Raw genomic sequence first — 225,814 nt, forward strand, 5'->3', positions numbered from 1 at the left:
CCGATACTGGATGTATCGGGGTGACCCCGACAACGCGGCGAGCGTGCGTGCCGGGCGCCGCACGGCAGGCGGCAGTTTGAAGACAGGTCCTAGGATCCCGGACGAGGTCCGCACCCACGTCCTGCCGATCGACGGGAACCCCTTCGCGGAGCTGGCCGCGTCCGCCCTCCTCGAAGACGTGGGGAAGGGCCGGAGGGGCGCCACACTCACCCGGGTCGACGAGACGGGCGGCGTACCCCTCGTCCGCACCACCACCCGGTACGCCGGCCCGGCGCAGCGTTTCCGGGCGGTGCACGAACGGCTGGCGCGGCTGATCCAGGACCGTGCGGCGATTGAGGTCGGCTTCAACAACGCCCTCATCGAGACCTACACCAACACCTACGCCACCATGGGCGCCCATTCCGACCAGGCCCTTGACCTGGCCGACGACTCGTTCATCGCCGTGTTCTCCTGCTATCGGTACCCCGAAGCGGGCCCGCCGAGGAAGCTGCTCGTGGAAGCGAAGGGGCCCGGGGACGAGAGGTTCGAACTCCCCCTCGCCCACAACGGCGTCGTCACGTTCTCCGTGGAGGCGAACCGGCGCCTCAAGCACCGCATCGTCCTGGAGTCGCCCGGCCGGGCGCCGGACAACCAGTGGCTGGGCATCACCTTCCGCACGTCGAAGACCTTCCTCCGCTTCCGCGACGGAGAACCGCGCCTCCCGCACGGTGCACGCCTCACGGCGGCCGACGAGGAGCAGGCGCGCGAGTTCTACCGGCTGCGGCGCCGTGAGAACCACGAAACGGACTTCGTCTACCCGCCGTTGACGTACACCGTCAGCGAGAGCGACCTGCTGCCGCCCGTCCCGCGCTGAGGCCCCTGCGACTCCGGGCGCGCCCGCTCACCCGGCGTCGTCGGTGGGCCGGGGCCAGGCGGCCCCGCGCAGCAGACGCAGCCCGTTGAGGCCGACGATGACGGTGGAGCCCTCGTGGCCGGCGACACCCAGGGGCAGCGGGAGGGTGCCGATCAGGTCCCAGGCGACCAGGACGGTGATGAACGTTCCGGCGATGGCCAGGTTCTGGATCACGAGGCGGCGGGCGGCGCGGGAGAGCCGCACGACCGAGGGGATGGTGGCCAGTTCGTCGCGGACGACGACGGCGTCGGCGGTCTCCAGGGCGAGGTCGGAGCCGGCCTTGCCCATCGCGATCCCGGAGTGCGCGGCGGCCAGCGCGGGGGCGTCGTTGACACCGTCCCCCACGACCAGCACACGGAGGCCCCGCGCTTCCCACTCCTTGACGGCGGCGGCTTTGTCCTGGGGCAGGAGTCCGGCGCGGACCTCGGTGATGCCGACCTCGGCGGCCAGCCGCCCGGCGGCGCGTTCGTTGTCGCCGGTCAGCAGGACGGGGGTGCGGCCGGTCAGCCGGGCGAGTTCGGCGACGGTCGCCGCCGCGTCGGGCCGCAGCCGGTCCGCGATCCCCAGCACGCCCACCGGCTCCCCGTCCCGCAGGACGACGGCGGTGGTACGCCCGGCCTCCTCCAGCTCGGCCACCGCGTCCCGGGGCGGCCGGTGGGCGGCGCCGCGCAGCAGTCGCGCGGGAGCGCCGACCGCGACCGTGTGTCCGTCGACGGTGGCGACGACTCCCTGCCCCGGAGCGGAGGTGAACTCTTCGGCTGCGGCCAGGGGCAGGCCACGTTCGCGGGCGGCGGCGACCACGGCACGGGCGAGCGGATGTTCGCTGGCGTGCTCGGCGGACGCCGCCAGCGCGAGGAGCGCGCTCTCGTCCAGGCCGCTGCCGGGCAGCGGGCGCAGGTCGGTGACGTGCGGGGCGCCCTCGGTGAGGGTGCCGGTCTTGTCCAGGGCGACGGCGTCGATCTGGCCGAGGCGTTCCATGACGACGGCGGACTTGGCGAGGACACCGTGGCGGCCGGCGTTGGCGATGGCCGCCAGCAGCGGCGGCATGGTGGAGAGCACCACCGCGCACGGGGAGGCCACGATCATGAACGTCATGGCCCGCAGCAGTGCCGAGGGGAGGGTGTCGCCGAAGGCGAGCGGAACCGCGAAGACGGCGAGGGTCGCGAGGACCATGCCGATCGAGTAGCGCTGCTCGGTCTTCTCGATGAAGAGCTGGGTGGGCGCCTTGGTCCCGGATGCCTCCTCGACCATTCTCACGATCCGGGCGATCACCGAGTCCGACGGGTCGCGTTCGACGCGTACCCGCAGGGCGCCGGTGCCGTTGACGGTGCCGGCGAACACCTCGTCCCCCGTCCGCTTGACCACCGGCAGCGGCTCGCCGGTGATGGTGGCCTGGTCCACGTCACTGGCGCCGTCGAGGACCCGGCCGTCCGCACCGACCCGCTCGCCCGGCCTGACCAGGACCGTGTCCCCGACCGCCAGCCGCCCGGTCTCCACCGTCTCCTCGGTGCCGTCGGGCAGGAGCCGGGTGGCGGTGGTGGGAGCGAGGTCGAGCAGCCCGCGCACGGAATCGGCGGTCCGCGCGGTCGCGACGGCCTCCAGGGCGCCGGAGGTCGCGAAGATGACGATCAGCAGCGCCCCGTCGAGGACCTGGCCGATCGCGGCGGCCCCGAGGGCGGCGACGATCATCAGCAGGTCCACGTCCAGCGTCCTGCCGCGCAGGGCCTTCAGCCCCTCCCAGCCCGGTTCCCAGCCGCCGGTGACGTACGTGGCGGCGAACAGGGTTCCCCACAGCCACGTCGGACCGCCCAGGAGATGGACCGGCAGCGCCAGGAGGAACAGCACCAGCGCCGCGAGCGCCCACCGGGCCTCGGGCAGCGCGAGCAGCCGCGTGCGGTGCCGGGGCGGCTCCGGACGCGCGACACCGGCGGACGGTGCGGAACGCAGGTCCACAACAGATGGCATGACGGAACGACCCTTCACGGGCGGAGCGGGGCAACGTCTCCACCGTACAGGAATATCTGAACAGCTCTTCATGTGTCATCGCTATGATGGACCCATGGGCCACGGACGCGATACGACCGCCACCAGCGCCGGTACCACCCGCGAGCGTCTCGACGCGGTCGGTACCGCCGATGTCGCCGCCACGCTCCAGGCCCTCGCCACGCCCTCCCGGCTCTACATCCTGGCCCGCCTCCAGGAAGGCCCCTGCGCGGTCGGGGACCTCGCCGAGGCGGTCGGCATGGAGGCCTCCGCCTGCTCCCATCAGCTCCGGCTCCTGCGCAACCTCGGCCTGGTCACCGGCGAGCGGCAGGGCCGTTCCATCGTGTACTCGCTCTACGACAACCACGTCGCCGAACTGCTCGACCAGGCCCTCTACCACGTCGAGCACCTGCGTCTGGGACTGCACGACACCCCGGCCACCGCCTGAGGCCGGTGACCCGGCTCCTGTCGCCGGACCTCACCCCCAGCCGGGCGGCAGCAGGTCCCAGGAGTCGCGCCCCAGCCATTCCCCGAAGGTGACGGGCCGGGCACCGGCCGCGTGGTCGAGGGAGAGCGGGATGATCAGGTCGCAGGTGGCCCGGCCGTCCCACCACATCGTGCCGGCCAGCGGACCGGTGACCGCCAGCAGCGTGGCGAAGCCGCAGCCGTGCTCCCGCACGACGACGGCCCCGGCCGTCTTCCGGTCCTCGAACTCCTCGCGCTCGTCGTTCCAGGCGCCCATCGCCCGCGCGAACGCGGCGTCGTCCGGATGGTCCCCGGCCCGGGGCTCCCGCCGGTCGAGCTCGTCGCCGGCCTCCACGTAGGAGTCGGGGTGGGGGAAGGGCACGGCCAGCAGGTCACGCCGCCCTTCCTCGTTCCCCTCCCACCACCAGCCGCTCTCCGTCCTCATGAGCCGGGCGACGGCCCCGCCCGCGCTCACCCTCAACAGGTAGCGGCGGTACTCGGCCGGGAAGACGATCCCGAGCCCCGCCTCGGCCTCGGCCGTCTCCGCCTCGGTCAGCGGGGGCGGGAGGGAGGGCGGCAGGGCGGAACGATTCATGGCCCAAGGCTAGGCGCGTTTCCCGCCCGCGACCGACGAGACGCTGGCCCCGGTTGCGGGCGGATACGCGCGGGGCCCCGACGCGGCAGCTGCGGGCGATGTCCAGCCGCACTGAAATTCATGACATGCACTCGATCATCTGTGTACGGTATGGATCTTCGGACGCGGACGCGTGCCTGAAGCAGGTGCGGAACTGAACACGGGGGCGTACGGCCATGACAGGCGAGCCGGACGGGGCACGGCCACATCCACCGATGCCCGCGCAACCACCGCGGCCCATACCTCCGCCACCCACAGGGCCCCCGAATCTGCCCCCTGCCCCCGGCCACGGCGCCCCGAAGTGGGCGTGGTGGGTCGTCGGCATCCTGATCCCTGTGCTCGGCCTGGTCGTCACACTGATCGCGCAGTCCTGGACCAACTCGTCGCGCATCGCGCCCGCTCCGTCCTCGGCGGCACCCAAGGAGTCGGTGGCTCCGGAGGGGCCGTCATCCACCGACCGTCCCGAGTCGCCGACCACCGGCGACGGCGTCACCACCCTGTCCCCCTCCCCTTCACCCTCGCAGGCATCGGTGAAGATCCTCCGTACGGGAGACTTCACCCTCTCCAGGGGGTACAGCGCCGACCTCGAACACGGCACGGTCGGAGAGACGGTGGAAAGCCCCGACATGGCGTGGAACGGCGGTGACGAGTTCTCCGCCATGAACGGACGCGTGGCCGACACGCACAAGGGAGCCACCCCGAAGATCTGCGCGGCAGCCCTCGACTCCCCCAGATCGACGGGGTGGATGGTCGCCGGTCTGGAGGGGACCTGGTACTGCATGCCGACCAGTGCGAACCATCTGGCGGCCGTCGAATGGCTGGGCAGTGGCGACGGCGGCCCGCGGTTCCACTACATCCTCTGGGACGTGACCGCCCCCTCCGACGACGGTTAGAAAGGTCCGGCGGATCAGGCGCCGGACACGCCCTGACCAGGCCATTTCGTTCGGATCAGCGGGTGGACGTCGCCGTCCGCCGCTGGTACGAGCGAGAGGCCTCCCAGGGCCAGCCGCGGGTCGCCCCGCTCCCGGCCGAATTACGGGAGCGGGGCGACCCGCCATGAGCCTGTGGCTCACTGGCCGGCGCAGGTCAGGTCCTTCGCGGGCAGTCGGCCCGTGGTCAGGTACCGCATGACATCGGCGTCCGCGCAGGATGGCCCGGCCACCACCACTCCGTGGCCCTCACCGCCGGCCACAGTGATCATCCGCGCACCGTGCAGCGCCCGTCGCATGCCCTGCGCCATGGGCAGCGTCGCTTGCGGGTCCCACTGGTTCTGCACGATCAGTGCGCTGACGTCGTTGCTCACCGCGATGGCCGGCTCCCTGGCCGCCGACTTCCAGAACGCACACGGCTGAACGGTGGCCCCCAAGTCTCCGGCCAGGGGGTACTTGGCCAGGTCTCGGACGACGTCCCGGCGGTACTGCTCGGGGCTGCGCGGCCAGCTGCGGCTGTCGCCGCAGAAGGCGGCCCAGGTGACGGCGGACTGGTTGTCGGCAGGCACGTCCGCACCGAAGGCCACCGCGGCGGACCGGGCCGCTGCGGTGCCGGGGGCGACCGGTTCGGCCGACGCGATCGGCATGGCCGGAGCAGGCGGTCCACCCGCGGCCGAAGCCTTCAGCGCGACGATCCACGGGGTGACGGTCTTGACACCGACGAATGCGCCGTACTGGGAACGGATGGCGCCACCGCTGAGCGCCCCACCGTTTGTCGGGACGGGTGTGCGGTCGGCACGGGTGACAAGCTCCCAGTATGTCCTTCGGACCTTCTCCGGAGTCGACCCCAGACCATACGCGGCATTACGGGCGGCGGCCCACTCGGTCCAGCGGGTGAAGGCGAGTTCGGCCCCGGCCGACCACCCCCGGAACGTCCCTCGCCACGCGAGTGCGGGATCGAGGGCGCTGTCGAGCACGAAGCGGTCCGAGCGCCGAGGGAACATCTGGGTGTAGACCGCGCCCAGGTAGGTGCCGTACGAGTACCCGAAGTAGGAGATCTTCCTTTCCCCGAGTGCCGCCCGGACGATGTCCATGTCCCGTGCCGTGTTGCGGGTGGTGATGTGCGGCAGCATGTCGCCCGCCTTGGCCCAGCACTTGTCGGCCACCGTCCGGGCCAGGGCCACGTCCTTCGCGAACGTCCTTGCCGTGTAGGGGTGGTGAACAGCCTGTTCTTCGGCTGTCAGACCACAACTGATCGGCGCGCTCCGCCCGACTCCGCGCGGGTCGAAACCGACCAGGTCGAACCTCTCTCGCACCTCCGTCGGCAGCAACGGCTCGATCTCCACGGGCATGGTCAGCCCCGGGACGCCCGGTCCCCCGGGATTCATCAGCAGCACGCCGTGCCGCTGCTTCGCACCGCTCGCCCTGACCCGCGATATCGCAAGGTCGATCTTCCGGCCCCGGGGGTCGCTGTAGTCCAGCGGCACCTTGACCTTCGCGCACTCGAACGTCGTCGGCCCGCCCATGTCGCAGCGCGCCCAACGCAGTTTCTGCTGCGCAAACTGCTGGAGCGGATCCCCCGCCGCGAACGCCGCCACAGGGGTGACCGCCGTCATCAGCGTCGTCACCATGCCGACCGCGAGTGCGGTAATCGTTCGGGCGCCTCGTAGTGCCATGCCAGTCCTCTGTGCGAAATCAGTGTTTCGAATCGCCTCCAGTCTCTGTCGCGCCCCACGCGCACCTCGTACGGCGGCGGAATGGAGTCGTGATCCAACCAGCGGGGTAGAACGGCACACCGACATCGTGCTGGAGTCCTGCTGCGTGTCGTTCATCAATCAGGGTGGACGAACGACCGGCGGTATGCCGACAGCCGGGCCGTCGCGCACCGTCCAGCAGCGCAGGTGGGGATCGTCTGCACCGACTCGACCGGTCGCGGTCGGCAGTGCGCCTGTCAGCGGTGGGGCTCTTCGGGAGCGTCAGTGACCAGTCCTACCCAACGGCCCACTCGGCGCGGCCTTCCCACTACGGCCTTGCCGAGCCGGCGCGCGGGTGGCCCGGCCCCTAGGGGTTAGGGGAGGGACACCCGAACGGGTCGGGTGTCCCTCGTAGCCTGCGGAGCTCGGCGTCCATCGGTGGCGTGCGAGATACCGAAGTCGGTGAGGCCGAGGCACCGTTCTCCGTGTCAGCAGCCTCGACACCAAAGGCAGCGCCTGGTGTCAGGGCTTGGTCGTGGGCTGCTTCTTCTGGTTGTAGATCTCCTTGTCGGCCGCGTTGTAGGCGTGGATGTAGGGGGTCGGGGTGAGGGAGTTCTTGTTGTTGCCGGTGGTGATGGCTGCTGTGTGGACGAATGCTCCGCCTGCCATGACGGTCGGGTATTCCTTGGGGTCGTCGCCGTAGCTGACGGTGACCTTGGCGACGTCAGGTGTGTAGTGTCCGGCGCCCAGGGAGAGGGTCTGCCCGGTGCCAGCGGGTTCGCTGAAGCTGTCGAAGTACTCGATCAGGTGGCCGGTGCCCCACAGGCGGTCGTTGATGAACGTCGGAGGGACGGACATGCTGGTGCCCTTGGCGCCCTTGGACTCGCACTGTACGTACTGGTCGGCGGAGTTGACGGCGATCACGACGCCATCGGTGTCCGACGAGGCGACGGGGGTGCGGACCGCGATCACGGAGTGGAACTGCGGGGCCTCGGAGCCCAGGCAGGAGTTGAGGATCCCGGCGACGGTCCCCGCGTCGATCGGCGTCGTCGTCGTGCTGGTGACGGTGGAAGGCGCAGGACGGGTAGTCACACGAGCAGCGGACGACCCGCTGCCGGAGACCACCGAGGCGTCGGCCGATCCGGAGCCATGGGCCGTCGGGGCGGGCGTGGGGGTGCCGGTCGCGGCAGTGGCCATTCCCCCCGCTGTCGCGATGACTGCGGTGGTGACGGCAATGAGCGTGATCGGGCGGATACGCATGAATCGGTGTCCTTTCCTGCGGGCATCCGGTTGACGCCAGCACCCCTGTAGGCACCCCGATGCCCGGCAGGTCGCACCCCGCGGGCGTGATCCACGTCATATCGACCGTGATGCAACCCTGATGGGGCTCTCGTGCGTACAGGAAGGGAGGTGCGCCCGGGGCGCACGGCTCCACCGCCGCGACCGAGGAGTACTTCCTCGCACATAGCTTGTGCGGCGAGCTGACGGACAGCCGCCGGAAGAGAGGCCCTTGATGACGCCACAGGAGTTCGACGCGTTCTATGCGGCGTCCTTCTCCCGCCTGACCGGGCAGCTCTACGCGCTGACCGGCAACTGGTCCGAAGCACAGGACGTGGTCCAGGAGGCATTCATCCGCGCGTGGGACCGAAGGCGCACCTTGGACCCCGACGACGCCCCGGAGGCATGGATCCGGACCACGGCTCGACGGTTGGCCCACTCCCGCTGGCGGCGTCTCGCCAGGGGTCTGCACTTGGCCGGACGCCATCACCGGCAGGAACCACCCACCGTCGAGCCGCCCACCGAGGAGCACCTGATGCTGGTCACCGCGCTCCGTGATTTACCCCAGGCGCAGCGAGGCGCCCTGGTCCTGCACCACATGTGCGACCTCTCTGTCGAGCAGGTCGCGGTCGAGACCGGCGCCAGCGTCAGTGCCGTGAAGAGCCGGCTTGCCCGCGGCCGGACCGCGCTCGCGGCCAAACTCGCCGACCAGAACCCGACCAGCGAGGAGGGAAAGCTTCGTGCCTGACCCCAACCACGACACCCTCGCCGACCGGCTGCGGCTGATCGGCACGCAGATGCCCGCACCACCCCTGCCCGCTGCGGAGATCCGTCGACGGGCAGACCGCCGCCGCCGTCGCCGGCACGTCGTGGCCGCTACCGTGGCCTGCACCGCAGCAGCCCTGTGCCTGGCCATCCCGTCCGTGCTGCACTCATCGGGACAGCGTCGGGGAGCAGCCTCCGGCGATGTCCCCGCCGCCCCGGACTCCCCCCGCCCTCCTGCGTCTTCCACCGTCACCAGCACGACGACGACGCCGATCGACGCGGGGACCGTCGCCGAGATCCTCAACTCCTGCCTGGGCTCCGAGGCCCCGCAGTTCCACTCCGTGATCGCGGTCCGCACCCCCGTCGCCTCGTCGGACACCGATGGCGTCGTGATCGCCGTCAACTCCGCCGACCAGTACGTACAGTGCGAGTCCAAGGGCGCCAAGGGCACCAGCATGTCCGTCCCTCCGACGTTCATCAACGACCGCCTGTGGGGCACCGGCCACCTGATCGAGTACTTCGACAGCTTCAGCGAACCCACTGGCACCGGGCAGACCCTCTCCCTGGGCGCCGGACACTACACACCTGACGTCGCCAAGGTCACCGTCAGCTACGGCGACGACCCCAAGCAGTACCCGACCGTCATGGCAGGCGGAGCATTCGTCCACACAGCAGCCATCACCACCGGCAACAACAAGAACTCCCTCTCCCCGACCCCCTACATCCACGCCTACAACGCAGCCGGCAAGGAGATCTACAACCAGAAGAAGCAGCCCACGACCAAGCCCCGCCACTAGATGAATGAGTCCAAGGGGTGTCTCACGATCAGTGGTCGTAAGCGATCAGCGACCTTTTGACCGGCTGTTCGGTTTGGTCGTTTGCGAGGGTGTCCAAGTCTGTCGTCACACACCGACATTGGACGCCCCCACGCCATGTGCGCAGACCGCCCCGTGGACCCGTTCAAGGATCGAGAGCGGTCTGCACTGCGGTGACTATGCGGCGCGGTTGTCTCGCAGGGCCTGGATGAGCCAGGGGTACACCGGAATCAGGTTCGGTACTACCTGCCAGCCGTTGACGATCCACACCAGCCGCCAGTACCGGTCCACCCTGGGATCGTGTGCCTCTTCGAACTGCTGGGCCATCCAGTCCCGGAATTCCGTGTCCGGGGTGCGCGCGAACACCTCGGCGAAGCGGTGCACGAGGTCGTCGATGACGGGTACGGCCCTGTTGCTGAGCGGGTCGATGCCCGACTCCATGGCGCCGGCCACTTTCTGACGGGTGAAGTCCATCAGTTCCTCGCCCGCTTCGCTCTCGATGTCGAGCGGGCGCCCGGCGGCCTGCCATATGGCCATGCGGCGCATCCGGGCCCGGAAGTCTTCATCGCCGACCAGCCCGGCGAGCTCCACCCACGCGGCGATCTGCTCGCCGGACGGATCATCGGGGAGGTCGGGAGTGGCAGCGCGAACCATGGCCACCGCAGCAGGATCGGCGTCCACTGTGCCGAAGGTGCCGTCCATGAAGTCGTCGATCAGACGTCGGCGTTCCTCGCCGGACAACTGCGTGAGCCTGTGCATGAGCTTGATCTCCTCGGGATCGGACCCGCGCCCGGCCACGACTCGCAGGACACTCCGACGCAGTTGCAGCACCCGGATCTGGACGTCCATGGCGTCGGCGTGCGCCGCGGCGACTTCCGCCACTGAGAGCTCACGGTCCAGTACCCGTTGAATCGTGGCCAGGTCCATGCCCAGCTCGCGCAGTGTGCGCAGAAGTTCCAGACGAAGCAGTGCGTTGAGGTCGTAGAGCCGATAACCGGCGGGACTTCGGGTGGTCGGCGCTACCACCCCCGAATCGGAGTAGAACCGGATGGTCCTCACGGACAAGCCGGTCCGCCGGGAAAGCTCCCCGATCGAGTAGAGGGTCGTAACGTCCATGTCCCCAACCCTGCTGTCTCCAGTCGCTGGAGACTCAAGGCTATGGCCCATCCGGGGCGCCGGACGTGACCGCCCCCTCCGACGACGGCCAGTCCGACATCAGGAGTGGGGCGAGGGCGACGGCCGGTTCGCAGAACCGGCGGTTTCGTCGTAGCGGGTGGTGAGGTCGCGCCACCCGCTACGACCGGAGCCCCACCGCCCACCTCGCCGCCACCTTCATGGTCGGCTACGTGGCCCGAAGGGAACCGTCTAGTAGCCGAGGTCCTTCTGCTCGGTGATCAGGCGGCCGGCGATGTGCAGATTGCCGTCGGAGTCGAGCACCGCGATGATCTTCTTCGTCGAGCCGTGGTGAGTCGTGAAGTAGATCTTGTCCGCCTCCTGCGAGGAGGAGTAGTTCGTGTTCACGGACAGCTCGATGCTCACCGGGGAGCTGATGAGCACGTCCTTCTTCGGCGACGTCGGGTAGACCTGGTTCTGCCGCAGCTTGACGCGGCCATGGGTGTCCCCCTCGTCCCAGTCGGATGCCACGCCGAGGTCGATGTCAGCCATGCGATTTCCCCTTCGGTTCCAGTGGACGAACTCTGCGGCCGGGCATCACAGAACATCCCGAACCGAGCGCAGAACCTACGCAGTTCATTCACACGACGGCATCACATCATCGGACTATGACTGATTTTCGCCCTACTTCGTCGTGAAGCGGCATCAAGGTTCAGTAGCCACCAAAAAGCCCGAAAAAGGCCGTGACGACCTCCGGGATGACGGATAGACCGACCTTCCCTCGGGCCGCCCCGCCGACCGCATGATCCGAAGGGGAAGGACCTGACTCGGGACCGGCCGTCCGGCGCCGCGAAAGGCGGGGCCGGGCGCGCAGGAGTGCACGAGCGCGGTGAAAGAATGACCGAATAATGACGAATCATCCTTGGACGGGCCTTCATGACGACCTGCTGGCGGCGAAGGCACTGGTGTACGACCCGGGCGGTTACGCCTGCTCGCGGCCGGTGCCCGAGCCGGAGAGCGCCGAGTACGCGGCCTGCGCGTTCACCCTCGACGGCCGCTCGGTCCGGTTCCGCTCGGCCAGAACCACCCCGACGAAGGTGGGCCAGTTCGTCACCGTGTGGCAGCGGTCCGAGGAAGGGCCGATCCGCCCCTTCGACATGGACGACGGGGTGGACCTCTTCGTCATCAGCTGCCGCGACACCAACGGTTTCGGCCAGTTCGTGTTCCCGCGCGAGGTGTTGTGCGAGCGCGGCATCGTCTCCCGGAACGGCTCCGGCGGGAAACGCGGTTTCCGCGTCTACCCGCCGTGGGTGACCACGACCAGCGGACAGCCACACAACACCCAGGCATGGCAGGTACGCCACTTCCTCGACCTCGGCGGGGCCGGGTCGCCCGATCCGAGCCGCGCCCACGGCCTCTACCACCCCTGAGGACGACAGGATCGAGGCGGCACGGCATGGCGGGGACAAGCCGGCGCGGTCCGAAAAAACCTTTCGCGGCCCCAGGGGCATCGAGCCGAAACTGAAGGGTCGATCGCATCGGACAGGAAGAGTGGCCAGCCCTGACGTACAACCGTGACACCCTGCCCTTCCCCGACAACCGTGTGCCCCGCGTCACCTACGAGGACATTCGGGACTGGGATGCGTCCGACCCCGCCCGCCACTCGTTCGCCTGGGACGAGGACGAGGAGGAACGTCTCCGCTCGCTGGTCCGCGAGTGGGTGCCGCCCGTGCTCTCCGGCATGGCTGGTTGGTGGCAGGGAGAACACTGGTGTGAGAGTCAGGTGGACGCGGTGATCCGGGAGCGGTACGGCACCTGGGCCTGGGGATGGAGCTGGTGCTACCGCGACGGTGGGCCCATCGGAAACTGGGTCAGAGGGTCAAGCTCGGTGACGACCCCCGACGCGACCGCAGGACGAGTCGTGGCCGCGCTGCTGGAGTGGCGGGAGTGGTTGGAGCGAACGGCCCAGCGCTTCGCCGAACTGGCGCCGCCGCCGGACGCCTCGCCCGAGGATCGCAGTTGGCACCTGGATCGGGCCTGCGTCCGGCTCGTGACCCACGCCCTGGACTCGGGCGCGGAGGGCGGCTGGTACGGGCAGGCATCGATCGTCCTGGGCTGGTACCTCACCAGTACCGGCATGGACCCGGCCGAAGCCGCGCAAGCGGTGAAGAGTGCGATCGGTGGCCGGTTTGAGAGCTGGGTCCGTCCGGAGCGAACGCTGATGGAATCCGTCGGCGAGGATCTCGCCACCGGCCTCACCGGCCGCGCCCCGTACCAGGACCACCGTGAGAGGGCGGCGCTGGAGGAGTTCCATGACCGCTACTGACAGCCTTTCGGTCTGGCTGCGCGTGCGCCGCGAGGTCGACTGGCCATGTGCACCGGCGCTGCAACGGGCCCCGGCCGGCCGCGATGGGTTCCAAGCCTGGTGCGAGGGACCGGTGCGCCGGCGCGACCCGATTCGCGCCGAGCGTCTGCTCGCCGCCCACGCCCTGGCCCGAGAAGATGCCGCACGCCGGAGCCCGCTGAACTTCGCGCTCCTGGCCGGCTGGCAGCGCGAAGTGCTCGCCGCACCAGGGACACCGTTCCGCGTGGGCGACGCCTACGCGAAGGCCGGCCGCGAGCGCTACGGCCTCACCCCTCGCACCCAGGCCGATTTCGATGGCTGCCTGCGCGAGACGACCGACCCGGACATCCCGCTGGCGGCACGCGCGGCCCGCGCCTACCTCGACGTGGCGTTCTTCCACCCCTTCACCGATGGCAACGCCCGCGCCGCACTGCTGACCTTGGTCCATGTCCTGGCGCGGGAGGACGTCGTCCTTCCAGAGGTCGGCCCTCTCCAGACCACCCGCTACGCGGACGACCCCGCCGGTGCCGCCGACCTTGCCACTCTTATCGGGGTGCTCAACCGCCGCCGACACTGAAGCGCTGGCGGGGTCGCACCGACACCTTCCGCCAACCCGCTCAACTGGCCAGCCAGCGGCGCGCACGACGCGACGCTCGTGGCCGGCCGGGCCGCGCCGCGTGCGATGACGCCTCGTGCGGCCGGTTCGCGTCCGTCGAAGGCAGGGCGCCCTGTACTCTCTCCGGTCATGCGAGCCCTCTTCCCAGGATCTTTCGACCCGGTCACGCAAGGGCATCAGGACATACTCCGGCGGGCGTCCCTCCTGTTCGACGAGGTCGTCGTGTGCGTGATGTCCAACGCGAACAAGACCGGGCGCCTCCCCGTCGCGGAGCGGCTGGAACGGCTCCGCGCGGCGGCGGCCGGGCTGCCCAACGTCACGGTGGACTCCCATACCGGGGGCCTTCTGGTCGACTACTGCCGCCGGGGCGGGATCGATGTCGTCGTCCGGGGAGTCCGGGGCACTTCCGACCTGGACTACGAGATGCCGATGGCCCGGATGAACCACGAACTGGCCGGGGTCGAGACGTTCTTCATCGCCTCGGACCCCGCGCTGGCCCATATCTCCTCCACGCTTGTCACCACGATGGATCAGTAGGGCCCACCGGCGGGCCGTCAGCGGTGGCTCAGTACGTTGACCACGCGGCCGGTCGGGTCGCGCACGAAGAAGCGCCGCACGCCCCACTCCTCGTCCCGCAAGGGGTGGACGATCTCCGCGCCGCTCTCCCGCATGACCGCGTAGGCCGCGTCCACGTCGTCCACCTCCACGCTCATGTCGGGGGTGACCGGCGCCGTTAGATCGGCGGTCATGACGCTGATCTGCGCCGCCGGGTTGGACGGGGAGGCGAGCGTCATGATCCAGCCATGGTTCATGACCTCCTCGAAGCCCAGCCGACCGTAGAAGTCCCGGCTCTCCTGCCCCTTCTCCGACTGGATGTTGGGCACGACTCGACGAACGGTCACCGGAGAACTCCAAACGAGAAGGGCGTGCCCCTGGAACTTCCCCCGGAGGGGGTGTGGTGCGGAGGTCCCTGCCGGGGCAGGGGCGGGGACCTCCGCTCGGGAGACGCGTCAGGCGCCGGACGTGAGCCCGGTGACGAACGCGCTCCAGGCAGCGGCCGGGAAGACGCAGACGCCCCGGCCGGGGTCCTTGGAATCGCGCACGGCCATCACCCGCCCGCCGAAGCGGGCCCCTTCGACGCAGTTGCCGCCCTGGTTGTTGCTGTAGCTCGACTTGAACCAGTCGGCTCCGTGCAAGGTCTCAGCCGGGATGGACATGGGGTTCACAGCTCCTCGATTCCTCGGTTCCCGTCCGGGACATCAGGACCGTCCGGAACGTCAGGCGACGGTGTCGGCGGCCTTCACCTCGGCGACGAACGCGCACCAGGCGGCGGCCGGGAAGACGCAGACGCCCTGGCCGGGGTCCTTGGAGTCCCGGACAGCCATCACCCGCCCGTCCAGCCGAGCGCCCTCGACGCAGTCGCCACCCTGGTTGTTGCTGTAGCTCGACTTGAACCAGTCGGCACCGGCGAGCTGATGAGTGGTCATGTAAATCAATGCTCCTTGATTGCTTCTCTGATCATGCCGAGGGATTCCTGTGGTCCCACGGCAAGAATCTGGAGGTCGTTGAACGCCTCTTCGTATAGGCCCACATCGGCGCGCTTACGCATGACCGAAGCCCCGCCCAGGTACTCCAGGTAAACGATGGACTCCGCGTCGCCGAGCCGGAACAGCGTGAAGGCACCGTTCATCCCGGGGTGCACACCCGCCTTGAAGGGAACGACCTGCACCCGCACGGAGGGCCGAGCGGCCACCTCCGCCAGATGCTCTATCTGCGCCCGCATGACGGCCGGACTGCCGACCTGGCGGCGGAGAACCGCCTCGTTGATGACCGCCGCGAACTTGAGCGGCACCGAACTGCGATCGAGCACTTCCTGCCGGGTCATTCGTACCTCGACGAGTCGGTCGATCTCGTCGGCCGAAAGCCGCTCGTGCTCACGCTGGTAGATAGCGCGCACGTACTCCTCGGTCTGGAGGAGACCCGGGACGAACTCACCCTCGTACTTGTGCAGTGCGGATGCCGTGGCCTCCAGGCCCAAGTACGCCTTGAACGTGGGCGCGATGGCAGGCCGGTACTCGGGCGACTGCCACCAGTCCTTCTTCGTCTTGGTGACGGCCGCGTACCCCATCAGCAGGGAGCGCTGCTCGGGGGTCGCCTTGTAGATCTCGCAGAGCGCCATCACGTCCACGGCCTCGACGACCAGGTTGTCCCCCGTCTCCAGCCGCGTCAGCTTCGACGGGCTGCAGAGCAGCGTACGGACGACCTGGGTCGAGGTGAGGCCGGCCTCGTGCCGGAGCTTGCGAAGTTCACGTCCTAACTGAAGACGGCAGAGTGCGGGCGTCGCCGACTCCACATCCGTAATCATCTTCTGCCTCCCAGGACTTGTTACCCAGTGTGACGGAGAATGTTCCGTTGCCGCAAGGAGTGTTCTGCGCCGACGCAGAACACTCCGTCCGGGGGCGCGAACACGCCGGAGAGGCGCAGAAATTCGCGCAAGAATCTGCACGCAGAATTTCTCTGCGACGGCTCCACATTACCGTCCGCACCGTCACGATTACCAAATATTGCGGAAATGGGCTCTTCTGTCGCCTTGTCCCCCAGCCCGGTCAACTGCCGGATCTGGACAGCTCATTGACAAACCCAGGGAGCCTTCTTCGCGGGCCGTACTCTTTCCGGGGACCGACTTCCGGAACGCTGTGCCGCGTACGGCCGACGCCACGAACTCCGCGCACGGCGGAAACATGACGAGGTGCGCGAACGTGTGGGGTCGAGGAACGCTCATCGGTGACCGGTACGTGCTGGACGGGCGGCTGGGACAGGGCGCCATGGGGGAGGTCTGGCGCGCCGAGGACCAGGTGTTACGTCGCCCGGTCGCGGTGAAGATGCTGCATCCCTCGGGGCTTGAGGACAATTCCTTCCTCCCGCGCTTCCGGCGGGAGGCCAAGATCCTCGCCGCCATTCACCACCCGGGGGTCGTCGGCGTCCACGACTACGGCGAGCAGGTGTTCCCCGCGAGCGGCGGGCCCGACGGTGCGGCGGCCCACGCCGCGTACATCGTCATGGAACTCGTCGAGGGCAGGACCCTGGACGAGGTCCGCGCGGAGTACGGGCTCCTCCCCGCCACCCGGGTCTTCGAGCTCGCCGCCGAGGCGCTCGACGCGCTGCACACCGTGCACCGGCTCGGCATCGTGCACCGCGACATCAAGCCGTCGAACATGATGCTGCGCAAGGACGGCCGGGTGGCGGTGACCGATTTCGGTATCGCCCGCGCCGAGACCGACACCCGGCTGACCAGCCGGAACGCGATCATCGGCACCGCGCGCTACATGGCCCCCGAGCAGTCCCGGGGCCTCCCCGCGATCCCGGCGTCCGACCTCTACGCCATCGGCGTGGTCTGCTACGAACTGCTCACCGGAGAGCCGCCGTTCAGGGGCGTGTCGCCCGTCGAGGTCGCCCTCAAGCACATCGAGGAGCCCGTGCCGGAGCTTCCCGGCGACGTGTCGAAGGGGGCCAGGGAGTTCATCGCGAAGGCGCTCGCCAAGGACCCCGAGGACCGCTTCGTCAACGCCGCCGTGATGGCCGCCGCCGCTCGCCGGGTGGCCGCGGGCGGTGCGCCGGCCCCGGACCGGGACGCCGCCGAGGGACAGGAGCCGCGCTCCGGTGCGCAGCCGTCCGACGCCGAGCCCTCCGGCGAGCAGCCCTCCGACGCGCGGCCCGGCACGCCGCCCTCTGCCCAGTCGCGTCTCCGCGGCCGTCTCCGTCGACGGCCGGTGGTCGCCGCGCTGGCCATTCCGGTGGCCATCGCCGCGGCCGTGTATCTCGTGCCGAAATTCAACAGCCCCGACATCAGGTCCGACACCTTGCAGGCCGCAGGCCCCGGTTCCAAGGACACGGCCCCCAGCAAGCTCGGTGCGGGCTGGGAGGACCGCGGCGTCATCCAGAGCAAGGAGTTCCCGTCGACGAACACGTTCTGGACGGCCGACATCGACGGCGACGGCAAGGAGGACTTCCTCTCGGTCGACAAGGACCAGAACGTCCAGCTCTACCGGAACCAGGGCCCTTCGGACACGGCCTGGAAGCCTTTCACCCTGGAGAAGACCTCCTACGAGCCCCGCGACGGCTCCGTCGGCAACACACTCCGCTTCGCCGACATGGACGGGGACGGCCATGCGGACTGCGTGGACGTCTTCCTGGACGGCCGGATGTCCATCCGCACCTGGAAGAGCGGCCTCCCGGACAGCACGGGCATGTGCATGACTCCGCACGCGGGCGCTTTCGAGGTGCGCTCGTGGGGGTCCAGCGGCGAGCTGCCGTCCATCGACCCGAAGACCCGCATCCGCATCGCTGACGTCACCGGAGGCGGGCGGGACGACTACCTGCTGATCGAGCCGGACGGTGAGACAACGGCCTGGTTCAACAAGGATTTCGTCCCCGAGAACGATCAGGAGCGGCTGGACTGGGAAGTGCCCATCAAGATCAGCGACGCCGTGTCGAACACCGGGACGGTCCAGGAGATCCGGTACGCGGACCTCAACGGGGACGACCGCGCCGATCGCATCCTGGTCACCGCCAAGGGCGGCGCCTTCGCCTGGCTCAACGAAGGGGACAAGGGGGCGGGCGGCACGTACCGGCGGATCGGCAGGATCGCGGAGGACGCCGAAGTACCGGCGAAGGACGTGCAGTTCGCCGACGTGGACGGGGACGGCAAGGCCGACTTCCTCCGCATCGGATGGACCGGCGTCACCCACGCCTGGCTCAACAGACTCGAGCCGGACGACTTCCGCTCCTGACCTCCCGCCGCGACGCGCGACCCCCCGACCGGACGGAGAACATCCCGCAGCCACCAGACGGGTTCTGCTCCCGCGCAGAACACCTCACCCCGGGGAACGCACGCGCCGGAGCGGCGCGCGCATTCACGCGGAAACCTGCTCGCAGAAAACCGCCTCATGGGCTCCTGGCTGCCCTCGGTGCTGCGACGATTACCAAAGGTTGCCAAATCGGACGCAAGCGACGGCACCGCCCTCGCATCACGTCCGCCTGCCGTCCTTCCCCATGCCCAGGACCCCAGCCAGGAGCCCCCACATGACACACGCCTCCCCCGAGCAATCGCCGCACGGGGCCGACCGCCTGCCCCTGGACGTCGAGACCGCGCTCGCGGCCGCGGAGGACGCCCTCGCCCTCCGGCTCGGCACCGTCACCCGCGAGGAGATCGACCTCCGGACCGCCGAACTGGTCGGACGGGTCGGTCTCTTCGCCGACGAGGTGCTGGACCGCGCGCTGACACCCGCGTCCCGCTCCGTACGGTGGGAGGTCGACCAGCTCCTCGCCTCCACGCCCAGCGGTGGCGCGCTCGTCTTCGCGTCCTACCAGCATCTGCACGACCTCGCCCGGATGCTGCGCCGGCTCGCCAACTCCGTCGCGGGGCGGGGGGCCGGGCCGACTCCTGCCGCCGCCCCGGCGGCTCCCGTCGAGGGCGGGGTGACGGCATGAGCGTCGACGTACAGCCGTGGGAGTACGGGACGTTCGCACCCTCGGGACACATCTGCCCCGCCTGCCTGGAGCCGATCCAGCCGTCCGACCGCTGCCTCCGGGGCAGTCTCCCCCGCCAGGACGGAGGGCCGGTCACGCTCTACCGGCACATCGACTGCGCGCACCCGCAGGGCCCGTCGATCCCACTCTGACCCAACTCCGGCGAAGCCGCTGACGCGCCCGCCGCGACACGCTCCCGCCCGCCCCCGGGGCGCGCCGCGGTGGCCGTTCCCCTCCTCCCCGTACCCACCCGACCACCCGCTGGGAGCCCGTGTGAGCACTCCGATGAGCACTCCGATGAGCACTCCGACGAACATCGACCGAGCCCGGCCGCACATGGCCGCCCTCGCCGACGCGCTGGCCCGCGACGGCGCCATCCGGACGCCCGCGTGGTCGCAGGCGTTCCGCAGTGTGCCCCGCCATTTCTTCGTGCCGCGCTGGTACGTCCAGGAGCGGAACGAACGGGGCATCAGCGTGTGGCGGGAGGGCCGCGACGCGGCCACCGACGACGGCCTGGCCGCCGCCTACCGCGACGAGACGCTGGTGACCGCGCTCGACCCGGACACCGCCGAGCGGGTCGACGCCACCGCGTGGACCGGCGTCCCGACCTCGTCGAGCACCCTGCCCCGGCTCATGGCCGGAATGCTCGAAGACCTCGGCGTCGGGGACGGCCAGCGGGTCCTGGAGATCGGCACCGGCACCGGCTACAACGCGGCCCTGCTCTGCCACCGGCTCGGGGACCGCCTGGTGACCTCCGTCGACATCGATCCGGCGGTCGTCGACACGGCGCGGGACCGGCTGGCGGTCGCGGGCTTCGCGCCACGGCTCGTCCCGGGCGACGGCGTCCGGGGCAACCTCACCGGCGACCGGTTCGACCGGATCATCGCGACCTGCTCCGTCCCGGCCGTACCCGCCGCCTGGATCGGGCAGAGCAGGCCCGGCACCCTCCTGGTCACCGACATCGACCTCGGCGTCGAGGGCGGGCTCGTCCGCCTGGAGGTCGACGAACAGGGGCGCGCGCTGGGCCACTTCACGACGACCGGCGGCCGCTTCATGCCCGCCCGCACCGACGCCCGTACCTACGCGGCGCCGCGCCGGCCGAGGCCCGCCGCAGAGACGGGCGCCCGGCGGTCGCGGGTCACCGCCGCGGACCTGCGCGCGCACTACGCCTTCCGGCTGGTCCTCGCGTTCCACCTGCCGGGGGCGGAGATCGTCCACCACCTGGACGACGCCGGGGTCATGGCGCTCCAGGTGCAGGGCCCGGACGGTTCGTGGGCGCGTACACCGCTCGCGGGCGAGGACACCGGCACCGTCACGCAGGGGGGCGACCCCGGCCTCTGGTCCCGGGTCGAGGACGCGTGGCGCTGGTGGAACGGGGCGGGCCGCCCGGCCCACGACAGGTTCGGCTACGCACGCGAGGCGGACGGCACCGCGCGCGTCTGGCACATCCCGGACGGGACCCGGTGGAACGTCACATGACGGGCTCCCCCGTTTCCGTACCGGCCGCAGCGTGTCTCGTACGGTCCATCTCCCGCCACTCCCGGCGCAGTCCGGCCAGGTTGGTGGTGAGGAAGTACAGGATTCCGCAGGTCAGCAGGGTCGGTACGAGTCCGGCGGCGGCGACTGCCGCACCGGCGAGCAGACCACCGAGCGGCGTTCCGGCCCAGGCGAGCGAGTCGCCGAGGGCGTTGACCCGGCCCAGCATGCGGCGCGGGACCCGTTCGAAGAGGACGGCGCCCAGGACGGGGTTGATGAACCCGGCGCCGAACCCGCTCACGACGAAGACGCCCAGCACCGCCCCCAGCGGGACATCGGCGGCGAGGATCAGGAACCTCGGCGCCCCGGCCAGCAGGAACCCGACCAGCACCACCGTCCGGCGGTGCAGCCGGTGCGCGAACGTCGCGGCGATCAGGCTCCCGGCCACCGCCGCGGCCCCCATGACACTGCTCATGAGGCCCATCGCGGCCGGCCCGTTGCCGGACTCCCTGGCCCAGACGGGGAGGAGCACCGAACCGATCGCCGCGTCGAGCAGGTTGGTGATGGCCACCATGACGATGACGGTGAGCAGCAGCGGCTCGCCCCTGAGGAAGGTGAAGCCCTCGCCGAACCGCTTCCAGTAGCCCGGCTCCGCCGCGCCGTCCGGTCCCGGCGCGGCCTCCTTCGCCGCGCGCCCCATGCCGTGCGGCAGCACCAGCCCGACGACCACCGATCCGCTGACGAGGCAGACCGCGTTGACGACCAGTCCGGTCAGCGGGCCCACCAGCGCGACCAGGGCGCCACCGGCCGCCGGGCCGATGGTGGAGGCCAGCCGCTCGACCACACCGGCCACGCCGGTGGCCCGCTCCAGCGGAACCGCGCCCCGGTCGGCGGCCTCCGGCACCATGACCTCCTTGGCCAGATCGCCGGGACCGCGCGCCGCGCCGATCACCGCGACCAGCGCCAGCAGCAGCGGGAAGGTCAGCAGGTGCAGGACGTGGAGCAGGGGGATCAGGGCGGCGGCGGTCGCGCTCGTCAGGTCGGTGCTCCAGGAGACGACCCGGGGGCCGGCCCGGTCCACCACCGGTCCGGTGAACGCCTTGACCAGGACGTAGGGCGCCATCTCGCAGAAGACGACCAGGCCGGTCCGGGTGGCGCTGCCCGTCGTGACGAGCACGAACCAGGGCAGGGCCACGAGAGAGATCCGGGTGCCGGTCAGGGACAGGGCCATGGCTGCCAGCACCCCGGACAGGGGCCTTAAGGACCGCGCTTCGGGTATCCGAGTGGCTGCGGCCTCCGCCGTCCCGTCCGCCGTCACGACTCCTCCGGATCGGGCAGGAGGTGGGTGATGACCTCGACCCGCCCGGCGCCCTCGGGAGCGGTCGCCGCCGCTTCCGGGCTGTCCCGGCGGTAGCGGCCGACCACGTCCCACAACTCCTGGCGCAGTGCGACGGCTTCCTCCGGGGTGAGCAGCAGGCCCACGTCGCTCATGTCGAACGTGCCCTGCCAGGCGGGGGCCATCGTCTGGAGTTCGCCCAGGGTCCGCTGGATCTGAAGGGTGTGCAAGGCGGCGACCGACTGGAGGTAGGCCAGGACGGCCTCGGGCTCCTCGACGGCGAGCTGCCGGCCCCGCAACTCCGTCGTCCGGTGGACCGAGCGCCACCAGCGCTCCCGCGCGTTGCCGCGCCCGGTGTCCTCCTCGACGAATCCGGCCGCGCCGAGCTGGCGCAGGTGGTAGCTGGCCGTGCCGGAGTTCACCCCCAGCCGCTCCGCGAGCCGGGTGGCCGTCGACGGGCCGTGCTTCCGCAACAGGCCCACCAGCCGGACCCGCACCGGGTGCGCCAGGGCGCGCAGCCCCTTGGCGTCCAGGACAACCGATTCCGCTTCCACCGCGGGCCCGTCCGGGCCCTCCCGCTCATCCGTCATGCCGCACACACTAGACCGCAAAGAACTCTTCGCAAAGAGTTCTCCGCAAAGATTTGTTCGCGAAGAGATCTTTGTGGTTCGGCTGGGGCGCGGGGCACCCGGTACGGGCGGCTGGTGTACGGCCGGGCCGGGACCGTCTGCGAAACAGCCCTTAACCTGCACCACATGATTGATCCATACGCGGGTTCGGACGACGTCTCGGTCGCGACGGCCGGGGCGCGAGCGGGTGCGGACGTGGTCCGGGAGCTGTACGGCCAACGGCTCGACCGCATCGACAAGGACGCCGGGGACTTCGCCACCGCCGCCGACGTGGCGGCCGAGAAGGCGATCGTCGACGTCATCCGCGCCGCCCGGCCCGATGACGCGGTGCTGGGCGAGGAGGGCGGGCGGCAGGGGGCCGACGGGGCCGTGCGCCAGTGGCTGGTGGACCCCCTGTGCGGCACGCTGAACTACGCGGTCGGCTCCCTGCTGGTGGCCGTCAACGTGGCGCTGCGCGACGGGGCGGCGGCGGTGGCCGACCCGTTCACCGGCGAGGTCTTCGCCACCGACGGGAAGACCGCCCGGGTACAACGCGACGGGGCCGACGACGCGCCGCTGACACCCACGTCCGCCAGTCGACTGGTCGACGTCAACCTCGACCCGCCGTTCCCGAGCGCGCCGGAGTACCGGGCCGTGGAGCTGCTGGCCCACCCCGGGTTCGTCGCACGGTTCCGGCCGCGCGTCGTGTCCACGACCCTGGCGCTGGCCTGGGTGGCCGCCGGGAAGCGCGCCGCGTACGTCACCGACGGCGGCGACCTCTCCGGGAGCGTCCACTTCGCGGCCGGGATCGCCCTGTGCCGGGCCGCCGGCTGCGTCATCACCGGCATCGACGGCGCCCCGCTGGGCCAGTCGGGTCGCGGGCTCCTGGCCGCCGCCGACGAGGAGACCCACGGGCTGCTGCTGTCGATGCTGCGCCGCTGAGGCCGGGGGTCCGGTGTTCCCTCACCCCGCCGCACCCCCGGTGCGGGAAGTGCGGCACGATGGGGCGCCGCCCCCGGGCGCGTAGTCGTACCCGTCGCCACCAGGAGGAACCCGTGTCCGCCGCGTCAGTTGCCGAGCCGTCTTCCGTCGAGCCGTCCCCGGAGGTTCTCGCCGCCTTCCGGGCCGCCAAGGGCTTCATGCCGGAGGGCGAGGGGCTCGCGCTGTACGCGGCCGCCGTGGCGGGGGCCGCGCTGGGGCTGCCGGTGCTGGAGGTCGGTACGTACTGCGGGCGCTCCACGATCCTGCTCGCCGACGCCGCGCGGGCGGCCGGGGTGACGGCCCTCACCGTCGACCACCACCGCGGCAGCGAGGAGCAGCAGCCCGGCTGGGAGTACCACGACCCGACCGTGGTGGACCCGGAGGTCGGGCGGATGGACACGCTGCCCACCTTCCGCCGGACCCTGCACGCGGCCGGTCTGGAGGAGCACGTGGTGGCGCTGGTCGGACGGTCGCCGCAGGTCGCGGCCGTCTGGGGTGGGAAGCTCGGCTTCGTCTTCATCGACGGCGGCCACACCGACGAGCACGCCACCGGCGACTACGAGGGCTGGGCGCCGCATGTCGTCGAGGGCGGGCTGCTGGTGATCCACGACGTGTTCCCGGACCCGGAGGACGGCGGGCAGGCCCCGTACCGGATCCACCAACGGGCCCTGGCCTCCGGCGCGTTCACCGAGGTGTCGGTGACGGAGTCGCTGCGGGTGCTGCGGCGGACCGGCCCCGGCATCTGAGGCGGGGCGCCCGCACGCCCCGATAGCATCGCGTGATGCCGTACGACGAGAGTGTTTCCCCCACCCGCCGCCGCCGTACCCCGACAGCCGTCGTGCTGGCCGCCGTGTGCGCGCTGGGCGCCGCGGGGTGCGGCGCGGGCGAGGTCGGCGGTGCCGCAGGCGGCGCGGCCGCCGGGCCGGATCCGAGCGGTTCGGCGTCCGCCTCGTCCCCGTCCGCGTCCGGGGCGGCCGAGCCCTCCGGGCGGACCTCGCCGTCGAAGGCACCGTCCCGCACCACCCCGCCCGCCGCCGAGCCGCCCGCGGGCACCGGCTCCGGACCGCTGTCCGGCCGGACCGTCGTCATCGACCCCGGGCACAACCCCGACAACCACCTGCACACCCGCGAGATCAACCGCCAGGTGGACATCGGCACCACCCGCAAGGAGTGCGACACCACCGGGACGTCGACCAACTCCGGTTACGCGGAGGCCCGGTTCACCCTGGACGTCGCGCACCGGCTGCGCACCCTGCTCCGGGCGCAGGGCGCCAAGGTCGTGCTGACGTACGACGACGACCGGGCGTTCGGGCCGTGCGTGGACGAGCGGGCCCGGATCGGCAACGAGGCGCGGGCCGACGCGGTGGTGTCGGTGCACGCGGACGGTTCGGCGGTCGGCAACCGGGGCTTCCATGTGATCGTCCCCGGGCTGGTACGGGGCGGGGCGGCGGACACCTCGAAGATCGTCGCGCCCTCGCGCGACCTCGGAACCAGAATCGCCGGTCTCTTCGTACGCGCCACCGGAAGCGCCCCTTCCAATTACATCGGCGGCAATACCGGACTGGACACCCGAAAGGATCTGGGCGGACTGAATTTGTCGACCGTGCCCAAAGTGTTCATCGAATGCGGCAATATGCGAGACCCGAAGGACGCCGCCCTGCTCACCAGCGCGGGCTGGCGCCAGAAGGCCGCACAAGGCATCGCGGACGGCATCAGCAGCTATCTCGACCGTTGAGCCGGTTGGGCCCTGACTTCGCAAGAGGTGGTTCTGCGGCGAAATCGGGGGGATGTGCGTCCGTCTTCCGGGCAAGGGCACAACCCGCCCCGGCAGACGATAGATTCATCCGTACGATGGGGGCCGCCCCAAGCTTCGTACCGAACCCGCCGTATCCGTACCGGTGGCAGCGACGACCGCCCCGACGAGACGACCGACTAAGGACCTTCACGTGAATATCCGCTCCCTCACACGAGGCGACGGCGTGGTGATCGGAGCAGCGGCCGTGCTGTTCATCGCCTCTTTCCTCAGCCTCAGCGGCTGCTCCCTGAGCAACTGCGGCTACCGCAGCAACGCCTGGGACAGCCTCGGCCTCCTGATGAGCGTCTACCTCGCCGGGGTCATCGCGGCGGCGCTGATCATCGTGAGCCGCGCCACTCCGGGCCGCAAGGTCGCGGGCTTCGACCTCGGCCAGTTCGGCGCCGCGCTCAGCATCTTCTCGGCGTGGACGGCGCTGTGGACCCTGCTCGACGCCGGCAACGCGGGCGCCGGTCTCATCCTCGGCGTGCTCGGGGCGCTGGCCCTCGCGGGCGGCGCGGTCGCCACTCCGCTGGTCCCCGCGCTCAAGGCCCCGCTGATGAGCGCCCCCACCCCGAACGCCGCGCAGCCGCCGTTCGGCGGGCAGCCGGGCCAGCCCGGTCCGGGGTACGGCTACCCGGGCGGCCAGCAGCCGTCCTACGGCGGCCAGCCGGGCCAGCCGCAGCAGCCGTCGTACGGTGGCCAGCCGCAGGCCGGTCAGCCGGACCCGCAGGCCGCCCAGCAGGCGCCGGCCGGTGACTTCACCCCGTTCTGGTTCGCGGTCCCGGTGGCCCGCCCGCTGTACGGCGAGGACGGTTCGCCGACGCCGATCGCGGAGCTGGCACCGGGCACCTGGTACCTCGCGGTGGAGCAGCGCGGTCCGGGCCTGGTCGCCCAGACCCAGGACGGGCGTCGCGGCGTCCTCCAGGACACCACGGGCATCCAGCGCGGCTGAGCCGACGCCGCCCGGCGCACCACTTCAGCGGCCCCTCGCCCCTTCCGGGCGGGGGGCCGCTGCCGTACCCTCCGTACCGCGTCATCGATCTGACATACCGTCAGAGATACGGGGAGGCGGCGGAGATGAGGCTGGGACTGGCGCTCGGATACTGGGGCCGCGGCCCGAACCCGGCCCACTTGGAGCTGGCCCGGGAGGCCGAGGCGCTGGGGTACGCGTCGGTGTGGACGGCGGAGGCATGGGGTTCGGACGCCTTCACCCCGCTGACCTGGATCGCCGCGCACACCTCCCGTATCCGGCTGGGCACCGCCCTCGCGCAGATGGCGGCGCGCACCCCGACCGCGACCGCCATGCACGCCCTCACCCTGGACCACCTCTCCGGAGGCCGGATGATGCTCGGCCTCGGGCTGTCCGGGCCGCAGGTGGTGGAGGGCTGGTACGGCCGGCCGTTCCCGAAGAGTCCGCTGACCGCGACCCGGGAGTACGTCGACGTCGTCCGGCAGGTGCTGCGGCGGGAGGCCCCCGTCACGCTGGACGGCCGCTTCCACTCCCACCCGTACGCGGGTCCGGACGCCACCGGGCTGGGCAAGCCGCTGAAGCCGATCACCCATCCGCTGCGGCCGGGGCTGCCGGTGCTGCTGGGGGCCGAGGGGCCGAAGAACATCGCGCAGACGGTCCGGATCGCCGACGGGTGGCTGCCGCTGTATTGGTCGCCGACGCGCACCGACGTGTACGCGGCCTCGCTCGACGGGCTGCCCGAGGGGTTCATGATCGCGCCGATGGCCCGCGCCCTGGTCTGCGACGACGTCGCCGAGGGGCTGCTGCCGGTGAAGGCGATGCTCGGTTTCTACATCGGCGGCATGGGGCACGCGGCCCGTAATTTCCACGCCGACCTGATGGCGCGGATGGGGTTCGAGGAGGAGGCCCGCCGCATCCAGCAACTCTTCCTCGAAGGACGCAAGGAGGAGGCGGTGCTGGCGGTGCCGGACGCCTTCGCGGACGAGATCTCGCTGGTCGGGCCGCGGGAACGGATCGCGGAGCGGCTGGAGCTGTGGCGGCGGGGCCCGGTGACCGACCTGCTGGTGACGGCACCGGACCCCCACACCCTGCGGGTGCTCGCCGAACTCAACGCGTAGGGCGCGCCTCGGCCGACGCGCTCAGAACTCGGTGTTCTTCAGCCAGAGGTCCAGCACCGTGCGGTCGCCGACCACCTCGACCCCGTCGTGGTCGACGGGCAGACGCCGGTTGAAGGCCAGCATCAGTTCGGTGAGCGGGGCGCGCAGGGCCACGTCCGCCTTGCCGTGGGCGCGGCGCCAGGCGTAGCCGTCCTCACCGAACTCGACGAGCCACTCGGCGCCGGGCGCGTCGGTGGCGTGGAGGTGGAGGGAGTGCCCGGTTCCGGAACCGGGACCGGTCAGGCCCGCGATCCGGTCGATGCCCGCGGTCCGCGCGAAGTCGACGATCTGGAGCCACTCCTCGATCGTGTCGGCGGCCAGCTCCGGGTCCACCTCGAAGCCGGTGCCGGTGGTGAGCGCGGCATCGGCGTGGTGGACGATCGTCTCGTGGGCCATCCGGCGCGCCCAGAAGCCGGTGCTGCCCTCCCAGGCCCAGGACCACACCTTGACCTCCGTCCCGGCGGCCCGCAACAACTCGGTGGTCGCCTCCGCGCCCTCGGCCAGCCAGGCGTCCAGCGCGGCGGCGTCATCGCCCTCCGGGGTGGCGTTCGGCACCTGGTCCGGCGTGATGACCTCGGCGGAGCGGGTGCGTACGATCTCGCCGACCCAGCGGTGGGCCTGGCCCACGTGATGGGCGAGTGCGCGCAGGTCCCAGTCGGGGCAGGTCGGTACGGTCGTGGAGAGGTCGGCGCCGCGGATCGCGGCCCGGAAGGCATCGGTGCGGCTGGTGATCTCGGTGCAGTAGCGGTCGTGCGTGAGTGAACTCATGGTTGCACCCTAAGCATGACGGAGGGTGGAACACCCATGTTTATCCGCCGAGTTGGGACGTGGTCGGCACCTTGTCCTTCACGTCGGCGCCCGCGCTGCTGCCGGCCGACTTGATGTTGTTGATCACGCTCTCGAAGGCGCCGATGTCGCCCTCGCCCGCCTGGCCGTTGCGGAGCTTGCCGCCGAGCCCCTTGAGCGATTCGATGCCCGCGGTCAGCGGGGCGACCGCCTTGGCGAGCAGCGGGTCGCCCTTGGCGTTCTCCGTCGCCGCCTTGAGCCGGTTGTAGGTGAAGCCGCCCGCGAGCCCGGCCTTGACCAGGGCGAAGGTCCGCCCGTCCGCGCCCTTCTTGAACTTGCCCGCCCGGTACGGCTTCACGATCCACTGGTACGTCGCCCCGGCCGCGAGGCCCGCGTTGGTCACGAACCGGGTCTTGGCGAACTTCTGCGCCTGGGCGGACGAGGTGGCGCTCGGCGAGGCGGAACCGGAACCGCTCGCGCTGCCGTCGCCGCTCTTCCCGCAGGCGGCGGCCCCGACGACCAGGGTGCCGGACAGCAGCAGCGGCAGGAGCAGACGGCGGACCGGCGCCGGAGCGGTCTCGGCGGAACTGGGCACGGCGGGCCTCCCTGGCCGGGGCCCGGGACGGCCCCACGACGGGTGACCACTGCGGCCACTCCCGGCCAGCCTCACCCGCCCCGGGGGCCGCTACCAGCCGGGGACGGCCGTCCGGGTCACCCCGTCGGCGCGGGCGACCCGGATCAGGCGCCCCCGTGCGTCCGGCACGGCTGCCTTTCGAGGAGCAACGCGCGCACGGTCTCGGCCTCCGCGGCGTTCAGCCGCTCGTAGATGTCGAGCGCCTCGTTCCACGAAGCGACCGCACGGCCGGTCTGGCCCAGTTCCGACAGCGCGTGGCCGAGCAAGGTCAGCACCGCGCCCCGACGCCACTCCCCGCCGATTCCGTCCAGCGTGACCAGCGCCTCCTCCGCGTGGGCCGCGGCCTCCCCGAAGCGCCGCGCGGCGAGGTCGACCTCGGCCAGCCGGAACAGGCCCATGCCCTCCCACAGCCTCTGGCGGCTGTCCCGGAAGACGTCCAGCGCCTCGTGGAGGCATGCGCGCGCGGCGTCCAGCTCACCGCTCCGGGTGAGGGCCAGGGCGAGCGCGTAGCGGCCGTTGGCGCCGCGCAGGGCGCTGCCCATGGCGTCGTGGATGTCGATGCCCCGCCGTGTCAGCGCGATGGCGCTCGCGGTCCGGCCGGTCGCGAGGTGCACGCGCGAGAGGTTGACCAGGGCGGCGGCCTCGCCGGGGCGGTCGCTCAGCGCGCGGAAGTACTCGGCGGCCCGGGAGAGATGGGCCTCCGCGTCCCCGTGCCGGTTCTGGTGGAGCGCGATGACGCCTCTGCTGTTGAGCGCGTCGCCCGTGGTCCAGGAGTCGCCGGTCGCGCCGCCGAGCCGCACCGCCTCACCCGCTTCGTGGTCCGCCTCCCCGAACCGGCCCACGAGGAGGTGCAGATGGGCGAGCGCCGCCCGCACCCGCCCTTCGGTCCGCTCGTCACCGGCGGCCACGGCGGCGTCCAGCACGGCCGTGGCCACCGACTCGTAGCGCGTGAACTCACTGCCGGACTCGGCGAGGTCCCGCACCGCGAGCAGCAGATCGGCCGCCTTGCGCGACTCGCCCGTCCGGGCGGCCTGCCGGGCCGCGGACAGCAGTCCCCTCGCCTCACCGAACAGCCAGTCCCGCGCCGCGGAGCGGTCGGCGAAGACCAGCCCGTCGCCCTCGGTCGGCGCCAGGTGCTCGATCAGGCGGTCGCCGGGCCGCTCCAGCGCGTACACACCCGCCGCGGTGGCCAGGTAGAAGTCGAGCAGCCGGGACAGGGCCGCCGCCCGTTCACCGGGCGCTTCCTCGTCCCTCTCGGCGCAGCCACATGCGTAGAGGCGGAGCAGGTCGTGGTACCGGTACCGGCCCGGTGCCGCCGACTCCATCATCGACGTGTCGACGAGGGCCTCCAGGAGTTCCTCGGTGTCGTCCTCGGAACGGCCGAGCATGGACGCGGCAGCCGGCAGGGAGATGTCCGGTCCGTCGGCCAGTCCCAGCAGACGGAACGCGCGTGCCTGCGCCGGCTCCAACTGCCCGTAGGCCACCTCGAAGACGGCCTTCACCGCCAGGTCCCCGGCCTGCAGCTCGTCCAGTCGCCGCCGCCCGTCCGCCAGCTTCGCGGCCAGCACCGAAACGGTCCAGGTCCGCCGCACCGCCACCCGCGCCGCCGCGATCCGGATCGCCAGGGGCAGGAATCCGCACGCGGCCACGACGTCGAGCGCCGCCGTGCGCTCGCGGGCGACACGTTCGCTGCCGACGATCCTGGTGAACAGGTGCAGCGCCTCCGCCGGACTCAGCACGTCCACGTCCACCAGATGGGCACCCGCCAGGTCGCCCAGGTTCCCCCTGGACGTGATCAGCGCGGCACATCCCTCCGCGCCCGGCAGCAGTGGCCTCACCTGTGCGGCGTCACGCGCGTTGTCCAGGAGCACCAGCACCCGCCGGCCGTTCAGGACCGAGCGGTACAGCGCCGCCCTGTCCTCCAGCGAGTCGGGGATCGCCGCGTCCGGTGTACCCAGGGCGCGCAGGAAGGAACCCAGGACCGTCCCGGGCTCCGCCCCTCTCGCGTGCGGGCCCTGGAGATCGACGTAGAGCTGGCCGTCGGGGAACTCCCGGCGTGCCCGGTGAGCGACGTGGACCGCCAGCGTCGTCTTGCCGACGCCCGCGATTCCCGACAGCGCCGCGACCGCCATGACCCGGCCGTTGGCCGATGCCAGCACCTCCCCCAGCTCCTCCACGCACGCCGCGTGGCCCGTGAAGTCGGGAACTGTGGCCGGGAGTTGGGCGGGACGGACGGGGACCACCGGCGAGGCGGGCTCCGGGGCGGCAGGCTCCGCCAAGGTCGGGTCCGCCTGCAGGATCCGGTGCTGCAGCTCCGTCAGCTCGGGGCGGGGGTCCACGCCCAGTTCGTCCGCCAGCAGCCGCCGGGTGTCGGCGTACACCGCGAGCGCCTCCGCCTGGCGGCCGCTGCGGTACAACGCCAGCATCAGCAGCTCCCGCAGCCGCTCCCGCAGCGGATGCGCGGCCGTCAGCGACGTGAGTTCCGAGACGACTTCCGCGTGGTGGCCCTGTACGAGCTCCATGTCCAGCCGGAATTCGACCAGTTGGAGGCGCCACTCCTCCAGCCGGCCGCGCTGGGATTCCGCGTACGGGCCCGGCACCCCCGACAGCGACTCGCCGTCCCACAGGGCCAGTGCCTCACGGAGCAGATCACGCGCCCGGCCCGGCTCCCCGTCGGCCCTGGCCCGCTCCGCGAGATCCACGAGGTCCAGCGCCACCGTCAGGTCCAGGGATCCGTCGGGCAGGCCGCGGATCGCGTAGCCGCCCGATTCGCTGACCAGGACACCGGGGTCAAGGATCTTGCGCAGCCGGGAGGCATAGGTCCGTACGGCGGCCAGCCCCTGCGACGGGGGCTCGTCGCCCCACAGCGCGTCGATCAGCTCGGCCGCGGTCGCCGTGCTGCCATCGCGCAGCAGCAGGGCGGCCAACAGGCCACGCTGCTGCGGCGATCCGGTCGGCAGTGCCTCGGTTCCCCGCCACACGCGCACCGGGCCGAGTACGCTGAAACGCAGTGCCGCCACGCCCTCGGGCGCCGCGCTCCCGGACGACGCGACGGGACGCTGCTCCAGCACCTGTCGCGCGACATCCATGGCTGCCCCCCTTTCAGCAGCCTACCAAGTCGTTTAGCAGACGTGTATGGATCGTTTATCGACACCTGCGACCATCGACGCATCGCACTCTGTGACTTGCCCAGTCCGGGGCTGCGCCGAGGCAGGGCCCCCGGGAGTGGCATCCCGGGCCCTGCCCGCCCGGCATGACGGCCGATCGATTCGGGCTGCGAATTCCACCAACTCTAGCTCGGTCACGTGACTTTGAGCTACCGTCGTCCCGTTGCTCCGGACGGCGGACGGGTCGGCCCCTGCCAAGGGCCGCCTATGGCCTGCCTGTTGGTCCGCGCAGCAGATCCGGACTGGGCACCGTCATAGGGAGAACGAGCATTGTCATGCAATCAATCAGTGCACCCATGTTGTGGGCCGGAGTCGTGGTCACTCTGGCCTATTTCGTACTGGTCGGATACCTCATCAGGTCACTGAGGTCCAACAGGCGACTGCCTTCGGCGATCGCGGCCGTGACAGGACTCGTGGGTGCGCTCCCCGTAGTGCTCTACGCCCTGTACGCCGTGCTCAGCACCCCGGCGTAGGCGTGTCCGCGCGAAGGTAGGCGTCGACGCGGGGAAGCGGTGGCACGTGCGCCGCTTCCCCGTACGCCGCCGGGACCGGTGCGGGACGGCCGTCCGGGTCGCCGGAGCCGGCTCAGCGGCAGCAGTCCGGCTCCAGGCCGTGCGGGAGGTGTTCGCCGCCGAAGACCGCCGTGGTCGCCTCGTGGCCGCCGAGCGCGGCCACCGCGAGGAGCAGGGAGCCGGCCGTCCAGGTGGTGAGCTCCTGGGGCCAGAAGGCCCGGTCGCCCTCGAAGACGTATCCCGTCCAGTACAGGCCGCCCTCGGCGCGCAGGTGCTGGATGGACTGGAGGATCTCCAGCGCCCGGTCGGACTCGCCCACCGCCCAGAGCGCCAGGGCGAGTTCGCAGCTCTCGCCGCCGGTCACCCAGGGGTTGGGCACGACGCAGCGCACCCCGAGGCCGGGGACGACGAAGCGGTCCCAGCCGGCGTCGATGCGCTTCCTGGCGGCCTCGCCGGTGACCGCGCCGCCGAGGACCGGGTAGTACCAGTCCATCGAGTAGTGGCTCTTGTCGAGGAAGCGTTCCGGGTGCTCGCGGATCGCGTGGGCCAGCGCCCCGGCGGCCAGCTCCCAGTCGGGCTGGGGCTCCTCGCGGCGCTCGGCCAGGGCGAGGGCGCAGCGCAGCGCGTGGTGGACGGAGGAGCTTCCGGTGAGCAGCGCGTCGTGGACGGGGGTGCCGTCGGGTTCGCGCTTCCAGCCGATCTCGCCGCCGGGCCGCTGGAGGCCGAGGACGAACTCGACGGCGGCGTAGACGGTCGGCCACATCCGGTCGACGAAGGCGTCGTCGCCGGTGGCGAGGTAGTGGTGCCAGACGCCGACGGCCACGTACGCGCAGAAGTTGGTCTCCAGCGAGCGGTCGGTAGGCCGGGCGGGGTCGCCGTCGTGGTAGGCGGCGTACCAGGAGCCGTCCGGGTTCTGGTGCCGGGCCAGCCAGTCGTAGGCGCGGGCGGCGGCCTCGTGCTCGCCGGCCGCGTCCAGGGCCATAGCGGCCTCGGTGTGGTCCCAGGGGTCGAGGTGGTGGCCGCGGAACCAGGGCAGGGCGCCGTCCTCGCACTGTGCGGCGAGAAGCGCGGCGACGGTCTCGGCGGCCTGCTCGGCGGTGAGGACGCCGGGCAGGACGAGGTGCTCGGTCTGCTCGGGTACGGTCACGCCTCGGCCCTGGTGAGGTCCTGGGCGGCGGCCGCGGGGAGGTGGGGCTTGGTCGCGTAGGCGACGAAGCTCTTGCCGACGACGGGGTTGAGCAGCTGCTCGGCGACCCGGGTGGCCATCGGCTTCTTCATGATGTCCCAGACCAGCAGCTTGTGGTACGCCCGCACCGGCAGCGCCTTCTCGTTGTCGACGCCGAAGGCGCACTTCAGCCACCAGTACGGCGAGTGCAGGGCGTGGGCGTGGTGGGTGCCGTACGGCTTGAGTCCGGCGCCGCGCATCTTGCCGAGGAGTTCGTCGGCCTTGTAGATGCGGATGTGGCCGCCCTCGACCTCGTGGTAGGCGTCGGAGAGCGTCCAGCAGACCTTCTCGGGGCCGTAGCGCGGGACCGTGATGGCGATCCGGCCGCCGGGCCGGAGGACCCGGACCATCTCGGCGAGGACGCCCTTGTCGTCGGGGATGTGCTCCATCACCTCGGAGATGATGACGACGTCGAAGGAGGCGTCGGGGAACGGCAGGTTGAGCGCGTCGCCCTCCATCGCGGTGGCGGTGGCACCCTCGGGGGCCTCGCCGGCCTCCTTCATCGCGGCGAACCACTTGGCGACCTCGCGGATCTCCTCGCCGTTGCGGTCCAGGGCCACGACCTGGGCGCCGCGCCGGTAGCACTCGAAGGCGTGGCGTCCGGCGCCGCAGCCCAGGTCGAGCACGCGGTCACCTGCGGCGAGCGGGAAGCGGGTGAAGTCCACGGTCAGCACGGGTGCCTGCTTTCGCGGTCGGGGTGGGCGGGTCGGGTACGGGAGCCTGGTCAGCGACGGCCGCCGGAGCGGGCCGCGATCGCCTCTCGGTACAGCTCGGCGGTGCCGATGGCGGCCCGCTTCCAGGTGAAGCGGGCGAGCACCCGGTCGCGGCCCGCGGCGCCGAGCCGGGCGCGCAGCTCGGGGTCGCCGAGGAGCCGGCCGAGCGCGTCGGCCAGGGCGCCGGGGTCGGCGGGCGGGACGGCCAGGCAGGTCTCGCCGTCGGGTCCGGCGACCTCGGGGATGGCGCCGCCGGTGGTGGCGACGAGCGGGGTGCCGGTGGCCATGGCCTCGGCGGCGGGCAGCGAGAAGCCCTCGTACAGGGAGGGGACGCAGGCGATCTGGGCGCCGCGCACCAGGTCGACGAGTTCGGCGTCGGTGATGCCCTTCACGAACTCGACGGCGTCCTGGAGGCCGTGCCGTTCGATGGCCTGGGCGACCGGCCCGTCCTCGGCCCGCTTGCCGACGACGACGAGGTGTGCGCGCGGGTTCCCGGCGCGGAGCTTGGCGAGCGCCTCGACGAGGTGGACCAGGCCCTTGAGCGGAACGTCGGCGCTGGAGGTGGTGACGATCCGTCCGGGCACCTCGGCGACCGAGGGGTCGGGCGACCAGAGGTCGGTGTCCGCGCCGATGTGCACGACGTGGACGCGGTCCGGGCGCACCCCGAGGTGGTCGACAATCTCCTGCCGGGAGGAGCCGGAGACGGTGAGCACCGAGGGCAGCCGGCGGGCGACCCGCTTCTGCATGCGGGTGAAGGCGTACCAGCGGCGCACCGAGGCGCGGCGGCGGCGGTTCTCGGCGGCGGCGAGCTCCAGTTCGCGGTCGACGGTGATGGGGTGGTGGATCGTGGTGACGAGCGGGGCGCCGAGGTCCGCCAACAGCCCGTAGCCGAGCGTCTGGTTGTCGTGGATGACGTCGAACTCGCCGCGCCGGGCCGCGAGATGGCGGCGGGCGCGGAGGCTGAAGGTGAGGGGCTCGGGGAAGCCGCCGGTCCACATGGTGGCGACCTCGGTCAGGTCGATCCAGTCGCGGTACTCGCCCCGGCCGGGGGTGCGGAAGGGATCGGGCTGGCGGTAGAGGTCCAGGCTGGGCAGTTCGGTGAGCGGGACGCCCTCGTCGAGCACCGGATAGGGCTGGGCGCCGATCACTTCGACGTGGTGGCCGAGCCGGGCGAGTTCGCGGGAGAGATGGCGTACGTAGACGCCCTGGCCTCCGCAGAAAGGATTGCCCTTGTAGGTGAGGAGTGCGATGCGCAACGGGCGGTCGCCGGACGCGCCGTCACCCGCGCGGGGGCCCGACTCTATGGCCTCAGCGGTCACACTCGGCCCCCTTCGTCACTGCGTTTCCGCCGGAGCGTAACCGCTCGCGCTAATCTAGAACAAGTTTCAGACTGGATCGTTCAATATCGTTCAATGAGCTACGAATCTACCGGCAGGTAGCGTCGGTGCAACGGCCGGATCAGGTGATTCGCGCCACGACCTGGCACGCTGGCATGCTGTGCGCCCCCGGGGGGCCGACAACGTCCCCCGCCGGTCGCGGACAGAAGCCATGAAGGGGGGACGGGGAGACATGACAGCGGAAGCCAGGCCTGCGTCGCCGCCCCTGACCGAACGCCAGGAGGCCCGCCGCCGCCGCATCCTGCACGCCAGTGCCCGGCTCGCCGGCCGGGGCGGCTTCGAGGCGGTGCAGATGCGGGAGGTCGCGGAGGACGCCGGGGTCGCCCTGGGCACGCTGTACCGCTACTTCCCGTCCAAGATCCATCTGCTGGTCGCGACCATGCAGGACCAGCTCCAGCACCTGCACTCCACCCTGCACCGGCACCCCCCGGCCGGGCGCGCCCCGGCGCAGCGGGTCGCGGACACCCTGATGCGGGCGTTCCGCGCGCTCCAGCGCGAGCCGCACCTGGCGGACGCGATGGTACGGGCGCTGACCTTCGCGGACCGCAGCGTGAGCCCGGAGGTGGACACCGTCTCGCGGATCACCACGGCGATCATCCTGGACGCGATGGGGCTGGAGGACCCGACGCCGGAGCAGCTGTCCGCGGTCCGGGTCATCGAGCACACCTGGCACTCGGCGCTGATCACCTGGCTGTCGGGGCGGGCGTCGATCGCCCAGGTGAAGATAGACATCGAGACGGTGTGCCGGCTGATCGACCTGACCCGGCCGGAAGAAGCCCCGTAACACCCGCCCGGTGGCCCGGGATGCGATCCGGAGGGATGGCTGCCAACCTGGTGGAGGTGCACGCCGTGCCCCGGTCCGTCACTCGGCCGGGCGCAGGGGGCCGGTGGAACGGACCCCGGAGCGGCACCCCGCAGGCGGGCCGCGCGGATGCCCCCCGCAGCGCCCCCACGTTCACGTACAGAACGTGCCAGGTGACGCGTCGAACGTCACTCATCCCACCCGACCCCTTCCAGAAGGGTCCACCGTCATGCAGATCCGTCGCTCCCACGCCTTCGTCGCCGCAGCCGCCGCGGTCCCGCTGATCATGGTCGGGATGGCTCCACTGGCGTCCGCCGACTCCTCGCCGAAGCCCGCCCACTCGGCCCAGACCTTCGGGACCGGCTGTTCGTCCCTGCCCACCTCGGGCAAGGGCAGCGCCGCCGAGGCGGCCAAGAAGAAGACGGGCGATGCCATCGCCGACAACAAGGACCTCTCCAAGCTCCACGACGCCCTGAAGAAGTCCGGTCTGGACAAGAAGCTGAACGACGCCACGCACGTCACGGTGTTCGCTCCGACCAACGCGGCCTTCGACAAGCTGTCCAAGACCGAGCTGGACTCCCTCATGAAGAACCCCGACCAGCTCAAGAAGGCGCTCGAGTACCACGTGGTCGACAAGAACATCACCCGCACCGACCTGGCCAAGGGCTCCTTCACCACCCTTGAGGGCTCCAAGCTCACGACCTCGGGCTCCGGCGAGAACTACAAGGTCAACGGCACCGCCACCATCACCTGTGGCGACATCGAGACCATGAACGGTCACCTCAACCTCGTCGACAGCGTTCTGATGCCGTCCTCCTGACGGGCCCTCGGACGCTCCGGGGCCCCGGGGCTCCGTCGGGGCGTGGACCGCCGGCACGGTCCACGTCCGGGCGGGGACCCGGGGCCCCGTCCGCCTGTTCCACGGAGTGCCCGAAGGCGGCGTTTAGCACAGGCGGTGACCGTACCGCTGCCGTTTCGCCACATTCCCCTCACTTTTTGGCTCGAACACGCGTTTAAGTGGCCTTTACCATGGCTGTGACCAGCACTTATCGAGAGGGAGACATGACTGACCAGTCAGGCATCGCAGGCGGCACCGCAGGGCCCCAGGCCCCGGGCGGACCCGGATTCGGCGTACAGCCGCCGGCCGGATACGGATACCCCGGCGGCGCCCCGCTGCCCAGCGGCAAGGCGACCGCCTCGATGGTGCTCGGCATCCTCGGCCTGCTGCTCATCCCGATCATCCTGCCGATCATCGCGCTGGTCCTCGGCATCTCCGCCAAGCGGATGGCCGACCGGGGCGAGGGCGGCGGCCGCGGCCAGGCGGTCGCGGGCATCGTGATGGGCTGGATCGGCGTCGGATTCGCCGCCCTCGGCATCATCGCGGCCACGATCCAGGCCTTCGCCGCGATGTAACGGGCCCCCGCCCGCATCCCGCGCACCGCCGCGCCGGGGACCCGTACGATCCGGTTCCCCGGCGCGGCTTTCGCGTTCCCGGGCGCGGAGTCCGGCGTACCGGGGCGGGCTTCCGGGTAGCCGTACGCGGGCCGGCGCGTACCGGCATGCGGCTTTCGCGTTCCGGCTCCATGTGCGGCACCCACATGGGCATCGCGCCAGGTGGGGCGCCCGGCACCATATCGACGGCGGCGCGGTGTTCATACGGTTCGGCGACATCCCATGAACACGCCGAGGAGCCGGTCACCATGCGTCGCAGAGCCACGGGCATCCCCCGTCACCGCGGATCCCTCTCCACCGCCCTGTCACTGGCCTGTGCCGGTCTGCTGCTGGCCGGGTGCACCGCCGCCGGGACGGCCGGTGAGAGCGGCTCGGGCGGGGACGCCGAGGACTCCACCGTCAAGGTGGGGCTCGTCTACTCCCGGACCGGGCTGCTCGCGGACTACGGGAAGCAGTACCGGGACGGCTTCATGGCCGGCCTGGACCACGCCACCCACGGCACCCGCAAGGTGGCCGGGCACCGCATCGAGGTCGCCGAGCAGGACGACGCGGGCGACCCGGGCAAGGCGGTCGCCGCGGCCAAGACCCTGATCGGCAACGGCTACAAGGTCCTCGCGGGCACCACCGACTCCGGGGTGGCGCTCCAGATGGCGCCGCTCGCCGCCCAGAACAAGGTCCTCTACATCAGCGGGCCGGCCGCCACCGACGCGGTGACCAGCATCAACGACTACACCTTCCGCTCCGGCCGCCAGTCCTACCAGGACATCCTCACCGCCGGATCGATGCTCGGCGACGCCAAGGGCAAGAAGGTCACGGTGCTGGCCCAGGACTCCACGTTCGGCCAGGCCAACGTCGCCGCCGTCAAGGCGGTCCTCGGGGCCGGGGGTGCGAAGGTCGGCTCCGTGATGGCCCCGCCCAGCGCCACCGACCTGACCCCGTTCGCCCGGCAGGTGAAGGCGGGCCGGCCGGACCTGGTCTTCGTCGCCTGGGCTGGCTCGACCGCACCGGCCCTGTGGACCGCGCTGGACCAGCAGGGCGTGCTGGAGGCGGGCAAGGTCGTCACCGGGCTCGCCGGGACCGCCTCGTACCCGGTCTTCGGGGAGGCCGGCACCAAGGTGTCGTTCCTCGCGCACTACTTCCCCGGGGCGGGCGGCGGCAACGCCGTGGAGAAGACCATGCTCGACGCGGTCACGAAGGCGGGCGGCACCCCCGACCTGTTCACCCCGGACGGCTTCACCGCCGCGCAGATGGTGGTGCGGGCGATCGAGGAGGGCGGCACCTCCGACACCGCCGCCATGGTCAAGGCCCTGGAGGGCTGGAGCTTCGACGGGGTGAAGGGCAAGGAGCAGGTCCGGGCCGAGGACCACGCCTTGGTGCAGCCGATGTTCGTCGCGAAGCTCAAGGGGAAGGGCGCCACCGCCACCCCGGAGCTGGTGGACACCGTGCCCATGGCCGAGGTCGCGCCGCCCGTGAAGCCCGCGGCGGGCTGACCGATGGCCGCACCGGACACCACCGCGCCGCGCGCGGGGACGGCCCCGGACACCGCCCCGGTGCTCCGGCTGGCCGGAATCGGCTGGAGCGTCGGCGGGGCGACGATCGTCGAGGACGTCTCCCTGAGCGTCCGCGAGGGCGAGTTCCTGGCTTTCATCGGCCCCAACGGGGCGGGCAAGACCTCCCTGTTCAACCTGATCAGCGGGGTCACCGCCGCCACCTCCGGCACCATCGAGCTGGACGGCGCCGATCTGACCGACCGGCCCGCCCACGCGCGGGCCCGGCGCGGCCTCGGCCGCACCTTCCAGACGTCCAGCCTCTGGCCGGGCATGAGCGTCGCCGAGCACGTCCGGCTGGCCGCGCAGGCCGCCGGGGGCGGCTCGCACCGGCTGTGGCGGCGGGCCCCCCGCTTCACCGCCGAGGTGGACGGCGTACTGGAACGCACCGGCCTCGCCCACCGGGCCGGGGCCACCGCAGCCGAACTGTCGCACGGCGAGAAGCGCAAGCTGGAACTGGCCGTGCTGCTGGTGGGCGAACCCCGGCTGATGCTGCTCGACGAGCCGATGGCCGGGGTCAGCGCCGAGGAGGTCCCCGCCCTCACCGAACTCATCCGCACCCTGCACCGGGACGAGGGACGCACCGTCCTGATGGTCGAGCACCACATGGACGTCCTGCTGGGCCTGGCCGACCGGCTCGCCGTGATGCACCACGGCCGGCTGCTCGCCCTGGACACCCCCGAGGCGGTCACCGCCGACCCCACCGTCCAGCAGGCCTACCTCGGGGAGGGGCTGTGACGGCCGGACCCCTGCTCTCCGTACGGGACCTGCGAGTCCTGATCGGCGGGCGGCACATCCTGCACGGCGTCGACCTGGACGTGGCCCGGCACGGGGTGACCGCCCTGCTCGGCCGCAACGGCGCCGGGAAGACCACCACCGTGCGCGGCGTCCTCGGTCTCGTCCCGCGCACCGGCAGCGTCCGGCTGGACGGCGAGGAGACCGTGGCGATGCCCACCCACACCGTGGTGCGGCTCGGCATCGGCTACGCCCCCGAGGACCGGGGGATCTTCGCCGGACTGACCGTCGCGGAGAACCTGCGGCTGGCCGAACGGCGCGGCGCGGAGGGGCCCGCGTACGGGCTCGTCCACGAGCTGTTCCCCGAACTGGAGCGGCGCGCCTCGCAGTTGGCGGGAACCCTCTCCGGCGGGCAGCAGCAGATGGTGGCGATCGGCCGGACCCTGCTCAACGGCAACCGGCTGATCATCGCCGACGAGCCCACCAAGGGGCTGGCCCCCAAGGTGGTCACCGAGGTCGCCCAGGTGCTGGAGCGGGCCGCCGAGGCGGTGCCGGTGCTGCTCGTGGAGCAGAACCTCGCCGTGGTGCGGCGGCTGGCCCGGCACTGCGCGGTGCTCGCCGACGGCCGCACCGCCCACCAGGGCCCGGCCGACGAACTGCTCGGCGACGCGGAGAAGGCCCGGCGGCTGCTGGGCGTCGGCCACGGACCGGCCGCCAAGGTCTCCGCGCCCGGACCGGCCACCGATCCACCGTCGCGGGAGGCGGATTCCTGATGTCCACCGTCGTACTGCTCACCATGACCGGACTCGGTCTGGGAGCCCTCTACTTCCTGATCGCCTCCGGACTCTCGCTGATCTTCGGCCTGATGGACGTGCTCAACTTCGCGCACGGCGCGCTGCTGTCGATCGGCGCGTACGGCACCTGGTGGGCGGCCTCCGGTCATCTGCCCGGCGCCGGCCCCGGCGGGGCGGGCTTCGTCCTCGCGGTCCTGTTCGGTACGGCGGTGGGCACCGCGGCCGCCGTGCTGCTGGAACTCGCCGTCGTCCGCCCGCTCTACACCCGGCCGCGCGAGCAGGTGCTCGCCACGGTCGGGGTGGGGCTCGCCGTTCCCGCGCTGCTGTCCGGGATCTGGGGCTCGGACGCCCGCACCTTCCCCGGGCCGAAGGCGCTGTCCGGCACCTTCGAACTCTTCGGCGCGCAGGTCCCCGTCAACCGGCTGGTGCTGGTCGGGGCGGCCGTCGTGGTGCTGGTGGCGCTGAAGCTCTTCCTCGGCCGCACCCGGCACGGGCTGGTCGTCCGGGCCGGGGTCGAGGACCGGGCGATGGTCACCGCGCTCGGCATCGACGTACGGAAGGCGTTCACCCTCGTCTTCGCGATCGGCGGCTGCGTCGCCGCGCTCGGCGGGGCACTCGGCGGGCTGTACTTCGGCTCCGTCGACCCCCGGCAGGGCACCTCGCTGCTGATCTTCGCGTTCGTCGTGGTGGTCACCGGCGGCATGGGCTCGGTGAGCGGCGCCGCCGTGGCGTCCGTCGTCATCGGCCTGGTCCAGCAGTTCGCCAACTACTACACCGCAGCGGGCCTCGGCGACCTGGCCGTCGTGGTCCTGCTCGCCGCGCTGCTGCTCGTCCGGCCACGCGGACTGACCGGGAGGCTCGCGTGAGCACCGTCACCGAGACACGTCACCCCGCCCGCGAGGAGGCCGCCACCGGGCGCGCCCCCGGGAGCGCCGCCCGGCTGCTGCGCCGCTGGTGGCCGGCGGCCGCCCTGCTGGTGCTGGCCGTCGCCCCGTTCAGCGCGCTGCCGCTGCCGGGGCTGCTGGACGGGCCGCTCGGCAGCCCGGGAAGCCTGCAACTCCTCGCCACCTGCCTGCTGTTCGGGGCACTGGCGACCGGCTACGACCTGCTGCTGGGCCGGACCGGACTGCTCTCCTTCGGGCACGCGCTGTACTTCGCGGCGGGCAGCTACGCCACGAACATGTTCCTGCTGGAGGCGGGGCTGCCGTTCGCGGTGTCCGCGCTGCTCGGCGTCGCGTGCGGGATCGGACTCGCGCTGGTGCTGGGCTCGGTGAGCCTGCGGGTCACCGGCATCGGCTTCTCCATGGTGACGCTGGCGTTCGCCCAGGCCGGGTCGATCCTGGTCTCCCGCAACCCCGGCGGGCTGACCGGCGGCGAGGAGGGCCGGGCGGCCCCGGCCGAGCTGCTGCCGTCCGGGCTCGTCGGCATCGGGAACACCGCCAACCTGTACTGGCTGGCCCTCGGATACCTCGTGCTCACCCTCGCCGTCGTCCACTGGGCGGTCAACTCCCCCACCGGGCGGGTCTGGGAGGGCATCAAGGAGAACGAGCGCCGGGTGGAGGTGCTGGGGCTGAAGCCGTACGGGTTCAAGCTCACCGCCTTCGTGCTGGCGGGCGCCCTGGCCGCGCTCGGCGGTCTGGTGCACCTGCTGCTCACCGGCGGCTCGACCCCGCAGACCACCACCTCCGACTTCACCCTGTCGCTGCTGGTGATGGTGGTGCTGGGCGGCTCCGGCACCCGGTGGGGGCCGATGGCCGGCGGCATCCTCTACACCTGGGCCGACCACCGGCTCGGCGACCTGGCGGGCTCGGGCGCGGTCGCCGATCTGCCGGCGGTGCTGCGGGTGCCGCTCTCGCAGCCGCTGTTCCTGCTCGGTGTGGTGTTCGTGGCCGTGGTACACCTGCTGCCCGGCGGTCTGGCCCGGCTGCCGTCCCGGCTGGCCGCGCTGCGCCGCCGCACCACCGACACCCCCGCGGACGGCGGGGCCCGGAAGGAGAACGCACGCCCATGACCCCGTACGAAGAGATACGAGTGCCCGTGACCGGGGGCGATCTCGCGGTGCTGCGGTGGCCGGCCCGGGAGCCCGGCGCCCCGGTCGTCGTCGCCCTGCACGGCATCACGGCCAACGCCCTGTCCTGGGGGCCGGTGGCCCGGCTGCTGGACGGCCGGGTCACCCTGGTCGCCCCGGACCTGCGGGGCCGGGCCGGGAGTGCGGCGCTGCCGGGCCCGTACGGGATCCCCGTGCACGCCGACGACGTGGCGGCGGTGGCCGACGCGGTGGCGGGGCCGGGCCGGGTGGTGCTGGCGGGCCATTCGATGGGCGCCTTCGTGGCGGCGCTGGCCGCCGTCCGGCACCCGGACCGGTTCGGGCCGCTGCTGCTGGTGGACGGCGGGGTCGGCTTCCCCGCCCCCACCCACCTCTCCCCCGACGAGCTGCTGACCGCGGTGATCGGCCCGGCCATGGACCGGCTGTCGATGACCTTCCCGGACCGGGCCGCGTACCGCGCGTTCTGGCAGGCGCACCCGGCGTTCGCGGGCGGCTGGTCGGCGGAGGTCGACGCGTACATCCAGCGCGACCTGACCGGCCGGGAGCCGGAGCTGCGCTCCTCCTGCCGGATCGAGGCGGTACGGGACGACGGGATCGGCCTGTTCGCGGAGGAGGTGCTGGCGGCGGTGCGGCGGCTGCCCGTGGACGCGACCCTGCTGTGGGCGCGGCGCGGTCTGATGGACGAGGACCAGGGCCTGTACGACGAGGACCGGCTGGCGGTGGCGGACCTGGGCGGTACGCGGGTGACGCCGGTGCCGGTCCCGGACGTCAACCACTACACCCTGCTCACCGGGGAGGCGGGTGCCGCGGAGATCGCCGAACGGCTGGTGAAGGCGGCCGGCTGACCGCTCAGGCCCTCCCCTGTTCCGCCCCGCCCGTCAACAGGTGCAGACGGAGGGCGAGTTGGAGTTCCAGGGCTCGGTCCGGCGCATTCCAGTCGTGGCCGAGCAGCACCTGGACCCGGTCGAGCCGCTGCACCACCGTGTTGACGTGGACGTGGAGTTCGTCCTTGGCCCGGACGAGGCTGCCCCCGCAGCCGAAGTAGGCGGCGAGGGTGCGGACCAGGTGGGTGCCGCGCTGCGCGTCGTACTCCAGGAGCGGGCCGAGGGTCGCGGTGACGAAGCCCTCGACGTCCTGGGCGTTGCCCAGCACCACGCCGAGGAAGCCGAGTTCCTCGACGCAGGCGCCCTCGCCGGTGCGGCCGAGGGCCCGCATCGCGCGCAGGCAGCGGGCGGCCTCCCGGTGGGCGTCGGCCAGTCCCCGGGCGCCGCGCGCCGGGCCGGTGGCGGCGACGGTGACGGGGGCCTGGGCGAGCTGGCCGAGCTGGGCCGCCGCCGCGCGGGCCGCGTCCCCGGCCGGCGGGGTGCGCTCCCCGGCGTCGATCAGCAGCACCACGGTCCCGGCGTGCTCGGCGCTCACCCCGTGGACGTCGCCGCCGAAGAGATAGCGCACCGCGGCGGGGGCGAGCCGTCCCCGGGGGCCGCCCTCGGCCACCAGCAGCAGGTGCGGGCGGTCCAGGTCGACGCCGAGGCGGCGGCCGCGTTCGGTGAGCCCGGCCGGGTCGCGGTCGGCGTCGGTCAACAGGTCGGTGATCAGCTCGCCGCGCACCCGGTTCTCGGTCTCGGCGACCGTGCGCCGCAGCAGCAGGAGGAGCCCGGTGACCACGGAGGCCCGCTCGAACAGCCGCCGGTCGGAGTCGTCGAGCGGCCCGCGCCGGTGCAGGACCAGCCCGGCCAGCAGCTCCTGACCGGCGAGCACGGCGCAGATCCACCGGCCGTCGCGCTGCACGGCGCGGGCGCCGGTGCGGGACGCCTCGGCGGTCTCGGCCAGCCAGCCCGCGTCCATGCTGTCGGCGGCGAAGTCGCCGCCGTCGGCCCGGACGGCGGCCAGCGGCCGTCCGACCGGGTCGTGGATGGTCAGCGGGGAGTCCAGCAGCCCGGCGACGGCCGTCGCGACATCGGCGACGTCCCCGCCGCGCAGCACCAGGTCGGTGAGCCGGTCGTGGGACTCCTCGGCCCGCCGCATGGCCGCCGAGTGGGCGTGCACCGCCGCGTTGGCCTCGGCCAGTTCGGCGTTGGCCCCGGCCAGTTCGTCCAGGGCGGAGCGGGTGTCGGCCAGGGCACGGGCGGTGTCGATGGCGATCGCGGCGTGCGCGGCGAGCGAGCAGAGCAGCGCGACCTCGTCGGGGCTGAAGACGCGGGGCGCCCGGTCGGCGGCGAAGAGGACGCCGATGACCTTGCCGGTACCGCCCCGGCTGGAGCCGAGCAGCAGCGGTACGCCGAGGATGGCGACGAGCCCCTCGTCGAGCACCCCGGCGTTGATGTTGCGGGTGTGGTGGAAGCGGTCGTCGGTGCGGTAGTCGTGGGTGGCGTACGGGCGGGCGGTCTGCGCGACCAGTCCGCCCAGCCCGTGGCCGAGTTCCAGGCGCAGCCGCTGGAAGACCATCGAGACGGAGCCGTCGGTCACCCGCATGTAGGTGTCGCCCGCCTCCTCGTCGGGGAGCGTGAGGTAGGCGGTGTCGGTGCCCAGGAGCATCCGGGCCCGGCGGACGATCGCCTTCAGCACCTCGTCCAGGTCGCGGGAGGCGGCCAGGTCGCCCGCGGTGTCGAAGAGCGCGGTGAGCTGGAGTTCGCGGCGGCGGTGCTGGCGCAGGGCGCCCCTGATCCGCAGCGCGGTGGCGGTCGCCCGCTCCACCTCCGCCAGATCGCCCGCCGCCACCCCGGCGGCGCGGGCCCGCGAGGAGACGGCGCCCAGCTCCTCGGCGGGGGCGTCGTCGGCCAGCAGGTCGAGCAGGTGGCGCAGATGGGGCGCGGCGGAGGCGGGCGGTTCAGACATGAGGGCCGGTCTTCTCGGGGGCGGGGGCCAGGGGGCATGCGGCCCCTGGTCGGCGGGGGTCTAGGACCTGTCTTCAAACTGCCGTCGTCCGGCCGGAGGCCGGGCCGTGCGGTGTCCGGTGCGTGCGATCGCAAGGCGGAGGGTCGCTCCGATACTGGATGTATCGGGGTGACCCCGACAACGCGGCGAGCGTGCGTGCCGGGCGCCGCACGGCAGGCGGCAGTTTGAAGACAGGTCCTAGTGGGCGGTCCAGCCGCCGTCCATGGAGAGCGAGGTGCCGGTGATGTGCCCGGTGCGCGGTCCACAGAGCCAGAGCACGGCCTCGGCGACGTCCTCGGGCTCGATCAGCCGCTTGATCGCGCTGCGCTCCAGCATGACCCGGCCGACCACGTCCTCCTCGGAGATGCCGTGGGTGCGGGCCTGGTCCGCGATCTGGTTCTCGACCAGCGGGGTGCGTACGTAGCCGGGGCAGACGCAGTTGCTCGTCACCCCGTGCTCCGCCGCTTCGAGCGCGACCACCTTGCTGAGTCCCTCCAGTGCGTGCTTGGCCGTCACATAGGCCGATTTGTAGGGGCTGGCCCGCAGGCCGTGGACGGACGAGATGTTGACCACGCGCCCCCAGCCGCGTTCGTACATGCCCGGCAGGGTCCGGCGCAAGATGCGGAAGGGGGTTTCCACCATGACGCGCTGGATCAGGGCGAACCGGTCCGGCGGGAAGGTGTGTACCGGGGCGACGTGCTGGAGCCCGGCGTTGTTGACCACGATGTCCGCGTCGGCGGGCAGCGTCTCCACCACCTCGGGGTCGGAGAGGTCGGCCACCCACGCCGTCCCGCCGATCTCCGCCGCGAGGCTCCGCGCGGCCTCCTCGGCCCGGTCCACCACATGGACCCGGGCGCCCGCCGCCGCCAGGGCCTGGGCGCAGGCCCGCCCGATTCCGCTCGCTCCCCCGGTGACCAGGGCGGTGCGCCCGGTGAGGGGGTGGTCGGCGGGGTCGGGCGTGCCGGGCGGCGGGGCGGTGGGCGGGGCGGCCTGGGCGGCCGGGCGCTGGGGAGTCTCCATGGCCGTCACGGTAGGGAGACCGGGGCCCGCGTCACACGGCGCCGACGCACACACCGGGGTACCCCGGCATGGTGGCGGGCCACACGGGACCGCGCCGCCCGCTCAGTGCGCCGCCCCGGTCTCCGCGGCGACCTTCCGCAGCGCGGCCTGCCGGGCGGGGGTGCCGGGGTGGTCGTACTCCGGGCCCAGCGGCTTGTCGTCGCGGACGTAGGCCCCGGCCAGCAGCGGCGAGTACGCCACCGGCACGAGCGCGGGCTCGGCCCGCAGATAGCTGAGCAGGTCCCCGGCCGCCACGCCCTCCTGCCCGTCCGGGGAACGCCAGCTGGGCTGGTCGGTACGGCGGCGCAGGTAGGTGTGGTGGTACTGGAGGACCTCGTACCCGGGCAGCCCGGCGTCGGCCGCGATCCGGCGGGCGCGCTCCACCTGCCAGGCCCAGTGGTTGCTCACCCCGAGCAGTCCGACGGTGCCCTCGGCGACCAGTCCGGCGAAGGCCCCGACGGTCTCCTCCAGCGGTGTGGCGCGGTCCTGGACGTGCGCGTAGAGCAGGTCGATCTTCTCGACGCCGAGGCGTTCGCGGCTGCGTTCCGCGGATTCCCGGACCACGTCGGCGGAGAGGCCGACGATGCCCTTGGTGAAGTCGGTGGCGGGGACGGTGGGACGGGCGCCGAGCTTGGTGGCGATGACGATCCCGTCGCCGACGCCCCGGCTGCGGCGCCAGCGGCCGAGCAGTGCCTCGCTCTCGCCGCCCCGGGTGCCGTCGACCCAGAACGCGTAGTTGTCGGAGGTGTCGATGAACGTCCCGCCCGCCTCGGCGTAGCGGTCGAGGATGGCGAAGGAGGTCGCCTCGTCGGTGAGGGTGCCCATCAGCATGGCGCCGAGGCTGAGCACACTCACCTCCCGGCGGGTGGCGGCGTCGGTGCCGATGGTGCGGTAGCGCATGGTGGTCCCCTCGTCAACGGCCCGTTCCGGTCAGGGCGTTGGCAGGGAGTCTGCATGTTGGAGTGCGCTCCAGCGCAAGGGCGGACCGGTCCGGGGCGGCGCGGGGCGGGATCGCGCAACGGGGGCGGCGCACACTGCCCGGCCCGGGGTGTGTCCGCCGGGCCCATGGGCCGCCGGTGGGGCGGCCCGTAACGTCCGCACGCATCCCCACCCCCGTACCGTCCGCCGGGCCGTGCCTTCCCCGGGCCGCGCCCGCTCCCCCACCCAGGAGGTCTCCGTGCGCCCACCGATCCTGCGACGCCTGCTCGGGCGCGTCGCTTCCACCGCGGCGCTGGCGCTCGTCGCCGCGTTGCTGAGCGTGGCCGGGACCGCGCGCCCGGCCGTGGCCGCCGGCGGTCTCCAGCAGGTCACCGGCTTCGGCTCGAACCCCGGAAACCTCCAGATGTACGCGTACGTCCCCGAGGGGCTGCCCGCGAACGCGCCGCTGGTGGTGGCGCTGCACGGCTGCACCCAGACGGCGAACGACTACTACACCGGCTCCGGCTGGCCGAAGTACGCCGACCAGTGGGGCTTCGCGGTGGTGTTCCCGCAGACCACGGCGGCCAACAACGCGCTGTCCTGCTTCGGCTGGTTCGATCCGGCGGAGAGCGGGCGGGGCCGGGGCGAGGCCGCCTCGGTCGCGCAGATGGTGGAGTACGCGAAGCAGCGGTACGGCTCGGACGGCGGCCGGGTGTACGTCACCGGCCTGTCGGCGGGCGGTGGCATGGCGGCCGATCTGCTGGCCGCCTATCCGGACGTGTTCGCGGGCGGCTCGATCGCCTCGGGGCTGCCCGCCCAGTGCGCGACCAGCCAGGTCGGGGCCTCCTCCTGCCAGTCGGGGTCGGTGAGGCTGACGCCCGCGCAGTGGGGCGACAAGGTGCGCGGCTCCTACCCCGGGTACGCGGGCCCCTGGCCCCGGGTGGCGATCTGGCAGGGCACCGCCGACTACACGGTGAACCAGGCCAACGCGACGGCCCTGCGGGACCAGTGGACGGACGTCTGGGGCATCGGCCAGACCCCCTCGGCCACCGACACCCTGCCTGGCAGCACGACCCGCACCACGTACGACGACGCCTCGGGCCGCCCGGCGGTGGTGACGTACTCGCTCGCCGGAATGGGCCACGGGCTTCCGGTGAGCCCCGGCTCGGGCGCCGACCAGTGCGGGGCGACCGGGGCGTACTTCCTGAACACGATCTGCTCGACGTACCACACGGGCGTCTTCTGGGGCCTGGACCAGGGCGCCCCGGGCGGCGGCGGGGACGGGCTGCCCGCCCCGTCCGGGCTGCGGGTCGCCGGGGTCACGGCAAACAGCGTCTCGCTGACCTGGGACGCGGTGGAGGGCGCGGCCTCGTACGCGGTCAGCCGGGACGGTGCGCGGATCGCCTCGCCGACCTCGGCCTCGTACACCGACACCGGTCTCGCCGCGGGCAGCAGCCACCGCTACACGGTGACGGCGCTGGACGCGGCGGGCACGCCCGGCACCGCCTCGGCCGCGGTGACGGCGACCACCACCGGCTCCGCGCCCGCCCGCTGCTTCACCGCCACCAACTACGCGCACGTGGTCGCCGGACGGGCGCGCACCACGGGCGGTTTGGTGTACGCGGAGGGCTCGGGCGACGCGATGGGTCTGTACAACGTGTTCGTCACCCACACCCTGCGGGAGTCCCCGGCGGGGTACTTCACCCTCGCGGACAGCGGCTGCGCGGCCTGAGTCACGGACGGCCGGGCGTCGGCCCTCCTCGGGAGGGACCGGCGCCCGGCCGCCGCGTCACGCCTTGCGCAGGTCGGGGGCGGGGACGCCGATGAGCAGTCGGCGCACGGCGTTCCAGGCGGTGCGCATCGCGCGGTGCAGGGCGGGCGGGTCGCTGCCGACGATCCGGACCCAGGCCCCGCAGTCCTCGGGCAGGGTGCTCACCCCGAAGGCCGGACCGGCCGGGCCCAGCGCCTCGTACAGCGCGTCGGCGATCCGTTCGGCGGGGGCGAGCGGGCTGACCGCGTACAGCGTGGCCATCAGGTCGTGCCCGGCGAAGACGGCCGGGCCGGTGACTCCGCCGGGCCCGTGCGGGTCGAGCCGGACGCTGTCCACGGCCAGAAGCGTGCTGTCCGGGCGGAGGATCTCCAGGTCGCTGAAGAGCATCCGGTAGGCGTGCCGTTCGCCCCGGGCCAGCCGGCCGGCCGTGATCGTCTCGCCGAGCAGCAGGGTGGCGGTCGGATCGACCGTCGCCCGGGTCTGCTGGTAGAAGCGGGCGTCCCGGTAGGGGATCACCGGATCCGGCAGGTACTCGACGTAACTCCCCTTCTGGGCAAGCAGGTTGACGACCTGGGTGGCGTGGTCGAACTCCATCCGGTGCACCTTGGTGGCGGCCTGGGTGGTCAGGTGCAGGGCGGTGCCGGGGCCGCAGTCGATGTCGATCCGGTTGCGGTCGGCCTGCACGATGCCGCCGCCGGTCGACATCAGGTACGTCACCGGGAGGTCCGGCCGTTCCGGGTCGACGTAGAGCGGGCGCATGATCTGGAGCGGCGACTTCTGGTACCGGTCGACGAGTTCGGTGCGTCCGTCGACCCGGGCGTAGCGGAGTTCGAGCAGGCCGACCTTGCCGGGGCGCCCGGCGGCCAGGGTGTCCGGGGTGCCGGTGAGGTCGAGCATCCGGGCCGGTACCCGGCGGGGTTCGTAGTGCGCGGGATCCAGCCGCGCGAGCGCCCGGTTCACGCGGAGGCCGTCTCCGGGGCGGACTCCGCGACGCCCCGGGCGGCCTCGTGGGCCAGTACGAAGTCGGCGATGGCGCCGAGTCCGTCCCCGGTGAGCGAGTTGGTCAGCACCACCGGGCGCCCGTCCCGGACCCGGTGCGCGTCGGCCTCCATGGTGTCGAGGTCGCAGCGTACGTAGGTGGCGATGTCCACCTTGTTGATGACGAGCAGGTCGGACTCGGTGATGCCGGGGCCGCGCTTGCGGGGCATCTTGTCGCCCTCGGCGGTGTCGAGCACGAAGAGGAACAGGTCGACCAGGGCCGGGCTGAAGGTGAGGGTCAGGTTGTCGCCGCCGCTCTCGAAGAGCAGGGTGTCCACCTCGGGGAAGCGCTCCATGAGTTCGTCGGCGGCGGCCTGGTTCATCGTCGGGTCGTCGCGGACGGCGGTGTGCGGGCAGGCGCCGGTCTCCACGCCGACGATCCGGTCCTCGTCGAGGATCCCGGCGAGGGTGCGGCGCACATGGGCGGCGTCCTCGGTGGTGAAGATGTCGTTGGTGATGACGGCGGGGGTCCGGCCGCGTTCGATCAGTACGGGGACGAGCGCCTCGATCAGCGCGGTCTTGCCGGAGCCGACCGGTCCGGCGACGCCGACGCGGAGCACGCCGTCCTTCGGCCGGCGCATGAGGGCGTCGAGGTCGTGGTGGTGGTGTCCGCGGGCCTGCATGGGGTCGTGCATGGGGTGGTCCTGTCTGCGTGTGGGCGGGGGGGGGTTGGGGTCAACTGGCGAAGAGCCGGGCCTCGGCGCGTTCGTGGCGGCCGGCCATGATGTCGGCGACCGGTACGCAGCCGCCGAGGTCGGCCGCCTCCCTGCTCAGGGCGGCCTCGACGGTCTCCTCGATCACCGGGGCGGCGCCGTGGAGCACGACCTGCGCCCTGCGGTGGTCGGTCAGCCGCAGCCGCAGGGCGGCCCCCACGAAGCTGGCCGCGAAGGCGAACAGCTCGCAGGTGACCGCCTGGCGGACCGGCAGTCCGTTGCCGGCGTGGACGACGGCGGCGACGACCGGCTGGCAGCCGGGTACGGCGCCGTCCCGGTGGAGGCCCCGGTACCGCTCGATCGGCTCGGTGCCGTACACCTCGGCGGCCAGGTCCAGCAGTTGCCGCCCGGTGCGGACGGCGGCCTGCCGGGCCTCCCGCCCCAGCTTGGTGGCGTGCAGCCGCCGCTCCACCGCCACCAGTTCCGCCCAGTCGCCGGCGGTGACCGCGCGGTGGGCCAGGGCGAGGGCGGTGGCGTCGGACGGGCCGACGCCGTGGCGCAGCAGGTCGTGCAGGAGGGCCGGCAGTCCGCCCGGGGTGACCGCGCGGGCCTGCTGGAAGCCCTCCAGACCGTGCGAGAGGGTGTAGTAGCCGCTGGGGAAGGCCGAGTCGGTGAGCTGGAGCCCGGTCAGCAGGGCCGGGATCGGTATCGGGTCGTTCACACCGGTGCACCGTTTCCGTTCGGACGATTCGTTCTCAGACGATGTAGAAGAGGTGGTTGAGCGGGAGCCGTTCGGCGGGCTCGATGGTGGCGGGCTCGCCGTCCACGGTGACCTTGTACGTCTCCGGGTCCACCTCGATGCGCGGCAGCGCGTCGTTGCGCACCATGTGCTCCTTGCCGATGGTCCGGCAGCCGCGTACGGGCTCGATGCGGCGGCCGAGCCCCAGCTCCTCGGGGACCCCGGCGGCGATGGACGCCTGCGACATGAACGTCACGTTGGTGCGCTGCGCGGCGCGGCCGTGGGTGCCGAACATCGGCCGGTAGTAGACCGGCTGCGGGGTCGGCAGGGAGGCGTTGGGGTCGCCCATCAGCGCCCAGTTGACCATGCCACCCTTGATGACGAGCCTCGGCTTGGCGGCGAAGGAGTGGATCGGCCAGAGCACGATGTCGGCGAGCTTGCCGGGCTCCAGGGAGCCGATCACGTCCGCCGCGCCGACCGCCCGCGCCGGGTTGATCGTCAGCTTGGCGAGGTAGCGCAGGACGCGGGCGTTGTCGTTGCGGGAGCTGTCCTCGTCGAGCGGGCCGCGCATGTCCTTGCAGTGGTGCGCGGTCTGGAAGGCGCGCAGGAAGGACTCGCCGACCCGGCCCATGGCCTGGGAGTCGGAGGAGAAGATGCTGATGACGCCGAGGTCGTGCAGGACGGTCTCGGCGGCGATGGTCTCGGCGCGGACCCGGCTGTCGGCGAAGGAGACGTCCTCGGGGATGTCGCGGGAGAGGTGGTGGCAGACCATCACCATGTCCAGCAGTTCGTCGACGGCGTTGACCGTGTACGGCAGGGTCGGGTTGGTGGAGGCGGGCAGCACGTTGGCCTCGCCGGAGACCCGGATGATGTCGGGGGCGTGGCCGCCGCCCGCGCCCTCGGTGTGGAAGGTGTGGATGGTGCGGCCGTCGATCGCCGAGAGGGTGTCCTCGTAGAAGCCGCCCTCGTTGAGGGTGTCGGTGTGGATGGCCATCTGTACGTCGTACTCGTCGGCGACCCGGAGCGCGGTGTCGATGGAGGCGGGAGTGGCGCCCCAGTCCTCGTGGACCTTCAGCCCGGCGACGCCCGCCTCGACCTGTTCGCGCAGCGCCTCGGGGAGGCTGCCGTTGCCCTTCCCGAGGAGCCCCACGTTGACCGGCAGGTCCTCGACCGCTTCCAGCATGCGGTGGATGTTCCAGGGGCCGGGGGTGCAGGTGGTGCCGTTGGTGCCGTCGGTGGGGCCGGTGCCGCCGCCGAAGAAGGTGGTGATGCCGTTGGAGAGGCCCTCCTGGGCCTGCTGCGGCGCGATGAAGTGGATGTGCGTGTCGACGCCTCCGGCGGTGGCGATGAGGTGTTCGCCGGATATCACCTCGGTGCCGGGGCCGATGACGAGCTTGGGGTCGACGCCGCTCTGGAGGTGCGGGTTGCCGGCCTTGCCGACGCCGACGATGAGCCCGCCGCGGACGCCGATGTCGCCCTTGACGACGCCGAGGACCGGGTCGAGGACCACGACGTTGGTGATGACGAGGTCGAGCGCGCCCTCGCGGTTGAGCGCGGCGGGGTCCTGGGCCATGCCGTCGCGGATGGCCTTGCCGCCGCCGTAGACCGCCTCCTCGCCGTAGGAGCCGGCGTTGTGGTCGTACTCGACCTCGACGACCAGGTTGGTGTCGGCGAGGTGGAACCGGTCGCCCACGGTGGGGCCGAACAGGTCCGTGTACTGCTTGCGCGGGATGATCGCCATCAGATCCGGTCCTCTGCTTCGTTCTCGGTGGCCGGCTCGGGGTGTACGAAGCCGAGTTCGGCGGCGCGGCGGAGCGCGTTGCGGCGGGTGTCGGGGGCGGTCAGCCCGCCGTCGACGAGCCCGGCGAATCCGACGAGCCGTCCGGTCCCGGCGAAGGCGCAGAGCTCCACCTCGCGGGTGTCGCCGGGCTCGAAGCGCACGGCGGTCCCGGACGGGATGTCGAGCCGCATGCCGTAGGCGGCCTCGCGGTCGAAGCGCAGGGCGCGGTTGGTCTCGAAGAAGTGGTAGTGCGAACCGACCTGTACGGCCCGGTCACCGGTGTTGGAGACGGTGATCCGGGTCCTGGCCCGGCCGGCGTTGATCTCCACGGGGTCGTCCCCGTAGAGGTAGTGGGCTCCGCCCGACATGTGTATCTCCTCGTGGTGGTGGGGCGTCTCAGGCGCTGATCGGGTCGTGGCAGGTGACGAGCTTCGTCCCGTCGACGAAGGCCGTCTCGACCTGGAGGACGGTGAGCATCTCCCGTACGCCGGGCATGACGTCGTCCCGGGAGACGACCTGGCGGCCCAGCTCCATGCACTCGGCGACGGTGTGGCCGTCGCGGGCGGCCTCCAGCACGGCCTCGGTGATCAGCGCGGCGGCCTCGCTGTAGTTGAGCTTGGTCCCGCGATCCCTGCGGCGCCGGGCCAGGTCGGCGACCACGTAGACGTGGAGCTTGTCGATTTCCCGGGGTGCGAGGTTCATGACGTCACGTCGCTTTCTCGAAGGAGATGCCGGGCCGGTCCAGTACCGGTCCCGCGGCCAGGAAGAGCCAGGTCGTCACGGTGAACGGCCAGGTGAAGGGGGTGGTGCCGAACGACTGGGCGAACACTTCCCAGGCGGCGGCGAAGGGAACCGTGGCGGCGGCGGCGAGTGCCGCGTACCCCGCGGTCCAGACGGTGGGGGTCAGGAAGACGGCTCCCAGGGCGACGGCGCAGAGCACCGCGTTGTAGCCGTACAACCCGTCGGTGATCGAGGCGGCGGGCAGTCCGGCCGCGCAGGCCGTCACCAGTGCGACGGCGCTGCCGGCCACCGCGGCGAGCGCCGCGGTCCGGGAGGCGACGAGCAGACCGGCGAGCACGATCAGGCCCGCGTACCAGGTGTCGAGGAAGAAGATCTGGCCGATGTTGGCGCAGAGCGCCCGCCCGGCATCGGCAGCGCTCAGCCCGGTGAATCCGGGCACGCGCGCGGTCGCGCCGACGGTGACCGGCCCCTTGGACAGCGCGACCGTCAGGGCGCTGACGACCAGACAGTACGGGGCCGTCAGCACGGGCAGCCCGAGGGGCGTGAACAGCCTTCCCACCGCCCCGCTCAGCACGGCGCAGACCGCCGCCGCGAGCACGACCAGGACGGCCGTCCGCCACGAGGCGCCGAGCCGGAGCATCAGGGCGAGGCCGGTCAGGCAGCCGCAGTAGCCCTGGAGGCCCTGCGCCGCCCCCGTCCGGTCGGCCCCGAGCAGCGCCCCGGCCCCGGTGGACGCGACGGTCCCGAGCAGCCCGAACACCCCGAGCCGCCATCCGCCGGTGAACAGGGCGAGCGCGAAGAGCAGCCCGGACCACGGACTGCCGACGAGCACCACCTGAGCGATGCCGCGCAACTGCGCCGCCCCGGCCCCCGGAACCGTTCCGTCACGGGTAAGTACCCGGCCCCGTATCCGCACCGCCTGTTCTGCTGCGGGCACGTCTTCTCTCCTTTGAGACATGACTGAGACACGGCGAATAAGGGCGCGCCGAATTCATCCACATCACCTCGTCCGGAGGATGTGGATCTTGATCAACAATCTGTTGAGACGGTACGCCCGACCGTGACGCAAAGGCATCGGCGCAAGGCGATTGCGGAGTGCGATCAACAGGCAACTCACAGCCATAACCCCAGGCCGAAGCCCAACCGCCCCACTCGGGCAACAATCCGGAACCACCTGATCCGCGGATTTCTTGATCAGAGATTGAACATTCCGCGTCCACTTTTTGACCGAAAGATAAGCCCCACAAAGGCACTTCACCCCTTTCCCTCCGCCGCGACCCCCGACGCCGCCCACAACACCCGCATCCAGACCGCATGTACCATGCACGTATAAAATTCGACAAGAAAATTAGGTTAAATTCCGGCACAAGGGAATCGACCCGGCACCCGCCATGGATCCCCGGCGTACCATCCGCCCCCGCCACGGGCCGGAGGCGGCCATGAGTGAATGGGGGGCATGCTCCTCGACTTCACGCACATCCACGGCGGCGAACGGCTGAGCGGCGTGCACGGCGGCGAGCCGTCCAGGGCCACCGCCGTACTGCTGCACGGTGCGGGCACCGGCAGCAAGGAGCGACTGCTGCCGCTGGCACGGGAGTTCGCGGCCCACGGCTGCCGGGCGGTCGCCTTCGACTTCTCCGGGCACGGCGGGAGCACCGGGAAGCTCCCCGAACTCAGCCTGCGGCACCGGTTCGAGCAGGCGGTCTCCGTGATCGACGCGTACGCGGGGCCGGACGGGCCACTGGCCCTGGTGGGGTTCAGCATGAGCGGGCAGACGGTGGCCGATCTCGTCCGGCACTACGGGGACCGGGTGGCGGCGCTGGGGCTGTGCGCGCCCGCCGTGTACGCCGCCGAGGCGTGGGACGAGCCCTTCGGCGACGGGAACGGCCGGTTCAGCGAGATCATCCGGCGGCCGGGCAGTTGGCGGGAGGCGCCCGCGTTCGAGGCGCTACGGGCGTACGAGGGCCGGGCGGTGCTCGCCGTACCGGGCACGGACGAGGTGATCCCGGCGGCGGTGACGGAGGCCGTCCAGGAGGCGCTCGCCGCACGCGCCCAGTACACCCGGTTCGATCTGCCGGACGCGTCGCACCAGTTGGGCCTGTGGTTCCGTGACCACACCGACGACTGCCGGGAGTTCGTGACGGCGGTGCTGACCGGCCTGGGCGACCGGGGCTGGACGGCGACCCGCGCCTGGGTGGCCGCGCAGCTCGGCCCCGGCCGCTCGGTCACCGGCTCCCGCCCCCTGTCCGGCGGCTGGAGCGCCCAGATGCGCCGCCTCACCCTCGACGACGGCACGGACCTGGTGCACCGCACCTTCGTGAAGCCTTTCTTCCGCCGCCACGGGCCCGGACTGCTGGACCGCGAGGCGTCCGTCCTGACCCTGCTCGCCGGGGAGGGCTCCATCCCCGCGCCCCGCCTCGTCGCCGTGGACGCCACCGCCGAACACTGCGACCACCCGGCCCTGTTGATGTCCGCGCTGCCGGGCCGGGTCCGCGTCGACGGGGACGACCTCGACCGGCGCCTGGACCTGCTCGCCGCCCAACTCGTCCGCGTCCACGCCGTCGTCCCGGCCGTACGCCCGCGCACCTACCAGGCGTGGACGCCCCCGGAGCACCTCCGCACCCCGGACGGCCCCCTGTGGGAGCGGGCCCTGGACCTGCTCCGCGGCGATCCACCGCCGTACGAGGGCCGCTTCCTGCACCGGGACTTCCACCCCGGCAACGTCCTCTTCTCGGGGACCGGGCCCGACCTGCGGATCACCGGCGTCGTCGACTGGGTCGAGACGTCGTGGGGCCCCGCCGACCTGGACGTGGCGCACTGCTCGACCGCGCTCGCCCTGCTGCACGGACCGGCGTACGGGCTGGACTTCCGCGACCGGTACGAGGCCCGGGGCGGACACGGCCTCGCCGACGGCCCCGACCACCTGTACTGGCGGCTGCTGGACGCCCTGCACTACTGCCCCGACGCGGCGAAACTGGCCGGCCCCTGGCGCGAACTGGGCCGGACCGACCTGACGCCCGGGGTACTGGCGCACCGCCTGGAGGCTTACGTGGAGGGCCTGTTGAGCCGCTACGCCTGACCGGGCGTCGGCCGCCTCACGCCTTGGCGTGCCTGGCGCGGACCACGGCGCGGGCCTCGGCGAGGAGTTGGAGGGCGTGCTCCCGGTCCTGTTCCAACGCGTGGTCCACGCCGTCGACGGTGACCGTGAGCAGCGCCGTCCCCTCGTCGGCGTTCGCCTGGAGCCTGCCGCCGACCAGGAAGGCGTCGGGCGGGTCGGCCCGGTAGACGACACAAATCTTCCCGGGGCCCCGGAAGGTCTTGGTGACCCCTGCGGCGGTCGTGTCGCGGCAGTGCTCGCCGGCGTAGTCGTCCGAGCCGACGCGGCGCTCCCAGTCGAGGATCTCCAGCGAGACCTTCGCGGCCGTGCGGTGCGGCCCGTCCGTCCCGTACCCCGCCTCGACGGCCGAGACGAACACCACGCACGACCCCTTTCCGTCCTTGAAGCCCCCGACGGCCTGGTCGAAGTCGTTGTCACCGAGCGCCGTGGCCACCGTCTCCGCCTTGAGGTAGTGCCCGCACCGCTTCTCCACCCCCTGGGCCAGCGCCTTGCCCACCGCGGGCTTCGCGTCCCCACCCCCTCCGCCGCCGCACCCGGCCACCAGCGCCGACACCACGGCCACCACCCCGACCAGAGCCAACCCCTTGCGCGCCCGAGCCATCCCGTCTCCCCTGTCGTTCCGACGCACCCCGACTCCCCATCATGGCGCCCGGCGCCGACCAGGGTGTACCGGGGAGGGGCCACGGCTCACCGGCCACGACCCGTGAGAGGTGTCACCCCTCGCTTCCGGGCGCCCCGAACCGCGCGACGTAGTGCCACACCTTCTTGACCGCCTGGGGGTCGTGGCGACCGTCCCGCGCCGCGTTCCCGAGGACGAGCGGATCGAGTACCCCGTCGACGGCGAGCCGTACGCCCAGGTCGACGTACTCCTGCCCCCGGTAGCCGGGGTGGCGGAGAAGCTCCTCGACCGTGAGCCGGAAGCCGGGGTGCCACTCCACCGGGCAGCCCAGGCGCGAGGCCGCCTCCTCGACGGCCCCACCCCGGTAGCAGGGGTCCAGAACCAGCGCCTCCGCATGCCGGTCCGGCCGTACGGGCCCGTGCACCTGTGCCTCGATGTAGTCGTCCAGGTCGTCCTGCCGGTCGGCGAGGGCGAGGTCGATGAGCCCCATGCGGGCCGCGTCCCCGAAGTCCGAGGGTTCGAGGAAGCTGTCCGGGTAGCAGAACGTGGTCCGCGTCAACGTCCCGGCCGCCAGCCGGAAGTGCGCGGAGCCGAACCTCGGTGCGGCCCCGACGCGTTTGCGGCGGAAGTCCAGCGCCCCGTACACGGGCCGCTCGTGGGCGGGCTCCTCGTCGTAGGCCCCGCCGAAGATCCGGCTCTCCCAACGCCACCGGTCGCCACCGGGATGCGCGGTCAGCCCGCCATTGCTGGTCCCCGTGACGAACTGCGAGCGATAGAACCCGTCCTCGGCCATGACGTCCAGGACCGACCTGCCCCGCACCAGCCGGTCCGGATGGAAGTTGAGCGTCACCCGCAACGCCGGGTCCAGCGGCGGCCCCGCCGCCAGCTTCGCGACATGACCAAGAGCCCGCGCCTGAGGCGTCCGGGAGAGGGGAACCGAGGAACTCATCCGCGCAGTCTCCTCCGATCCGATCACCCACCGCACGCGCATTGGGGCGCTCGACGTCCGGCACTCCGACAGTGGCGGTCGGCATTCCAACCCGTCCGTTCTGGCTCTTGCATGACGTTCCGTGGCGGGGCCGGCGCATGAGAACTCAGCCGAACGGGGATTACCGCTGGGTGAAAACAAGGGGGTACGGCAACGTTTGGTACCGCGCGCGGCTGCCCCACTGGTTACGGGGGCTGCTCGTCCTCGCGGCCGTGTGGGGGGTCCTGCTCTGCGGTCAGCAGGTCACCGAAGACTTCGGAGCGACCATGGAGTACCGCGACGCACCGGTCTGCCAGGGCGGGGACCGGAGCGGAAACGCGGACGAGGGAGAACCGTGCGTGCGGCGTGAGGCGGGCACGGTGCTCGACCGGCGGACGGGTGAGCACTGCACGTCCAACAGCACGAGCGGCGGCACGACGGGAGGCATCGCCACCGGAGGCATCACGGCCGGGGGCGGTATGAACACCGCCGGTGGCGCCGGCGGAGTAACGGCCGGCGGAGTGACCACCGCAGGCGGGGGAAGCGGTGGCACGACCTGTACGACGTACTACCAACTGAAGGTCCAACGACCTGAGGACACCACCTGGTTGGGCGTGGCGTCGGCGACGTACGACGACGCCAGGAAGGGTGACCACGCCGAAGTCCGTCTCTGGCAGGAGGACGTCGTGGAGCTGAGGGTTCGCGGCCACATCGACTCCTACCCGCCCTCCGCGCAGCAAGCGGTTCTCCCATGGCTCGCACTGGGCTGCCTGATCCTGGCGGGCGGCGCATGGGCATTGCTGAGCGGGCGACTCTCCGGACTCTTCGCCTTCCCCAACTTCGGCATGCTGTTCGTGGCCATCGGGGTCGGCTGGCTCGGCTACATGGCGCTGTTCGGCGGCCACCCCGTGGCCTGGGGCTTCGCCATCGTGTGGACGGGCTTCGCGGTCTTCTGGACCGTGAGTGCCTGGCGGGACTGGTAGTACGCAAACCGCTCCCGATCCAGAGGAGCGGTCACACGTCAGCAGGCTCTCAGGAGCTGATCCCGTCGTTCAAGGTTGGCGCGCGAGTCACCCGGCGTCACCCTCGCCACTCACGGGGAGCCCGGGTCAGCCCTTCTCCCGCCCTGGCAGGGCCGCGCCATCCAGGAACGCGTGATAGGTCTCAACGGCATCCGGTTCGACTTCCGGGTTGGACGGGCCAAAGCGGGTGTCGGAGCGGTCCCGCTTCGGGCCGGAGACCCAGAACTCCTCATTGGTCTGCGTGTCGTAGAAGTTCGCGTCGAACATCCCGCCCGCCCGGCGCAGTGTCCTTCCCTGAAAATACGCGGTGCTCCAAGTCTTGGAGAAGTCCACCCATCCGATCCACGAGGGACCACGGTCGGTGTCATGACCAGACTTCAACTGCACGAACATGAGACGTCGAGGCATGTACCCAGCGTCCCGCACAGCCCGCACCCGCGACCAGCGCTTATACAGCGGACAGACGGGCACGCCCATCGTTGCAGGTCCGAGCTGCTACCCATCTGCTCGATCAGGCCCCGGAGAGGCTGGCTCGTGAAAGCCCAGGGTCAGGCCCCCGGTCATGGGGACGCATACGGGTGAGGGAACCGAACCGGTCAACATTCCGCCGGGGACGGTGCCGCTGTCGGACCGGCGTACGCAGCGGATCATTGGCGGCCGACCGGGCGCGCTGCCCCTCGCATTGTTCACATCGAGGCGTGGCGAAACATCGACGCTTACACGCCAGATATAGAGGAATAAATAGACACTTTTGTCCGGCTTTTTTCAGCGCGAAACGCACACTTGATGGGCGCTTTCGGGCCACACGCACCCGCCCCGGATGGCAATGATCGACATCATGCATCCACATTCCTCACACTTTCCACACGCTCTAGGGTGCATATCGACCAGGCCGGAAAGGGGTTTCACTCCATGCATGCTCCCAGAGGGAGAACCAGGCAAATAAACATGAAGGGTGTGACGGCTTCGCTTGCCTTCGCGCTGGCGCTCGCCCTCGCCCTGCCGCAGCACGCGGAGGCATCCGACGGCTCGCGGGGCGGGAGGGCGCCAAGGGTCGGCCAGTCCCCCGCGACCGCGCCCGACGCCCCGACCGGGCTGGACACCGGTCCCAGCTCCGGCGGTTGCCGGACCTCGGCCCCTTTCGTCTCCCTCGGCAACACGGACGTGACGCTCCACGCCGGGGTCGGCGCCCCCGACGGGGGCACACTGAACGCCCGGTTCGACTTGTGGGCGACGGGGCATCACCCCGACAACGACTCCGACGGCGCTCTGATCGTCAGCGCCGTGGTCCCGGCGACTTCTGGGACGGTGGCCTCGCTCAGAGTGCCGAAGGAGACGTTGCGGCAGTACCTCACCACCGCCGACGGCGACTTCTCCTGGCGGGTCCGGGCGGAGAACAGCACGTCCCGGTCCGCCTGGACACCGGACGCCGGCGGACCCGGCTGCCGGTTCGCCTTCGACCCCGGCCGCCCGAGCTCACCGCCGACCGTCAAGTCGACCGACTTCCCCGACGGTTCGGACGGCTGGCCGACGGAGACCGGTCAGGCCCGAAAGCCCGGCACGTTCGTCATCGGCGACGGCGGTGCCGACGACGTGGTGTCGTACCAGTACTGGACCGACTGGGACCCCACCGTCCGCTCCGTCGTGCCCACCGCCGATCTCGACGGTGATGGAAGGAAGGACGGCGAGATCACTCTCACGCCGCCTTCGGCGGGCCCGCACACGCTGAACGTACGCAGCCTCGATGCCGCCGACAACCGGTCGGACCTCACTCATTACCTCTTCTACGCTGACAACTCCTCCGCCCCGAACGGGCCCGGTGACCTCGACGGCGACGGAATCGCCGACCTCTACGGCGTACGCACCGACGGCAAGCTGGTGTTCTACCCGGGCGAGGGGAACGGCAGCGTCGGAGCCGGCACCGTTGGCGGGAGCGGCGACTTCAGCGGGGCCTCCCTCACTCATCGCGGCGACTGGACGGGAGACGGCTACGAAGACCTGATCGCCGCGCATCCCGGCAACGGGGGGAAGTCGCTGTACCTGTTCCCCAACAACGGGTCGGGATTCGCCTGCTCAGAACTCGGCGAACAGGCCGACGAGCAGTCGCCGTCCTGCCAGTACGGTGCGGAACAGCTCCAGGTCTTCGACGAGAGCAACAACCACTGGGCGACGGCGGACCAGATCCTCGCGATCGGGGACGTGGACGGGCCACCGGACTTCGACGGCGACGGCACGGCAGACGCTCCCGGCTTCCCCGACCTCCTGGTCAAGGAGGGCGACCGGCTCTGGCTCTACTTCGGCTCCCCGTCCCTCTACCTCGACGCGGACCGGGACCCGGTCCTGATCGGTGAGGGCCCCTGGGCCGACTACGACCTGGTCGCTCCGGGAGACCGCACCGGGAACGGACACGTGGACCTCATCGCCCGTGACAGGAAGACCGGTCAGCTGCGCCTTTTCGAGGGCACCGGAGGCTCCGGCGAGGGGCTCGGTGACGAGACGGCCTCCATCGTGCTCGGTACCGGCTGGGCGCCTGCCGACCGGCCGCTGATCGCGGCCGCCCCGGGTGGTGCGGGAGACTCCGGGGCCGGTCTCTGGGCGACCGGGAGTGACGACCTGCTCCGCTTCCACCCGAACATCTCGGGCAGCGGGGTCTCCGTGGGCACCACCGGCTGGCTGGGCCTGCAGGCGCTGAGCTGATCCCAGCAGCACGGAACCACCAGTTCGGCCCGTACCGGAGGCGTTCCGGTGCGGGCCGACTCCGCGCCCGTACCGTTCCTCGGCGGCGCGTGCATGCGTCCTTCCCGCGCAAGCGGCAGCCTGGACAGCCGTTAGGCTCCCCGGTCATGGGGACGCATACGGGTCGGGGAACCGAGCTGGTCGGCATTCCGCCGGGGACGGTGACGCTGTCGGACCGGCGTACGCGGCGCAGTTGGGCGGTCGAGCTGGCTCCGTACCGGCTCGCGTCCGTGCCCGTCACCCAGGGGCTGTACGCGCGGATCACCGGCGGCCGGCCGGGCGCCGCGTGCGGGGATCGGCTGCCCGTCGAGTCCGTGTCCTGGTGGGACGCGGTGCGGTTCTGCAACGCGCTGTCGCTGAGCGAGGGGCTGACGCCCGCGTACCGCCTCCCCGACGACACCTCCGACGAGCGCGTCGAGTGGGACGGGAGCGCCGACGGCTACCGGCTGCCCACCGAAGCCGAGTGGGAGCACGCCTGCCGCGCCGGTACGACCGGTCCGCGCCACGGCGAGCTGGACGCGATCGCCTGGTACCGGGAGAACGCGGACGACCGTGTCCACGAGGTGGGCGGCAAGCAGCCCAACGCGTGGGGGCTGCACGACATGCTGGGCAACGTCTGGGACTGGTGCTGGGACGTCTACGACGCCGAGGTGTACGGGAGCTACCGGGTGCTGCGCGGCGGCGGCTGGTTCGACGAGCACTGGAGCTGCCGCGCCTCGGCCCGTCGTCGCAGCCACCCGACGTTCCGGGTCGACGACGTGGGCTTCCGGCTCGCCCGCTCGGGCGCACACTGAGCCGGCCCGCGGGAAGACCTCGCGGGTGCCGGTGATCGCGCCGGACGGCCCCGGGCTCCCGTATGCGGGCGAACCCCGGCCGAACGCGGCGGCCGGGGGGGGCGGCCCGTACCGGACGTACTCCGCCACGGGCCCTCCCGCTCGATGCGCCCCGCCTACTCCTCCGGCGGGAACACCACCTCGTCCGAGCCGGTCAGGGTGATCGTGATCGCCTCGACCGGGCAGCCCTCGGCGGCCGTGAGGACCTTCTCGTCGGCGTCGGTCTCCGCGTCCACCGGGTGGGACTGGCGGGCGGTGTCCAGGGCGAAGCGGCCCGGGGCGTGGTTCAGGCACATGCCGGAGCCGATGCAGACGCCCCGGTCGACCTCCACGGACCAGCGGTCCCCCATCACGCCTCCCCGTATCCGGCGGGCAGGTGGATCATCTTGTGCTCGAAGAACTCGCCGTACCCCTCGGGGCCGAACTCCCGGCCCAGGCCGGAGTTCTTGTACCCGCCGAACGGGCCGAGCATGTCGAGGCTGAAGGTGTTCACGCTGTACGTGCCGGTCCTGACGCGGCGGGCGATGTCGATGCCGTGCTCGGTGTCGGCGGTCCAGACGCTGCCGCTCAGGCCGTACTCGGAGTCGTTGGCGATCCTGACCGCCTCGTCCTCGTCGCCGTACGGCAGCAGGCAGATGACCGGGCCGAAGATCTCCTCGCGGGCGATGCGCATGGAGTTGTCGACGTCGCCGAAGAGGGTCGGCTCGACGTACCAGCCGCGCTCCTGGGAGGCCGGGCGGCCGCCGCCGGTGAGGATCTTGGCGCCTTCGTCCTGCCCGGTCCGGATGTAGTCGAGGGAGCGCTGCTGCTGGCGGCGGGCGACCAGCGGGCCCAGTTCGGTGGCGGGGTCGAGCGGGTCGCCGACCTTCAGCGCGCCCGCCGCCGCCGCGAACGCCTCGGCCGTCTCGTCGTAGCGGGAGCGCGGTACGAGGATGCGGGTCTGGGCCACGCACGCCTGGCCGTTGATCATCCAGGCGAACGGGACGATGCCCGCGACGGCCGCGTCCAGATCGGCGTCGGGCAGGATCACGGCGGCGGACTTGCCGCCCAGTTCCAGGGTGACCCGGGTGAGGTTGCGGGAGGCGACCTCCATCACCCGGCGCCCGGCGGCCACCGACCCGGTGAACGACACCTTGTCCACGCCCGGGTGCCCGACCAGGTACTCGCTGACCTCCCGGTCGGCGGGCAGGATCGACAGCACCCCTTCCGGCAGCCCCGCCTCGGCGACGATCTCCGCCAGCAGATAGGCGTCCAGCGGGGTCTCCGGGGAGACCTTGAGCACGGCGGAGCAGCCGGCCAGCAGCGCGGGCGCGAGCTTGGCGGCGGCGGTGAACTGCGGGACGTTCCACGGCACCACGGCCGCGACCACCCCGACCGGCTCCCGGCGCACCAGCAGCGGCCCGAGCGCCCCGGCCCGCCGCTCCTCGTACGGGAAGTCGCGGGCGACGGTGAGCGCCGAGTCCCACACCATCATCGCGGCGAGCGCCTGCACCATGACGCTCGACGTGTACGGGGTGCCGTTCTGGGCGCTGATGACCCGGGCGAACTCCTCGTACCGGGCGGCGAACGCGTCCTTGATCCGGCTCACCACCGCGATCCGCTCGTCCAGGCTCGTCCGGGACCACGGCCCCTCGTCGAAGGCCCGGCGCGCGGCGGCGACGGCCCGGTCCACGTCCGCCTCGGAGGCGTGCGGCACCCGGCCGATGACCTGCTCGGTGTGGGGCGAGACGACCTCGATCACGTCCCGGCCCTGCGGATCGACCAACTCACCGCCGATGAACAGCTTCCCGTGTTCGACTAGCTCGGTCATGGCCTGCCGCCTCCCGCGCACCGATAAGTGAACTGATTACTCGTCAGAACTGATACCAGTTCCAGTTCCAGGAGTCCACGGGCGCGCGCCCGGACAGCGGTTGGTCGACCAGGGCTACTACTGGAACAAGTTCTCGTTACAGTAGGGGCGTTGGGCCCGACAGGCGGTGGGGCGGGCGGTTCGCCGCGGCTCGCCGGGAGAGATGGGGGACCGCGTGACGCAGGTGACCGACCACGGCGGGGGCGTGCACAGCATCAAGGTGCCGATCCCCGACAATCCGCTGGGCCATACGCTCGTGCACGTCCTGGAGACCGGCCGGGGTCCGGTGCTGATCGACACCGGCTGGGACGACCCGGAGGCGTGGGACACCCTCGTCGCCGGGCTGGAGGCGGTCGGGACGGCGGTGTCCGACATCCATGGCGTGGTCATCACCCATCACCACCCGGACCACCACGGGCTCTCCGGGCGGGTGCGGGAGGCGTCCGGGGCGTGGATCGCCATGCACGCGGCGGACACCGCGATCGTGCGCCGCACCCGCGCCTCCCGGCCCGGGACGTGGATGACGTATCTCGTGACGAAGCTGAGCGCGGTCGGCGCGCCCGAGGAGCATCTCGCGCCGTTGCGGGAGGCGGCGGCCGCCGGGGAGCGGATGCGTACGCTGCCGGGGCTGCGGGCCGCCGTGCCGGACCGGGAGATCGTGCCGGGCGAGCTGCTGGACCTGGCGGGGCGCGGTCTGCGGGCGATCTGGACGCCGGGGCACACGCCGGGCCATGTCTGTCTGCATCTGGAGGAGGAGCACCCGGGGAACCTGCCGGGGCGGGGGCGGCTCTTCTCCGGCGACCATCTGCTGCCGGGGATCAGCCCGCACATCGGGCTGTACGAGGACCCGGACGACGCCACGGTCACCGACCCCCTCGGCGACTACCTCGACTCGCTGGAGCGGATCGGCAGGCTCGGGGCGGCCGAGGTGCTCCCCGCCCACCAGTACGCCTTCACCGATGCGGCGGGGCGGGTGCGGGAGCTGCTGGACCACCACGAGGACCGGCTGTCCGGGCTGCTCGGGCTGCTGGCCGAGCCGCTGACGCCGTGGCAGCTGGCCGAGCGGATGGAGTGGAACCGGCCCTGGGAGCGGATTCCGCACGGCTCGCGGAACATCGCGGTCTCGGAGGCCGAGGCGCATCTGCGGCGGCTGGTGAAGCTCGGGCGGGCGGAGGCGGTGGCGGGGAGCGAGCCGGTGGCGTACATCGCGGTGTGAGCGATGTGGGCGGTACGACCGGCATGGGCGGACCTCCGGGACGCTCCCCGAACGGCCGGGGCTACTGCCCCACGCGGCCGTCGATGCACTCGCGCAGCAGGTCCGCCTGGCCGCAGTGGCGGGCGTACTCCTCGATGCGGTGCACCAGAAGCTCCCGTACCGAGATCCGGTCCCTGCCGAGCCGCTCGCCGAGGTCCGGGTGGGCGGCGAGGGCGGCGTCGGTCGCGGCCTGCTCGCGCTCCAGGTCCGCGTAGGCGGCGTCGATCACGGCCTGGTCGGCCACCGCCCCGTCGAAGTCCGCGTCGCGCTTCCCGTACAGCTTCGGGAGGGGTTCGCCGTCGCTGATCCAGTTGCGCCAGTCCCGTTCGTCCTCGGCGAGGTGGCGCAGGAGGCCGAGCAGGGAGAGCGTCGAGGGCGGGACGGAGCGGCGGGCCAGCTGCTCCGGGTCCAGGCCCTCGCACTTCATCGTCATGGTCAGCCGGTAGTCGTCCAGGAACTGGGTGAGCGTCGCGAGCTCGCCCTCCGGGCTCGCACCCTCCTCGCTCCGGGGGTCGTCGTCCGGGTCCACCCACATGTCGGGATAGACGGTCGCCTGGGTCCAGCGCGCGGGTTGATCGTTCATGGGCGCCATCGTCCTGTGCCGGCGCCTGCGCATGCCACTCGTTTACGGTCCTCGAACACGGCATCGAAGCGGCTTCGGGGGCGCCCGGTAGAGTGGGCGGGTCGTCATCATGCCCGTTCAGGGGGAAGCCGGTGCGAATCCGGCACTGACCACGCAGCCGTGAGCCGTCCTCGCCGACGGTGAGTCGGAATGCCCTGTCCCGGTCGTGACCGGCTCGGACCACCGGATCCCCCGGTGGTCGGCACCGTCGAGGTATACGGGGCCGGAGCCTGGTGCCTGAGCGTGCCTGCCCGGATTCACCCCGCAGGAGAGGCACCCGCCCGTCATGACCGTACGCCGCAGCGCAGCGACGCTCGCCGCCACCGCCGCCGTGCTCTGCGCGGCCGCCGCGCCGGCCGCGGTCGCCGCGCCGTCCCCGACGCCCTCGCCGTCCGCCGCCCTGCCCGCCGGGCTGTACGGCACGAAGGACCCCACGTACGACGGGGTGTGGCGGCAGTCGCTGTCCTTCCTGGCGCAGAAGCTCGAAGGGGTCACCCCGGCAGCGAAGTCGGTGGGGTGGCTGATCGGCCAGCAGTGCGCCGACGGCTCGTACGCCGCCTACCGGCCCGACGCCTCCGTGCCGTGCGACGACAAGACGGTGCGGGACACCAACGCCACCGCCGCCGCCACCCAGGCGCTGGTCGAGGTCGGCGGCCACGGGGACATCGTGAACAACGGGGTGCGCTGGCTGAAGTCCGTACAGAACAAGGACGGCGGCTGGGGCTACACGGCGGGCGCGCCCAGCGACGCCAACTCCACCTCGCTGGTGATCGGCGCCCTCGCCCGGCAGGGGCAGCGGCTGTCCGAGATCACCACCCCGGACGGCAAAACGCCCTACGACCCGCTGCTCGCGCTGGCGATCCCGTGCGGCGGCAAGGACGCGGCCGGCGACGAGGCCGGCGGCGCCTTCGCGTATCAGCCGGACAAGAAGGGCAAGCTCGTCGCGAACGCGGACGCCACCGCGGCCGCCGTGCTCGGCTCCATGGGCAAGGCCCTGGCGGTCGGGAACAACGCCCCGGGCAAGGCGCCCGTCTGCCGCCCCGGTGACGTGCGCACGCCCGAGCAGGCCGCGCAGAACGGCGCCCACTACCTCGCCGGCGCCCTCGCGAGGACCGGCCACCTCGACCAGCCGCCGATGCCCGGTTCCGACGACAGCACCCCGCTGCCCGACGTCGGCAACACCGCGGACGCGGTCGTCGCGCTCTCCGCCTCCGGCCACCGGGACAAGGCCGCCGGGGCGGTCGCCTGGCTGAAGAAGAACTCCGCGGACTGGGCCGCGCAGGGCGGCCCGGCCGCCTACGCCCAGCTCATCCTGGCCGCCCACGCGACCGGCGACGACGCCCGCGACTTCGGCGGCGTCGACCTGGTCGCCCGGCTGAACGCGGCCGGTCCCGCCCCCGCCTCCATCGTCACCCCCGACCCGTCCGCCGACACCGGTTACGTCTCCACGGAGAAGGACCAGGTGCACAGCGGCGACGACGTGATCGGCGGCGTGTGGTGGTACATCGGCATCGGACTGGTCGTCGCGGCGGGCGCGTTCTTCCTGATCAGCGGCCGGCGGAAGAACCAGCAGTCGTGAGGCGCGCGGGAAGCGCCGCGGTGCTGCTGGTCCTCGGCGCGCTGCTGGCCGTGGTCGGCGCGGCCCCGGCCCAGGCGGCCGGTTACCGGTACTGGTCGTTCTGGGAGGGGTCCGGCTCCGGCTGGGCGTACGCCACCCAGGGCCCGTCGCTGGTCCGGCCCGACGACGGTGAGGTGCAGGGTTTCCGGTTCGCGGTGAGCGAGGACTCGCGGAACGCGGCGAAGCCGCGCCGCGCCCCCGTCTTCGCGGAGATCTGCGGGGACACCCCGGCCACCTCCGGCACCAAGCGCGTCGCGGTGGTCATCGACCCGGGCACGGCCGCCGACGCCCCGGGCGGTGCGAACCCGCCCGCACCGCGCGCCGCCTGCGCGCGGGTCGCCCCCGACGCCAGCGCCGCCGAGGCCCTCGCCAAGGTCGCCCGACCCCTGCGCTACGACAGCAACGGGATGCTCTGCGGCATCGCGGGCTACCCGGCCACCGGCTGCGGCGAGCAGGTCTCCGGCGACGGGCGCCCCGCCCCGGCCACCTCCGGTGACACCGCCTCCGGTGACACCACCGCCGCCCCGGCCTCCCCCCGGGCGGAGGCCGGTGGCCCGGACGGCTCCGGCGGCCCGTCCGCCGGGGTGTACGTCGGTGTCGGCGCCGTGCTCCTCCTCGGCGTCGCCGGAGTCGTCCAGGCCCGCCGCCGCCGCGGATGACCGCCGCCCCCACCGGCGGCGGCGCGCTCCTGACCCGTCGCGGCCCGCTGCGCGCCCCCGAGGCGACCCGGAGCAACGCGCTGCCCGCCGGGGCGTGGTGGCTGTGGGCGCTGGGCCTCGCCACCGCCGCCTCCCGGACCACCAATCCCCTGCTGCTCGGGCTGCTGGTCGGGGTGGCCGGTTACGTCGTGGCGGTGCGCCGTACGGACGCGCCGTGGGCCCGTTCGTACGGGACGTTCGTGCGGATCGGGCTGTTCGTCATCGGGGTGCGGCTCGTGTTCTCGGCCTTCCTCGGGTCGCCGATCCCCGGTACGCATGTGCTGTTCACCCTCCCCGAGGTGCCGCTGCCCGACTGGGCGCAGGGCATCCGGCTGGGCGGCCGGGTCAGCGTGGAGCAGCTGGTGTTCGCCCTGTACGACGGGGCGAAGCTGGCCGCGCTGCTGATCTGCGTCGGGGCGGCGAACTCGCTGGCCAACCCGGCCCGGCTGCTGAAGTCGCTGCCGGGCGCGCTGTACGAGGCGGGGGTGGCGGTGGTCGTCGCGATGACCTTCGCGCCGAACATGGTCGCCGATGTGCTGCGGCTGCGGACCGCCCGGCGGCTGCGGGGCCGTCCGACCGGGGGGATCAAGGCGGTCCTCCAGATCGGACTGCCGGTGCTGGAGGGTGCGCTGGAGCGGTCGGTGGCGCTGGCGGCGTCGATGGACGCGCGCGGGTACGGGCGCACCGCCCAGGTGCCGCGCGCCGTCCGGCACACCACGAACGTGCTGACCCTCGGCGGGCTGCTGGGCGTCTGCGCCGGTACGTACGGGCTGCTGGCCGCACAGGGGGCGGTGTACGGGCTGCCGTTGGTGGTCGTCGGGCTGGTCGCGGCGATGGCCGGGCTGCGGCTCGGCGGGGCCCGTTCGGTCCGTACCCGCTACCGGCCCGACCGGTGGGGGGCGCGGGCCTGGCTGGTGGCGGGTTCGGGGGTCGTGGTGGCGGTGTCGATGATCTGGGCGGGCGCTGTCGACGGGGAGGCGCTGCACCCGGGTGTGGTGCCGCTGGTCGCGCCGGTGCTGCCGTTGTGGCCCGCCGCGGCGGTGCTGATCGGGCTGGCGCCCGCGGTGGTGGCCCCGGCCCCGCCGGTGGTGGCCGGTCCGCGTTCCAAGGAGGTGCGATGATCCGGTTCGAGCAGGTCTCGGTACGTTACGAAGAGGCGGAGCATCCCACGCTGTCGGGGGTCGATCTGACCGTCCCGGAGGGTGAGCTGGTGCTGCTGGTCGGCCCGTCCGGTGTCGGCAAGTCGACCTTGCTGGGTGCGGTGAGCGGGCTGGTGCCGCACTTCACCGGCGGCACGCTGGGCGGCCGGGTCACGGTCGACGGGCGCGACACCCGCACCCACCGGCCGCGCGAGCTGGCCGATCTGGTGGGCACGGTGGGCCAGGACCCGCTCTCCCACTTCGTCACCGACACGGTCGAGGACGAGCTGGCGTACGGCATGGAGTCGCTGGGCCTGGCCCCCGACGTGATGCGGCGGCGGGTCGAGGAGACCCTGGACCTGCTGGGTCTGGCCGAGCTGCGCGACCGGCCGATCGCCACGCTCTCCGGCGGTCAGCAGCAGCGGGTCGCGATCGGTTCGGTGCTCACCCCGCATCCCAAGGTGCTGGTCCTCGACGAGCCGACGTCCGCGCTGGACCCGGCGGCGGCCGAGGAGGTGCTGTCGGTGCTGCAACGGCTGGTGCACGACCTGGGGACGACGGTCCTGATGGCGGAGCACCGGCTGGAACGGGTGGTGCAGTACGCGGACCAGGTCGTGCTGCTGCCCTCGCGGGGCGCCGCTCCGGTGATGGGCGCGCCCGCGGACGTGATGGCGCTCTCGCCGGTGCATCCGCCGGTCGTGGCGCTGGGCCGGCTGGCGGGGTGGGAGCCGTTGCCGCTCTCGGTGCGCGACGCGCGGCGCCGGGCGGGCGGGCTGCGGGAGCGGCTCGCCGACGTGGCGCCGCCCGCTCCGGGGCCGGTGGCCGTGGCGGCGCCGTCGCCGCTCCCCGCCGCGCCGGTGCGGCGGGGAGCGATGGCCCGGCTGCTGGGGCGCGGCGCGCGGGCCGGGGACGGGACCGGGGCCGGGGAGCCGGTCGGAGAGGTCGCGGCCCGGGTGGAACGGCTCGGGGTGCGGCGCGGCCGGGTGGAGGCGCTGCGCCAGGTGTCGCTGACCGTGACGCCGGGCGAGACCGTGGCGCTGATGGGGCGGAACGGGGCGGGCAAGTCCACCCTGCTGTCCGCGCTCGTCGGCATGGTCGCGCCCACCTCCGGCACCGTCCTGATCGGCGGCCGGGCCCCGCACCGTACCGAGCCGCGCCAGATGGTGCGCCGGGTCGGGCTGGTCCCGCAGGAGCCGCGCGATCTGCTGTACGCGGACACCGTGGGCGCGGAGTGCGCCGCGGCGGACCGGGACGCGGGCGCCGCGCCGGGAAGCTGCCGGGCCCTGGTCTCCGAGCTGCTGCCGGACGTGCCGGACGGGACCCACCCCCGTGATCTCTCCGAGGGGCAGCGGCTGGCGCTGGCCCTGGCGGTCGTGCTGACCGCGCGCCCCCCGCTGCTGCTGCTGGACGAGCCGACCCGGGGCCTGGACTACGCGGCGAAGGCCCGGCTGGTCGGGGTGGTCCGCGGGCTGGCGGCCGAGGGGCACGCGATCGTGCTGGCCACCCATGACGTGGAGCTGGCGGCGGAACTGGCGCACCGGGTGGTGATCCTGGCGGACGGGGAGGTCGTCGCGGACGGGGAGACCCGGAAGGTCGTGGTCTCGTCCCCGGCGTTCGCCCCGCAGACCTCGAAGATCCTCGCCCCGCAGGAGTGGCTGACCGTGTCGCAGGTGCGGACCGCGCTGGGAGAGCCGTCGTGACCGGGCGGCGGGCGGAGCCGGTGGTGCGCCGGGCGCGGCCGGTGCGGCTGGGGCCGCGGGCCGTCGCCGCGCTCGTCCTGGTCAGCGCGATCGGGGTGGTCGCGTTCGGCTGGCCGCTGCTGGCCGGGCCCGGGATCGGACCGGCGCACGCGCAGGACGCGCCGTGGCTGTTCGCCGCGCTGCTGCCGCTGCTGATCGGCGTGGTGGTGGCGATGATCGCCGACTCGGGTCTGGACGCCAAGGCGGTGGCGATGCTGGGGGTGCTGGCCGCCGTCGGCGCGGCGCTGCGGCCGCTGGGAGCGGGCACGGCGGGGCTGGAGCCGATGTTCTTCCTGATGGTGCTGAGCGGGCGGGTCCTGGGGCCGGGCTTCGGTTTCGTGCTGGGCTCGGTGACGATGTTCGCCTCCGCTCTGCTCACCGGCGGGGTGGGGCCGTGGATGCCGTTCCAGATGCTGTCGATGGGCTGGTTCTCGATGGGCGCGGGGCTGCTGCCCGGCGCGGACCGGCTGCGCGGGCGGGCCGAGGCGCTGCTGCTGGCGGCGTACGGGTTCGTGGCGTCGTTCGCGTACGGCACGGTGATGAACCTGTTCGGCTGGGTGACGGTGCCGCCGACGGGGTCGGGGGTCTCCTTCCACGCGGGCGATCCGCTGGCGGAGAACCTGGTCCGGTTCCTGGCGTACTGCCTGGCGACGTCGCTCGGCTGGGACCTGGGGCGGGCGGTGCTGACGGCGGTGCTGACGCTGGCCGTCGGTCCGGCGCTGCTGAAGGCGCTGCGGCGGGCGACCAGGCGGGCCAACTTCGAGGCGCGGGTCACATTCGACGCTCCCGGCGCGTGAGGGCTCCCACAGGACCTTCGTCCTCTCCTACCGGGGTTAGTGGCGGCGGCGGGGCCGGGCGGCCCGGTCGCGTACCGGCCGCGACCTGCGACGACGGCCCGGGGGCGAGGGCGGGCGGCCGGCGGGCCGGGCGGCCCTTGGTGCGAGGCGGGCTCGTACCGGGGGTCGTTGCGGCGGCCCGGCGGCCTCGCTATCACTGGATGAGTCGCCGAGCACCGCAGGGTCCGCCCGATCGGACCCCGGTCGACGAAGCCCGGTCCACCCGGACGATCCGGACCGGCCGCGACTTCCCCCGTACCCGAACGTTAGGTTCCTCTGTGTCGTTCGCCCGTAACCTCCTCGCCAAGCCCCGCAACTCCCGTCGCACGTCCGCCGTCGCCGGCGCCGCCGTTCTCCTCGGTGCCACCGGTGTGGCCCTCGGGGTCACCCCGGCCATGGCCGCGCCGACCACCGTCACGACGGGAGCGCAGGCCACGGCGCAGGCGATGATCGGTGACGCCGCGCAGTACCAGTGCTTCAGCAACATCGTCCAGAACGAGAGTGGCTGGAACCACACCGCGACCAACGCCTCCTCCGGCGCCTACGGCCTGGTGCAGGCCCTGCCCGGCTCGAAGATGGCCTCGGCCGGCGCCGACTGGCAGACCAACCCCACGACCCAGATCAAGTGGGGCCTGGACTACATGAACTCCCGCTACGGCAGCCCGTGCGCCGCCTGGTCGTTCTGGCAGGCCAACCACTGGTACTGAGCCGTCCCCCGGCTCTCCCTCCGCCCGCACCCCGTACCGCGTCCGGTACGGGGTGCGGGCTTTTCCCGTCCGGCCGGGGAGCCGGTGAACGGGCGGGCCGTTCCCCTTACCTCCGCGAGTAATGAGCACTAGCCTCTAGTGACCATTACCGCCTCATGAGGGAGCGGAGCACCGCCATGCCCGGATTACTGCCGCCCACCGGACCCCAGCGCGTCATCGCCGCCTCCAATTTCGTCTACACCGTGGGCAGCGGCCTCTATCTGACCGCCGGAGTCCTCTACTTCACCCAGGCGGTCCGCCTTCCGGCCGGCCAGGTGGGCATCGGGCTCGCCGTCGCGGGCCTCTTCTCGCTGGCCGCGGGCATCGTCGTCGGCCAGCTCGCGGACCGGTACGGGGCGCGCGGCGTCTACCTGGCCACCCTCGTCGTGCAGGCGGTGGCGACCGCCGGGTTCCTGCTGGCGGACCGCTTCTGGCCGTTCGTCCTCGCCGTGTCCGTCGCCACGGCGGCGAAGGCGGCCGGACTGGCCGCGCGTTCCCCGCTCATCCGGCGGTACGGGGGCGACCGCCCCCAGGAGTTCCGCGGCTACCTCCGCGCGGTCTCCAACACCGGCATCTCCCTGGGCGCCCTGCTGGCGGGCTGGGTCGTGCAGGTCGGCACCCACTCCGCGTACCAGCTCCTGGTCATCGGCAACGCACTCTCCTTCGCCGCCTCCGCCGCCATGCTGTTCCCCCTGCCGCCGGTCGAGCCCGCGCCCGCCACCGGGGGCCCTCGCCCGACCGCCCTGCGGGACCGTCCGTATCTGCTGATCACGGCGCTCGACGGCATCATGGCCATCCAGTTCAAGGTGCTCACCGTCGCCGTCCCGCTCTGGCTGGTCACGGCGACAGCCGCCCCGCACTGGCTCGTCTCGGGCACCATGCTCGTCAATACCGTCCTCGTCGTCACCCTCCAGGTGAGAGCGGGCCGGAGCATCGACTCCGCCCCGGCCGGCGCCCGCGCCTACCGCCGCGCAGGAGTGGCCTTCCTCGTCTCCTGCGCACTGATCCCGCTGGCCGCGGGGGCATCGGCCCCAATCGCGGTGACCCTGCTCATGGCCGGGGTGGTGGTCCATACGATCGGTGAACTGTGGCACTCGGCGGCGGGGTTCGAGGTGTCCTTCGCGCTGGCCCCGGAGCACGCCACCGGTCAGTACCTCGGCGTGTTCGGCCTGGGGGCGGGCCTGTCCGAGGCCGTCGGGCCGACCCTGCTCATCCCGCTCTGCATCACCTGGGGCCGCCCCGGCTGGTACGTCGTCGGCGCCCTGTTCGCCGTGACCGGCCTGCTCGCGCCGTACGCCGTCCGCCGGGCCCAGCGCGCCGGGCGCGCCCCCGGCGTGCGCCTCCCGTCGGCCGCATCGCGCCCGGCCGCTCCCCACCCGTCCGGCCCATAAGGCCGACTCGTAGCACCAGTGCGACCGCGTTGGTCCATTCGAGCGCTTTTGGCTCATCCATCCGTTCCCCGGGGGCCGCGGCGCGTTGTCCCTCTCGTGGAACCACGAGATTTCTGGGAACGGAACAGCGTCCTGGCGGAAGCTTTCTGCGCCAGTGACGAGCGCATGCGCCGGGCTCAGGCACTGCTGGACGAGATGCGGGCGGAGCGGAGCAGGACGCTGGCCGCCTTCGCCGTCGCGGTCGGTGACGACGGATCGATCGCGGATCTGATGGGGCTGAACGAGCGCGAAGTGCGATTAGCGCGACGGACGGTCGGCCGCAGCACGGCGCGGTCCATCGCCGAGAAGCTGCTGGGCCGGTCCTCACCGGCGGCGGGCCCCACCCCGAGCGGGCCCGCCGCCGCGCCGGAGGGCGGGACTCCGGACGAGGCGGCGCCCCGCCCGGCCGCGGCCGTTCCCCCGGCGCCCGTGGTTCCGCCGATGCCGGCCGCTCCCCCGGCGGCGGCCGGCACCCCGGCGCTGAACCCGGCGCCCGCCCATGCCCGCGCGCCCGTCCCCGTGACGCCCCAGATGCCGCAGCCGCACCAGTCCGCCCCGGCGCCCCAGGCATCACCGGTGCCGCAGCCGGCGCAGGGTGAGCCGGTGAACGCGGCCGCCTGGTCGTCGAGCATGGACTCCGTGCTGCTGTGGAGCTGGGAGTCCGGCCTCGACCTGCACACCGTCGCGGCCGAACTCGGCCTGGATGTGAGGACGTTGCTGATGCGGGTGCAGGAGCTCGCCAACGACGGCCTGCTCACGCTCGCGACGCCGGTCGCCGAGACCGGCCGGTCCGGGCGGCACCGCCGTCACCACCACGAGGAGGGGTACGCGGCCCTGTTCAGCCCCACCGCCACCTTCCCCACCCATGTGCCGTACTGACGGCTCCGGGGGCGGCGGCCGCTCAGCGGCGCGCGGCCAGGGCGTCGAACCAGCGCACGATCTGCGGCCCCGACGTCAGATACGTACCGGTGTGGTCGGTGGCCCCCTGGTCGATCACCGGGGCGCGGGTCCCCCGGGCGGCCAGGTCGGCGGCGCAGTTCCGGGCGTTGGCGATCACCACGTCGGTGTCCCCGGCGGAGGTGTAGAGCCGGACCGGCGCACCGGGCCGCCAGGCGCAGTTGCCGTCCTGGGCGCGGGCGGCGGCCAGCAGGCCCCCGGTGGGGTGCTGGAGGCGGCGGTAGAAGTCGTCGGTGAGCAGCTCCTTCACCGTCGCGGGCAGCGCGGGGATGATCTCTTCCTCGGTGTGCTCGCCGTCGAAGAGCCCCTCCACGATGTCCGCGTACGGCTGGCGGAACGCCTCGGCGGGGTCCCGGTAGATCGGGTGCAGCCGGTTCTGCGCGGTGAGGTAGTACGACAGGTAGAAGACACCGCTGATGTCGTTGATCCCGCCGTCGAAGAGCGCCGGGGTCTCCGCGTGCTCGATGTCGTAGGGGCCCGATACGGGGGCGAGCGCCCGGAGCCGGAAGTGCCGGTCCGCGCCGCCGTCGAGCGCCCGGCCGAGGGCCATCGCGACCTGGCCGCCCTGGGAGAAGCCGCTGGCGTAGACGTCACCGGTGAGCGGCCGCCCCAGCCGCCCGGCGGCGGTGCGGGCGGCCCGCAGCATGTCGACCGAGGCGGTGACGGCGGACCGGGTGTCCATGTACGGGTGGCGGCCGGGGCCCTTGCCCAGGCCCAGATAGTCGGGGGCGGCGACGGCCCGGCCGGCGGAGGCGTGGAGGTAGGGGGCGATGCGCCCGAAGTCCTCGCCGACCGAGGGGGCGTAGTCGCGGTGGGCCATGGTGCCGTGGGTGTCGGAGACCAGGTCGAGCCGGTGCGGCCCGCCCTTGGGGAGGACCAGGAGGCCGGTCGCCGTGGTGGGGGCGCCCTGCGGGGTGACGGTGCGGTAGGTGAGGCGGTAGCCGCGCAGTCCGTGGCGGACGGTGCCGGTGTCCATGCCGGTCGGGGCGAGGAAGCGGACGACGTCCGCGCGGTCGAGGTCGGAGACCGGGGTGACGCCCAGGAGGGTCCCTCTGGCCCCCGCTGCGTGCGCGGAGGAGACCACGGCGGTTCCGATGGCTCCGGCAGGCTGCTGGGCGAGGGCCGGCGCGGTGCCCAGGGCCGCGAGGAGCAGGGCCGCGGCGGCCGCGACGGTCCGACGGGCGCCGCGTCGGTTTCCGTGCCGTTTGCGCGAAGTGGCCTGTGTGCGGCTGGTGTTGTCGTTGTCCATGGCCACGACGGTATGAGGCGGCGGACCGCGCCGACATCGGCGTGGACCCCCGCCCCGGGGTGCACCTGGCACCACCCCCGGGCGGGGGCCGCCCCGACCGCGTCAGAGCCGCTGGATGATCGTCCCGGTCGCCAGCGCACCGCCCGCGCACATGGTGATCAGGGCGAATTCCTTGTCCCGGCGCTCCAGTTCGTGCAGGGCGGTGGTGATGAGCCGGGCCCCGGTGGCGCCCACCGGGTGGCCCAGCGCGATGGCACCACCGTTGACGTTGACCTTTTCGAGGTCCTGCTCGAAGACCTGCGCCCAGCTCAACACCACCGACGCGAACGCCTCGTTGATCTCGACGAGGTCGATGTCCTTGAGCGACATGCCCGCCTTGCCGAGCACCGCGCGGGTCGCGTCGATCGGCCCGTCGAGATGGAAGTGCGGGTCCGAGCCGACCAGGGCCTGGGCGACGATCCGGGCGCGCGGCTTGAGCTTGAGCGCCCGCGCCATCCGCTTGGACGCCCACATGATCGCGCAGGCGCCGTCGGAGATCTGCGAGGAGTTGCCCGCGGTGTGGACGGCGGTCGGCATGACCGGCTTGAGCCGGCCGAGCCCCTCCATGGTGGTGTCGCGCAACCCCTCGTCCCGGTCGACCAGGCGCCACATGCCGTGTCCGGCCGCCTGCTCCTCCTCGGTGGTCGGCACCTGGACGGCGTACGTCTCCCGTTTGAAGCGCTCCTCGGCCCAGGCGACGGCGGCCCGCTCCTGCGAGATGAGCCCGAAGGAGTCGACGTTCTCCCTGGTCAGCCCGCGTTTACGGGCGATGCGCTCGGCCGCCTCGAACTGGTTGGGCAGGTCCACGTTCCACTCGTCGGGCCAGGGCTTTCCCGGTCCGTGCTTGGAGCCGCTGCCCAGCGGCACCCGCGACATGGCCTCGACGCCGCAGCTGATGCCGACGTCGATGACCCCGGCCGCGACCATGTTGGCCACCATGTGGGACGCCTGCTGCGAGGAGCCGCACTGGCAGTCCACGGTGGTGGCGGCGGTCTCGTACGGCAGGCCCACGGCCAGCCAGGCGTTGCGGGCCGGGTTCATGGACTGCTCCCCGGCGTGGGTGACCGTGCCGCCGACGATCTGCTCGACGCAGTCGGCGTGGATACCGGTACGGCCGAGGAGTTCTCGGTAGGTCTCGCCCAGCAGATAGCCGGGATGCAGATTGGCGAGCGCGCCCCCGCGCTTTCCGATGGGGGTGCGTACGGCTTCGACGATGACGGGTTCCGCGGCCATGAGCTCGTCCTCTCCTCGCACTTCCGCAGGGGCGTCCCGGCGCCCGCGGATGGAACGCGTTCTAGTTATGCAAGCAGTCTTATGAGGCTTACCCGCGGTACGCAAGAGTGCTGCACGGACCTCGCGCCCGCTCCGCACCGGCCCCACCGACTCTTCACGCAACAGATCGGACCGCCGGTCTTGCCAGTTGTAGAACTCGTTACTACCTTTCCGTCAACTTCTGATGGGTCGTCAGGCACCGCCCGGACGGCCCTCGGACCGACCAGGAGCTGCCGATGTCCTGCCCCCATCTGCCCGAAGGGTTCGACTTCACCGACCCCGATCTGCTCCAATCCCGCATTCCGCACCCGGAGTTCGCACAGATGCGGCAGACCGCTCCGGTCTGGTGGTGCACCCAGCCGACCGGCATCTCCGGTTTCGACGACGCGGGCTACTGGGTCGTCACCCGGCACGCGGACGTCAAGTACGTCTCCACGCACCCGGAGCTGTTCTCCTCGCACATCAACACGGCGGTCATCCGCTTCAACGAATCGATCAGTCGGGACCAGATCGACGTCCAGAAACTGATCATGCTGAACATGGACCCGCCCGAGCACACCCGGGTCCGCCAGATCGTCCAGCGCGGCTTCACGCCCCGGGCCGTGCGCTCGCTGGAACAGGCGCTGCGCTCACGGGCCCGTTCCATCGTCGACACCGCGCGCGCCGCCGCCGCCGACGACGGGTCCTTCGACTTCGTCACCAACATCGCGGTCGAACTGCCGCTCCAGGCCATCGCGGAGCTGATCGGCGTACCGCAGGAGGACCGGTCCAAGATCTTCGACTGGTCCAACAAGATGGCCGCGTACGACGATCCGGAGTACGCGATCACGGAGGAGGTCGGCACCGAGGCGGCCATGGAAATAGTGTCGTACGCGATGAACCTGGCGGCCGCCCGCAAGGAGTGCCCGGCCAAGGACATCGTCTCCCAGCTGGTCGCGGCGGAGGGCGAGGGCAACCTCTCCTCCGACGAGTTCGGCTTCTTCGTGATCCTGCTCGCCGTCGCGGGCAACGAGACCACCCGCAACGCCATCAGCCACGGCATGCACGCCTTCCTCACCCACCCCGACCAGTGGGAGCTGTACAAGCGGGAGCGCCCGGAGACGACCGCCGAGGAGATCGTCCGCTGGGCGACCCCGGTGGTCTCCTTCCAGCGGACCGCCACCCAGGACACCGAGCTGGGCGGCCAGCTGATCAGGAAGGGCGACCGGGTCGGGCTGTTCTACTCCTCGGCCAACAACGACCCCGAGGTCTTCGAGCGCCCGGAGACCTTCGACATCACCCGCGACCCCAACCCGCACCTCGGGTTCGGCGGCGGCGGTCCGCACTTCTGCCTCGGCAAGTCCCTCGCCGTGATGGAGATCAACCTGATCTTCAACGCGATCGCGGACGTGCTGCCGGACCTGCGGCAGACCGGCGACCCGCGGCGGCTGCGGTCGGCGTGGCTCAACGGGATCAAGGAGCTCCGGGTCACCACGGGTTCCTCGGGCTCCACGGACTCCTCGGGGAGCTGACCGTCCCCCGGCGCACGGGCCAACCCCCGTGCGCCGGGCGCACGCCGGCGCGAGGATCATGGCGGGCATGTCCGCCCTGCTCGCCGCCTTCGCCCCGATCTGGATGCTCACCGCGATCGGGTACGGGGTCGGACGCGGCAGGCTGCTCGGGGCCGGCGCGGAGGCGGCGCTGGGCCGGTTCGTCTTCCATGTGGCCATGCCCGCCGCTCTGTTCACCATGGTGTCGAAGGCGCGTCCGGGGTCCTTCGCCAATCCGTCGATGGTGGCCTTCGCGGCGGGCACCGCGCTGGTCTGCGGGCTCGGATTCCTGCTGTCCGGGCGGCTGTTCGGGCGGGGCAGGGCGGACCGGGCGATCGGCGGCATGGTGTCGGGGTACGTGAACTCGGCCAATCTCGGCATACCAGTGGCCGTCCAGGTGCTCGGGGACGCCTCGTTCGTCGCCCAGATCATCCTGTTCCAGGTGCTGCTGGTCTCGCCGGTGGTCCTGACGCTGCTGGACTCCGGGACGGGGGCCGGGGCGGGGGCCGGGGCGGGCTCCGGACAGGGCGCCACGGGGGTCGGCACAGGGGCCGGGGCGGCTTCCGGACGGGGTGTCGTGGTGCGGCGGATGCTGACGATGCCGGTCCGCAACCCGATCATCCTCGCGTCGCTGCTGGGCCTGGCCGCCGCTCTCCTCGGGGTGCGGCTGCCGCACCCGCTGGCCCACTCCCTCGAACTGCTCGGCTCCGCCGCCGTGCCGACGGCCCTGGTCGCGCTGGGGCTCTCGCTCCGCGCCCGCCCGGCCGACGCGGAAGCCGCGGCCACGGGCGGGCCCCGCCCGGCGCGGGCCGAGACCGTGGTGGCGGTGGTACTCAAGACCGTGCTCCAGCCGCTGGCCGCCTTCGTCGTCGGCGGCCCGCTGCTGGGGCTGCCGGGGCCCCAACTGCTCGCCGTGGTGCTCTGCTCGGCGCTGCCGACCGCCCAGAACGCCTTCGTCTACGCCCAGCAGTACGGGCTGGACACCCGGGTGGCCCGCGATGCCGTGGTGGCCTCGACGGTGGTCTCCATGGTCACGCTCTCGCTGGCCACCTGGGTGCTGGGGGGCGTCTGATCCGTTCGAGTGGCGGGCCGGGGCCGGCGGGCGGATGCTGGTCGGGCGGCGATCCACGCCGGAGGGGTGCCGGGACGATGTGCGCGTCCCGGCACCCCTCCGGCCATTCCCCGGCCCGTCAGCCCTTGCGGACGCCCTGTGCCGGTACGTCGTCCGGCGGCCTCGGCACCGGCACGGCCGCCGCCGGAGGCGTCCGGTCCTCCCACGGCTTCGCCGCCCCGGGCACGACCACCGCCGGGTCCTTTCGCCGGCCCCCGGTCAGCAGCCGGGCGAGGGCGAAGCCGAGCCCCACCACGACCGCCCCGCCCACCGCGTCCAGCACCCAGTGGTTGGCGGTGGCGACGATCGCGCAGACCGTGAGGAGCGGGTGCAGCAGCCCCAGCGCCTTCATCCACCCCCTCGGCGCCAGCAGCACCACGACCACCCCGCACCAGAGCGACCAGCCGAAGTGCAGCGACGGCATCGCCGCGTACTGGTTGGTCACGGCGGTCAGACTGCCGTAGTCGGGCCGCGCGAGGTCCTGGACGCCGTGGACGGTGTCGATGAAGCCGAGGCCGGGCATCAGGCGCGGCGGGGCCAGCGGGTAGAGCCAGAAGCCGACGAGGGCGACGAGGGTGGCGAAGCCGATGGTGGCGCGGGCCCAGCGGTACTCCGCGGGGCGGCGGACGTACAGCACTCCGAGGATCGTCAGCGGCACGATGAAGTGGAACGTCGAGTAGTAGAAGTCGAAGAAGCCCCGCAGCGGGGCGATGCCCGCCACCGTGCGGTTGGCCCAGTGCTCGATGTCGATGTGCAGCCACCGCTCGACGGCGTGGATCTGCCGCCCGTGCCGCTCCGCGGTGTCGCGTCCGGCCGTCGCCGCGAGCCTGACCTGGGCGTACACCGAGTAGACGACCCTGATCAGCAGGAGTTCCAGCAGCAGGTTGGGCCGGCTGAGCACCCGCCGCATCCCTCGGCGGCCCGGGGCGGGGGCGGCGTACACGGTGGGGACGGGGTCGCGCCAGTACGGCGAGGCGCGCGGCAGGAACGGCACGGCGCAGGCCGCGGCGAGCGCGGCGAGCAGCGGCACGTTGTCGCGTACGGGGACGAGCACCGCGAGGTTCGGCAGCAGCATCGTCCCCGGCAGGGTGAGCACCAGCACCACGACCACCGGCCAGAGCCGCCGGTCACCGGCCCGCTTCCCGACCCGGCCGGCCGCCGCGAGCAGCACCCACAGCAGCTGGTGCGGCCAGGTCGTCGGCGAGACGGCCACGGCCACGCAGCCGGTCACCGCGACGGCGAGGAGCAGCTGCCCGTCGCGCGCGTACCGCACGGCCCGGCGCAGCCCGAGGACGCAGACGGCCCCGGCCAGCACGAGGAGGAGCGCGACCTCCGCCGGTCCGGTGAGTCCGAAGCGGAGCAGCGCGCCGTGCAGGGACTGGTTGGCGAGGTCCGCCGCGTCGCCGCCGAGCCCGGCGCCCGCGACATGGTGCACCCAGTACGCCCACGAGTCGCCGGGTCGTACGGCCCAGGCCGGCGCCGTACAGCCGGCGAACGCGAGGCCGCCGGTCACCGCGGCCCGGCGCCGGCCGGTCAGGCCGAGCAGTACGACGAAGAGCAGCACGGTGGGCTGGAGCGCGGCCGCCACCCCGATCAGGACGCCGCGGGCGTGCTCCCCCCGGACCGCGAAGCAGCCCAGCAGCACCAGAAGAACCGGCAGGACGCCGGTCTGCCCCAGGTGCAGAGCGGTGCGGACCGGCAGCGACACCATCAGCAGGCTGATCGCGACGGGGGCGGCGAGCAGCGCGGTGCGGCGGGAGACCGGCCCCGGCAGCGCACGGGCGGCGACGACGCCCAGCGCGGCGACGAGCAGCAGGGAACCGAAGGTCCAGACGAGCCCCAGGTGCTGTTCCGCGACGCGGGCCGGTGTCCTCAGCACCAGACCGGCGAACGGGGTGCCGGTGAACCGGTCGCCGTCGTACAGCGATCCCGTCATCCGCAGCACGCCGCCGGGGCCGGTCCAGGTCTCCGGTCCGGTGAGGCCTTGCCCGGGCGGCCGCCCCAGCGCCGTCGCCGTCTGCCGGACCGCCAGTACGGCGACCACCAGCCAGAGCGCGGCCCTGACCACCCTCGTCCGGTCGCCGCCGCTCCCCGCTGCCGCGTCCCCGCGCACCCTGTGCTCCGCATTCGCCACGCCGCGCCGAACCTTCCGCCGTTCCGCCGTTCCGGTGCCCGTCGCTCGGACCGGGCATCGGTGAAACCTTCGCATTGCACGACGAGACGGACGTAATCCACCCTCTCTTCACTTGACCGACATCACGCCTTGATCGGACATACGACCGAAAGCAGATCGAATACATGAGCCCTGCGGACCGCCGGGACGGTCGCGCGGCCGCCGCCGCCCGTATCCGCGCACGCACGGGTGCCCGGAACCGGAACGTGGGTTCGCACGTCCTTCCCCGTGTTTCGTCGATGCCTCGTCGATCACGGTCGGTCGGGGCCGGTCACGGGGGAGGCGGGCATTCCATGCACCGCACAGGGGTGAAGCGGGGTGTCCGGGATGACGGGCGCGGTGGTCTCCGGGGCGACCGGCGCGGATGGCCGGTGCGGGCGCTGTCGCTGCTGCTGATGCTGGTGTCGCTGCAACTGGGGTCGTTGATCAGCCCGGCGTACGCCTGTGGCTGCGGGGCGATGGTCCCCAGCCGGGACAACCGGGTCGCGGTCGACCGGGAGACCTCGGTGGTCGGCTGGGACGGGCGCACGGAGCAGATCGTCATGCGGCTGACGGTGCGCGGGGACGCCCCGGAGGCGGCGTGGATCATGCCGGTGCCGCACCGCGCGACCGTGGAGCTCGGTGATCCCGAGGTCTTCTCCGAGCTGTCCGGCCTCACCACGCCGACCCATGTGACCAGGCACTACTTCTGGCCCCGGGACCGCGACTGGCCGTTCGGCGGCACCACCGGGGACTCGGCCGCCGCACCGCTGCCCGGAGCGCCGTCGGTCGAGGTGGTGGGGCGCGAGCGGCTCGGGCCCTTCGACGTGGCGCGGCTGGCCGCGAACGACCCGGAGGCGCTCCGGTCCTGGCTGGCGGAGAACGGCTTCGACCTGCCCGACCGGCTGGCGACGGCACTGAAGCCGTACGTCGACCGGAAGTGGGAGTACGTCGCGGTCCGCCTCACGCCCCGGGAGGGCACCGAACCGCTCCGCGGCACGCTCGACCCGCTCCGGCTGCGCTTCGCCAGCGACCGCCCGGTCTACCCCATGCGGCTGTCGAAGCTCGCCGCGAACCCTCAGGAGCTGGAGCTGTACGTCCTCGCCGCGCACCGGATGGAGCCGCGCGGCCGGATCGGCGGCAACGCCCCGAAGGTGACGTACGCGGGCCGGATCGACACCCGGGCGGCGTCCTCGGACACGGACGCGCTCGCCGGTCTGACGGGCGGCGGGCCGGTGTTCCTCACCGCGATCGAGCAGTCGTTCCCGCGCCCGGAACTGATCGACGACGACCACGAGCTGCGCGCGGCCGACGCGGACACCCCGTACCGGACCGAGATCTTCGAGGACCGGCTGCTGACCGTGGCCGGGACGCCCGCCTGGGTGCTGACCCTGCTCGCGGTGGCGGGGGTGGTCGGCGCGGTGGTGCTGTCGGTGGCGCTGCGGATGGCCCGGCGCGGGGACGGCGAAGGCCCCCGGCCCCCGGTAAACCCGGTTGACCGGGCGGGCGGGGGCGCGGCCACAATGCGCGCATGACCTGGACCGTCGCCCCCGAGCCGTTCGACTCCCCCGACGCCGCGCTGCTGCGCCGCGACTACTACGACGAGGTGGCCAGCCGCTACTGGGGGCGGCCCGCCACCGTCGAGGAGATCGAGGAGGGGCTCACCGACGACGGGGCCGACCTGCTCACCGGAGCCACCGGCCGGTTCGTCGTCGCCCGCCGCGACGGACGGGCGGCGGGGTGCGCCGGGCTGCTGGTGACGGACGCGGACACCGCAGAGCTGACCCGGGTCTTCGTACGCCCGGAGCACCGGGGCACGGGCGGCGGCGGGCTGCTGCTGGCCGCCGTGGAGGAGGCGGCGCGCGCCTTCGGCGTCCGCACCCTCCGGCTCGACACCCGCCACGACCTGGTCGAGGCGCGCGGGCTCTACGCCAAGCACGGCTACCGGGAGGTCCCGGCGTTCCACCGGCGGCAGTACGCGGAGCACTGGTTCGCCAAGGAGCTGTCCGCGCCGGCCACCTGACCACCACCGGCCGCCGCCCCCGGCCGCCCCCACCGAGCTCGCCGGCTCAGGTCGGTTCCTCGCCGGGCTCGGGCCGGCCCCGGGCCGCGTGGTCGCGCTGCGGGGCGGGGCTGTGCGGGCGCTCCTCCTTCGAACCGCAGGTCTCGGCGGTCAGCTCCTCCACCAGCCTGACCAGGTCGGTCGGCCGGTCCGGCCCCCACCAGTCGCCCAGCAGCTCGGCCATGGCCTCCTCCCGGGCCCGCGCGAGGTCGACCACCACTTCCGAGCCGGTCTCGGTGAGCACCAGTTGCACGCCCTCCCGCCGGGCCAGTCCCCGTTCCTCCAACTGGCGGGCCGCGTCGGTGACCGCCCGCAGCGGCACCGGGGTGGTGTCGGCGAGCAGGGCCGGTTCGACCGTGCCGTGCCGCCGGATGCGCAGCAGCATCCAGCTCGCGGCGGGCAGCAGGTCGTACCCCGCCCGCTCGGTGATCCGCTGGTAGATCTCCCGGCGGCCCGCCCGGGTCGCGAGGACCGAGAGGGCGCGCGCGCATTCGTCGTACGAGGACCGCTCCACCGGGTTCGACGCCAGGGTCTCGCTGACCTCCGGGGCCGTCACCGAGCCGCGCAGCTTGTCCTCCTTGAGGAACCAGGCGAAGACGAAGGCGATCAGCACGACGGGGGCCGCGTACAGGAACACGTCGGTGATCGACGTCGAGTACGCGTGGAGCACCGCGGGCCGCAGCGCGGGCGGCAGTTGTCCGATGGCGCGCGGATCGGAGGCCAGCCCGTTCACCCCGGCGCCGGGCGGCAGCGGGTGCCCGGCGAGCGCGGCGGTGAGCTTCTCGGTGAGCCGGTTGGTGAAGATCGTGCCGAAGACGGCGACGCCGAACGAGGCCCCGATCGACCGGAAGAAGGTCGCCCCGGACGTGGCGACGCCGAGGTCCTCGTACCCGACGGCGTTCTGCACCACCAGCACCAGTACCTGCATCACCAGGCCGAGTCCGGCGCCGAAGACGAAGAAGTAGCCGCTCATCACCCAGGTGCCGGTGGTCTCGGTGAGCCGGTGCAGCAGCAGGAGGCCGATGGCGGTCAGGCCGGTGCCCGCGATCGGGAAGACCTTCCAGCGGCCGGTGCGGCTGACGATCTGGCCGGACACGGTCGAGGTGAGGAGCAGGCCCAGCACCATCGGCAGCATGTGCACACCGGACATCGTCGGCGTGATCGAGTGCACCACCTGGAGGAAGGTCGGCAGATAGGTCATCGCGCCGAACATCGCGAAGCCGACGACGAAGCTGATGACGGAGACGAGCGTGAAGGTCCTGATCCGGAAGAGTTTCAGCGGGATGACCGGTTCGACGGCCCGGCGCTCGACGTACACGAAGGCGACCAGCAGCAGCACGCTCAGCACGGACAGGGAGACGATCTGCGCCGAGCCCCAGGCCCAGGTGGTACCGCCGAGCGAGGCGACGAGCACCATGCAGGTGGCGACGGCGGCGATCAGGAACGTGCCGAGGTAGTCGATGACGTGCTTCTCGCCGCGGACCGGGATGTGCAGCACGGCGGCGATCACCAGGAGCGCGACGACGCCGATCGGCAGGTTGACGTAGAAGACCCACCGCCAGGTGAGGTGCTCGGTGAACAGGCCGCCCAGGAGCGGTCCCAGGACGCTCGTCGTACCGAAGACCGCGCCGAACAGCCCCTGGTACTTGCCCCGTTCGCGCGGCGGCACGATGTCGCCGACGATCGCCATCGACAGCACCATGAGCCCGCCGCCGCCGAGCCCCTGGAGGGCCCGGAAGCCGATGAGCTGCGGCATGTTCTGGGCGATCCCGCAGAGCGCCGACCCGATCAGGAAGATGACGATGGCGGCCTGGAAGAGCTTCTTGCGGCCGTACTGGTCACCGAGCTTGCCCCACAGCGGGGTCGCGGCGGTCGACGCCAGCAGATAGGCCGTGACCACCCAGGACAGGTGCTCCAGACCGCCGAGGTCGCTGACGATCGTCGGCAGCGCGGTGGAGACGATGGTCTGGTCGAGTGCCGCCAGCAGCATGCCGAGGAGCAGTGCTCCGATGGCCACGAGCACGGACCGCCGGGAGCGCTCCGCCCCGGGCGCCGGGGCAGAGACCGGGGCAGGGATCCTCGCATGCCGGGCCATGTACACCTCCTCGGGTCCGCTACATCCCTATCCTGTCCTTTCCGTACGGTTATGGCCTGCTGAGCGGGTGTACGCACCGGGACGGGCTGCATAATCGCAGGGCTATCAAGGGGAGGGGCCACCATGACCGGACACATCTGCCCGGAGTGCGGTACGGACGACGGACCCGGCGGCGGGCCCGGCCACGGTTCCGCGCCCCGGCCGGGCTGCGCCTGCGGGCGCACGGCGGCGGAGCGGGACCGGGCGCGGCACGAGGAGGAGCGGCACCGGGCCGGGCGGGTGGCGGCCGACCGGGCGGAACGGGACGCCGCCGAGGACTTCGACCCGCTGCGGATCCGGCCGTACGTGACCCTGGGGAACGACCTGTCCGCCCCGGAGGGGCCCGGGGCCGGGGCCCCGGGGCGGGCGCGCCCGGCCGAGGCCGTGGAGGGCGACGCGGCCACGACGATGCCACTCCGACTCGGCCCGGCGACGGCGGGCCCGCTGCCGGACGCCGTACCGACCGCCGCCGTCCCCGCGTTCGACGCCTCCTTCGGCACCGCCTCCGACACCCCTGGGGCGGCCCCTTTCGGCGCCCCTTCCGAAGCCCCTGGCGCGGCCGGGCGCCCCGGCTCCCCCACGACCGTGGTGCCCGCGCTCCTCGACGAGGACGGGCCGTCACGGCGCCGCCGCCCGTTCATGGCCGTGGCGACGGGGGTGGCCCTGATCGCCGTGGTGGGCACGGCGGCGTTCGCGACCGGGCTGCTCGGTGGCGGCGACGGGAGCGGGGACGGGGACCGGGTGCGGGCCCTGCCCAGTACGGCGGCCGACCTCCCCGGCGCGGACGCCGACGCCACGGAGTCGGCACCGGCCTCCGGCCCGGCCTCCTCCAGCCCTTCGGCCCCCGCCCCGGCCTCCACGTCCGCCTCACCCTCTCCCTCCGCCTCGGCCACCACGGAGCCGTCGCCCTCCCGGCCCGCCGCCCCGCCCCCACCGACCACCACCGCCCCCTCGGCACCGGCCGCCACCTCACCGTCGGACGCGCCGCCCGCCTCGCTGGCCGGGCCCTCGCTGCGCCCCGGGGACCGGGGACCGGCGGTGGCCGACCTCCAGCGCCGGTTGGCGGAGGTCTGGCTGTTCCACGGGTCCTACGACGGCGACTACTCGAACCGGGTCGAGCGCGCGGTGCTCGTCTACCAGTCGTACAAGTCCATCGAGGGCGACCCCGCCGGGGTCTACGGCCCCCGCACCCGCAGCGCCCTGGAGGCGGAGACGACGGGGCGGGGACCTTCCTGAGCGAACCGGGAACCTTCCCGAAAAGAGGTGGGAGCATTCCCTAAGAAAAGAGGAGAAGAAGGACAGGGATTGGCTTTCCCGGACAGCTCTTTGTATCGTGATGGAACAAAGTAGCCTCCGCCCGCCACCCCTGACCGGCGGGCGAGGCTGCTTGACCCTTCTTTCCCGCTGTCCCCTCGCACCCGCTTCCTGGAGCCCGCCCATGCCGGCCACCGTCCTCACCGCCCGCGCCCTCCTCCTGGACATGGACGGGACCCTGGTGAACTCCGACGCCGTGGTGGAGCGCTGCTGGCGGCGCTGGGCGCTCCGCGAGGGGCTGGACCCGGAGGCCGCGCTCAAGGTCGTCCACGGCAGGCAGGGGTACGCCACCATGGCGGCCCTCCTCCCGGACCGCCCGATGGAGCAGAACTACGCGGACAACCGGGTCATGCTCGCCGAGGAGACCGCCGATACCGACGGCGTCGTCCCGATCGGCGGCGCCGCCGCCTTCATGGACGCGATCACCGGCCTCCCGCACGCCCTGGTCACCTCGGCCGACGAAGCCCTGGCCCGGACCCGGCTCACCGCCTCGGGCCTGCGCATCCCGGAGATCCGGATCACCGCGGAGAGCGTCGGCGCCAGCAAGCCGGACCCGGAGGGCTTCCTCAAGGGCGCGGCCGAGCTGGGCTTCGCCCCGGCGGACTGCGTCGTCTTCGAAGACTCCGAGGCGGGCATCGCGGCGGGCCGGGCCGCGGGCATGCGCGTGATGGGCGTCGGCCCGCGCGCCGCGACCCTCTCCCCCGACGCGCACGTGCCGGACCTGACGCACCTGCGGGTGGAGGCGGCCCCCGACGGCCGGATCCACCTGCACATCAAAACCGCCCGATAGGCCGCGCCACCCCCGGAGGAGGGGCGGGTACGCGGCCGAGCCCGTAGCCGACGCCCCCGGCTTTCGGCGGCACCCCCGCGCTCGAACCCCGCGCCCCGTCACACCCGGTGCAGCCGCCCCCGTGCGACCAGTTCGAGCACCACCGTCACGGCCACCGCCTGCACGGCCATCAGGGCCACCAGCACGAAGAGCTGCACGGCGCCCGCCTGCACCGGTGAGGCGCCACCCAGCAGCATGCCCACGAAGGCCCCCGGCAGGGTCACCAGTCCCACCGTCCGGGTCTGGTCCAGCCCCGGAAGCAGCGCGTCCGCCGCGGCCGGGCGGGCGATCTCCATCCGCGCGTCCCGGTCGAGCAGCCCGAGCGCCATCCCCGCCTCCACCTCCCCGCGACGTATCGTCAGCTCGTCGAGCGCGCGCCGCCCACCCAGCACGGTCGCGGTCAGCGCCCCGCCGATGAGGATGCCGACCACCGGGATCATCGCGATGCCCTTCACCGGCAGAAGCCCGGTGAGCAGCAGCAGCCCGACCACCGGCGCGACCCCCGCCGCGATCGGCAGCGCCGCCCACCACCAGGTGCCGTTGCGGGTGACCCGCCGGCCCGCGGTCCACGCGGCCACGGCGTACATCAGTGCCACGAACCCCAGCGTCGGCGGCAGCGATCGCACCACCCAGCCGATGAGCAGCGAGACCCCGGCGAGCTGAACGGCCGCCCGTAGTCCCGCCAGCAGAATCTCGCGGGACCGCCCGAGCGAGGCCAGGGCGGCGACCCCGGCGGCCACCGCGAGCAGCACGGCGAGCACGACCCCGAGGGTGATGTTGACCGGTAGCAGCACGCCGCAACTGTATGACCGGAAACGTCCCGGGCACCCTCACGAACCGGCCTCCTGTGAACGCGAGCTGCCGTCGCGTCAGCACATACGCCCGCGCAGATACGGACGTACGCCCCCAAGCCCCAGGCTTGTCGGCCAGACCCCTTGCTACTGACGTGCCCATGTCGCCACTCTGTTACCTGGCGCCCACCCCACGGAAACCTGGCGCCGCCACCATGGCCGGGCTTCACGGGTTGCCCGTCCACGTTCCCCCCACATCAAGGGAGTTCGCATGTCCGGTGTCTACGCGCGTCGTATCGCCGCCGTCGCCGCATCCGTCGCCATGGCCGCAACCGCCGGCCTGTTCACCGCGCCCACCGCCCAGGCGGCCATGCCCACGCCGGTCGCCGCCTCGACGGCCCGCACCTACCTGAGCCAGCTCACCGTCGCCGCCGAGGGCTCGTCGGACGGCTACAGCCGCGACAAGTTCCCGCACTGGATCACCCAGTCCGGCGCCTGCAACACCCGCGAGGTGGTCCTGAAGCGCGACGGCACCAACGTGGAGACGAACACCAGTTGCGCCGCCGTCAGCGGCAGTTGGTACTCGGAGTACGACGGCGCGACCTGGACCGCCGCCTCCGACCTGGACATCGACCACATGGTGCCGCTCGCCGAAGCCTGGCGGTCGGGCGCCAGCGGCTGGACGACCGCCCAGCGGCAGGCGTACGCCAACGATCTGACGCGCCCCCAGCTCATCGCGGTCACGGACAACGTCAACCAGGCCAAGGGCGACAAGGACCCGGCCAAGTGGATGCCGCCGCGGGCCGCGTACAAGTGCACGTACGCGCGGGCCTGGGTCCACGTGAAGCACTACTACGACCTCACCGTCGACCCGGCGGAGAAGAACGCCCTGCAGACCATCCTGAACGGCTGCTGAACCGGCGGAGACCCCGCTTCCCGCACGCCCTCTCGCACCGGCCGGTACGAGGGGGCGCGCCCCTGCCCGGCGCCTGCGCCCCGCATCTCCGCCCGGCGCTTCCGCCCGACACCGGGCCCCTCACCGCGGATCGCGTCACGACCGCCCGCGGATCGCGTCGCGGCCACCCATACGCTTTCGGTCAAGTGCGGTCACCCGCCGGTCGCCATGCGTCCACCTCGGACCCACCCGGTCGACGGCATTGGTTCCCCGGCACCACGAAAGGCCCACCCGGCCCGCATTCCCCCCTTGACCACTCCCCCTCCTCCGGACCGCCGCCCCGCCCTCGCGGCCGCCACCGCCATTGGTCCACCCCACCACCCCACCTGGACCGCCCACCCCCACCGGACCACATGCCCGTCGGACGGACATCACGCGACCCCCGTGGTCCAGAACCTGCGGATCATGACCGGACGCCCCCTCCACCGCCCGACCACCACCCCGCGGGCTGGCCGGAAAGTTACGCCGCCATTGGTTCAGGCCAACGAGCGGAGAAGAGGTTCGCAGATGGCAGGGGGTCCCGAACGAAGCGCGACCGAATTACGCGAGACATTTTTCGGTCAGCCACCAGAAATGTTGAACTTGCAAGCATTGGTAAGGTCTCCCTAATCTGGAGCGCCCGATCGGTTCACGTCCCCACCCGACCGAAGGAGCCTCCCCCCATGCAGACCCATCTGCGCCAGGCCCAGCCCTACGTCCTCGGCCTTTTCCGCATCGTCATCGGACTGCTCTTCGCCTGTCACGGCGCCGCCTCGCTCTTCGGCATCCTCGGCGGCGCCATGAACGGCGGCTCCATACCCGCCGGCACCTGGCCCGGCTGGTACGCGGCGGTCATCCAATTGGTCGGCGGCGCCCTGGTGGCACTCGGGCTCGGCACTCGTGTCGCCGCCCTGATCTGCTCCGGTTCCATGGCGTACGCCTACTTCACCGTCCACCAGCAGGAGGCGCTGTTCCCGCTCCAGAACGGCGGGGAGCCCTCGGCCGTCTTCTGCTGGACCTTCCTCCTGCTGGTCTTCACCGGCTCCGGCGCCCTCGCCCTGGACGGGCTGTTCGCCCGTGCAGGCGCCGACCGCGGCGAGGAGCGCACTTCCGAGCAGGCACCGCCCGTATCGGTCTGACCGCGTCCCGCCCCTCGGTCCGCACCACCGGCACACCGCTCCGAGCAGACCGCTCCGAGCCTCACGCGCCCCGGAACCAGGGCTTTCCCCGTTTCCGGGCGCGCGTGAGGTTCCCAACATCGTTCTTATTTATAGATCACCGCATGAACGGCAGGCGTACGCTGTACAGCTGACCCTGCCGCTCCTGTCCGCTCCCCCGCGACGTCGCGGCGTTGTTCCGAATCGGGGAGTAGAAGGTGCTTGAGAGTCTGGGCGCGCTGATCAGCAGTCCGTGGATCTACGGCCTCGTCGCGCTGTCGGTGCTCCTGGACGTCTTCCTCCCGCTGCTGCCCAGCGGTGTGCTGGTGATCACCGCCGCCACGGCTGCCGCAGCCGGTACGACGACCGTCGCGGGGGCCACGGCCGCACCGGCGGAGGTCCCCTCGCTCCTCGTGCTCATCCTCTGCGCGGCCACCGCCTCGGTCCTCGGCGACCTCGTCGCGTACCGGCTGGCCTGGCGCGGCGGCGAGCGCCTGGACCGGGCCATCGCCCGCTCGCGCCGCCTCACCTCCGCGCAGGAACGCCTCGGCGCCGCCCTCGCCCGGGGCGGCGGCGCCCTCGTCGTCATAGCGCGCTTCGCCCCGGCCGGGCGCTCCGTGGTCTCGCTGGGCGCGGGCGCCGCGCACCGCAAGGCGAAGGAGTTCCTGCCGTGGTCGGCCCTGGCGGGCGTGGCCTGGGCCGGCTACAGCGTGGGCCTCGGCTACTTCGGCGGCCAGTGGCTCGGCGCGACCTGGGTCGCCACGGCCGTATCGGTCCTCGCCCTGTTCATGGCGGGCGCCCTGGCCGCCTTCTTCATGCGCCGCCCGGCGACGGAAACGGCCTCTACGGCGCCCTGACCGCTCCCCGCACCTCCAGGCCGTCCAACAGTCTGGCGGTCGCCTCGGCGATCTCTTCCACGGCCCGGTCGAACACCTCCTGGTTGTGCGCGGCCGGGGCCCGGAAGCCGGACACCTTGCGTACGAACTGCAGGGCCGCGGCCCGGATCTCCTCCTCGGTGGCCTCTTCGGGGAGGGCGGGCGGACGCAGAGTCTTGATACTTCGGCACATGCCCCCAGTGTGAACCGCACCACTGACAACCGCCCCGCCCACCGCGTCGACTACCGCGCGGGAATCCGGGTCACCTCGGCCACCTCGCAGGTCATCTTCCCCGGAACCTCCCCCAGCCCCTGGGCGTTCTCCACCGCCTTCCGCCCCGCCTCCAGGTCGGTCACCGTCGCGAGCCCGGAGGCCCGGCGCGTACCGTCCCCGTCCAGGAACTCCACGGAGACGATGTACGACGCCCGGTCGTCGGCCCCGTTCACGATCTCCACATCCGCGTCCGGCCACTCGGTCAGGGGGTCGACCCGACACCGGGTGATCCGCACATCCCCCTTGGCATCCGCCTCCCCGGCCGACGGCGCCTCCGAGGGCACCCCGGAAGCCCTGGCCTCCCCCGGCCCCGGGCCACCCGACGAGGAACCCCTACCGCTCAGCAGCGCGATCAGCACCCCCACGGCCAACAGGACAACCACCCCACCAACCACGGACAACGAAACGATCAACCCGGTACGCGACTTCCCCGGCGGCTGCTGCTGTGCATAGCCGTACGACATGGATCCCCCCTGAGCCAACCCCGACGCGAACAAGACCCCCTTGCCCGCACCCCACGCTACGACCCACCTCACCTGCTCCGCCCCACCGGGGACGCCATGACAACGGCCCCGCGGCAGCAGGGACGGGACCAGAGCGGGTCACCGGCTCGGCACCATAATCAACCGCAACCCGGTCGACGCGCGAGCAAGGTCGCAGCCGGAATCGATCATGAAGTTGCCCCCGGTGGGCGCGGACGGTTCCGAACCACCGACATCTGCTCCGCGAGTCCGGCTGGAAGCAATGGAGCACCCTGACGGGCTCGACCCCGGCTGCCGCGTGGGGTTCTCGAGCGCTGTTGTTGTGCGCAGGCGTTGATGTAGGCCGCGGATGTCAGCTTACGGGTTCGACATCTGCTCGTCGGCTGCCCTGCGCGGTCGCGCCATCGCCGCCGCGGCGCGCCTGTCGTCTGCATGCTTCTGCTCTATGGAGACCCGCAGCTCCTCCGGGGTCGGCCATGGCGCGCGCCGATGGATCATCCGGTGGCAGTTGGCGCAGATGAGGGCAAGATCACTGAGCTTGGTGCGACCTTCGCCGGCCTCGTGCAGAGGAACAACATGGTGGCACTCGATGTATCCGCTTCCGCGGTCACCATAGACGTGCTCGAAGTCGAAGCCGCACGCCTCGCATGCGAGTCGGCGACCCTGCCGCAAGACCGCATCGATCTTCCTCTTACGCAAAGCCCTGTTCCGTTCGCGGCTCCGGTGGAGGCGCAAGAGCAGCCTGCCCTCAGGTGCACCGTAGTCGTCGTCCTCCTCGACCTCTGGGGATAGCTCCTGGAAATCGCCTGCGGCAAGGCCATGGCGGATGCGCTTGGCCACCATCGCCATCTCGACCGGCCGGGCAAGGAAGTCGTTCATGACTTCGACATCCAGGGAGTTTCCATTCGTGGGCTTGCCCGTGTAACTGGGGTGCCGGCATGTGATGTCAACCGTCTTACGTGCTACCCCGTTGGGGTTTCGGAACAACTCGTTGCGCAGCTCCTCAGGATGGATCGGCATGGTCTGAAGCAAAGCGGACAGTTCAACCACACGTGGGTCGTCAAATTCCAGCCGCTTCCAGCCGTTGGCCATGGCCAGGTCGCAAGCAAGGATGATCTCGTCGCGAGTCCAGTCGGGGCTCCGAGACGAACGGATTGTGAAGCCAAGTCGGGCCAGCCACCGGGCTGCGTGCGACCTTCCGCCGCTCAACTCGTCCGGCCTCAGTGCTCGACCTTGATCAAACTTGTGAGCCACGCCAGCGATGGCCTTGGAGTCGTAGGTTCGTTCCTCGTGCAGGAGGAGATACCCGGTGGCTGGCTTGTACCCGTACTTGGACAGAAACTCGTCCTGCCCCAGGTCGTCATACTCCGTCAGAGCTTGGAGGACACCATCGCGACTGATCGCACCTTTGCGCATGGTGGAAGCGTAAGGTTCGCCACTGACAATCAGTCAGGCCTTTTCCAGCGCCAGCCCTCACTCACCCCGGCCCCATCCCGTCCGCCTTCGAACCGCAATATCGCGGAGCGATCGTGGTTCGGGGCGTCAACGGCGATGACGCCCTGGGCCGTAACTGCTCGGCTCTGTCTGGGGCGAAGGTGACCGGGATAGGAACTCTACGATCCTCTCCCCGCTCCGGCTAACACTCGCGAACGGTGCCCCATCCATCCCAGACTCTGAGCCTCCCCTACGGAGACCGTAAGGCGCACGAGGATGTTCAAAGGCGCGTCGCAGGAAGCAGACATTCCCTGCCGCCGCCGACCTCGCTCCCCGCGTCGTCCTGGAGATCCTCGGGCACAGCCGGATCGCGGTACCGATGAACACCTACGCCACGACGCCCAGGACACGCAGCGCAAGGCCGTGAGTCACCTGGACCGCCTGCTGAAGCGGCAGCGTCCCGACCGTGGGTGACCGCGCCCGTTGATGTCAGAAGTAGATGTCAAAGGCCCCCAACCATGATCGGTTGGGGGCCTTCGCACTGGTGGGCGCGGACGGTTTCGAACCGCCGACATCTGCTTTGTAAGCCTGGCACCCGCAGTTGACCCGTCATCGCAGCTCACCGGCTCTGTGCGCTATGACGGCTCTCACAAGCTGTGGATGCCGCAGCGATCCTCCGGTGACCGTGGTTGACCGTTCGTTCTGGCACGCATCTGGCACACGTACTCAGAGTTCAACCCGCTCGCTCACGACATCGCCAGCAAGCTCCCCGTAGCGGAGCACGACATGCGCCGTTCGGTCGGGGTGTCGTGGAGTTGGATGGGCTGCTGCTCGCGGGTGACGTGCCGAGCCGGGGTGGACTGCTGTCATTCAGCGTCGTTGATATCAGTTGTGGATGTCGGCCGTCGGCGGCCAGCGAACGGCCGGTGGTAGTCCGAGGCTTCCCCGATCGGGGGGTAGTCCCTGCCAAACACCACGTAGACGGGGAACTTGGGATACCCGGCTTCCACCCTGGCGCAAATGTCCACGTCGTGGTTCGCGAACCGATGCAGGTACTGAATGAAGAGCTCCAGCTCCTCATCAGACAGCGGCTCATCGTGCCGTTCGTTGTGCATGTCGCCCCCAGCTAACGGCTGATCGGAATCTCGTAGACGATCTCGTACAGAGTGGCAGGGACGACGATGTCCGCCGTCTCAACGGGCCGCCCCTCGTCGCTGTAGTACGTCCGCCGGATGTGGGTGACGAGCGAGGCTTTCTGAATCCCGAGAAGAGACGCCTCCTCGGCAGTAGCCTGCCGCGGCTCCGGCTGCTCGACGGCATGGCTGACGGTGACGCCGATCTCGGCCATTCGGTTCACGACGCCGGCCCCGGCGTGTGGCCCGCCCTCGGGAAGGACGACGAGAGTTCCGCCGGTGAGGTCGTACGGCTCCCAGCTCGTGGACAACTGTGCGGGTCGGCCGTCGGCGAGGAACTCGTACACCGTGCGGACACACAGGTCGCCCTCGGCGATGCCGAGCCGTGCGGCGATCTCCGCCGGCGCCGGAACCTTGGCCTCGGTCCGGCTCTCCCAGTCCCCCTGCCTACCCAAGGCCCTCATGTCGGCCCGGAACGGCGAACCGCCGCCCTGCTCGCGCGCTGACGAGCGGACCACGCGCACACGCTGACGAGGCTCCGCGACGTACGTTCCGGATCCCGCCCGCCCCTCCAGGACCCCTTGGCAGATCAGCAGCTCCTGCGCCCGGCGGACGACGTTCTCGCCGACGCCGCACTCTTGGCCGATCTGGGCACGCGAGGGGAGCCGGTCTCCGGGCTCCCACTCGTGCTCCGCGATCCTCCGCCGGAGTTCGTCAGCGATGCGGAGATACGGCGGCTGCTGCTCAGGCATGTAGAAAATCTAGTCCACTAGCCCTAATCTAGTTAACCAGCTTTACGCAACGTGATCCCTTGGCGACGGAGGCTCTCCTGTGCCCGCTTCGGCAGCAAGCGCGGAGGACATCGCCGCCCGGCTGTCCGCCCTCGGACTCACCACGCGCGTGGAGGAGCACGCCCGTCACACGTGGATCGAAGCGGAGGTGCCGGAATCGCTCCCCGCCGAGACATGGCGGGAGGCCTTGGAAGTGGTGGCGGAGGCCGATCGATTCGGACTCCAGGCCAGCAGCTTGAACGGCCGAACCTTATGGGCCGCCGTACACGGAACGGTCCCCGCGACGGGCGATGTCCGGGGACCTGGCCATCAGCGATAGGAGCTGATCAGCGTGTTGAACCGTATCCGCCGCGCAGTTGGGCGCACCAGGGTGCGCCCTTTAGGGCCGCCGTGCTTCGTGCCGCCGGAGGTCAACTGATGCATGCGAAAGCCGTCCCCTACCGATCGAGCTCGTGTCGGATCGGCACGCACCACGAGTGCGCGCAGTCCTCGCCCTCCCTGGCACCGGTCGGCGTCCCCGTGATCTACGAAGCGTGTGACTGCCCCTGCCACCCGGCGGCCGACCGGGAAGCGCCGACGGAGGCGACCCCATGAGGAGCTGGACGCCGAGCGGCATGCTGGCCTCCAACGTCGAGATCACCTCGGCCAACGTCCAGCGGGGCGACGTCATCCAGATCGGCGGCCAGCCGTGCCGCGTCGCCGATCTCATCCAACTTCCGGGCGGTGCAAAGCGCCTCCTCTTCGAGTCGGGCGAACTGCTGACCATGCACTCCCGAACCCGGCTCATCGCCCTGCGGATGCGGAGAGTTGGTGATCAGCCCCGTGGCCTCTCGCCGTCACGTCATCGCCGATGACCTCAGGGCGCAGATCTCGACCGGCCGCATCAAGGCCGGCGACCGCCTCCCCTCCGAAGCCCAACTCGCCGCCCGCTACACGGTCAGCACGCCGACCCTACGGAGCGCCCTCGCGCTCCTCCAGGCCGAAGGCCTCGTCGAAAAGGTCCACGGCAAGGGCAACTTCGTCCGTCCCCCTCTTCGCAGGATCACGTACCTGGGCGGCGGCCCGGCACTGCCAACTCCGGGCTTGCAGATCAGCGTCCGCACCACCAAAATCCGGGCGCACGGCCACCTGTCCGTCTTACTACGGGTGCCGGCTGGCAGCCCCCTCACCGAATTCCAGTGCCTGAGTCACAACGGAACCTCGCCGCACAGCCTGTCCCACGTCTACATCCCTCGCGATCTGGCGCCGGCTGTCATACCCGACGAGTCGACCTGGCCCACAACCGTGGCGACGCCACTGGCCGAGGTCGAGGAGAGACTCTGCGCTCGCCTCCCCACCCCGGTGGAAGCGGCAACCCTCCGAATCAGCCCGACCCTCGCCGTTCTGGCGATCACCCGCGTAGCGACCGACACCGCCGGCCGCGTCGTCGAGGCCGCGCTCCTGGCCCTCCCCGGCGACCGCGCGGAAGCCGTCTTCACCACCCACCACACGCCCGAAGGCAGAAGGGCCGAAGGATGACGCCCCACAACGAGCTCCGACTCCTCCCATGGTCCGGACCCGACGGCAAGCCCTGCTTCCTGAGTACCGACGGCACCAACGGCCCGTTGTCCCGCCTGGCCGACCGCACCGAAGCCGCCCAACTCGACGTCGCCGCCGAGCTCCTGGAGCACGCCCAAGAGGTACTCGCCGACGAGTCGACGGCCCCGGAAGAACTCCGTCTCGTAGCGTCAGACCTCACCGGCGCTCTGCGAGACGCACTCCGCGTAGCCGCAAGCCGCGGCCACCGCCTCCCGACGCTGGGCACCTCCGACCACGGAGACAGCAACGAGGTACCCCACCTGTCGGCAGGCGCCTTCGGCTAACAGTCACGCGCCACGACGACATGAAGCCCCGGGCCAAAGCCCGGGGCTTCATGCACACGGCTCCGGAGGCCCTGTGCATCCAACCCTCCTCCGCTAGCGCGGAGCCGTCCACGAATAGGCCACGGCTCTGACCTCGCTGTCGGGCGGCAACGAGGAACGCCTCCGCTAACTGCCCGTACCTCACTCGGGAGGAAGTGGCTGGGCGCTGCGAGTTCGGCGATCTGGACATCGAATCTCGCGATCCGGTTGACGGGTCATCACCTACTGTCGCCATACTGATCCTCTTGGCAGCATCTGACAGGTGCACATGACCAACGCATGCCGGGGGGCTGAGTTGAGCGGACAGCGGAAGAAGACGGTCGCCTTCTATGAGGTCGTTCGAGCGAAGGATGCTGGCAGCCTTCGGTTCGACCACATCGACTGGTCCTTTGTTCTAGACAATCTCAGTGCACTGTCGGTTCACGACCGCCATATGAGCCATGAAGACGATGTCTACGTAGGCGAGCCGATTGACTCGTCACACGGAAGGCACTTAGTGCTGGCTCGCCTGCGCGACGGAGACTTGCAGCAAATTGACTACGAGGCTCAAAAGATTGACGCTCTCAGGTTGGACGGCAACCGAAGCGTCGTCGACACGACAATCGTCTGTTTCCTTCCGTACGGCAACGTCATCGGCGTAATTCAAGGAAGCGCTTCAGCCCCAAGGCCGACAGCCTTGCAGCGGTGGCTCAATGCGATGCACTCTGGAATCGAAGAAGATCTCGCGATCATTCCTCTCATCGGAAAGAATGCCTGGGACAAACTCAAGGCAGCCGAATCGGTCAATCTCTTCGAAATGAGATTGCGCCCTGCCTCAACATCCATGTTCCCCACCACGGTCGAAGGGCTCGGGGATTTCGCGCGTCACGCGCATAAGCAGAACCCCGATGCCCTGATTACGTTGACGATTAAGATCCCGAAGGGGCGTGGGCTCTCCCGAAGCGCCGCTAGGGCAAGAGGAGAGCGACGTCTACATTCGAGCGTTCAGGAGTTCCTTTCAGACTTCGGCAGTCTCGTCGGTCCTCATGGCGTGATCGATCGCGCAATCGCCGACGTGATGTTGTCGGCATCCGACGGCAGCATCGTCGAAGACAAGATCAATTTCGTGAATGACCACATCACGGCCTCCAAGCAAGTGACGCTGCCTCGCGGAAGCGGAGCCGGACCTTGGTTTGAGGCGGCTGTGCAGGCTGTGATGCAAGCGGCTGTCGAGCATGACCACGACCTTAGAGCCGCTGTCAGTGCCATGCCCTAGGCTCCGACTGAGCCTGAAGGGGGTGCGCCGTGGGCGCGGTACGAAGAGTACGAGGCTACGTCTACAACCAGTGGAGCCACCACCCGATCGTCGATTTTGTGTTGGCTGGCCTATCTGTCGGAGGATTAGCCGTAGCGCAAGGCCAACATATTTTTGCCAGCCATGACGCCGAGCAACGCATGAGCATCTACGCGACAGTGGCATCGGTCGCAGCGATTGTGGGCGGCTTCGGCACCGCGGCCATTAGCCAATACGCAACTAGCTCCGGCCAGAGAATGACGATTCTCCGGCAGACCTACGGAATTCACCTTCGCCGCAACTGGGTGGGGCTTCTGACCTCGATGCTTTTTGTGTCTTTCGGATGCCTGGCGGTTATGATGTCCGACACCAAAGCCGAGATAGGCCTCGGGGGGTGGATTGCAGAGTACCTGATCATTTTCGGTGCTGTGAGATCTTTTCGTCTGGTGTGGCTTTTTCGGCTCCTAATCGACGTATCGGATCACGACGCGGGAAATCCTGCTACAGATTCCACTGTGCGAGTCAATCGGGTCAACCGCTAGCTTTGCCTGGCTTCGCGCTCGCGGCTTCCCGGATGCACCGACTGGTGTCCTATGGGTGAGGCGTCAGGCGAGTTAGTGGTGGTCACCCATCCGGCGATGCCTCATTTCCGTATCAGTCCTTAGGCGGCTGGTGAGGTACCTCACTGACCTGCGGCAGCGTCCCTGATCAACCGTCAGTGCCTGCCCGTGTTCGTGGGTTTGCTTTCAGTCATGGATGCCCCCACGGTCGCGCAGAATCGTGGGGGCGGCGACCCTTCCAGGCCTACAGGGTGGACTCGGCAACAGTCCCATCGCCATCAAGCTCGACTCCCTGCAACAGGAACTCTGCGAGCGACTTGCGAAGAGCTGGCTCATCGATGCTCTTCGCCCACGCGAGCTGTTCGGGGGGCGGCGGAGCTCCGTCTCGGTCTCGCCGCAGGCCGGCCCGGCCGTCTGCAATGAGCTGGTCGGGCGTTCCGCTGCCGAGGCCTTCCATCCTCTGCCTCAGAAGCGGCACAGATGCTGCAAACACGACTGGGTCCTTCAAGACGTAGCGCTTCATCCCCTGGTGAAGCTGCCGGACGTTCTGAACCATCCAGCGGGCATCCTCCTCGCCGACAACGGTCGGCAAGAGCAGTTCATCATCCAGGTAGTCGACGTAGAGCCCCCTGAACTTAGTGTCGTTGGAGCCGCTGGCCAGACTCTTGACGTGGCTGAAGAGCCGCGCCGCCGCCGGCGGGGGCGCGTCCGAGATCGCTGCAATGAGGAAGAAATGAGCCAGTTCAAGCTTCTTGACGTGGTTCGTGAAGTTCTTCTCGAACTCACGAAGCGCCTTGGGGCGCTCTCCATCAGGCGCCATGAGTGCCCCGAGGCATAGGTGGGCCTTACCCAACTCTTCAAACCCCAACGTCGCCAGCACGAAGCTATCGGGCCATTCACCCGCATCCAGGAGGGTCTGTGCCGCCCTTAGGTGTCGTTCCGCATGGTCGGCTGCGCGATACATGATCTCTATGAGCCGCAGGTCGTCTGGGGCTGCCTTCTTCTTGGCCACACGCCGCACTCTGCCAGCTTGTGCTCCTACAGGTGAGGCAATTCCCAAGCAATAAGCGTGGGCAACAGACGGGCTCTCCACGTGGACTACATCAGGGCTCGCCCCGGCTCCCATCCCGTCTGCCGTCGACCCACACACCGTGGAGCAGGCGCGGGTCCTGGCGTCCAGGTGGAGCGCGCCACTGTACGAACGACCTGGACGCCAGGACCCGTGTTTGCTCGGCTCTGCCTGGGTCGATGGCAGACGGGATGGGAGCTCCCCACCGCTACCCCTCACCGGCCGGCACCCGCGTACGGGCCCCCTCCATCCCGGAGCCTGAGCGCCCCCGCCGGAGGCCTTGTCTTGAGCCGCACCTGCGTACCGCCTCGGCCGCGTCGTGGGTTCGTCTTCATCAACCCAAGCTGTCAGGCGTGCGGACGGCGCCCGGGCTGGAGCGGGGCGTCAGACAGGAGCGCAGGCCCGGGCGACGGGCCGCGCGCGCCGCGCCGTGCGCGGCGGGTGCCTTGATGAAGTAGAGAAAGTCTTACCGCGCTTCTGGGCTTCGCTCGGCCTTGAACTCGCTCAGTAGGTCGAAGAACAGGTCGATGCCTGCCCTGCCGCTCGCTTCCGCAGCCTTCGTGATCTCGACCGCCCACCCCAATGATCTGGCGTAGTTGTGGCCAAGTCGCGGCCACAACCATTCGGCGAACGGACCCTGGTGCTCGAAGTCCGTCATGGGCTGGGGGCCGTGAATCTCGGATGCGACTCGGTAGCCGTACAGCATTGCCTGGAGCTCCAGGAGTGAGCCGTCGCGTACGAACATCCCGGGTCGCAAGCGGACCTGGTCCAGGAAGTCGTAGACGTCGCGCCACTCGCTGACAGGCTTCCGGTGCTCATGCGGACGTGCCCAGGAGGTGGCGGCCGTCGTGGCTTCGGACGTGGGGGCCGTTTCCGTCCAGGGCGTCCAGGAGGCGGATCGCGTAGACCTCGGCCATGCGCTCCTCGACCTCAGCCGGCGTGAGCCAGTCGACCGCGGTGGACTCGTCTGAGGTTCGCTCGGTGCCGCCAGAAGGCTTGCAGCGGAAGACCAGGGCCACGATGCCGCGCGTCGTGTTCTTGTAGACGCCCGTCAGCTCGTCCACCTCGACGTGGATGCCCGTCTCCTCCAGGACCTCCCGGGTTACGCCGGCTTCCGGTGCCTCGGTGAGTTCGAGGACTCCGCCCGGGAGCTCCCACGTGCCGTTGTCCGCTCGGCGGATGGCCAGGAGGCGGCCATCTTCGCGCACTACCGCTCCGGCCACGGACACCGAGTGGAGTGGCGTTGACTTTGTTCCCGCGCTCCCGTTACTCATGTACAGGAGCATATGAGAGTGGGTAGGACTGTGGGAACTCCAGCAGGAGCTGGCAGGGCCGTACCTCGGTACGTGCAGATCGCGGACGAGATCGTCCAGCAGATCCGGTCCGGCGTCCTCAAGGCCGGCGACATGGTTCCGAGTGAGTCGGAGCTCGTCGAGCGGTACGGGGTTGCTGGGGGGACTATTCGGAAAGCCATGGTCGAGGTTCGAGCCAGTGGGCTCGTCGAGACCCGGCACGGCAAGGGCTCGATCGTGAAGGACCGGCCTCCCGTACGGCTTCGGTCTTCGGATCGGTTCCGTGCTTCTCATCGACGGGGCGGTAAGGCTGCTTATCTCGCCGAGTCCGAGCAGTCTGGCGCCACCGCGAAGGTAAGCGTCCTCTACATCGGGCCCATGGAGGCGCCCGCGGACATCGCTGAGCGGCTTGGTGTCGAGGTAGGGACGCAGGTGCTCGCGCGCCGTCGGCTGTACTTCCGGAACGGGACCCCCGTCGAGACCGCCTCGTCGTACCTGCCGTGGGACGTGGTGAAGGACATCCCCGAACTGTTCGCCGAGAACCCCGGGCCGGGTGGCATCTACGCCCGGCTCGAAGACCACGGTCACACCTTCGCCGAGTACGTGGAGACCCTCCAGGCTCGGCCGGCCGCGAAGGCGGAGGCGTCCGAGTTGGCTCTGAGTCCTGGCGCCCCCGTGATTCAGCTAGTGCGGGATGCGGTGACCACGAAGGGCCGCGTCGTGGAGGTCTGCGACACCCTCATGGCCGCTGACCAGTTCGTCTTCCAGTACCGGATCCCCGCAACCGACTGACGCTCGCTCAACTCTCCTCAACCCGCTGCGGTTTCTTACCGTGGCGGGTTGACTCATATATAGGAGCGGTGCACTCTTCTTCATGTCACTCCTATACAGGAGTGAAGGAGCCCAACCTCTATAGAGGAGTGATCCACTGTGCGTCAGATCCCCGTCGACACCTCCGCCGCGATGGTGATGGTGGCCCAGCCCCCGGCCCCGAAGATCGCCAACCGCCAGACCGGCGAGATCGCCACCGACCGGGACACCGGTGCCCCGCTCATGACCGTCGACGTCATGTTCGTCATGGACGGCAACGCCGAGATCCTCAACCTGACGGTGCCCAAGACCGGCATCTCCGAGGAGCTGTCCATGGGCACCCCGGTCGCCCTGACCGGCGTCGTCGCCCGGCCGTGGGAGAACGAGTTCAACGGCCAGAAGCGCCACGGCATCAGCTTCCGTGCCGTCGCCGTCACCTCGCTCGCCGCCGCGAAGGTCGGCTGACCCATGGCCGCCTTAACGGTCACCCTCGCGCTGGTTGCCACTGTCGCGCTGCTGCTGCGGTGGCGGCGTCCGGCCTGGTACTGGATGAGCTTCGGCCTCGTCTTCGCCGTGGTGCGGATCCTCGCCCGGTACGCGTCTGTCATGGACGCGTGTGGGCTGACCGTCCCGCCCTCGCGCTGGCGCCTGGCGCTGGCCCGGATGGCCGGCCGGCCCATCCCCGACTCGCGGGCGCCCCGGATTCTGCGGCTGCGGCCGACGCGTACCGGGCTCGTACTGCGGATGAAGCTCCGGCCCGGTCAGGATGCGTTCGACTTCTCCGCCGCCTCGGACCGGCTCCGGCACTCGTTCGTCATGCAGAACGTCACCGCCCGGGAGGTCCGCTCGGGTGTCGTCGAGCTGAGGATGACCGGGTACGACGTCCTCAAGCGGGTCCAGATGCCCGCGGCTGCCCGCGGTGGGGTGATGCGCGTTCCGGTCGCCATGCGGGAGGACGGGGAGGTCTACTGCCGCGACTACCGCCAGACCCCGCACGCCCTGAACGTCGGTGCCACCCAGTCCGGGAAGTCCGTCTATCAGCGCAACCTCGTCGCCGCGCTCGCCACGCTGGATGTCGCCCTCGTCGGGATCGACTGCAAGCAGGGGGTCGAACTCGCCCCGCTCGCCCGACGGTTCACCGCGATAGCCGACAACCCTGATGCCGCTGCCGATCTTCTCGACACTCTCGTCGAGCACATGGAGGACGTCTACCAACTGATCCGCCGTGAGCAGAGATTGAGTGCAGACCTGCCGGATGCGGAGATCACCGCCGACATCTGGGACCTGCCCGATCGCCTGCGACCGACCCCGATCGTGCTCCTGGTCGATGAAGTCGCCGAACTCGCCCTCTTCGCCACGAAGGAGGAGGAAAAGCGGCGGGACCGGATCACCACCTCCCTCGTCCGGCTCGCCCAGCTCGGCCGCGCTGCCGGCATCTACCTGGAGATCTGCGGGCAGCGCTTCGGCTCCGAGCTCGGCAAGGGCATCACCATGCTCCGTGCCCAGCTCACCGGCCGGACCGCTCACCGCGTCAACGACGAAACCTCCGCCAACATGGCCTTCGGCGACATCGCCCCAGACGCCGTCCTCGCCACGGTCCAGATCCGCACCGACCGGCCCGGTACCGCCGTCGCCGGCGACTCCTCCGGTGGGTGGGTCCGCATCCGTACTCCCCACCTCACGCTCCGGCGGGCCGTGAACATCGCGAACTCCCACGCCCACCGCACGCCCGAGATCCCCGCACTGGACGCCTTCCGGCCCGTCCTGCCGCCCCTGGGCAAAGCCGCGGCGCCCTCGACCGTCACGGCTCCCGCGATCGCCTGAATCCCCTCGCTCCACGGCGGCGTGACCGCTTCACCCCAGGTCTCTACCCCGCCCATGCCCAAAACCGGAAGGAGGACCCCGATGCGTCCCATCCGCCGACCGGACGCCGTCCTCGTACAAGCCGTGATCGCCGGCGCCCTGTCCTTCGCTCACCTTCACGACCTGGCTGCGGCTGCCGGACAGTCCGGTTGGAAGGCCTGGGCCTACCCGGTCTCCGTGGATCTCCTGCTCGTCGCCGCCTGGCACCGGCTGCGGACCTCGCGAGCCGCCGGTGAGCCTGCCCGCTCGGCCTGGACATGGTTCATGGTCGCCCTGGTCGCCTCGCTCGGGGCCAACGTCGCCACCGCCGGGCTCCTCGACCTCGGCCACGTCCCCGCCTGGCTGCGCATCCTCGTCGCGGGCTGGCCTGCCCTCGCGTTCCTCGGCGGGACCCTTCTTGTCCACTCTCCTCGACATCCGGCTGTCGCCGTACCGACGGAACCCGGCACGGCCGCCGAGCAACCCTCGGCCGTGGAAGCGGTCATCGAGCGGGATGACGTCACCGAGTCGGAGCCCGAGAGCGCCGCCCCGGCCCTCCCCTCCCCGGAACCGGAGCCAGTCCCGGAGCCCGAACCCGCCCCCGTGGCCGTACCGCCGGCACTCGTCGCTCACGCCCGGAAAGTCGCCGACGACTACCGCGCCCGCACCGGCTACCCGATCGACGCCGACACCCTGCGCGCTCGCCTCGGCGTCCCGCCCCTGATGGCCAACGCCATCGCCGCCCAGCTCGCCTGAAGGGACACCGCCCCATGGCCGCTCGCGACCACTTCCACTCCGTGATGCGGATCGGTCCGGTGCAGATCGGCACTCACCGCGACCGCCACGGCCGCACCAAGTACGCCGCAGTGTGTACGGCCGACGGCTGCGGCTGGTCCGCCGAGTACTCCAGCTCCTCGGCCGCCCAGCTGGCCGCCCGTACCCACCGCTGCAAGCCCCGCTGACCCGAAGGAGATCTCCGTCATGGACGTCCCGCTCTGGCTCGCCCTGATCGTCGTCGGCGGCCTCGGCATCAAGCTCATCCGCCCGCCCTGGTGGCTCGTCGCCGTGATCCTCCTCGGCGGCTACCTCCTCGCCGACAGCGTCCTCGCCCCGCTCATCGACCACACGATCAACAAGTAGGGAGAATCGTCATGTTCCAGCCGCGCATCCCGGTCAACCCGCTTCCGACCGGCCTCGTCACCCCGCTCTTCCAGCCGACCGTCACCGCCGACATCGCGCCCCACCACACCGACCACGCGGCGGTCTGCACCCACCACCACGCCCCGGCCTCTGCTCCGGTCTCGGCGCCGTCCTCCGCCGTGCGCCTCACCCCGGCCGGTCTGGCTGTCGTTGTCGCCGGCGGCGCGGGTGCCGTCCTGGTCGTCGGCACGGTCCTGGTCTCCATGCTGCTCGCCGTCGCCGTCAGCGCCGTCTCGGTCGCCGTGTGCGCCGTCGTCCTGCGCTCGCTCCTCAACGGCCAGCGCCGACAGGGCTAGTCGTCGAACTCGAAGCCCGATGCCTCTGCACGGGCAATGATGTCGCGGACTGCCTCAGGGCTCGTGATGACGGATCCAAGGGCCACCTTGAGTCGTGTGAGGTCGCTCGGACTTCCGACCGCGCAGAACATGCCGGCCTCGCTGTCGAAGTCGAGGTCTTCGGCAATGTGGGGCCAGGCGAACTGCACGAGACCTTCCCAGAAGTACCCGTTCGGCTCGTGTCCGGCGGCAGCTACGGCGTCATCGGCAGCCAAGCCGCCGGCGTTCAAGGTCAGCGAGTGCTCGCCGTCGAAGTCATGCAGGTTGATCGTCACGGCGTGATCGTCTCACCGCCCCCTGACAAGGCCGCCCCATCTCTCGGAGCGCCCGTCCAGTCCCCCCTCGCCGGTCCGGTGGGCCATTCCAGTCACCGCACTAGCCGGCCTCCGGGCGGCTCAACCGCCAAGTCTCCGCCGCCCGGAAGCCCCGCTCCTACCCAGTTCGCAGAACCAGAAGGAAGCACTCCATGATGACCGTCCCAGCCGCCTCGTCGGCGGGATTCGACACCGCCACCCTGGGCGACATGCTCCGGGTGGCCGGGTCCCCCGGCTTCGACCGCTGGAAGGAGCAGATCCACCGCACCGGCGGCTGCTCCCACCCCATCCATCTCCAGGGCTGGACCCTCACCCGGGACAAGGCCACCGGCGAGACCCTCCACCGGTACTCCACCGACACCGAGCCGGGCGCCCGGCTCCGGATCGCCTGCGGCAACCGCCGGGCCTCCCGTTGCCCCGCCTGCGCGTGGACGTACGCGGGCGACACGTACCACCTCATCCGCGCCGGCCTCGCCGGAGACGGCCGCCGGGACATCCCCGCCGCCGTCCGCGAGCACCCCCGCGTCTTCCTCACTCTCACCGCCCCGTCCTTCGGACCGGTCCACAACCGCCCCGGCACCCGGCCCTGCCGCTGCGGCGTCCGCCACGCCGAGGACGACGCCGACCTCGGCACGCCGCTCGACCCCGAGTCGTACGACTACGCCGCCGCCGTCCTCTTCAACAACCACGCCGGGCAGCTCTGGCAGAGGTTCACGAATCGACTCCGTCGGGAGATCGCCGCCGCGGCCGGCCTCTCGCAGCGGGAGCTGAAGGCAGTTGCCCGGATCTCGTACGGGAAGGTCGCCGAGTTCCAGAAGCGGGGCGCCGTCCACTTCCACGCCGTCATCCGCATCGACGGCCCGGACGGTCCCGACTCCCCGCCGCCGTCGTGGGCGACCACCGAACGCCTCACCGACGCCATCCGCGCCGCCGCCACCCACGCGTACACGACCGTCACCGTCACCGCCGCCGGCGACCAGCCGTTACGCCGCCTTTGTTGGGGCACCCAGCTCGACATCCGGCCCGTCAAAGCCTTCGGTGACGGCTCCGACATCACCGAACAGGCCGTCGCCTCCTACATCGCCAAGTACGCCACCAAAGCTGCGGAGACCACCGGCAGCCTCGACCGTCGCGTCGGCAACCGTGAGGCCCTGGCCTTCCTCGGCGTCCCCGACCACACCCGCCGCCTCGTCGAAGCCTGCTTCGACCTCGATCCGCTCTACCCGGACCGCCGCCTTCTCGCCTGGGCCCACATGCTCGGCTTCCGCGGCCACTTCTCCACCAAGTCCCGGCAGTACTCGACCACCCTGGGCGAGCTCCGCCAGACCCGCGCCGACTACCGCGCCGCCCAGGAGCGCACCGCGCGCGGCCTCGACGACATCGAGCCGGACACCGTCCTCGTCCTCGCCTCTTGGTCCTACGTCGGACAGGGTCACTCCCCCGGTGAGGCCGCCCTCGCCGCCTCCATCGCCCGGGACATCCAGCTCAACCGTGACACCGCCCGCGAGGCACTACGTGACCAACTCGCCCTGGAAGGAGTAACCGCATGACCGACCGACTGCTGACCGTAGGCCAGGCCGCCGAACTCCTCGGCACCACTGAAAGGTTTCCGCGTCGGCTCATCGCCGAGCGCCGGATCGTCTTCGTCAAGGTGGGACGGCATGTCCGCATTCCTGAGCGGGCCTTGGAGGAATTCGTCGTCGCACACACCGTCCAGCCGATGACCACTCATCGCCGATTCGCGGCGGTGGCCTGATGGCGAACAGCAAAGGCAAGCGTCGCCGCTTCGGTGCAGTGCGGAAGCTGCCCTCAGGGCGTTTCCAGGCTCGGTATCAGGGGCCGGACGGGATGACGCGATCGGCCCCCGAGACGTTCGCCTCGCAGACTGATGCCGATCGGTGGCTCGTCCGCAAGGAAGCGGAGATCATCGACGGCAAGTGGAAGAACCCGGACGACAAGGTTCTGTTCGGGATCTACGCCGCCGCCTGGTTCAAGGAACGCGACTACGCGGCCACCACCCGCGAACGCAACGGCAGCGCGCTGCGCCTCCACATCCTGCCGACCTTCGCGGACGTGGTCCTGAGTGAGATCACCACACCCCAGATCCGTCGTTGGCGTGCCGGCCTCTTGGACGCGGGTGTCGGTGAGCCGACGGTCGCCAAGGCGTACCAGATCCTCCGAGCCATCATGAACACCGCGGTCGACGACGAGCTGATCCAGCGCAATCCCTGCCGTATCAAGGGAGCCGGCGCCGCCAAGACGGCCGAGCGGCCGTTCCTCGACGTCAGCGAAGTCTTCCAGCTCGCCGACGCCGTCCCGGCGCGCTTCCGGATGTTCATCCTGCTGGCAGCCTTCACCGGTCTCCGCTTCGGGGAGCTCGCCGCGCTCCAGCGCCATGACGTCGACCTCGACCGTCGAACCGTCGCCGTACGACGTTCTCTGGCCGAGACCCGTACTGACGGCATCATGGTCAAGACGCCCAAGAGTGCGGCCGGTGTGCGGACCGTCGCCTTCCCGGCCTCGCTGGCGGAGAGTCTGGCCACTCATCTCGCCGTCTACGCCGAGCCGGGTCGGACCGGGCTGGTCTTCACCGGAGCCCGCGGCGGGCAGCTGCGCCGGAACAACTTTCGCCGACTGTGGCTGCGGGCCCTGAAGACCACCGGCCTCCGCGACGTCCATTTCCACGATCTGCGCCACACCGGGAACACCCTCGCCGCGACCGGCGGCGCCACGACGCGTGAGCTGATGCAGCGGATGGGGCACTCGTCGGTGCGGGCCGCGCTGGTCTATCAGCACCTGGTGAACGGGCGTGACCACGCCATCGCCGCCCACGTCGACGAGCAGATCAGGAAGGTCCGGCCGGGCGAGTCCGGCGGCTCATCTGGCACGTAACTGGCACGGCGCCCCTCCCCCGGCTTCCCGGCCGGGGAACAAACAAGGCCCAAGTTCCCGGTTCAGTACCGGTGACCTGGGCCTTTTCCTATCTACCTACTGGTGGGCGCGGACGGTTTCGAACCGCCGACATCTGCTTTGTAAGAGCAGCGCTCTACCCCTGAGCTACGCACCCGTGGATGAGGCAACAGCGTACATGTCCCACGGCCCCCGGTCACAAACGGTATCCGGCCTCGTGGGAGGGGGTCGGGGGTACGGGGGATATCCCCACCCTTCGTACGGTGGTCCGCCCCGTTCTGGTGGGGCGGAGGGCGGTCGTACGGTGAGGTGCGCGCCGTGCGAGGCGGTCGTCGCTCGACCCCGGGGGGAAAGATCATCGTGGCAGTCCGTACCCGTATCCATGCCCGTACCCGTGCTCTCGTCGTGTCCGGGGGTGGCGCGGTCATGGTGCTCGCGCTGGCCGGTTGTGCCGGTACGGATGTGAGCGAGGCACCTGCCGAGCACAAGTCGTTCGCGTTGAGCGGGAAGACGCTGACCATCGATACCCGGTCGTCGTCGCTGGAGCTCGTACCGGCCGATGTGCGCGAGGTCGAGGTCACGCGGCGGGTCGACGGCTGGGCGGTGCTCGGGAGCGGGCCCGATCCGAAGTGGGAGATGCGGGACGACACCTTGTCGCTCCGGGTGAAGTGCGAGGCCCTGATCAGCGACTGTGCGGCGGAGTACCGGGTGAAGGTGCCGCGCGGGGTGGCGGTGGTCGTCGAGGGGGACAACGGAGAGATCGCCGCCTCCGGCTTCCGTACGCCGCTCACGCTCCGCGCCGACAACGGCAGGGTCTCCGTCCGGGACTCCACCGGGCCGCTCGACCTGTCCAGCGACAACGGTGAGATCGTCACCGATCGGGTGTCGGCCGGGTCCGTGGCGGCGCGGAGCAACAACGGCAGCATCCGGCTGCGCTTCACCAGCGCTCCGGACCGGGTGGAGGCCGTGAGCGACAACGGCTCGATCACCATCGACCTGCCGCCCGGTTCCACGAAGTACGCGGTGGACGCCGTCACCCGCAACGGGCACGCCTCGGTGGACGTACCGCAGGTCGCGGCGGGCGCGGGCAGCGGCCATGTGGTGAAGGTTCGCAGCGACAACGGCCAAGTCAGGGTCCGAAACGCGAACTAACCGGCACGTGTGTTCGTCTTTACCGGGTGGGAGAATGTACCGGGCAGGGGCGAGCAGCACGGGAGAGGGATGTGAGGGCGACAGACGCGCGGCCGCGGAGGAGAGCGGGCGGGGGCTCCGCAGTCGGCGATGTCCTCACGCTGGTGCTGTTGCCGGTGCCGCTGCTGGTCGCCGCGTTGCCCGCGGCCTTCGCCGGTGGCGGTACGAGGCGCTGGTTCGGCGGGCGCGGAGAGAGTCAGCGCGCCGAGGCGCAGGCCGCGAAGGACGCGGCCGCCGAGGCCTTCTACGAGCTGGACACCGCCCAGCGCGACCTGAGGATCTCGATCGAGACGATCACCGCGGTGGACGGTTCCCCCGCCGCGCGCCGGGCCGTGGACGGCTTCGCCGCCCTGGGCCGGCGGATCGACGAGGCCAGCAACACGTACATCACCGCAGTCGACGCCCACGATCTGGACCGGGACGACCTGGAGTCCTCGGTCGCCGCCCGCGCGCGGGCCGAGCTGACCGGGGCCAAGGACGAGCTGGTCCGGGTCAAGGCCGAGCTGGACCGGTTCGCGCAGGGGCTCGGGCCGCTGCTGGGCAGTGCGGAGACGCAGCTCGCCCGGCTCGCGCCCGCCGTGGAGCGGGCCCGGCAGGCGTTGCTCGGCGCCAGCAACGCGCTCGACGCGGCGCGCGCGTCGGGGCTCCGGGCGGACGACCTCGCCGCCCGGCTGGCGGCCCTCGCCCCCGAGCTGACCAGGCTCAACGAGGGCGCCGGACGGCACGGCGTCCCGGAGACCCTCCAGCGGGCCGACCGGGTGCTGCGCGATGCCGAGGCGGTACGGGCCGAGGCGGAGAAGCTGCCCGAGCGGGCCGCCGAGATCGACCACCGCCTGGTGTCGCTGCGTACCCGTGCCGAGGCGCTGACGACCCGGGCGGGCTCGGTGGATCCAGTGCTGAGCGAGTTGCGGAGGCGTTTCTCGGCCGCGTGCTGGCAGGACCTCCAGCGCGTTCCGGAGCAGGCGGCGGTCAATGTGCGGCAGGCCGAGGACAAGTTGAAGGAAGCCGCCGAGGCGCGGGACGAACAGCGGTGGGCGGACGCCACCTCCCGGCTGAGCACGGTCCGCGCCCTGCTGAACGCCACGGACGAGGCGGTGTCGGCGGCCGGTGACCGGCTGCGGCAGTTGGACGCGGTGGCCAAGGACCCGCAGCAGGAGATCGAGCGGACCCGGTTCGCGGTCCGGGACGCCCAGCGGCTGGCGATGGACGGCCGCAGTACGCCCGATCCGCGCCACGCCCGTCCGCTGGACGAAGCGGTGGCCCGGCTGGACCGCGCCGTCGCCACGCTCGACGGGCGGCATCCCGACTACTGGCACTTCCTGACCGAGACGGAAGCGGTGCGGCAGACGGCCGCGCGGGTGGTCTCCGGGATCCGCGAGGAGCGCGGGGCGGGCCGGGGCTGAGCCCGTCCTGCCATCGCCACCGCCGGGCCGCGTCGTCGCACGGAATCGCGGAGCGGGGCCACCGACCACCGGACAGGGCCATGGAGCGGCCGCCCTGCGGCGTCGTGGAGCGGTTGGCTCACGGTGTCGCGGAGTGGTCGCCCTGTGGCGTTGTGGCGTCGCCGAGTGGTGGCCCTGCGGCTTCGCGGAGTGGTTGCCCTGCGGCCTTGCCGGGCGGGATCTCCGTTCCCGCATGGTCCGGACGCCTCCGCCGGCCTCCGCTCCGCCGCCGGGCGGACCGGCATCTGCGGACCGACACCGGCACCGGTCGCCCGCCGTACCAGCCTCTGAACCGCCGATGCCGGCCCTCCGTCACGGCGCCCGGCCACCGCTAACCTGAGGGCATGCCTCGATACGAATTCCGCTGCCGCTCCTGCGGGGACACATTCGAACTGAGCCGTCCGATGGCCCAGTCCTCCGACCCGGCCTCCTGCCCCGCCGGGCACACCGACACCGTGAAGCTGCTCTCCACCGTCGCCGTCGGCGGCTCGTCGTCGGGCAGGTCGGCGCCCGCCGCCCCGTCGGGCGGGGGCGGCGGGGGCTGCTGCGGTGGCGGCTGCTGCGGCTGACCGGCCACCACAGCCACCCCAGCCACCGAAGCAACCAGAGCGACCCCAGCCGCCCCAGCATCCCGGAACCACCGACAGGGCCCGGGCTCGCGCTACCGCTTGCGGGAGAGGGTCAGGCCGTCGGACACGGTGAGCATCACGCTGTCCATCCGCGGGTCGGCGGCCACGTGGTCGTTGAATTCCTTGATCGCCGCCGCCCCGCCGGTCGCCTCCGGGTCGGTGACCCGGCCGTGGAAGAGCACGTTGTCCGAGACGATCAGGCCGCCCGGCCGCATCCGGGGAACCAACTCCTCCCAGTACGGGATGTAGTTGCCCTTGTCCGCGTCCAGGTAGGCGAGGTCGATGTGCGGCTCGGCCGGCATCGCCCGCAGGGTGTCGAGCGCGGGGGCGATGCGGAGGTCGATCCGGTCCGCGACGCCCGCCTTCTCCCACGCCTCCCGGCCGTACGCGGTCCACTCCTCCGAGACGTCGCAGGCGATCAGCCGACCGTCGGCGGGCAGCGCCCGCGCCATCGACAGCGCGGAGAAGCCGGTGAACGTCCCGACCTCCACGACGTGCCGGGCGCCGGTCAGCCGGACGAGGAAGCCGAGCAGCGGCCCCTGCTCCTCGGCCGACTGCATCCCGGCGTGCTCGGGGAACCGGGCGTACGTGGTCTCCACCAACGCGCGCTGGACCTCGTCGAGGGGCGGGTTGTGCGCGAGCATGTACGCGTACAGCTCGTCCGTGATCTTCGTTTCGTTGCCCTTGGTCATGACGGTGCTCCTGGTGCGTCGAGCGGCCGGGCGTGGTCACGTCCGGCATCGGGACGATCTTTCCATCGTGGAGTGCCCGTACGACGGGACCAGGCCGCTCGCCCCACCGCGGGGTGTCCGTACGACGGAGTCAGGACGTCCTTTCCACCGGTCGGTGGGTCTCAGTCCGGTCTTCCCGCGCGGGCCGCCCGGAGGAAGGAGCGGAGGATCTCCTCGCCCGCCGCGACGCCCCGTGCCGCCGTCACCTCGGTGTGCGGGGCGCTCCAGTCCGCCTCGGCCAGTTCGCCGTGGTCCGGGCGCCAGGCGCGGTCGGCGGCGAGCAGCAGGTCGGCGTCGAGGAGGCTGTCGCCGGCGGCGAGGGTGAGTGCGGCGCCGGTGCGCCGGGCGATCTCCTTCATGGCCGCGCTCTTGGTGAGCGGACCGGGTACGGCGTAGATCTTGCGGCCCTGGAGGGAGACCGTCCAGCCCCGCGTGGACGCCCAGGCGCCCAGCTCATCGGCCCAGCCCTCGGGCAGCAGCGCGCGCTCCACGACGAGGTAGGCGAAGAGGTCCTCGGCGACCCGTTCCTTGAGCAGCCAGGCCGGATCCGCCGAGGCCAGCAGATGGGCGCGGACCTCCGCGAGGGGGGCGCACTCCTCGGCGATCCTCCGGGTCACCCGCCGCTGCCAGTCGGCGTCGGACTCGCCGTCGACGAGGATGTGCCCCCCGTTGGCGCAGATCGCGAAGCGCGGGGCGGGGCCGGGCAGTCGGACACGCCGGTACTGCTCGCGGGTCCGGGTGGTCGTGGGGACGAAGACGGTGGTGCGGGACAGTTCGTCGAGGAGGGTCGCGGCCGTCTCCGTCAGGTAGGAGAGCGGCTTGTGGTCGTACGTCTCCACACAGAGCAGCCGGGGGGTCTCGGCGTCCGGCCCGGTGAGCCGGAGGGCCGCGGCGGAGTAGATCAGGGTGCGGTCGAGATCGCTGGCGACGAGGGTCACGGGAGCGTCGGTACCGCCCGACGCCCCGGCACCGGCCCATGCCTCAGGACCGGTAAGCGCCTCCGAGCTGGTAAACCCCTCAGGACCGGTGAGCGCCTCGGAGCTGGCAAGCGCCTCAGGACCGGCAAGCACCTCAGGACCGGTACGCACCTCGGCGCCGGCCGATGCCTCGGAACCGGTAGGCGTCCCGGCACCGGTAGGCACCCCGGAACCGGCCGCCGCGAAGGGACCGGCGGCGGGAGTCTCGGACGAGCCGGTCACTTCGCGTCCACCGCCCGGCCGTCCGCGCCCGTCGCGCCCCGGGTGTACTTCGGGTGGATCAGGCCGACGCAGCTGTACGGGAGGCCGTCGGTCTCCTCCACCGGAACGCCCCGCTGCTCGGCCAGCAGGCGGATGTGGTCGAGGTCGGCGCCCGCGCCGCGCCGGGTGAGGATCTTCCAGGGGACCCGGCGCAGCAGCACCCGGGTGGTCTCGCCGACGCCCGGCTTGACCAGGTTCACGTCGTGGATGCCGTACTCCTCGCTGATCCGCTCCACCGCGGCCCAGCCCTCCCAGGTGGGGGCCCGGTCGGCCGCGAGCAGGTCCTTGGCCTCGGCGTCCACCGCGTCGGCGACCTCGTCGAAATGCGCGGCGACCGTGTCGAGGAAGAGGGCGGACACGTCGCCGTCCGCCAGCTCCCGGTAGAACTTCGCACCGTGGAAGTCCTCGGGGCCGACCAGGTCGGCACGGAGCACGGTCCGCGAGATCAGCCCGGAGACGGTGGAGTTGAGGCAGGCGGACGGGATGAGGAAGTCCTCGCGGGTGCCGTAGGTGCGGACGCAGCCGCCGGGGTCGGCCAGTACCGCGATCTCCGGGTCGAATCCTTCGAACTCGGCGAGTGCCGCGGAGAGTTCGCGGGTGATCGCGCCCTTGCCGGTCCAGCCGTCCACGAAGACGACGTCGGCCGGGTCGTGGTGGGCGGCCAGCCAGCGCAGGGCGTTGGCGTCGATGCCCCGGCCCCGCACGATGGAGACGGCGTAGTGGGGCAGCTCGACGCCGTGCCGGTGCAGGGCCCAGCGGCGCATCAGCACACCGACGGGGGTACCGGCCCGGGCCAGCGAGGCCAGGACCGGGCGGGGGCCGCGCTCGGCGAGGACCGTCTCGGTGACGGTGCCGACGGCACGCGCGATCCGGGCGGCCGACAGCTTCAGCGCCGACCGGAACAGCTCCTGGTACTCGGCGGAGGGCTGGTACTCGACGGGCAGCGATTCGGCGTAGTGCGCGCCGCCGCTCTGTATCGCCTCCTCGCGCTCCTCGGTGGGCGCCTCCAGCTCGGTCTCCGAGAGGTCCTGGAGCAGCCAGCCGACCTCGTCCGGCGCGTAGGAGGAGAAGTCGGGGCCGCGGAGGGGCTCGGGCAGCATGGAGGTTTCCTGCCGTTCGGGGGCGTGCGTGCGGGGGCCCGGGACGTACGAGGGGACGACCGCGAGCAGTACGTGTCCGGTGTGCGCGGCGAGCTGTTCCAACAGGCCGCCGGGCGCGTGGAGTTCGGGGGTGTCGGCGACGGAGTCGACAGCGAGCAGCACGGCGTCGAATCCGGCGCCCGCGACGTTGTACGCGTACCGGTCGCCGGGTCCGTCGTCCGGGTCGTCGTGGGCCGGGAAGACCAGTCGGGTCCGTATCGCGTAGCCCGGGTCGTCCACGGCGAGGACGGGGGAACGCGTGGTGGTGGAGTACCGCACCTCGGCGTCGGTGAGCCGCTCCAGGGCCGTGCCCAGGCGCAGCGGGGCGTACATCAGCTCCTCGAAGCCGAGGACCAGGATGCGCCGGGCGTCGCCGAGCTGTTCGGCGACGCGGGCGGCCATGGCGGGGAGGGCCGCTTCCAGGGCTGCCCGGTGGGCGGGGGTGAAGCCGTGCCGGCCGCCGTCGGGCACCCCGGCGGGCCACTGGAGGTCCACCCGGGTGCAGGGGCGGGGGGCGGGGACGCGGGGCTGTTCCAGGGGTGCGGGCTCGTGCGCGGCGACCAGGGCCCGGCCCTTCTCCAGGACGCCTTCCGGGAGGGTGACGGTGCCGGAGCCGTACGCCACCAGGTCGACCCGGGCGCCGATCTCCTCGGCGAACCGGGCCAGTCTGTCCCGGTCGGCCGGGGAGCGCATGTCCATCAGGGCGACGATGACGTAGTGGTCGCGCGGGTACCGCTGGTGCAGGTCGCGGACGGTGTTGAGGACGGTGTTGCCGGTGGAGAACTCGTCGTCGACCAGGACCAGGGGTGCGCCGGGGGCGCCCCGTTCTCCGTCCGCCCCGCCGCGGTCGCCCGCCAGCAGCTCCGGGTCCTCCGGGAGCAGCAGGTGCGAGGTGGCGTGCGAGTGGGACTCCTCGAAGCCGCCCGCCCGTGCCACGCCCGCCACGGGGCGGCGGGTCGAGTGGAGGTACGGCGCCTCGCCCAGCCCGTCGGCGACCGCGTGGCCCAGGGCGGTGGCGGTCTCCGCGTAGCCGAGCACGACGGCCCGGCCCGCGGCGGCCGGGCCGAGGAGTTCGCGCACCCGCCGGCCCAGCTCGAATCCGGTGCCGTAGACCACGGAGGGCTTCTGCGGTACGTGCTTGCCGAGCACGTTCGACACCAGCAGGTGGGCGCGCCGGGGGTTGCGGCGCAGGGCGAGGCCGAGCAGTTCGCGCAGTTCGCCGTCGCCCTCGGGCCTGCCGTCGCCGACGAGCTCCACGCCCAGCCGCTCCGTCACCCAGCTGCCCGACCACACCACGTCCGCCGCTCCCTTCACCGCTCCGTCCTCGTTGCCCTTCTCCGCCTGCCGCTCCTCCTCCTCCGGCGACCGCTCCGCGTTCACTCCGGGACGCTCGCGGACAGCAGGTCGACGAAGCCGACGTCCGGCCCGGCGACCCCGAAGGCCTCCGCGCGCAGGAGGGTCCGCTCGGCCCAGGCGCGGTGCGGCTTCACCTCGTTCATCTTGTTCGTGTACGCGGAGCGCAGGACACCGCCGCCGCCGCGTTCGGGGCGCAGGATGTCCTCCGCGTCGCTGAACTCCTCGTGGCTGACCACGGACAGGGCGTGCACGGGGGCCACGTGGGAGGGGTGGATGCAGGTCTTGCCGAGCAGGCCGTTGGCCCGGTCGAGCTCGACCTCGCGCAGCAGGCCGTCCAGGTCGTGTTCGATCAGCGTGGCGCGCAGGTCCTCGGCCCGGCCCTCCAGGAACGGGCTCTGGCGGAGCTGGGGCTTGAACATCCGTTCCTGGAGCCGGAAGTACTCCCACACCGGGCCGGTGATGGTGAATCCGGTGCCGTCCGCCCGGCCCAGCACATTGACCACGTCGGCGATGACGGCTCCGACGATCCGCACGTCGTACGCGGTCATGTCGGGCGTCCTGCGCAGCCCGTACGCCGAGCAGAAGTCGGTGACGCCGAGCCGGAGCGCGAGCACCCGGTCCCGGTAGGCGTCGACGGTGCGGGCGATGCCGTGGAGCGCGGCCTCCCGGGTCTCCAGGTGGAGCAGCTCGGGAGATTCGAGCACGGGCATGGCGAACAGGCGCCGGCCGCTGGCCTTCTCGGCCTCGGCGAGCGCCTCCATGAAGGGGACGCCACGCTCCTCGGTGAACTTCGGAAGTACAAAACCGGACAACATCCGGGCGGTGACGCCGAGCCGGCGCACCAGGTCGCCGATCTGGCCGGGCTCGCGGACCCGGATGAAGAGCAGCGGCACCTCGGCGCCGCGGACGTCGAGGTCGGCGAACTGCCTGACCAGATTCTCCTCGGCGCCGGTGACCTCGGAGTCGTCTATGGAATCCTCCAGGCAGAGCACCATCGAGACGACGCCGCGGCCGGCCTGCTTGACGATGTCGTCAGCGAGCTTCGGCCGGGTGGCGGGGCTGTACAGGGTCGCCCCCAGGGCGGCCGAGAGGAGCCGGGCCGGTGCGTCCGGACCGAATGCGCACGGCTCCCGGAAGAACAGCCGCTCCCGCACAGCGGGTGCGATATGCCCGAAATGACGCATGTAACTCCCCCGAACCGACCGATCGACCAACGAATGCGTGGCCGGTAATAGTACGTATGGGCGAGTGTCAAGAGTTCCCCCCATGCATGAACTGCGGGTAACTCGACCATTTCCCGATGGGTCGAAGCGTGCCGGAACGGGCAGTTCCGAGAGATCGTCGGGAGACTCGGTACGACCCCCGCGTTGTCCGCGCGGGCAGCCAGCAGGCAGGATGACGGGCATGACGCACGCGATGGTGAAAGGCTCGAACGTCCCTCTGGACACCCTGGCCGTACGGGCCGTGCTGCGCTGGTCCCCGGGCACCGGAGTGCCGGACGTGGACGTCTCGGCCCTGCTGATCGGCCCCGGCGGCCGCGTGCGCTCGGACGAGGACTTCGTCTTCTACAACCAGCCCCGCCATCCCTCCGGCCTGGTGCGGCACCTGCCGAAGCGGAGCGTCCCCGAGGGGCTGACGGACACCGTCGAGGCGGATCTGGGCGGGCTGGACCGCTCGGTCGAGCAGGTGGTCGTCGCCGCCTCCTCGGACGGCGCCACCTTCGCCCAGGTGCACGACCTCCGCATCCTGCTGTACGACGCGACGGTGCCCGGCGGGGAGCCGCTGGCGGTCTTCGACGTACAGCCGGAGACCGGCGAGGAGACGGCCATCATCTGCGGCGAGCTCTACCGGCGCGGCGATGGCTGGAAATTCCGCGCGGTGGCGCAGGGCTACCCGACCGGGCTGGTCGGTCTGGCGACCGATTTCGGCATCTCGGTCGACGAGGCGGCACCCGAGCCCGACCCGGTGCCGGCGCAGACCTCTCCCGCGCCGGTTCCGGCACCCGCCGCACCGCCCGCGCCCGACTTCCCGCCGGCCGCGCCGACGGGGCCCGACGCGCAGGCCACGATCCAGCACCGGCAGCCCGCGTACGGCTACCCCCAGCCCGCCCCCGCCCAGCCCGCGTACGGCTACCCGCAGCCGGTCGCCGCTCCGCCCGCCTACGGCTACCCGCAGCCCGCGGCGGCCGCGGCCCCCGCCCCGGACCCGAACTTCACCCTGCCGCCGATGGGCCCGCAGTTCGTACGGTCCTGAGAAGGCGTCCCGGGGAGGCGCCCCGGGAGGCGCCCCGAAGACCGCCGCCCCGAGGACGGTCGTGCGACCCCCGGGGCGGTCGTACGGCCCCGGGGCCGAGCGCGCGTCAGGTCTTCGACTTGTAGCCCCGGCCCCACTGCATGCCGTAGCCGTACATCCGGTCCAGCTCCGACTGGAACCCGTAGACGAACTTCACCTCGCGCCGCACGATCAGGTCGTCCTTGACGTTCTCCATCGTGAACACGGCGCAGGAGCGGGCCTCCGGGGCGTGCTCGTCGAGCTCGATCTCGATGCTGGGCCCGTTGCCCGGGTAGAGCGTCACCTTGGCGTGCGTCCGGTCGAAGGCGGGCGTCTGGTCGTAGATGTAGACGAAGAAGAGCAGCCGTTTGAACTGCTCCCGCTGGTCGATATTGACGTAGAGCGTCTCGCCCGAGGGCGCGCCGAAGCGGTCGTCCCCGCTGAGCCGGATGTACGGCGGGCTGTTCAGGTCGCCCAGGAGGTTGCCGAGCGGCTGGACGACGCCCCGGGTCCCGTCCTTCAGCTCGTACATGGCCCCGAGGTCCAGGTCGACGTTGACCATGCCCTGGGTGTGCGCCTGCACCGCTTCGGGCTTGAAGAACTCCATCGGGCGCAGCAGCCGGCCGCTCTGCCGCGACCGGCCCCTTATGTCCGAGGTGCGCATCTGCCAGGACAGGTTGACCCGCAGATTGCCGCTCAGCGCGCCCTGTTTGCCGAGCGAGACCGTGTGCTGCCGCTTGGTGAGCACGATGGAGCTCGTCAGCGCGTTGCTCGACTCGAACTGCGCCCGGCGCGGCCACAGGTTGTCCCAGAACGCCATCCCCAACCCCTATGTGTAGAAACTCTCCCGTTCCCGGGCCCGGGAACGCCCCGGATCCGGCCCGGGACGCCCTCAGCACTGCGGGGCGGCCGCGGGGCCGGGGCCGGATGTCTCCGGAGAACCCTGCCTCACGGACCGCCCCGCAGAAGAGCGTTCCTCAATCCCTACCGGGTCACACCCCGGACGGGACTTCCGCCTTGGAACCGGCGTCGTCCCCGCCCCCCTCGGCCTCCAGCCGCTTGTTGCGCCGGACCGAGGACCAGAAGGACAGACCGATCAGGATGACACCGACGGAGCCGGTGATGAGCTCGTTGATCTGGTACTGGATGGTGACGAGCAGGATCGCGGCCAGCGCGCCGATGGCGTAGTGGGCGCCGTGCTCCAGGTAGACGTAGTCGTCGAGGGTGCCCTGGCGGACCAGGTAGACCGTGAGCGACCGGACGTACATGGCGCCGATGCCGAGGCCGAGCGCCATGAGCACGATCTCGTTGGTGATGGCGAAGGCGCCGATGACACCGTCGAACGAGAAGGAGGCGTCGAGCACCTCCAGGTAGAGGAACATGAAGAACGCGGCCTTGCCGGCCAGCGCGACCGCGGAAACCTTCTTGCCGCTCCGTGCGGCCTCCTCCTCGGCCTCGTGCTCGCGCTCTTCCTCCTCCTCCAGGCGGTTCTCGAAGAAGCCGGAGAGGCCGCCGACGATGAGGTACGTGATCAGACCGGCGACTCCGGCGAGCAGGACCGTCTCCGTCTTGTCCGCGTGGCCGCCGCCGTGCTGGTGCGCGTTGCCCGCGACGGTCAGGGCCGCGACGAGCAGCACGATCAGCGCGATGCAGACCGACAGCATGTCGACCTTGCCGAGCTTGGCGAGCGGACGCTCGATCCAGCGCAGCCACTGGATGTCACGGTCCTCGAAAATGAAGTCGAGGAAGATCATCAGAAGGAACATGCCACCGAACGCGGCGATCGCCGGGTGGGCGTCGGTGACGAGTTCCTGATAGCGCTCGGGCTGGTTGAAGGAAAGATCGACCGCCTCGATCGGACCGATCTTGGCGGTGATGGCCACGATCACGACAGGGAAGACCAGTCGCATACCGAAGACCGCGATGAGCACACCGATCGTGAGGAAGATCTTCTGCCAGAAGGCATTCATCTTCTTCAGGATTCCGGCGTTGACCACCGCGTTGTCGAAGGACAGCGAGATCTCCAGAACGGAGAGGATCGCTACCACCCCGAAGGCCTGCCACCCCCCGTAGAACACAGCTGCGACCAGGCCGAGCGCGGTAACCGCGAACGACCAGCCAAAGGTTTTCAGAAGCACTGGCTACCCCATCGTGTAAGTAACGGGTCTCCCCCGCGCCGTACGCGGCTTTACGAAACGTTGACCCCGAAGTCTAGAGCGATACCGCGAAGGCCGGACGCGTACCCCTGACCTACCGCACGGAACTTCCACTCGCCGTTGTACCGATAGAGCTCGCCGAAGATCATCGCCGTTTCCGTCGAGGCGTCCTCGGTGAGGTCGTACCGCGCGAGTTCCTGACCGTCCGCCTGGTTGACCACACGGATGAAGGCATTGCTGACCTGACCGAAGGTCTGCCCCCGACTGTCGGCCTCATGGATGGAGACCGGGAAAATGATCTTGTCGCAGTGCGCCGGGACCTGGTCGAGATGGACGATCACCGACTCGTCGTCGCCGTCGCCCTCCCCGGTGAGGTTGTCACCGGTGTGCTCGACGGAGCCGTCGGGGCTCGTGAGGTTGTTGTAGAACACGAACCACTCGTCGCCGAGGACCCGGCCCGAACGGCACAGCAGCGCGCTGGCGTCGAGGTCGAAGTCCGCGCCGGTGGTGGATCGCGCGTCCCAGCCGAGCCCGACCAGCACCTGGGTGAGGTTGGGTGCGGCCTTGGAGAGGGAGACGTTGCCTCCCTTGGCGAGTGTGACGCCCATGGTGTGTCCTCCCCGGATCGATGAACCGTCTGCCGGGCCCGCCGGAGCCGCACAGAGCCCCCGGGCCGCCTGTCGAGCACGTCCGGCGCCGCACGGAAGTGCGGCGCCGGACGGGTGGTGCGTACGGGGGCGACGCGGGCCGCTGCCCGGTCGTACCCATGGTCCTCCCGGCCGGTGGGGGCCGGAGGAATTCTGATCAGACGTTGACGCCGAAGTCCTGCGCGATGCCGCGCAGCCCCGAGGCGTACCCCTGACCGATGGCCCGGAACTTCCACTCCGTCCCGTGGCGGTACAGCTCGCCGAAGACCATGGCGGTCTCCGTGGAGGCGTCCTCGCTCAGGTCGTAACGGGCCAGCTCGCTGTTGTCGGCCTCGTTGACCACGCGGATGTACGCGTTGCGCACCTGGCCGAAGCTCTGCTGCCGGGACTCCGCCTCGTAGATCGAGACCGGGAAGACGATCTTGTCGACATCGGCCGGGACCGTGGCGAGGTTCACCTTGATGACCTCGTCGTCGCCCTCGCCCTCACCGGTGAGGTTGTCGCCGGTGTGCTCGACGGAGCCGTCGGGGCTCTTCAGGTTGTTGAAGAAGACGAAGTTCCCGTCGTTGCTGACCTTGCCCTGGTCGTTCGTCAGCAGGGCGCTGGCGTCCAGGTCGAAGTCACCACCGGTGGTGGTGCGGGCGTCCCAGCCGAGACCGACGACGACCGCCGTCAGGTTGGGCGCGGCCTTGGTCAGCGAGACGTTGCCGCCCTTGCTGAGGCTGACTCCCACGAGTCCTCCCATTGGTTTCCTTGGGGGCCGGCGGACCGCCGGCGCCTCCACTTGCGTTGGCATCCGATCAACGACTGGATCCTAGTGACCGGTTCCCGCCCGAGCAGCCTTTTCGCCGGGCCGGTCGGGGACCGTCCGGCTGGATCAGAGCGCTTCGAGGGCCTTGATGTAGTCGTTGAGGTCGCGCGCGTCCGGAAGACCGTTGACGACGGTCCAGCGCACCACGCCCTCCTTGTCGATGACGAAGGTGCCGCGCACCGCGCAGCCCTTCTCCTCGTCGAAGACGCCGTAGGCCCGCGAGGTCTCGCCGTGCGGCCAGAAGTCCGAGACCAGCGGGTACTCCAGTCCCTCCTGCTCGGCGAAGACGCGCAGGGTGTGGATGGAGTCGTTGGAGACGGCGAGCAGCTGGGTGTCGTCGTTCTCGAACTTCGGCAGCTCGTCGCGGAGCGCGCAGAGCTCACCCGTGCAGACGCCCGTGAAGGCGAACGGGTAGAAGAGCAGCACGACGTTCTTCTCGCCGCGGAAGTCGGACAGCCGCACGGTCCGGCCGTGGTTGTCCTTCAGCTCGAAATCCGGGGCCTTGGTGCCGACCTCGATCGCCATGGAAAGCGTCCCTTCGCTACGTTCACCGGGCTGGACCGTCCGGGTGGTCCCCACCCTACGCAGCCCCCGTGCCGGCCCGTACGGCGCCCGCGCGGGTCTCTTGGGATTCCTCCCGGCGCCCCGGGATGCCCGAAGGCCCCCGAACGGCTCATGTGCCGTTCGGGGGCCTTCGGGACGAACAAGGTGCCGGGGGTGCGCCTCAGCGCTTGGCCCGGGCCGACTTCGGCGTCGCCAGACGGCTGCCCGTCCAGTCCTTGCCCGCGTTGATGCTCTTGGTCTGGGCGAGACCGGCCGTCTGGGCGGCCTCGTTGATGTCGCTCGGCTCGACGTAACCGTCACGGCCGGTCTTCGGCGTCATCAGCCAGACCGTGCCGCCGTCCTCGATCAGACCAATGGCATCCACCAGCGCGTCCGTAAGGTCGCCGTCCTCGTCACGGAACCAGAGCAGGACGACGTCGGCGACGTCGTCGTAGTCCTCGTCGACGAGTTCCTGGCCGATTGTGGCCTCGATGGCTTCGCGGAGTTCCTGCTCGACGTCGTCGTCGTAGCCGATCTCCTGGACCACCTGTCCGGGCTCGAACCCCAGGCGTGCTGCCAGGCTCGTCTGCTCCTCCGCGTGGTCCGCGGTCGCGCTCACGGGTTGCCTCCTGATCATGTTTCGGAAAATGCTTCAGCCACGCGCGTGCGCGGGGCGTTGGCCGTAGTCCACACGGGAGTGGCGGATCGCGCAAGTACCCGGCGTCCGAGACCGCCTAAACGGTGACGTTCCCTGCCACGTCTCCGCACTGTCGGCAGATCCCCTCCGGGGGCCGGCGCTGCTTGTCCACACCCTTTACGACCTTCCACAGCTTATGCCGTATCGGTCCGCCATTCGGAGTCGAACATCCTTTGGGAACGCTTGGACGCCTTGGGCGTATGGTTGCGCTTTGGGCCGTACCATCCCCTCGCACCGGGCACGACGTCCCGCAACACGGCGGTTACCTCTCGGTAGAGATGACGTTTGCGCCCTCGCGGTACACGATGGTCACGGCGTACCAGCACGGCCCGTAGACACCACCGAACAGCGAAGGAACAGCGTGGCTTCCGGCTCCGATCGCAACCCGATCATCATTGGCGGCCTGCCGAGCCAGGTCCCGGACTTCGACCCCGAAGAGACCCAGGAGTGGCTCGACTCGCTCGATGCCGCAGTCGACGAGCGGGGCCGCGAGCGGGCTCGCTACCTGATGCTCCGGCTCATCGAGCGCGCGCGGGAGAAGCGCGTCGCCGTTCCGGAGATGCGCAGCACGGACTACGTGAACACGATCGCCACGAAGGACGAGCCGTTCTTCCCCGGCGACGAGGAGATCGAGCGCAAGGTCCTCAACGCGACCCGCTGGAACGCGGCCGTGATGGTGTCGCGCGCCCAGCGTCCGGGCATCGGCGTCGGCGGGCACATCGCCACCTTCGCCTCCTCGGCCTCGCTGTACGACGTGGGGTTCAACCACTTCTTCCGCGGCAAGGACGACGGTCTGGGCGGCGACCAGATCTTCTTCCAGGGCCACGCCTCCCCGGGCATCTACGCCCGCGCCTACCTGCTCGACCGGCTCAGCGAGGCGCAGCTCGACGGCTTCCGCCAGGAGAAGTCGAAGGCGCCCAACGGCCTGTCCAGCTATCCGCACCCGCGGCTGATGCCGGACTTCTGGGAGTTCCCGACCGTCTCGATGGGTCTCGGCCCGCTCGGCGCGATCTACCAGGCCCGGATGAACCGTTACATGGCGGCGCGCGGCATCGCCGACACCTCGCAGTCCCATGTGTGGGCCTACCTGGGCGACGGCGAGATGGACGAGCCGGAGTCGCTCGGCCAGCTCTCCCTCGCCGCCCGTGAGGGGCTGGACAACCTCACCTTCGTCGTCAACTGCAACCTCCAGCGGCTCGACGGCCCGGTGCGCGGCAACGGCAAGATCATCCAGGAGCTGGAGTCGCAGTTCCGCGGTGCCGGGTGGAACGTCATCAAGCTGGTCTGGGACCGCTCCTGGGACCCGCTGCTCGCGCAGGACCGCACGGGCATCCTGGTCAACAAGCTGAACACCACGCCGGACGGCCAGTTCCAGACGTACGCCACCGAGTCGGGCGCGTACATCCGCGAGCACTTCTTCGGGGACGACCCGCGGCTGCGCGAGATGGTCAAGGACATGACCGACGACCAGATCCTGCACCTGGGGCGCGGCGGTCACGACCACAAGAAGGTCTACGCGGCCTACGCGGCGGCCAAGGCCCACAAGGGCCAGCCGACGGTGATCCTGGCGCAGACGGTCAAGGGCTGGACCCTGGGGCCGAACTTCGAGGGCCGCAACGCAACCCACCAGATGAAGAAGCTCACGGTCGAGGACCTGAAGCGGTTCCGCGACCGGCTGCACATCCCGATCGCGGACAAGGATCTGGAGGACGGCCTTCCGCCGTACTACCACCCGGGCCGCGACTCGGAGGAGATCCAGTACATGCACGACCGCCGCAAGGGCCTGGGCGGTTACGTCCCGACCCGTGTGGTGCGCGCGAAGCCGCTGGTCCTCCCCGGGGACAAAACGTACGCGACCGCGAAGAAGGGCACGGGTCAGCAGTCGATCGCCACGACCATGGCGTTCGTCCGCATCCTGAAGGACCTCATGCGGGACAAGGAGATCGGCAAGCGGTTCGTGCTGATCGCCCCCGACGAGTACCGCACCTTCGGGATGGACGCCTTCTTCCCGAGCGCGAAGATCTACAACCCGCTGGGGCAGCAGTACGAGTCGGTGGACCGCGATCTGCTGCTGACGTACAAGGAGTCGCCGACCGGGCAGATGCTGCACGACGGCATCTCGGAGGCCGGCTGCACGGCGTCGCTGATCGCCGCCGGTTCGGCGTACGCCACGCACGGCGAGCCGCTGATCCCGGTGTACGTCTTCTACTCGATGTTCGGCTTCCAGCGCACGGGCGACCAGTTCTGGCAGATGGCCGACCAGCTCGCGCGCGGTTTCGTGCTGGGCGCGACCGCCGGGCGTACGACGCTGACCGGCGAGGGTCTCCAGCACGCGGACGGCCACTCGCAGCTGCTCGCCTCGACCAACCCGGCATGTGTCGCCTACGACCCGGCGTTCGGCTACGAGATCGCGCACATCGTCAAGGACGGTCTGCGCCGGATGTACGGCGAGAACAGCGAGGACGTCTTCTACTACCTCACCGTCTACAACGAGCCGATCCAGCACCCGGCCGAGCCCGAGAACGTGGACGTGGAGGGCATCCTCAAGGGCGTCTACCGCTACCGGGCGGCCGACCGGGGCGAGATCCCGGCGCAGATCATGGCGTCCGGCGTGGCGGTCCCGTGGGCCCTGGAGGCGCAGCGCATCCTCGCCGACGAGTGGAACGTCCGGGCGGACGTCTGGTCGGCGACCTCCTGGAACGAGCTGCGCCGCGAGGCCGTCGAGGTGGAGCGGTACAACCTGCTGCACCCGGAGGAGGAGCAGCGCGTCCCGTACGTGACGCGGAAGCTCTCCGGCTCCGAGGGCCCGTTCGTGGCGGTCTCGGACTGGATGCGTTCGGTGCCGGACCAGATCGCGCGCTGGGTGCCGGGGGCGTACCAGTCGCTGGGTGCGGACGGCTTCGGCTTCGCCGACACGCGTGGTGCGGCCCGCCGGTTCTTCCACATCGACGCGCAGTCGATCGTTCTCGCGGTGCTCACCGAGCTCGCGAAGGAGAACCGGATCGACCGCTCGATGCTGAAGCAGGCGCTCGACCGGTACGAGCTGCTGGACGTCACGGCCGCCGACCCGGGCGCGGCCGGCGGCGACGCGTAGTCGTAAGGGTCCGGAAGGGCGGCGGGGCCGGGAGGCTCCGCCGCCCTTCGGCGTTCTCCGGTCAGTTCTCCCAGATCTTGAAGGCCCTGACCTGGTACGGGGAGCGGGGCACCCAGGTGCCGCCGCCCGGGTAGGTGTTGAACTCGCCGGTCTCGGCGCACTCCGCCGACTGGTAGGTGGTGACCGGGCGGCCGGTGCGGTTGGCGAGGGCCTGGACGCCGCCCTTCGGCAGCGGTACGCAGCTGTCGATGTCGGTCGAGGCGATTTCGTGGGTCCGGCGGGTGCCGGTGAAGTCCGGCGCGGCCCAGAGGCAGAGCTGTCCGGCGGCGCAGTCGCCGAGCCGGGCGGGCGGTGCGGAGTGGGCGGCGCTCTGCGGGAGCAGGGTGGTGGCGGCCAGCGCGGCGGCTGCCAGGGCAGTGGTGAACGCGGTCTTGCGCATGTGGAACGACCCCCGTGGTCGGTTGCGAATCAGTTGTCCGCACCCTGACCTGCGGCGCGGCGCCCGGGGAAGGGGGCCGGGGGCACACCACCCTGATAGGCGACAGCCCCGCCCGGGTCGTGGGGCGGGGCTGTCGTACGCGGGGTGTTGACGGTCAGATGTGTCCGGCGCCGACGCCCGCTTCGGCGTTCTCACCGCGCTTGGTGAGCATGGCGACGACGGCGGCGAGCACCGCGACGCCGCCGGCGACCATGAACGCGGTGCTCATGCCCGACACGAAGGTGTCATGGGCGACGCCCGCGATCTTGCCCGCGATCTCCGGCGGGACGTCCCCGCCGACCGGCGGGATGCCGACCTCGACGGCCGAGGAGGCCTGGTCGAGCTGGTCCGGGCTGAGCGGCGGGAGCTGTGCCGCCCGCCAGTTGTCGGCGAGCTGGGAGTCGACCCGGGTGGCCATGACGGCGCCGAGCACCGCCGTCCCGAGGCTGCCGCCGACCTGCATGGCGGACTGCTGGAGGCCGCCCGCGACGCCGGAGAGCTCCAGCGGGGCGTTGCCGACGATGACCTCGGTGGCGCCGACCATCACCGGGGCGAGGCCGAGGCCGAGCAGGCCGAACCAGATCGACATGGTGAGGGTGCTGGTGCCGGTGCCGAGCTGGGACATGCCGAACATGGCGGCCGCCGTGCACACCATGCCGCCGACCAGCGGGACCCTCGGGCCGAACTTGGTGATCATGGCGCCCGCGAGCGGCGAGGCGACGATCATCATCCCGGTCAGCGGCAGCAGGCGCAGACCGCTGTCGACGGGGCTCAGGCCGTGCACGTTCTGCAGGTAGAAGGTGACGAAGAAGAGCCCGCCCATGAAGGCGAAGGCCATCAGCACCATCAGGACCACACCGGCGGAGAGCGGCACGGACCGGAACATGGCGAGCGGGATCAGTGGTTCGCGGACGTTCTTCTGGGAGAACGCGAAGACCACGAACAGGGCCACGGCCGCCCCGAGGAAGCCGAGCGTCTTGTAGTCGCCCCAGCCCCACTCGGACCCCTTGATGAGCGCCCAGATCAGGCAGAACATCGCCTGCGAGAGCAGCACGATGCCGCCGACGTCGAAGGAGCGCGGCGCGTTCTCGGCGCGGTGGTCCTTGAGGATCACCAGCCCCAGCACCAGCGCGATCACACCGACCGGCACATTGATGAAGAAGACGGACTGCCAGCTGACGTGCTCGACGAGAACGCCGCCCAGGATCGGGCCGCCCGCGGTGGAGGCGCCGATCACCATGCCCCAGATGCCGATCGCCATGTTCAGCTTCTCGGCCGGGAAGGTGGCGCGCAGCAGGCCGAGCGCGGCGGGCATCAGCAGGGCGCCGAAGATGCCCTGGAGCACCCGGAAGGTGATCACGAGGGCGGCGCTGTGGGACAGGCCGATGGCCCCGGAGGCCGCGGCGAATCCCACGACGCCTATGAGGAAGGTCTGGCGGTGGCCGAAGCGGTCACCGAGCTTGCCCGCGGTGATCAGGGAGACCGCGAGGGCGAGCATGTACCCGTTGGTGATCCACTGGACGTCCGCGAGCGAGGCCTTCAGGTCCTGCTGGATGGCGGGGTTGGCGATCGCGACGATCGTGCCGTCGAGCGCGACCATCATCACGCCGATGGCCACGGAGAAGAGCGTCAGCCAGGGGTGGCCGCGCAGCCCCTTGGCAGGTCCGGGAGCGGCGGCCTCACGCGGCTCCCGCGACGCCTTGTCGACGGTGGTCTGACTAGTCATATCAAGGACACTAGTGACAGTCGCTGACAGTTCTCAAAGCATTTCGCGAGCCGGACACTGTCGCGTAGCTCACAGGTACGCTGAGCTGGGGAAAGCAGGCGAAGAAAGGCCAGCGAAGTGACCGATGTGCGGCGGGCCGCACCCCCGACCGGGCTCCGCGAGCGCAAGAAGCGGCGCACCAGGGACGCCCTGCTGCGGACCGCGCTCGACCTCTTCACCACCCAGGGGTACGACGAGACCACCGTCGACGAGATCGTCGAGGCCGTCGCGGTCTCCCAGCGGACCTTCTTCCGGTACTTCGCGAACAAGGAGGAGGCCGCCTTCGCCCTCCAGTCCATGGTGGAGTCGCGCTTCCTCGCGGAGCTGCGCCGCCGCCCCGCGGCGGAGACCCCGTTCGACGCCCTGCGCCGGTCGGTGCTCCAGGTCTGGGACGGGATCGACGAGACGTTCAAGGAGGTCTTCACCGTCGAGCTCCACATGCGGATGTACCGGATGATCGAGTCGACGCCCTCGCTGCTCGCCGCCCATCTGCGGCGGTGCAGTGCGCTGGAGGACCAGATCGCGCTGCTGATCGCCGACCGGGAAGGGCTCGACGCGGAGGAGGATCCGCGCCCCCGGGTCGCCGTCGCCGCGTTCTGCGGGGTGATGCGGGTGACCGGTCAGCTCTGGGGCCGGGGCCGGGACTCCGGCGTGGACTCGCTGCGCGCGCTGACCGAGGCGTACCTGGACCGGCTCGGACCGGCGCTGGCCGGTGACTGGCGGGCGGGGCGCGGCACGGAGAACGCCGCGCGCCCCTGACTCCGGCACCCGTGGCCGAAATCGCCGACGGACCGTCACGGGACCCGCACATGCGCCGCCCCGGATGCCCGGGATGTGCCGAACGTCTCGACACCGGGCATGACCGACGTCACAACAGCCGTACGCCGAGGGCGACATGCGGCCCGCCCGGCGCACTCCACGCGCCCGAGCGTACGAATAACGGCCACACAGCGTGAAGATCCGGGGATGGAATTCCCTGCGGTGAGGTGATGTGTGTCACCCTCGTCACGGCTGCCGTCGCGCGTCTCCTAATGTGGGCCGCAGTGACTTCCTTCGACTCCTCCCCGACGCTCACCGCGTGGCGCGCGCTGCTCGCTGTGGCGGTCGTGTTCGTGATGCTGGCGACCACCGGCTGGACCACCATTCGCCATCAACGCTCCGACGAGCCACGCACCGTCGCGCTCGCCGCCTGGGCGCGGGGCCGGGTGGCGGGTCATCCGCTGCCGGACGCCGACGCGCCCTCGCACCGGCTGGCGCGGTTCTTCGCCTCGCTCAGCGGCGCGCAGCGCACCGCGCTCGCCGACCGGTACCCCTTGGTCGTGGGCAATCTGAACGGCGCCCCGATCACCCTGCGCTACCGCGCCAACCGGCTGGCCGTGTCCCAGGCGCGCCGGGTCGAGGAGCGGCGCACGCACGATGTGCGGCTCTCCCCCGACGGGCGCGCCCAGGCGGCCCGCCGGATGGAGCGCTTCGACTCGATGCTCGCCCCGGGCCGCCACTTCCTGGCCTTCGACCCGTCCGGCAGGGGCCGCGCCGCCGAGGTCCTCGGCGACCTCCAACGGGCCGACCGGATCTCGGTGATCGTCCCCGGCGTGGACACCGATCTGCTGACCCTGGAGCGGCCCTCGCCCAAGGTGAACGCCGCCCCGGTCGGCATGGCCAAGTCGCTGTACGCCGCGGAGCGCGCCGCAGGTCCCGGGGTCCGTACCGCCGTCATCGCCTGGGCCGACTACACCACGCCCGCAGGTATCGGCATGGACGCCGCCCTGGGCAACCTGGCGGCGCGCGGCTCGCTGCGGCTGAACGCGCTGCTGGGCGCGTTGCCCGGCGCCGCGCCGGTCTCGCTGTTCTGCCACAGCTACGGCTCGGTGCTGTGCGGGGTCGCCGCGCACGGGCTGCCCGCCCGGGTCACCGACATCGCGGTCGCCGGCAGCCCCGGCATGCGGGTGGAGAACGCCGCACAGCTCCGCACCGGGGCCCGGGTGTGGGCGACGCGGGACCGGGGCGACTGGATCGAGGACGTCCCCAATCTGGAGCTCGGCGGCCTGGGCCACGGGGCCGACCCGGTCGATCCCGGGTTCGGGGCACGGATCTTCTCGGCGGGCGACGCGATCGGCCACAGTGGCTATTTCGTGCCGGGTACCGAGAGCCTGGACAACTTCGCCGCGATCGGTGTGGGCGCCTACGGTTCGGTGAGCTGTGCCGTCCCCGACAGCGGTTGCGCCGGGCGGACCGCCGGGGACCAGGGAGTCTGACGGAACCGGGCATTCACAGCGGGCCGCCGGAGCCGGGCCGCTTCGAGGGGGGACACACGGAGCAAGTGCCGCATACGATGAGGCACATGGGCGATGTGCTGGCCGGAATTCATGCCACCTGGGAGTTCGAGACCGACTCCGTGCTCATCCGCTTCGAACGGGGAATCCGCACGCCGAGGCTCTTCCAGAGCCTGCGGGAGCGACGCGTACCGCATGCGGCGCTGTCGTCGGTGACGCTGACCCCGGGCAAGCGGGGCACGGTGGTCCTGCGTGCCGTGCCCAGACCCGGGGCCGACCCGCTGATCGAGGCGGCCGACGGGCAGCTCAAGGACGGCTGCGATCCGTACCGGCTGGTGCTCCCCGGTGACCGGAGCACGCTCGCCGAGTACTACGCGGACGAGCTGCGCGCCCGGCTCGGCCCCGACGCGGCGGAGCCCGCCGACCGCTTCCTGGTGACCGCGCCCGAGGTGCCGCTCCACTTCAAGGCGTACGACGGCCGGGCCGGGTTCGACGGACAGCGGGTCTCCTTCCGCTGGTTCTGGACGGGTGCCTCGTCGGCGAAGTGGAAGGCCGGGGACCAGAGCTTCGCGGTCTCCGAGCTGAGCGGGGTGGAGTGGCGGCTGCCGGAGGGGCTGGACGGGTATCTGCGGCTGCTGCCGAGGGACCGGGAGCCGTTGCGGGCCGACCAGGACCCGGCCGCGGTGGTCTTCAGCCTCGGTTACGGGGCGGTGCACGAGTCGCTGCCGTTCGCCGCGGCGGTCCTGGAGTCCGTGCGCAGGAACCATTCCTCGGCACCGGTGCCCGCCCCCGTCCTGGCGGGCGCGGCCCGCCGCGACCCCGCCGACATCGCCGACCGCATCCGCCACCTCGGCGAGCTCCACCAGGCCGGGCTGGTGACGGACGACGAGTTCAGCGCGAAGAAGGCCCAGCTCCTCGCCGAGCTGTAGGGCCTGGCCCGGTCGTACGGGGTACGACCGGGCGGGCGGCGGACCGGGGCCTTGCCGGGCGGAGGCGGCCATGTCGTACGGGGGACGACCGGTACCGGGGCGGAGGCGGCCATGTCGTACGGGGGTATGACCGGGCGGGCGGCGGACCGGAACCGGAGTATGACGCGGCCGGGCACGTCCGCTGCCTAGGCTCGTGCGGCCATGACCTCTTCCACTCCCCCTCCCCCGCCTCCGCCCCCGCTGCCCGTCGCGGACGGGCTGGTGAGCGCCGCCCGCCGCAATCTGCGCGGCGTCGCCCACGGCCTCACCCACCCCTCGCACCCCCCGGTCCCACCGCTCGCGGGCTCGCCCCGGCGGTGGCGCCGGCTGGTCCCGTACGTGGTGGTGTTCGTGCTGACGGCGCTCTTCCTGCCGGTCACGATGACCATGCTGGCCAACGAGTACGGGGTGGGCGCCTGGCCGGCTGGGCTGCTGGCCGTGGGCCAGGCGGCGCCGCTGCTGATGCTGGCGCACCGCCCCCTCCAGGCCTGGTGGATCGTCTTTCCCGCCGGTGTCCTCGGGGCGCTCGTCCTGCTCGCCCACCCGCAGCCCACGCAGGGCATCTGGCCGTGGCCGCCGCCCACCCTGTTCTGCTTCCTCTTCCTGCTGCTGGCGGTGGCCCTGCGCGAGACCCGGCGCACCACCGTCGCCGTGTGGGCGCTGACCGCCACCGCGAGCCTGGTCCTGCACCTGTCCGTCCCGGAGCGCAGCAACGGCAGCGCCGGGCTGCTCGCGATCTTCGGCGCGTTGGTCATGGTGATCGGCGCGGTGGTACGGGAACGGGGCGTGGCGCAGCGCAGGCTGGCCGAGCAGGAGACCATCAGCGTCGCGGAGCGGGCGCGGCGGACGCTGCTGGAGGAGCGCACCCGGATCGCCCGCGAACTGCACGACGTGGTCGCCCACCACATGTCGGTGATCACGGTCCAGGCGGACTCCGCGCCGTACCGGATCAGCGGGCTGCCGCAGGAGGTCCGCGAGGAGTTCGAGTCGATCGCGGCGAGCGCGCGGGAGTCGCTGACGGAGATGCGACGGCTGCTGGCGGTGTTGCGCAGCGACGGTTCGGCGGGCGAGCGGGCGCCGCAGCCGGGGCTCGACCGGGTGCAGCAGTTGGTGGAGGCGACGGTGCGGGCGGGGCTGCCGGTCGAGCTGTCGATGGCCGCCCGGCTGCCGGACGTGCCGCAGGCGGTGGATCTGTCGGCGTACCGGATCGTGCAGGAGGCGCTGGCCAACGTGATCCGGCACGCGCCGGGTGCGCGGACCCGGGTGTCGATTCTGACCGACGGTACACATCTGATGGTTCTGGTGGTCAACGGCCTTACGGAGAAGCCCGGTTCGCCGTTGGAGCCGGAGTCGTCCGGGACGGGGCACGGGCTGGTCGGGATGCGGGAGCGCGTACGGTTGACGGGCGGCACGCTGGACACCGGGCCGCTGCCGGACGGCGGCTTCCGGGTGGCCGCGCGGCTGCCCCTGACCCCTGTCGCCCCCGCTGCCCCGGAGGACTCTTGACCATCCGCGTGATCATCGTCGACGACCAGGCCATGGTGCGCGCGGGGTTCGCGGCGCTGCTGGCGGCGCAGAGCGACATCGACGTGGTCGGGGAGGCGCCGGACGGGCGCCGGGCCGTCGAGGTCAGCCGGTCCACCTTGCCGGACGTGGTCCTGATGGACGTCCGGATGCCGGAGATGGACGGGCTGGCGGCCGCCCGCGAGGTGCTGAACCCGCCGCCCGGGGTGACGCACCGACCGAAGGTCCTCATGCTCACCACCTTCGACGTGGACGACTACGTATACGAGGCGCTGCGCGCCGGGGCGTCCGGCTTCCTGCTGAAGGACGCGCCGCCCGCCGACCTGATCTCGGCGGTGCGGGTGGTCGCGGCGGGCGAGGCGCTGCTGGCGCCCTCGGTGACCCGTCGGCTGATCGCGGACTTCGCCCGGCAGGGCCCGTCCGGCGCGACCCGCAGCGGCCAGGCGCTGCGGCTGAACGGGCTGACCCCGCGCGAGACGGAGGTGCTGGAGCTGATCGCGCGGGGGCTGTCCAACCAGGAGATCGCGGCGAGGCTGATCCTGGCCGAGCAGACGGTGAAGACGCACATCGGCCGGGTCCTGGCCAAGCTGGACCTGCGCGACCGGGCGCAGGCGGTGATCTTCGCGTACGAGGCGGGGGTGGTGGTCCCGGGCGAGTCCTGAGCGCCCCGGAGCCCGTACACCCCCTACTGAGGTACTGGTCCGTGGTTGGCCCCCGGGTGCGATGTCCTCGCACCGGGGGTCTTTCTACGTTCCTCCCCGTCACGCCACAGGGCGGCCCGTCGCCGGTCGGGCCGCAGCAGGGGGAGGGAACGGGATGCGCCGTTACGCGAGGACTCTGGTCGGGCTCGCGCTGGCCACCACCATGGTCACGGGGACGGCCGGCTGGGCGTCCGGGAGCGCGCAGCGGGCGCTCACCGGGCCGCCGCCGGGCACCGCGTCGTGGCGGGCGGACCACAGCCAAGGCGCGCTGCCGGATCCGGAGCGCGCCACTCCGGCGGAGGTGGCCCGGTTCTTCCGGGGGCTGACCGCCCGGCAGCGGGAGGACCTGGCCGTACGGCATCCGCTCGTCGTCGGCAATCTGGACGGCGCCCCGGTCGCGTTGCGCTACCAGGCCAACGCCCTGGCCCTGCGGGCGAACCACGACCCCCGGTACGCCCATCTCGACGGGGGCCGGGGACGACAGATCCTGGCGTTCGACCCGCGCGGGCGCGGTCAGGTCGCCGAGGTCTTCGGGGACCTGCGCTCCGCGCGCCGGGTCGCGGTGGTGGTGCCGGGTTCGGACATCGACGCCGGGACCTTCGACCGTACGAGCGACGTGTACGGCACCCCGGCGGGCATGGCGAAGGCGCTGTACGCGCGGACCGGCCCCGGGAGCGCGGTGATCGCGTGGGCCGGTTACACCACTCCCGTGGGCCTCGGTGTCGACGCCGCGACGGGGACGCTCGCCGAGGCCGGGGCGGACCGGCTGGCCCGGTTCACCGACGGGCTCGCCGCCGACGGGGTCCCCGCGCCCGCCGTGTTCTGCCACAGCTACGGCTCCGTGGTCTGCGGGCTCGCCGCCTCCCGGCTGCGCGTCCGCGACCTGGTCGTCCTCGGCTCGCCCGGGATGCGCGCGGACAGTGCCGCCGCGCTGCACACCCGGGCCCGGGTGTGGGCCGCCAAGGACGCCACGGACTGGATCGGCCGGGTGCCGAACGTCCGGGTGGCGGGGCTGGGGCACGGCCCGGACCCGGCCGCCCCGGAGTTCGGGGCGCGCCGGGTCCCGGCCGAGGACGCCCGGGGGCACACCGGCTACTTCGCCCCGGGTACGGACTCGCTCCGCGCCTTCGCCGCGATCACCGAGGGGACGGCGCGGTGAGCCCGGGGGCCTATTCGCGTGCCGTGGCCGTGTTGCTCATGTCCGGGTAGCGGTCGCCCGCCACCAGGCCGGCGATCGGCTCCAGCAGGGCCAGCTCCTCGGCGCTCAGGGTGAGCCGGGTCGCGGCGACGTTCTCCAGCAGCCGGCTGCTCCTGCGCGTACCGGGGATCGGGACCACGGCCAGCTGGTGGACCTGGGCGCGCTGCTGCACCCAGGCGAGGGCGACCTGCGCGGCCGTCGCCCCGTGCGCGGCGGCGATCTTGTGGACGGGCTCCAGCAGGGCGGCGTTCTTCTTCGCGTTGTCACCGGTGAAGCGGGGCTGGTGCTTCCGGAAGTCGCCGTCCGACAGCTCCTTGGCCGCGTCGGTGAACGCCCCGGTGAGGAAGCCCCGGCCGAGCGGCGAGTACGGCACGAGCGCCACCCCCAGCTCGGCGGCGGCCGGCACGGCGCTGCGCTCGGCGTCCCGGCTGAAGAGCGACCACTCCGACTGGAGCGCCGCGATCGGGTGCACCGCGTGCGCCTCGCGCAGCTCGGCCCCGGTCACCTCGCTCAGCCCGAGGTGCTTGACCTTGCCCTGCCGGACCAGCTCGGCCATCGCGCCGACGGATTCGGCGAGCGGGACGGCCGGGTCGCGCCGGTGCATGTAGTAGAGGTCGATGACGTCGGTGCCCAGCCGCCGCAAGCTGGCCTCGACGGCCGTGCGGATGTACGCGGGGTCGTTGCGCACGCCCCGGTAGTGCGGGTCGTCGTCCCGGCGCTCGATGGCGAACTTCGTGGCGAGGGTGATCTCGTCCCGGTGCGCGCCGACGAACGGGGCGAGGAAGGTCTCGTTGGCCCCGCTGCCGTAGATGTCGGCGGTGTCGAAGAGCGTGACGCCCGCCGCCAGCGCCGTCTCCAGCGTCTCGCGGGCCGCGGCCTCGTCGGTGTCGCCGTAGAACTCGCTCATGCCCATGCAGCCGAGCCCCTGCACACCGACCCGCGGGCCGCCGTCGCCGAGCTCCACCGTGGTGATCCTGTCCTCAGTCATCAGGCACATGGCCTTTCCGGCGCCGTCCGGGCGCTCGCATAGAAGTCGATCTTGTGGTCGAGCACGGCGAGGGTGTCCTGCAGCTCCGCGATCCGCGTCCGTACGTCGCGGCGGGTCGCCTCCAGCAGCTCCTGCCGTTCCTCGAAGGTGTGCTCGCCCTCGCGCAGCAGCTCCGCGTACCGGACCATGTCGGCGACCGGCATCCCGGTCATCCGCAGCTTGCCGACGAAGGCCAGCCAGTCGAGGTCGCGGTTGGTGAACCGGCGCTGCCCGGTGTGGGACCGGTCGACGTGCGGCATCAGCCCGATCCGCTCGTACCAGCGCAGGGTGTGCGCCGTGAGGCCGGTGAGGGCCGCGACCTCGCTGATGGTGTACCGGTCCCGCCCCTCGGGACGCGGATGGGGCTGCGGGGGCGCGGTACAGACGTCCACCCTCGGGGAAGTGCTCTCCATCACCGTCATGCCCTCCACGCTAGAACCTTGGAGTGCACTCGAAGCAAGCGCGCCGGACACCCCGGCCCGGGGGGCCGCTATTCGGGGCGGATCAATTCCGACAGCGACCGCAGGTGTCGCGGATTGTCCGGTTCGAACGACTGGAGCCCGGATTCGGGCCAGTAGGCGCGTCCGTCGATCCACGGCACCACCACCGTCCCCGGTTCCATCCCCGGTTCCGCCCCTCCCGCCAGTACGGCCTCGCCGACGGGCGGTGGAAGCTCCCGGAACCGGTCGCGCAGCGGACCGTACCGAAGGGGCAGCAGTCCCAGCGGTTCGGCTTCGTCGTCCGCCGTATCGGCGAAGAGGACCAGCCAGGGAGCCTCTGTCACGTAGCTGTGCAGCAGCGTGTAGCGCACGCGTGGCCCGGTCCGCCGCGCCGCACCCGCCATCCGCAGCGCCCGTCGGCCGCCGACCACCGCGAGGCCGAGGACGAAGACCGTCAGCAGGGGCAGGGAGTAGATCCAGACCGGAGCGTCGACCCCGGGGTACTGGGCCTTGACGAGCAGGGTCGCCGCGTCCACCGCCAGCACCAGCACCAGCAGGGGCAGCTGCGCCGCGCGCCGAAGGCCGCGAACCCGCCACCACGCGGCCCGCCGGACATCCGCCTCCGGGCGCACGACCGGCGCCTCCAGCCCCCGATAGACCGCCTGGCTGACCGCCGCATCAGCCAGGGTGGCGTACCCCGGAGAGTCCTCCTGGCGCTCATGTGCCTGGAACGAGGTCACGCCCCTTCCCCTCCGCACGGCTGTCCGACGGACACGGTCACCGCACCCATCGACACCAGGAAGAAAACCCGCGCCCAGCCAGTCATCCCCGCCCCCGTTCCTCGTGCCCGGACGACCCGTCCCTCCGCCCCCGCGCGGAACGGGCCGAAGGCCCCGGTGCTCAGGGTACGAGGACGATGCGGCCGCGCAGGCCGCCTTCGGCGAGGCGGGCGTGGGCCTCGGCCGCCTCGGCGAGGGGGTGGGTCGCGGCGACGCGGGCCAGCACCTCGCCCCGGTCGGCGAGGCGGGACAGTTCGGCGAGGCGGGCGGCGTCGGCCCGTACGTCCAGGGCGCCGACCCGGACACCGCGCTCGGGCGAGGGCTCCCGGCCCGGCCACAGGCCCACGTAGGCGCCGCCGTCCCGGACCGCGGCCAGCGCCTCCGCGCCCAGCCCCGCGGCGTCCAGCACACCGTCCCAGCCCCCCGGCGCGGGCCGCTCGCCCCGGGGCAGGAAGCGCTCGGCGCCCCTGGACCGGAGGAACTCCTCGTCGGCGGGCGAGGCGAGCGCGGTGACGCCCAGCCCCTGGAGGTGCGCGAGTTCCACCGCGTGGGCCCCGACCGCACCGGCCGCCCCGGTGACCAGCAGCCCCTGCCCGGGGCGCAGCGCCAGGATGTCCAGCGACTGGGCGGCGGACAGCGTGTTGAGGGGCAGCGTGGCGGCGTGTACGTCGTCGAGGCGGGCGGGCGCCGGGGCGACGGCCTCCGTGTCGAGCACCACGTATTCGGCGTGCGTGCCGAGCGGGGTGTGGTGGCCGGTGGACAGGCCGATCACCCGGTCGCCGGGGACCTGCTCCACTCCCGGGCCCACGGCATCGATCACGCCGGCGACGTCCCAGCCCAGCCCGATCCGCTCGCCCGCGCCGCCGAAGACGCCGGAGCGCATGGCCGCGTCCACCGGGTTCAGCGCGGCCGCGGCCACCTTGATCCGCACCTGGCCGGGGCCCGGTACGGGAACCGGGACCTCCGTGATCTCGACCGCCTCGGGTCCGCCGAAACGGGACACGGTCGCGGCATGCATCAGCATCGTCGTTCTCCTCAGGTGGGGGGCGCGGCCCGGGGCCGGTTCTCCGGGCCCGGCCGTACGGCGCCATGATGGAGGGGTACGGAGTCCGCCACAAAAGGCACACGCGTGTGCGGAAGAGGAGGGCCGCAGGCCATGGAGGCAGTCCCCCGGCCCGTCCCGCCCGGCCCCTGCGCCCGCTGGCCGGCGGAGAACGGCGAGGTCATCCGGCAGATCGTCGAGCGGGCGGGCGACAAGTGGGCGGTGTTCGTGATCAGCGCCCTCCAGGACGGGCCGCTGCGCTACACCGACCTCCAGCGCGCCGTCCCGGGCGTCTCCCAGCGGATGCTGACGCACACCCTGCGCCAGCTGCGCCGCGACGGCCTCGTCACCCGGACCTCCTACCCCGAGGTGCCCCCTCGGGTGGAGTACGCGCTGACCGGTCTGGGGACCACGCTTCTCTCCGCCGTGACCCCCCTGATCGACTGGGCCGGCACCCACCACGACGAGATCGCCGCCCACCGCGCCCGCTTCGACGCGGCCACCCCACCGTCCTCCTGATCCGCCCGGGGCCCGTCCTCCCCCGCCCGTTACGCTCGTACGCATGCAGAGCCTGGCGATGACCGACAACTGGCCCGTCCCCACCGCGGCGGCGGCCGTCGTACGAGCGGACGGCACCGTCGTCGGTACGCACGGCCCGACCGCGCACCGCTTCCCGCTGGCCTCGGTCACCAAGCCGATCGCGGCCTACGCGGCGCTGGTGGCGTACGAGGAGGGCGCGGTCGAACTGGACGAGCCGGCCGGGCCCGAGGGCGCGACCGTACGGCATCTGCTCGCGCACACCAGCGGGCTCGCCTTCGACGAGCACCGGACCATGGCCGCGCCGGGCACCCGGCGTCTCTACTCCAACGCGGGCTTCGAGGTGCTCGGCGACCACATCGCCAAGGCCACCGACATCCCGTTCCCGGAGTACGTGCGCCAGGCCGTGCTGGAACCGCTCGGGATGACGGCGACCACGCTGGACGGCTCGCCCGCCAAGGACGGCGTCTCGACCGTCGACGACCTGGTCCGCTTCGCCGCCGAGGTGCAGGCCCCGCGCCTGCTCGACCCGCGCACGGTGGCGGCCGCGCAGACCGTCGTCCACCCCGGCCTCAAGGGCGTGCTGCCGGGCTACGGCCACCAGAACCCCAACGACTGGGGCCTCGGCTTCGAGATCCGCGACTCCAAGTCCCCGCACTGGACGGGCGGTTCGTCGTCCCCGGCGACCTTCGGCCACTTCGGGCAGTCCGGCACGTTCCTGTGGATCGACCCCGTCGCGGGCGCGGCGTGCGTCGCCCTGACCGACCGGGCCTTCGGCCCGTGGGCCGTCGAGGCGTGGCCCCCGTTCACCGACGCGGTCCTCGCGGAGCTGCGCGGCGGCGGCCGCTGAGCCGGGCGCCCTCCGGGGCCCGCCCCCGGGACGCCGTCGCCCCGGCGACGGCCGGGCCGTCCTCGTAGCCGGAGGCGACGGCGAGGGAGGCGGCCCCTCGGTCGTAGCGGGCGGAGCCGGTGATCATCCAGTCGTAGTTGCCGCGGAACATGTGGCGCATCCCGCGTACGTAGGTGTCGGCCGCGGTGCGGTCGGCCGGGCCGAGCCCGAGGTCGTCGTAGTGGGCGGGCAGTCGGTCGGTGAGCCGGCGGAAGCGTTCGCCGGCGTGCCGGACCATCGCCCGGATCTCGGCGACGGCCTCGTCCCGGGTACGGCCGGCGGCTTCGAGGACCAGCACCATGTTGTCGACCTCGCCCCGGTTCTCCTCCCGTTCGACGGCGAAGACGTCGTTCGGCAGGATGGCGAGCTTCGTCGCCTCCTCGAGGAGTGCGCGGGCACGTGGCGTGCCCAGGAACCACTCCGGCGCGTGCCAGTGCTCGACCCGTTCGGCGATCGCCAGGCCCAGGGGCAGCCCGGTGGTGACGTACCGCCGCCGGAGGTACTGGTCGGCGGTCGGCATCGTGCGGCGGATGCGGTGGCCGAGATAGGCGCCGAAGACCGCGGTGTGCTCCTGGCGGACGCGCCTTCGCCACGCTTCCGGCATGCCGTCGCGCAGGCGCTGCCACAGACCGCACCAGGCGGCGCCCACCGGCGTGGCGGGGCGGGACGGTTCGTCGTGTTCGAAGAGAGCCAGCAGGTCGCGGCAGACCTCGGCGGCGTTCTCGGCCCGTACTTCACCGGTGCTGCCGACGAGGTCGTTGACGAGGCTGCACAGAGCCATGTGGTCGGCGGCGAGGTGGAGGTCCTCACCACGGGCGCCGGGGTAGACACGGGCGGCGCAGGTTCCCAGCCGCATGGCCGCGAAGTAGCCCGCCTGCCCCGGTGCCAGCAGATTCTGCGCGAGAACCCACCGCACGAGGTGTTCGTCCGCCGCCGCGGCGTCCGGGCTGACGGCGCTGGGGAAGGGGATGTGGAACTCGACGTCGCTCGGCATGTGTCCTTCGTCCTTCGGCCTTCGGCCAGGTGGAACCGGGAAAGGCGGTGGGCGCGGGCCGGCCTCCGGTCACGGACCGGGGCCGACCGGGTGCCCGGCCGGCTCGATGGCCTCGTCCCCGACGGACCGGTGCGTGAACTGATCGGCGTAGGCGCACATCAGCTCCGCCAGCCGCCGGTCCTTCACCGCGCGGCACACGCAGGAACGCGCCTGCCTCAGGTGGTGGGCGATCGCGCGCTCGGCCCAGTCGCGTCCGCCGCACCGCTCGACGAGGTCCGCCATGCGGCCGAGTTCTCCGTCGTGCGGGCCGTCGGGCCGCTGGTAGTAGAGGGCGAGCTCGTCCTGGAAGGGGTGGCCGGACTCCAGGGCGGCACACACGATACTCGTCTTCTTGCGGGCCCTCAGGTCGTCGCGCCGGGGCGGCACGCCCGTCCCGGGTTCCCCGTAGACGTCCAGAAGGTCGTCACGCACCTGCATGACCCTGCCCAGGTGCCACCCGAAGGACCGCATCAGCTCCGCACGGGCCGGGTCGGCTCCGCCCTGGAGCGCACCGGCCTCGCAACAGGCGGCCACCCAGTCGGAGCTCTTGCCGTCGACGACCTCCAGCGCCTGCCGCAGGGAGGCCCCGCCGCGTCGCTGGTACTGGGCTTCCAGGGCCTGCGCGCGGAACGCCCCGTGCATCGCGTCGAGCAGGACCCGCCGCACTTCGGCGGTGACGGGCGGCGTCCGCCCGGACGGCTCGGTCAGCTCGGTCAGCTCGGTGAGGGCCATCGTCAGCAGGGTGTCGGCGGCCAGGATGGCGGTGGGAACACCGAACGCCTTCCACACGGTCGGAACGCCACGCCGCGCCGCGTCCTCGTCGATGACGTCGTCGCAGATGAGCCCGTAGCCGTGGATGAGAGCACACGCGGCGGCCACCGACCGCGCCCGCCGCCAGGAGCCGCCCCCGACACCGGCGCTGAGCAGGACGAGCGTGACGACCCGGAAGCTGGGGCCCCGGTAGGCCACCGTCCGCCCCGCTTCGTCGACCCACCCGAAGTAGTACGCGCACGGTGTGTGGAGCGGCGGGGGAATCCGGCCGACGACGTCCCGCAGGTGCGGCAGCAGCATCCTGCGTGCGGCCGCGGCGATCTGGTCCGGCAGGACGGGGGGCGGACTTCCCCATTCGGCGCTTCCCGGCATAAGAGTCTTCCGCTCACCGCTCGGCAGGCTGGATCGGCCCGGGCACGGCTCCCGAACGGAACCGCGCCCTTCACTCCCCCACGCTCCCCCTTCATGACGCGCCGGGCACCTCAAGCCGTCCAACCGGGCGACCGCCGTCCGGCCCGGTCCCCGGCCCCCGAGCCTTCCATGGTCGACGTCGCGGTCCGCTCTCCACGCCGGGGCGCGTCAGGTCACGACCGTCCGCCGAACTGCCAGGGGTGCACCTCGATGTCGGCGTACCGGTCCGCCGTCAGGACGGTGCGTGCCGTCCCCGGGTCCGGTGCCCGGAGGAGTGCCGCCGTGCCGAGCCAGGCGGCACCGTCGTCGGAGAGCAGCGGCCCGTAGGCGACCAGTTGGTCCCGGTCGGCCGGTACGGCGAGGTCGGCGGCCTGCCCCGCGCCGAGGCCGAGCACCAGGTACAGGTCGCCGTCGGTCCCGCCGCCGGGGAGCTCCCACATGGTGCGCCCCAGCAGGTTGCGCCACCGCCGCAGCAGTACGTCCCGGTAGACACCGGCCTGGTAACCCGGTTCGTCGAAGGCGAACGCGCGGGCGGCGGCGGGATCGGGCAGGTCGACGATGTGCACGCTGCCCGTGGGCGATTCGCGGTCGTCGGTGAGGGTCGGCCCCCGGGCGATCATCTCCTTCGCGTACCGGTCCATGTAGGACCAGTGTTCTTCCAGCAGTTCGTGGCGGAGTGGCAGGGAGCCGGGGCGGTCACGGTGGTAGCAGAGGAACTCCATGCCCCTATGGTGCCCCGGCCGTCCCCCGCGTCACAGCGCCACCGCTCCCACCACGGCCGCCGCCACCACGGCCAGAAGGACCACGACGTCGATGACCAAGTCCCGCTTGCGGGAACGGCGTTCGGCGTCGGGGTCCACGGCCGGGTCGTCGGGGTCGTAGTGGACCGTGACGGCCCGGCCCCGCGATCCGGCGGGGTCCCGCAGCCCCGACTCGCGGTAGGCTGTGACGGCCCTGCCGTCGAGGGTGGTGAAGGCGAGGACCGGCACCAGGCGGGTGGAGACGTGGCCGTCGTCGGCGTCGACGCTGACGTTCTTGAGCACGGCGACGACACGGCCGGGTACGGCGGTCAGGCCGGCCAGTTCGTCCAGCCGACGGTTCCTGTCGCGGACGTTTTCGGGCAGGTGGTACAGGCCGGAGAGGGCCCACGGCCCGCAGAAGCCGAGCACGGCCCACGGCCAGCCCCGCTCGATCGCGGCGGCGACGACCAGTCCGGCGTAGGCGAGGAAGAGCGCGAAGAGCGGCACGCCCAGACCGCGCCCGCCCCCGGAGAGGTCGCTGGTGAACCGGTGGGCGTGCGGCCTGCCGGGCGGGTAGTGGACGCCGATCTCCCGGCCCGTCCAGGCCGCGCCGATCCGCTCGCCCCGGTCGCCGTCGTTGGTGACGGTGAACTCCTGCCCGGTGGCGGGGTCCTGGAAGGTGACTACCACGGGTATCCCGTCGCTCGGGGAGCTGCCGTGCCGGGGCTCCCCCACCCGCTCGATCCGCCCCCTCGTCCGGACCATGCGCTGCTCCCGGGTCGCCCCGGCCAGCGACCGCCCGAGGCCGACCAGCGCGACCGTGCCGCACACACCGCACCACAGCGCCAGATATCCGTGCCAGCCCATCCGATTTCCTCTCCTGACACTTCGAGAGTCCGAGGGACGGCCGCCGTCCGGAGCGGTGTGGTCCCGGGCGCGTCACCGTACGGGTGCGCGCCGCACCACCTCGCCCTGTCCGTTCGCCTCCAGGGACGCCACTCCGTCGGGACCGGTCACGACGACCCTGACGACGAGGGAGCCGGTGAGGCGGTCGGCGGTGATCTGCCACGTCCGCGGGGAGCGGACGCCGAGGGTGGTCGTGGCCTCCTCGACCAGGGCGGGGAAGCGGTCGCGGGGCAGCGCACCGGGGGCGAACCCCGGCGCCGGTGTCCCGGACGGCAGGAAGACCACCGTCAGCATGCGTTCCTGTACGACGAGGGTGAGTGCCCGGCGCGCCCGCCCGCCCTCGGTGAACGAGCCCAGGGCACGCGCCAGTTCGCCCTTGTCGAGGAACGACCGTCCCGGCCCCAGGGTGACCGTTCCGGACGCCGACGACACGGCCGTGGTCGACGCCGTGGAGGAGGCGGAGGGCCGTGGTTCCGTGGCGCCGCCCCGGCCGGAGGGGTCCGTACCGAAGAGGTCCGCGCGGAAGAGCAGGATCACGGCGAGCGCGCCGACCAGCAACCCGAGAAGCGCGACCAAGCCGTCGGCGCGACCCTCCGGCGGCTCGGCCCACCGGGCCGCCCCGGCCCCGGGCACCGCGTCGAAGCGGGCTGAGGCCGCCCGGTCCTCCCACTCCGGTGTCGGCCGCTTCACGATCCGCACCCGCCACGGCCGGTCCGGGGGGTACTGGACCACCACAACACCGCGCGGCCGGTAGTCGGGCAGCTCGACGAGGTTGACGTCCTGCGTGAACTCCACCCGGAACGGCGCCCCGTCGTCCGCTACGACCGTGAGCCCGAACCGCACCGGCACGTCGCTCGACTCGCCCCCGACGGCCTCCAGGGCCTCGATCACCGCGAGCGCCGTCCGGGGCACGACCGCCGCCTCGCGGGCACGCCTCGGCGCGCCGGCGAGGAAGAGCAGCGCCCCGTACACCAGGGGCAGGGCGAGCCCCGTGACGAACAGCGGCACGCTCTCGACGATCGCGCCCACGACGAGCGCGGCGAGCGACGCCCCGGCCACTCCACCGGTGAGGAACCCCCGGGCGAGCCGGACAGGCGTGTGGTGCGTGGGCGGCGGCGCGCCCGGGGCGGTCGGCATAGGGGCGATTGTGCTGGGCCGGGGCGGTGGCCGGTAGACCTCGCGCGGCGGAATCGGCCGCTCTCTCTACTCCGCAACCCTGTCCAGCCGCCAACCCACCATTCCCGTGGCCCCCGAAACCTCCTCGGCCTTGATCACGACCGTGGTCGCCGGTGCCGTGATTCGCTGGTGGACCGGAGCGCCGTCGCAGTCGATCCTCCGACGGGCACGGTCCTCGCCCGTCACGGACAGAACGATCTGCCCGGTTCCGGCGCAGGCGACCTGGAGCCCGTACGAACGCCCCCTTCTTGCCGGATTTCGCTCAGGTGATCCGATCAACAGGTGCTTCGCACCGGCCGTACCCATGGCCTCTGCGGCACGGGCGGACCTACACTCCTCGGCCATGGCCGACATAGTCCGCGCGACCGCCGCCGACGTCCCCGCGCTCGCCGCCGTGCTCGCCGACGCGTACGCCGAGGACCCCGTCTGGAGCTGGCTGATGCCGCGCGACCGGGACCGGCGGCTGCGGCTGCTGTTCACCGCGCATCTGGCCCAGCAGGTCCCGGCCGGGCGGGTGTGGACCGATCCGGAACGCACCGTCGCGGCGGTGTGGGCGGAGCCCGGGGCCTGGAAGCTCCCGGCGACGTACCTGCTGCGGAACGCGGGGCCGCTGCTGCGCGCGACCCGGGCCCAACTCCCGCGCACCATGGGACGGTTGTTCACCATGGAGCACCGCCATCCGGCCGGGCCCGAGCACTGGTACGTGGAGTACATCGGCACCCGGGCCGAGGCGCGCGGCACCGGGCGCGGGGCGCGGGTGCTGGGCGGGCTGCTGGAGCGGGCGGACGCGGACGGGCGGCCGGTCTTCCTGGAGTCCAGCAACCGCCGCAACCTCACCTTCTACCAGCGGCACGGGTTCGCCGTGCACGAGGAGATGGCCTTCCGGTCGGGGCCGCCGATGTGGTCGATGTGGCGCGGGGACCACGGTCCGGGACCGGGCCCGGCGTGACGTTCTTCGGGCCCACCGCCCCGGACCGGCGCGCGAAGGACCGGCCCCGGACGGTGGGAGCCGACTACCGCTACGGCTAAGGCTAAGGCTGGATGACGACCGAGTTGATCGGGGTGAGGTTCATCCACACACCGCCGCCCGGAGGGATGGGGGCTTCGCATCCCGTGCCGTTGCTCCCCGTGCACATCCGGATGGTCCAGCCGTCGGTCTGGTTGTTGTAGATCCAGTGGTAGCCCTCCTGGGAGTAGAGCTTGTGGACACCGGCCTGGAAGTACTGGTTGGTCGGCTTGCTGTTCCGGTAGTCGAAGACGCCCTCCGGGTAGATGCACGCGGATCCGGAGTTGCACCCGTACCGGGCACTCGCCGCCTCGACGGCCGACGCCGACCCCGCGGTGACCCCCGCCAGCAGGCCCGACGCGAGAGCGATCGACGCGGTGCCGCCCGCGAGTGCGCGCTTGAAGTGCTTCATGGGTCTCCCCCTGTGGAGCGGTTGGCTGACGCCGAAAGACTGCGGCAGCTCTCCCACGCCACGCGCGACCCTTTGGCCCCAGCCACATCGTTGGCCGCGCACCCGCAGGGCCTCAGCCCGCGAATTCCCAGACCAGGACCTCGGTCGCCGGGCCGTCCGCGAGCAGGCTCAGCCCTTGCTCGCCGCTGATCCGTACCGAGTCGCCCGGCCCCAGCTCCTCGTCGCCGAGCCGTACCGTGCCGGACACCACCTGGACGTACACCTTCGGCGCGTCCGGCAGCCCGACCCGCTCCCCCGCCGCCGGGCGGAGCGCGTGGAGCACGGCTCCGGCGGCCGGTACGGCGTACGGGTCGCCGGCGCGGACCGGGCCGGGGACGACGGTGTACGCGGGCTCGCCGCCCGGTTCGAGGGGGGCCAGCCACATCTGGACGAAGGTCAGCGGGGTGTCGCCGTCGTTGCGTTCGACGTGGCGGACGCCGGAGGCGGCGCTGAGGTGCTGGAGGTCGCCGGGGCGTACGCGGGTGGCGTGGCCGGTGGAATCGCGGTGGGTCAGCTCGCCCTCGACGACCCAGGTGACGATCTCCGTATGGCTGTGCGGATGCTCCTCGAAACCGGCGCCGGGCTCCAGCCGTTCCGTGTTGCAGGCCATGAGCGGGCCGAAGCGGAGATTGTCCGGGTCGTAGAAGCCGGCGAAGGAGAAGGCGTGCCGGGACAGGATGCCTGCCGCCCGGTCGCCGCCCAGGTAACGGTCCTCGGCGCGGTGTACGGAGATCACCGGGCCACGGTAGCCCGGCCGGGGCGTGCGCGGGGCCACCCGCCCCCTGGCCACGGCGGGGCGCGCGGATCGCCCCGGGGGCTCCCTACCCGCCGGTACACCCCGTGGCGGCCCCGGCGCTCCGTGTCCGTCGTCGGATGAGGCAGTCTTGTCTGCGTGTCCCGACCCGATCCTGAGCAGCCCGATGCCACCGCCGCCCATCTGCACGCGGCGACCCTGAAACGTCTGGAGCAGTCGTCCGGCCGGCTCGCCGCGAACGCGATCGCCCGCATGGACGAGTCGCTGCCGTGGTACCGGGCGATGCCCCCGGAGAACCGGTCCTGGATCGGCCTGGTGGCCCAGGCCGGTATCGCGGCGTTCACCGAGTGGTTCCGGCATCCGGAGACCCCGCAGGCGATCTCCACCGATGTGTTCGGGACGGCTCCGCGCGAGCTGACCCGGGCGATCACGCTGCGGCAGACCGTCGAGATGGTGCGGACCACGATCGAGGTGATGGAGGCCGCGATCGAGGAGGTCGCGGCGCCCGGCGACGAGTCGGTGCTGCGCGAGGCGCTGCTCGTCTACGCCCGGGAGATCGCCTTCGCGACCGCCCAGGTGTACGCCCAGGCCGCCGAGGCGCGCGGCGCCTGGGACGCCCGGCTGGAGTCGCTGGTGGTCAACGCGGTGCTGTCCGGCGAGGCCGACGAGGGCGCGGTGTCGCGGGCGGCGGCGCTCGGCTGGAACTCCCCCGAGCACGTGTGCGTGGTGCTCGGCACCGCCCCGGACGGGGACAGCGAGCTGACCGTGGAGGCGATCCGGCGGGCCGCCCGGCACGCGAAGCTCCAGGTCCTGACCGGGGTGCTGGGGAACCGGCTGGTGGTCATCGCGGGGGGCAGCAACAACCCGATACACGTGGCGAAGGCGCTGATCGGCCCGTATGCGGCGGGTCCGGTGGTGGCCGGTCCGGTGGTGCCGGACCTGCTGGCGGCGACCCGGTCCGCGCAGGCGGCGGCGGCCGGGCTCAAGGCGTCCTGCGCCTGGCAGGACGCCCCCCGCCCGGTGCTCGCCGACGACCTGCTCCCGGAGCGGGCGATGGCGGGCGATCCGGCCGCACGCGATCAGCTGGTGGAGGAGATCTACAGACCGCTGGAGGAAGCGGGATCCGCGCTGCTCGAAACGTTGAGTGTCTATCTGGAGCAGGCGAGCAGTCTGGAAGGCGCGGCCAGGATGCTCTTCGTCCACCCGAACACCGTGCGCTACCGGCTGCGACGTGTGACGGACGTCACCGGGTGGTCGCCGTCCGATGTCCGCTCGGCCTTCACGCTGCGGATCGCCCTGATTCTGGGGCGCTTGGCCGCCCGGGATCAGCAGCCCTAAACTTTTGTCGGACCTCAACAATTCCCCCTACCGTTCTTCGTCCCTGTCCCCACGGGTCTTCGGAACCGTTCACAAGAGAGAGTGTGAGGGTGCTCGTACTCGTCGCTCCTGGCCAAGGCGCTCAGACGCCCGGCTTCCTGACCCCCTGGCTCGACCTCCCCGGTGCCGCGGACCGCGTCGCGGCCTGGTCGGACGCCATCGGGCTCGATCTCGTCCACTACGGCACCGAGGCCGACGCGGAGGCGATCCGTGACACCTCGGTGGCGCAGCCGCTGCTGGTCGCCGCGGGGCTGCTGTCCGCCGCCGCGCTCGGCGCGTCGCCGGCCGTCGTCGCGGGGCACAGCGTGGGTGAGATCACCGCCGCCGCCCTCGCCGGGGTCATCGGCGAGGAGGACGCCCTCCGCCTCGTCCGTACCCGCGGGCTCGCGATGGCCGATGCCGCCGCGGTCACCGAGACCGGCATGGCCGCCCTGCTGGGCGGTGACCCCGACACCTCGGTCGCGCACCTGGAGAAGCTGGGGCTGACCCCGGCCAACGTCAACGGCGCCGGCCAGATCGTGGCCGCGGGCACCGCCGAGCAGATCGCCGCGCTGGTCGCCGCCCCGCCGGAGGGGGTGCGCCGGGTGGTCCCGCTCAAGGTCGCCGGCGCCTTCCACACGCACCACATGGCCCCCGCCGTCGAGCGGCTGCGCGAGGCCGCCGCGGCGCTGACCCCCGCCGACCCGGCCGTGACGTACGTGTCGAACGCCGACGGCAAGGCCGTCGCCACCGGTGACGAGGTCCTCTCGCGGCTGGTCGGCCAGGTCGCCAACCCGGTCCGCTGGGACCTGTGCATGGAGACCTTCAAGGAGTTGGGTGTCACGGCGCTCGTCGAGGCGTGCCCCGGCGGCACGCTCACGGGGCTCGCGAAGCGCGCGCTGCCCGGTGTGAAGACGGTCGCGCTCAAGACCCCCGACGACCTCGACGCGGCCCGTGCTCTCATCGCCGAGCACGCGGGCGCCTAAGGAGCGAGAGAGATGTCGAAGATCAAGCCCAGCCAGGGCGCCCCGTACGCACGGATCATGGGGGTCGGCGGCTACCGGCCGACCCGGGTCGTGCCCAACGAGGTGATCCTCGAAACGATCGACTCGTCCGACGAGTGGATCCGCTCGCGTTCGGGCATCGCCACCCGCCACTGGGCCTCCGAGGAGGAGACCGTGGCCGCGATGTCCGTCGAGGCGTCCGGCAAGGCCATCGCGGACGCCGGGATCTCGCCCGAGCAGATCGGTGCCGTGATCGTCTCCACCGTCTCGCACTTCAAGCAGACCCCGGCCATCGCGACCGAGATCGCCCACCTGGTCGGCGCGGGCAGGCCCGCCGCCTTCGACATCTCGGCCGGTTGCGCGGGCTTCGGCTACGGGCTGACCCTCGCCAAGGGCATGATCGTCGAGGGTTCGGCGGAGTACGTGCTGGTCATAGGCGTGGAACGGTTGAGCGACCTCACCGACAAGTCGGACCGTGCAACGGCCTTCCTGTTCGGCGACGGCGCCGGCGCGGTCGTCGTCGGCCCCTCCAAGGTGCCGGCCATCGGCCCGACCGTCTGGGGCTCCGAGGGCGACAAGTCCGAGACCATCAAGCAGACCGTCGCCTGGGACGCGTTCCGTTCCGGCGACGGGTTCCAGCTGCCGCTGGACGCCGAGGGGAACGTCAAGTTCCCGGCCATCACGCAGGAGGGCCAGGCGGTCTTCCGCTGGGCCGTCTTCGAGATGGCCAAGGTCGCCCAGCAGGCGCTGGACGCGGCAGGGATCGCCCCGCAGGACCTGGACGTCTTCATCCCGCACCAGGCCAACATGCGGATCATCGACTCGATGGTGAAGACCCTGAAGCTGCCGGAGAACGTGGTCGTCGCCCGCGACGTGGAGACCACCGGCAACACCTCCGCCGCCTCGATCCCGCTCGCCATGGAGCGGCTTCTGGCGACTGGTCAGGCGAAGAGCGGCGACACCGCTCTCGTCATCGGCTTCGGGGCGGGTCTCGTCTACGCCGCGACGGTCGTTACCCTCCCCTAGGCACACCGGGCCGTTCGGTCCCACCAGCCTCAACCTGCTACTAAACCTCTAAGGAGCGTCAAAATGGCTCACACCCAGGATCAGATCGTCGAGGGCCTCGCCGACATCGTCAACGAGATCGCCGGCATCCCGACCGAGGACGTCAAGCTGGACAAGTCGTTCACCGACGACCTGGACGTCGACTCGCTGTCCATGGTCGAGGTCGTCGTCGCCGCCGAGGAGCGCTTCGACGTGAAGATCCCCGACGAGGACGTCAAGAACCTCAAGACGGTCGGCGACGCCGCCGACTACATCCTGAAGCACCAGGCCTGATCCGGCCTGCCCCTGTGTCGCCACCCGGCGGTGGCGCCGCTGATTCACGACCCTCTACACGTGGAGAAGATTTTCCAGTGAACTCGACCAATCGCACCGTGGTCGTCACCGGTATCGGCGCAACCACTCCGCTGGGTGGCGACTCGGCGTCGACCTGGGAAGGTCTGATGGCCGGTCGTTCCGGTGTCAGGCCCCTCGAGGGCGAACGTTTCGCCGAGCTGCCCGTCCGGATCGCGGCCCGCGCGGCCGTCGACCCGGGCGACGTACTGCCCCGTCCGCTCGCCCGCAAGCTGGACCGCTCGGCGCAGTTCGCGCTGATCGCGGCCCGCGAGGCGTGGAACGACGCCGGTTACACCGGCCGGGCCGGCGACGAGGACGAGAAGGTCCGGCCCGAGCGGCTGGGCGCGGTCATCGCCTCCGGCATCGGCGGTGTGACCACCCTGCTCGACCAGTACGACGTGCTCAAGGAGAAGGGCGTACGCCGCGTCTCCCCGCACACCGTTCCCATGCTCATGCCCAACAGCCCGGCGGCCAACGTCGGCCTGGAGGTCAACGCCCGCGCCGGTGTGCACACGCCGGTCTCGGCCTGCGCCTCGGGCGCCGAGGCGATCGGGTACGCGGTCGAGATGATCCGCACCGGCCGCGCCGACGTGGTCCTCGCCGGTGGCACCGAGGCGGCGATCCACCCACTGCCCATCGTCGCGTTCGCCAACATGATGGCGATGTCCAAGAACAACGAGGAGCCCCAGAAGGCCTCCCGCCCGTACGACACCGGCCGTGACGGCTTCGTCCTCGGCGAGGGTGCCGGGGTCGTGGTCCTGGAGTCCGCGGAGCACGCCGCCGCGCGCGGCGCCAAGGTCTACTGCGAGGTGCTGGGCCAGGGCCTCTCCGCCGACGCCCACCACATCGCGCAGCCCGAGCCGACCGGCCGGGGCATCGCCGCCGCGCTGGAGGACCTGCTGGACCACTCGGACCTCAAGCCGTCCGAGGTCGTGCACCTCAACGCGCACGCCACCTCGACCCCGCAGGGCGACATCGCCGAGGTGAAGGCGCTGCGCAAGGTCCTGGGCGACGACCTCGACCACGTCGCGATCTCGGCCACGAAGTCGATGACCGGTCACCTCCTCGGCGGCGCGGGCGGCATCGAGACCGTCGCGACGGTGCTGGCGCTGGTCAACCGGATGGCCCCGCCGACGATCAACGTCGACCAGCTCGACGAGGACGTGGACGCGGACATCGTGCGCGACACGCCCCGGCCGCTGCCGCAGGGCTCGATCGCCGCGATCAACAACTCGTTCGGCTTCGGCGGCCACAACGTGGTGCTGGCCTTCCGCAGCGTCTGACCCGCCTCGCGGTCCGGTTCTCCCGGCCCGCGCACCGGCACACGGCCGAGGCCCGCCTTCCCCGCGCGTGGGGAGGCGGGCCTCGGCCGTGTCCTGCTCAGACCACCTGGTGGAGCCAGCGGACCGGGGCGCCCTCGCCCGCGTGCCGGAAGGACTCCAGCTCGTCGTCCCAGGGCTTGCCGAGAAGCTTGGCGATCTCGGCCGCCAGATCGCTCTCGCCCTGCTTCGAGCGGGCCAGCGCGGCCCGCAACCGGTCCTCGGGCACCAGGATGTCGCCGTGGACCCCGGTGACGGCGTGGAAGATGCCCAGGCCCGGCGTGGAGCTGTAGCGCTCGCCCTCCGCCGTGGCGCTCGGCTCGGCCGTCACCTCGAAGCGCAGCATGTCCCAGCCCCGCAGCGCGGAGGCCAGCTTGGACGCCGTGCCGGCGCGGCCCTGCCAGGAGAACTCGGACCGCCAGGTGCCGGGCGCGGCGGGCTGTCTGATCCAGTCGAGCTGGACCCGGACGCCGAGAACACCCCCGACCGCCCATTCGACGTGGGGGCAGAGCGCGCGCGGTGCGGAGTGAACGTACAGAACTCCACGTGTCGTCACCGGGACCTCCAGTGTGGAACGAAGTTCGTCTTCTCCTGCGGCCTCGCGTCCGAACCGTCGATTATCGGCCGGATCCCGAGGTTGTCATCAGTAAACAGCATCGGGGTGAAGCTCCTGAAAAAGGACAGTATGTGACGTGGTGTGATTTCCGGAAAGCCACTCAAGTGGAGCCGAGTGGGGGACAGCGCCGCCGGTCCGACGAGGAAAAGCTACCGCGCGGCGGGGGCCCCGGTGTGACGTACGGTCGGTCCTGGGCCCTTCCTTCGCTCAGCTTTCACCCGCCAGGGCGTCGGGGCCTTCCGACCGGTGCCACCAGGGGTTGCCGGGGGCATAACCGAGGGGACCACGGCATGCAGGACCGCTCTTCCCGCCACCGTCCGCACAGCGCCGCCGCCCGTCCGCACACCGCTGCCGCCCGTCCGCGTACCGCCGCCGGCCGTCCCCGTGCCGCCGCGGCCCTGCTGGCGGCGGCCTGGCTGCTCGGTACGGCGGCGCTGGCCGGTTGCGACTCCGGTGCAGAGAGCACGACGAAGGGGGCCGCCGCCCGGCCCGCACCGGTCTGGGACCGGAAGCCGGGATCGGTGGCCGCGGTGGGCGACTCCATCACCCGGGGCTTCGACGCCTGCTCGGTGCTGGCGGACTGCCCGGAGGTCTCCTGGGCGACCGGCACCGACGGCGAGGTGCGCAGCCTGGCGGTGCGGCTGCTCGGCGGCACGAAGGCCGCCTCGCAGAGCTGGAACCACGCCCGGACGGGGGCCCGGATGGCGCAGCTGCCGGAGCAGATGGCGCTGGCCGCGCAGGAGCGGCCCGATCTGGTGACGGTGATGATCGGCGCCAACGACGCCTGCCGGGACTCCGTCCGGCACATGACCCCGGTGGCCGATTTCCGCAGCTCGTTCGAGGCGTCGATGCGGCAGCTGCGGGCCGGTGCGCCCAAGGCGCAGGTGTACGTGTCGAGCGTGCCGGACCTCAAGCGGCTCTGGTCGACGGGGCGCGACAACGCGCTGGGCAAGCAGATCTGGAAGCTGGGGATCTGCCCGTCGATGCTGGGCGGCGCCGACGACCTGGGCCCGGAGGCGACGGCCCGGCGCGCGGAGGTGCGGGAGCGGGTGGTGGCGTACAACGAGGTGCTCCGGGAGGTCTGCGGGAAGGACCGGCTCTGCCGCTACGACGGCGGCGCGGTCTTCGACTACCCGTTCACCGGTCGGCAGCTCAGCCGGTGGGACTGGTTCCATCCGGGGCGCGACGGGCAGGCCCGGCTGGCGGAGATCGCCTACCGCAACGTCACCGCCGCCCGGCCTCCCGCATAAGCTTGCGGATCATGATCACGGGTTCGGGTTCGGGTACGGCGGTACGGGCGGACGGTTTCGGCACTCTCGCGGACGGCACTCCGGTGCACCGCTGGACGCTGGAGCGGGACGGCACGCGGGTGCGGGTGCTGACGTACGGCGGGATCGTCCAGTCGGTCGAGGTGCCGGACCGGGACGGGGCGCGGGCGGAGATCGCGCTCGGGCTGCCGGACCTGGACGGGTACCGGACGTTCACCGGCCCGTACTTCGGCGCGCTGGTCGGGCGGTACGCGAACCGGATCGGCGGGGCCCGCTTCGAGCTGGACGGGCGGACGTACCGGCTGACGCCGAACGAGGGGCGCAACCAGGTGCACGGCGGGGCCGTCGGCTTCGACAAGCGCGTCTGGCGGGCCGACGAGGTGGCGGACGGTGTCGAGCTGTCGCTGGTCTCCGAGGACGGCGAGGAGGGCTTTCCGGGCCGCCTGGCGGTGCGTGCCGCGTACACCCTGGAGGCGGGCGGGGCGCTGCGGATCACCTATCGGGCGACGACCGACGCGCCGACCGTGCTGAACCTGACGAACCACACGTACTGGAACCTGGCGGGTGCGGGCGGCGGCAGCGCGCTGGGGCAGGTGCTGCGGATCGCGGCCGGGCGGATCACCCCGGTGGACGCCGAGTCGCTGCCGACCGGTGAGCTGCTGCCGGTGGCCGGGACCCGGTTCGACTTCCGCGAGCCGGTGCCGGTCGGTGCGGGCTACGACCACAACTTCGTGCTGGACGCGCCGGGCGCGGGCCCGGCGGCCGAGCTGTACGACGCGGGCTCGGGGCGGGTGCTGACGGTGACGACGACGGAGCCGGGGCTCCAGCTCTACACGGCGGACCACTTCGACGGGCGCCCGTTCGGCCCGTGCGCCGGGGTCGCGCTGGAGACCCAGCACTTCCCGGACTCCCCGAACCGGCCGGAGTTCCCGAGCACGGTGCTCCGGCCGGGCGAGGAGTCCGTCTCGACGACGGTGTACGGCTTCTCGGTGCGCTGAGGCCCGTTACCCGCCGATCTCCACGGCCGCCGTCAGGCGTACGTCGGCGAGCGAGCGGGTCGCCTGGACCTCGTAGCCGCCGGGCAGCCGGGTCCAGCCGTACGCGTCCTCGTCCCAGATCTCGTAGCCGCGCGGGTCCAGGGCGATCGTCACCTCGGCGCTCTCGCCGGGCGCCGCCTCGGCGCGGGCGAAGCCGACGAGCCTGCGGGCCGGGCGGTCCGCGGTGTCCTGGCGGGGCGCCAGGTAGATCTGGACGGTCTCGGCGCCCGGCCGGGTGCCGGTGTTGCGGACGCGCACGGTGGCCGTGTCCGGGCCCGCGGTGAGGCTCTCGTACGCCCAGGTGGTGTAGCCGAGTCCGTGGCCGAACGGGTAGGCGGGCGTGGCGCCGGCCCTCTCCCAGGCCCGGTAGCCGACGAAGACGCCTTCGTCGTACGGGAGTCGGCCGCCGGTGGGGGTGGTGTTCGCGACCGGTACGTCGGCGAGGGCCACCGGCCAGGTGGTGGGGAGCCGGCCGCCCGGTTCGGCGGCGCCGAGCAGGACGTCGGCCAGCGCGTGTCCCGCCTCCTGTCCCGGGAACCAGGCGAGCAGCACGGCGGCGACCTCCTCGCGCCACGGAAGCTCCACCGGGGAACCGGAGTTGACGATCACCACGGTGTTCGGGTTGGCGGCGGCGACGGCGTGGACCAGCTCGTCCTGGTGGCCGGGGAGGCGCAGGTCGGTGCGGTCGAAGCCCTCGGACTCGACGCGTTCGGTGGTGCCGACGACGACGATCGCGGTGTCGGCGGCGCGGGCCGACTCCACGGCCTCGGCGATCAGTTCGGCCGGGTCGCGGCGCGGGCCGAGGTGGCAGAGGGCGAACGAGACGCCCAGGACCGGCGCGTCGTCGCCGAGGGTCTCGGGGAGCTGGCGCAGCGAGACCTCGACGGGCTCGCCGGCGGTGAGGGTGGTCCGGCCGCGCTCCAGCGGGTTGCCGAAGAACGCCTCGCCGGGGTCGGCGGAGACGACCCGGTGCACCTCGTCGTACAGGGTCTCGCCCGCGACGGTGAGGGTGAGCGCGCCGGTGCCCCGGGTGCCGAAGACGTGCTCGCCGCTGTCGCGCGGGACGAAGGTTCCGGTGATCTCGACGCTGTGCAGGGCGGCTCGGGTGACGCCTTCGGGGAGGTCGTCGCCGATCCACTGGACGGTGCCGCCGGGCAGCGGTGCGGAGCCGAGGACGGCGCCGGTCGCGTCGTAGCAGACGGCGCGCAGCTCGAAGCCCTGGTCGGCGGGGGTGAGTTCGGTGTTGGGGTCGGCGCCGACGCGGTAGTCGACGGTGCCTTCGGGGAGGGCGGCGCGCAGGCCGTCGAGCGGGGTGACGACATGGTCGGGGAAGACCTGGGCGGAGCCGCCGCCGAGGACCCGGGCGTCGCGGGCGAGGGCCCCGCTGACCGCGACGGTGCGGACGGCCGCCGGGTCGACGGGGAGGGCGGGGCGCCCGTCGCGCGTCTCGTTGCGCACCAGAACGAAGGAGCGGCGGGCGATCTCGCGGGCCAGCGCGTCGCCGTCGGTCTCCGCCGGGAGGTCGGCCGGGGCGACGGCGGGCGGGGCTCCGTCCAGGAGGCCGACGCGGGCGGCCAGCCGCAGCACGTTGCGGACGGCGCCGTCGACGACGGACTCCGCGACCTCTCCGGCCCGTACCGCCTCGGCGAGGGCCTTGCCGTACACCGTCTTCGGGCCGGGCATGGCGATGTCGAGGCCGCCGTAGGCGGTGGCGGCGGTGGAGCGGGCGGCCAGCCAGTCGGAGACGACGCAGCCGTCGAAGCCCCATTCGCCGCGCAGCACCGTGTTCAGCAGGTAGTGGTGCTCGGTCATGGTGGTGCCGTTGACCCGGTTGTAGGCGGCCATGATGCCCCACGGGTGGGCGTTGGCGACGATCCGCTCGAAGGGCGCGAGGTAGATCTCCCGCAGGGTCCGCGGGGCGACGACGTTGTCCACGGTGAAGCGGTCCGTCTCGGCGTCGTTGGCGACGTAGTGCTTGACGGTGGTGCCGACCCCGCCGTCCTGCACCCCGCGCACATAGCCGGTGCCGATCTCGCCGGTGAGGTACGGGTCCTCGCTGTACGTCTCGAAGTGGCGCCCGCCGAGCGGGGACCGGTGGAGGTTCACGGTCGGGGCGAGGAGGACGTGGACGCCCTTGCGGCGGGCCTCCTGGGCGAGCAGCCGGCCGGCGCGGCGGGCCAGGGCGGGGTCCCAGGTGGCGGCCAGCGCGGTCGGCGAGGGCAGGGCCACGGAAGGGTCGTCGGCGCTCCAGGCGACGCCCCGGACGCCGATCGGCCCGTCGGACATCACCAGCGGGCCGAGCCCCACGGCGGGCAGCGCCGGCAGCGACCACATGTCCTGACCGGCCAGCAGCCGCGCCTTGTCGTCGAGCCCCAGCGCGGCGAGCGCCGCTTCGACCGCCGCCTCGCGGAGCTCGTCGGGGTGGGTGGGTGTGGGCGCGTCTGCCACGGCCGTACCTCCGCGTCGGTTTCTGTGCTGTCGGATTCGGTTGCTGTGTGCCGACTCCATACTGACCCCGGACCAGGTAGACCAGTAGGTTTCGTTACCTTTATGTTATTTATGGGGATGGCGTACGGTCCCCGTACGGGGGTGGACGAGCGCCGAGAGGGGCCGGGGCGATGGTGCGGGGCAGAAGTACGGAGCGGCGGGCGGAGATCGTCCGGGCGGCGCTGGAGGTGATCGCCGAGCGGGGCTACCGGGGCGCCTCGTTGAGCGCCGTCGCCGAGCGGGTCGGCCTCAGCCAGCAGGGGCTGCTGCACTACTTCCCCACCAAGGACGCGCTGCTGCTCGCCGTGCTGGCGGAGCGCGACCAGTGGGACCCCGGCGCCTCCTCCCGGAGCGACGGTGTCTGGCCGGTCGAGCTGCTGGCCTCGCTGGTGGAGTACAACGCGATGCGGCCCGGCATCGTCCAGACCTTCTCGGCGCTGCTGGGCGAGAGCGTGACGGAGGGCCACCCGGCGCGGGAGTTCTTCACCCGCCGCTACACCCAGGTCCGGGCGAGCATGGCGGCGATCCTGCGCGCGGAGTACGGCGAGCGGCTGCCGGGCGGGCTGACCCCGGAGCGCGCGGCCCCGCTGCTGGTCGCGGTGCTGGACGGGCTCCAGTACCAGTGGCTGCTGGACCCGGAGTCGGTGGACATGCCCGCGGCCTTCGAGGACTTCCTGACGCTGCTGCGGACACCGGGGGCAACAACGGGGCCGGGTGGGGCAAATGCCCCAACTCCCCCTCCGGAAGCCCGAGTTCCGGAGAACCGCTCATCATGACACCCGCCGCGGGGCGGTGGGGACGGGATGCCCGAACCCCCGCCACCTGCGGGTGATTCGGGGCCGGTCTACGCGCGTCCGGGCGTCGGGCACCCCGGCGGGCGCCCCAAGGTTGACCGCATGACTTCCACGCCCGCAGGCCCGTCATCCGGCCTGACCTCCCGCCGTACCCTGCTCTCGGGCGCCACCGCCGGTGCCGCCGCGCTGGCCGTGACCGCCGCCACCGGCCCCGGCACCGCGCACGCCGCCACCGGCACCGCCGCGGACACCGCGCCGCTCGCCGCCGCGGCCGCCGGTTCGGACTGGGAGACCTGCCTCTCCGTCGCCCGCGCCATCCTCGTACGCGACGCCCAGGACCGGCCGTTGGTGCCGCGCTACCGCGAGATCCTGCTCTCCAAGGGGCTGCCGCGCGGCCGCCGGGCCCCCAAGAAGGTGCTGATCGTCGGGGCGGGCCCGGCCGGGCTCACCGCCGCCCATCTGCTCCACCGCGCCGGGCACACCGTCACCGTCATCGAGGCCAACGGCAACCGCGTCGGCGGCCGGATCAAGACCTTCCGCCGGGGCGGCCACGAGCGCGCCGAGGCACCGTTCGCCGACCCGAAGCAGTACGCCGAGGCCGGCGCGATGCGCATCCCCGACAGCCATCCGCTGGTCACCGGGCTGATGGACGGGTTCGGCCTGAAGCGCCGCCCCTTCCACCTGGTGGACGTCGACGCCCACGGCCGCCCGGTCAACCACACCTGGCTGCACGTCAACGGCGTCCGGATGCGCAAGGCCGAGTACGCGAAGAACCCCCGGAAGGTGAACCGTACGTTCGGCGTGCCCGCCGCGTTCGAGGACAAGCCCGCCGCGCAGATCGTGCGGGAGGCGTTCGCCCCGGTGCGCGGGGAGTTCGAGGGCAAGGAGGGCCGGGAGCTCGTCGAGGGCTGGGCCCGGGTCGTCCAGCGGTACGGGCACTGGTCGATGTTCCGCTTCCTGACCGAGGCGGCCAAGCTCGACGAGCGCACGATCGACCTGATCGGCTCGGTCGAGAACATGACCTCCCGGCTCCACCTCTCCTTCGTGCACAGCTTCATCGGCGCCTCCCTGATCAGCCCGGACACCTCCTTCTTCGAGCTGCCCGGCGGCACCGGCGTCCTCGCCGACGCGATGTACGAGCGGGTCAAGGGCCTGGTGAAGCTGGACCGCCGGGTCACCCGGATCAGCCACGGCGAGCACGGCGTGGAGGTCGAGACGGTCTCCGAGGGCCGCGACGGCAAGCCGCTGGTCCGCCAGACCTTCCGCGGCGACCGGGCCATCATCACCGTGCCGTTCTCCGGGCTGCGCCACATCCCCGTCGCGCCCGCGCTCTCGTACGGCAAGCGGCGGGCGATCACCGAGGTCCACTACGACGCGGCGACCAAGGTCCTGCTCGAATTCAGCCGCCGCTGGTGGGAGTTCGAGGAGAAGGACTGGAAGCGGGAGCTGGACCGGATCAGGCCCGGCCTGTACGACGCCTACCGGCAGGGCAGGGCACCGGCCGACGGCTCGCTGCTGGGCGCCCACCCCTCCGTCCCGAACGGTCATCTGCCCTCCGGTCAGCGGGCGCACTACGCGGCGCACCGGACCGTCGCCCGCGACCAGCCCGAGGCGGCCCGGGTGATCGGCGGCGGCTCGGTCACCGACAACGCCAACCGGTTCATGTACCAGCCCTCGCACCCGGTGGAGGGCAGTGCGGGCGGTGTCCTGCTCGCCTCGTACAGCTGGGCCGACGACGCCCTGAAGTGGGACTCGCTCGACGACGACGAGCGCTACCCGCTCACCCTGGCCGGGGTGCAGGACGTGTACGGGCAGCGGATCGAGGTGTTCTACACCGGCGTCGGCGCCACCCAGTCGTGGATGCGCGACCCCTACGCGTACGGGGAGGCGTCGGTGCTGCTGCCCGGCCAGCACACCGAACTCCTCGCCCATGTGCGCGCGGTGGAGGGTCCGCTGCACTTCGCGGGCGACCACACCTCGGTCAAGCCGGCCTGGATCGAGGGGGCGCTGGAGTCGGCGGTCCGCTCGGCCCTGGAGGTGCACGGCGCCTGACCGGGACGGGCCGCCCGCCGTACCGCCGGGACAGCCCGTGGGCCGGCGGCCCGTCGTACCACCACGACCGGGCCGCCGCTCCCGTAGGCCGTCAGCCCTTGTCGAGGGTGTACGGGGCGGGGTCGCCGTCCCCGTCCCCGCTCTCCGGGGCCGTCAGGTCGCGGGCGAGCAGGGTGGCCCCGGCGACGGCGCCCGGCATCAGGAACACGGCGACGAACGGCACCAGGAAGGCCAGCCCCAGCGGTACGCCGAAGCCCAGGGTCAGCATCCGCCGCCCCCGCAGCAGGGCGAGCCGGTCCCGCAGCACCATGCCGCGGCGCTGGAGCGCGACGGCGGTCAGCTCCTCGGTGAGGAAGTAGCCCGTGACGCAGAAGCCGAGGACGGGTATCACCGTCTGGCCGAGCACCGGGACGAAACCGAGGGCGAAGAGCAGCAGCGAGTAGAGCCCCACCCGCACCAGGATGCGGAGGCTGTCCCGGGCGGAGATCCACAGCTCCCGCCAGAGCGGCAGCCCGGACTCCGGGACCTCACCGCCCTCCGTGCGGTCGACCTGCTCGGAGAGCGACTCGTAGAAGGGCTGGCCGACCAGCAGGGTCACCGCGGTGAAGGTGATCACGGCGAGGAAGAGGCCGAGGCCGAAGACCAGCACGGTCAGGGTGGTGCGGAAGACGCCGAGCCAGGGCGAGGACCAGCCGTCGGCGAACGGTGTCGCCCAGTCCACCAGGTCGTCGGCGCCGTAGCCGAGGCCGACGAGGGCCGCCGCGTACAGCGCCAGGGTGATCAGCCCGGGCAGCAGCCCGAAGCCGAACCACCGTCCGTGCCGGCCGACCCAGCGCTGCCCCTGTATCAAGTAGCCGAAGCCCGCCCCTAGATCACGCATGGCGTCAGCGTACTGGCGGTGCCGCACAGCCCGAGGGCCGCACCCCGGTACGGGGGTGCGGCCCTCGGAAACGCCGCGAGCGTGGGTGGTCAGGAAGCGACCGACAGCTCGACCGCGATGTTGCCCCGGGTGGCGTTCGAGTACGGGCACACCTGGTGGGCCTTCTCGACGAGCGCCTGCGCGGTGGCGGTGTCGACGTTCGGGATGGTGGCGCGGATCGCGACCGACAGCCCGAAGCCGCCCTCGGCGGTCTTGCCGATGGAGACCTCGGCGGTCACGGTGGAACCGGAGATGTCCGCCTTCTCCTGACGGGCCACCACGCCCAGCGCGCCCTGGAAGCAGGCGCTGTAGCCGGCGGCGAAGAGCTGCTCCGGGTTGGTGCCGGCACCGCTGCCGCCCATGCTCTTCGGCGGGTTGACGACGACGTCGAGGTTGCCGTCGTCGGACGAGACCCGGCCGTCGCGGCCGTTCTCGGCGGTGGCGACGGCGGTGTAGAGGACGTTGATGTCCTGAATGGTCATGCTGAGGATTCCTCCTGCTGTGCGCCGCGACTCGCGCCCACGATCGCGACGGCCTGGGATGACAATAATGCCTGCGTCAGGCGAGGGAGACGATCATCTTCCCGGTGTTCTCGCCGCGGAGCAGGCCGAGGAAGGCGTCGAAGCCGTTCTCGATGCCCTCGACGACGGTCTCGCGGTACTTCAGCTCGCCCGAGGCCAGCCAGCCCGCCACGTCCTTCACGAACTGCGGCTGGAGCGCGGCGTGGTCGCCGACGAGCATGCCCTGGATGCGCAGCCGCTTGCCGATGACGAGCGCGAGGTTGCGCGGGCCGGGGGTCGGTTCGGTCGCGTTGTACTGGGCGATCATTCCGCAGACGGTGACCCGGCCGTGCACGTTGAGCGCGGAGATCGCCGCTTCGAGGTGCTCGCCGCCGACGTTGTCGAAGTAGACGTCGATGCCCTCGGGGGCGGCGGCGCGGAGCTGCTCGACGACCGGGCCGTCGTGGTAGTTGAAGGCCGCGTCGAAGCCGTACTCCTCGACGAGGAGCTTGACCTTCTCGTCGGAGCCGGCCGAGCCGATGACCCGCGAGGCGCCCTTGATCCGGGCCATCTGGCCGACCTGGCTGCCGACCGCCCCGGCCGCGCCGGAGACGAAGACCGCGTCGCCCTCCTTGAAGGACGCGACGTCGAAGAGGCCCGCGTAGGCGGTGAGCCCGGTCATCCCGAGCACTCCGAGGTAGGCGGAGAGCGGGGCGACGGCCGGGTCGACCTTCACCGCGTGCTGGGCGGGGACCTCGGCGTACTCCCGCCAGCCGAGGCCGTGCAGGACGTGGTCGCCGACCGCGATGCCCTCGGCGTTCGACGCGATGACCTCGCCGACCGCGCCGCCGTCCATCGGGTGGTCGAGCTTGAACGGCGGGGTGTACGACTTCACGTCGTTCATCCGGCCCCGCATGTACGGATCGACCGAGAAGTACCGGTTGCGGACCAGGACCCGGCCTTCGCGGGGGGCCGTCACCGGCGCCTCGCGCAGCGCGAGGTCCTCGGCCTTCGGCCAGCCGTGCGGTCGGGCGACGAGGTGCCATTCACGGCCGGACGTGGGAAGTGTTGCTGACATGGACTCGGGCTCTCCTCGGTGTCCTGGGGGTCCTGCGGGGCGGGGGGATCGCCCCGGGCTCCGGACGGAATTACTTCAGATCGTGAAACAACAATGTGCCTGAATATTTCACCTTGTCAAGCAACCGGCTATCCTGGGTGTCATGGCACTCCCCCGTACAGACCCGCTGACCCTTGAGGTCGTCGAGCTCATCGGCACCGTCGTGGCGCGCTACTACGAGGAGTACGACCAGGCGGCCGCCGCCCACTCGCTCACCGGCGCGCAGGCCCGGGTGCTCGGGCTGCTCGCCGTGGAGCCGATGCCGATGCGCCGGATCGCCCGGAAGCTGAAGTGCGAGCCGTCGAACGTGACGGGCATCATCGACCGGCTGGAGGTGCGCGGTCTGGTGGAGCGGCGGCCCGATCCGGCCGACCGGCGGGTGAAGCTGGCCGCGCCGACGGAGCTGGGCACGCGGACGGCGCGGGAGCTGCGCGATTCGCTGACCTTCGCCCGGGAGCCGCTGGCCGAGCTGTCGGAGGCGGAGCGGACGGTGCTGCGGGACCTGCTGCGCCGGATGCTGGGCGAGGCAGGGCCGGACATTCCCTGAGGGCGCCCCCGGCCGGCGGGGTCCCCTCCTACGGCTCAGCCCAGCGCGCGGCGCGCCCCCGGGCGGCGCACGATGCGAAGGTACCGGCGGCCGCCGGTACCTCCGTCCGCGCCCCCGGGAGATCTGCCGTGGCCGTCAGTCTTGAGCAGTTGCGCCGTTGCCATGTCGCCGTCGACCTCGGAGCGGCCCGGACCCGGGTGTACGTCAAGGGGCTCGGGCTGGTCGTCGACGAGCCGAGCGCCGCCGCGGTGAACACCCGTACCGGATCGCTCATCGCCGTCGGCACCTTCGCCGAGCAGATGACGGGCCGCACCCCCGACTACATCAAGGTGACCCGGCCGGTCACCGGCGGGACCGTCATCGACATCGAGATGGCCCAGCGCATGCTGCGCCACCTCCTCGGCGACAAGCTCCGCCGCCAGTTGCGCCGCAAGCCCCGGCTCCGGGCCGCCGCCTGCACCCCGCACGGCAGCGATCCGCTCGCCCAGCGGGCCACCGTGGAGACGATGGTCGGGATCGGCGCCCGCCGGGTCGAGCTGGTGGACACCCTGATCGCGGCGGCGGTCGGCTGCGGGCTGCCGGTCGAGCAGCCGACCGCCACCATGATCATGGTGTGCGGGGCGGCGACCACCCAGATCGCGGTGCTCTCGCTCGGCTCGATCGTGAGCGCGGTGCGCATCCCGGTCGGCGGCGACGCCATCGACCACGCGGTCATCCAGCATCTGCGCCAGCACCACGAGCTGATGCTGCCGAGCCAGTCCGTGCGCCCGCTCCAACTGGCGCTCAACGACAGCGGGCTGACCTCGGAGGGACCCGCCACCACCGAGATCCACGGCCGGGACGTGGCGACCGGGCTGGCCCGCTCGGTGCGGGTCGACACCGCCGCCGTGCGGCAGGCCATCCACGCCCCGCTCACCAACGTGCTGGACGGGCTCGGCAAGATCCTCCGCGAGTGCCCGCCCGACCTGGTGGCCGACCTGGTGGACTGCGGGATCATGATGGTCGGCGGGAGCGCGCTGCTGCCCGGCCTCGACCAGATGCTGCGGAACGCGACGGGGCTGCCGGTGCACATCGCCGAGCGGCCGGACACCTGCGCGGTGATGGGGCTCGGCGCCATGCTGGACGGGGAGATCGAGCCGATGGTCCTCGACCCGCTCGGCTGCTGAGGGCGGGCGCCCGGCCACCGGCAGTCATCTGGCGGGCGCGGCCCGGAGCGCGACCCTGGTGTTGGAGTGGGCCACCCCCGCCTCCCGCTTGAGCCGGCGCAGCAGCCCGTCCAGGGCCGTGGTGTCGGCGACGGCGGCCCGTACGAGGTAGTCGTGGGCGCCGGTCACATGGACCACCTCGGTGATGCCGGGCAGGGCGAGCACCGCCCGTTCGAAGGTCTCGTTGGTCGTGTCGATCCGCAGGGACACGTCGATGAAGACGACGAGCCCGGTGCGGGTGTCGGCGGCCGGGTCGATGATCACGGTGAAGCCCCGGATCACCCCGTCGCGGCGGAGCCGGCGCACCCGGTCGGCCGCCGCGTTGGCGCTGAGCCCGACCCGTTCGCCCAGGTCCCGGTACGAGATCCGGGCGTCCTCCTGGAGGATGCCGAGGATGTCCCTGTCCAGACGGTCCATACTGCGATTGTCGCAGCTTTGTCCGCTGTCTGGGTGTCTGAAGTCATTCGTCACTCCTGGTTCGGCATCACTCGCCCGGCGTATTCCGGCGCGCCGCCGGGAGGGGGCCGCCCTTGACTTGAGGGGTGGACACAACGGTCAAGCAGTCCCCGGCCGCGGTCGACGCGCCGTCCTCGGCCGCGTACCGCAATCTCGTGATGGCCACGATCGGGTTCGGGCTCACCTTCTGGGCCTGGAACCTGATCGCGCCGCTGTCCGGCGACTACAAGGAGCGGCTGGGGCTGACCTCGTTCGAGCAGTCGCTGCTGGTGGCGGTGCCGGTGCTGGTCGGTTCGCTGGGCCGGATCCCGGCGGGCGCGTTCACCGACAAGTACGGCGCCCGGCTGATGTTCCCGCTGGTCTCGGCGCTCACCGTCGTGCCGGTGCTGCTGCTGATCCCGGCACGGGACTCGTACGGCGCAATGCTGGTGGTGGGCTTTCTGCTGGGGCTGGGCGGCACCACGTTCGCGATCGGCATCCCGCTGGTCAACTCGTGGTTCCCGCCCGCCAAACGCGGTCTCGCGCTCGGCGTCTTCGGCATGGGCATGGGTGGGGTGGCGCTCTCCGGGTACTTCACCCCGCGGATCGCGGAGCACGGGAGGAACCTGCCGTACCTGGTGGTCGCGGCGGCGCTCGTGGTGTACGCGGCGCTGGCCGCCGTGCTGGTCAGCGACCGGCCGGGCCGCCCGGTGCCGACCGAGTCGCCGGCCCGCCGGCTGGGCCGCGCCGGACGGCTCCGGGTCACCTGGGAGCTGTCCGCGCTGTACGCGATCGGCTTCGGCGGAATCGTCGCGTTCGGCGTGTACCTGCCCACGTATCTGAAGACCTGGTACGACCTGTCGCCCACCGACGCCGGGACGAAGGCCGCCGGGTTCGCCCTGGTCACCGTCGTCTTCCGGCCGATCGGCGGCTGGCTCTCGGACCGCGTCCACCCGGCCGTGGTCACGGCGGCGGCGCTCGGCCTGGCCGCCCTGATGGCGATCGTCCAGGCATTCGACCCGCCACTGAACCCGGTCGGCACCATCGCGCTGCTCTGCATGGCCGCGGGCCTCGGCACCTCCAGCGGCAGCATCTTCGCCCTGGTGTCGCAGGTCACACCGCAGGCACAGGTGGGCAGCGTGACCGGGATCGTCGGCGCGATGGGCGGCCTGGGCGGCTTCGTGCCACCGCTGGTGATGGGGGCGATCTACAGCGCCCAGGGCTCGTACTCGATCGGCTTCATGCTCCTGTCGGACCTGGCGCTCGCGGGCTGTGTGTACGCGTACGGCCGCATGCGGGGGCTGCGCGGGGAGTAGGGCCTTCCGTAGGGTGCGGAGAGTGACGCATCCTCTTCTGTCCGTACCGGACGACGGTTCGCGCCGGGAAGCCCTCCGGTTCGGCGAACACAGCCTGACCTACGACGCGTTGGCCGCCGCCTCGGGCGCGCTCGCCGCCCGGATCTCCGGTGCCGGACGGGTCGCCGTCTGGGCCACCCCGACGCCCTCGACGGTGGTCGCCGTGGTGGCCGCGCTCCGGGCCGGGGTGCCCGCGGTGCCGCTCAACCCCCGTACGGGTACGCGCGAGCTCGCCCACATCGTGGCGGACAGCGGACCGGCCGTGGTGCTGGCCGGGGCGGGCGACGTCCTCCCGCCGCCGCTCGACGCGCTGGACCGGATCGACGTCGACCCGGCCGGGACGGGCGGCCCCGCCGCGTTCCCCGAGCCCGGCCCCGAGTCCCCCGCCCTGGTCGTCTACACCTCGGGCACCACCGGCCCGCCGAAGGGCGCGGTGCTGCCCCGCCGGGCGGTCGCCGCCTCGCTCGACGCGCTGGCGGACGCCTGGGAGTGGACCGGGGACGACGTGCTCGTCCACGCCCTGCCGCTCTTCCACGTACACGGCCTGGTCCTCGGGGTGCTCGGGCCGCTGCGCCGGGGCGGCTCGGTGCGGCACCTGGGCCGGTTCTCCACCGAGGGGGTGGCCCGGGAGCTGTCGTCCGGCGGGACCATGCTGTTCGGCGTGCCGACGATGTACCACCGGCTGGCGGAGGCCCTGGAGGGCTCCGGCCCCGAGGCGGCCGGGCTGGCGAAGGCACTGGCCGGGGCCCGGCTGCTGGTGTCCGGCTCGGCGGCGCTGCCGGTCCACGACCACGAGCGGATCGCGGCGGCGACCGGGCGCCGGGTCATCGAGCGGTACGGCATGACGGAGACCCTGATGAACACCGGCGTACGGGCCGACGGCGAGCCGCGCCCCGGCACCGTCGGCGCCCCGCTGCGCGGGGTGGAGCTCCGGCTGACCGAGGAGGACGGCACCGTCCTCACCGGCACCGGACCCGAGGTCATCGGCGAGATCCAGGTGCGCGGGCCGAACCTGTTCACCGGCTATCTGAACCGCCCCGACGCCACCGCCGCCGCGTTCACCGGCGACGGCTGGTTCCGCACCGGCGACATGGCGACCCGGGACCCCGACGGCTATGTACGGATCGTCGGCCGCAAGGCCACCGACCTGATCAAGAGCGGCGGTTACAAGATCGGCGCCGGGGAGATCGAGAACGCGCTGCTGGACCACCCCGGGGTCCGCGAGGCCGCCGTCACGGGCGAGCCGGACCCCGACCTGGGCGAGCGGATCATCGCCTGGGTGGTCCCCGCCGACCCGGCCGCGCCCCCCTCCGAGCAGGAACTGGCCGACCATGTCGCCGCCCAGCTCGCCCCGCACAAGCGCCCGCGCACCGTCCGCCACCTGGACGCGCTGCCCCGCAACGACCTCGGCAAGATCATGAAGCGGGCGCTCCGTGGCTGACCGGCAGAGCGCGCGGGCGGCGATCGCGGCCCTCACCACGGAGTTCGAGGAGCTCACCGAGGCCCCGCCCGGTGACACGACGGCCGGGGACGACGGGCCGCTCGCCTGGGCCGGGTACGCGGACTCCCGGGCCCGCGCCACCGCCCGGACCGGCGAGCGGGAGTCCGTCGTCCACGGCCTCGCCTCGGTCGGCGGCCACGACTGCGTGCTGGTCTCGTTCGAGTTCGGCTTCCTGGGCGGTTCGCTGGGGCAGCGCACCGGGGACCGGCTGGTGGCCGCGTACGAGGCGGCCCGCAGGCGTGGGCTGCCGCTGGTCTCGCTGATCGCGACGGGCGGCAGCCGGATGCAGGAGGGCATGGTCGCGCTGACCCAGCTCCAGCGGGTGGCCCACGCCTCGGCGCGGCTGAGGGCGGCGGGGCCGGCGCAGATCGCCGTTCTGCGTGACCCGACGACGGGCGGCGGCTGGGCCACCCTGGGGGCGGGCGCCGATGTGGTGCTGGCGCTGCCGGGCGCCCAGGTCGGCTTCGCCGGTTCCCGGGTGCGGCCGCCGGACGCGGATCCCGCCGCGTACACGGCCGAGGGCCAGTGGGCGGCGGGGCAGGTGGACGCGGTCGTGGCCCCGGACGGGCTGCCGGGGACGGTGGGCCGCTGGCTGCGGGCGCTGCGGCTGCCGGACGCCCCGCCGGACCCGGCCCCGGTCCCGCGGGCGCTGTCGGCGGCGGGCCTTCCGGAGACCGGCTGGGACGCGGTGCGGCAGGCCCGCTCGCCGTCCCGGCCGCGCGCCGAGGCGTATCTGGACGACTACTTCGCGGACCGGCTGCCGCTCGTCGGCGACCGCTGCGGGGGTACGGATCCGGGGCTGCTCGCCGGTTTCGGCTGGCGGGAGGGCCGGTCGGTCGCGTACGTCGCCCAGTGCGGCACCGCGACCCGCCCGGCCGGTTACCGCACGGCGGCCCGGGTGATCCGGCTGGCGGACCGGCTCGGGCTGCCCGTGCTGACCCTGGTCGATACCCCGGGCGCGGCCAACGACGCGGCGGCGGAACGGGCGGGCGCGGGCGCCGCGATCGCCGACGCCTTCGCGGCGATGGCGGCGGCCCGGGTGCCGCTCACCACCCTGGTGATCGGCGAGGGCGGCTCGGGCGGCGCACTGGCCCTCGCGGCCCCGGGAAACACCCATGTCACCCCGGACAGCTACTTCTCGGTGATCGCCCCGGAGCTGGCGGCGGCCATCCTGAAGCGCGCCCCGGACCAGGTGCGGGCCACCGCCGACCAGTTGCGGCTGCGCCCGCAGGACCTGGTGGAGCTGGGCTTCGCCCGGTCGGTGGTGGGGCCGGAGTGACCGGGGCCGGGACCGTGCCCGGGGCCGTGTCCGGGGCGGTCCCCGGTCACGGCTGCGGGTCGCGGGCGTCGTAGCGGGCGAATCCGCGCCAGCGCAGCGCCAGCAGGCAGACGGCGACGACGCAGGCGATCCCGCCACCGGTCACCGCCAGGCCGGGCGAGGTCAGATCGGAGACGGAGCCCGAGAAGAAGTCGCCGAGCCGGGGGCCGCCCGCGACGACGACGATGAACACGCCCTGGAGCCGTCCGCGCATCTCGTCGGGGACGGCCGCCTGGAGCATGGTGTTGCGGAAGACCATCGAGATGGTGTCCGCGCAGCCCGCGAGCGCCAGGAAGAGCAGCCCGAGCCAGAGCTGCCGGGTCAGGCCGAAGACCGCGATGGCCGCGCCCCAGCAGGCGACGGCGACCAGGACGGCCAGCCCGTGCCGCCGTACCCGTCCCAGCCAGCCGGAGAACACCCCGCCGAGCAGCGCCCCGAACGCCGGGGCGGCGACCAGCAGACCGGTGGTCCTCGCGTCGCCCCCGTACCAGACGACGGCGACGACCGGGAACAGGGCCTTGGGCTGGGCGAGCACCATGGCGCACAGGTCGGTGAAGAAGGTCATCCGCAGGTTGGAACGTTTCGCCAGGAAGCGCAGCCCGTCCGCGACGGACGCCCGTTTGGCGGGCCCGCTCGCCTCCCCCCGGTCCGGCAGCATGGCGGGCAGCCGCCACATCGCGTAGAGGGCGGCGGTGAAGGTGACGGCGTCGACGGTGTACGCGGCCCGGTAGCCCCACCAGCCGACGATGACCCCGCCGAGCATCGGCCCGACCAGGTTGCCGGTGGTGCTGGTCATGGAGGAGAGCGCGTTGGCGGCGGGCAGCTGCTCGGCCGGGAGCAGCCGGGCGATCATCGAGCTGCGGGCCGGGGAGTTGACCGCGAAGCAGGCCGACTGGAGGGCGACGAGCGCGTACAGCAGCCCGACCTGTTCCACCCCGGCGATGGTGAGGGAGACCAGGGCGAGGGAGAGCAGGAACGAGCCGAAGGCGCTGGCCAGGCCCAGTTTCCGCCGGTCGAGGGTGTCGGCGACGGCCCCGCCGTACAGGCCGAAGACCACCAGCGGCAGGAACGAGCAGAAGCCGATGAGCCCGACCGAGAAGGCGGAGCCGGTGATGTCGTAGACCTGGAGCGATACCGCGAGGGAGGTCATCCCCTGCCCGATCCAGGAGACCGTGTTCCCGAACCAGAGGCGCCGGTAGTCCGGCGAAGTGTGCAAAGGGGTCAGATCGGCGAATATGCGGCGTCGGGCGGCGGGTTCCTCGGTCGTTTCGGTCACAGCGGATGGTAACGACCGGCCCCGGACGGACCAACCGGGTATCCCGCCGACGGGCCGCGCGCCCGGCCGTGGCCCGCCGGACGCGTTCTACGGTCGGTCGATGCCGGTGGTCCGGACGGCCCGGTGGACGGTGCCGTTGTACTGCGGGTGCCCCTTGCGCTCGAAGAGGGTGGCGTAGAGGCCGCTGCGGTCGAGGAGTTGGGTGTGGGTACCGGATTCCACGAGCCGCCCCTCGTCCAGGACGAGGATGCGGTCGGCGTCGGCGGCCAGGGCCAGGTCGTGGGTGATCACGATGGTGGTGCGGCCCTTGGCCAGTCGGCGCAGGGGTTCGAGGATGCGCTCGGCGGCCAGCCGGTCCAGTCCGGTGGTGGGCTCGTCGAGGATGAGGACGGGGGCGTCGCGCAGCATGGCGCGGGCGATGGCGATCCGCTGCAACTGGCCGCCGGAGAGCCGGGAGGTACCGGTGGATATGACGGTGTCATATCCCTCCGGAAGGAGCTCGATGAACTCGTGCGCGTCCGCCGCCCGCGCGGCCCGCACCACGTCGTCGTGGCTGGATCCGGGGCTGCCGCAGCCGATGTTCTCCTCGATGGTGTCGTGCAGGACGAGGGTGTCCTGCGGCAACAGCGTGACGTTGCGGCGGAGATACGTCAGCGGCAGCCGGTCGAGGGAGACCCCATCCAGCAGGACGCTGCCCGTGTCCGGGTCGTAGAAGCGCAGCATCAGGGCGGCCAGGGTCGACTTGCCCGCGCCGCTGGGGCCGGTGAGGACCAGCAGTTCCCCGGGGCTCGCGGTGAACGACAGGTCCTGGAGCACCTGCTCGTCGCTGCCCGGGTAGTGGAAGGACACCCTGCGGGCCTCCACCTCGCCGAACGCCCGCTCGTTCGCCGGCTCGGGCACGGAGCCGGCCGGGTCGGTGACGGCGGGGTCGGCGTCGAGGATCTCCAGCAGGCGTTCGGCGCCGGCGGTCGCGGCGGTGGCCGTCAGCCCGAGGGTGCCGAGCTGGCGGATCGGCGGGTAGAGGTAGCCGATGAAGGCGGCGAAGGCCAGCAGTTGGCCGAGGGTCATCCGGCCGGCCGAGATCTCCCACGCCCCGAGGCCGATGATGGTGAGGACGCAGATCGTTTCGAGGACCTCGATGAACTGCGCGTAGAACTCGGTGAGCCGGACCGCCCTCACCGCGGCCCGCAACCGGGTCCACGCCTTGCCCCGCAGCCGCTCCTCCTCGGCCTCCTGCCGGTTGTACGCCTGGGTCATGACGACGTTGACCAGCGTCTCCTCGACCACCGCCGTGATGGCGCCGTCCGCGGCGCGACCGCGCCGGGAGACCGCGCGCAGCGGCCCGGCGAACCGGCGGGTGACGAAGAGGAGGACCGGGACCATGACGAAGGTGGCCAGGGCCAGGTCCCAGCGCAGCCAGAGGGCGGCCGCCGCGTAGAAGGCGGTACCGAAGAGCGCCGAGGCCGCGCCGACGATGCCGGAGACCACCAGCGCCTCGATGGCCTCCACGTCGCCGGTGAGCCGCTCCACCAGGTCGCCCCGGCGGTTGCGCTGGAAGAAGTGGGGCGGAAGGTTCTGGAGGTGGCCGAACACTCGGGCCCGCAGCCGGAGCACGAAGCGCTCGGCGGTCCAGGCCGCCAGCGAACTGCCCAGATACCCCAGCACGGCACCGGCGACCGCGACCGCGAGCCACTGACTGGCCGGCCGCCAGAACGCGCTGACGTCCCCGCTCGTGAGCGCCTTGTCGGTGAGTTGGGCGAAGAGCAGGACGGTGACGGTCTCGGCCAGTGCGGCCAGGATCGCGCAGATGAAGACGATGACGAGCCAGCGCCGATCGCCCTTGGTCAGCGGCCAGAAGCGCCGGAAGGAGGCGAGGATGCTGACCGGGTCGGTACGGATCGGGACGTCGGTCACGGGGTCGGCCGGTTCGTCGAAACCGTCGGAACTCGCGAGCGGGCTACGGAAACGCATGGGCATCACACCATGGGGGAGCCGTCGTCACGGATGTCGCACGTCAGGGGCACGGGCCCAAAAATCGAGGCGGACCCGCGCGAGTCGCGCGAGCCTGCCTCTTTGTTCGGGTCAGAGCGAAGGGTCAGCAACCCCAGCGACGCCCGCGACCGAACCGGCCGTAGCCGAAGTCGCCGTAGTCGCCGTAGTCGCCGAAGCCACGTCCGCGGCCGTATCCGCCGCGTCCGTAACCACCGCGGCCGCCGTATCCACCGCGTCCGCCGTGGCCGCCCCTGTCTCTGCGGTCGAAGATGCTACGAACCTTCATCTTCGCCTCCTCCGGAGGTATTGAAGTCGCCGCTCCTTGCTCTTGCTGCGGCACTTTCGACACTACGTCCGCCTTCTGAGGCCAACAAGTCGTAGAAGCCGTAATCAAGGATTAATAGCGACAAATCCCCTTAATTCTCCGCAGTGTTGCCGCTCGCTACCTTCCGTAGCGGAAGTCGCCACAGGGTCACCACCAGCCACCGACCGTGGCCGCGTCGGACGGGCGGGGCGGCTGGGACAGCTCGACGGCCTCGCCGACCGGAACGTTCCCGGCGGGCGTGGAGCGGGCCGCCCGGACGCGGAGGCGGTCGCCGGGGAAGAGCACGAGCAGGGCCAGGTCCGAGGGGACCGGGCGGTGGCCGCGGGACGGTTCCGTCAGGTTCTCGACGTCGAGGACGTCGGCCTCCGCGGCGACCAGGAGTTCCACGAAGCGCAGCAGTTCATCGCCCTCGTCCTCGGCCGATCTGCCGGTGTGGACGAGGGATTCCGACTCCGTGACGACCGCCAGCCCCCGCCCGGCGAGCACCGCCTCCCGGGACGCGACGTCCCGGGGATCGAACCCCAGCAGCCCGCCGCTGAGATGGTCGCAGCCTGCCCAGCCACCGGGGCCGCGCACGGAGTGGAAGAGCTCTTCCGCGACAAGGCCGTCGTCCCGGCGGTGGAGGATCAGGACGCAGCCGATGGCATGCTCGGTCCAGACGTCCGCGACGACCGGTTCCACAATGCCGCCGGGGCCCGCGGTGGCCGCCGGAGGACCGTCCTCAAGGGCTTCGAGGGCCGTCTCGGCCAGGGGGCGTGTCATTTCTTCCGCCTTCCGTCGCAGCGTGCTTCCGCCGTGCGGTCGATCGTAGGGAGAGCCGGATGGAGTACCGCACAGCGGTGGCGCACCCCTCCTCGGGAAGGGCGCGCCACCTGTTCAACGGATGATCCCGCCGGTCACTTGGCCATGCAGTTGTCGGTCATGTTGGCGACGAATCCCCGCCAGCCGAAGACCGCGACCATACCGCCGGTCCAGATGCGTGTTCCCGGCTTCACCTGGATGTTGTAGTGGACGGCCCACTGGAGCTTCAGCGGTGTGTACCAGCTCTTCTTGCTCTGGAGCTTGACCATCTTGCCGCTCCGTCCCGGCTTGACCCCCCAGGTCTCGGCCTGGGTGGCGTTCTTCGAGAGATAGCGGTTGGCGAATCCGGTCACCTGGACGTTGATGTAGTAGCCCATGTAGCGATAACCGTTCTTCGCGACGCCGCCTCCTCGCCGGGTCGTGATGATCCGCATCCCGTAGCCGTTCCTGATACGGCGTGAGCCGCACTTCGGGTACGTGCCGTCGGTGTCGGTGGCGTTGCACGGATCGGCGTTGGAGTAGTCGTACGCGTTGGCGGAGCCACCGTAGACCGGGTCGGTCTGGAGGAACCTGCCCCGCACCGGGTCGTACAGCCGGACGCCCATGAGCATCAGACCGGTCGGTGTCTCGGAGGAACGCTGCTGCGAGCCGAGCCAGCCGTACCGCGCGGCAGGGTTTCCGGAACGCGCGTTGCCGTACTCGTCGTTGTCGAGCGCGACCGGTGCCTTGGCGGTGTCGAGCGGCAGTTGGAGCGCGACGTCACCGTGGATGTCGGTGAGCTGCAGCACCGTGTCGCCCGTCTTGCCGGTGGTGGCCCCCAGGGTTCCGGTGACCGTCTCGACGTTGCGGGTCAGCGCGCCGGTGGCGGTGTCCTCCACGATCCAGCGCGGGTTGTCGCCGTCACTGTCGTAGTGGTTCAGCTTGGCCCCGGTCTGGGTCCAGGTGCTGCCGCTTCCGGTCTCCACCTTCCAGGAACGGAACCGCAGCGCGGCGTCGAGCTGCCAGGTCTGGCGGCTGCCGTTCGCGGTCTGCTGCTGGGCCAGGTCGTTGGCGTAGTAGCCGATCGTGCCGTGACCGGGCACGGCCGTTGCCCGGCCGAAGGCGTCGTACGTCGAGCCCGTGTCGGCCGCCCGGTCGGCGGAGTCGTACGCGTAGGACCTGGCCGTGCCGCCCGTGGTGGGGCAGTCGGCGCCGGGGGCACCGACCGCCGTGGTGAGCGAGGTGCGGTTGCCGCGCTGGTCGAAGCCGTACGCGCGTCGGGTGCAGACGGTCTCCGCGGTGTCCTTGACAGCACTGAGCCTGCCGACGGTGTCGTACGTGTACTCCTGGTCCGACCAGCCGGCCTGCGCGGTCACCTGGCCGTGCACGGACTCACTGACACGGTCGGAGAACAGGACCGTGCCGTCGCTGTCCCGGGTGTAGGTCCGGGCGACCGCGGAGCCCGCGGTGTCCTTGGTCTGGGTGAGCGTGTAGCCGCCGGGCAGCTGCTCGCTCACCACGCCGCCGTCCGGGTCGTAGACCGCCGTGAAGGCTCCGGCCACGGAGTCGGTGACCTTCGTCGGCAGACCGCGCGGCTCGGCCGCGTGGTCGTAGGTGAGGGTGACGGTGGACGGGACCGAGTCGGTCACCTTGACCGGACGGTCGAGTGCGTCGAACTCCACCTGGGTCCGGCCGCCGTCGGCGTCCGTGTACGAGATCAGACGGGTCAGCCTGTCGTAGACCCGGGTGATCGTCCCGCCGGTCGCGGAGACGGACTTGACCGCCTCTCCGTTGACCGGGTCGTACACGATGGCGACCTGCGGAACGGCCGCGCCGGAACCGCCGGTGATCGCGACGTCGACCGGGCGGCCCGCCGCGTCGTGGGTGGTCGTGGTGGTGCGGGTGACACCGTTGGCCGACTCGGTGGTCTTCGCCGTGTTGCCCCACCAGTCGTACTCGGTCGTGGTCGTGACCAACTGCGTCGGGTTGGTGCCACCGCCGGTGACCGGACCCGCGGGGCCGGTGGAGCACACCTTGCCCGCCCACTCCGGACGCCCGGCGCAGGCACCGGTGCCGGTCGCGGACCAGTAGGCGGTCACCCGGGCCGCCGCGTCGGCGCCGTTGGAACCGGGCAGCAGCTGCTTGACGACCCGGCCCTGGGCGTCGTGGACGGTCTCGGTCGTGAGTGCCTTGCCGCCGGGGTCCTTGATGGTCTTGACCTGGACACCCTTGGCCCAGTCGTAGGTGTACTGCGTCCGGCGGACCTCGGCGTGGGTGGCCGGGTGCTCACGGACCTGGGCGCCGACGGCGACCTTGGTGATCTGGTCCTTGACCGTGGCCGTTCCGTCGGTGGGACGGCCCGCGTCGTACTCGTTGACCGTCCAGGTCCGGGCGGTCACGGGGGTGCCCGCGGGGACCAGCAGGGTGGTGCCGGACATGAGGTCCGCCGTGAGGTCGATCCGCCGCAGCGGGGCGAACTCCTCCAGCTTGCGCGTCCCCGCGGCGTTGTACACCGAGCGGGACGAGAGCAGTTCGGCGCGCTCGGCGCCGGTCAGCTGGGCGATCCCGAGCTCCGCCTGGACGGCCTTGTCCGCCGGGGTGAGACCGAGCGCCACGGACCGGTTGGACGCGCTCAGCTCGCGCACGGTGTTGCCGAAGCGGTCGATCTCGGTGGTGGAGACGTGCCCGCCGGGGGCCGCCGCGTTCACCTGCTGCCCGGAGGCGGCCAGGTAGTTGACGCCGGCCCGCCGGTAGTCGGACGCGCCCAGCGCGGTGCCGACGTGCCCGGCGGGCACCGAGTCGGAGGGGAACACCGCAGTCGCGTCGGTGGGCGCCTCGCTCTGGCCCCATGCCTTCACGGCCGCCGCACCCATCTGGTAGGGCGCCGCGGAACCGGTCAGCGGCACCTCGTAGACGACGCTGGTCACGGCCTCGCCATCGACGGTGTCGACCGTGCCCGGCTTGAGCGTGGGCAGGGCCGCCTTGAGGAGCATCCCGTCACGGGCGTTCGCGGAGGAGCCCGCCTTGCCGTACGTGAAGGTCCAGGGAAGCTGCCCCGGAGGGGTGTAGGTCGTGACCCGGCCCTTCGCGTCGTATCCGTAGACCGTCTTGATCGGGGGCGAGATCTGGGCCTGCCAGCTCTCCCGGAGCCGGCCGAGGCCGTCGTACGCGTACGACTGGACCGCCTTGGCCGTGGCGGCGGAGGCTCCGGGCGCGGTCGACCACAGCCGGATCTCCTTCACCTGGCCGGTGTAGTCGCCGAAGGCCGAATCCGTCGCCGTGGTACTCGTCGCGTAGACGAACTCCAGGACGCGGCAGCCCCTGGTGGACGGGGTCGTCGCGCACGTGTCGGAGGGGACCCCCGAGTCCTGGGAGATCACCCGGTGCGGGCGGGCCAGCTTCTTGCCGTCCACGGTCACGGTCTGCGAGACCATGGTGACCGTCGAATCGTCCTTGCCGTCGAGCATGGTCGAGGCCACGTTCCAGACGGTGGACGCGGCGTCCAGCTTGCTGAACGTGGTGACCGCGCCCTCGGTGTCGGTCAGGGTGAAGGTGCCCGTGACGCTGCCCTTCAGGGTCAGCTTGGGCGCGCCCGGCTCGGCAATCCAGCCCGTCCTCGCCGCGTTCGCGGTGAAGTGGACGGCGTCGCCGCTGCCCGCCGCCACGCGGACGGCCGTGTCGGAGATCTTCTGGACGTAGACGTAGTCGGACTCGGACGCCTCCGCGTTCATGCCCGCGGACCACTGCTTGCCGAAGATCGGCAGCTGGCCCTCCTGGTCCGCCGCCAGCTCGGGCTGGAGCGAGGAGGCGGTACGCGTGACCGACATGCCGAAGTAGGACGCCTCCGACTCGGACAGCGTGTACTCGCCGGTGAGCAGGTTCAGCGCGCCCGGACCGATCCTGCCCGGCGCGGCGCCCTGGGCCGTCCGGTCGACGACGGCGTTGAGCGGCTGCGTGCTGCCGGAGGCGGAACCGGGGCCGGTGAAGTCCGCCTTGATCTGGATGCTGCCGTCGGGGTCGACCGTGTCCGTGGCGTTCCAGACCAGCGGGGCGTTCCGCCCGTTCACCATCGGCACCGGCCACGCGGTCAGCGCGGTGTCGCCGGACATCACGTCACCCGCGGGGATCCTCACCCACGGGTCGGCCTCGGAACGGCGCCACGAGAAGGACACCGCGTTGTACTTGCCCGCTTCGGCCTCGGCCACCAGCGGAAGGCGGCGTGCCGTCCGGTCGCCCTCGGTGGGCCGGACGAAGCCGCCGGGGCCGGCGTGGAAGACGTACTCGACGGCCTCGGACTTGTTGTCGGCCTTGTCGACGGCCCGCACCTGGAGGGTGTGGGTGCCGTCCTTCGGAGGCGTGATGCCGATGCTCTTGGCAGCCGTGGAGCCGGAGGTCACGACCTTGGTCCAGGTCGCGTCGTCCAGGGTCCATTCGAGCCACTGGTGATCGGCGGCCGGCGGGGTGACCGTGAACGTGCCGGCCTGCCCCGCTCCCTTGACCCACGCACCGGCCGGATAGTCGGTGGAGGTGATCGCGCCGGGCGCGGAGGGAGCCTTGGTGTCGACGGTGAAGACCTTCCACGCCGACCAGCCGGTGTTGTAGTGCGCCCCGTCGTACGGCGAGGTGCGGAACTTGTACGTCTTGCCGTTGGTCAGCACACCGGCCGGGACGGTCACCGAGGCGACCTGCCCGGAGGGGACGAACTTGGAGACGATGACATCGCCGACCTGGGTGTTGGTGGCGTTGTCGAAGATCTGGAAGGTGCCGTTGACCTTGTCACCGTCGGCGTCGACGAACGTGTCGCGCAGGGTCGGCGTGAGGGTGTTGACCGTGTAGGCCCCGCCGTAGGAGAAGTACGGCGGTCCGGCCTCCTGCTTGGTGCCGGTGCGGGGCCGGTAGTTGTACCTGACGGTCAACTTGGGCGGGTTGGAGGCGGCATTGGCCGAGTTGACCCGCTTCCACTGCGCCACCACGCCCTCGTCGGAAGCGCGCAGACCCATGTGTCCGCGGGTGGCCTTCGCCGAGGCCCACTCCTGCGCCAGGGTGGTGACGTCGGCGTTGATCCAGCCGTCGGGCTGCGCGGCGCAGGAGGCGTTGCCGCGGGTCTCGGTGGAGGTGGCCTTCTTCGCCGTCATCGTGGGGCGGTTGGTCCACCGGCTGGCGGTGGTCGCCGCGGGCGAGGACCAGACTTCCCAGGGGTAGTTCTTGCAGTCCACGTTGTTGCCCGAGTGGAAGTTCCACAGGGACAGCTTCGCGTCCAGAACCAGGGCGTCCTGGATCGGCGACGTGTTCCAGGAGATGAAGGACTGCGCGGTGCGCGGGGTTCCGTCGGCGTTCTTCGTGCCCGGGTTGCCGAGGTCCAGCTCGGTGTCGGCCGACCAGTCGACGGTCTCGCCCTGCTGGACGTAGGTGTCGAAGACGTTGGACAGCGACGACGTGGAGGGGTCCACCGTCACCGGATACTTGGTGGCCGGGTCGGCCAGGAAGTCCGCGTCCGGGGTGATCACCAGATCGACCGAGGCTCCCTTGACGACGGCCTTCATCGCGACAGGTACCCGCCGGGTGTGCTCACCGGAACGCTCGTCCACGGTGGCGTCCCACATCACCGGGGCGGGCATGACGGCCTGCTTCTTGTTCTTCCGGTCCGTGAACAGGACGCTTCCGTCCGCCCGTTGCTCCGCCTTGAGACCCTTGGTCCGCAGCGGAAGCGTGTACGTGTAGGCGTCGGTGGCGGGCCGCTGCTTGATCTCGACATACTGCTCAAAGCCGGTGCGTGTCGCCTCGACGACCACGTCCGCGCCGGGGATCGCATCGACGTACTCGGCACGCGTGCCGTCCAGCCTCGGCGCGGGAAGTCCGCCCTTCCACTGCAGCGTGATCTGCTCGTCGCCCTCGCCGAGCGTCACCAGGTCGGTGGCCTTCGACGCCTGCGCGGCCTTCAGCGAGGCGGCGGGGGTCCCCGTCCGCCCGGCGAGCGCGAGGCCGTGCGGATGCGCCTGGGGCCGGACCGAGCCGTCGGCACGGGTGACGAGATCGAGATCCACGTCCCGCCACTGGCCGGCGTCGCCGTCCTGGAAGCGGACGGGGCCGGCGGCCAGCTCCGTCGTCAGCGAGCCGTCCTCGTTCACCCAGGTCGTGGATGTTTCCGTACGCTCCGACAGCGCTTCGACGCGCTTGCCGGCCAGGCGCGCGGCAACGCGGGCGGAGGGGATGTCCGCGGCCTGGGTGACCGCGGCCTTCTTGGGCGCGGCAGGGATCGACGGTGCCGCGGCGACCGCCGCACCGGCACCGTCGATCAGGCTGACCGACAGGGCGAGGGCGAGACCGCCCGCCACGTGGCGCAGCACCCTGGCCGATCTGAACCGTCCGGGTTCGTGCACATATCTCTGACTTCTCATTATTCCTCGGTCCACGAAGGGCCTTCGCCTCACTTATGTGAAGCAAATTCAAAGGTAACGAGGAGAAGTTGTGCACGAACCTGGACCAGCTCACCCAAGGGCCACGACTCGGCCACTCGGGGCGATGTGGTGTCGATCACCATGGAGCGTCAAACATGAAGGAGGGGACGGAATTTGATGAACCGAGAGCAACGGCGGCCGATCGCGGCGCCTCGGGCGGCTCCCCGTCAGCCGATGATCGCGACGGGGGCGTCCCAGGCGTTGCGGTCGACGGTGATGGTGTAACCGCCTCGGGTCTCCTTGCTGTTGACCATGTACTGGTGGCCCCGGCTGTGCCCGGTGAACTGGTCCGGCTTCCACGGCCAGTCCGTGGTCGTCGTGTTCTTCTTGTCCCACAGGGCGTACCAGAGGTTGCCCGGCAGGTCCGTCTTGTTCGTGGCCGTGGCGATCGCCTTGGCGCTGGAGCTGCTGAACCCGTAGAAGCCGCCCCGGTAAGTGGCGTTGCGCAGCGTCCTGGTGAAGGAGCGTACGTACGTCAGGACGGCGTCGTTGCACGCCTTGTCGGTGATGTCGTACGGCTCCATGTCCAGGTAGACGGGGCTGCCGGCCTTCATCCCCAGCGCGGACGCCTTGGCCACCGCGTCCTTGGCGTTGCTCGCGCCGACGGAGGCGGCCGTGGCGGCGGTGAACCTCTCGGGGTTGGCGCTCTTCTGGCAGGGCGGCTGGGCGCCGACGTAGAGCGGGATCAGCTTCCAGCCCGCGGTGCTGACCGACTTCACCCAGGACTTGGTCAGGTTGGGCTGGGCGCAGCCGCGGTTCTTCCCGCCGATGTAGACGGCGGCGGCGCCGTAGAACCCGGTGTTCCACGCCTTCATCGCGGCGAGCGAGGGCGCGGTGCAGGCGTCGAACGCCCGCCCGGTGTACGTCTTCTGCGCGGGCCAGGTGGTGGCCGCCATGGACGTCTGCGCCGCGATCCCGGCCCCCGTGGCCACGACCACACCCGTGGTCGCCCACGCGATGTAGCGGCCCTTCCTGGACAGCCTGTGTCGGGACAATTCCCCACCCCATTCACTCGCGGCCCCCCGGCCGCATCCGACGCACGCCCGCGCCCGGCGGACACCGGCGGCGACCCCTGCCGCGACACCGGTACGCAGATCCGCGCGGTGGTGTGATTCTCCGTTCCGGATGGCCGGAACGGATCGCACGATAGCCGACGAGGTTGACACGATCGGGACGCCGCCCGGACTTCCCGTCCCACGGCCCTCGCCATGGTGCGGGTGGGGCTGGAGTGACTCTTTCGCATGGACTTCACCCGGTCCGGAACCACGCGGAGCACGGCGGAGTCTTCATGGTCATGGGTAGCCGACCATCCGGAGCGGGAGATCGTATGACCGGCTATGCTGCGGCAGACGGCGCGCACACTTGTACGCGCCACGCCGAAAAGGGGCGGTAGCTCAGCCGGTTAGAGCAGCGGACTCATAATCCGTCGGCCGTGGGTTCGAGTCCCACCCGCCCCACACGGTATCCCCAGGCAGAATCGTTCTGACCTGGGGAAACGTGTTTTTCGGGCGGTTTTTCGCGCGCGTCGACCGCGTCTGGCCCGGTGCCCACCGGGCCGGTGAACGAGGCACCGCACGTGCGGAGAGGACTGCCGGGACGGATCCCGCCCACTGCCCACCGTCCGGCAGGTCCACCCATGGGCGCGGGCACACGAAAAAGGACCCCGAAGGGTCCTCTTCCGATCTGCTCCCCCGACTGGACTCGAACCAGTAACCCTCCGGTTAACAGCCGAATGCTCTGCCAATTGAGCTACAGGGGATCGCGCTCCCCCGACTGGACTCGAACCAGTAACCTGCCGGTTAACAGCCGGCTGCTCTGCCAATTGAGCTACAGGGGATTGCTGCGTGTGCACCGAACCCGACCACCCTGGCTCCTGCCGGGCGGCGCGTGCTCGCTGCGACACATACATTAGCGCAAGCAGGGGGGTGCTTTGCCAATCGGTATCCCCCGGGGTGATCTCCGGTGCCCGCAGGCACGCGGGCAGCACACGTCGCAAGGAAGGGTGGCACCCATGCGGTACCGGCTCACGTTCATCGCCGGACTGGCCCTCGGATACGTGATCGGGACACGGGCCGGGCGGGAGCGCTACGAGCAGCTGAAGGAGTCCGCGCGCCGGGTCGCCCGGAACCCGGCCGTCCGGAACACCGCCGAATCCGCCGCCCAGAGCGGCCGGGACCTGGCCGGAAAGGCGTACCAGGCGGTGAGCGACAAAGTGGGCGAGAAGGTGCCGGCCTCGGTGGCCTCGCGACTGCGGCCGCGCCAGGACAGGGTCACGGAGGACGACTGGGGCACCAGCAACACGTAGGGCCCCGCCGAGGGCGTCCCGCCCCTGCCGCACCACGGGTACGGAAACGTCCCCGCGGTGCGGCAGAATCTTGTGCATGGGGATAGTCGCCGGGCTGGACAGTTCTTCCGCCTTCACGCACATCGTCGTCTGCGACACGGACACGGGCGCCGTACTGCGCCAGGGGTTCGCCGCGCATCCCGTCGAGGCGAAGGCCACCGATGTGGACCCGCAGGCGTGGCTACTCTCGCTCGGCGAGGCCGCCACCGGCGGGCTGCTCGAAGGGGTGGAGGCCATCGGGGTCTCCGCCCAGCAGCACGGCCTGGTGCCCCTGGACCAGCAGGGCAACCCCGTCCGCCCGGCGCTGCTCGGCAACGACCGGCGGGCGCAGGCCGCGGCGGCCGATCTGGTCGACGGGCTCGGCGGGCGGCAGGCCTGGGCCGAGGCGGTCGGCTCGGTGCCGCAGGCCGCGCAGCCGGTGTCGAAGCTGCGCTGGATGGCGCGGACCGAGCCGGAGGCGGCCCAGCGGGTGGCCTCGGTGCTCCAGCCGCACGACTGGCTGGTGTGGCAACTGCTCGGCCGCCCCGCCCGGCGGACCACCGACCGGGGCGCCGCGTCCGGCACCGGCTACTGGTCCGCGGAGACCGGGGCCTACCGGCCCGACCTGGTGGAGCTCGCGCTCGGGCACCAGGCCGCGCTGCCCGAGGTGCTCGGCCCCTCCGACACGGCCGGCACGACCCCCGAGGGGCTGCTGATCTCGGCGGGGACCGGCGAGACGATGGCGGCGGCGCTCGGGCTCGGACTCGGGACCGGTGACGCGGTGGTGTCGCTGGGGGCGTCGGGTTCGGTCATGGCCGTGCACCACCAGGCGCTCTCCGACCCGACCGGGACCATCACGTCGTTCGCCGACGCGACCGGGCAGTACATGCCGGTGGTGCACACCTCCAACGCCGTACGGGCGCTGCGCGGGAGTGCCGAGATGCTCGGTGTCGAGAGCCTCGACGACCTCTCCACCCTGGCGCTGAAGTCCACTCCGGGCGCCTCCGGTCTCGTCCTGCTGCCGTACCTGGAGGGCGAGCGGACGCCCAGGCTGCCGCACGCCGCCGGAACACTGTGCGGGCTGCGGCGCGAGTCGATGAAGCCGGAGCACCTGGCACGCGCCGCCTTTGAGGGGATGCTCTGCTCGCTGGCCGACGCGCTCGACGTGCTGCGTGGGCGGGGCGTCGAGGTGCGGCGGGTGTTCCTGCTGGGAGCGGCGGCCGCGCTGCACGCCGTGCAGACCATCGCCCCGGCGCTCCTGGGGACGCAGGTGGTCGTGCCGCAGCCCGCCGAGTACGCGGCGCTGGGCGCGGCCCGGCAGGCCGCCTGGGCGCTGGGGGTCTCGCGGGGCACCGCCGATCCCCTCACCCCGCCGGCCTGGCAGGGTGCGGCCGCGCAGGTGCTGGAGCCGGGTGCGGAGCTGTCCGTCGGGCAGGCGGTGCGCCAGCAGTACGCGGCGACGCGGGACCAGATCCACCCGGGGGCCTTCGACTCTGCGGGCTGAGGAAGGCCCGAGGGTTGAGGGGCCCGCCGCCGAGGAGAAAGGTCTGCGGGCCGAGGAGAAAGGTCTGCGGGCCGAGGAGAAGGGTCGGGAGGGCTCGCGGTCGATGAGGGTCTGCGGGCCGAGGAACGCCCGCGTGCGACGGCGTGCGCGAAGGGGCCGCGCGGCAGGGTCGCGTACGCCGGTGGAGTACCTCGTCCCACTTGTGTACTCGGTCTGTTTTTTGACCTGGTCTTGAGTAAAAACGGTCGCGGCCCCCGTAGCCGGTACCGGAAGATGGATCGACTCCCGACCTCTGCCGACTCCGAGAGACACGCGTGCTCATAAAACTCCTGCGGGCCCATCTCGGCCCGTACAGAAAGCCGATCCTGCTGCTGGTCGTGCTCCAGCTGCTCCAGACCTGCGCCAGCCTCTATCTGCCCACCCTGAACGCCGACATCATCGACAACGGTGTCGTGAAGGGTGACACGAACTACATCCTGGAGTTCGGCGGCATCATGATCGCCGTCAGCATCGGCCAGGTGGTCTGCAACATGGGCGCCGTCTTCTACGGCGCCCGTACCGCTTCCGCGCTCGGCCGTGACGTCCGGGCGGCGATCTTCGACCGGGTGCAGTCGTTCTCCTCGCGCGAGGTCGGGCGGTTCGGGGCGCCCTCACTGATCACCCGCACCACCAACGACGTCCAGCAGGTCCAGATGCTGGTGCTGATGACGTTCACGCTGATGGTGTCGGCGCCGATCATGTGTGTCGGCGGCATCGTGATGGCGCTCGGCCAGGACGTGCCGCTGTCGGCGGTGCTGCTGGCGGTGGTGCCGGTCCTCGGTATCGCGGTGAGTCTGATCGTGAAGCGGATGCGTCCGCTGTTCCGCACGATGCAGGAGCGGCTCGACACGGTGAACCGGGTGCTGCGCGAGCAGATCACCGGCAACCGCGTCATCCGGGCCTTCGTCCGGGACGGGTACGAGGAGGAGCGGTTCCGCGGTTCCAACACCGAGCTGACCGATGTGGCCCTGTCCACCGGCCGGTTGATGGCGCTGATGTTCCCGACCGTGATGACGGTGGTCAACGTCTCGTCGATCGCCGTGCTCTGGTTCGGCGCCCAGCGCATCGACAGCGGCGGCATGCAGATCGGCGCGCTGACCGCCTTCCTCGCCTATCTGATGCAGATCGTCATGTCGGTGATGATGGCCACCTTCATGTTCATGATGGTGCCGCGCGCCGAGGTGTGCGCCGAGCGCATCCAGGAGGTCCTGGAGACCGAGTCCAGCGTGGTCCCGCCGGTGAAGCCGGTCCGTGAGCTGACGGCCCGCGGCCATCTGGAGGTGCGCGGCGCGGACTTCCGCTACCCGGGAGCCGAGGAGCCGGTGCTGCGCGCGGTGGACCTGGTGGCCCGCCCCGGCGAGACCACCGCGATCATCGGCTCGACCGGCAGCGGGAAGTCGACGCTGCTCGGTCTCGTACCCCGGCTGTTCGACGTGACGGACGGCCAGGTGCTGGTCGACGGCACGGACGTACGGACGCTGGACCCGGCACTGCTGGCGCGGACCGTGAGCCTCGTACCGCAGAAGCCGTACCTGTTCTCCGGAACGGTGGCGTCGAACCTGCGCTACGGGAACCCGGACGCGACCGACGAGGAGCTGTGGCACGCGCTGGAGGTGGCGCAGGCCAAGGAGTTCGTCTCGGCGCTGGAGCACGGTCTGGACGCGCCGATCGCGCAGGGCGGCACCAATGTCTCGGGCGGGCAGCGGCAGCGGCTGGCCATCGCCAGGACGCTGGTGCAGCGGCCGGAGATCTACCTCTTCGACGACTCGTTCTCCGCGCTCGACTACGCCACCGACGCCGCGCTGCGCGGCGCGCTGACGCGGGAGACGGCCGAGGCGACCGTGGTGATCGTGGCCCAGCGGGTCTCCACCATCCGCGACGCCGACCGCATCCTGGTGCTCGACGAGGGCCGGGTCGTCGGCTCGGGCACCCATCGCGAGCTGATGGACGGCAACGAAACGTACCGGGAGATCGTGCTCTCCCAGCTGACGGAAGCGGAGGCCGCGTAATGGCCGGGCCTGGCGGACGCATGATGGCGGGCGGAGCGCCGACCGACCGGTCGATGGACTTCAAGGGGTCCTCGAAGCGGCTGTTGAAGCGCTTCGCGACGGAGAAGACCTCGCTGTACGTGATGCTGGTGGCCTGCGCGCTGAGCGTCGGCCTGTCGGTGGTCGGGCCGAAGATCCTCGGCCGGGCGACCGACCTGATCTTCGCCGGGGTCGTCGGCCGGCAGATGCCCGCGGGGACGACCAAGGAACAGGCCGTCGAGGGACTGCGGCACAGCAACGGCACGCTGGCCGACATGCTCGCCGGGGTGGACTTCGTCCCTGGTCACGGCATCGACTTCGACGCGGTGCGCGACGTGCTGCTGGTGGCGCTGGCGGTCTACGTCGGCGCCGGTCTGCTGATGCTGGTGGCGACGCGGCTGTCGATCCGGATCATCAACCGGATCATCTTCCAGATGCGCGAGGACATCCAGACGAAGCTGTCGCGGCTGCCGCTGTCGTACTTCGACCGGGCCAAGCGCGGCGAGGTGCTCAGCCGGGCGACCAACGACATCGACAACATCTCGCAGACGATGCAGCAGACGCTGGGCCAGCTGATCAACTCGCTGCTGACCATCGTCGGCGTGCTGGTCATGATGTTCTGGGTCTCGCCGCTGCTGGCGGTCGTCGCGCTGGTGACGGTGCCGCTCTCGGCGTTCGTGGCCGCGAAGGTCGGCAAGCGCTCGCAGCCGCAGTTCGTGCAGCAGTGGCAGGTGACGGGCAAGCTCAACGCCCACATCGAGGAGATGTACACCGGGCACACGCTGGTGAAGGTCTTCGGCCGGCAGGAGGAGTCCGCCAAGGACTTCGCCGAGCAGAACGAGGCGCTGTACGAGGCCGGGTTCAAGGCGCAGTTCAACAGCGGGATCATGCAGCCGCTGATGATGTTCGTCTCCAACCTGAACTACGTGCTGATCGCCGTCGTGGGTGGTCTGCGGGTGGCCTCGGGGGCGCTGTCGATCGGTGATGTGCAGGCGTTCATCCAGTACTCGCGGCAGTTCTCGATGCCGCTGACCCAGGTCGCCTCGATGGCGAACCTGGTGCAGTCGGGCATCGCCTCGGCGGAGCGGATCTTCGATCTGCTGGACGCCGAGGAGCAGGGCGCCGACCCGGCGCCCGAGGAGCGCGAGCGGCCCGAGGAGCTGCGGGGCAGCGTCTCGCTGGAGAAGGTGTCCTTCCGCTACGAGCCGGAGAAGCCGCTCATCGAGGACCTGTCGCTGAACGTCGAGCCCGGCCACACGGTCGCGATCGTCGGCCCGACCGGCGCCGGGAAGACCACGCTGGTCAACCTGTTGATGCGGTTCTACGAGGTGACGGGCGGCCGGATCACCCTGGACGGCGTCGACGTGGCGCGGATGTCGCGCGACGATCTGCGGCAGGGCATCGGCATGGTCCTCCAGGACACCTGGCTGTTCGGCGGTTCGATCGCGGACAACATCGCGTACGGGGCCTCCCGCGAGGTCACCCGCGAGGAGATCGAGGAGGCGGCGCGGGCGGCCCACGCCGACCGGTTCATCCGTACGCTGCCGGACGGCTACGACACGGTCATCGACGACGAGGGCTCCGGCGTCAGCGCGGGCGAGAAGCAGCTGATCACCATCGCGCGGGCGTTCCTGTCCGACCCGGTGATCCTGGTGCTCGACGAGGCGACCAGCTCGGTCGACACCCGTACCGAGGTGCTGATCCAGAAGGCGATGGCGCGGCTGGCCCACGGCCGTACCAGCTTCGTGATCGCGCACCGGCTCTCCACCATCCGGGACGCCGACGTCATCCTGGTGATGGAGAACGGCTCGATCGTCGAACAGGGCACGCACGACGAGCTGTTGGAGGCCGGTGGCGCCTACGCGCGGCTGTACTCGGCGCAGTTCGCCCAGGCGGTCGCCGAAGTCGACTAGGCCGACGCTTCCTGAGGAAGAGGGAGGGCCCGTACCGGTGGTACGGGCCCTCCCGGCGTCTCCGGCGCCGTCAGTCGAGGTAGCCGCGGAGCTGGTCGGCGTAGGCGTGGTCGCGGAGCTTGGCGAGGGTCTTGGACTCGATCTGGCGGATGCGTTCCCGGGTCACGCCGAAGATCCGGCCGATCTCCTCCAGGGTGCGGGGCCGCCCGTCGTCCAGCCCGTAGCGGAGCTGGACCACCTTCCGTTCGCGCTCGCCCAGGGTGGAGAGCACCGCCTCCAGGTGCTCCCGCAGCAGCAGGAACGCGGCGGACTCGACCGGGGACGCGGCGTCGCCGTCCTCGATGAGGTCGCCGAGGGCGACGTCGTCCTCCTCGCCGACCGGGGCGTGCAGCGAGACCGGTTCCCGGGCGAGGACCAGGATCTCGCCGACCCGTTCCGGGGTGAGGTCGAGCTGTTCGGCGACCTCCTCGGGGGTGGGCTCGTAGCCGCGCTCCTGGAGCATCCGGCGCTGTACGCGGACGACGCGGTTGATCAGCTCGACCACGTGGACCGGGACCCTGATGGTGCGCGCCTGGTCGGCAAGGGCGCGGGACATGGCCTGCCGGATCCACCAGGTCGCGTACGTGGAGAACTTGTAGCCCCGGGCGTAGTCGAACTTCTCCACGGCCCTGATCAGCCCGAGGTTGCCCTCCTGGACCAGGTCGAGCATGGTCAGCCCGCGGCCCACGTAGCGTTTGGCCACGGAGACGACGAGCCGGAGGTTGGCCTCGATGAGGCGGCGCTTGGCCGTGCGCCCCATCACGACCAGCCGGTCCAGGTCGACGGCGAGCCGGGTGTCCAGGTCGGGGGCGCCCGCCAGCCGTTCCTCGGCGAAGAGCCCGGCCTCGACGCGGCGGGCCAGCTCCACCTCGTCCTCGGCACTGAGCAGGGGGATCCGGCCGATCTCCCGCAGGTACTGGCGGAAGAGGTCGGAGGACGGCCCGGTGGTCTCCGCTCCACGTCCGCGCCGGGGCCCGGACGCCCCGGGTGCCTCGCGCGGCCCGGGCTCGTCCGGCGGTTCCGCCGCGGTCTCCGGATGGCGTACGGCCCGGTTCTGCGCGGGGATGGCCGAGACGTGCTCGGTCGTGGTCGGGGTCCGGGTCTGCACGGGGGCGACCTCCAGGTGATCGCTGCCGGGCCGCGGCGGGGAGGCCCACCGCTGGGTGGACCGGCCGCGCTCCGATGTCTCAGGCACCGCCACCAGTGTGGGGGAAGACATCTCTCCGCCACGAGGGGCGTGCGGCGACTTTCTGAGTCCGTCCCGTGACCGCCGGTGAGGACGGTCCCGCTCCCCGGCGCTCCCGCTCGCCGGCGCTCCCGCTCAGAGCGCGGCGGCCCCGTGGCTGCGCAGGGACTGGGCGTACTGCTGGAGGACCCAGACCTCGTTCTGCGCGGCGGCCAGGTGGTCGGGGGCGACGTTGCTGCCGAGGCGGGCGAGGCTGCCCTGGACGTCGCCGATACGACGGTCGACGGCGCGCAGCCGGACCTGGACGAGCTGGATGCCCGCGTAGGTCTCGTCGATGGACTTGCCGCGGAACACCTCGACGGCGAGCTCGGTGACCAGGCTGCGCACGGAGTCGTCGGGGGCGGCGTCCAGTACGGCGGCCAGGTACTCCCGGGCCTCGGCCAGGCCGCGCTCCGCGCCGCCCGCCTCCTCGATGCACCGGCGCACCGCCGCGTAGGGCGGGGCGGTGAACTCGTCCTCGCCGTAGGCGTCGAAGGCCGGGGAGACCAGCTCGGGGCGCTGGAGGGCGAGCTTCAGCAGCTCCCGCTCGGTGTGGAACGCGGGGCTGCGGAGGTGGAGCGCCGGGCCGGAGGGGCCTCGGGGCGCCGGTGGGGCGGACTGCTGCTGCTCGCGGCGGGCGGGGGCGCGGCCCCGGTCGCCCCGCTCCCCGCGGTCTCGGGCCCAGCGGGCGAACTGGGCGACGCGGTGGACGACGAACTCCTGGTCCAGGATGCCGACGAGGCCGGCGAGCTGGACGGCGACCTCCCGCTGGATGCTCAGCGTCTTGATCTTGGCGACGACGGGGGCCGCCTCGTCGAGCGCGGCGGCCCGGCCCGCCGGGGTCTCCAGGTCGTACCGGGCGACGATCTGGCGGAGCGCGAACTCGAAGAGCGGGGTGCGGGGCTCGACCAGCTCGCGGACGGCCTCGTCGCCCTTGACCAGGCGCAGGTCGCAGGGGTCCATGCCGTCCGGGGCGATCGCGATGTACGTCTCCGCGGCGAACTTCTGGTCGTCCTCGAAGGCGCGCAGGGCGGCCTTCTGGCCGGCCGCGTCACCGTCGAACGTGAAGATCACCCGGGCGCTGCCGTTGTCCATGAGGAGGCGGCGGAGGATCTTGATGTGGTCGCCGCCGAAGGCGGTGCCGCAGGTGGCGATGGCGGTGGTGATCCCGGCGAGATGGCAGGCCATGACGTCGGTGTAGCCCTCGACGACCACGGCCCGGCTGGCCTTCGCGATGTCCTTCTTCGCGAGGTCGATGCCGTAGAGCACCTGGGACTTCTTGTAGATCGCGGTCTCGGGGGTGTTGAGGTACTTGGGGCCGTTGTCGTCCTCGCGGAGCTTGCGGGCGCCGAAGCCGACGATGTCGCCGGAGGTGTCGCTGATCGGCCACATCAGGCGGCCGCGGAAGCGGTCGATGGGGCCGCGGCGGCCGTCCTGGGAGAGGCCGGAGGCGATCAGCTCCTTGTCGCTGAAGCCCTTGCCGCGCAGGTAGCGGGTGAGGTGGTCCCAGCCGGCCGGGCTGTAGCCGACGCCGAAGTGGGCGGCGGCGGCCTGGTCGAACCCGCGCTCGGCGAGGAACGTGCGGCCGATCTCGGCCTCGGGCCCCTCCAGCTGCCGGGTGTAGAACTCGGCGGCCGCCTTGTGCGCCTCGACCAGCCTGATGCGCTCGCCGCGCTGGTGGGAGGGGTTGTAGCCGCCCTCCTCGTAGCGCAGGGTGATGCCCGCCTTGGCGGCGAGGCGCTCGACCGTCTCGGAGAAGGAGAGATGGTCGATCTTCATCACGAAGGCGATCGTGTCCCCGCCCTCCTGGCAGCCGAAGCAGTGGAAGAGTCCCTTGCTCGGACTGACCTGGAAGGAGGGTGACTTCTCGTCGTGGAACGGGCAGAGGCCCTTGAGGTTGCCGCCGCCCGCGTTGCGCAGCTGGAGGTACTCGGACACGACGGCGTCGATCGGGACCGCGTCCCGTACCGCCTTCACATCGTCGTCATTGATCCTGCCTGCCACGAGTGAATTCTACGGGTGAGGTGCGACAGTCCTGCCGCCCGCCGTGGACCGGCCCCGCGCACGGGGCCGTCGGCCCGGCTCAGGCCAGGGACTCCAGGGGTACGGACGGGTCCCCCAGGGCCTCGGGGTCGGTCTGGCGGCCGGACCTGATCAGTGCCTGGACGGGCTCGGTGACGTCCCACACATTGACGTTCATCCCGGCCAGCACCCGCTGGTCCTTCAGCCAGAAGGCGATGAACTCCCGCTTTCCGGTGTCGCCCCGGACCACCACCTGGTCGTAGCTGCCGGGCGGCGCCCAGCCGGAGTATTCGAGGCCGAGGTCGTACTGGTCGGAGAAGAAGTACGGCACCCGGTCGTAGCTGACCTCCTGGCCGAGCATGGCGCGGGCCGCGGCCGGGCCGCCGTTCAGCGCGTTGGCCCAGTGCTCCACCCGCAGCCGGGTGGAGAACAGCGGATGGGCGACGTTGGCGACGTCCCCGGCGGCGAAGATGTGCGGGTCGCTGGTGCGCAGCGAGGCGTCGACGGCGATGCCGCCGCCGTCCGCGCGCGGGGCCATGGCGAGCCCGGCGGTCTCGGCCAGGGCGGTGCGGGGGGCGGCGCCGATCGCGGCGAGCACGTCGTGGGCGGGGTGCTCCTCGCCGTCGTCGGTGCGGACGGCGAGGACCAGGCCGTCCTGGCCGATGATCTCGGTGAGGCGGACGCCGAAGTGGAAGCGGACGCCGTGGTCGCTGTGGAGGTCGGTGAAGAGCTGGCCGAGCTCGGGGCCCAGCACCCGGTGGAGCGGGGTCGGCTCCGGCTCCATGACGGTGACCTCGGCGCCGTAGCCGCGGGCCGCCGCCGCGACCTCCAGGCCGATCCAGCCGGCCCCGGAGATCACCAGGTGGCCGTTGTCGCGGCCCAGTGCGGAGAGCACGTTGCGCAGCCGGTCGGCGTGGGCGAGGCGGCGCAGGTGGTGGACGCCGGCCAGGTCCGTGCCGGGGATCTGGAGGCGGCGCGGCTCGGCCCCGGTGGCGAGCAGCAGCTTGTCGTAGTGGACGACGGTGCCGTCGCCGAGCCGGACGGTGCGGGCCTTGCGGTCGAGGGCGGTGACCGGCTGGCCCAGGTGCAGTTCGATCTCGGCGCCCGCGTACCAGGCGGGTTCGTGGACGAAGACGCTGCCCCGTTCATCCTTGCCGGTCAGGTAGCCCTTGGAGAGCGGGGGCCGTTCGTAGGGATGGTCGCGTTCGTCGCCGAGCAGGATCACCCGGCCGCTGAATCCCTCCGTCCGGAGCGTCTCGGCCGCCTTGGCTCCGGCCAGTCCTCCGCCGACGATGACGAACGTCTGGTGTGCGTCGACCACGTGATGCCTCCTCGGTGCTTGCTGCGCTCCGCCGCCTGCGAGCCTCCCGCACGCGGCGTGATGGCGGTAGGGGTGTACCCGGTCACCAGTCTGGTGGGACCGGGGCGCCGGGCGGGGCACGGCACGCGAGCCCGGCCCGACGGGGACGGATTGGTCAGGCGAGCGCCGCGTGCAGGGAGCGGGCGGAGGCGTCGGTGAGGGAGGCGATCTGGTCGACCAGGACGCGTTTGCGGGCGGTGTCGTCACGGGCGGCGTCGAAGAGCGCCCGGAACTGCGGTTCCAGCCCCTCGGGGGCGCTGGCGGTCAGGGCGGCGGCCAGCTCGGCGATGACGACCCGCTGCTCGGCGCGGACCGCCTCCTGCTCGGCGCGGCGCATCACGTACCGGTCGGCGACCGCCTTGAGCACCGCGCACTCCAGGCGGGCCTCGCGGGGGACGACCAGCTCGGCGGTGTAGCGGCCGAGGCGGCCGGTTCCGTACGCCCGGCGGGTGGCGCGTTCGGCCGCGAGGCAGAACCGGCCGATCAGCTGGCTGGTGGCGTCCTTGAGCCGGGCCTGGGCGACAGCCGTCCCGTCGTAGCCGCGCGGCCACCACTCCTGGGCGGTGAGCCGGTCCAGCGCCTCGGTCAGCTCGGCCGGGTCGGTGTCGGCCGGTACGTAGCGGCCGAGGGCGACCGCGGGGATGCCGTCGCGCTCGGAGGGGGCGCAGAGCCGGTCGGGGTCGATGTGCCCGGCGTGCAGCCCGTCCTCGAAGTCGTGCACGGAGTAGGCGACGTCGTCGGACCAGTCCATGACCTGGGCCTCGAAGCAGGTGCGGTGTCCGGGCGCGCCCTTGCGGGCCCAGGTGAAGACCGGGAGGTCGTCCTCGTAGACCCCGAACTTCGGGGAGCCGGGGTCGGTGGGGTGTCCGCCGCGGGGCCAGGGGTACTTGGTGGCGGCGTCCAGGGCGGCGCGGGTCAGGTTGAGGCCGACGCTGACCGGTTCGCCGGTGCGGGTGTCGGGGACGAAGCGCTTGGGCTCGATCCGGGTCAGCAGGCGCAGCGACTGGGCGTTGCCCTCGAAGCCCCCGCAGTCCGACGCGAAGTCGTTGAGCGCCTGTTCGCCGTTGTGCCCGAAGGGCGGATGGCCCAGGTCGTGGGCGAGGCAGGCCGTCTCGACCAGGTCGGGGTCGCAGCCGAGGGCGGCGCCGAGCTCCCGGCCGACCTGGGCGCATTCGAGGGAGTGGGTGAGCCGGGTGCGCGGGCTGGCGTCCCAGGAGCGGCCGACGGTGCCGGGGGCGACGACCTGGGTCTTTCCGGCGAGCCGTCGCAGCGCGGCGGAGTGCAGTACGCGGGCGCGGTCGCGCTGGAACGCGGTGCGGCCGGGCCGTTTGTCCGGCTCGGTGTCCCAGCGCTCGGTGTCCGCCGGACCGTAGGGTTCCGTGCCGTACGAGCTGTGCGTGCCGTGCGTACCGTCCATGGTTCCGACAGTAGACGGCCGCACCGACAGTGACGCTCCGGGCACTCCAGACGCTCCAGATACTCCGGGGCACTTCGGGCGCTCCGGCACCGGGTTCCGCCCTCTTGTGTCGATTCGAGAACCTTTTCGATCTCCGGATCGTCCATCAGGTCGTAGGGGTGAGGACGGGAGGGTTCGGTATGCGGGTGGGACGGCCCGGGTGGCTGCGGACGCGGCGTGGGCAGCGGCGGGCCGTGCAGGGGGTGATGGTCGCGTGTGTGCTCGGGCTGGCGCCCATGACGTGGACGTACGCGGCCGCCGGCGCCCGGGTCGGGTCGGTCGCGGACGCTCCGTCGCGCCAGGTGGCGGTGGTGTTCGGGGCCGGCCTGTGGCAGGGCAGGCCGTCCCCGTATCTCGCGAACCGGCTGAAGACCGCCGCCCAGCTGTACCGGGACGGGAAGGTGCGGGTCGTGCTGGTGACCGGCGACAACAGCCGCGAGGAGTACGACGAGCCGGACGCCATGCGCACCTACCTCAGGGAGCACGGGGTGCCGGACCGGCGCATCGTGAGCGATTTCGCCGGTTTCGACACCTGGGACTCGTGTGTGCGGGCCAAGAAGATATTCGGGGTCGACCGCGCGGTGCTGGTGAGCCAGGGCTTCCACATCCGCCGGGCGGTCGCCCTCTGCCGGACCGCCGGGATCGACGCGTACGGGGTCGGCGTGGACGCGGTGCACGACGCGACCTGGTACTACGGCGGGACCCGGGAGGTGTTCGCGGCGGGGAAGGCGGCGCTGGACGCGCTCCTCGACCGCGATCCGCACTTCCTGGGCCCGCGCGAGACCGGAATCGTGGAAGCCCTGGGGGCGGACGCGCCCTGACGGGCGGTCAGCCCGTGTAGGGGTGCGTGGCCCTGGCCTCGCGCAGCGCCCTCCCCCACCACAGCAACTGGTCGAGCAGCGCCTTGGCCGCCGCGTCGCTGCCCTCCGGGTCGCGGAGCCCGCCCCCCTCGTCGAAGAGGGCGCCCGCGTTGTGGAAGGAGACGGTCTCGCGGACGGAGACGGCGTGCTGCTCGGCGAAGACCTGCCGCAGGTGCTCGACGGCCCGCAGGCCGCCGGAGACCCCGCCGTACGAGACGAAGCCGACCGGCTTGGCCTGCCATTCGTTCCGGTACCAGTCGATGAGGTTCTTCAGCGGGGCCGGGTAGGAGTGGTTGTACTCGGGGGTGACGACGACGAAGGCGTCGGCCGCCGCCAGCCGGGGCGCGACGGCGTCGAGCCGGGCCTGCGCGTCCGGGGCGGGCCGGAAGGAGATGGCGGTCGGGAGGTCGGCCTCCGCGACGTCGATCAGGTCGGTCTCGATGTCGGGGTGGGCCCCGGTGTGGGTGAGGAGCCAGTCGGCGACGACCGGGGCGAACCGGCCCTCGCGGTTGCTGGCGAGGATGACCGCGACCTTCAGGGGTGCGGTGGCGGGCGTCGTGGGCGCTGTGGTGAGGTCCATGCGAAGAGCTTCGTACCTCAACAAGACTTGAGGTCAAGCCCGTTCGGAGACCGGCCCCCGGACGCGCCGCGCCCCGGTGCGGCCGGGGTGGCCGTACCGGGGCGCGGAGAACCGTGCGTGTGCGGTTACTTCTCCCAGCCGATCGTCTCCGGGAGCGGGCTGTGGAAGATGGTGGCGCCGACGTTGGCCAGGCCCTTCTTCACGCTGTACGTGGACGGCCCGCTGAACAGCGGCAGGAAGGCGTACTGCTGGAGCGCCTCGCGCTCGACCTCGTTGGCGGCCGCGGCCTGCTTGTCGAGGTCGGCGATGCCGAGGACGTCGCGGATCTTCCTGTCCAGCTCCGGGGTGCCGGAACCGGTGATGTTGGAGTCACGGTCGGAGCAGTAGAAGTCGCACAGGTAGCGGGCGCCGTACGGGTCCATGGAGCGGTTCCCGGACAGGAAGAGGTCGAACCTGCGCTCGCTGATGACCTTCGCGAAGTCCGCCGCGTCGGCCTTCTTGACGACCAGTTCGACGCCGACCGGCTTCAGCATCGCGGTGAAGGCACCGGCGATGGCCTTGTCCAGCGGGTCCTCGCCGACGATGGTGTAGCCGACCGTCAGCTTCTTGCCGTCCTTGGCGCGGATGCCGTCGGCGCCGGGCTTCCAGCCGGCCTTGTCGAGGGTCTTCTTCGCCTCGTCCGGCGCGTACGTCAGCACCTTCGAGACGTTGTCCTCGTAGCCCTTCTGGAAGCTGTACAGCACGGCCGAGCCGGGCAGCGGCTCCGTGTAGTCGAGCCCCTGGAACTGGATCTTCGCGATCTGCGAGCGGTCGACGCTCTGCTGGATGGCCTTGCGGACGGCCTGGTCGGCGAGGTTCGCGGACTTGGTGTTGAAGTAGAGCGAGTACTCGAAGGGGGAGCCGCCGCTGCGGATCTCCGTCCCCTTCAGCCCCTTGAGCTGCTTGAGGCTCTCGGCGTCGACGGCCGAGGTGTAGTCGAGCTGGCCGTTCTTGAAGGCGTTGACGGCGGCGGTCGACTCCAGGTTGACGTAGACGCGCTTGTCGAGCTTGCCCTTCTTCCCCCACCACTTGGGGTTGCGGACGAAGGTGATGTTGCCGGAGTGGGTGTTCCACTCGCCGACGGTGTACGGGCCCGCGCCCCACTCCGGGTGGGCCTTCTTGACGTACGCCTTGTTGAAGTTGGCGACGGTGGCCGCCTCGGGGTGCAGGAAGGTGCTGAACAGGGTCGACCAGGCGGCGTCGACGCCCTTGAAGGTGATGACGGCCTGCTTGGCGTTCGCGCCCTTGGTCACCGAGGTGATCTGGCTGTAGCCGTCGGTGGTGGAGGCGGCGAAGCCCTTGTCGGAGCCGTTGTTGGCCTTCCAGGTGGCCTCGATGGCGGTCCAGTCGATCGGGGTGCCGTCGTTGAACGTGGCCTTCTCGTTGATCGTCAGGACGACCTTCTGGTTGCCGCCCTCGGTGGTGACCTTCACATCGCTGTAGTAGTCCGGGTTGTACTGCACCTCGCCGGTGGGCGCGTACGTGATCGCGTCGGCGTTGTACCAGGCCCAGATCCGGGACGCGGTCAGGGTGGCGTTGACGTTGAACGGGTTGCCCTGGTCGTCGAAGGTCCCGGCGCTGGTGTACGTGCCGCCGTCCTTGACCTTGTCGTACGGAACGGGGTTGTAGTCGGTCACGGACGAGGCGGCCTTGGGGGCGTCCTTGCCCGCCGCGCCGCCCCCGCCCTTCCCGGACGAGGAGTCGCACGCGGTGGCCGCGACCGAGACGGCGGCGACGAGGGCGAGGGGCAGGGCGAGTCTTGCGCGCATGGCGGAGGAGTTCCTTACTGGTTCGGTGGTGGGGGGCGTGTTCAGGGGGTGCGGGCGGGTTCAGACGGCGTGGCAGGCGTACCGGTGGCCGGGGCGCGTGGCCACCTCCGTGGTGGCGGGGCGCTCGGTGCGGCAGCGGGCCCGCACGTCCTCGTCGGCGAGGCGGTACAGCGGGCAGCGGTCGACGAAGACGCAGCCGGCCGGCGGGCGGGTGGCGCTGGGCTGCTCGCCCTGGAGCACGATCCGTTCGCGGGCCCGTTCCCGCCCCGGGTCGGGCACCGGGATCGCCGACAGCAGCGCCCGGGTGTAGGGGTGCCGGGGGTCGGAGAAGATCGCCTCGGTCTCGCCGGTCTCGACGATGTGCCCGAGGTACATCACCGCGATCCGGTCGGAGACGTACCGGACCACGGCCAGGTCGTGGGCGACCACCAGGTAGGCGAGGCCGAGTTCGCGCCGGAGCCGGGCCAGCAGATTGATCACCCCGGCCTGTACGGACACGTCCAGCGCCGACAGCGGCTCGTCGAGCGCGAGCAGCTTCGGCTCGGTGGCCAGGGCCCGGGCGATGCCGATCCGCTGGCGCTGGCCGCCGGAGAGCGCGGCCGGGAAGCGGCCGCCCACCGAGGGGTCGAGGCCGACCAGCGCGAGGAGTTCGCGGACCCGGGCGGTGATCGTCTCCCGGTCCTTCCCGGCCGCCCGGAGCGGTTCGGCGAGGAGTTCGAAGACGGGCAGTCGCGGGTTCAGGGCCCCGAGCGGGTCCTGCATGACGATCTGTACGTCCTGCCGCAGCTCCCGGGCGCGGGCGGCGGACTCGGCCGTGCCGGTCTCGGTGCCGGAGACCTCGATCCGGCCGCTCTCGGGCCGCTTCAGCCTCAGGACCTCCATCAGGGTGGTGGTCTTGCCGCTGCCCGACTCGCCGACCAGGCCGAGGGTCTCCCCGGCGCGCAGCTCGAAGCTCACCCCGTTGACGGCGTGCAGGGTGCCGACCCGGCGCCGGAGCAGCGCGCCCTTGGTGACGGGGAAGGTCTTGACCAGGTCCTCGACCCGCAGCACCACCTCGCCGACGGCCGGCTCCCCGGCCGCGTCGGACGGTGTCTCCGGCACGGGGTCCCCGCCGGGGTCCAGGGTCCCGGCGACGATCTCGTCGGCGCGCAGGCAGGCGGCGCGGCCGTGGCCGGTGATCTCGCGGAGGGCGGGCTCCTCGGACCGGCAGGCGTCCTCGACCACGGCGCAGCGGCTCGCGAAGGGGCAGCCCGCCGGGAGGCCCACGAGCACGGGCGGTTCGCCGCCGATCGGGACCAGGGGCCGGTGGACGCCGCTGTCCACGGTGGGCACGGCGGCGAGGAGCCGTGCGGTGTAGGGCATCGCGGGACGGCGGAACAGCTCGTCGACACCGGCCCGTTCCACGACCCGGCCCGCGTACATGACGGCGACGTCGTCGGCGTGGCCGGCCACCACGCCGAGGTCGTGGGTGATGAGGACGAGCCCGGCGCCGGTCTCCCGCTGGGCGAGCCGCAGCACGTCCAGGATCTGGGCCTGCACGGTGACGTCGAGGGCGGTGGTGGGTTCGTCGGCGACGAGCACCGGGGGCCGGTTGGCGATGGCCATCGCGATGACGACGCGCTGGCGCATGCCGCCGGAGAACTCGTGCGGGAAGGACTTGGCCCGGCCCCGGGGGTCGGGGATGCCGACCAGGTCGAGGAGTTCGACCGCCTGTTCCCAGGCGGCCTTCTTCGTCAGGTCCTGGTGGACGCGGAGGGCGTCGGCGAGGAGCCGGCCCACGGAGAAGATCGGGGTGAGCGCGGAGAGCGGGTCCTGGAAGACCATGCCGATGGAGTTGCCGCGGATCGCGGAGAGCTCCTTGTCGCCGAGGCCGACCAGGTCGCGCCCGCCGAGCATCACCTGGCCGCTCACCTCGGCGGAGGCGGGCAGCAGGCCCATCACGGCCATCGCGGTGGCCGACTTCCCGGAGCCGGACTCGCCGACGATGCCGAGGGTGCGGCCGGGCAGCAGGTCGAAGCCGACGCCGCGCACCGCTTCGACGGGCCCGGCCTCCGAGGGGAAGGTGACGCGCAGGTCCCGTACCGAGAGGACCGGTTCGGCGGTGGCGGGAGCGGCCTGGGGCCCGGCCTGGGTGGTGAGGGTCATCGTCGGCCTCCTGCCGCACCGGTCACGGACGTGGGGTCGAGGGCGTCGCGCAGCCCGTCGCCGACGAAGGTCATCGACACGGTGAGCAGCACGACCAGCCCGGCGGGGAAGGCGAAGAGCCAGGGGGCGCTGGTGACGGTGGACGCGCCGTCGGCCAGCATCGTGCCGAGGGAGACGTCCGGGGTCTGGACGCCGAAGCCGAGGAAGGACAGGGCGGTCTCGCTGAGCACGGTCGCCACGACGCCGAGCGTCAGGTTGACGATCAGCAGCGAGCCGAGGTTGGGGATGATGTGGCGCAGGATGATCCGGGAGGCGCGGACACCCATGAACTCGGCGGCCGTCACGTAGTCCCGTTCCCGCAGCGAGGTGGAGACGGACCAGACGACCCGCGCGGTCGACATCCAGCCGAAGACGGTGAGGACGACGATGAGGACCCGCCAGTCCCCGGCCAGCCGGTGGGAGACCAGGGCGAGGATCAGGAACGAGGGGACGACCAGCAGGAAGTGGATGAGGGCGAGGGTCGCCTTCTCCACCCGGCCGCCGAAGTACGCGGCGCTGGAGCCGATGACCGCGGCGACGACGACGGTCAGGACGGAGACGCTCACCGCGATCACCAGGGAGCGCTGGAGCCCGTGGACGGCGGAGGCGTAGACATCGTTGCCGCCCTGGTTGGTGCCGAACCAGTGGGTGGCGCTCGGTGCCTGGGTGAGCGCGGCGAAGTCGACGTCGGAGTACGTGTACGGGGTGAGCAGCCCGCCGAAGGCGCTGAACAGCACCAGCAGCAGGAAGATCACCACGCCGACGACGGCGAACCGGTTGCGCAGGAAGCGTCGCAGGTAGAGCCGGCCGAGGCCCAGGTGGGGCGCGTCCCCGGTCTCCTCGGGGGTTTCGGTCCGAAGGTCTGTCGCCACGTCAGTTCACCCTCACTCGGGGGTCGAGGAAGACGGTGGCGACGTCCGCGAGGATCGCGCCGATCGCGGTGAGGACGGCGGCGAAGGCCGCCGTCGCGACCGTGCCGTGCACGTCGTTCTTGCTGATGGTCTGGATGAAGTAGCGGCCCATGCCGTTCCAGCCGAAGATCGTCTCGGTGATGACGGCGCCGGTGAACATGGCCGGGATGCTGAACGCCACGGAGGTGGCGGTCGGGATGAGCGCGGCGCGCAGGGCGTGTCTGCGGATCGCCCGGGACCGGGTGAGGCCGGTGGCCCGGGCGGTCCGGACGAAGTCCGCGTTGATCGTGTCGAGCAGCAGGGAGCGCTGGGTCAGGTGGTAGCCCACGTAGCCCATGAGCGTCAGGCTCACGGTCGGCAGGATCAGATGCAGCAGCCGGTCGCCGATCGTCGCGAACACCCCTTGTACGTCCGGGGAGTTCTCCCCGGCGACGTAGAGGAAGGTCAGCCCGGCGTGCTGGTTGAGCCAGATGGCCACGAAGACCACGGCGAGCGCGGCGACGGCGGTCGGGACGTTGAAGACCGCGATGGACACGGCCTGGGAGATCCGGTCGGCCCAGCCGTACTGCCGCGAGGCGGTGTACACGGCCAGTCCGACGCCGATGACCACGGAGAGGACCGTGGCGACGATGACCAGCTCCCCGCTGATCAGCGCCCGGTAGCCGATCTCGCCGTTGACGGCGACGCCGGTGGGCGACCGGCCCCAGTCGAAGTGGAGCACCACCGAGGTGAACCAGTCCCACCAGCGGTGCAGCACCGGTTCCTGCGGGCTCAGGTTGTACGGCGCGAGGGCCCGGTCGATCTGCTCCTCGGTACGGACCGGACGCAGCTCCCGGAAGTTCGCCCGCGGGTCCAGGAACCAACTGGCGAGGAAATAGGTGGCGTTGGTCGCGACCACGATCATCAGCAGCCAGCCGGCCGCCTTGCGGGTCACATAGCGGAGCACGTGCGCCACCTCCTCCCCGCGCGCGGAAGGCGCATCTCGGGGATGCCGGATCGAAGGGGCGTGTGCATCTGCGGCGTGGGCTTTCTATGGACGGGCCATGGGCACGAATGTGCGAGTTCCAGCCTGGTTCGCGCCGTCGAGGGACACCAGGTTTCAGCCACTCTCGCCATGCACTCGACATACCGCCGAAGCAATCGGCAACAAAGCGTCACGGAACGCACGGATGCAATCACGCACGGACACGAATCCGCCCCCGCCGAGCCCAGGGGGGCGGGCTCGGCGGGGGCGGCAGCCGGGGGCGGCCGTGACACCGTCCCGTGGGGGGTGTGGAACATGTGCCCGGCGGTCGCCGAGTCATGCGTGTGACGTACGCCACACCGCGTATGCCTCGCGTCACCCGATCGGCACCGGATGGCAAAGGGCTGACCACATCCCCCCCGATCACGGCCGTGACCTGCACGATCGCGCCTTGGCAAGGACGGCGCGCCGGTCCGAACGGGTGGAAGCTGACCCCGTGTCAGCAGGCGTGCACGGCGTGTCGCCCGTTAGCTCGTGGTCAGGACACACCGACTCGTGACCATCGCCGGAGGAACCCCCCATGCGCCCTGTCCGCATAGCGACCGGTACCGCAGCATCCGCGGTCACCATAGCCGCGCTCGGCCTCCTCACCACCGGGCCGTCGGCCTACGCGGCTGGGGCCGACGCACCGCGGTCCGGTCCGGCCCAGGCCGTGTCGCGCACCGACGAGGACCCTGCGGGCGACGGCTCCGGGGACGGCGCCGAGGAGTTGTTCCCCCTCGACGTCCTCTCCGGGCGCCAGGTGCCCTCGCTGCTCGACGCGGCGGGCGGGGGCGGCGCCTTCTCCGGATTCGGCGACGCCTCCGGGGACGGGGACGGGAGCGGATACGGGGAGAGGGACGGAGGAGACGGCGGCAGAGGTTCGGACCGGGGCGGCGGCCGGGGCGACTCGTCCGGCCGCGGCGACCACGCGTCGGGCCACGACAGCGGCCCGGACGGACGCGAGCCCTCGGGCGGCCGGGACTCCTCGCACGGGGATTCCTCGCACGGGGACTCCGGCCGGGACTCCTCGCACGGGGACTCCGGCCGGGGCGACAAGGAGGATCCGGGCCGCCGCGATGACGGCCCCGGCGACGGGCGCGAGGCCCCGGGGCGCGGGGACGCGCCGTCCGGTCATCGCCCCACCGGCCCCACCGGGCATGTCGGAACCGGTGTCGGCGGCAGTGTCCACTCCGACACCACCCAGATCGCGGCGGGCGCCGGCGTACTCGCCGTGGCCGCCGTCGGCGGAGCCTGGCTCCTGCGTCGCCGGGCGAGCGGCACGCAGGGAGCCGGCTGACGGAGCCGGATTCACGGCTCCGTACCGCCCGGTGCCCGTCCCGGTGGCCGCGTGCCACCGGGACGGGACCGTTCCCGTACCGCCGGTGTCCGGTACGCGCCCCGACGCGTACCGCCGCTGCCCGGTACGTGCCCTTCCCGTACCGCCGACCGGAGGACGACCGTGTCCCAGAAGGCCAAGGGCTGGCTGCTGGCCATCGCGGCGCTGGCCGGTGTCTGGCTGATCCGCAACGGTGCCGACACCCAGGTGGTCCCGCCCGGACCCACCGCCGCCCAGTCCTTCGCCGACGGCCCCGTACCGCAGCCGGGCTCCCTGCTGGCCGCCCCGCTGAAGCCGTCCGCCCCGGTCCGGCTGCGCATCCCGAGCATCCGGGTGGACGCCCCGGTGACGCGGCTCGGCCTCGGGCCCGGCGGCCGGCTCGACGTGCCGCCGGCCGAGAACCGCAACGTCGTCGGCTGGTACAAGGACGGCACTCCCCCGGGCTCCGAGGGCAGCGCCATCATGGCCGGACACGTGGACAACGCGGAGGGCCGCTCGGTCTTCTACGACCTCGGCGCCCTGCGCAGGGGCAGCACGGTGGAGGTGGTCCGCCAGGACGGCCGCACCGCCGTCTTCTCGCTCGACGCGGTCGAGGTCTACGAGAACGACGCCTTCCCCGACAAGCGGGTGTACGGCGCCGCCCCCTTCGCCTCACTGCGGCTGATCACCTGCGGCGGCGGCTTCTCGAAGGCGACGGGCTACCAGGGCAACGTGGTGGCGTACGCGCACCTGACCGCCGTCCGCTGAGACCGGGCCGGGGCGGGTCCGGCGGAGCCCCCGCTCAGGCGACCCACTGGTCGAAGGCCAACTTCGCGACCAGCGAGAACACCACGACCAGCAGCACGCCCCGGACGAACCCGCTGCCCCGGCTGAGCGCCATCCGCGCCCCGACGATCCCGCCCGCCAGGTTGAACACCGCCATCAGCGCCGCCAACTGCCACAGCACGCTGCCCTGGTAGGCGAACATGGCCAGCGCACCGGCGTTGGTGCAGACGTTGACGATCTTGGCGGTGGCGGAGGCGGTCACCAGGTCGAGATGGAGGACCGCGGTCAGCGCCAGCACCAGGAACGTGCCGGTGCCGGGGCCGAAGAGCCCGTCGTAGAAGCCGATGCCGCCGCCGACCAGCACGATCGCGGTGACCGTACGGGCCCGGGTGACCCTCTTGTGCTCCCCGTCGCCGAGCTCCTTGCCGAAGGACGGCCGCAGCAGCACGAACGCCGCGACGGCCAGCAGCACGACCATGATCACCGGCCGGAGCACCTCACTGCTGAGCCCCGCGGCGAAGAACGCCCCGGCCATCGAACCGGCCAGCGCCGCGAGCCCGATCCGCAGCCCGGTCCCCAGCCGCACCGGGGTCCTGCGCACGTATGCCACGGCCGCACCGGAGGTGCCGACGATCGCGACCGCCTTGTTCGTCCCCAGCACGTGCGCGGCCGGCACCTGCGGCAGCCCCAGCAGGAGCGCGGGCAGCAACAGCAGTCCGCCACCGCCCACCACCGCGTCGATCCAGCCGGCCGCGGCGGCGGCGATACACAGGACGACCAGGGTCGTTATGGCTATGTCGGGCATGATCGCGACCCTAGGGACGCGGTCCGGGCCCCGTCCATTCCGTTGAGCCAAAACTGAGCTTCCCCACGGGCTTCCCCCGGCCGGTGGCCGCGGCCGTACGCTGGGGCGCATGAGCCATGGCTGGAACGCCGACGACATCCCGGACCAGCGCGGCCGCACGGCCGTGATCACCGGGGCCAACAGCGGCATCGGCCTGAACACCGCCCGGGAGCTGGCCCAGCACGGTGCGCGGGTCCTGCTGGCCTGCCGCGACGAATCCCGCGGCCGGGCGGCCGAGAGCCTGCTGCGCAAGGCGGTCACCGGCGCGGACGTGGCGTTCGTCCCCCTCGACCTGGCCGATCTCCGCTCGGTACGGGAATTCGCCACCGCCCACGCGCCCGAGCGGATCGACCTGCTGATCAACAACGCGGGCGTGATGGCCCTCCCGTACGGGACGACGGCCGACGGCTTCGAGCGGCAGTTCGGCGTCAACCACCTGGGGCACTTCGCGCTGACCGGGCTGCTGCTCCCCCGCCTCCTGGACACCCCCGGGGCCCGGGTGGTGACCGTCTCCAGCGGGCTGCACGCGCTGGCCGACATCGACATGGGCGACCTCAACAGCGAGCGCAGGTACCGCCGCTGGATCGCCTACGGCCGTTCGAAGACCGCCAACCTGCTCTTCGTCCACGAGCTGGCCCGGCGGCTCTCCCGGGCGGGCTCCCGGCTGGTGGCCGCCGCCGCGCACCCGGGCTACGCGTCGACCAACCTGCAGTCCGCCGCCGCCCGGATGGAGAACCGCCGGGCGGCCGAGCGGTTCTTCGAGCTGGGCAACCGGATCGTCGCCCAGTCGGCCTCCGCCGGGGCGCTGCCCACCCTGTACGCGGCCACCGCGCCCGGCGTGCGCCCCGATTCGTTCACCGGGCCGGGACCGCTGGGCTGGCGCGGCGCCCCGGCCCCCTCCTGGCGGGCCCGGCGGACCCGCGACGACGTGCGCGGCGAACGGCTCTGGGTGGCGTCCGAGCAGCTCACCGGCGTGACGTACCCGGAGCTCGGCACGGTCTGACCGGGCGGGCTCAGCCGTTCTGCCCGCCCTCGACGACGGCCGGGTCCATCCACATGACCTCCCAGAGGTGGCCGTCCGGGTCCTGGAAGGAGCGGCCGTACATGGTGCCGTAGTCCATCGGGTCGTTGGCGAACGAGCCACCGGCCGCGAGGGCGGCGTCGGCCAGCTCGTCCACCTTCTGACGGCTCTCGGCGCTCAGCGCGAGGATCGCCCCGGTGGACGTCGCCGGGTCGGCGATCTCCTTCTTGGTGAACTGCCGGAAGCGCTCCTCGGTCAGCAGCATCACGAAGATGGTCTCGCTGATGACCACGCAGGCGGTGGTCTCGTCGGTGAACTGCGGGTTGCTGAAGTAGCCCAGCTTGCCGAAGAAGTCCTTGGACCTCTCCAGGTCCTTGACCGGCAGGTTGACGAAGATCATCTGAGGCATGGTCGCTTCGCTCTCTCGTTGTCCGAACGGGTACGACAGGTAGACGGCGGGACCTCGGAGAACTCATCGCTCGTCTCGAAAAAACTTTCGCCGACCTCGAACGCACCCGCCACCCGGGGTCAGGACAGGGCGAGCGGCGCACCGCCCCGGAGCAGCGAACCGCCCAACGGGGTCAGCGTGTGCACGACCGAGCCGCCGTGCCGCAGGGTGTGGACCAGGCCCGCCTCGCGCAGCACGCAGGCGTGCTGGCTCGCCGAGGCGAGGGAGACCCCGGCCCGCAGCGCGAGCTCGCTGGTCGTGCAGCCGCTCCCTATGGCGCTCAGGACCGTGGAGCGGGTGTTGCCCAGGAGCCGGCCGAGCCAGGGGCCCGGCTCGGCGAAGACCGGGGCGCGGGAGTGGGTCACCGGATAGACGAGCACCGGCGGGAGGCCGGGGTCGCGGTAGACGACCGGGGTGACGCGGCAGAAGAAGGAGGGCTGGAGCAGCAGCCCCCGCCCGTCCAGCCGGAGCTCCCGGTCGACGGGGTAGTCCGCCTCCAGCACCGGGGCCCGCCAGCGGATCATCGGCGCGAGGGAGGCGAGCAGTTCGTCGGCCCCGCCGTCCAGGAGGGCCCGGCCGCGCACCGCCCGGTCGGCCTCGACGCTGGCCCGGATGTGCGGCCAGTAGGGCTCGATGGCCGCGCGGTGGTAGCGGCGGAGCGCGTCGGCGATCCGGCCGAGCGGGTCGGCGTGGACGTCGGGCAGGCGGGCCGCGGCGCGGCTCTCGGCGCCGAGCAGGGCCAGCTCGGCGAGGACCCGGCCGGTCGGGGTGGCGCGCAGGGCCTCCATCCCGGCGTCGATGCCGTACGGCTCGGCGCTTTCCTGAGAAGGCGTCAGGAAATCCGGGAAATAGCCGCGGGCCGGAATCACCGCGGACAGCAGACGTGCTTCACCATTCAACCGGGAGCGGGTTTCCGTACGCCATTCACCGAACACCGCGGAACCGCGCCGGTCCCGCAGCCGGTGGAAACTCAGCGCGGTTTCCCACAGCGCGTCCGGCCGGGAGGCCATCCGGACCTTGGACAGGTCCACCCCGGACATATGGATACGCAGCACCGGTCCCCCACTTGTTGCACCTGCAATTACCCCCATCCCAGGGTAGGTGATCCGTAACAGCACGTCACCACGGGGTTTCGGCCACAGGTGAAACGCCTCGCACCGGACCGCCACCACCCGAAAAGCTGTACGACGTCGGGCACGAATCCGACGCCACCGGAAGGGCGAGCGAAGGCCGTGGGGGGTTTCGCAAGCCTGGCGGCGGTGGTCGACGGTGCGGCACCGTTCCCGATGGGGGTAACCCGGGACGCGACCCATGGGTGGGGATCCAAGGGGCGCGTCCCGGTCCGTTTCCGGTCCCTTCTTTGCGCATTAAACAAAGAAGCACGTCCCCTTAACGAAGAAAAAAGAACAATGCCGAACAACCGTTTTACCCGGAACGAAACGAGACGGCGGCACCCCCGCACAGGGTGCCGCCGTCTCCGGGCGGTGGATCACGGTGTTCCCGTACCGGGCCGCAGGGCGCGCCCGGCCGGTGGGCTACCGGGTCAGCGGCTGTCGCTGCCGGTGGAGCCCGCCGCCGCGCGCCCCGCTTCGAGCCGGGCGACGGGGATGCGGAACGGGGAGCAGGACACGTAGTCCAGGCCCGCCTCGTGGAAGAAGTGCACCGACTCCGGGTCGCCGCCGTGCTCACCGCAGACGCCGAGCTTCAGGTCCGGGCGGGTGGCCCGGCCGGCCGCGACGGCGCTGCGGACCAGCGAGCCCACGCCGTCCCTGTCGATCGTCTCGAACGGCGACACCCCGAAGATGCCCTTCTCCAGGTACGCGGTGAAGAAGGACGCCTCCACGTCGTCGCGGGAGAAGCCCCACACCGTCTGGGTCAGGTCGTTGGTGCCGAAGGAGAAGAACTCCGCGGCCTCGGCGATCTGGCCGGCGGTCAGCGCGGCCCGGGGCAGCTCGATCATCGTGCCGATGGTCAGCCGCAGCCGGGTGCCGGTGGCCTCCTCGACCTCGGCGATGACCCGGTCGGCCTCCTCGCGGACGATCTCCAGCTCCTGGACCGTACCGACGAGCGGGATCATGATCTCGGCGCGCGGGTCGCCCTTGGCGTTCTTCCGCTCGGCCGCGGCCTCGGCGATCGCCCGTACCTGCATGGCGAACAGGCCGGGGATGACCAGGCCGAGCCGGACCCCGCGCAGACCCAGCATCGGGTTCTGCTCGTGCAGCTTGTGGACGGCCTGGAGGAGGCGCAGATCGTTCTCGTTGGCGTCCTTGCGGGACTCGGCGAGCGCGACCCGCACCGACAGCTCGGTGATGTCGGGCAGGAACTCGTGCAGCGGCGGGTCGAGCAGCCGGACGGTGACGGGCAGCCCGTCCATCGCCTCGAACAACTCTATGAAGTCGGCCTTCTGGAGCGGGAGCAGCTCCGCCAGCGCGGTCTCGCGCTCGGCGTCGGTGTCGGCGAGGATCAGCTTCTCGACCATCGAGCGGCGCTCGCCGAGGAACATGTGCTCGGTACGGCACAGCCCGATGCCCTGGGCGCCGAAGCGGCGGGCCCGCAGCGCGTCCTCGGCGTTGTCGGCGTTGGCCCGCACCCGCAGCCGGCGCACCCGGTCCGCGTACGCCATGATCCGGTGGACGGCGGCGACCAGCTCGTCGGCGTCGTCGGCACCGGCGTGCATCCGGCCCTCGAAGTACTCGACGACCGGGGACGGCACGACGGGGACCTCACCGAGGTACACCTTGCCGGTGGAGCCGTCGATGGAGACGACGTCGCCCTCCTCGATCACCCGGCCGCCCACCGTCATCCGGCGGCGCTTGGTGTCGACCTCCAGCTCCTCGGCGCCGCAGACACAGGTCTTGCCCATGCCGCGGGCGACGACGGCGGCGTGCGAGGTCTTGCCGCCGCGCGAGGTCAGGATGCCCTCGGCCGCGATCATGCCGTCGAGGTCGTCGGGGTTGGTCTCGCGGCGGATCAGGATGACCTTCTCGCCGGAGCGGGACCACTTGACCGCGGTGTACGAGTCGAAGACCGCCTTGCCGACCGCCGCGCCCGGCGATGCGGCGATGCCCCGGCCCAGCAGCTCCGTCTTCGCCTCGTCGTCGAAGCGCGGGAACATCAGCTGCGCGAGCTGCGCCCCGTTGACCCGCTGGAGCGCCTCGGCCTCGTCGATCAGGCCCTGGTCGACGAGCTGGGTGGCGATCCGGAAGGCGGCACCGGCGGTGCGCTTGCCGACCCGGGTCTGGAGCATCCACAGCTGTCCGCGCTCGATGGTGAACTCGATGTCGCACAGGTCCTTGTAGTGCGTTTCGAGGGTCTCCATGATCTGCATCAGCTGGTCGTAGGAGCTCTTGTCGATCGACTCCAGCTCGGCGAGCGGCACGGTGTTGCGGATGCCGGCCACCACGTCCTCGCCCTGCGCGTTCTGCAGGTAGTCGCCGTAGACGCCCTGGTGGCCGCTGGCCGGGTCGCGGGTGAAGGCGACGCCCGTGCCGGAGTCGGGGCCGAGGTTGCCGAAGACCATCGAGCAGACGTTGACGGCGGTGCCCAGGTCGCCGGGGATGCGCTCCTGGCGGCGGTAGAGCTTGGCCCGGTCGGTGTTCCACGAATCGAAGACGGCCTTGATGGCCAGGTCCATCTGCTCGCGCGGGTCCTGCGGGAAGGCCCGTCCGGCGTCCCGCGCGACGATCTCCTTGAACCGCTCGACCAGCTTCTTCAGGTCGGCGGCGTCGAGGTCGACGTCGACGGTGATGCCCTTGGCCTCCTTCGCCTCCTCCAGCGCCTCCTCGAAGAGGTCGCCGTCGACGCCGAGGACGGTCTTGCCGAACATCTGGATGAGGCGCCGGTAGGAGTCCCAGGCGAAGCGCTCGTCGCCCGCCTGCGTGGCGAGACCGGTCACGGACTCGTCGGAGAGGCCGATGTTGAGGACCGTGTCCATCATGCCGGGCATCGAGAACTTGGCGCCGGAGCGGACCGAGACCAGCAGCGGGTCGTCGGCCTGGCCGAGCTTCTTGCCCATCCGCGATTCGAGGGCGTCGAGGTGCGCGCTGACCTCGGCGCGCAGCTCCTTCGGCTCCTCGCCGCTCTCCAGGTAGACCTTGCACGCCTCGGTGGTGATGGTGAATCCCGGAGGGACGGGAAGCCCGAGGTTGGTCATCTCGGCGAGATTCGCACCCTTGCCGCCGAGAAGGTCCTTCAGATCCTTGTTGCCCTCGGTGAAGTCATAGACGAACTTCTCGCCCTCGGACCCCCGGGACTCCGGGTTGGCTACGTGAGGATCTTTGTTTTCCGACACGGGTCTCGACTCCTTGAGGACGCGGGTGGCTGCCCTGACGGCGAGGAACATACCCAGATCGAAGGTTTCTGGGTACGTCCACTTGCGCGTCACCAGGCCCCGACCACCCATCCGCCAGCGGATCGAAAGTGACACGATCAGCTGCCCCAGCGGCAGAATTCATTCACTTCTTGAACACATGATGACGATGCGCCACCGAGAATCCCTATTTCGATCACACTGAGCCACCATCGCATCGATCGATCAAAATAGAGGCCGCTGGCACCGAGTGCCACCATTTGAGAAGTCAAGCCCTCGAAAACGCGCTCATCTGAGCGCAAGAGCTCTCAAGGTGGCGAGAATCACTCTACGGCCGCCGCTCAGATGTCACCATTCGGACGCCGAACGGGCGACCGTACGTCATCACGACATCACGGAACGGACTCACCGGCGACCCGAGGTGGCGCCCGAAGAACGCCATCCGCCCGTTCCGGGCATGGATCGACCGGAACCACGCCGAATCCAGCCGCATGAAGCGCTCACATGAGCGAGCAAAAGCAAGAGGCACGCGGTGCCTGGTGGCGCCGCGTGCCTCGAAGGCCCGGGGGAGGGGCTCAGCCGCCCGAGGTGTCCAGCTCCGCGTCCGGGCTCACGCCCGCGCAGTCGTACGGGTCCTTCAGCCAGCCGTCCGGCAGGACGACCCGGTTGTTGCCCGAGGTGCGCCCGCGCGGCCCGTCCGCGCCGTCCGGCCACGGCTGGTCCAGGTCCAGCTCCGCGAGCTGACCGGCCAGCTCCTCCAGCGAGGAGGTCACCGCGAGGCGCTTGCGCATCTCGGAGCCGACCGAGAAGCCCTTGAGGTACCAGGCGACATGCTTGCGGAAGTCGATCACCCCGCGCTTCTCGTCGCCGATCCACTCCCCCAGCAGCGTCGCGTGCCGCACCATCACCTCGGCGACCTTCCGCAGCCCCGGCGCCTGACGCGCCGCCGTGCCCTCGAACGCGTTCACCAGGTCGCCGAAGAGCCACGGGCGGCCCAGGCAGCCCCGGCCCACGACCACACCGTCGCAGCCGGTCTCCCGCATCATCCGCAGCGCGTCGTCCGCGCACCAGATGTCGCCGTTGCCGAGGACGGGGATCTCCGGGACGTGCTCCTTCAGGCGGGCGATGGCGTCCCAGTCGGCGGTCCCGCCGTAGTGCTGGGCGGCCGTACGGCCGTGCAGGGCGACGGCGGTGACGCCCTCCTCGACCGCTATCCGGCCCGCGTCCAGATAGGTCGTGTGGTCGTCGTCGATGCCCTTGCGCATCTTGATCGTGACCGGCAGATCCCCCGCGTGGGAGACCGCCTGCTGGAGGATGGCCCGCAGCAGCGGCCGCTTGTAGGGGAGCGCCGAGCCGCCGCCCTTGCGGGTCACTTTGGGGACCGGGCAGCCGAAGTTCAGGTCGATGTGGTCGGCCAGGTCCTCGTCGACGATCATCCGGACGGCCTTGCCGACGGTGACCGGGTCCACCCCGTACAACTGGATCGAACGCGGGGTCTCGCTCGCGTCGAAGTGGATCAGCTGCATGGTCTTCTCGTTGCGCTCGACCAGCGCCCGCGTGGTGATCATCTCGCTGACGAACAACCCCTTGCCGCCGGAGAACTCCCGGCACAGGGTGCGGAACGGTGCGTTGGTGATCCCGGCCATGGGGGCGAGCACCACCGGCGGCTGCACCGTGTGCGGGCCGATGCGGAGCTGCGGGAGCGAGGGGGCGAGCGTGGTCATGGCCCCATTGTCCCGTACCGGACGAGCCACTCCGGCGGCGGAGTTCGTTAGTTAACCGTACTATCCTTGTATGCCCGAGCTCAGCCCCCGCCGCCGACAGCTGGTCCTGGCGATCTGCTGCATGAGTCTGCTGATCGTCAGCCTCGACAACACCGTGCTCAACGTCGCACTCCCCTCCATGCAGAAGGAGCTGCACGCCACGGTCGCCGGTATGCAGTGGACGATCGACGCCTACACCCTGGTGCTGGCCTCGCTGCTGATGCTCGCGGGCTCCACCGCCGACCGGATCGGGCGCCGGAGGGTCTTCAAGGCCGGGCTGGTCCTCTTCACCCTCGGCTCGCTGCTCTGCTCCCTGGCGCCGAACCTGGAGTCGCTGGTCGCGTTCCGCATGGTGCAGGCGGTGGGCGGTTCGATGCTCAACCCGGTCGCCATGTCGATCATCACCAACACCTTCACCGACCCGCGCGAGCGGGCCCGCGCCATCGGGGTGTGGGGCGGGGTGGTCGGCATATCGATGGCGGCCGGCCCGGTGGTCGGCGGGCTGCTGGTGGACTCGGTCGGCTGGCGGTCCATCTTCTGGATCAACCTGCCGGTCGGCCTCGCCGCGCTCCTGCTCACCTGGCGGTACGTCCCCGAGTCCCGTGCCCCGAGGCCCCGCCGCCCCGACCCGGTGGGTCAGCTGCTGGTGATCGGGCTGCTCGGCTCGTTGACGTACGCGATCATCGAGGCGCCCTCCTCGGGCGTGACCTCGCCGCGCATCCTGCTGTTCGCCGCGCTCGCCCTCGGCTCGCTGGCCGGTCTGCTGGTGTACGAGCCCCGGCGCGCCGAACCCCTGATCGACCTGCGCTTCTTCCACAGCGCGCCGTTCAGCGGCGCCACCGTCATCGCGGTCTGCTCCTTCGCGGCGCTGAGCGGGTTCCTCTTCCTGAACACCCTGTACCTCCAGAACGTCCGCGGGCTGAGCGCGCTCCACGCCGGGCTGTACATGCTCCCGATGGCGGCCCTGACCTTCGTCTGCGCCCCGCTGTCCGGCCGGCTGGTCGGCAACCGGGGGCCGCGGTTGCCGCTGCTCGTGGCGGGCGTGACGATGACGGCCTGCGGGCTGCTGTTCGCGCTGTTCGACGCGGAGGGCGACACCACGCTGCTCTTCACCGGCTACGTCCTCTTCGGCCTCGGCTTCGGCATGGTGAACGCGCCGATCACCAACACCGCGGTCTCCGGGATGCCCCGCGCCCAGGCCGGGGTGGCGGCCGCGGTCGCCTCGACCAGCCGCCAGATCGGCGGAACCCTCGGGGTCGCCGTGATCGGCGCGGTGCTGGCCTCCGGGGTGGCGGGCACCGGCTCGCCGCACGGTGCCGCGTACGCGACGGCCTTCGTGGACGCGAGCCGGCCCGCCTGGTGGATCATCGCCGGCTGCGGCCTGGCCGTCCTCCTGGTGGGCGCGCTGACCAGTGGCCGCTGGGCCATGGAGACGGCCGCCCGGACGGCCCTGCGGCTGGAGAAGCAGTCGGCCCCCCTGCCCGGCAACCGCTCCTCGGCGAACTCCCGGGCCTCCTGACCTCGGCCCCGGCGGGACCCTGCGGGGGCCGGGGCCTGGAGGCGGTGCAGCCGCTGCCGGGTCCCCTCGTCGGCGTCGGCGTACGTCATTCGGTGTGCCCGGCCCGGAGAGCCCGCCCCGGCAAGCGGCACCGGCCCTGGGCCTGGCCGCCCTCGGCACGCCGTTCCGCTCGACCACGGACACGGGCATGCGGGACGCACTGGCGGTGATGATGCCGCCGGTGAACTGACCCGCGAGCGTCCTGACGGGCCCTCCTCGGCCTGCGGCTGCCGCGCACGGTGGCATGAGCGGCGTCCCCGGCCGGGCGCCGGACAAGGCCGTGGGCCCGGATCACGGATGATCCGGGCCCACGGTCGTACATGCGGGACGCGGGGCGTCAGCTCTGCGCGTCGTCCTTTGCCGGTGCCTCGACGGGCTCCGGGGTCTGGGCCTCGGCGCCCCCCTGGGCGCGCTCGCGCATCCGGCGCAGCAGCTCCTGCTTCTGGTCGGCGGCCGCCCGGCGGTCGGTTTCGTTGGCGGGGCCGACGCCCTGCCCGCCCGCCCGGGACAGCTTCTTGCGCTGCCCGCCCACGCCGAGCAGGTTGTTTCGGCTCTTGGCCACGGTGTTCTCCCGTTCGTAGTGCGAAGTGAGGCCGCCGTGCGACATGCGGTCCGGGCGACCCGTGATCGGTCCGGTGGCGGCGGGTACGCGGACCCGCCGCGCTCTCACTCGTAGATCTGGAAGAACGCATACATGCCGGAACCGTACCGGCCCCGCCCCACCCCGCGCACCGGTTTTTCGCCCGGGCGGGGCCGGTACGGGTCCAGTACCGCTCTGATCAGCCGGAGGCTGCGGACAGAAGCACGTCCACCAGCCTGTCCGCCGCGTCCGGTCGGCCGTGCGCACGCGCCCGCTCCGCCATCGCCGCACGCCGTACGGGGTCGGTGAGCAGCGGACCGACCGTGTCCTTGAGCCGGTCGGCGGTGACCTCGCCGAGCAGCGCGACGGCGGCGCCGGCCTCCTCCAGGTGCCGGGCGTTGTGCGCCTGCTCGTTCCCGGCCGACGTGGCGAGCGGGACGAAAACCGCAGGCTTGCCCAGGGCGGTCAGCTCGGCGAGTGTCCCGGCCCCGCTGCGGGAGACCACGACTTCCGCGAGCGCCAGGACGTCGGGCAGTTCCGCACCGACGAACCCGGTCAGGTGGTACCGCCCCCGCAGCGCCTCGGGCAGGACCGCCCCGTGTGCCCGCAGCGCGTCCACGTGGTCCGGGCCGCACTGGTGGATCACGTTCGCGCGCTCCAGCAGCCACGGCAGAGCGTCACGGACGATTCCGTTGATCTGCTGGGCACCCTGGGCGCCGCCGGTGACGTACACAGTGGGCAGACGCCGGTCGAACCCGCGCAACCCCAGCGCCTCGACCGCCTTGTCCGCGTGGCCGGTCAGCACCTCGGGCCGGACGGGGTTGCCGGTGACGACCCCAGCGGCACGCACCGAGTCCGGCAGCAGCGGCAGTGACGACTCCGAGGACACCGCGATCCTCGTCGCCGAGCCTGCGAGTCTCCGGTTGGCGAGGCCCAGGCGCACGGTCTGCTCGTGGAGGACCAGCGGGCGTCGGCACAGGCGGGCGGCCAGCCCCGCCGGAACGGCCACGTAGCCGCCGGTGGCCAGGACGACGTCCGGCCGGAAGTCGGCGACGATCCGACGGGCCTGCGCGACCCCGAGCGGCACCCGCGCCATGTCCTTGACGTTGGCCGACGAGACCAGCTTGAGCGGGTTGCGGGAACGCCGGATCTTTCCGGTGGCGACCGTGGTGAAGGCGATGCCCTCGGCCGGTGCGACGCGGGCCTCCAGCCCGTCGGGCGTCCCGATCCACAGGACGTCGAGCTGTCCGCCGTCCGCCGCGAGCCTGCTCCGCAGAGCGCGGATCGCGGTCAGGGCGGGGTAGGTATGACCTCCGGTGCCTCCCCCCGTGACGATCAGACGGAAGGCGCGGCGGGGCGGGGGTGCGGTGTTCACCCCGCGCACCCTACTCGCGCGGCAGGCGGCGGCAGTGCGCCGGAATCGCCGGAGCCCCCGGCCCCTCCGGCGGATCCGAGGGGTCGGGGGCTCCGGCGTACGGGGCTCAGCAGCCGAGCAGGCGGGCGCCGAGGTAGGACTGGATCTGGTCCAGGGAGACGCGCTCCTGCTTCATCGTGTCGCGCTCGCGCACGGTCACCGCGTTGTCGTCGAGGGTGTCGAAGTCGACGGTGACGCAGAACGGGGTGCCGATCTCGTCCTGGCGGCGGTAGCGACGGCCGATGGCGCCCGCGTCGTCGAACTCGATGTTCCAGTTCTTCCGGAGGTCGGTCGCGAGGCCCTTGGCCTTCGGCGAGAGCTGCGGGTTGCGGGAGAGCGGCAGCACGGCGACCTTGACCGGCGCGAGGCGCGGGTCGAGGCGCATCACGGTGCGCTTCTCCATGACGCCCTTGGCGTTGGGCGCCTCGTCCTCGACGTAGGCGTCGAGGAGGAAGGCGAGCATCGCCCGGCCGACACCGGCCGCGGGCTCGATGACGTACGGGGTCCAGCGCTCGCCGGCCTCCTGGTCGAAGTACGACAGGTCCGTGCCCGAGGCGGTGGAGTGGGCCTTGAGGTCGTAGTCCGTGCGGTTGGCGACGCCCTCCAGCTCACCCCACTCGCTGCCGCCGAAGCGGAAGCGGTACTCGATGTCGGCGGTGCGCTTGGAGTAGTGGGAGAGCTTCTCCCTGGGGTGCTCGTACCACCGCATGTTCTCCTCGCGCATGCCGAGGTCGGTGTACCAGTTCCAGCGCTGGTCCATCCAGTACTGCTGCCACTCCTCGTCCTCGCCCGGCTTGACGAAGAACTCCATCTCCATCTGCTCGAACTCGCGGGTCCGGAAGATGAAGTTGCCGGGAGTGATCTCGTTGCGGAAGGACTTGCCCATCTGGGCGATGCCGAACGGCGGCTTCTTGCGCGAGGTCTGCTGCACCTGGCCGAAGTTGGTGAAGATGCCCTGGGCGGTCTCGGGGCGCAGGTACGCGACGGAGCCGGAGTCCTGGGTCGGGCCGAGGTGGGTGGAGAGCAGCCCGGAGAACTGCTTGGGCTCGGTGAACGTGCCCTTGTTGCCGCAGTTGGGGCAGTTGAGGTCGGCCAGGCCGTTCGCGGGGCCGTGGCCGTGCTTCTCCTCGTACGCCTCCACCAGGTGGTCCGCGCGGAAGCGCTTGTGGCAGGAGGTGCACTCGGTGAGGGGGTCGGTGAACGTGGCGACGTGACCGGAGGCGACCCAGACCTCGGGGGCGAGGATGACCGACGAGTCGATACCGACCACGTCCTCGCGGGAGGTGACCATGTAGCGCCACCACTGGCGCTTCAGGTTCTCCTTCATCTCGACACCCAGCGGCCCGTAGTCCCAGGCGGCTCGCTGACCACCGTAGATCTCACTACAGGGATAGACGAAGCCTCGGCGCTTGCTCAGGCTGACGATGGAGTCGATCTTGTCGGCGGCCACGGTGCTCTCTTCTACGACGGCGTGCTGCTCCTGCGGGCTTCAGATTACCGGCGGGCACGCCCTGTCGAACAAATTGGGACCGGCCCCGCCGGTCGCGCGGTCATTTCATCATCCTTGTTGACAATCGTTTCCAGCTTTGTTGAAAATGACTGTCATGAACATAAGCCGCCTCGTCCCCGTCGCCGCCGTCGCCACGGCGGCCGCCCTCGGTCTCACCGCGCTCACCGGCTGCTCCGCCGCCGACGGCGCGGACGGCAAGAAGGGCGACGGGCTGGACGTGGTGGCCTCCTTCTATCCGATGCAGTTCCTCGCCGAGCGGATCGGCGGCGAGCACGTCTCCGTCACCACGCTCACCAAGCCCGGCCAGGAACCGCACGACCTGGAGCTCAGCCCGCGGCAGATCGGCGGGCTCACCGACGCCGGCCTCGTCCTCTATCTCAAGGGCATCCAGCCGGCCGTCGACGACGCCATCGGGCTCTCCGGCGCCAAGCACGTGCTCGACGCCTCGACGCTCACCACGCTGGAGGACCACGGCACCGAGGTGGGCGCGGACGACCACGGCCACGAGCACCACGGCGACGAGGCCGGGGCCGACCCCCACGTCTGGCTGGACCCGGTCAAGTACGCCGAGGTCGCCAAGGGCGTCGGCAAGAGCCTGGAGAAGGCCGACCCCGCCCACGCAGCGGACTACCGGAAGAACACCACCGCCCTGGTCGCCCGGCTCGACGAGCTGAACACCGCCTTCGAGGACGGCCTGCGGTCCACCGCGACCCGGACGTTCATCACCACCCACTCCGCCTTCGGCTACCTCGCCGAGCGCTACGGCCTCACCCAGGAGGGCATCGCGGGCGTCGACCCGGAGGCCGACCCCAGCCCCGCCCGGATCAACGAGATCCACGCCATAGCCAAGAAGGACAAGGCCACCACCGTGTTCTTCGAGACGCTCGCCAGCGACCGGACGGCCAGGACGCTCGCCAAGGACACCGGCCTGCGCACCGACGTCCTGGACCCGCTCGAAGGCATCACCAAGCAGTCCAAGGGCACCGACTACCTGGAGGTCATGCGGTCCAACCTCGCCGCCCTCCAGAAGGCGCTCGGCGCGAAGTGACGTCCACCACCCCCACCCCCGCAGCACCGGAGGCACCCATGCCCGCGACCGGGAGCACCACCCCCGAACCCGTCATAGCCCTGCGCGGCGCCTCCGCCACGCTGGGCGCCCGCCGGGTGCTGCGGGGCATCGACTTCACCGTCCACCGGGGCGAGGTCGCCGCCCTCCTCGGCGCCAACGGCTCCGGCAAGTCCACCGCGGTGCGCTCCGTCATCGGCCAGGTTCCGCTCACCGGCGGCTCCGTCGAGCTGTTCGGCACCCCGCTGCGCCGCTTCCGGCAGTGGGCGCGGATCGGCTACGTGCCCCAGCGCACCACGGCGTCCGGCGGCGTCCCCGCCACGATCCGCGAGGTCGTCACCTCCGGACGGCTGTCCCGTACCCGGCTCGGGCTGCTGCGCCGGGCCGACCGGGCCGCCGTCGACCGCGCCATCGAACTGGTCGGCCTCGCCGACCGGGCCGGGGACCCGGTGGAGGCGCTTTCCGGCGGGCAGCACCAGCGGGTGCTGATCGCCCGCGCGCTGGCCGCCGAACCGGAGCTGCTGATCATGGACGAGCCGATGGCCGGCGTCGACCTGGCCAGTCAGGAGATCCTCGCCGCCACCCTGCGCGAGCAGGTCGCGGCCGGCACCACGGTCCTGCTCGTCCTGCACGAACTGGGCCCGCTGGAGCCGCTGATCGACCGCGCGATCGTGCTGCGCGACGGCTGCGTCCTGCACGACGGGCCGCCCCCGGAGGCGCGGGGCCAGCACGCCCTGCCCGGCCACGACCACGTACACCCCCACGCGGCCTACGAGCCCACCCGGACGGGACTGCTGAGCTGACCATGGAATTCCTGAACCCCCCCTTCATGCAGCGGGCCCTGCTCGCCGCCGTGCTCGTCGGCGTCATCGCCCCCTCCGTCGGCGTCTACCTCGTCCAGCGCCGCCAGGCCCTGATGGGCGACGGCATCGGCCACATCGCCATGACCGGCGTCGGCCTCGGCTTCCTGCTCTCCACCAGCCCGGTCTGGATGGCCACGGCGGTCGCGGTGGCCGGCGCGGTCGTCATGGAGCTGATCCGCTGGTACGGCCGCACCCGCGGCGACATCGCGCTGGCCATGCTCTTCTACGGCGGCATGGCGGGCGGGGTGCTGCTGATCAACCTCTCCGACACCGGTTCCAGCGCCAACCTCACCTCGTACCTCTTCGGCTCGCTGTCCACCGTCTCCACCGGCGACATCACCTCGATCTGCCTGCTGGCCGCCTTCGTGCTGCTGGTGACGCTGGGGCTGCGCCGCCAGCTCTTCGCGGTCAGCCAGGACGAGGAGTTCGCCCGGGTCACCGGGCTGCCGGTGCGCGCGCTGAACCTGCTGGTCGCGGTCACCGCGGCGGTCACCGTGACCGTCGCGATGCGGGTCGTCGGGCTGCTGCTGGTCAGCGCGCTGATGGTGGTGCCGGTCGCCGCCGCGCAGCAGATCGCCCGCTCCTTCCGGGTGACGTTCGTCCTCGCCGTGGTCATCGGTACGGCGGTGACCCTGGCCGGCACCGTCACCTCCTACTACCAGGACGTCCCGCCCGGGGCGACGATCGTGCTGCTGGCCATCGCCGTCTTCGTCGGACTGACGGCGCTCGCCGCCCCGCTGGCCCGGCGCCGCGCCCGGCGGGACGAGACGGGCACCGACGGATGCACCCTGGAAGTACCGGCCACCCGGGCCGCCGGGGACGATCTCGTGGTTCGGCCCTGAGACCGGGCCGGGCTGGCACAATGGCCCGACACAGGTACGGGCGACACGAGGAGGCTGCTGTGGCGACGGCGCCGATCAGTGGAACGAACGCGGCCCCGGTACGCGGCCGGTCGACCCGCCAGCGGGCGGCGGTGGCCGCGGCGCTCGACGAGGTAGACGAGTTCCGCAGCGCCCAGGAGCTGCACGACGTGCTCAAGCACCGCGGCGACTCGGTCGGACTGACCACCGTCTACCGCACCCTCCAGTCCCTCGCCGACGCGGGCGAGGTCGACGTGCTGCGCACCACGGAGGGCGAGTCCGTGTACCGCCGCTGCTCGACCGGGGACCACCATCACCACCTGGTCTGCCGGCTGTGCGGCAAGGCCGTGGAGGTCGAGGGCCCGGCGGTGGAGCAGTGGGCGGAGACCATCGCCGCCCAGCACGGCTACGTCAACGTGGCGCACACCGTGGAGATCTTCGGCACCTGCGCCGAGTGCGCCGGCAAACAGGACGCCGAGAAGGCGTGAGCGACGAGGTCCGGGAGCACCGCCCCCGGACCTCCCGCCGTCACTTCGCGAGCTGCTGCGTCTCCACCGCACCGCCGAAGCGCCGGTCCCGCTGGGCGAACTCCAGGCAGGCCCGCCACAGGTCGCGGCGGTCGAAGTCCGGCCAGAGCACGTCCTGGAAGACCATCTCGGCGTAGGCGCTCTGCCAGATCAGGTAGTTCGAGGTGCGCTGCTCCCCGCTGGGGCGGACGAAGAGGTCCACGTCCGGCATGTCCGGGTAGTAGATGTACTTCTGGAAGGTCTTCTCGTTGACCTTCGACGGGTCGAGCTTCCCGGCCGCCACGTCCTGGGCGATCCGCTGCGCGGCATCGGCGATCTCGGCCCGGCCGCCGTAGTTGACGCAGAAGTACAGCGTCATCCTGTCGTTGTCCCTGGTCTGCTCCTGGGCGACCTGGAGCTCCTGGACCACGGACTTCCACAGCTTGGGCATCCGGCCCACCCAGCGGATGCGGATGCCCAGCTCGTCCATCTCGTCGCGACGGCGGCGGATCACGTCCCGGTTGAAGTTCATCAGGAACTTCACCTCTTCCGGGGACCGCTTCCAGTTCTCCGTGGAGAACGCGTACAGCGAGAGGTTCTTGACGCCCATCTCGATGCAGCCCTTGAGCACGTCCATGACGACGCCCTCGCCGACCTTGTGGCCCTCGGTGCGCGGCAGACCGCGCTCCTTGGCCCAGCGGCCGTTGCCGTCCATCACGACGGCTACGTGCTTGGGCACCAGCTCGCCGGGGATCCTGGGGGGCGTGGCACCGGACGGGTGCGGTTCCGGGGTCTTGTAGTCGCGCTTGTTACGGCCGCCGAGCATCCCGCGTACTGCCATGAAACTGTCCCGCTCCCTGTGCCTGATCCGCCTGTGTCACTTCTCTACATACCGCAGTGAGCGCAGCCCGCGCTCCAGGTGCCAGTGCAGATACGCGGACACCAGCCCGCTCGCCTCCCTGGCATGACGCGTCTCGCACGCGTCCGCCGTCTCCCAGTCGCCGCTGAGCAGCGCGCTCAGCAGCGTGACGGCCTCCGCCGAGGGTACGACGCTGCCGGGCACCCGGCAGTCGCCGCACACCACCCCGCCCGCCGCGACGGAGAAGAACCGATTCGGCCCCGGCAGTCCGCACCGGGCGCAGTCCGCGAAGCTCGGGGCGTAGCCGTTGACGGCGAGCGAGCGCAGCAGGAACGCGTCGAGGATGAGATGCGGTTCGTGCTCGCCCCGGGCCAGGGTGCGCAGCCCGCCGACGAGCAGCAGGTACTGCTGGACCGCCGGCTCGCCCTCGTGGTCGGTGAACCGCTCGGCGGTCTCCAGCATCGCGGTGCCGGCGGTGTAGCGGGCGTAGTCGGTGACGATGCCGCCGCCGTACGGGGCGATCGTCTCGCTCTGGGTGCAGAGCGGCAGCCCGCGGCCGATCAGCTCGCTGCCCCGGGCGAAGAACTGCACGTCGACGTGGGAGAAGGGCTCCAGCCGGGCGCCGAACTTGGACTTGGTGCGCCGCACGCCTCGGGCGACGGCGCGCACCCGGCCGTGGCCGCGGGTCAGGATCGTGATGATCCGGTCGGCCTCGCCCAGCTTCTGCGTGCGCAGCACCACGCCGTCGTCCCGGAACAAGCTCATGCGTCCATTGTCCGGTACGGGGACGGGGTGCCGGGCCGCCGGGCGGTCAGGAGGGGGTGCGGGCGGCCTCGGCGAGGAGCCGGGCGGTGTCCTCGGCACGGAGCTGGAGGGCGGCGCCGATGGTGGTCAGCACCTCGCGCTCGGCCGGTCCGTACGGGCCGTCGGCGAGCGCGATCCGGGCACCCTGGAGCAGGACCGCCT

At 71.8% G+C, this 225,814-nt stretch carries 211 protein-coding genes, 4 tRNA genes and 1 riboswitch (1 of these 216 cut by a window edge); of the genes, 109 read left to right on the plus strand and 106 right to left on the minus strand.

Annotated elements, in window-relative coordinates:
* Positions 1 to 76: 76 nt before the first annotated feature.
* Entirely contained in the window at positions 77 to 853 is a 777-nt protein-coding gene (locus ACF08W_RS08875; protein WP_392278869.1) for an alpha-ketoglutarate-dependent dioxygenase AlkB, read from the plus strand.
* Between the two features lie 27 nt (positions 854 to 880).
* Here ACF08W_RS08875 and ACF08W_RS08880 read toward each other — a convergent pair whose 3' ends face one another.
* Entirely contained in the window at positions 881 to 2,857 is a 1,977-nt protein-coding gene (locus ACF08W_RS08880; RefSeq protein ID WP_392278870.1) for a heavy metal translocating P-type ATPase, read from the minus strand.
* Positions 2,858 to 2,951: 94 nt separating this feature from the next.
* On the opposite strand from ACF08W_RS08880, the gene ACF08W_RS08885 reads away from it, so the two are divergent.
* Complete coding sequence (locus tag ACF08W_RS08885) at positions 2,952 to 3,323, plus strand: metalloregulator ArsR/SmtB family transcription factor (protein WP_352277800.1); 372 nt, start codon at positions 2,952 to 2,954, stop codon at positions 3,321 to 3,323.
* 30 nt (positions 3,324 to 3,353) lie between these two features.
* Here the strand turns inward: ACF08W_RS08885 and ACF08W_RS08890 are convergent, their stop codons facing one another.
* Entirely contained in the window at positions 3,354 to 3,935 is a 582-nt protein-coding gene (locus ACF08W_RS08890) for an SMI1/KNR4 family protein (RefSeq protein ID WP_392278871.1), read from the minus strand.
* Between the two features lie 374 nt (positions 3,936 to 4,309).
* On the opposite strand from ACF08W_RS08890, the gene ACF08W_RS08895 reads away from it, so the two are divergent.
* Entirely contained in the window at positions 4,310 to 4,867 is a 558-nt protein-coding gene (locus ACF08W_RS08895) for a hypothetical protein (protein ID WP_385204748.1), read from the plus strand.
* A 176-nt stretch (positions 4,868 to 5,043) separates the two neighbouring features.
* On the opposite strand, the gene ACF08W_RS08900 is transcribed toward ACF08W_RS08895, so the two are convergent.
* Both ACF08W_RS08900 and ACF08W_RS08905 read right to left on the minus strand, forming a co-directional pair.
* Complete coding sequence (locus tag ACF08W_RS08900; RefSeq protein ID WP_392278872.1) at positions 5,044 to 6,579, minus strand: alpha/beta fold hydrolase; 1,536 nt, start codon at positions 6,577 to 6,579, stop codon at positions 5,044 to 5,046.
* A 540-nt stretch (positions 6,580 to 7,119) separates the two neighbouring features.
* Positions 7,120 to 7,689 (minus strand): hypothetical protein, encoded by a 570-nt coding sequence (locus ACF08W_RS08905; protein ID WP_392278873.1) that lies wholly within the window; start codon positions 7,687 to 7,689, stop codon positions 7,120 to 7,122.
* 421 nt (positions 7,690 to 8,110) lie between these two features.
* Here ACF08W_RS08905 and ACF08W_RS08910 point away from each other — a divergent pair, with 421 nt between their 5' ends.
* Both ACF08W_RS08910 and ACF08W_RS08915 read left to right on the plus strand, forming a co-directional pair.
* The gene (locus tag ACF08W_RS08910) at positions 8,111 to 8,623 is read left to right on the plus strand and encodes a SigE family RNA polymerase sigma factor (RefSeq protein WP_352281296.1); all 513 of its coding nucleotides are present in this window, start codon (positions 8,111 to 8,113) and stop codon (positions 8,621 to 8,623) included.
* Entirely contained in the window at positions 8,616 to 9,437 is an 822-nt protein-coding gene (locus ACF08W_RS08915) for a hypothetical protein (protein WP_392278874.1), read from the plus strand. Before ACF08W_RS08910 ends, ACF08W_RS08915 begins: the two co-directional genes overlap by 8 nt.
* 195 nt (positions 9,438 to 9,632) lie before the next feature.
* Here ACF08W_RS08915 and ACF08W_RS08920 read toward each other — a convergent pair whose 3' ends face one another.
* Positions 9,633 to 10,571 carry a MerR family transcriptional regulator gene (locus tag ACF08W_RS08920; RefSeq protein WP_392278875.1) on the minus strand — a complete coding sequence of 313 codons (939 nt, stop codon included), beginning with the start codon at positions 10,569 to 10,571 and terminating at the stop codon, positions 9,633 to 9,635.
* 249 nt (positions 10,572 to 10,820) lie between these two features.
* Positions 10,821 to 11,120: a DUF6342 family protein gene (locus ACF08W_RS08925; protein ID WP_352279334.1), complete on the minus strand. Its 300-nt coding sequence runs from the start codon at positions 11,118 to 11,120 to the stop codon at positions 10,821 to 10,823.
* Between the two features lie 353 nt (positions 11,121 to 11,473).
* Between ACF08W_RS08925 and ACF08W_RS08930 the strand changes: the two genes are divergently transcribed.
* The 4 genes from ACF08W_RS08930 to coaD all read left to right on the plus strand — a co-directional run bounded on the left by ACF08W_RS08930 (position 11,474) and on the right by coaD (position 14,065).
* Positions 11,474 to 11,998 (plus strand): MepB family protein, encoded by a 525-nt coding sequence (locus tag ACF08W_RS08930; protein WP_392279056.1) that lies wholly within the window; start codon positions 11,474 to 11,476, stop codon positions 11,996 to 11,998.
* Between the two features lie 173 nt (positions 11,999 to 12,171).
* Positions 12,172 to 12,894, plus strand: a complete 723-nt coding sequence (locus ACF08W_RS08935; RefSeq protein WP_392278876.1) for a hypothetical protein — start codon at positions 12,172 to 12,174, stop codon at positions 12,892 to 12,894.
* Positions 12,881 to 13,489 carry a Fic family protein gene (locus ACF08W_RS08940; RefSeq protein ID WP_392278877.1) on the plus strand — a complete coding sequence of 203 codons (609 nt, stop codon included), beginning with the start codon at positions 12,881 to 12,883 and terminating at the stop codon, positions 13,487 to 13,489. Before ACF08W_RS08935 ends, ACF08W_RS08940 begins: the two co-directional genes overlap by 14 nt.
* Positions 13,490 to 13,657: 168 nt before the next feature.
* Complete coding sequence (gene coaD, locus ACF08W_RS08945; RefSeq protein ID WP_352279340.1) at positions 13,658 to 14,065, plus strand: pantetheine-phosphate adenylyltransferase; 408 nt, start codon at positions 13,658 to 13,660, stop codon at positions 14,063 to 14,065.
* A gap of 17 nt (positions 14,066 to 14,082) precedes the next feature.
* On the opposite strand, the gene ACF08W_RS08950 is transcribed toward coaD, so the two are convergent.
* The 4 genes from ACF08W_RS08950 to ACF08W_RS08965 form a co-directional block, all read right to left on the minus strand.
* Positions 14,083 to 14,430, minus strand: a complete 348-nt coding sequence (locus ACF08W_RS08950; protein WP_392278878.1) for a VOC family protein — start codon at positions 14,428 to 14,430, stop codon at positions 14,083 to 14,085.
* Positions 14,431 to 14,538: 108 nt separating this feature from the next.
* Complete coding sequence (locus ACF08W_RS08955; RefSeq protein ID WP_352279344.1) at positions 14,539 to 14,745, minus strand: DUF397 domain-containing protein; 207 nt, start codon at positions 14,743 to 14,745, stop codon at positions 14,539 to 14,541.
* Between the two features lie 60 nt (positions 14,746 to 14,805).
* The gene (locus ACF08W_RS08960; RefSeq protein ID WP_392278879.1) at positions 14,806 to 15,015 is read right to left on the minus strand and encodes a DUF397 domain-containing protein; all 210 of its coding nucleotides are present in this window, start codon (positions 15,013 to 15,015) and stop codon (positions 14,806 to 14,808) included.
* Positions 15,016 to 15,020: 5 nt separating this feature from the next.
* A complete protein-coding gene (locus ACF08W_RS08965; protein ID WP_352279347.1) occupies positions 15,021 to 15,893 on the minus strand; it encodes a helix-turn-helix transcriptional regulator in 873 nt (290 codons plus the stop codon).
* Positions 15,894 to 16,287: 394 nt separating this feature from the next.
* On the opposite strand from ACF08W_RS08965, the gene ACF08W_RS08970 reads away from it, so the two are divergent.
* The 4 genes from ACF08W_RS08970 to ACF08W_RS08985 all read left to right on the plus strand — a co-directional run bounded on the left by ACF08W_RS08970 (position 16,288) and on the right by ACF08W_RS08985 (position 20,536).
* On the plus strand, positions 16,288 to 18,318 hold the full coding sequence (locus ACF08W_RS08970) for a protein kinase (protein ID WP_392278880.1): 2,031 nt from the start codon (positions 16,288 to 16,290) through the stop codon (positions 18,316 to 18,318).
* 292 nt (positions 18,319 to 18,610) lie between these two features.
* Positions 18,611 to 19,018 (plus strand): hypothetical protein, encoded by a 408-nt coding sequence (locus ACF08W_RS08975; protein WP_392278881.1) that lies wholly within the window; start codon positions 18,611 to 18,613, stop codon positions 19,016 to 19,018.
* Positions 19,015 to 19,209 (plus strand): hypothetical protein, encoded by a 195-nt coding sequence (locus ACF08W_RS08980; protein WP_392278882.1) that lies wholly within the window; start codon positions 19,015 to 19,017, stop codon positions 19,207 to 19,209. Before ACF08W_RS08975 ends, ACF08W_RS08980 begins: the two co-directional genes overlap by 4 nt.
* A gap of 145 nt (positions 19,210 to 19,354) precedes the next feature.
* A complete protein-coding gene (locus ACF08W_RS08985) occupies positions 19,355 to 20,536 on the plus strand; it encodes a methyltransferase domain-containing protein (RefSeq protein ID WP_392278883.1) in 1,182 nt (393 codons plus the stop codon).
* On the opposite strand, the gene ACF08W_RS08990 is transcribed toward ACF08W_RS08985, so the two are convergent.
* Both ACF08W_RS08990 and ACF08W_RS08995 read right to left on the minus strand, forming a co-directional pair.
* Positions 20,529 to 21,764, minus strand: coding sequence for an MFS transporter (locus ACF08W_RS08990; RefSeq protein WP_392278884.1), 1,236 nt, complete (start codon positions 21,762 to 21,764; stop codon positions 20,529 to 20,531). The genes ACF08W_RS08985 and ACF08W_RS08990 overlap by 8 nt on opposite strands.
* 83 nt (positions 21,765 to 21,847) lie before the next feature.
* The gene (locus ACF08W_RS08995) at positions 21,848 to 22,459 is read right to left on the minus strand and encodes an ArsR/SmtB family transcription factor (RefSeq protein ID WP_392278885.1); all 612 of its coding nucleotides are present in this window, start codon (positions 22,457 to 22,459) and stop codon (positions 21,848 to 21,850) included.
* A gap of 165 nt (positions 22,460 to 22,624) precedes the next feature.
* On the opposite strand from ACF08W_RS08995, the gene ACF08W_RS09000 reads away from it, so the two are divergent.
* From ACF08W_RS09000 to ACF08W_RS09020, 5 genes are all read left to right on the plus strand, one after another.
* Positions 22,625 to 23,419 carry an inositol monophosphatase family protein gene (locus ACF08W_RS09000; protein WP_392278886.1) on the plus strand — a complete coding sequence of 265 codons (795 nt, stop codon included), beginning with the start codon at positions 22,625 to 22,627 and terminating at the stop codon, positions 23,417 to 23,419.
* 197 nt (positions 23,420 to 23,616) lie between these two features.
* The gene (locus tag ACF08W_RS09005) at positions 23,617 to 24,204 is read left to right on the plus strand and encodes a class I SAM-dependent methyltransferase (protein WP_392279057.1); all 588 of its coding nucleotides are present in this window, start codon (positions 23,617 to 23,619) and stop codon (positions 24,202 to 24,204) included.
* A gap of 35 nt (positions 24,205 to 24,239) precedes the next feature.
* The gene (locus ACF08W_RS09010; protein WP_392278887.1) at positions 24,240 to 25,193 is read left to right on the plus strand and encodes an N-acetylmuramoyl-L-alanine amidase; all 954 of its coding nucleotides are present in this window, start codon (positions 24,240 to 24,242) and stop codon (positions 25,191 to 25,193) included.
* A 211-nt stretch (positions 25,194 to 25,404) separates the two neighbouring features.
* Positions 25,405 to 26,205, plus strand: coding sequence for a hypothetical protein (locus ACF08W_RS09015; RefSeq protein WP_392278888.1), 801 nt, complete (start codon positions 25,405 to 25,407; stop codon positions 26,203 to 26,205).
* 125 nt (positions 26,206 to 26,330) lie between these two features.
* On the plus strand, positions 26,331 to 27,341 hold the full coding sequence (locus tag ACF08W_RS09020) for an LLM class F420-dependent oxidoreductase (protein ID WP_385204673.1): 1,011 nt from the start codon (positions 26,331 to 26,333) through the stop codon (positions 27,339 to 27,341).
* A gap of 21 nt (positions 27,342 to 27,362) precedes the next feature.
* Here ACF08W_RS09020 and ACF08W_RS09025 read toward each other — a convergent pair whose 3' ends face one another.
* The 6 genes from ACF08W_RS09025 to ACF08W_RS09050 form a co-directional block, all read right to left on the minus strand.
* On the minus strand, positions 27,363 to 28,148 hold the full coding sequence (locus ACF08W_RS09025) for a maleylpyruvate isomerase family mycothiol-dependent enzyme (RefSeq protein ID WP_392278889.1): 786 nt from the start codon (positions 28,146 to 28,148) through the stop codon (positions 27,363 to 27,365).
* A gap of 40 nt (positions 28,149 to 28,188) precedes the next feature.
* Positions 28,189 to 28,761, minus strand: a complete 573-nt coding sequence (locus tag ACF08W_RS09030) for a hypothetical protein (protein ID WP_352279361.1) — start codon at positions 28,759 to 28,761, stop codon at positions 28,189 to 28,191.
* 143 nt (positions 28,762 to 28,904) lie between these two features.
* Positions 28,905 to 31,889 carry a BTAD domain-containing putative transcriptional regulator gene (locus tag ACF08W_RS09035; protein WP_392278890.1) on the minus strand — a complete coding sequence of 995 codons (2,985 nt, stop codon included), beginning with the start codon at positions 31,887 to 31,889 and terminating at the stop codon, positions 28,905 to 28,907.
* 663 nt (positions 31,890 to 32,552) lie between these two features.
* Positions 32,553 to 33,626 (minus strand): prenyltransferase, encoded by a 1,074-nt coding sequence (locus ACF08W_RS09040; RefSeq protein WP_352279364.1) that lies wholly within the window; start codon positions 33,624 to 33,626, stop codon positions 32,553 to 32,555.
* A complete protein-coding gene (locus ACF08W_RS09045; protein WP_392278891.1) occupies positions 33,623 to 34,378 on the minus strand; it encodes a class I SAM-dependent methyltransferase in 756 nt (251 codons plus the stop codon). Before ACF08W_RS09045 ends, ACF08W_RS09040 begins: the two co-directional genes overlap by 4 nt.
* Positions 34,379 to 34,428: 50 nt before the next feature.
* The gene (locus ACF08W_RS09050) at positions 34,429 to 35,736 is read right to left on the minus strand and encodes a glycosyltransferase family 4 protein (RefSeq protein WP_352279367.1); all 1,308 of its coding nucleotides are present in this window, start codon (positions 35,734 to 35,736) and stop codon (positions 34,429 to 34,431) included.
* A gap of 250 nt (positions 35,737 to 35,986) precedes the next feature.
* On the opposite strand from ACF08W_RS09050, the gene ACF08W_RS09055 reads away from it, so the two are divergent.
* The 9 genes from ACF08W_RS09055 (at position 35,987) to ACF08W_RS09095 (ending at position 44,036) form a co-directional block, all read left to right on the plus strand.
* On the plus strand, positions 35,987 to 36,598 hold the full coding sequence (locus ACF08W_RS09055) for a TetR family transcriptional regulator (RefSeq protein WP_352279369.1): 612 nt from the start codon (positions 35,987 to 35,989) through the stop codon (positions 36,596 to 36,598).
* A 247-nt stretch (positions 36,599 to 36,845) separates the two neighbouring features.
* On the plus strand, positions 36,846 to 37,436 hold the full coding sequence (locus ACF08W_RS09060) for a fasciclin domain-containing protein (protein ID WP_385204655.1): 591 nt from the start codon (positions 36,846 to 36,848) through the stop codon (positions 37,434 to 37,436).
* 242 nt (positions 37,437 to 37,678) lie between these two features.
* The gene (locus tag ACF08W_RS09065; RefSeq protein WP_352279372.1) at positions 37,679 to 38,029 is read left to right on the plus strand and encodes a DUF4190 domain-containing protein; all 351 of its coding nucleotides are present in this window, start codon (positions 37,679 to 37,681) and stop codon (positions 38,027 to 38,029) included.
* A 287-nt stretch (positions 38,030 to 38,316) separates the two neighbouring features.
* Positions 38,317 to 39,558, plus strand: coding sequence for a substrate-binding domain-containing protein (locus ACF08W_RS09070; RefSeq protein ID WP_392278892.1), 1,242 nt, complete (start codon positions 38,317 to 38,319; stop codon positions 39,556 to 39,558).
* A 3-nt stretch (positions 39,559 to 39,561) separates the two neighbouring features.
* Positions 39,562 to 40,353, plus strand: coding sequence for an ABC transporter ATP-binding protein (locus ACF08W_RS09075; protein ID WP_392278893.1), 792 nt, complete (start codon positions 39,562 to 39,564; stop codon positions 40,351 to 40,353).
* Positions 40,350 to 41,123 (plus strand): ABC transporter ATP-binding protein, encoded by a 774-nt coding sequence (locus ACF08W_RS09080; RefSeq protein ID WP_352279377.1) that lies wholly within the window; start codon positions 40,350 to 40,352, stop codon positions 41,121 to 41,123. Before ACF08W_RS09075 ends, ACF08W_RS09080 begins: the two co-directional genes overlap by 4 nt.
* Positions 41,123 to 42,010 (plus strand): branched-chain amino acid ABC transporter permease, encoded by an 888-nt coding sequence (locus ACF08W_RS09085; RefSeq protein ID WP_352279378.1) that lies wholly within the window; start codon positions 41,123 to 41,125, stop codon positions 42,008 to 42,010. Before ACF08W_RS09080 ends, ACF08W_RS09085 begins: the two co-directional genes overlap by 1 nt.
* Positions 42,007 to 43,155 (plus strand): branched-chain amino acid ABC transporter permease, encoded by a 1,149-nt coding sequence (locus ACF08W_RS09090; RefSeq protein ID WP_392278894.1) that lies wholly within the window; start codon positions 42,007 to 42,009, stop codon positions 43,153 to 43,155. The genes ACF08W_RS09085 and ACF08W_RS09090 overlap by 4 nt, the downstream gene beginning before the upstream one ends.
* Complete coding sequence (locus tag ACF08W_RS09095; RefSeq protein ID WP_352279380.1) at positions 43,152 to 44,036, plus strand: alpha/beta hydrolase; 885 nt, start codon at positions 43,152 to 43,154, stop codon at positions 44,034 to 44,036. The genes ACF08W_RS09090 and ACF08W_RS09095 overlap by 4 nt, the downstream gene beginning before the upstream one ends.
* Before the next feature lie 4 nt (positions 44,037 to 44,040).
* On the opposite strand, the gene ACF08W_RS09100 is transcribed toward ACF08W_RS09095, so the two are convergent.
* From ACF08W_RS09100 to ACF08W_RS09110, 3 genes are all read right to left on the minus strand, one after another.
* Positions 44,041 to 46,026: a helix-turn-helix domain-containing protein gene (locus tag ACF08W_RS09100; protein WP_385204636.1), complete on the minus strand. Its 1,986-nt coding sequence runs from the start codon at positions 46,024 to 46,026 to the stop codon at positions 44,041 to 44,043.
* Positions 46,027 to 46,263: 237 nt separating this feature from the next.
* Entirely contained in the window at positions 46,264 to 47,085 is an 822-nt protein-coding gene (locus tag ACF08W_RS09105; RefSeq protein ID WP_385204633.1) for a 3-hydroxybutyrate dehydrogenase, read from the minus strand.
* A gap of 102 nt (positions 47,086 to 47,187) precedes the next feature.
* A complete protein-coding gene (locus tag ACF08W_RS09110; RefSeq protein WP_392278895.1) occupies positions 47,188 to 48,024 on the minus strand; it encodes an aldo/keto reductase in 837 nt (278 codons plus the stop codon).
* 277 nt (positions 48,025 to 48,301) lie between these two features.
* Between ACF08W_RS09110 and ACF08W_RS09115 the strand changes: the two genes are divergently transcribed.
* The gene (locus ACF08W_RS09115) at positions 48,302 to 49,774 is read left to right on the plus strand and encodes a PHB depolymerase family esterase (protein WP_385204629.1); all 1,473 of its coding nucleotides are present in this window, start codon (positions 48,302 to 48,304) and stop codon (positions 49,772 to 49,774) included.
* A gap of 57 nt (positions 49,775 to 49,831) precedes the next feature.
* Here the strand turns inward: ACF08W_RS09115 and ACF08W_RS09120 are convergent, their stop codons facing one another.
* The 7 genes from ACF08W_RS09120 to ACF08W_RS09150 form a co-directional block, all read right to left on the minus strand.
* The gene (locus tag ACF08W_RS09120; protein WP_392279058.1) at positions 49,832 to 50,710 is read right to left on the minus strand and encodes an urease accessory protein UreD; all 879 of its coding nucleotides are present in this window, start codon (positions 50,708 to 50,710) and stop codon (positions 49,832 to 49,834) included.
* 59 nt (positions 50,711 to 50,769) lie between these two features.
* Positions 50,770 to 51,432 (minus strand): urease accessory protein UreG, encoded by a 663-nt coding sequence (ureG, locus tag ACF08W_RS09125; RefSeq protein ID WP_385205192.1) that lies wholly within the window; start codon positions 51,430 to 51,432, stop codon positions 50,770 to 50,772.
* 94 nt (positions 51,433 to 51,526) lie between these two features.
* Positions 51,527 to 52,225, minus strand: a complete 699-nt coding sequence (locus ACF08W_RS09130) for an urease accessory protein UreF (protein ID WP_392278896.1) — start codon at positions 52,223 to 52,225, stop codon at positions 51,527 to 51,529.
* A gap of 34 nt (positions 52,226 to 52,259) precedes the next feature.
* The gene (ureC, locus tag ACF08W_RS09135) at positions 52,260 to 53,984 is read right to left on the minus strand and encodes an urease subunit alpha (RefSeq protein ID WP_352279390.1); all 1,725 of its coding nucleotides are present in this window, start codon (positions 53,982 to 53,984) and stop codon (positions 52,260 to 52,262) included.
* Positions 53,984 to 54,391, minus strand: coding sequence for an urease subunit beta (locus tag ACF08W_RS09140; protein WP_392278897.1), 408 nt, complete (start codon positions 54,389 to 54,391; stop codon positions 53,984 to 53,986). Before ACF08W_RS09140 ends, ureC begins: the two co-directional genes overlap by 1 nt.
* A gap of 28 nt (positions 54,392 to 54,419) precedes the next feature.
* Positions 54,420 to 54,725 carry an urease subunit gamma gene (locus ACF08W_RS09145; RefSeq protein WP_352279394.1) on the minus strand — a complete coding sequence of 102 codons (306 nt, stop codon included), beginning with the start codon at positions 54,723 to 54,725 and terminating at the stop codon, positions 54,420 to 54,422.
* Between the two features lie 4 nt (positions 54,726 to 54,729).
* Positions 54,730 to 55,701: an urea transporter gene (locus tag ACF08W_RS09150; RefSeq protein WP_392278898.1), complete on the minus strand. Its 972-nt coding sequence runs from the start codon at positions 55,699 to 55,701 to the stop codon at positions 54,730 to 54,732.
* 519 nt (positions 55,702 to 56,220) lie between these two features.
* Here ACF08W_RS09150 and ACF08W_RS09155 point away from each other — a divergent pair.
* Positions 56,221 to 57,843, plus strand: a complete 1,623-nt coding sequence (locus ACF08W_RS09155; protein ID WP_392279059.1) for an alpha/beta fold hydrolase — start codon at positions 56,221 to 56,223, stop codon at positions 57,841 to 57,843.
* 16 nt (positions 57,844 to 57,859) lie between these two features.
* Here the strand turns inward: ACF08W_RS09155 and ACF08W_RS09160 are convergent, their stop codons facing one another.
* On the minus strand, positions 57,860 to 58,483 hold the full coding sequence (locus tag ACF08W_RS09160) for a hypothetical protein (protein ID WP_392278899.1): 624 nt from the start codon (positions 58,481 to 58,483) through the stop codon (positions 57,860 to 57,862).
* A gap of 112 nt (positions 58,484 to 58,595) precedes the next feature.
* Entirely contained in the window at positions 58,596 to 59,450 is an 855-nt protein-coding gene (locus ACF08W_RS09165; protein ID WP_385204606.1) for a DUF3626 domain-containing protein, read from the minus strand.
* A gap of 137 nt (positions 59,451 to 59,587) precedes the next feature.
* Here ACF08W_RS09165 and ACF08W_RS09170 point away from each other — a divergent pair, with 137 nt between their 5' ends.
* On the plus strand, positions 59,588 to 60,451 hold the full coding sequence (locus ACF08W_RS09170; protein ID WP_392278900.1) for a hypothetical protein: 864 nt from the start codon (positions 59,588 to 59,590) through the stop codon (positions 60,449 to 60,451).
* A 126-nt stretch (positions 60,452 to 60,577) separates the two neighbouring features.
* On the opposite strand, the gene ACF08W_RS09175 is transcribed toward ACF08W_RS09170, so the two are convergent.
* Positions 60,578 to 60,823, minus strand: coding sequence for a hypothetical protein (locus tag ACF08W_RS09175; protein ID WP_385204601.1), 246 nt, complete (start codon positions 60,821 to 60,823; stop codon positions 60,578 to 60,580).
* A gap of 624 nt (positions 60,824 to 61,447) precedes the next feature.
* Between ACF08W_RS09175 and ACF08W_RS09180 the strand changes: the two genes are divergently transcribed.
* Positions 61,448 to 63,187 carry an FG-GAP repeat domain-containing protein gene (locus tag ACF08W_RS09180; RefSeq protein WP_392278901.1) on the plus strand — a complete coding sequence of 580 codons (1,740 nt, stop codon included), beginning with the start codon at positions 61,448 to 61,450 and terminating at the stop codon, positions 63,185 to 63,187.
* 146 nt (positions 63,188 to 63,333) lie between these two features.
* The gene (locus ACF08W_RS09185) at positions 63,334 to 64,020 is read left to right on the plus strand and encodes an SUMF1/EgtB/PvdO family nonheme iron enzyme (RefSeq protein WP_352279404.1); all 687 of its coding nucleotides are present in this window, start codon (positions 63,334 to 63,336) and stop codon (positions 64,018 to 64,020) included.
* A 155-nt stretch (positions 64,021 to 64,175) separates the two neighbouring features.
* Here ACF08W_RS09185 and ACF08W_RS09190 read toward each other — a convergent pair whose 3' ends face one another.
* Entirely contained in the window at positions 64,176 to 64,409 is a 234-nt protein-coding gene (locus ACF08W_RS09190) for a ferredoxin (protein ID WP_352279406.1), read from the minus strand.
* The gene (locus tag ACF08W_RS09195; protein ID WP_392278902.1) at positions 64,409 to 65,869 is read right to left on the minus strand and encodes an aldehyde dehydrogenase; all 1,461 of its coding nucleotides are present in this window, start codon (positions 65,867 to 65,869) and stop codon (positions 64,409 to 64,411) included. The genes ACF08W_RS09190 and ACF08W_RS09195 overlap by 1 nt, the downstream gene beginning before the upstream one ends.
* 202 nt (positions 65,870 to 66,071) lie before the next feature.
* Between ACF08W_RS09195 and ACF08W_RS09200 the strand changes: the two genes are divergently transcribed.
* Complete coding sequence (locus tag ACF08W_RS09200) at positions 66,072 to 67,124, plus strand: MBL fold metallo-hydrolase (RefSeq protein ID WP_385204590.1); 1,053 nt, start codon at positions 66,072 to 66,074, stop codon at positions 67,122 to 67,124.
* A 61-nt stretch (positions 67,125 to 67,185) separates the two neighbouring features.
* On the opposite strand, the gene ACF08W_RS09205 is transcribed toward ACF08W_RS09200, so the two are convergent.
* Positions 67,186 to 67,755: a DUF664 domain-containing protein gene (locus ACF08W_RS09205; RefSeq protein WP_385204587.1), complete on the minus strand. Its 570-nt coding sequence runs from the start codon at positions 67,753 to 67,755 to the stop codon at positions 67,186 to 67,188.
* 110 nt (positions 67,756 to 67,865) lie between these two features.
* A riboswitch (cobalamin riboswitch) is annotated at positions 67,866 to 67,941 on the plus strand.
* Between the two features lie 130 nt (positions 67,942 to 68,071).
* Here ACF08W_RS09205 and ACF08W_RS09210 point away from each other — a divergent pair.
* The 8 genes from ACF08W_RS09210 to ACF08W_RS09245 all read left to right on the plus strand — a co-directional run bounded on the left by ACF08W_RS09210 (position 68,072) and on the right by ACF08W_RS09245 (position 76,870).
* Positions 68,072 to 69,364, plus strand: a complete 1,293-nt coding sequence (locus tag ACF08W_RS09210; protein WP_392278903.1) for a hypothetical protein — start codon at positions 68,072 to 68,074, stop codon at positions 69,362 to 69,364.
* On the plus strand, positions 69,361 to 70,062 hold the full coding sequence (locus tag ACF08W_RS09215; RefSeq protein WP_392278904.1) for an SCO2322 family protein: 702 nt from the start codon (positions 69,361 to 69,363) through the stop codon (positions 70,060 to 70,062). Before ACF08W_RS09210 ends, ACF08W_RS09215 begins: the two co-directional genes overlap by 4 nt.
* On the plus strand, positions 70,059 to 71,222 hold the full coding sequence (locus ACF08W_RS09220) for an energy-coupling factor transporter transmembrane protein EcfT (protein WP_392278905.1): 1,164 nt from the start codon (positions 70,059 to 70,061) through the stop codon (positions 71,220 to 71,222). Before ACF08W_RS09215 ends, ACF08W_RS09220 begins: the two co-directional genes overlap by 4 nt.
* Positions 71,219 to 72,940: an ABC transporter ATP-binding protein gene (locus ACF08W_RS09225; protein WP_392278906.1), complete on the plus strand. Its 1,722-nt coding sequence runs from the start codon at positions 71,219 to 71,221 to the stop codon at positions 72,938 to 72,940. The genes ACF08W_RS09220 and ACF08W_RS09225 overlap by 4 nt, the downstream gene beginning before the upstream one ends.
* On the plus strand, positions 72,937 to 73,776 hold the full coding sequence (locus tag ACF08W_RS09230) for an ECF transporter S component (RefSeq protein ID WP_392278907.1): 840 nt from the start codon (positions 72,937 to 72,939) through the stop codon (positions 73,774 to 73,776). Before ACF08W_RS09225 ends, ACF08W_RS09230 begins: the two co-directional genes overlap by 4 nt.
* Before the next feature lie 317 nt (positions 73,777 to 74,093).
* Entirely contained in the window at positions 74,094 to 74,522 is a 429-nt protein-coding gene (locus ACF08W_RS09235; RefSeq protein WP_385204569.1) for a transglycosylase SLT domain-containing protein, read from the plus strand.
* Positions 74,523 to 74,698: 176 nt separating this feature from the next.
* Positions 74,699 to 75,952 carry an MFS transporter gene (locus ACF08W_RS09240; RefSeq protein WP_392278908.1) on the plus strand — a complete coding sequence of 418 codons (1,254 nt, stop codon included), beginning with the start codon at positions 74,699 to 74,701 and terminating at the stop codon, positions 75,950 to 75,952.
* Positions 75,953 to 76,117: 165 nt separating this feature from the next.
* Positions 76,118 to 76,870: a hypothetical protein gene (locus tag ACF08W_RS09245; protein WP_385204564.1), complete on the plus strand. Its 753-nt coding sequence runs from the start codon at positions 76,118 to 76,120 to the stop codon at positions 76,868 to 76,870.
* 22 nt (positions 76,871 to 76,892) lie between these two features.
* Here ACF08W_RS09245 and ACF08W_RS09250 read toward each other — a convergent pair whose 3' ends face one another.
* A complete protein-coding gene (locus tag ACF08W_RS09250; RefSeq protein WP_392278909.1) occupies positions 76,893 to 78,197 on the minus strand; it encodes an alpha/beta hydrolase in 1,305 nt (434 codons plus the stop codon).
* A 102-nt stretch (positions 78,198 to 78,299) separates the two neighbouring features.
* Entirely contained in the window at positions 78,300 to 79,469 is a 1,170-nt protein-coding gene (locus ACF08W_RS09255) for a steroid 3-ketoacyl-CoA thiolase (RefSeq protein ID WP_352279424.1), read from the minus strand.
* A 275-nt stretch (positions 79,470 to 79,744) separates the two neighbouring features.
* On the opposite strand from ACF08W_RS09255, the gene ACF08W_RS09260 reads away from it, so the two are divergent.
* Both ACF08W_RS09260 and ACF08W_RS09265 read left to right on the plus strand, forming a co-directional pair.
* Positions 79,745 to 81,019: a cytochrome P450 gene (locus tag ACF08W_RS09260; protein WP_352279426.1), complete on the plus strand. Its 1,275-nt coding sequence runs from the start codon at positions 79,745 to 79,747 to the stop codon at positions 81,017 to 81,019.
* Positions 81,020 to 81,086: 67 nt separating this feature from the next.
* A complete protein-coding gene (locus ACF08W_RS09265; RefSeq protein ID WP_392278910.1) occupies positions 81,087 to 82,109 on the plus strand; it encodes an AEC family transporter in 1,023 nt (340 codons plus the stop codon).
* A gap of 118 nt (positions 82,110 to 82,227) precedes the next feature.
* On the opposite strand, the gene ACF08W_RS09270 is transcribed toward ACF08W_RS09265, so the two are convergent.
* The gene (locus ACF08W_RS09270) at positions 82,228 to 84,282 is read right to left on the minus strand and encodes a bifunctional glycosyltransferase 87/phosphatase PAP2 family protein (RefSeq protein WP_392278911.1); all 2,055 of its coding nucleotides are present in this window, start codon (positions 84,280 to 84,282) and stop codon (positions 82,228 to 82,230) included.
* A gap of 434 nt (positions 84,283 to 84,716) precedes the next feature.
* Between ACF08W_RS09270 and ACF08W_RS09275 the strand changes: the two genes are divergently transcribed.
* Positions 84,717 to 85,835, plus strand: coding sequence for a DUF2330 domain-containing protein (locus tag ACF08W_RS09275; RefSeq protein WP_392279060.1), 1,119 nt, complete (start codon positions 84,717 to 84,719; stop codon positions 85,833 to 85,835).
* Entirely contained in the window at positions 85,832 to 86,323 is a 492-nt protein-coding gene (locus ACF08W_RS09280; RefSeq protein ID WP_385204550.1) for a GNAT family N-acetyltransferase, read from the plus strand. The genes ACF08W_RS09275 and ACF08W_RS09280 overlap by 4 nt, the downstream gene beginning before the upstream one ends.
* A 46-nt stretch (positions 86,324 to 86,369) precedes the next feature.
* Here ACF08W_RS09280 and ACF08W_RS09285 read toward each other — a convergent pair whose 3' ends face one another.
* A complete protein-coding gene (locus ACF08W_RS09285; RefSeq protein ID WP_392278912.1) occupies positions 86,370 to 88,457 on the minus strand; it encodes an MFS transporter in 2,088 nt (695 codons plus the stop codon).
* A gap of 123 nt (positions 88,458 to 88,580) precedes the next feature.
* Between ACF08W_RS09285 and ACF08W_RS09290 the strand changes: the two genes are divergently transcribed.
* Both ACF08W_RS09290 and ACF08W_RS09295 read left to right on the plus strand, forming a co-directional pair.
* Positions 88,581 to 89,732, plus strand: a complete 1,152-nt coding sequence (locus ACF08W_RS09290; protein ID WP_392278913.1) for a peptidoglycan-binding protein — start codon at positions 88,581 to 88,583, stop codon at positions 89,730 to 89,732.
* A 202-nt stretch (positions 89,733 to 89,934) separates the two neighbouring features.
* The gene (locus ACF08W_RS09295; protein ID WP_392278914.1) at positions 89,935 to 90,600 is read left to right on the plus strand and encodes an HAD-IA family hydrolase; all 666 of its coding nucleotides are present in this window, start codon (positions 89,935 to 89,937) and stop codon (positions 90,598 to 90,600) included.
* A gap of 98 nt (positions 90,601 to 90,698) precedes the next feature.
* Here ACF08W_RS09295 and ACF08W_RS09300 read toward each other — a convergent pair whose 3' ends face one another.
* Positions 90,699 to 91,433: an ABC transporter permease gene (locus ACF08W_RS09300; protein ID WP_392278915.1), complete on the minus strand. Its 735-nt coding sequence runs from the start codon at positions 91,431 to 91,433 to the stop codon at positions 90,699 to 90,701.
* 268 nt (positions 91,434 to 91,701) lie between these two features.
* On the opposite strand from ACF08W_RS09300, the gene ACF08W_RS09305 reads away from it, so the two are divergent.
* The 3 genes from ACF08W_RS09305 to ACF08W_RS09315 all read left to right on the plus strand — a co-directional run bounded on the left by ACF08W_RS09305 (position 91,702) and on the right by ACF08W_RS09315 (position 94,378).
* On the plus strand, positions 91,702 to 92,346 hold the full coding sequence (locus ACF08W_RS09305; RefSeq protein ID WP_392278916.1) for an HNH endonuclease family protein: 645 nt from the start codon (positions 91,702 to 91,704) through the stop codon (positions 92,344 to 92,346).
* Between the two features lie 701 nt (positions 92,347 to 93,047).
* Positions 93,048 to 93,503, plus strand: coding sequence for a DoxX family protein (locus ACF08W_RS09310; RefSeq protein ID WP_385204534.1), 456 nt, complete (start codon positions 93,048 to 93,050; stop codon positions 93,501 to 93,503).
* A 236-nt stretch (positions 93,504 to 93,739) separates the two neighbouring features.
* Positions 93,740 to 94,378: a DedA family protein gene (locus tag ACF08W_RS09315; RefSeq protein WP_385204529.1), complete on the plus strand. Its 639-nt coding sequence runs from the start codon at positions 93,740 to 93,742 to the stop codon at positions 94,376 to 94,378.
* Here ACF08W_RS09315 and ACF08W_RS09320 read toward each other — a convergent pair.
* From ACF08W_RS09320 to ACF08W_RS09340, 5 genes are all read right to left on the minus strand, one after another.
* The gene (locus ACF08W_RS09320) at positions 94,365 to 94,589 is read right to left on the minus strand and encodes a DUF2277 domain-containing protein (protein WP_385204526.1); all 225 of its coding nucleotides are present in this window, start codon (positions 94,587 to 94,589) and stop codon (positions 94,365 to 94,367) included. The two genes, ACF08W_RS09315 and ACF08W_RS09320, sit on opposite strands and share 14 nt — an antisense overlap.
* A gap of 50 nt (positions 94,590 to 94,639) precedes the next feature.
* Positions 94,640 to 95,053, minus strand: a complete 414-nt coding sequence (locus tag ACF08W_RS09325) for a hypothetical protein (protein WP_392278917.1) — start codon at positions 95,051 to 95,053, stop codon at positions 94,640 to 94,642.
* A 456-nt stretch (positions 95,054 to 95,509) separates the two neighbouring features.
* Complete coding sequence (locus ACF08W_RS09330) at positions 95,510 to 96,568, minus strand: HNH endonuclease (RefSeq protein WP_392278918.1); 1,059 nt, start codon at positions 96,566 to 96,568, stop codon at positions 95,510 to 95,512.
* A gap of 884 nt (positions 96,569 to 97,452) precedes the next feature.
* Positions 97,453 to 97,701 carry a hypothetical protein gene (locus tag ACF08W_RS09335; RefSeq protein ID WP_392278919.1) on the minus strand — a complete coding sequence of 83 codons (249 nt, stop codon included), beginning with the start codon at positions 97,699 to 97,701 and terminating at the stop codon, positions 97,453 to 97,455.
* A gap of 11 nt (positions 97,702 to 97,712) precedes the next feature.
* Positions 97,713 to 98,471 (minus strand): GntR family transcriptional regulator, encoded by a 759-nt coding sequence (locus ACF08W_RS09340; RefSeq protein WP_392278920.1) that lies wholly within the window; start codon positions 98,469 to 98,471, stop codon positions 97,713 to 97,715.
* Positions 98,472 to 98,550: 79 nt separating this feature from the next.
* On the opposite strand from ACF08W_RS09340, the gene ACF08W_RS09345 reads away from it, so the two are divergent.
* From ACF08W_RS09345 to ACF08W_RS09370, 6 genes are all read left to right on the plus strand, one after another.
* Positions 98,551 to 98,829, plus strand: coding sequence for a hypothetical protein (locus ACF08W_RS09345; RefSeq protein ID WP_392278921.1), 279 nt, complete (start codon positions 98,551 to 98,553; stop codon positions 98,827 to 98,829).
* A 271-nt stretch (positions 98,830 to 99,100) separates the two neighbouring features.
* The gene (locus ACF08W_RS09350) at positions 99,101 to 99,364 is read left to right on the plus strand and encodes a hypothetical protein (RefSeq protein WP_392278922.1); all 264 of its coding nucleotides are present in this window, start codon (positions 99,101 to 99,103) and stop codon (positions 99,362 to 99,364) included.
* Positions 99,321 to 100,028, plus strand: coding sequence for a GntR family transcriptional regulator (locus ACF08W_RS09355; RefSeq protein WP_392278923.1), 708 nt, complete (start codon positions 99,321 to 99,323; stop codon positions 100,026 to 100,028). The genes ACF08W_RS09350 and ACF08W_RS09355 overlap by 44 nt, the downstream gene beginning before the upstream one ends.
* Positions 100,025 to 100,372, plus strand: a complete 348-nt coding sequence (locus tag ACF08W_RS09360; RefSeq protein WP_392278924.1) for a hypothetical protein — start codon at positions 100,025 to 100,027, stop codon at positions 100,370 to 100,372. Before ACF08W_RS09355 ends, ACF08W_RS09360 begins: the two co-directional genes overlap by 4 nt.
* Positions 100,373 to 100,673: 301 nt before the next feature.
* Positions 100,674 to 101,666, plus strand: a complete 993-nt coding sequence (locus ACF08W_RS09365) for a hypothetical protein (protein WP_392278925.1) — start codon at positions 100,674 to 100,676, stop codon at positions 101,664 to 101,666.
* Between the two features lie 29 nt (positions 101,667 to 101,695).
* On the plus strand, positions 101,696 to 102,226 hold the full coding sequence (locus ACF08W_RS09370) for a hypothetical protein (RefSeq protein WP_392278926.1): 531 nt from the start codon (positions 101,696 to 101,698) through the stop codon (positions 102,224 to 102,226).
* Positions 102,227 to 102,488: 262 nt separating this feature from the next.
* On the opposite strand, the gene ACF08W_RS09375 is transcribed toward ACF08W_RS09370, so the two are convergent.
* The 3 genes from ACF08W_RS09375 to ACF08W_RS09385 form a co-directional block, all read right to left on the minus strand.
* Positions 102,489 to 103,256: an AbiV family abortive infection protein gene (locus ACF08W_RS09375; RefSeq protein WP_392278927.1), complete on the minus strand. Its 768-nt coding sequence runs from the start codon at positions 103,254 to 103,256 to the stop codon at positions 102,489 to 102,491.
* 523 nt (positions 103,257 to 103,779) lie between these two features.
* Positions 103,780 to 104,019 carry a hypothetical protein gene (locus ACF08W_RS09380; RefSeq protein WP_392278928.1) on the minus strand — a complete coding sequence of 80 codons (240 nt, stop codon included), beginning with the start codon at positions 104,017 to 104,019 and terminating at the stop codon, positions 103,780 to 103,782.
* Between the two features lie 109 nt (positions 104,020 to 104,128).
* Positions 104,129 to 104,599: an NUDIX hydrolase gene (locus ACF08W_RS09385; RefSeq protein WP_392278929.1), complete on the minus strand. Its 471-nt coding sequence runs from the start codon at positions 104,597 to 104,599 to the stop codon at positions 104,129 to 104,131.
* Here ACF08W_RS09385 and ACF08W_RS09390 point away from each other — a divergent pair, their 5' ends adjacent.
* From ACF08W_RS09390 to ACF08W_RS09420, 7 genes are all read left to right on the plus strand, one after another.
* Entirely contained in the window at positions 104,600 to 105,397 is a 798-nt protein-coding gene (locus tag ACF08W_RS09390; protein ID WP_376457808.1) for a GntR family transcriptional regulator, read from the plus strand.
* A gap of 138 nt (positions 105,398 to 105,535) precedes the next feature.
* Entirely contained in the window at positions 105,536 to 105,880 is a 345-nt protein-coding gene (locus tag ACF08W_RS09395; protein WP_030688073.1) for a hypothetical protein, read from the plus strand.
* Positions 105,881 to 105,883: 3 nt separating this feature from the next.
* Positions 105,884 to 107,239, plus strand: coding sequence for an FtsK/SpoIIIE domain-containing protein (locus tag ACF08W_RS09400; RefSeq protein ID WP_392278930.1), 1,356 nt, complete (start codon positions 105,884 to 105,886; stop codon positions 107,237 to 107,239).
* Between the two features lie 81 nt (positions 107,240 to 107,320).
* Positions 107,321 to 108,013 carry a DUF2637 domain-containing protein gene (locus ACF08W_RS09405; RefSeq protein ID WP_392278931.1) on the plus strand — a complete coding sequence of 231 codons (693 nt, stop codon included), beginning with the start codon at positions 107,321 to 107,323 and terminating at the stop codon, positions 108,011 to 108,013.
* Between the two features lie 14 nt (positions 108,014 to 108,027).
* Positions 108,028 to 108,219: a mobile element transfer protein gene (locus ACF08W_RS09410; protein ID WP_053647146.1), complete on the plus strand. Its 192-nt coding sequence runs from the start codon at positions 108,028 to 108,030 to the stop codon at positions 108,217 to 108,219.
* A 19-nt stretch (positions 108,220 to 108,238) separates the two neighbouring features.
* Positions 108,239 to 108,397, plus strand: coding sequence for a hypothetical protein (locus tag ACF08W_RS09415; protein WP_132911741.1), 159 nt, complete (start codon positions 108,239 to 108,241; stop codon positions 108,395 to 108,397).
* 11 nt (positions 108,398 to 108,408) lie between these two features.
* Positions 108,409 to 108,753 carry a SpdD-like protein gene (locus ACF08W_RS09420; protein WP_392278932.1) on the plus strand — a complete coding sequence of 115 codons (345 nt, stop codon included), beginning with the start codon at positions 108,409 to 108,411 and terminating at the stop codon, positions 108,751 to 108,753.
* On the opposite strand, the gene ACF08W_RS09425 is transcribed toward ACF08W_RS09420, so the two are convergent.
* Positions 108,750 to 109,067 (minus strand): Imm51 family immunity protein, encoded by a 318-nt coding sequence (locus ACF08W_RS09425; protein WP_392278933.1) that lies wholly within the window; start codon positions 109,065 to 109,067, stop codon positions 108,750 to 108,752. The two genes, ACF08W_RS09420 and ACF08W_RS09425, sit on opposite strands and share 4 nt — an antisense overlap.
* 191 nt (positions 109,068 to 109,258) lie before the next feature.
* Here ACF08W_RS09425 and repSA point away from each other — a divergent pair, with 191 nt between their 5' ends.
* The 3 genes from repSA to ACF08W_RS09440 are packed head-to-tail and all read left to right on the plus strand — an operon-like array spanning position 109,259 to position 111,998.
* Complete coding sequence (gene repSA / locus ACF08W_RS09430) at positions 109,259 to 110,656, plus strand: replication initiator protein RepSA (RefSeq protein WP_392278934.1); 1,398 nt, start codon at positions 109,259 to 109,261, stop codon at positions 110,654 to 110,656.
* Complete coding sequence (locus tag ACF08W_RS09435; RefSeq protein WP_392278935.1) at positions 110,653 to 110,862, plus strand: excisionase family DNA-binding protein; 210 nt, start codon at positions 110,653 to 110,655, stop codon at positions 110,860 to 110,862. The genes repSA and ACF08W_RS09435 overlap by 4 nt, the downstream gene beginning before the upstream one ends.
* Positions 110,862 to 111,998, plus strand: coding sequence for a tyrosine-type recombinase/integrase (locus ACF08W_RS09440; RefSeq protein ID WP_392278936.1), 1,137 nt, complete (start codon positions 110,862 to 110,864; stop codon positions 111,996 to 111,998). Before ACF08W_RS09435 ends, ACF08W_RS09440 begins: the two co-directional genes overlap by 1 nt.
* 100 nt (positions 111,999 to 112,098) lie before the next feature.
* Here ACF08W_RS09440 and ACF08W_RS09445 read toward each other — a convergent pair.
* Positions 112,099 to 112,173 (minus strand) — tRNA-Val (locus ACF08W_RS09445).
* Positions 112,174 to 112,376: 203 nt separating this feature from the next.
* Here ACF08W_RS09445 and ACF08W_RS09450 point away from each other — a divergent pair.
* The 3 genes from ACF08W_RS09450 to ACF08W_RS09460 all read left to right on the plus strand — a co-directional run bounded on the left by ACF08W_RS09450 (position 112,377) and on the right by ACF08W_RS09460 (position 115,218).
* On the plus strand, positions 112,377 to 113,168 hold the full coding sequence (locus ACF08W_RS09450) for a DUF4097 family beta strand repeat-containing protein (protein ID WP_392278937.1): 792 nt from the start codon (positions 112,377 to 112,379) through the stop codon (positions 113,166 to 113,168).
* 71 nt (positions 113,169 to 113,239) lie between these two features.
* Positions 113,240 to 114,610 (plus strand): hypothetical protein, encoded by a 1,371-nt coding sequence (locus ACF08W_RS09455; RefSeq protein ID WP_392278938.1) that lies wholly within the window; start codon positions 113,240 to 113,242, stop codon positions 114,608 to 114,610.
* Between the two features lie 383 nt (positions 114,611 to 114,993).
* Positions 114,994 to 115,218, plus strand: a complete 225-nt coding sequence (locus ACF08W_RS09460) for a zinc ribbon domain-containing protein (RefSeq protein WP_352279449.1) — start codon at positions 114,994 to 114,996, stop codon at positions 115,216 to 115,218.
* Between the two features lie 92 nt (positions 115,219 to 115,310).
* Here ACF08W_RS09460 and ACF08W_RS09465 read toward each other — a convergent pair whose 3' ends face one another.
* The 4 genes from ACF08W_RS09465 to ACF08W_RS09480 form a co-directional block, all read right to left on the minus strand.
* A complete protein-coding gene (locus tag ACF08W_RS09465) occupies positions 115,311 to 115,970 on the minus strand; it encodes an O-methyltransferase (RefSeq protein ID WP_352279451.1) in 660 nt (219 codons plus the stop codon).
* Positions 115,971 to 116,131: 161 nt separating this feature from the next.
* Complete coding sequence (locus ACF08W_RS09470) at positions 116,132 to 116,947, minus strand: HAD family hydrolase (protein ID WP_352279452.1); 816 nt, start codon at positions 116,945 to 116,947, stop codon at positions 116,132 to 116,134.
* A 257-nt stretch (positions 116,948 to 117,204) separates the two neighbouring features.
* The gene (locus tag ACF08W_RS09475) at positions 117,205 to 119,700 is read right to left on the minus strand and encodes a phosphoribosyltransferase (RefSeq protein WP_392279061.1); all 2,496 of its coding nucleotides are present in this window, start codon (positions 119,698 to 119,700) and stop codon (positions 117,205 to 117,207) included.
* 62 nt (positions 119,701 to 119,762) lie between these two features.
* Positions 119,763 to 120,926, minus strand: a complete 1,164-nt coding sequence (locus ACF08W_RS09480) for an HpcH/HpaI aldolase/citrate lyase family protein (protein WP_385204508.1) — start codon at positions 120,924 to 120,926, stop codon at positions 119,763 to 119,765.
* Between the two features lie 220 nt (positions 120,927 to 121,146).
* On the opposite strand from ACF08W_RS09480, the gene ACF08W_RS09485 reads away from it, so the two are divergent.
* Complete coding sequence (locus ACF08W_RS09485) at positions 121,147 to 121,995, plus strand: TerD family protein (protein ID WP_392278939.1); 849 nt, start codon at positions 121,147 to 121,149, stop codon at positions 121,993 to 121,995.
* Positions 121,996 to 122,101: 106 nt separating this feature from the next.
* Here the strand turns inward: ACF08W_RS09485 and ACF08W_RS09490 are convergent, their stop codons facing one another.
* The 6 genes from ACF08W_RS09490 to ACF08W_RS09515 all read right to left on the minus strand — a co-directional run bounded on the left by ACF08W_RS09490 (position 122,102) and on the right by ACF08W_RS09515 (position 126,789).
* Positions 122,102 to 122,833 carry a Tellurium resistance gene (locus ACF08W_RS09490; RefSeq protein ID WP_385204503.1) on the minus strand — a complete coding sequence of 244 codons (732 nt, stop codon included), beginning with the start codon at positions 122,831 to 122,833 and terminating at the stop codon, positions 122,102 to 122,104.
* Positions 122,834 to 123,005: 172 nt separating this feature from the next.
* A complete protein-coding gene (locus ACF08W_RS09495) occupies positions 123,006 to 124,151 on the minus strand; it encodes a DUF475 domain-containing protein (RefSeq protein WP_352279457.1) in 1,146 nt (381 codons plus the stop codon).
* 50 nt (positions 124,152 to 124,201) lie between these two features.
* Positions 124,202 to 124,777, minus strand: a complete 576-nt coding sequence (locus tag ACF08W_RS09500; RefSeq protein WP_352279458.1) for a TerD family protein — start codon at positions 124,775 to 124,777, stop codon at positions 124,202 to 124,204.
* A gap of 196 nt (positions 124,778 to 124,973) precedes the next feature.
* Positions 124,974 to 125,549: a TerD family protein gene (locus ACF08W_RS09505; protein WP_392279062.1), complete on the minus strand. Its 576-nt coding sequence runs from the start codon at positions 125,547 to 125,549 to the stop codon at positions 124,974 to 124,976.
* Positions 125,550 to 125,693: 144 nt separating this feature from the next.
* Entirely contained in the window at positions 125,694 to 126,152 is a 459-nt protein-coding gene (locus tag ACF08W_RS09510) for a peroxiredoxin (RefSeq protein ID WP_352279459.1), read from the minus strand.
* A gap of 199 nt (positions 126,153 to 126,351) precedes the next feature.
* A complete protein-coding gene (locus ACF08W_RS09515) occupies positions 126,352 to 126,789 on the minus strand; it encodes a DUF3052 domain-containing protein (RefSeq protein WP_352279460.1) in 438 nt (145 codons plus the stop codon).
* 439 nt (positions 126,790 to 127,228) lie between these two features.
* Between ACF08W_RS09515 and aceE the strand changes: the two genes are divergently transcribed.
* Positions 127,229 to 129,961: a pyruvate dehydrogenase (acetyl-transferring), homodimeric type gene (gene aceE, locus ACF08W_RS09520; protein WP_385204498.1), complete on the plus strand. Its 2,733-nt coding sequence runs from the start codon at positions 127,229 to 127,231 to the stop codon at positions 129,959 to 129,961.
* A 61-nt stretch (positions 129,962 to 130,022) separates the two neighbouring features.
* On the opposite strand, the gene ACF08W_RS09525 is transcribed toward aceE, so the two are convergent.
* On the minus strand, positions 130,023 to 130,400 hold the full coding sequence (locus ACF08W_RS09525) for a peptidase inhibitor family I36 protein (RefSeq protein WP_392278940.1): 378 nt from the start codon (positions 130,398 to 130,400) through the stop codon (positions 130,023 to 130,025).
* A gap of 154 nt (positions 130,401 to 130,554) precedes the next feature.
* Positions 130,555 to 132,042 carry an MFS transporter gene (locus ACF08W_RS09530; RefSeq protein ID WP_392279063.1) on the minus strand — a complete coding sequence of 496 codons (1,488 nt, stop codon included), beginning with the start codon at positions 132,040 to 132,042 and terminating at the stop codon, positions 130,555 to 130,557.
* Between the two features lie 240 nt (positions 132,043 to 132,282).
* On the opposite strand from ACF08W_RS09530, the gene ACF08W_RS09535 reads away from it, so the two are divergent.
* The 6 genes from ACF08W_RS09535 (at position 132,283) to ACF08W_RS09560 (ending at position 138,829) form a co-directional block, all read left to right on the plus strand.
* Positions 132,283 to 132,963, plus strand: a complete 681-nt coding sequence (locus tag ACF08W_RS09535) for a TetR family transcriptional regulator (RefSeq protein WP_392278941.1) — start codon at positions 132,283 to 132,285, stop codon at positions 132,961 to 132,963.
* A gap of 284 nt (positions 132,964 to 133,247) precedes the next feature.
* A complete protein-coding gene (locus ACF08W_RS09540; protein ID WP_392278942.1) occupies positions 133,248 to 134,459 on the plus strand; it encodes an alpha/beta hydrolase in 1,212 nt (403 codons plus the stop codon).
* A gap of 86 nt (positions 134,460 to 134,545) precedes the next feature.
* Positions 134,546 to 135,406 carry a DUF4429 domain-containing protein gene (locus ACF08W_RS09545; RefSeq protein ID WP_385204486.1) on the plus strand — a complete coding sequence of 287 codons (861 nt, stop codon included), beginning with the start codon at positions 134,546 to 134,548 and terminating at the stop codon, positions 135,404 to 135,406.
* A 201-nt stretch (positions 135,407 to 135,607) separates the two neighbouring features.
* The gene (locus tag ACF08W_RS09550) at positions 135,608 to 136,951 is read left to right on the plus strand and encodes a sensor histidine kinase (RefSeq protein ID WP_392278943.1); all 1,344 of its coding nucleotides are present in this window, start codon (positions 135,608 to 135,610) and stop codon (positions 136,949 to 136,951) included.
* Positions 136,948 to 137,631 (plus strand): response regulator transcription factor, encoded by a 684-nt coding sequence (locus tag ACF08W_RS09555; protein WP_352275116.1) that lies wholly within the window; start codon positions 136,948 to 136,950, stop codon positions 137,629 to 137,631. The genes ACF08W_RS09550 and ACF08W_RS09555 overlap by 4 nt, the downstream gene beginning before the upstream one ends.
* Positions 137,632 to 137,785: 154 nt before the next feature.
* Complete coding sequence (locus tag ACF08W_RS09560; RefSeq protein WP_392278944.1) at positions 137,786 to 138,829, plus strand: alpha/beta hydrolase; 1,044 nt, start codon at positions 137,786 to 137,788, stop codon at positions 138,827 to 138,829.
* A gap of 10 nt (positions 138,830 to 138,839) precedes the next feature.
* Here ACF08W_RS09560 and ACF08W_RS09565 read toward each other — a convergent pair whose 3' ends face one another.
* From ACF08W_RS09565 to ACF08W_RS09580, 4 genes are all read right to left on the minus strand, one after another.
* The gene (locus tag ACF08W_RS09565) at positions 138,840 to 139,856 is read right to left on the minus strand and encodes an aldo/keto reductase (protein ID WP_385204477.1); all 1,017 of its coding nucleotides are present in this window, start codon (positions 139,854 to 139,856) and stop codon (positions 138,840 to 138,842) included.
* Complete coding sequence (locus ACF08W_RS09570) at positions 139,856 to 140,317, minus strand: MerR family transcriptional regulator (RefSeq protein WP_352275119.1); 462 nt, start codon at positions 140,315 to 140,317, stop codon at positions 139,856 to 139,858. Before ACF08W_RS09570 ends, ACF08W_RS09565 begins: the two co-directional genes overlap by 1 nt.
* A gap of 68 nt (positions 140,318 to 140,385) precedes the next feature.
* Positions 140,386 to 141,075, minus strand: a complete 690-nt coding sequence (locus tag ACF08W_RS09575) for a hypothetical protein (RefSeq protein WP_392278945.1) — start codon at positions 141,073 to 141,075, stop codon at positions 140,386 to 140,388.
* Between the two features lie 160 nt (positions 141,076 to 141,235).
* Positions 141,236 to 142,132 carry an NADP-dependent oxidoreductase gene (locus ACF08W_RS09580; protein ID WP_392279064.1) on the minus strand — a complete coding sequence of 299 codons (897 nt, stop codon included), beginning with the start codon at positions 142,130 to 142,132 and terminating at the stop codon, positions 141,236 to 141,238.
* A 138-nt stretch (positions 142,133 to 142,270) separates the two neighbouring features.
* Here ACF08W_RS09580 and ACF08W_RS09585 point away from each other — a divergent pair, with 138 nt between their 5' ends.
* Entirely contained in the window at positions 142,271 to 142,675 is a 405-nt protein-coding gene (locus tag ACF08W_RS09585; protein ID WP_392278946.1) for a winged helix-turn-helix transcriptional regulator, read from the plus strand.
* 43 nt (positions 142,676 to 142,718) lie between these two features.
* Complete coding sequence (locus ACF08W_RS09590; RefSeq protein ID WP_352275121.1) at positions 142,719 to 143,543, plus strand: serine hydrolase domain-containing protein; 825 nt, start codon at positions 142,719 to 142,721, stop codon at positions 143,541 to 143,543.
* On the opposite strand, the gene ACF08W_RS09595 is transcribed toward ACF08W_RS09590, so the two are convergent.
* The 5 genes from ACF08W_RS09595 to ACF08W_RS09615 all read right to left on the minus strand — a co-directional run bounded on the left by ACF08W_RS09595 (position 143,500) and on the right by ACF08W_RS09615 (position 148,580).
* Complete coding sequence (locus ACF08W_RS09595) at positions 143,500 to 144,576, minus strand: hypothetical protein (protein ID WP_352275122.1); 1,077 nt, start codon at positions 144,574 to 144,576, stop codon at positions 143,500 to 143,502. The genes ACF08W_RS09590 and ACF08W_RS09595 overlap by 44 nt on opposite strands.
* Before the next feature lie 69 nt (positions 144,577 to 144,645).
* Positions 144,646 to 145,758 carry a polyprenyl synthetase family protein gene (locus ACF08W_RS09600; RefSeq protein WP_392278947.1) on the minus strand — a complete coding sequence of 371 codons (1,113 nt, stop codon included), beginning with the start codon at positions 145,756 to 145,758 and terminating at the stop codon, positions 144,646 to 144,648.
* 212 nt (positions 145,759 to 145,970) lie between these two features.
* On the minus strand, positions 145,971 to 146,519 hold the full coding sequence (locus ACF08W_RS09605; protein ID WP_352275124.1) for a YciI family protein: 549 nt from the start codon (positions 146,517 to 146,519) through the stop codon (positions 145,971 to 145,973).
* A gap of 30 nt (positions 146,520 to 146,549) precedes the next feature.
* Positions 146,550 to 147,404: a DUF3592 domain-containing protein gene (locus ACF08W_RS09610; protein WP_392278948.1), complete on the minus strand. Its 855-nt coding sequence runs from the start codon at positions 147,402 to 147,404 to the stop codon at positions 146,550 to 146,552.
* A 72-nt stretch (positions 147,405 to 147,476) separates the two neighbouring features.
* A complete protein-coding gene (locus ACF08W_RS09615; protein ID WP_392278949.1) occupies positions 147,477 to 148,580 on the minus strand; it encodes a hypothetical protein in 1,104 nt (367 codons plus the stop codon).
* Between the two features lie 382 nt (positions 148,581 to 148,962).
* Here ACF08W_RS09615 and ACF08W_RS09620 point away from each other — a divergent pair, with 382 nt between their 5' ends.
* Positions 148,963 to 149,568 carry a GNAT family N-acetyltransferase gene (locus ACF08W_RS09620; protein ID WP_392278950.1) on the plus strand — a complete coding sequence of 202 codons (606 nt, stop codon included), beginning with the start codon at positions 148,963 to 148,965 and terminating at the stop codon, positions 149,566 to 149,568.
* Positions 149,569 to 149,650: 82 nt separating this feature from the next.
* Here the strand turns inward: ACF08W_RS09620 and ACF08W_RS09625 are convergent, their stop codons facing one another.
* Positions 149,651 to 150,037, minus strand: coding sequence for a hypothetical protein (locus tag ACF08W_RS09625; RefSeq protein ID WP_385204453.1), 387 nt, complete (start codon positions 150,035 to 150,037; stop codon positions 149,651 to 149,653).
* 112 nt (positions 150,038 to 150,149) lie between these two features.
* Positions 150,150 to 150,812, minus strand: coding sequence for a pirin family protein (locus ACF08W_RS09630; RefSeq protein WP_392278951.1), 663 nt, complete (start codon positions 150,810 to 150,812; stop codon positions 150,150 to 150,152).
* Positions 150,813 to 150,968: 156 nt separating this feature from the next.
* On the opposite strand from ACF08W_RS09630, the gene ACF08W_RS09635 reads away from it, so the two are divergent.
* The 5 genes from ACF08W_RS09635 (at position 150,969) to fabF (ending at position 155,871) form a co-directional block, all read left to right on the plus strand.
* Positions 150,969 to 152,168: a helix-turn-helix domain-containing protein gene (locus ACF08W_RS09635; protein ID WP_352275131.1), complete on the plus strand. Its 1,200-nt coding sequence runs from the start codon at positions 150,969 to 150,971 to the stop codon at positions 152,166 to 152,168.
* 89 nt (positions 152,169 to 152,257) lie between these two features.
* Positions 152,258 to 153,172 carry an ACP S-malonyltransferase gene (locus ACF08W_RS09640; protein ID WP_352275132.1) on the plus strand — a complete coding sequence of 305 codons (915 nt, stop codon included), beginning with the start codon at positions 152,258 to 152,260 and terminating at the stop codon, positions 153,170 to 153,172.
* Positions 153,173 to 153,184: 12 nt separating this feature from the next.
* Complete coding sequence (locus ACF08W_RS09645) at positions 153,185 to 154,216, plus strand: ketoacyl-ACP synthase III (RefSeq protein WP_352275133.1); 1,032 nt, start codon at positions 153,185 to 153,187, stop codon at positions 154,214 to 154,216.
* Positions 154,217 to 154,279: 63 nt separating this feature from the next.
* A complete protein-coding gene (locus ACF08W_RS09650) occupies positions 154,280 to 154,528 on the plus strand; it encodes an acyl carrier protein (RefSeq protein WP_352275134.1) in 249 nt (82 codons plus the stop codon).
* Positions 154,529 to 154,605: 77 nt separating this feature from the next.
* Complete coding sequence (gene fabF, locus ACF08W_RS09655; protein ID WP_392278952.1) at positions 154,606 to 155,871, plus strand: beta-ketoacyl-ACP synthase II; 1,266 nt, start codon at positions 154,606 to 154,608, stop codon at positions 155,869 to 155,871.
* Positions 155,872 to 155,968: 97 nt separating this feature from the next.
* Here the strand turns inward: fabF and ACF08W_RS09660 are convergent, their stop codons facing one another.
* Positions 155,969 to 156,463 carry a DUF3145 domain-containing protein gene (locus ACF08W_RS09660; RefSeq protein WP_352275136.1) on the minus strand — a complete coding sequence of 165 codons (495 nt, stop codon included), beginning with the start codon at positions 156,461 to 156,463 and terminating at the stop codon, positions 155,969 to 155,971.
* 350 nt (positions 156,464 to 156,813) lie between these two features.
* Between ACF08W_RS09660 and ACF08W_RS09665 the strand changes: the two genes are divergently transcribed.
* Complete coding sequence (locus ACF08W_RS09665; protein WP_392278953.1) at positions 156,814 to 157,773, plus strand: SGNH/GDSL hydrolase family protein; 960 nt, start codon at positions 156,814 to 156,816, stop codon at positions 157,771 to 157,773.
* Positions 157,774 to 157,784: 11 nt separating this feature from the next.
* A complete protein-coding gene (locus tag ACF08W_RS09670) occupies positions 157,785 to 158,789 on the plus strand; it encodes an aldose epimerase family protein (protein ID WP_392278954.1) in 1,005 nt (334 codons plus the stop codon).
* 6 nt (positions 158,790 to 158,795) lie between these two features.
* Here ACF08W_RS09670 and ACF08W_RS09675 read toward each other — a convergent pair whose 3' ends face one another.
* Entirely contained in the window at positions 158,796 to 161,276 is a 2,481-nt protein-coding gene (locus tag ACF08W_RS09675; RefSeq protein WP_392278955.1) for a glycoside hydrolase family 3 protein, read from the minus strand.
* 170 nt (positions 161,277 to 161,446) lie between these two features.
* On the opposite strand from ACF08W_RS09675, the gene ACF08W_RS09680 reads away from it, so the two are divergent.
* Both ACF08W_RS09680 and ACF08W_RS09685 read left to right on the plus strand, forming a co-directional pair.
* On the plus strand, positions 161,447 to 162,091 hold the full coding sequence (locus tag ACF08W_RS09680) for a TetR/AcrR family transcriptional regulator (protein ID WP_392278956.1): 645 nt from the start codon (positions 161,447 to 161,449) through the stop codon (positions 162,089 to 162,091).
* 120 nt (positions 162,092 to 162,211) lie between these two features.
* Complete coding sequence (locus ACF08W_RS09685) at positions 162,212 to 164,161, plus strand: flavin monoamine oxidase family protein (protein WP_392278957.1); 1,950 nt, start codon at positions 162,212 to 162,214, stop codon at positions 164,159 to 164,161.
* A 91-nt stretch (positions 164,162 to 164,252) separates the two neighbouring features.
* On the opposite strand, the gene ACF08W_RS09690 is transcribed toward ACF08W_RS09685, so the two are convergent.
* The 3 genes from ACF08W_RS09690 to ACF08W_RS09700 all read right to left on the minus strand — a co-directional run bounded on the left by ACF08W_RS09690 (position 164,253) and on the right by ACF08W_RS09700 (position 166,658).
* Positions 164,253 to 165,041 (minus strand): EI24 domain-containing protein, encoded by a 789-nt coding sequence (locus tag ACF08W_RS09690; RefSeq protein ID WP_352275144.1) that lies wholly within the window; start codon positions 165,039 to 165,041, stop codon positions 164,253 to 164,255.
* 89 nt (positions 165,042 to 165,130) lie between these two features.
* A complete protein-coding gene (locus tag ACF08W_RS09695) occupies positions 165,131 to 165,562 on the minus strand; it encodes an organic hydroperoxide resistance protein (protein ID WP_352275146.1) in 432 nt (143 codons plus the stop codon).
* A 76-nt stretch (positions 165,563 to 165,638) separates the two neighbouring features.
* Positions 165,639 to 166,658: an NADP-dependent oxidoreductase gene (locus tag ACF08W_RS09700; RefSeq protein WP_392278958.1), complete on the minus strand. Its 1,020-nt coding sequence runs from the start codon at positions 166,656 to 166,658 to the stop codon at positions 165,639 to 165,641.
* 142 nt (positions 166,659 to 166,800) lie between these two features.
* Between ACF08W_RS09700 and ACF08W_RS09705 the strand changes: the two genes are divergently transcribed.
* Positions 166,801 to 167,244 carry a MarR family winged helix-turn-helix transcriptional regulator gene (locus ACF08W_RS09705; RefSeq protein ID WP_392278959.1) on the plus strand — a complete coding sequence of 148 codons (444 nt, stop codon included), beginning with the start codon at positions 166,801 to 166,803 and terminating at the stop codon, positions 167,242 to 167,244.
* 128 nt (positions 167,245 to 167,372) lie between these two features.
* Positions 167,373 to 168,410, plus strand: a complete 1,038-nt coding sequence (locus tag ACF08W_RS09710; RefSeq protein WP_392278960.1) for a rod shape-determining protein — start codon at positions 167,373 to 167,375, stop codon at positions 168,408 to 168,410.
* 24 nt (positions 168,411 to 168,434) lie between these two features.
* On the opposite strand, the gene ACF08W_RS09715 is transcribed toward ACF08W_RS09710, so the two are convergent.
* Positions 168,435 to 168,866, minus strand: a complete 432-nt coding sequence (locus ACF08W_RS09715; protein ID WP_385204425.1) for an Lrp/AsnC family transcriptional regulator — start codon at positions 168,864 to 168,866, stop codon at positions 168,435 to 168,437.
* A gap of 125 nt (positions 168,867 to 168,991) precedes the next feature.
* Between ACF08W_RS09715 and ACF08W_RS09720 the strand changes: the two genes are divergently transcribed.
* From ACF08W_RS09720 to ACF08W_RS09730, 3 genes are read left to right on the plus strand one after another with little or no spacing between them, the layout of a single operon-like run.
* Positions 168,992 to 170,200 (plus strand): MFS transporter, encoded by a 1,209-nt coding sequence (locus ACF08W_RS09720; RefSeq protein WP_385204422.1) that lies wholly within the window; start codon positions 168,992 to 168,994, stop codon positions 170,198 to 170,200.
* 22 nt (positions 170,201 to 170,222) lie between these two features.
* Positions 170,223 to 171,680, plus strand: a complete 1,458-nt coding sequence (locus ACF08W_RS09725; RefSeq protein ID WP_392278961.1) for an acyl-CoA synthetase — start codon at positions 170,223 to 170,225, stop codon at positions 171,678 to 171,680.
* Entirely contained in the window at positions 171,673 to 173,019 is a 1,347-nt protein-coding gene (locus ACF08W_RS09730; protein ID WP_392278962.1) for a carboxyl transferase domain-containing protein, read from the plus strand. The genes ACF08W_RS09725 and ACF08W_RS09730 overlap by 8 nt, the downstream gene beginning before the upstream one ends.
* Before the next feature lie 46 nt (positions 173,020 to 173,065).
* Here the strand turns inward: ACF08W_RS09730 and ACF08W_RS09735 are convergent, their stop codons facing one another.
* From ACF08W_RS09735 to ACF08W_RS09760, 6 genes are all read right to left on the minus strand, one after another.
* On the minus strand, positions 173,066 to 174,334 hold the full coding sequence (locus tag ACF08W_RS09735) for an MFS transporter (protein ID WP_392278963.1): 1,269 nt from the start codon (positions 174,332 to 174,334) through the stop codon (positions 173,066 to 173,068).
* A gap of 87 nt (positions 174,335 to 174,421) precedes the next feature.
* Complete coding sequence (locus ACF08W_RS09740; protein WP_385204410.1) at positions 174,422 to 176,305, minus strand: ABC transporter ATP-binding protein; 1,884 nt, start codon at positions 176,303 to 176,305, stop codon at positions 174,422 to 174,424.
* Between the two features lie 124 nt (positions 176,306 to 176,429).
* Complete coding sequence (locus ACF08W_RS09745) at positions 176,430 to 176,612, minus strand: hypothetical protein (RefSeq protein ID WP_352275161.1); 183 nt, start codon at positions 176,610 to 176,612, stop codon at positions 176,430 to 176,432.
* Between the two features lie 186 nt (positions 176,613 to 176,798).
* The gene (locus ACF08W_RS09750; protein WP_392278964.1) at positions 176,799 to 177,413 is read right to left on the minus strand and encodes a hypothetical protein; all 615 of its coding nucleotides are present in this window, start codon (positions 177,411 to 177,413) and stop codon (positions 176,799 to 176,801) included.
* Between the two features lie 134 nt (positions 177,414 to 177,547).
* Complete coding sequence (locus ACF08W_RS09755) at positions 177,548 to 183,829, minus strand: DNRLRE domain-containing protein (RefSeq protein WP_392278965.1); 6,282 nt, start codon at positions 183,827 to 183,829, stop codon at positions 177,548 to 177,550.
* Between the two features lie 227 nt (positions 183,830 to 184,056).
* Entirely contained in the window at positions 184,057 to 184,884 is an 828-nt protein-coding gene (locus ACF08W_RS09760) for a glycoside hydrolase domain-containing protein (protein ID WP_392278966.1), read from the minus strand.
* A 388-nt stretch (positions 184,885 to 185,272) separates the two neighbouring features.
* Here ACF08W_RS09760 and ACF08W_RS09765 point away from each other — a divergent pair.
* Positions 185,273 to 185,346, plus strand: a tRNA-Ile gene (locus tag ACF08W_RS09765).
* Between the two features lie 229 nt (positions 185,347 to 185,575).
* Here the strand turns inward: ACF08W_RS09765 and ACF08W_RS09770 are convergent.
* Both ACF08W_RS09770 and ACF08W_RS09775 read right to left on the minus strand, forming a co-directional pair.
* A tRNA-Asn gene (locus ACF08W_RS09770) sits at positions 185,576 to 185,648 on the minus strand.
* Positions 185,649 to 185,653: 5 nt separating this feature from the next.
* Positions 185,654 to 185,726 (minus strand) — tRNA-Asn (locus tag ACF08W_RS09775).
* A 174-nt stretch (positions 185,727 to 185,900) separates the two neighbouring features.
* Here ACF08W_RS09775 and ACF08W_RS09780 point away from each other — a divergent pair.
* The 4 genes from ACF08W_RS09780 to ACF08W_RS09795 all read left to right on the plus strand — a co-directional run bounded on the left by ACF08W_RS09780 (position 185,901) and on the right by ACF08W_RS09795 (position 191,695).
* Positions 185,901 to 186,194: a YtxH domain-containing protein gene (locus ACF08W_RS09780; protein ID WP_385204402.1), complete on the plus strand. Its 294-nt coding sequence runs from the start codon at positions 185,901 to 185,903 to the stop codon at positions 186,192 to 186,194.
* 76 nt (positions 186,195 to 186,270) lie between these two features.
* Positions 186,271 to 187,716 carry an FGGY family carbohydrate kinase gene (locus ACF08W_RS09785; protein ID WP_392278967.1) on the plus strand — a complete coding sequence of 482 codons (1,446 nt, stop codon included), beginning with the start codon at positions 186,271 to 186,273 and terminating at the stop codon, positions 187,714 to 187,716.
* 314 nt (positions 187,717 to 188,030) lie between these two features.
* Positions 188,031 to 189,764 (plus strand): ABC transporter ATP-binding protein, encoded by a 1,734-nt coding sequence (locus ACF08W_RS09790; protein ID WP_392278968.1) that lies wholly within the window; start codon positions 188,031 to 188,033, stop codon positions 189,762 to 189,764.
* Positions 189,764 to 191,695, plus strand: coding sequence for an ABC transporter ATP-binding protein (locus tag ACF08W_RS09795; RefSeq protein ID WP_352275172.1), 1,932 nt, complete (start codon positions 189,764 to 189,766; stop codon positions 191,693 to 191,695). The genes ACF08W_RS09790 and ACF08W_RS09795 overlap by 1 nt, the downstream gene beginning before the upstream one ends.
* Positions 191,696 to 191,765: 70 nt before the next feature.
* Here the strand turns inward: ACF08W_RS09795 and ACF08W_RS09800 are convergent, their stop codons facing one another.
* The 4 genes from ACF08W_RS09800 to ACF08W_RS09815 form a co-directional block, all read right to left on the minus strand.
* Entirely contained in the window at positions 191,766 to 192,842 is a 1,077-nt protein-coding gene (locus ACF08W_RS09800; protein WP_392279065.1) for an RNA polymerase sigma factor, read from the minus strand.
* Positions 192,843 to 193,055: 213 nt separating this feature from the next.
* Positions 193,056 to 194,963: a DNA primase gene (gene dnaG, locus ACF08W_RS09805; protein WP_352275174.1), complete on the minus strand. Its 1,908-nt coding sequence runs from the start codon at positions 194,961 to 194,963 to the stop codon at positions 193,056 to 193,058.
* A gap of 79 nt (positions 194,964 to 195,042) precedes the next feature.
* Positions 195,043 to 196,302, minus strand: a complete 1,260-nt coding sequence (locus ACF08W_RS09810) for an NAD(P)/FAD-dependent oxidoreductase (RefSeq protein WP_392278969.1) — start codon at positions 196,300 to 196,302, stop codon at positions 195,043 to 195,045.
* A gap of 154 nt (positions 196,303 to 196,456) precedes the next feature.
* Positions 196,457 to 197,758 (minus strand): deoxyguanosinetriphosphate triphosphohydrolase, encoded by a 1,302-nt coding sequence (locus ACF08W_RS09815; protein WP_385204388.1) that lies wholly within the window; start codon positions 197,756 to 197,758, stop codon positions 196,457 to 196,459.
* A 179-nt stretch (positions 197,759 to 197,937) separates the two neighbouring features.
* On the opposite strand from ACF08W_RS09815, the gene ACF08W_RS09820 reads away from it, so the two are divergent.
* Entirely contained in the window at positions 197,938 to 198,618 is a 681-nt protein-coding gene (locus tag ACF08W_RS09820; protein ID WP_392278970.1) for a vancomycin high temperature exclusion protein, read from the plus strand.
* Between the two features lie 7 nt (positions 198,619 to 198,625).
* Here ACF08W_RS09820 and ACF08W_RS09825 read toward each other — a convergent pair whose 3' ends face one another.
* From ACF08W_RS09825 to ACF08W_RS09845, 5 genes are all read right to left on the minus strand, one after another.
* Positions 198,626 to 199,237, minus strand: coding sequence for an NADPH-dependent FMN reductase (locus tag ACF08W_RS09825; protein ID WP_392278971.1), 612 nt, complete (start codon positions 199,235 to 199,237; stop codon positions 198,626 to 198,628).
* Positions 199,238 to 199,362: 125 nt separating this feature from the next.
* Positions 199,363 to 201,045, minus strand: a complete 1,683-nt coding sequence (locus ACF08W_RS09830) for an ABC transporter family substrate-binding protein (RefSeq protein WP_385204380.1) — start codon at positions 201,043 to 201,045, stop codon at positions 199,363 to 199,365.
* A gap of 60 nt (positions 201,046 to 201,105) precedes the next feature.
* Positions 201,106 to 203,190: a dipeptide ABC transporter ATP-binding protein gene (locus ACF08W_RS09835; protein ID WP_392278972.1), complete on the minus strand. Its 2,085-nt coding sequence runs from the start codon at positions 203,188 to 203,190 to the stop codon at positions 201,106 to 201,108.
* Positions 203,187 to 204,101, minus strand: a complete 915-nt coding sequence (locus ACF08W_RS09840) for an ABC transporter permease (protein ID WP_385204374.1) — start codon at positions 204,099 to 204,101, stop codon at positions 203,187 to 203,189. Before ACF08W_RS09840 ends, ACF08W_RS09835 begins: the two co-directional genes overlap by 4 nt.
* Position 204,102: 1 nt before the next feature.
* A complete protein-coding gene (locus ACF08W_RS09845; protein ID WP_392278973.1) occupies positions 204,103 to 205,086 on the minus strand; it encodes an ABC transporter permease in 984 nt (327 codons plus the stop codon).
* Positions 205,087 to 205,684: 598 nt separating this feature from the next.
* Here ACF08W_RS09845 and ACF08W_RS09850 point away from each other — a divergent pair.
* Positions 205,685 to 206,443, plus strand: coding sequence for a hypothetical protein (locus ACF08W_RS09850; RefSeq protein ID WP_385204371.1), 759 nt, complete (start codon positions 205,685 to 205,687; stop codon positions 206,441 to 206,443).
* Positions 206,444 to 206,605: 162 nt separating this feature from the next.
* A complete protein-coding gene (locus tag ACF08W_RS09855) occupies positions 206,606 to 207,229 on the plus strand; it encodes a class F sortase (RefSeq protein WP_385204368.1) in 624 nt (207 codons plus the stop codon).
* A 34-nt stretch (positions 207,230 to 207,263) separates the two neighbouring features.
* Here ACF08W_RS09855 and ACF08W_RS09860 read toward each other — a convergent pair whose 3' ends face one another.
* Positions 207,264 to 208,052, minus strand: a complete 789-nt coding sequence (locus ACF08W_RS09860) for a TSUP family transporter (RefSeq protein WP_352275186.1) — start codon at positions 208,050 to 208,052, stop codon at positions 207,264 to 207,266.
* 109 nt (positions 208,053 to 208,161) lie between these two features.
* Here ACF08W_RS09860 and ACF08W_RS09865 point away from each other — a divergent pair, with 109 nt between their 5' ends.
* Positions 208,162 to 209,094 (plus strand): oxidoreductase, encoded by a 933-nt coding sequence (locus ACF08W_RS09865; protein ID WP_392278974.1) that lies wholly within the window; start codon positions 208,162 to 208,164, stop codon positions 209,092 to 209,094.
* Between the two features lie 10 nt (positions 209,095 to 209,104).
* On the opposite strand, the gene ACF08W_RS09870 is transcribed toward ACF08W_RS09865, so the two are convergent.
* From ACF08W_RS09870 to dusB, 4 genes are all read right to left on the minus strand, one after another.
* Positions 209,105 to 209,521 carry a VOC family protein gene (locus ACF08W_RS09870; protein WP_392278975.1) on the minus strand — a complete coding sequence of 139 codons (417 nt, stop codon included), beginning with the start codon at positions 209,519 to 209,521 and terminating at the stop codon, positions 209,105 to 209,107.
* A gap of 119 nt (positions 209,522 to 209,640) precedes the next feature.
* Positions 209,641 to 210,615 carry a helix-turn-helix domain-containing protein gene (locus ACF08W_RS09875; RefSeq protein WP_352275192.1) on the minus strand — a complete coding sequence of 325 codons (975 nt, stop codon included), beginning with the start codon at positions 210,613 to 210,615 and terminating at the stop codon, positions 209,641 to 209,643.
* A gap of 488 nt (positions 210,616 to 211,103) precedes the next feature.
* The gene (gene ppdK / locus ACF08W_RS09880; protein WP_385204355.1) at positions 211,104 to 213,851 is read right to left on the minus strand and encodes a pyruvate, phosphate dikinase; all 2,748 of its coding nucleotides are present in this window, start codon (positions 213,849 to 213,851) and stop codon (positions 211,104 to 211,106) included.
* Positions 213,852 to 214,444: 593 nt separating this feature from the next.
* Positions 214,445 to 215,593, minus strand: coding sequence for a tRNA dihydrouridine synthase DusB (gene dusB / locus ACF08W_RS09885; RefSeq protein WP_385204353.1), 1,149 nt, complete (start codon positions 215,591 to 215,593; stop codon positions 214,445 to 214,447).
* A gap of 70 nt (positions 215,594 to 215,663) precedes the next feature.
* On the opposite strand from dusB, the gene ACF08W_RS09890 reads away from it, so the two are divergent.
* Both ACF08W_RS09890 and ACF08W_RS09895 read left to right on the plus strand, forming a co-directional pair.
* On the plus strand, positions 215,664 to 217,151 hold the full coding sequence (locus ACF08W_RS09890) for an MFS transporter (RefSeq protein ID WP_392278976.1): 1,488 nt from the start codon (positions 215,664 to 215,666) through the stop codon (positions 217,149 to 217,151).
* A 94-nt stretch (positions 217,152 to 217,245) separates the two neighbouring features.
* The gene (locus tag ACF08W_RS09895) at positions 217,246 to 217,380 is read left to right on the plus strand and encodes a hypothetical protein (protein WP_392278977.1); all 135 of its coding nucleotides are present in this window, start codon (positions 217,246 to 217,248) and stop codon (positions 217,378 to 217,380) included.
* Positions 217,381 to 217,527: 147 nt separating this feature from the next.
* On the opposite strand, the gene ACF08W_RS09900 is transcribed toward ACF08W_RS09895, so the two are convergent.
* From ACF08W_RS09900 to ACF08W_RS09910, 3 genes are all read right to left on the minus strand, one after another.
* A complete protein-coding gene (locus ACF08W_RS09900) occupies positions 217,528 to 217,752 on the minus strand; it encodes a DUF6243 family protein (RefSeq protein WP_392278978.1) in 225 nt (74 codons plus the stop codon).
* A 217-nt stretch (positions 217,753 to 217,969) separates the two neighbouring features.
* Complete coding sequence (locus ACF08W_RS09905) at positions 217,970 to 219,145, minus strand: glycosyltransferase (protein WP_385204345.1); 1,176 nt, start codon at positions 219,143 to 219,145, stop codon at positions 217,970 to 217,972.
* A gap of 106 nt (positions 219,146 to 219,251) precedes the next feature.
* The gene (locus ACF08W_RS09910) at positions 219,252 to 220,634 is read right to left on the minus strand and encodes a glycine--tRNA ligase (RefSeq protein ID WP_385204342.1); all 1,383 of its coding nucleotides are present in this window, start codon (positions 220,632 to 220,634) and stop codon (positions 219,252 to 219,254) included.
* A gap of 154 nt (positions 220,635 to 220,788) precedes the next feature.
* On the opposite strand from ACF08W_RS09910, the gene ACF08W_RS09915 reads away from it, so the two are divergent.
* Genes ACF08W_RS09915 through ACF08W_RS09930 form a run of 4 tightly spaced genes read left to right on the plus strand, consistent with a single transcriptional unit; the run spans position 220,789 to position 223,971 of the window.
* Positions 220,789 to 221,742: a metal ABC transporter substrate-binding protein gene (locus tag ACF08W_RS09915; protein WP_392278979.1), complete on the plus strand. Its 954-nt coding sequence runs from the start codon at positions 220,789 to 220,791 to the stop codon at positions 221,740 to 221,742.
* 38 nt (positions 221,743 to 221,780) lie between these two features.
* Positions 221,781 to 222,563 (plus strand): metal ABC transporter ATP-binding protein, encoded by a 783-nt coding sequence (locus ACF08W_RS09920; RefSeq protein WP_352275201.1) that lies wholly within the window; start codon positions 221,781 to 221,783, stop codon positions 222,561 to 222,563.
* A 2-nt stretch (positions 222,564 to 222,565) separates the two neighbouring features.
* The gene (locus ACF08W_RS09925) at positions 222,566 to 223,465 is read left to right on the plus strand and encodes a metal ABC transporter permease (protein WP_352275202.1); all 900 of its coding nucleotides are present in this window, start codon (positions 222,566 to 222,568) and stop codon (positions 223,463 to 223,465) included.
* 59 nt (positions 223,466 to 223,524) lie between these two features.
* Positions 223,525 to 223,971, plus strand: a complete 447-nt coding sequence (locus ACF08W_RS09930; RefSeq protein ID WP_352275203.1) for a Fur family transcriptional regulator — start codon at positions 223,525 to 223,527, stop codon at positions 223,969 to 223,971.
* A gap of 40 nt (positions 223,972 to 224,011) precedes the next feature.
* Here the strand turns inward: ACF08W_RS09930 and ACF08W_RS09935 are convergent, their stop codons facing one another.
* The 3 genes in view from ACF08W_RS09935 to ACF08W_RS09945 are tightly spaced (at most 46 nt apart) and all read right to left on the minus strand, a layout consistent with a single transcriptional unit that may run on beyond the window.
* Positions 224,012 to 224,830, minus strand: a complete 819-nt coding sequence (locus tag ACF08W_RS09935; protein ID WP_352275205.1) for an isoprenyl transferase — start codon at positions 224,828 to 224,830, stop codon at positions 224,012 to 224,014.
* A gap of 36 nt (positions 224,831 to 224,866) precedes the next feature.
* Positions 224,867 to 225,613 carry a DNA repair protein RecO gene (gene recO / locus ACF08W_RS09940; protein ID WP_352275207.1) on the minus strand — a complete coding sequence of 249 codons (747 nt, stop codon included), beginning with the start codon at positions 225,611 to 225,613 and terminating at the stop codon, positions 224,867 to 224,869.
* Between the two features lie 46 nt (positions 225,614 to 225,659).
* Positions 225,660 to 225,814, minus strand: the end of a protein-coding gene (locus ACF08W_RS09945) for a TerB family tellurite resistance protein (protein WP_392278980.1). The gene runs 544 nt beyond the window's last position; only the last 155 of its 699 coding nucleotides appear in the window; its start codon lies beyond the right edge, outside the window — the gene reads right to left on this strand; its stop codon occupies positions 225,660 to 225,662.

The sequence above is a fragment of the Streptomyces sp. NPDC015144 genome (genome assembly GCF_043079735.1).
Classification (GTDB): domain Bacteria; phylum Actinomycetota; class Actinomycetes; order Streptomycetales; family Streptomycetaceae; genus Streptomyces.

Bases quoted from the DNA above. Each gene is read 5' to 3' on its own strand.
- ACF08W_RS09545 (WP_385204486.1), top strand. From the start codon at position 134,546: ATGGGCGATGTGCTGGCCGGAATTCATGCCACCTGGGAGTTCGAGACC.
- ACF08W_RS09525 (WP_392278940.1), bottom strand. From the start codon at position 130,400: ATGCGCAAGACCGCGTTCACCACTGCCCTGGCAGCCGCCGCGCTGGCC.
- ACF08W_RS09255 (WP_352279424.1), bottom strand. From the start codon at position 79,469: ATGGCCGCGGAACCCGTCATCGTCGAAGCCGTACGCACCCCCATCGGA.
- ACF08W_RS09105 (WP_385204633.1), bottom strand. From the start codon at position 47,085: ATGGAGACTCCCCAGCGCCCGGCCGCCCAGGCCGCCCCGCCCACCGCC.
- ACF08W_RS09205 (WP_385204587.1), bottom strand. From the start codon at position 67,755: ATGGCGCCCATGAACGATCAACCCGCGCGCTGGACCCAGGCGACCGTC.
- ACF08W_RS09605 (WP_352275124.1), bottom strand. From the start codon at position 146,519: ATGGAGTTCCTCTGCTACCACCGTGACCGCCCCGGCTCCCTGCCACTC.
- ACF08W_RS09620 (WP_392278950.1), top strand. From the start codon at position 148,963: ATGGCCGACATAGTCCGCGCGACCGCCGCCGACGTCCCCGCGCTCGCC.
- ACF08W_RS09590 (WP_352275121.1), top strand. From the start codon at position 142,719: ATGCAGAGCCTGGCGATGACCGACAACTGGCCCGTCCCCACCGCGGCG.
- ACF08W_RS09250 (WP_392278909.1), bottom strand. From the start codon at position 78,197: ATGGACAACGACAACACCAGCCGCACACAGGCCACTTCGCGCAAACGG.
- ACF08W_RS09400 (WP_392278930.1), top strand. From the start codon at position 105,884: ATGGCCGCCTTAACGGTCACCCTCGCGCTGGTTGCCACTGTCGCGCTG.
- ACF08W_RS09310 (WP_385204534.1), top strand. From the start codon at position 93,048: ATGCAGACCCATCTGCGCCAGGCCCAGCCCTACGTCCTCGGCCTTTTC.
- ACF08W_RS09415 (WP_132911741.1), top strand. From the start codon at position 108,239: ATGGACGTCCCGCTCTGGCTCGCCCTGATCGTCGTCGGCGGCCTCGGC.
- ACF08W_RS09625 (WP_385204453.1), bottom strand. From the start codon at position 150,037: ATGAAGCACTTCAAGCGCGCACTCGCGGGCGGCACCGCGTCGATCGCT.
- ACF08W_RS09690 (WP_352275144.1), bottom strand. From the start codon at position 165,041: ATGCGTGATCTAGGGGCGGGCTTCGGCTACTTGATACAGGGGCAGCGC.
- ACF08W_RS09570 (WP_352275119.1), bottom strand. From the start codon at position 140,317: ATGACGGTGATGGAGAGCACTTCCCCGAGGGTGGACGTCTGTACCGCG.
- ACF08W_RS09145 (WP_352279394.1), bottom strand. From the start codon at position 54,725: ATGAACCTCGCACCCCGGGAAATCGACAAGCTCCACGTCTACGTGGTC.
- ACF08W_RS09025 (WP_392278889.1), bottom strand. From the start codon at position 28,148: ATGAGTTCACTCACGCACGACCGCTACTGCACCGAGATCACCAGCCGC.
- ACF08W_RS09510 (WP_352279459.1), bottom strand. From the start codon at position 126,152: ATGGCGATCGAGGTCGGCACCAAGGCCCCGGATTTCGAGCTGAAGGAC.
- ACF08W_RS09795 (WP_352275172.1), top strand. From the start codon at position 189,764: ATGGCCGGGCCTGGCGGACGCATGATGGCGGGCGGAGCGCCGACCGAC.
- ACF08W_RS09240 (WP_392278908.1), top strand. From the start codon at position 74,699: ATGCCCGGATTACTGCCGCCCACCGGACCCCAGCGCGTCATCGCCGCC.
- ACF08W_RS09830 (WP_385204380.1), bottom strand. From the start codon at position 201,045: ATGCGCGCAAGACTCGCCCTGCCCCTCGCCCTCGTCGCCGCCGTCTCG.
- ACF08W_RS09055 (WP_352279369.1), top strand. From the start codon at position 35,987: ATGACAGCGGAAGCCAGGCCTGCGTCGCCGCCCCTGACCGAACGCCAG.
- ACF08W_RS08990 (WP_392278884.1), bottom strand. From the start codon at position 21,764: ATGGCCCTGTCCCTGACCGGCACCCGGATCTCTCTCGTGGCCCTGCCC.
- ACF08W_RS09245 (WP_385204564.1), top strand. From the start codon at position 76,118: ATGCGCCGGGCTCAGGCACTGCTGGACGAGATGCGGGCGGAGCGGAGC.
- ACF08W_RS09485 (WP_392278939.1), top strand. From the start codon at position 121,147: ATGACGCACGCGATGGTGAAAGGCTCGAACGTCCCTCTGGACACCCTG.
- ACF08W_RS09360 (WP_392278924.1), top strand. From the start codon at position 100,025: ATGACGCCCCACAACGAGCTCCGACTCCTCCCATGGTCCGGACCCGAC.
- ACF08W_RS08995 (WP_392278885.1), bottom strand. From the start codon at position 22,459: ATGACGGATGAGCGGGAGGGCCCGGACGGGCCCGCGGTGGAAGCGGAA.
- ACF08W_RS09190 (WP_352279406.1), bottom strand. From the start codon at position 64,409: ATGGGGGACCGCTGGTCCGTGGAGGTCGACCGGGGCGTCTGCATCGGC.
- ACF08W_RS09020 (WP_385204673.1), top strand. From the start codon at position 26,331: ATGAGGCTGGGACTGGCGCTCGGATACTGGGGCCGCGGCCCGAACCCG.
- dusB (WP_385204353.1), bottom strand. From the start codon at position 215,593: ATGACCACGCTCGCCCCCTCGCTCCCGCAGCTCCGCATCGGCCCGCAC.
- ACF08W_RS09665 (WP_392278953.1), top strand. From the start codon at position 156,814: ATGCAGGACCGCTCTTCCCGCCACCGTCCGCACAGCGCCGCCGCCCGT.
- ACF08W_RS09380 (WP_392278928.1), bottom strand. From the start codon at position 104,019: ATGCTGTACGGCTACCGAGTCGCATCCGAGATTCACGGCCCCCAGCCC.
- ACF08W_RS09560 (WP_392278944.1), top strand. From the start codon at position 137,786: ATGCGCCGTTACGCGAGGACTCTGGTCGGGCTCGCGCTGGCCACCACC.
- ureC (WP_352279390.1), bottom strand. From the start codon at position 53,984: ATGGCGATCATCCCGCGCAAGCAGTACACGGACCTGTTCGGCCCCACC.
- ACF08W_RS09165 (WP_385204606.1), bottom strand. From the start codon at position 59,450: ATGAGTTCCTCGGTTCCCCTCTCCCGGACGCCTCAGGCGCGGGCTCTT.
- ACF08W_RS09490 (WP_385204503.1), bottom strand. From the start codon at position 122,833: ATGGCGTTCTGGGACAACCTGTGGCCGCGCCGGGCGCAGTTCGAGTCG.
- ACF08W_RS09035 (WP_392278890.1), bottom strand. From the start codon at position 31,889: ATGGATGTCGCGCGACAGGTGCTGGAGCAGCGTCCCGTCGCGTCGTCC.
- ACF08W_RS09405 (WP_392278931.1), top strand. From the start codon at position 107,321: ATGCGTCCCATCCGCCGACCGGACGCCGTCCTCGTACAAGCCGTGATC.
- ACF08W_RS08980 (WP_392278882.1), top strand. From the start codon at position 19,015: ATGAGCGTCGACGTACAGCCGTGGGAGTACGGGACGTTCGCACCCTCG.
- ACF08W_RS09850 (WP_385204371.1), top strand. From the start codon at position 205,685: ATGCGCCCTGTCCGCATAGCGACCGGTACCGCAGCATCCGCGGTCACC.
- ACF08W_RS08955 (WP_352279344.1), bottom strand. From the start codon at position 14,745: ATGTCCATCCCGGCTGAGACCTTGCACGGAGCCGACTGGTTCAAGTCG.
- ACF08W_RS09340 (WP_392278920.1), bottom strand. From the start codon at position 98,471: ATGCCTGAGCAGCAGCCGCCGTATCTCCGCATCGCTGACGAACTCCGG.
- ACF08W_RS09320 (WP_385204526.1), bottom strand. From the start codon at position 94,589: ATGTGCCGAAGTATCAAGACTCTGCGTCCGCCCGCCCTCCCCGAAGAG.
- ACF08W_RS09350 (WP_392278922.1), top strand. From the start codon at position 99,101: ATGAGGAGCTGGACGCCGAGCGGCATGCTGGCCTCCAACGTCGAGATC.
- ACF08W_RS09185 (WP_352279404.1), top strand. From the start codon at position 63,334: ATGGGGACGCATACGGGTCGGGGAACCGAGCTGGTCGGCATTCCGCCG.
- ACF08W_RS09195 (WP_392278902.1), bottom strand. From the start codon at position 65,869: ATGACCGAGCTAGTCGAACACGGGAAGCTGTTCATCGGCGGTGAGTTG.
- ACF08W_RS08960 (WP_392278879.1), bottom strand. From the start codon at position 15,015: ATGACCACTCATCAGCTCGCCGGTGCCGACTGGTTCAAGTCGAGCTAC.
- ACF08W_RS09650 (WP_352275134.1), top strand. From the start codon at position 154,280: ATGGCTCACACCCAGGATCAGATCGTCGAGGGCCTCGCCGACATCGTC.
- ACF08W_RS09530 (WP_392279063.1), bottom strand. From the start codon at position 132,042: ATGATGGTCGCGCTCGACGGCACGATCGTCGCGATCGCCAACCCCGCC.
- ACF08W_RS09100 (WP_385204636.1), bottom strand. From the start codon at position 46,026: ATGTCTGAACCGCCCGCCTCCGCCGCGCCCCATCTGCGCCACCTGCTC.
- ACF08W_RS08890 (WP_392278871.1), bottom strand. From the start codon at position 3,935: ATGAATCGTTCCGCCCTGCCGCCCTCCCTCCCGCCCCCGCTGACCGAG.
- ACF08W_RS09695 (WP_352275146.1), bottom strand. From the start codon at position 165,562: ATGACCATTCAGGACATCAACGTCCTCTACACCGCCGTCGCCACCGCC.
- ACF08W_RS09890 (WP_392278976.1), top strand. From the start codon at position 215,664: ATGCCCGAGCTCAGCCCCCGCCGCCGACAGCTGGTCCTGGCGATCTGC.
- repSA (WP_392278934.1), top strand. From the start codon at position 109,259: ATGATGACCGTCCCAGCCGCCTCGTCGGCGGGATTCGACACCGCCACC.
- ACF08W_RS09265 (WP_392278910.1), top strand. From the start codon at position 81,087: ATGTCCGCCCTGCTCGCCGCCTTCGCCCCGATCTGGATGCTCACCGCG.
- ACF08W_RS09480 (WP_385204508.1), bottom strand. From the start codon at position 120,926: ATGCGTCATTTCGGGCATATCGCACCCGCTGTGCGGGAGCGGCTGTTC.
- ACF08W_RS08880 (WP_392278870.1), bottom strand. From the start codon at position 2,857: ATGCCATCTGTTGTGGACCTGCGTTCCGCACCGTCCGCCGGTGTCGCG.
- ACF08W_RS09915 (WP_392278979.1), top strand. From the start codon at position 220,789: ATGAACATAAGCCGCCTCGTCCCCGTCGCCGCCGTCGCCACGGCGGCC.
- ACF08W_RS09465 (WP_352279451.1), bottom strand. From the start codon at position 115,970: ATGACCAAGGGCAACGAAACGAAGATCACGGACGAGCTGTACGCGTAC.
- ACF08W_RS09785 (WP_392278967.1), top strand. From the start codon at position 186,271: ATGGGGATAGTCGCCGGGCTGGACAGTTCTTCCGCCTTCACGCACATC.
- ACF08W_RS09275 (WP_392279060.1), top strand. From the start codon at position 84,717: ATGCTGGTGTCGCTGCAACTGGGGTCGTTGATCAGCCCGGCGTACGCC.
- ACF08W_RS08910 (WP_352281296.1), top strand. From the start codon at position 8,111: ATGACGCCACAGGAGTTCGACGCGTTCTATGCGGCGTCCTTCTCCCGC.
- ACF08W_RS09110 (WP_392278895.1), bottom strand. From the start codon at position 48,024: ATGCGCTACCGCACCATCGGCACCGACGCCGCCACCCGCCGGGAGGTG.
- ACF08W_RS09615 (WP_392278949.1), bottom strand. From the start codon at position 148,580: ATGCCGACCGCCCCGGGCGCGCCGCCGCCCACGCACCACACGCCTGTC.
- ACF08W_RS09285 (WP_392278912.1), bottom strand. From the start codon at position 88,457: ATGGCCCGGCATGCGAGGATCCCTGCCCCGGTCTCTGCCCCGGCGCCC.
- ACF08W_RS09755 (WP_392278965.1), bottom strand. From the start codon at position 183,829: ATGAGAAGTCAGAGATATGTGCACGAACCCGGACGGTTCAGATCGGCC.
- ACF08W_RS09565 (WP_385204477.1), bottom strand. From the start codon at position 139,856: ATGACTGAGGACAGGATCACCACGGTGGAGCTCGGCGACGGCGGCCCG.
- ACF08W_RS09210 (WP_392278903.1), top strand. From the start codon at position 68,072: ATGACCGTACGCCGCAGCGCAGCGACGCTCGCCGCCACCGCCGCCGTG.
- ACF08W_RS09095 (WP_352279380.1), top strand. From the start codon at position 43,152: ATGACCCCGTACGAAGAGATACGAGTGCCCGTGACCGGGGGCGATCTC.
- ACF08W_RS09825 (WP_392278971.1), bottom strand. From the start codon at position 199,237: ATGGACCTCACCACAGCGCCCACGACGCCCGCCACCGCACCCCTGAAG.
- ACF08W_RS09005 (WP_392279057.1), top strand. From the start codon at position 23,617: ATGCCGGAGGGCGAGGGGCTCGCGCTGTACGCGGCCGCCGTGGCGGGG.
- ACF08W_RS09550 (WP_392278943.1), top strand. From the start codon at position 135,608: ATGACCTCTTCCACTCCCCCTCCCCCGCCTCCGCCCCCGCTGCCCGTC.
- ACF08W_RS09075 (WP_392278893.1), top strand. From the start codon at position 39,562: ATGGCCGCACCGGACACCACCGCGCCGCGCGCGGGGACGGCCCCGGAC.
- ACF08W_RS09925 (WP_352275202.1), top strand. From the start codon at position 222,566: ATGGAATTCCTGAACCCCCCCTTCATGCAGCGGGCCCTGCTCGCCGCC.
- ACF08W_RS09870 (WP_392278975.1), bottom strand. From the start codon at position 209,521: ATGCCTCAGATGATCTTCGTCAACCTGCCGGTCAAGGACCTGGAGAGG.
- ACF08W_RS09715 (WP_385204425.1), bottom strand. From the start codon at position 168,866: ATGGACCGTCTGGACAGGGACATCCTCGGCATCCTCCAGGAGGACGCC.
- ACF08W_RS09220 (WP_392278905.1), top strand. From the start codon at position 70,059: ATGACCGCCGCCCCCACCGGCGGCGGCGCGCTCCTGACCCGTCGCGGC.
- ACF08W_RS09060 (WP_385204655.1), top strand. From the start codon at position 36,846: ATGCAGATCCGTCGCTCCCACGCCTTCGTCGCCGCAGCCGCCGCGGTC.
- ACF08W_RS09305 (WP_392278916.1), top strand. From the start codon at position 91,702: ATGTCCGGTGTCTACGCGCGTCGTATCGCCGCCGTCGCCGCATCCGTC.
- ACF08W_RS09820 (WP_392278970.1), top strand. From the start codon at position 197,938: ATGCGGGTGGGACGGCCCGGGTGGCTGCGGACGCGGCGTGGGCAGCGG.
- coaD (WP_352279340.1), top strand. From the start codon at position 13,658: ATGCGAGCCCTCTTCCCAGGATCTTTCGACCCGGTCACGCAAGGGCAT.
- ACF08W_RS09295 (WP_392278914.1), top strand. From the start codon at position 89,935: ATGCCGGCCACCGTCCTCACCGCCCGCGCCCTCCTCCTGGACATGGAC.
- ACF08W_RS08900 (WP_392278872.1), bottom strand. From the start codon at position 6,579: ATGGCACTACGAGGCGCCCGAACGATTACCGCACTCGCGGTCGGCATG.
- ACF08W_RS09085 (WP_352279378.1), top strand. From the start codon at position 41,123: ATGTCCACCGTCGTACTGCTCACCATGACCGGACTCGGTCTGGGAGCC.
- ACF08W_RS08985 (WP_392278883.1), top strand. From the start codon at position 19,355: ATGAGCACTCCGACGAACATCGACCGAGCCCGGCCGCACATGGCCGCC.
- recO (WP_352275207.1), bottom strand. From the start codon at position 225,613: ATGAGCTTGTTCCGGGACGACGGCGTGGTGCTGCGCACGCAGAAGCTG.
- ACF08W_RS09860 (WP_352275186.1), bottom strand. From the start codon at position 208,052: ATGCCCGACATAGCCATAACGACCCTGGTCGTCCTGTGTATCGCCGCC.
- ACF08W_RS09935 (WP_352275205.1), bottom strand. From the start codon at position 224,830: ATGGCAGTACGCGGGATGCTCGGCGGCCGTAACAAGCGCGACTACAAG.
- ACF08W_RS09700 (WP_392278958.1), bottom strand. From the start codon at position 166,658: ATGTCAGCAACACTTCCCACGTCCGGCCGTGAATGGCACCTCGTCGCC.
- ACF08W_RS09390 (WP_376457808.1), top strand. From the start codon at position 104,600: ATGAGAGTGGGTAGGACTGTGGGAACTCCAGCAGGAGCTGGCAGGGCC.
- ACF08W_RS09595 (WP_352275122.1), bottom strand. From the start codon at position 144,576: ATGCCGAGCGACGTCGAGTTCCACATCCCCTTCCCCAGCGCCGTCAGC.
- ACF08W_RS09740 (WP_385204410.1), bottom strand. From the start codon at position 176,305: ATGCGTTTCCGTAGCCCGCTCGCGAGTTCCGACGGTTTCGACGAACCG.
- ACF08W_RS09160 (WP_392278899.1), bottom strand. From the start codon at position 58,483: ATGGCTCGGGCGCGCAAGGGGTTGGCTCTGGTCGGGGTGGTGGCCGTG.
- ureG (WP_385205192.1), bottom strand. From the start codon at position 51,432: ATGCGCCGGCCGAAGGACGGCGTGCTCCGCGTCGGCGTCGCCGGACCG.
- ACF08W_RS09585 (WP_392278946.1), top strand. From the start codon at position 142,271: ATGGAGGCAGTCCCCCGGCCCGTCCCGCCCGGCCCCTGCGCCCGCTGG.
- ACF08W_RS09750 (WP_392278964.1), bottom strand. From the start codon at position 177,413: ATGACACGCCCCCTGGCCGAGACGGCCCTCGAAGCCCTTGAGGACGGT.
- ACF08W_RS09460 (WP_352279449.1), top strand. From the start codon at position 114,994: ATGCCTCGATACGAATTCCGCTGCCGCTCCTGCGGGGACACATTCGAA.
- ACF08W_RS09070 (WP_392278892.1), top strand. From the start codon at position 38,317: ATGCGTCGCAGAGCCACGGGCATCCCCCGTCACCGCGGATCCCTCTCC.
- ACF08W_RS09500 (WP_352279458.1), bottom strand. From the start codon at position 124,777: ATGGGCGTCACACTCGCCAAGGGAGGCAACGTCTCCCTCTCCAAGGCC.
- ACF08W_RS09335 (WP_392278919.1), bottom strand. From the start codon at position 97,701: ATGCACAACGAACGGCACGATGAGCCGCTGTCTGATGAGGAGCTGGAG.
- ACF08W_RS09140 (WP_392278897.1), bottom strand. From the start codon at position 54,391: ATGTCGGGCGGAGCCCACTACCTCTACGGGGACGACCCCGTGGAGATC.
- ACF08W_RS09290 (WP_392278913.1), top strand. From the start codon at position 88,581: ATGACCGGACACATCTGCCCGGAGTGCGGTACGGACGACGGACCCGGC.
- ACF08W_RS09815 (WP_385204388.1), bottom strand. From the start codon at position 197,758: ATGGACGGTACGCACGGCACGCACAGCTCGTACGGCACGGAACCCTAC.
- ACF08W_RS09745 (WP_352275161.1), bottom strand. From the start codon at position 176,612: ATGAAGGTTCGTAGCATCTTCGACCGCAGAGACAGGGGCGGCCACGGC.
- ACF08W_RS08925 (WP_352279334.1), bottom strand. From the start codon at position 11,120: ATGGCTGACATCGACCTCGGCGTGGCATCCGACTGGGACGAGGGGGAC.
- ACF08W_RS08975 (WP_392278881.1), top strand. From the start codon at position 18,611: ATGACACACGCCTCCCCCGAGCAATCGCCGCACGGGGCCGACCGCCTG.
- ACF08W_RS09260 (WP_352279426.1), top strand. From the start codon at position 79,745: ATGTCCTGCCCCCATCTGCCCGAAGGGTTCGACTTCACCGACCCCGAT.
- ACF08W_RS09225 (WP_392278906.1), top strand. From the start codon at position 71,219: ATGATCCGGTTCGAGCAGGTCTCGGTACGTTACGAAGAGGCGGAGCAT.
- ACF08W_RS08920 (WP_392278875.1), bottom strand. From the start codon at position 10,571: ATGGACGTTACGACCCTCTACTCGATCGGGGAGCTTTCCCGGCGGACC.
- ACF08W_RS08965 (WP_352279347.1), bottom strand. From the start codon at position 15,893: ATGATTACGGATGTGGAGTCGGCGACGCCCGCACTCTGCCGTCTTCAG.
- ACF08W_RS09010 (WP_392278887.1), top strand. From the start codon at position 24,240: ATGCCGTACGACGAGAGTGTTTCCCCCACCCGCCGCCGCCGTACCCCG.
- ACF08W_RS09410 (WP_053647146.1), top strand. From the start codon at position 108,028: ATGGCCGCTCGCGACCACTTCCACTCCGTGATGCGGATCGGTCCGGTG.
- ACF08W_RS09155 (WP_392279059.1), top strand. From the start codon at position 56,221: ATGCTCCTCGACTTCACGCACATCCACGGCGGCGAACGGCTGAGCGGC.
- ACF08W_RS09330 (WP_392278918.1), bottom strand. From the start codon at position 96,568: ATGCGCAAAGGTGCGATCAGTCGCGATGGTGTCCTCCAAGCTCTGACG.
- ACF08W_RS09435 (WP_392278935.1), top strand. From the start codon at position 110,653: ATGACCGACCGACTGCTGACCGTAGGCCAGGCCGCCGAACTCCTCGGC.
- ACF08W_RS09385 (WP_392278929.1), bottom strand. From the start codon at position 104,599: ATGCTCCTGTACATGAGTAACGGGAGCGCGGGAACAAAGTCAACGCCA.
- ACF08W_RS09680 (WP_392278956.1), top strand. From the start codon at position 161,447: ATGGTGCGGGGCAGAAGTACGGAGCGGCGGGCGGAGATCGTCCGGGCG.
- ACF08W_RS08885 (WP_352277800.1), top strand. From the start codon at position 2,952: ATGGGCCACGGACGCGATACGACCGCCACCAGCGCCGGTACCACCCGC.
- ACF08W_RS09705 (WP_392278959.1), top strand. From the start codon at position 166,801: ATGGCACTCCCCCGTACAGACCCGCTGACCCTTGAGGTCGTCGAGCTC.
- ACF08W_RS09420 (WP_392278932.1), top strand. From the start codon at position 108,409: ATGTTCCAGCCGCGCATCCCGGTCAACCCGCTTCCGACCGGCCTCGTC.
- ACF08W_RS09200 (WP_385204590.1), top strand. From the start codon at position 66,072: ATGGGGGACCGCGTGACGCAGGTGACCGACCACGGCGGGGGCGTGCAC.
- ACF08W_RS09065 (WP_352279372.1), top strand. From the start codon at position 37,679: ATGACTGACCAGTCAGGCATCGCAGGCGGCACCGCAGGGCCCCAGGCC.
- ACF08W_RS09685 (WP_392278957.1), top strand. From the start codon at position 162,212: ATGACTTCCACGCCCGCAGGCCCGTCATCCGGCCTGACCTCCCGCCGT.
- ACF08W_RS09670 (WP_392278954.1), top strand. From the start codon at position 157,785: ATGATCACGGGTTCGGGTTCGGGTACGGCGGTACGGGCGGACGGTTTC.
- ACF08W_RS09610 (WP_392278948.1), bottom strand. From the start codon at position 147,404: ATGGGCTGGCACGGATATCTGGCGCTGTGGTGCGGTGTGTGCGGCACG.
- ACF08W_RS09780 (WP_385204402.1), top strand. From the start codon at position 185,901: ATGCGGTACCGGCTCACGTTCATCGCCGGACTGGCCCTCGGATACGTG.
- ACF08W_RS09120 (WP_392279058.1), bottom strand. From the start codon at position 50,710: ATGCTCGACCTCACCGGCACCCCGGACACCCTGGCCGCCGGGCGCCCC.
- ACF08W_RS09000 (WP_392278886.1), top strand. From the start codon at position 22,625: ATGATTGATCCATACGCGGGTTCGGACGACGTCTCGGTCGCGACGGCC.
- ACF08W_RS09835 (WP_392278972.1), bottom strand. From the start codon at position 203,190: ATGACCCTCACCACCCAGGCCGGGCCCCAGGCCGCTCCCGCCACCGCC.
- ACF08W_RS08940 (WP_392278877.1), top strand. From the start codon at position 12,881: ATGACCGCTACTGACAGCCTTTCGGTCTGGCTGCGCGTGCGCCGCGAG.
- ACF08W_RS09600 (WP_392278947.1), bottom strand. From the start codon at position 145,758: ATGCCGGGAAGCGCCGAATGGGGAAGTCCGCCCCCCGTCCTGCCGGAC.
- ACF08W_RS09920 (WP_352275201.1), top strand. From the start codon at position 221,781: ATGCCCGCGACCGGGAGCACCACCCCCGAACCCGTCATAGCCCTGCGC.
- ACF08W_RS09170 (WP_392278900.1), top strand. From the start codon at position 59,588: ATGAGAACTCAGCCGAACGGGGATTACCGCTGGGTGAAAACAAGGGGG.
- ACF08W_RS09580 (WP_392279064.1), bottom strand. From the start codon at position 142,132: ATGCATGCCGCGACCGTGTCCCGTTTCGGCGGACCCGAGGCGGTCGAG.
- ACF08W_RS09440 (WP_392278936.1), top strand. From the start codon at position 110,862: ATGGCGAACAGCAAAGGCAAGCGTCGCCGCTTCGGTGCAGTGCGGAAG.
- ACF08W_RS09865 (WP_392278974.1), top strand. From the start codon at position 208,162: ATGAGCCATGGCTGGAACGCCGACGACATCCCGGACCAGCGCGGCCGC.
- ACF08W_RS09280 (WP_385204550.1), top strand. From the start codon at position 85,832: ATGACCTGGACCGTCGCCCCCGAGCCGTTCGACTCCCCCGACGCCGCG.
- ACF08W_RS09645 (WP_352275133.1), top strand. From the start codon at position 153,185: ATGTCGAAGATCAAGCCCAGCCAGGGCGCCCCGTACGCACGGATCATG.